The sequence below is a fragment of the Chloracidobacterium sp. genome (assembly GCA_025057975.1).
Taxonomy (GTDB): Bacteria; Acidobacteriota; Blastocatellia; order Chloracidobacteriales; family Chloracidobacteriaceae; genus Chloracidobacterium.
Genome location: JANWUV010000002.1, coordinates 115343 through 295549, shown reverse-complemented (window position 1 = coordinate 295549; position 180207 = coordinate 115343). Strand labels below are relative to the sequence as shown.

Here is a 180207-nt window from a genome sequence, read left to right as displayed (position 1 = left end):
TCAGCGAAACAATGTTTTTGATCATACTCGTCAGGCAGCTTTCGATAAAACCTTTGACAGGCTGCCTGCGCTCCGTCTCCGATGTGAAAAGCGACGATTTGACGCCGGCGCCGGGTTCGCGCGTCCAGATGCGTATGTGATTGATTTTGATAGCGTAAAGGGTAAAGATCTCATCCAGTTCGAGCATGTCATCGGCTTGCGCGGGCGTGATGGTCGTCGTTTAGTCGGCTGGGCTTTGGGCTTTTTTTTAGATACTTCCAAATGGTGACGTGACTGATGTCAAAGATACGCGCCACTGAGCGTAAGCTGTTTCTTTCCTGATCGGCTTTTGCGATGAGCGCGCGGTGTTCGGGGGTGAGTTTGAGCTTGGCGGAGTGGAAGACGCGGCACGCGCCGCAGTCGGGGTAGAGATAGCGGGGATTGCCGGATGAGTTGCGTCCGTCGTTGACGATGTTTTCGCCGGCGCATTTGCCGCAGCGTGGGTGGGGCGAATGGTTGGTCAGCACCGCTTCTCGTAATCCTTTCATCAGCTGTTATAAACATTACCCGTTTTTTCACCGCATCCGACAGGATGGGAGGTTGAGGATACCGAGGGCGTACCCGGCTACCTGATGGCGGCGGCGGGCGACTGGTCGGAGGAGCGCCTGCCGGAGGAATGGCGCGACGCGCGCGGGCGACTCAAAGGGACGTGGCGTGCGCGCGTTCCGGTCGCCGTCTGGGTGACGCCGGACGGCAAGATCGCTCAGACGCCGTGCGCGGATGCGAACGAGGCGGCGATCAAGATGTGGTGGCAGCCCGCCCCGTTTTCGCTCTGCCTGTCGTGCGGCGAGTTCTACACAGAGCAGGAGCAGGACTTCGCCAAACTGGCGTCACTGTCAAGCGAAGGTCGGTCGAGCGCCACCAGCGTCCTGGCGGTTTCTCTGTTGCGCCATGCGGCGCGTCTGAGCGCCGGTGACCGCTCTGGAGACGGCGCGCGGGACAAGCTGCTGACGTTCACGGACAACCGGCAGGACGCCTCGCTGCAGGCCGGTCATTTCAACGACTTTGTGCGCGTCGGTCTGTTGCGCGCGGCGCTCTACGCCGCCCTGCGGCGCACGCCTGAACTGGACTTCGCCGCCGTCGCCAATGCCGTGGTGGCCGCGTCGGGGCTGACGATTGCCCACGTCGCTCGCAACCCTGAGCTTGACGAACACTCCGAGGCGGCGCGGGATGTGTGGCGGGCGTTTGAAGCGTTGACCGAGTACCGACTCTACGAGGATTTGCGGCGCGGCTGGCGAGTGGCGCAGCCGAACTTGGAGCACGTGGGGTTGCTCCGCATGGCCTACCGGGGACTGGATACGTTGTGCGCCGATGAGGCGCGCTGGCGCTCTATCGGCCCGATGGCGGCGCTGGCGCCGGCTGAACGTGAGCGGCTGGTTCGGGTGGTGCTTGATCATTTCCGCCGCAAGCTCGCCGTCAACGCCCCCTGCCTGTCGGAAACCGAGCAACCGCAGCTTCGGCGGCGCGCGCAGCAACATCTCAACGAGTTCTGGGGGCTGGACCCTGACCTGAATGAGCTGCGCCCCGCCGCTCATTTCGTGCTGCCGGGACGCTCACCGCGCGCCGTGGACGGCTATCGGCTGAGCGCACGGAGCGCGCTGGGGCGGTTTCTCTGCGCACAGTTGAATTTGGCCGGCGGCGACTATCAGGCGTTCATTGGCGGCCTGTTGGAGGCGCTGGTCCGACACGGGCTGTTGGCGCGGTTGTCGCCGGTGGACGACCACGAACGTTTCCAACTTGAAGCGGGGTGTCTGCTGTGGCGGTTGGGCGACGGCCAGCCGCCGCCCGATCCGCTGTATGCGCGGCGCGCGGCGGGGTATGCCGCGCCGCCGGCGCGGGTCAACGCCTTCTTTCGGGCTTTTTATCAGGACTCAGCGGCGGGCTTGGCGGCGCTGGAAGCGCGCGAGCATACGGCGCAGGTCGTCAAGCCGGGCGAGCGGGAGCGGCGGGAGCGGCGCTTCCGCTGGGAGGCGACCGACGCGCGGAAGGCGGCCGAGGTCGGGCGGCGGCTGCCCTATTTGATTTGCTCGCCGACCATGGAGTTGGGCGTGGATATCGCCGACCTGGATTTCGTGCATTTGCGGAACGTCCCACCGACGCCCGCCAACTACGCCCAGCGCAGCGGACGCGCCGGACGGCAGGGGCAGCCGGGACTGATTGTGACCTACTGCGGCGCGTTCAACAGCCATGACCAGTATTTCTTCCGGCGGCGTGAGGAGATGGTCGCCGGGAGCGTGCCGCCGCCGCGCCTTGACCTAGCGAATGAAGCGCTCCTGCGGGCGCACCTGCGTGCGGTCTGGCTGGCGCAGGTCCGCCTGCCGTTGGGGCGGTCGCTCGAGGATGTCCTTGACACCGACCGGGACGACTTGCCGTTGCGCGAAAACGCGGCCGGACAAATCCAACTCTCCCCAGCGGTCCGCGCCGAACTGCAGGAACGCATCCTGCGGATGTTGGCGGCGGATGCGCCGGCGCTAGCAAGCAGTGGTTGGTTCTCGGAAGACTGGGTGGCGCGGGTGTTGGAGGAAGCGCCTCAGGACTTTGACCGGGCGTTTGACCGCTGGCGCGAGTTGTATCGCGCGGCAACCCGACAACTGATTGACGCCCAGGTGGCTTTGCAGCGGGCGCGGCGGCCGGAGGAGCAGGCGCAGGCGCGGCAACGCGAGCAGGAGGCGGTCCGGCAGCGCAACGTTCTGCTGCAAATCAACGTCGGCCGCGAGGAAGGCGATTTCTATCCATACCGCTACTTGGCGAGCGAGGGGTTTCTACCCGGCTACAATTTCCCGGCGTTGCCGGTGCGGGCGTGGGCGCCGCGCGACGACGGGGAGTTCATCACTCGCCCGCGCGCGCTGGCGCTGCGCGAGTTTGCGCCGGGCAACATCGTCTATCACGAAGGCGGCAAGTGGCAGGTGACGGGTTTTCAGTCGCCGCCCGGCGGGCTTGACGAACGTCGCCTGAAAAAACGCCTGTGCCGGACGTGCGGGGCGTTTTGCGAGCCGACGTTGGATGTTTGCCCGGTGTGCGCCGTGCGGTTTGACGGCGAAAACAGCCTGCTGGCGAGCCTGCTTGACATGCCGAACGTGCGCGTCCGCCGGCGTGAGCGCATCACCTGCCGGGAAGAAGAGCGGCAGCGGCGCGGGTATCACATTGAGACCTACTTTCAGTTCTCGGCGGCGGCGGACGGCGCGCGAACGCAGGAGGCCGACGTGGAGATTGCCGGTTCCGCCGCGCTGCGGCTGGTCTATGCGCCTGCCGCCACCCTGCTGCGCATCAACCACGGTTGGCGTACGGCGGCCGGGCGGGGGTTCTTGGTTGATTTTGAAAGCGGGGAACTGCTGTCGTCTTCCGACGGTGACGCCCTCCAGCGGGACGCCGCGCGTCGGCATCGGGTCGAGAACACGCTTCTTGCGGTGCAAAGCACGCACAACATTCTGCTGGTTCGGTTGCTTCGCCCGGAATGGCGCGACGACCGGATGCTCGAAGCGTCGCTGCAATACGCGCTTCAGCGCGGGCTGGAGCAATGCTTTCAGTTGGAGGAGATGGAACTGGCGGCGGAGCGGATTGGGTGCGGTCAGCATCAGGCGATTCTGTTCTACGAAGTCGCCGAGGGCGGGGCCGGCGTGCTGCGGCGGCTGATTGACGACGCCGATGTTGTCGCCCACGTCGCGCGCCACGCACTAGCGCGCTGTCATTACGATGAGGAAGGTCAGGACTTGAAGCCTGACTGCCGGGCGGCCTGCTATGAATGTCTGCTGACCTTCAACAACCAGCAGGAGGCGCTCCAACTCGACCGGACGCGCATCCGGCGACTGTTGCTGGACTTGCTCGGCAGCCGCGTGTTGGTGCGCAAGGACGGGCGGTCTTGGGAAGAGCACTTGGCGCAACTGCGGGCTTGGACGGACCCGCGCTCGGAGCTTGAGCGGCGGTTTTTGGACGCGCTGGCCGCGCGCCGCCGGCGTCTGCCGGACGCGGCGCAGAAACCGATCGCCGGGGTGGATTGCATCGCGGATTTCTTTTACGAACCGAACGTGTGCGTGTTTTGCGACGGGTCGGTGCACGATGAGCCGACGCAGGCGGCGCGCGACCGGCGGGTGCGGGAAGAACTGCGCGACCTAGGGTATCGGGTGCTGGTCATGCGCTACGACCGAGATCTATGGGAACAGATCGCCCAATATCCCGATGTCTTTGGTCGGGGCTAGGGTGGTTTTCGTGTCGGTTCGGCAATCCCGGCGTGAATTGCGTCAACGGTTTGGCGTGCGGCTCACTCACTACGGTTGTAGCGGAAAGCGTACTAAAAAGCTCACAACTGAGATTGATGCAGATTTGGCGACGCTTATCGCGGCACAGTGTCGCCGCCCTTTGCGCCGGGCGCACACCGGCGCATCGCGGTCAAGTCGCGGGCCAACCAGGGATGAGACCCTGAAGGTCGTCGCCTTGGACAGGACAAGCTGATGAATACGTGCTCACGGAACAGGCCCGAGAAGTGCTGGAAAAGCGGCGCATCCAGACTGGTTGGTTGGAGTGAGCATTGACGGCACTGGAAGCGACTGAGGCCGACCCGGTTGACCCGGACTTGGAACACCGCCTCGCTCGCATTTCCGACTTCGGTGGATGTGTGCCACGGTGATGGTTTGATGGTAGGAAAACGCCGCCGCGTGTCGTCACAGCGTTCTTTGACCGCAGGAGGACTATGTGACGTGAAGTTGAAAGTGGATCAACAGGCCGACGCGCTGTATCTCACTCTAAGCGAGTCACCCTCGAATTGTTCGGAGGAAGTCTCGCCCGGCATCATCGTAGACGATGACAATCACGACCGTGTCATTCGGATCGAGATGCTGTACCTGTCGAAACGCGCGCCACAGATTGAAATCCGGCGATTATTGTTTGAATCCGTGCTGGCAGCCCCCTGAGACGTACGTCGAGCGCGCTTCAGCGTGGGCGGGGCGGCGTCGTCTTACGCCGTTGGCGGCTCGTCGTCGCGGATGACCAGCTTGCCGGCGTCGCTCCACAGACGCTCCAACCCGTAAAAATCACGCTGCTCCGGCGTGAAGACATGCACAATAAAATCCCCGTAGTCCATCAGCACCCACTCCCCTTCGGCGTACCCCTCAATGTGACGCGGGTACGTGTCAAGCATACCCAACTGCTTTTCAACCTCGTCGGCCAGCGCCTGTACGTGCCGTGACGACGTACCCGTCGCAATCACAAAGTAGTCCGCAAAGGAAGTCAGTTGGCTGATGTCAAGGACAACCGGCGCGACGCTTTTTTTCTCCTGCAAGGCATGAATCGCCTTCCATACGCGACGGTCTTCAATGTTGGGCGGGGCAGGGATGACCGACGTTGTGCACGTCGGTGAAGAAGACAGGCTCTCGTTGGTCATCGAGTGTGATGTCCGTTTGAATAGAGTCCGTAGACGTGAATATACCGCTCAACCAGCGGCGGGACGAAGCGGGCAATGGAGCGGCCTTCACTGACCGCCTGTCGGATATCGGTCGCCGATACGTCAAGCGCGAACAAGTCCGTCAGAAAGACATGCATGCCGGCGTCAAGGTTATTGGTGACGGCGCGCTGGCTGGCCCATCCGCCGCGCAGGTCAACAACCCGACCGGCGCCATACTGTTCCGCCAGCGTCGCAAGGTCGCCGACTTCGTACTTCGGGCGCGTCATCACGATGAGGTGGCAACTGTCCAGCAGCGTTTCGTACCGCTCCCACTTGGGCAAGTTCACAAAGGAATCCGCACCCATCATAAAAAACAGGTGGGCATCGGGACCGTACGTCTTGCGCAGCGTCGCAACAGTGTCGGCTGTATAAGGCCGCTCCGGAGCGAAGATTTCCACCATGGAAACCTTGGCGATGTCCATCTGAAGCGTCGCCAGCACCGTCATCGCATAGCGGTGGTAGGCCGAAGTTACACGGTCAAAATCTTTGTGCGGCGGGCTGTAGGTCGGAATAAACAACAACTCGTCAAAGTTGAAAATTGCGGCCAAACTTTCCGCCAGCCGCAAATGTCCGTAGTGAATCGGATCAAACGTGCCGCCCAACAAGCCGATCCGCCGCCGCGAAGCCAACGCCGTCGTCGGTTCGGCCGTCGGCGGCGTGTTTTCCACGCTAAGCTTTTGGGTGCGCTCGGTCATAGACTTCCATCAAACGGTCAGTTGAAACGTGCAGGTACTGCTGGGTGGTTGTCAACCGCGCATGGCCAAGCAATTCCTGAATGGCACGCAGGTCAGCGCCCGCGTTGAGCAGGTGCGTGGCGAACGAATGGCGTAAGCTGTGGGGGCTGATGTGGTGCAGGTCGCTGCACTGGCGGATGTACTTGTCAATCAGACGGCCGACCGAGCGCGTCGTCAGCCGCGTGCCTTGGTAGTTGAAAAATACGCAGTTCGGTTCACGCTTATCCTCTGGGGCGTGCGCGAGAAGCTGCCCCCGAACGCCAAGATAGAGTTCTAACGCCATACGTGCGTGGTTCCCAAATGGCACAATCCGTTCCTTGCGACCCTTGCCCCGCACCCGGACGCACTGGTTCTTGAAATCAATGTCTTCAAGGTTCATCCCGACCAGCTCCGAAACGCGCACGCCGGTAGCATAGAGCATTTCCAAAATCGCCCGGTCGCGTTTGCCCAGTACAGTGTCAAGGTCGGGCATTTCAACGAACCGCATGGCTTCCTCGACCGTCAGGTAATTGGGCAGTTTTTTCTCCAGACGCGGTGACGCCACCAGTTGCGCCGGATTGAGTTCAAGCACGCCTTCGCGGCACAGATAGCGGAAGAAGGCGCGAAGCGTCGCCAGCTTGCGAGCGATGGAAGTTTTCTTTTTCTTCTGGTCGTAAAGCGACGCCAAGTACTCCCGAATCGTGATGTTGTCAATCTCATGCACGCTGACGGTGCGGCGGACGCCCTGCGCATTCGGTGGACACAAAAAATCGTGGAACTGCTCTAGATCGCCAATATAACACCGTAGGGTGTGCGCGGAGGCGTTTCGCTCGTACATCAGAAATTTTTTGAAATCCTCGATGTAGTCAGCCAGCGTGGGCGCATCCGACATGCTGGATTCGACCCCTACCATTTGGTTTGGAGAATCGTTCCGAATATTGTGCGTAACCGGTGCGCCGCCTGCAACGGCAGACGGTCGCTCCGGTTGGGACGACCGCCGCCCTCAGTGGTCACGCCAACTCTTCAGACGAAGGCTTTGCCAAAAGCGCGCCTTGCCGCTTGCCTTGTCAAAATCGAGCCTTTCAGACACGCTCCCCATCACAAGAAGCACGCTTTCGGCTATGATGGACGCCCTCTTCAAACTCCCTACCGGTGTGACCTACATCCTCGGACCGGAAGTGCGTCGCCGCCGGGCGATTGAGCGGATTGTCTTTGAGACGTTTCACGGCTGGTCATATGAAGAAATCATCCTGCCGGTCTATGATGCTTATGCCCTGTTCGCCCATAGCGCCGGCGCTCGGCCGGCGGAGGCGACGTACTGCTTCACTGATGTCGAAGGCGAGTTGTTGGCGCTGCGCCCAGATTTGACTTCACTGGTGGCGCGTACCGTCGCCACACGCTGTCAAGACTGGCCGCGCCCCATTCGGTTGTGCTACGTCGGTGAAGTCTTCCGCAACACTCATGCCGCCCGTCGCGTCACAGAGGCGAGTTGGCAGTTGGGCGCGGAACTGTTTGGCAATGACCGCTTGGAAGCCGACGTAGAAGTCCTTCTTGTTGCCCTTGAGGCGCTGGAACGGTTGGGACTCGCAACGGTGCAGGTATCGCTCGGCCACGCCGGCTTGCTGGCCGGCGTCGCGGAGGAACTGGCCCTTTCGCCGGCGCAAGCCAACGAACTCCGTGAGTTTGTGGAACGGCGGCAAGCAGCCGCGCTAGAGCGGTGGCTGCGCGATCGGGGGGCGTCCACGCTATGGCGCGACATACTGACCACTCATGGGCAGACGGCGGCGCTCCGCTGGATTCGGACACAAACCGCCAACGCCCAGATTCGGGCGGCGCTTGACGACTTGGAGCATGTTTTCGATGTGGCGGCGGCGCTTGGCGTCGCCGACCGATTGACGTTTGACGCCGCCGACGTGAGCCGCCTTGGCTACTACACGGGGATGACGTTCCACCTCTACGTCCCCGGCAGCGGCGTCGCTTTGGGGAGCGGCGGCCGCTACGACGCCCTGACCCGCTTGTTCGGCGCAGCCGAGCCGGCCGTCGGCTTTCAACTTTCGCTTGACCACCTCGTGCGCGCCGCCGACAAGCTTGTCCTTTCGCTCCCGCCCGCCATCCGGCTTGAAGCCGACGGGGACGACCTCACGGCGGCGTTTCAGCAGGCCCGTCAGTGTCGGCGGGCCGGTGAACGGGTTGAAATTCACACGGCGCGACATTCTTTTCCGCCCGCCGGTTAGGACGCTTTCACGTTTCTTTTCTTGAGTTTACGGGGAATTTCGGCGTTTCTCCTAACGCATTGCGTTATTTTTCGCTTGACTGTTTTTGACGCATTGCGTTACCTTGGCGTCAGCGTCAGCTTACGCTCGATTTCAACTTTTTCAACGCTATCAGGGTGGACGGAGCGACATGGCACGTATTATCAAACGTTACGCCAACCGCAAACTCTATGATGTCACCGCACGGCGATACGTGAAGCTGGATGAGTTAGCCGACCTCATTCAGTCTGGTGAAGAGGTGCAAGTCATTGACAAGGAAACCGGCGGAGACATCACGGAAGCGACGCTTTCCAAGATTGCGGCGGCGACGGTGCGCCGACCAGCGGAGCCGATTTCGCGCAACGCGCTGGTGTCTTTCATTCGGCAGCCAAGCGATCTGTTCTTCGGCTACATGCGCCGAACGGTTTCAGCCGGCTTAGACACCGTGCAGCACCTTGACCGCCAATTTGAGCGGCTCGGAGCGATGCTTCGGGATGCTCTCCGTCCCGGCACGAAGGATCCAAGCAGCGCTGATGAACTGGCTCCCGCGCTCCGGTCCGTGATTGAAACATTTGTCGCCCAGTGTGTGAAGGAACAGTTGGCGGCGCGTGGCGTTCCGTCAGCGACAGAGTTCAACCGCCTTCAGCGGCGGGTAGCTGAGCTTGAAAAGCGACTTGGAAAACTGACTGGCTCAGCGACAGGAAAGACGACCACTGCTGCACTTGAGACCGAGCTTGAGTCTGAAACAACGCCCGAAGCAGTCAATGGTAGTCAAAGCGTCTCTCGAAAACGGGCGCGTCCAGCGCGTTCATAACGCAATTTCGCCACTTATAATCTCATACCAAGGAGCGCACTTATTATGGCAACGACGAAGACGACAAAGAAAACCACCCGCAAATCAACCTCAACCGCGTCCCCCAAGGCGCGCTCCAAAGCGGCGCAACGCCTTTCTACTCAGCCAGCTTCACGCCCACCGTTTGAAGTCATTGCGGAGGCGGTCCTTAGAGGCGTTAGGCTCGGTATTGGGACGACACTGGTTGTCCGCGACAACATCCAGAAGTTTTTCGCCGACGCTGAAGCGCGTGGCAACGCCATCGAACTGACTGCGCCGCAGCTTCCGACGTTCTCCCTCCCAAAGCTGCCCGGTTTCGGCTTGCCCACCGCCAAAGATATTGAACGGCAAGTCGGCAAGCTTAGTGAGGCGTCGCTCAACCAGATCAAGCCCATCGCGGAACGGCTTCAAAAGTTCTTCGACGCTCTTGCGCGCCGGCTGGCCGACACAGCGACTTCCAAATCGAAGAAGGCGGTTCTTGACCGGGAAGCGCTTCGGGAGGAGGTACTCAACGTCGTCGCTTCGCTGGACTTGGCGAATGGGTCGGATATCAAGCGCATTCTCAACCAAGTTGAAAAAATGTCGCGCAAGCTCGATAGGGAAGCCAAAGCTGCGGCCCGCCGAAAGGTCGAGCCGGTGAGCGAACCAGCAGCGACGCCGGCTACGGCATAAGACCAACTTCCGACAGGGAAGCTCTCTTGAACGCGCCTTCGCTGGCGCGTTTTTTCTTGCGACGGCTGTTTGTGTGATCAGAGATAGGCGCTTGTCTGCGGCTGTACGCTATGCCTCCCCCGGAGTCAAGCGCCGCCCTTGCAGCGTTCGTAGCACCGTTAGGCACAGGAAGCGGAAACGGCTACGCCATTGGTCGTGAAGGCTGGATTGATAAAGATGCGACGCCACAAAGAAGCCTAGTTTTGCGCCAAATGAACGCCGTGGCCGGTTGTAGCGGCGCATCGCCTGATCAAACAGCCGTTGGTTGACACCCAACCATTGGCGCTGCCTTGCCGTAAGTCGGGACAGCAACGGCGTTTCCACACCGAGCCTCTCGCGCAGCAATGCGCATGTGAACACAACCGATGTCGTCACACGCCACGCCTGTGCGCGCCAAAGCAGGGTGTCCCAATCGAATGCAGGATGTTTACCAAGCAGCAGCTTGAGGTCAAACAACCAGGCCAGTCGTGCAAAGCTATGCGCGGCGGCGTGGATGCAGAGGAACAAAAATTCGTCTTCTGGCGACAGGACATGGACGATGCGACCGCGTCGGGTGCGATACGGCACAGCGCGCGCCAGGAAGTCATCGGAATGCAGCGTGACGCCAAAGCGACGAAATAGATGAAAGTGCAGTTCCAGCGGCGGCGAGACGCCGTCCAGCACCACATTGTGGTCGCCGGCCAAGGCGTAGGCCAGCTTTGTCTCGTCGGTGTGATAGCCCAGCGCCGCCAGCGCCGTTAGCGCCGGGCGGACGTGGTCATAGGCGATCAGTACATCCAGATCACTAGAAAACCGGAAACCGTCCGCGCCGTACAATCGCTCGCCGAGGAGCGGTCCCTTGAGCACAACGGATGGAATGCCAGCCGCCGTCAAGGCGTCCAGAACCCGGTCGAGCTGGACAGTGACTTGAAGCGTCCAGGCGGCCTTAGCAGTCTGGAGTCGCCGGAAACGGCTGACAACTGCTTCCGGCAGGCAGACACCGGAGCGGATGAGCCGCCGGAACAGATAATCCTCCAACCCATGGTCAACAGCGCTTTCTAGTAATGCCGCCCAATCATTAACTTCGGCTGCGCCAGCGGCTAGCGCGGCTTCATTTTCTGGCAGACAAGCCATGAGCCGCTCCAGTCGGCGTTCGGCAGCAACGCCGTTGTCTCGGTGCGGCATGATGTCCGGGTAGCGCGTCGGCATAAGCCCCCGTCAATCCGCCGGTTCAACCGCAAGTCATTTCAGCCGGCTTTTGTTCAAGCGCGTTCAATCAGCGCAGCTTTTTCAAGCTGTGTAAGCAATCGTCGCGTGCTGGCGGCCAACCGTTCAGTGTCGGCGTCATATTCGGCGGCCAGTGCAGACACAATGTCGGCTTCTGTTTTGCCTTGGGCAAGGTGCTTCCAAATGAACGCGCCCGTGCTGTTGAGCGTGAAATATCGTTTCGTATCAAGATGCAGCAGCACCATACTGTCTTCAACTTCCGTCGAGACCACCGACGGATGCGGCCGAAAGCTCGTCATATGTACACACTCGCCAAAGGTGTTCGCTTCACCCGTCCGATTTGCACGAGCGCAGGCTTTTGCCACGCGGTTTTGTCAAACGCCGTGATGCAAAAGTGACATGGAAATTCAGCGTCTGGGTGGCCGGCCGCCAGCGCGGTGTTGCGGCGCTCACGCTGCATCAATGCCAACTGGTGGACGCGCTCGCAAGCCTCCCGAAAGGAAGTCGTCCGCATATCGGCCACAATGTCCCCTTCACCCACGGCGTTGCGGTAGTCCGAGAGCGTACAACACAGCGTAAGTCGTCCGCGACAATCAAGGTTGACAGTCTCGCCGGAAAGCGACACGCAGGGCGTTCCCGGCGCGGGGGCGGAACTACCTGCTGCAAACTGAACTCGAATCTTGAGGATGGCATCCACCGCCAGTGCCTCCCGCTCAGCAGCGCGGCGCTCGTCTGGCGTCAGGGACAGCTTCCGGTCATACTCCTCCGACGTTGGGAGCATGTGCATAAACTGAACAACATCTGCACCCAGTCGCGCGCCTAAGACAGCCATGCGCTCAATGGCGGCGACGCTGCGCCGGGTGACGACCATATTGACGCCGAAGGGAAAACCGTAGAAGCGACATAACGCCATCGCCGCCATAATCTTGCGGAACGAGCCTTTGCCACGTACAGCGTCGTGCGCTTCTTCGGTCGGGCCGTCCATGCTGAAGAACACCCGGAAAAGCGCATTTTTCGTTTCGGCTAGCACTGGCGCAATCTTTGGAAAGTGCCAGCCATTGGTGACAAGTGAATAGGAAAACCCCAACTCGGCTGTTCGGCGGATGACATCCCGAAAACGCGGGTGCAAGGTCACTTCGCCGCCTGTGTATGTCACGGCCGTCACGCCATAGTCGCGCGCCTGTACTAAAACATCACTGAGCAGATCAAAGTCTAGATGCACGGCCTCCGCCACGCGCAGGCAGTAGTCGCAATCGAGATTACATAAGTTGGTGAGTCCAACCGTTAGGCGCTTGACCGGCAGGATGGCGGAAGCAGACAAGTCAGCCATAGGCGCGGTGTAACTGAGTGAGCCGGGCGGCGTCAAGATGCGTCGCCAGCGCGGATGGGCAGCGCAGGAGGTCGCGTCCTGCAAGTAGGGTAAAGCTATAGCACGACTCAGCTAACCGGCGGTATGTCGCCAGGTGCGCCGCCGCCGTTTCGCGGTCGAGCGCCAACCACGGCGTGGTGTTCATCAGGCAGGCCAGAGCGTTGGTGGTTGGAAGCGGCAAAACCTGCGTCTCTTCGGCGTCGTGCAGCTGGCAGAAGAACAAAAACTTCGGTTTCGCCATCGGTTCATACCGGTCGGGCCAGACAGCATGCGGGTTGACCACCCACTTTTCGGCGTGTTGCAGGCGTGGCTCGGCATGCTGTCGTAGATACGGAAACCGTTGGAGGCCGTCCGTCGTCACTGAAAACAGTGTCCGCGCGGCGCGCGCGTAAACCACAGCGTCTTCGCCGTCGGCAGGGATTTGCTTGGTAAGCAGGGCATCGTCGGAAACATACCGCCAGCCGGCGTCGAGCAGCCCAAGAATGGCGCTCGTTTTCCCACTGCCGGACGGCCCAAGAAAGACGTAGCCTTGCCCCTCGTAAACGCACGCACCGCCGTGCAACTCAAACCAGCCTATGCGTCGCAGCAGGAACAGCAAAACAAGACGCAAGTACGAATAGCAGGCGTACGATACGGAAAGGTCGCCGTCTTCAGGAAGCGCGAGCGGTATCACTTGGCGGCGCGCGACATCAATGGCAACCTGCCACGCACCGTAAGCAAAGAACAGCCAATCATCCCGACGACGAACCGTTAGCCCTTTCCACTCCAGCCACGGCTCAGCCAAGCGAGAAGGGAGCGCCGGCCGGCGCTCCACAAGAACAATGTCAGCCGCCTCCGGGACGACCTCGGGTAAGCCAAGATAATGACAGATTTGTATGAGTAAGCCAAGCCGGTCGGTTTTGCGCTCTAGGGCCCCGAAGGAAAGGTTGACGCCGACAACCATTCAGCGTGACTTCAACGTGGAACAAGTCAGGCTGGCGACGTGTCGTCCTCCGCCCCAAAAGACACCTGCCATTTACTATGGAGCAATGAAACTGGATGTGAAGGCTTCCAAAACGCGCAGCCCTTGGATTTGCTTTTCCAGTTGGTCGAATTCCTTAAGTTCAGGTTCGACGAAAACTTTCTTGGTTGCCGCTGTGTTGGCTGTAACAACGTTGTTTTCCGATGTCCTCATGAGGTGCTCCTTTGCATTTTAGAATTGCGAGTTATGGTTTTTGGAAAGCCTTTGGCGTTCGGTGGCGCAACAGTACCCGAAAACGACGGTACGGGTCAGTCGCTTCCAGCAACGGACACCCATTTGCCTCAATCCAGCAGTGTAGAGCAGGGCGTCTGCTTTCGTCGAGTGAACCGGCGCCAAGCACGAATTCCACATCCGTTCGCCGCCGCAAGACGGCGTAAATCACCAGTGAACGCAACAAACATTCACCAACACCCAGACGAGGCAGGCGACGCACCACCGCGTCGGCCGTTTGCGCAACCGACTCCGGCAAAAGTGGCGCAGCCTCGCTGCCTAGGTCGCTACACCGTTGCTTATCCACGTAGCCCAGTACTCCCAGCAACGTTCCCCACCGCAAACGCGGCCACAACCAACAAGCCCAAAAGAAACACCGCACAGCGACAGTCAGGCGATGGCGACGCAACACGCACAGGCGAAGCCGCTGAGGCCGAATCCCTCAAGCGCACCCAGGACGGGACAGACGAAGATTCAAGTGAGATACATTGCCCAAACCATACAAAACCCAACCAACTAGCACAAGCTGTTTTCTTTCAATGTCCCCCAGGCGTCGGATTAGTCACCGCTCATTCCGGGCGCTCCAGGGGAGGAATGATGGCACAGTAGTCCCGCTCAAAGCGGGCCACATAGTCCTGCAACAATGCCGTCACCCGCTCATGGCTGGTCGAGCGAACGACCAACCCAATGTGATACCGCTTCTTGACGCGATAGACGATCTCCGGGTCAGTGAACGGTGAGGTGTCCGGGTACTCCTGCCGCGCCAGACACAGTGCCACCCCGCCGTACTCTTGGCGCGTCGGCGGCAACACGTAAGGAACTTCACCACGTCCCAGCTCGATTTTGGCCCATTCGGCCCAAATGTTGACGCCGCTCGCTGCTTCCAGCGCCTCCGCAATGTACGCACCGCCAACCCGCGCCGCAATTTCCAAAAAGTAAAACTCGCCGCTCTCAGCGCTTTTGATGAACTCGGCATGTGTAGCACCGCGCCGCATTTTCAAGCCCGTAATCAGCTTCCGGTTGATGTCGAGCAGAGCCGCACGATCCGGCGAGTCATACGGCAAGGTTTGGGTTGTAAAGACGCCGCCGTCGTGCGCGACGCTCATCGGCGGCCGCCCATACCGATTCACGCCGGCAAAGATGACCTCGCCGTTTTCGACTAGGGAGTCCACATGGTACACGTCGCCGGGGATGAATCGCTCTAACACATAGTTGCTGGAGCGTTCGCTGAGACGATCGCGAGCATCAAGGTAGTCAATTGTCTGCCACACCTGCTCGCTGTCATACAGTTTTTTGATGCCAATCGCCGACACGTCCGTACGTGGCTTCATCACCCATGGCGGCGGGACGCGCTTCATGTACTCGTCCAAATCCTGATAGTTGAGGACGTGTACAAACTCTGGGACGCGCACACCAGCCTGTTCGGCCTCAATGCGCATGGCGAGCTTGTCACGGAAGTGCCGCGCCGTCGTGCTGCCCATGCCCGGTAGCCGCAGGTGCTCACGAATAAGCGCCGCCGTCAGTACGTCGAATTCCTCCAGCGCCACTACGGTATGTAGTTTGCGCGGCCGCGCCAACTGCGCCACCGTGTAGACGAATAGCTCCGGTGTGGCGTCGTTCGGTAGCGGAATAAACTCATCAAGGCTTTCAAACGGCCAGTCTTCGTGCCGAAATTTCTCCTTCGTCACAAGCACGACACGGCATCCTTGCCGTTTGACTTCACGGAGGAACTCGACGCCTTTGAAATAACTCGCCAGACAGACAACGGTTCGTTCAGCGTTGGTCATAATCCGCTCACAAACCTGAAAGCAACAGGGATGTTGAAATTTCAGCAACCATAGCCTGCTTGTCGGCGAGGTGCAAACATTCCCTGACGCCGGTTCACCCCACCGCATTTCGGTAGCGGCGCTGCGCCAGTTACGACACAGATACGTCCCACCCCAAACCCTAATGACCACCAACACAGCGACAGTGAGGAAGCCGGCCATCACCCAACTGTCGGCAAGTCCATTTGCATGCTGGGCATTGCCGCCCAGATAGACCACTTCATAGACATGTGCGCCAACGAGCTTGCTGAAAGACTTCCGTCAGTGTTGTTGTAAATCCATATGAAGAGTACGGACGCCAAAGCAACGACGATCAGAAGCGCTAAGAAAAACAACCGGCTTGTTTGTCATAAACTTGCCCGGAATGAAGACAGCCGGCAGGTGTCACAACCACCAGAAAAATCCCAAAATCATGCTGGCGGTCAAAGCGCTGAAACGAACCTGCAAGCGCAGCAAGGCATAACCCCGCCAGCCAGACGCCTCCTGAAGCAGGCCAGCGTGAAAAAGATGACCACAAAAGCCACTGCAGCATACGGTTAGGTTCAAGAACGCCGAGCTTTCAACCGGCCTGATCTCCATCAGCATGGCAGCCCGGATGGGGATGCCAAAGGGAACAATCGGCAGCAACAAAGCGACCAGCAGCCATCTTTTCCGAAAGCGGAAGTCAAACCCTGTTTCCGAAGCGCGAAAACCCCGCGCCGCCCCTGCCGGAGAAACGTCAATAGAGACGCGGCGAAAAACGGCCCGAAAGCAGCTGGGTCGAGAGAACCCGTCAGAAACTTGACCCACACGGAGACAATGCCGCGTCGCCACCGGCCGTCAGCACACCGGAATCCACAACGCCCAAGTAAAACCGTAGGCAACGGCAAAGAACCACCACCTGTCCCAGCCGTCATCAACTTTGGTGGCTATCCGCTCGGCCTCAAAAGGCGGCGCGCCGTGCCTGGAATAAGCAAGCTCAAAAAGCGGTTTTATCCCCTGCGCAAACCGCTTTCTCAAGGCTCATCCGGCGGGTAGGGTTCGACGCGAATCGCACCGCGCCCTGTCGCCAGCCGAAGCTCTGCGCCACCGACCCCGAATCGCCCCCGCGTCTGAAGGCCATATGGCGTGTCCGACGGCGTCTCCGGGCCGCGATCCAGGGGATAGCGAATATCCAGCGGCGTACTCGCCGCCAGCGCCACCTCCGCCGCAAAGCCGCGCGGGACGCTCAGTAGGATGTCGCCCGTCCCAACGCGCAAATCCAAGCCTGATCCCCGCCAGCTTCGGCCGTTGAGTTCAACCCGCGCGTTACCCGTCGCCAGTCGGCCAACCACCGTGCCGGCCACGCCGTTCAGCAGAACACGCCCACGTTGTACCGCAAACACAATCCCGCCATAGACGCCCGACACCGTCAACTCGCCGTCAAAGACCGTAATTTCCAAATCCGTGTACTCTGGCACGCTCAGCGTGTAGTCGATCCGGTAGGGCAGCCGCAGCAGGGGACTAGGCAACCCCTCCGCAACGGCGCGACGTTCCTTCCGCGATAAGTTCTTGACCGCCGGCCCAATAGACATCAGATGTAGGCGCGCATCACGGGCGTCAAGTTGGAAGCCGATGCGTTCCGCTAGGGCTGCAACGTCGTCCGCCGACGCGCCTTCCACTCGAATCCTAGCCTGAATGCTCAACTCCGACCGCTTCCTGCCGACAACCGTCAAACTGCCAGTCGGTGGCGTGGTGACCTTAAGCGCGCGCCCGTACTCAAAACGGATTCTTTGCTCGCGAACATACTCCCGAAAAAAACCGCCGCTGTCCGTCCGCCCTTCGGCTATCAGCGTGGCCGCTGCCGGTGGAATGGTCGGCGTTGGGGACGGCTGCTGCCCTGACGCTGCAACAAGCGCCAACCACAAGCCAAACGCGGTCACGCCACCAATCACCCAAAGCCGGTGGTTTATCATGCAGCAGTCTCCGTCGAACGGGTCGGCAGAAGCGCCACGAACGCCTCAAATAAATAGGCTGCGTCATGCGGCCCCGGCGCAGCCTCCGGGTGATACTGGACGCAAAACACCGGCAAGTGACGATGCCGGAAGCCTTCGAGCGTCCCGTCGTTGAGGTTGATATGCGTCACTTCGAGATCGTCCGGCAGGCTGTCGGCGTCCACGGCAAAACCATGGTTCTGCGAGGTGATTTCAACCCGCCCTGTCGCCAGATGCTTGACCGGATGGTTTGCACCGCGATGGCCATACTTGAGTTTGAAGGTGCGACCCCCAAAAGCAAGGGCCAAAATCTGATGCCCCAAACAGATACCGAAGGTTGGGAGAACTTCAGCTAGGCGGCGCACCTCGCGGGCAATGTCGGTTAGCGGCTCTGGGTCGCCAGGACCGTTGGAAAGAAACAGGCCGTCCGGTCGAAGACGGAGCACCTCTTCAGCCGTCGTCGTCGCCGGAACGACCGTCACCTGACAGCCGAGGGCGGAAAGGCGACGAAGGATGTTGAACTTGACGCCGAAATCAAAAGCGACGACACGCCACGGCGGATTGACGCGCGCGCCTTCTGCGGCGTCGGAAGCCCATGTGTACGCTGCCGCACAGGTTACGGTTTTCGCCAACGCGGCACCGACCATACTCGGCGCGGCGGCGGCCTTCGCTGCCAGTCGTTGTCCATCGCGCTCGATGGTGGAAATGATACCGCGCATAGCGCCGCGTTCGCGGATGTGCCGCACCAGCGCCCGCGTATCAATGTCCTCAATTCCGACAATCCCGTGCCGCTTCAAGTAGTCGCCAAGGGCTTCCGTCGCACGCCAATTGCTTGCCGTCGCCGACAATTCACGGACGATAAAGCCCGCAACAAACGGCCGACGCGATTCGACATCCTCTGCATTGACGCCGTAGTTGCCAATGTGCGGGTAGGTCATCGTTACTAGTTGTCCCGCATAGGATGGATCAGTAAGCACTTCCTGATAGCCGGTCATCGCCGTGTTGAAGACCACCTCGCCGGTCGCCTCGCCGGCTGCGCCAATACTTCTGCCGTGAAACAAGCGCCCGTCTTCGAGCGCAAGAATAGCCTCCATGTCACTTTGTCTCCGCTTCCGAGACAATCTTGGCGTTTAGACGTGCCGCCGCCGCAGTAGGCGGCGAGTCTAGCACGTCGGCGTCCGTCGCTGCGCCTTGTCGCCGGCGTCCCCTCTGCTGGGTTTCCCAATGGTTCAGTAGAGCGTCTAGTTCAGCTTGTAGTTGCGCGGTTGCTGCTGCGATGTCGGCGTCGGTTGCGCCGCGCCGCACCCAAATCGGCCGGCCATAAAACACCCGTCCGACGGTGAACGGCTTTGGGACGCGAAAGCGATCCCATGTCTTCAGCGTCCAGTACCGCTCAGTCACAATGCACACCGGCTGAATGGGCGCGCCGCTCAGACTGGCCAGCATCGCTGCGCCGTCTTTGGCGCGGTAGCGCGGCCCTTTCGGGCCGTCAATCGTAAAGGCCGCATCCGCGCCGCGCCGAATCGCCTTCACCATCGCCTTGAGCGCCCCAACGCTGCCGCGCGTTGCCGAACCCCGCGCCACACCAAAGCCGAATCGCCGAATGACTTCGGCGATGATGTCGCCGTCCCGACTCAGCGAGGTCATGACAACAATGCCCCGGCGCTGAAAAAACAGCGTCGCCGCCAGAATCTGGTTGTGCCAGAAGGTGTAAATGATTGGCGTCGTCGTCGGCAGATGGCCGTGCAATGGGTCGGGCAGATCGCGCAAGTTGGAGGCATCCAAGCGCACCGTCCAGCCAAGCACGCGTAGCACAAACGTCGCCAGCGTCGCCAGCCACCATGTCATGGCGTTTCGGTTGGGATAGTTTCCGGCGGCGGCTCAACCGCCAACAGGTTCTGCTTGCTTTCGGACAGCGGGTTTGTCTTCGGCGCGAGCGGCCCGCTATGACGTTCCATCCGCAGCCGAATCGAGCGCGCATGGCCGTCCAGCCCTTCGGCGTCGGCTAGACAGGCAATCATATCGGCCGTTTTGACCAGTCGCTCCATTGTGTAACGAATGACGTTTGTACGACGGACAAAATCATAAACGCCCAGTGGTGAGAAAAAGCGCGCCGTGCCGCCCGTCGGTAAAACGTGACTTGGCCCAGCGAAGTAGTCGCCGACCGCCTCCGCCGAAGCCGTTCCAATGAAAATCGCGCCGGCGAAGGTGATGTCTTCGGCGAGACGTTCTGGTTCGGCCGTCATGACTTCGACATGCTCCGGCGCAATTTGATTGACAAGCCGAACCGCTTCCGCCGGCGACGACACAAGGAAGATCGCACCGAAACGGTCAAGCGCCTGCGTCACCACATCGCGCCGGGACAGCGTCGCCGACTGGTAGGCAAGCTGTTCGGCCACTGCGCCTGCAAGGGCTTCACTGGTCGTAATGCAAATCGCGGCCGCCAGTTCGTCATGCTCGGCCTGCGCTAGCATGTCAGCGGCCACTAGTACCGGATCGGCCGTGTCGTCGGCGATGACGACGACTTCGCTAGGACCGGCGATGGCGTCCACATCCACGACACCGTACACCTGCCGCTTGGCTTCCGTGACATAGCGATTGCCGGGGCCGACGATCTTCGCCACACGCGGAATGCTTTCCGTCCCGTAGGCCAGCGCCGCAATCGCCTGCGCTCCACCGACGGTATAGACCTCCGCCACGCCCGCCTCGACCAGCGCCGCCGCCAGCACGGGCTGTGTCAAAAACGCCTTAGCCGGCGTCACGGCGACCAGCCGGGGGACGCCCGCCACCTGCGCCGGAATAGCCGTCATCAGCACCGTCGAAGGATAGGCCGCCTGTCCGCCGGGAACATACAGCCCGACAGCCTCCAGCGGTTGGACGCGGTGGGTGAGCCGCACGCCGTCCGGCTGTTCCATGACGCGCGTGTACTCGCGCTGGAGTTCGTGGAAACGCCGAATGTTGCTGGCGGCCGTCCCCAGGGCGGCGCGAACCTCGTCCGGTACCTGCGCGGCCAGTTTTTCTAGCAAGGGCGGCTCAACCCGCACGTTCTGTGCGGAAAGCGATACGCCGTCGAACTGCTCCGTCAGAGCAAACAGCCCACGGTCGCCGTTGTCGCGGACCAGACGAATGATGTCGGCAACGGTACGGACAAAGTCCGGGTCGGCGACCGTTGCGTGGCGTTCGAGGATACGGTTTAGACGCGCCTGACCGGTGGCGTCATCCAGACGATAAATGTGCATATCATTACCCTACAGAACGAAGCTCCCCGGCAGCGTCCGTCGCCGCAACTTCTTCATCCGACTCGCGTCGCCGTCCGAAGACGTAGGCGATGCCGACGCTCAAAAAGTACAACGCCAGCATTGGTACGGCGAAAATCAACAGGTTGGGAATGTCGGCGGTGGGAGAAATCACGGCGGCTAAAACCAGAATGACCATCACGGCTAGCCGCCAGATGCGCAACAGGAAACCGGCCGTCACCAACCCCAACCGCGCCAGTGCAAAAACAATGGTCGGCAGTTCAAAGACCAGCCCTAGCCCTAGTATGATGGTAATGATGAGATCGAAGTATTCGTTGACCTCAATCATCGGCTGAAAATCCTTCGCCGTGCTGAGCAAGAACAGGCAAGCCTGTGGGAAGGCGACGTAGTAGCCAAAAGCTGCGCCCACCAGGAAAAAGGCCGTTCCGAGGATGAGCACCGGGTAAATGTATGCGCGCTCGTGCCGATAAAGACCCGGTGCGACGAAGGCGTATAGCTGATAGAGCGCAAACGGAACAGAAAAGAAAATCGCCGCATAGAAAGCGACTTTGATGTAGAGGCTGAATGCCCCTTGGACGGTATGCACCACCAGCTGCCCCAGCGGGTCTGGGGCGGCGGCGAAGAGTTCATCTGCTGGTAATGGAAAGCCTTCCGGCACTACCCGCTGGTTGACGACGATAGTCTGGGCAGTTTCTAGTCGGCGCTTGCCCTGCGCGTTGCGTGTAATGCGCGCCGGGACGGTCGTTCCGGCGGGAATAGTCACGCCGTCAATGGCGACGCCCGCACCGAAGACGTACGCCACCTGCGCGCCGTCGGGCAGTTCCGCCAGACTAAGCAGCGGGGCGTTGCTTCTGATTTGCGCCAGCCGGGAAGCCCGTAGCGCATCGGCGACCGGCTTGGCCAAAAAACCATAAATGACGTCGGCGAAACCCCAGCACACGATAAAGGCGACGCCGACAAAGGCGACCACGTAGAATACACGCCGCCGTAGTTCATCCAGATGGTCAAGAAAGCCCATAGTTCCGGCTTCTTCGAGTTCATCCGGCGGTGCGGCAAGGGGAGCGTCCGGCTTGTCGGTCAGGAGGGGTTTCTCAGCCATTGTGCATACACCAAACACAGCGGTCGGGATGTTCGTACTTCAGCCCTCATAGCCGACGGTCTCAACGGAGGACGCCACAGGACGTTTTGTTTGGAGGGCGGACACCATTGCGGCGTCAGGTGACGGCGAACTGTTCGGCGGGGATGAAGGCCGCGGAGCGTCCGGCGCCATGAATCCACCTAGCGCGTCCGGTGCAGCGTCCGTCGCCTGCGGTCGCCAAGGCGTTCGGGGGAGAGTCCCTTCCGGGGTCGGCAATTCCGCTTCCACCGGCTTAGTTGGCGTCAGCTCAAGATCAACAGCGGCTGAGGACAGGGTTTTGGCAAGGCGCGCGCGTTCACTTTCGACTTCGGCCTCCCACGTTTGTTTGAACTCGTCCGCCGCCCGGCGTAACTGAGCCATGATTTCACCTAGACGGCGACCGATGTCAGGAAGTTGGCGGGGGCCGAAAATAAAGAAGCCAACAAGAAAGATGAAAATGAGTTCCGGCGTACCGATCCCAAACATGGCGTCCGTTTTTGCTCCGCGTCCGCGCTGTCGCGCGTTCCCATACTTTATCGGAGACAGCCGCCGAACGCACCTGTCGTCAGGCGGCGCGTTCCATGGGTGGATGAGTGGCGGCGTGGGCTGGTGGTTTGGTGGGCGGCGGCGCGCTGCATGCTTACTGAGCCGCTGCGCCACCGGTTGGACGGCTGGCTTGGCGGGCGACCTGCGCCGCGCCAATTGCTACGCCGACCGTCGCTGGCAGGATGCGGCAAACGGCGAAGGCGGACGGTACCGTGCGTCGTTCGACTTCTTCGCGCACCGGATCGAGTAGGACATTGCCAGCTGCGACCAGTTCACCGCCGATGACCAGCAACTCCGGGTTGAGTAGGTTGATAAGACGCGCCGCCGCGACGCCGAGGTGGACGCCGGCGCGAGCGATAATGACCTGCGCCAGTTCATCGCCAAGGCGCGCCATGTTGAGCAGGTCGTCCAGGCCAATCTCACGGTTGCGGGGAATACCCCGTCGGGACAGCGACGAGGTGCGGTCACGGTACATCCGGTCTTGTGCGCGCCGGATGAGACCGTCGCCGCCGATGCGCTCTTGAAGCGTGATGTCGCCGTCCACATCTATGGCGTCGTAGCCGATCATACCGGCGATGCCGGTAGCGCCACGCCAGAGTTGGCCGTTGTGCGTCATAGCGGCTGAGACTTCGTAGCCCGCCTCGATATAAACCACTGTTTGGCAGCCGCGCGCCACGCCACACATCTGCTCGCCGACCAAGGCGGCGACGGCGCGCGACACCAAGTGGGCGCTTCCTAGCGAACCGCAGGGGCGCAGTTCATCCAGCGTGACGGCCGACCAAAGCGTACGTGACTCGCACCGACCCGTCGCCTGATTGAGGCTGCCCGGCAGCGCGACGCCGACGCCGCCAAACAGTTCAGCGTTGGACTCCGTGGCCAGCAGTTCGGCGATGAGGGCGCGAACAGCGGCGACGGCCTCCGTTGGAGCGTGACCTGTCAACGCCCGCTGACGTTGTGTGATGACTTCCCCGCTGGCTTCGCAGACAACGCCGCGCAGGAGGGTCGCTGCGCACTCAATGCCAATAAACAAACGTTCATCCGGCGCGCTTGACATCAACGCCGCCTCCTTTCTCGCCGGCTCTCAGAGCGCTCGCGCCAATGCACGCGGCGTTCAGCATACCAACTGGCTGGTTTGGACGCCAACTTAGGTTGAAGCCAACCGTTTCGCTGTCCTGTCCTCTAAGCGAGCGGCGGAAAGATCGCAGCGTGGTAGTGTCAGTCGGCGACTAACAAAAAGCTGACCGAAAAAGCAACGACGACCATTTACGTATGGGGTCTGGAAACGTAAGCCAACCACCACTGGGAAACGATCACTTGTTCGAACAATGTTGAGGGGGATTGATGTACCCTACGGGATTTAGGATGATGTTTTAGGTGATCTATCCTACGCCTACTGTGTAGCGCCGCAGAGAAGGGCGTTTGTAAAGGCGCAGGAATCCCCTAGAAGCGGCGGCGGTTTTTGGGCGTCATAGGCAGCGACAAGCGTATATGACCACTAGCGACGACCAACTCGACCTTTTGATTGTCGGCGGCGGCCCTGCCGGCATTGCCGCAGCCTTGTGGGGAAAGCGATTGGGTTTGAACCCCCTGCTGCTTGAAGCCGCGCCGCAGCTGGGTGGACAACTACTCCGTAGCTACAACCGCTTTGTGGATTGTCCCGGCTTTTACGGCCTCGTCGGAGCTGACATCGCCGAGCGGCTGACGATCCACCTCATACGCGAAGGCGTTCACTTTGAAACCAACTCGCCCGTGACGCAGATTAACTGCGCCGCCAAAACCGTAACTATACGCGGTGAAACCAAGCTTTCCGGCCGTGCGCTTATCTTGGCGCTGGGCGTCCGTAAGCGGACGCTTGGCGTCCCCGGCGAGCAGGCGTTTGCCGGACGCGGCGTGAGCACTTCCGCCACCCGCGACAAGGAGAAGTATGTCGGGCGAGACGTTGTCATTGTCGGCGGCGGCGACGGCGCTTTTGAGGAGGCGTTGATGCTGGATGAAGCGGGGGCGCGTGTCACGCTAATCCACCGTTCGGCGACTTTTCGTGCGCGACCGCTCTATCGTGACCGCGTGTTGGGTCATCCGCGCATCCGTGTCATGACGCATGCCCGTTTGACGGCGATTGAAGGCGCAGCTCAAGTCGAGCGCGTTAGGATCGAACGCTTCCCCCCTGGCGAACAGCCGTACCAAATCACGCTGCCTGCAGCCGGCGTTTTTCTTGCGCTGGGCGTCACGGCCGGGACGGAACTGGTCGCCGGGCAGGTGGCATGTGATGCGGATGGGTACATTATCACCGACCGCCACGGCGCAACCTCTTGTCCCGGCGTCTGGGCCTGCGGCGATACGACCCGCCCACTGCTTTCAAGCCTATCTACGGCGTTCGGCGGCGGCGCCACCGTCGCCAAAGCGGCCTTTGATTGGCTAATGGCGCAAAAACAGTAGTCAACCCAAGAAGGCTTTGTTTATCGTAGCGCCGATTCCCTCCAAGTGTGCCCAATTTCGTTGCCTGCCGGGGCGACGGCTGATGCTGCTGTATGAAATCAACGCCCGACTTAATGGGCGACGCTTTGCTGAAATCACCGACGCCCAGCTCAGCGACTATGCCGCGCTCGGTTTTGATGCGCTGTGGCTGATGGGTGTCTGGGCGATTGGCCCGGAGGGCGTGGTAATGTCGAAGCGTTACGCGCCGGATTTTGTCGGTTCGCCCTACGCGATTAGCGATTACCAATTCAACCCGGAGCTTGGCGACGAAGCGGATTTCACCGCCTTGCGCGCGCGCGCCCACCGGCACGGCTTGCGGCTCATCCTCGACTTTATTCCCAATCACTTTGCCCGCGACACGCCGCTCATCCTGACGCACCCGGAATACTTCATGCACAGCAACCCGGAGTGGCGCGATGAGTACGATGAGGATTACTACTGGCATCCTTCGGGACGGCGGCTGGCGCACGGCAAGGACCCACACTTTGCCGGGTGGAACGACACCGTACAGCTTGATTACACGGTCGCCGGAACGCGCGCCTATATGCGTGACACGCTTGTACGGCTGGCGACGCTGTGCGACGGCGTCCGGTGCGATATGGCGATGTTGGTGCTGCGCGAGCAAATTCGCCGCCAGTGGTATCCACGCCTGCCACGCGAGCTTTTTGACCGCGTCATGCCGGGCGAATTCTGGGACGATGCGATTGCGGCCGCCAAGCGCGTCAATCCTGATTTTGTTCTCATCGCCGAGGCGTACTGGGACACCGAGATGTATCTACTTTCGCTAGGTTTTGATTACGCCTACGACAAGCGGCTGCTTGATTGTCTAACGGCGTCTGACGCGCCCTATGCCGTCGCCGAACGACTTCGTTTGGTATCGGAGCTGTTTCTCGAACGTACGGTGCACTTCGTCGAAAACCATGACGAAGAACGCGCGGCTGCACGTCTGTCGCCGCTTGCCAACCGACGGGCAGCTGCGCTGGTGTGCTTGCTGCCGGGCGTCCCGCTGATTCATCAAGGGCAAATGGAAGGCGTGACGGAAAAAATCCCTGTCCAGCGTGTTCGCCCGCTCAGGCGGCATGAGCCGGATCGGGAGCTTCAAGCGTACTTTGCGGACTTGCTGCGCGTTGCGCGTCGCCCGATCTTCCGAGAGGGCAGCTACAGCCGCGCCGAGTCGAACATCCCGCATGTTGTGAGCTTCTGGCGCGCTTACGGAACGGATATCGAACTGGTGTTGATTCCGATTGGCGCAGGGCCAGTGAGCCTCCCGGTCACACCCTACTTGACATTGCCGCCGCCAGCCTACCGTGTCGATCACCGTTCCGCACGGTTGCCGGGGATGCCGGAACGACCGCTGACCGTGGCGGTGTACGACGATTGCTGGCGGCTTGACCCAGAGGCACTGGCGGCGGGTTTTGAGCAACACCCGTTCCTGCGGGTTGTATTTGACGCGCAGACGTGACGACCGTGGACGCACGATTGACGACCCTACTGCCGCGGCTTCGTTGTTCGGTTTGCACAAGCGACGGCATGACCTTCCAAGGCCAAGGTCGCACAGGGACGTTCACCTGCCGTCAGTGCGGCGCGGCGTTTCCGCTCCGGGATGGGATCGCCGATTTTCTGCCGAACGGCCCGCCAGCGCTGACCTTTGCGCAGTTGACTGGTCAGTGGCAAACGACAGCTTTCGTGTACGAGCGTCTGTGGCGGACGCGCGCCCTGTCGCTATTGTCAGGTGAAGCTTTCCCGCCGGCGCGTGAAATCGGTTTGCTGTTAGACGCGCTCGAACCGACGTTCACCGAAGACGGTCTCTGGCTTGACGCGGCGTGCTCAACGGGGTACTACGGACGCCCTATCGCCAAGCGTCTCATCGAACTTGGACGGACGGCATCGCTGGTGGTCGGTATTGACCTCTCGCTGCGTATGCTCGAAGAAGCGCGCGCTTACGCCGTCCGAGAAGGCGTTGTAGAGGCTATGCTCTGGCTGCGCGCCGACATGGAAGCCGTACCACTGGGCGACGCCTCCGTTGCCGGTATTGCTTGCGGCGGTTCGCTTAACGAGTACCGCCATCCGCGCACAGTGCTGATGGAAGGGCGGCGCGTTCTGCGCCCCGGTGTCGGGCGCTACTTCGTCATGAACCAACTTGATCCGTCGCCGGTTGTCCGTGCGGCATTGTCGGCGTTAGGCGGGTTGACGTTTTTCACGCGCCAATCACTTGATGAGACATTCACGGCGGCCGGCTTGCGCAAGCTGACGGCGCAGGATTACGGGAAACTCGCCTTTACGGTACTCACCGTGTAAGGTGTTTCGTGGGGATAAGGGCGTCAGGTTTTGCGGCATGAAGCGCCGCCGCATGCCAAACGCAGGCTGTGACGTTGCTCGAAAAGCCGTTGCGTTGGCATGCGTTTGGCGTTAGAACGATCGCCAACCCGCTTCCCGGCATCAAGCCGTCGCCGCCTGTGCTTGAGCGACTACGACATCTTCTGGGATCGAGGCAAAAAACGCCTTCCAGTCGCTGACCGGCGCGGTGTCGTCCGAAACAATCTCAAGTGTCTTACCGAAGGCTGTTTCCGTCCAGAGCGCCTGCACGCAGACTTCAGCAACATCGGCGCGCGAAATCGAGCCGCTGGACAGCGCATCCGCCGGTGCAACCTTGATGCCCTTCTGAAACGGCGGCTGGTTAGTGAGGCCGCCCGGCCGCACAATCGTGTACCGCAGGCCCGACGCACGAACGGCCTTTTCGGCTTTGTCCTTCATTCTGAGGATGTCGCCGAAGGGTTTCATCATCAGGCTGAACGGATTTAGCGGTTGATTGATAAGCATTGAGGTGACAATCACAATCTGCTCCGCGCCGACACGCTTCATCGCGTTGAGAACGTTGACCGTCCCCCGGTTGTCCACGGCGTCCGCCCCGTCAGCGCCGAAGCCGAAAAAGCCAGCGATGCCCTTGCCCGTATTCGCAAAGCCAATCCGCGTCCCAACGCAGTTGACAACGGCGCGCACGCCCGTAAGAGCCTTCTCAAGGCTCGCCGGGTCGCGTACGTCGGCAACCGCCGTTTCAACGTTTTGTCCGGCGAAATCCGCCAGCTTGGCCTCCGAGCGCGCGACGGCGCGTGTCGCTACGCCATAGTGCAGCAAGCGCTTGACCACTTCCCGTCCCGTCCCACCGTTCGCGCCCAGAACGGCGACCACTCCATCGTACATCGGCATACATCCGCTCCTTACAAAAACCGGCATCGGGGGGAGACGCGGATTATTTCGGCCGGTTGAAACCGGCTACAACGCCTTATGCCGGAAATGTCGCTGCCTTATGCCGGAAATGTCGCTGCCGTCACGCCCCGGACAACAGCTTCCGCCACAACTTCGGCCGCCAGCGTCCCCAGACAGCCCACGTCGGTGGCGGCAGCCGCTACCGATGCGTCCGCGACGGAGACGGCAAACAGTGTGTCGCCGTCAAACGGCGTGTGGACGGGTGAAATTGTCCGCGCCAAACCGTCGTGCGCCATCTGCGCGATTTTGGTCAGTTCCGGCTTGGTCAGTGGGACGTTGACGGCGACGACGCCGATGGTCGTATTGCTCGCCGGCGGAAGCGGTGCAAAGCGCGTCAGGTCGCCGGCGCGAATCAGCGCCGTCAGATCGGCGAAACTTCCATCTTCCCGCCGTGCGCCTGCGACGATCTGCTGCGTACGCGGATGTCGAACATCGCCGACGGCGTTGACGGCGACCAGCGCCGCGACGCCGACGCCGCGCGGCAATCGCAGCGCAAAGCTCCCGACGCCGCCGCGCGACGCGCGCGCCATCCCCAACAGCTTACCGACGGTCGCGCCGGCTCCAACGCCGACCGCGCCTTCCGCTACGGGCGCATCCGTCGCGGCAAGGCACGCTTGATAACCGGCGTCGGCGTCGGGATAAACCGTCGGGTCGCCGGTGTGGAGGTCGAACAAAATCGCCGCCGGAACAATCGGGACGCGCGCCACGCCGGCATCAAAGCCGATCCCGCGCTCGCGCAGGTAACGCACGACGCCCGTAGCAGCGTCAAGGCCGAACGCGCTGCCGCCGGCCAGCACGATCGCATGAACCTGCGCGACGAGGTTGAGCGGGGCGAGCGCGTCGGTTTCGCGCGTACCGGGGGCGCCGCCCCGTACGTCCACGCCCGCAACGGCCGGTTGGTCGAAGATCACCACCGTACAGCCGGTCGGCCGCCGATGTTCGGTGAAGTGTCCGACGCGCAGGCCGGCGATGGCGGTCAAGGTTTGGTTTTCCATCCGTTGAGGCTCTCAACAAGGGCTTCACGCCAGTCGCGCAGCGTCGGCAGACCCAGCGCCGCATCGGCCGAGTGCGCCAGAACGCACGACATTGGGCGTTTCGCCGGGCGACGGAGTTCGGCTTCCGTTACGCCGACGAGTTCGGCTTGGGCGCGCGGGCCGAGCCGGTCGCGCGCCAGCGCGGCGAAATCGTACCAACTGCATGGTTCGCCGGCGCTGACCGCGTGAAACAGCCCGCCTACGCGGGCGTCCGCCAAACACCTCAGGTAAACCGCAACGTCGGCGGCGTAGCTGGGCAGAATCCGATTGTCGGTGATGCCTTTGACGACGCCCGGTCGCGTCAGCAGGTCGCCGATGACGCTGGCGAAGTTTTTGCCGCCGCGCCCAAACAGGCCGGCGACGCGCACCACGGCGAACGCCGGGGAGACTTCCTGTACGGCGCGTTCGCCGGCCAGTTTGGATTCCCCGTAAACCGAGATAGGGTTGGGCGCGTCCGTGGTTTGGTAGGGCGTGGTTTTTGTCCCGTCAAAAACATAATCCGTACTGATGTGGATGAAGTAGGCTCCAACCAGTTGAGCGGCCTGCGCCAAGTGACGCGGGCCGTCGGCGTTGTGGCGAAACGCGCTGGCGCGGTCGGTTTCACAGGCGTCCACGTTGGTCATGGCGGCACAGTTAATGACAACCGCCGGACGATAATGCTTCAGACAGTCGGCGACGGCGTCGGCATCGCTGATATCAAGCTCATTTCGCGTCAGACCGATGATGTGGTAACTCGGACGACAGGCTTCTAAAACGCACCCGCCGAGAAGACCGGCTGCGCCAGTGACGAGCAGGGTCGGCAGGGATGGCTGGTGAGATTGAACCATGTGAAAAAACGGCGGCGGGCTTGGGACAGCAAAAGCGAAACGCCATCGTAGGTCGGTTCGGCGGCTCCGGTCAACCTCGAGTGTTTCTTTTTCGGGAGCGCAGGAAAACGTCGGGCCCTTCGTGTCGACAGGCAGCGGCATGCTGTGAAGCTGTCACGGCGCTGCTTGACACTCTGTTCAGGGCGGCGGCATCATCGGCGGCTTGACGCCTGGGAGGTGCCAGTGACGGTCGCCATTCACGTCGAACAGCTCAGCAAGACGTTTAAGCGCTACCAACCGCGCCGGTACAGAACTCTCAAAGAGTCGCTCATCAACGGTGAGATGTTTGAGCGGCGGCTTTCGGAACGAGTGGAGGCGGTCAAGGATGTCTCCTTTTCGGTCGCCGCCGGTGAAACCTTCGGCGTCATTGGACGCAACGGCGCCGGAAAAAGCACCCTTCTCAAGTTGTTGTGCGGTATTCTCAAGCCGACCAGCGGCTGCATCGCCATCAACGGTCGGATCGCCGCCCTGTTGAGTTTAGGGGTTGGCTTTCACGAGCAAATGTCCGGGCGCGACAATGTCTTCCTCAACGGTCTGGTTCTGGGACTTTCACCACGTGAGATTCGCGCCCGCTTTGACGACATTGTGACCTTTGCCGAACTTGAAGAGTTTATTGACGCGCCCGTGTGGACGTACTCAACCGGGATGCGCATGCGCTTGGCGTTTTCCGTTGCGGTCAATGTTGATCCTGACATCCTCATTATTGATGAAGTGCTGGCGGTCGGTGATATTGCCTTTGCGGAGAAGTGTTTGAGGCGGATGCGCGAGTTTCAGGCGAAAGGCAAGACGTTGCTACTTGTCACCCATGACATTCCCACAATGACCGAATGGTGCCAACGTGCGCTCTGGCTTGACCACGGGCGTGTGCGTGCGCTGGGCGACCCTGCCGATGTAGCCCAAGCTTATCTGAGTGCGCTTTCCGAAGTTGTTCCCGTTGCAGCCGTGAACGCCGTCGCATGAAGTCAATCGTCTTTTGCACCATAGCGGCGAAAAACTATTTTGCCTGCGTCCGGACACTAGCTGACTCGATTCGTGAACACCACCCACAGGCGGATATCGCCGCTCTTGTCGTTGACCGCGACGAACTACCGCCCCTTGCCGTGGATGCGACGGCGCTCCAGCTCGATGGTCCGCTGGATTTTTTACCAGAAGGACGCTTTCGCTCGATGGCGTTCAAGTATGACGTGACCGAGTTGTGCACCGCTGTCAAGCCGTTTTATCTCACTCATTTGTTCGCGCAAGGCTACCGAAAGGTCATTTACCTCGATCCTGACATCCTTGTTCTGCGTCCGCTGGATGTCGTTCTTGACGCCCTCGATCAGGCCAACATCGCGCTGACGCCGCATTTGATTGAACCATTGCCGTTAGATGACAAGATTCCAACGGAAGTCAACATTCTGCAAGCGGGGGCCTATAACTTAGGCTTCATTGGTCTGACGGCCGGCGCAGAAACCGCACGCATGCTGGCTTGGTGGTCACAGCGGCTTGAAGACTTTTGCTTCAACGAGGTCAGCAAGGGGCTTTTCGTCGATCAGAAATGGATTGATCTCGTACCGGGACTTTTTGAGGGCGTGCGTGTGCTACGACATCCGGGACTGAACGTCGCCTACTGGAATCTGCGCGAACGGGACATCACTGAAAAAAACGGTGAATTTTTTGCCAAGGGTGAGCCGATTCTGTTTTTTCACTTTAGTGGCTACGACACCGCCCAGCCGAACATTATTTCGCGTCATCTGTCGCGCTACATGTTGAATGACTATCCGGTGGTTGCTCCGATTTTCGACCGCTATACAAAGCTGCTGGCAGCGAATGGACACGCGCGCTACCGGAAAATCCCGTATGGCTTTGCCGCCTTCGACAACGGCTTTCCCATCGAACCCGCCGTGCGGCGGCGATACGCCGATGCGTTGCGGCAGGGGCGGCGGTTTGGCAATCCCTTCGCTGTTGGGGGGCGGCAGTCGTTTTTTCAGGAAGTCACCGGTGTTGAACCAGTAGAACTGCCGATGGGCGTCAACGTCGCTGGATACTTCCGCGCCGAGTTAGGGATTGGGGAAGCCGCACGTGGATATGTCCGCGTCATACAGAAGCTCGGCTACGCAACAAGCCTGTATGACTTTTCTGAGACGGCGCCAAGCCGCAAGCTTGATGCGACGTTCAGCGAGTTTTCACACGAAAATCCGTTCGGGATCAATCTGGTGTGCGTCAACGCCGACCAAGTGGAGATTTTCGCCAGATGTGTGACGGAGGATTTCTTCCGGGATCGCTACAATATCGGGCTATGGGCGTGGGAGTTGCCGGATTTCCCGTCCGAATGGTCAGCCTGCGCGCAGCGCTTTGACGAAATCTGGGTCGCTAGCAACTTCATTCGCGCCAGCTTGGAGAAGACCATCGCTACGCCGGTTTACACCATCCCACATGTCGTTGAAATCGGTTCGGTCAAGCCGCTCAGCAAAGCCCACTTTGGTTTGAAGGAAAGTGAGTTTTGCTTCCTCTTCTCATTTGATTTTAACAGCACCTTTGAGCGGAAAAACCCGCTAGCTGCTGTTGTGGCCTTTAGGCGCGCCTTCCGGCCAGAAGAGCCGGTGTGTTTAGTGCTCAAATGCATCAATGAGCAGCTTGCGCCGGATGATTTCGCTCAGCTCAAGGCAGCCGTACAGGGCGCCAACATCCGGATTTTCAACGGCTACCTCTCGCGCGAAGAAAAGCATGCGCTGACACAGGCCTGCGACGCTTATGTGTCGCTCCACCGTTCGGAAGGCTTTGGATTGACGATCGCTGAAGCCATGTACTTTGGGAAACCCGTCATCGCCACCGGCTGGTCGGGCAACATGGATTTTATGACGCCAGCCAACAGCTATCTGGTGGACGTAACGCCGACAGTGATTCGTGAGACCGTCCATGTCTATCGCGCCGGGAACGTGTGGGCCGAGCCGAATGTGGAGCACGCCGCGCGCTTGATGCGCGAGGTGTACGACCACCCAGAGGCGGCGCGCCGGCGGGGGGAACAGGCGGCGCGCGACATGCGCGAGTATCATTCCATCGCAGCCATCGGACGGGTGGTTGAGGCGCGGCTGCGCGCCATTGAGCAACAGCGGCGGGCGCGCGCCGTCCAGCGCGCTTTGGCCGCCAAGCAGACACCGGTTTCGCCGTCGCCGGCCGCCTCGGAAGCGTCCGCGCCGGTCGCGCCGACGGCTTCGCAGAATGGTTATCATCCCCAAAGTTGGCGACTGGCGTTGCGTTCAAATCCTGAACTCGCGCGCCAGTCGCCGCCGTTGCCCGGCGAGGCTTACATGAATGATTCGCGCGTTGGCGCGCTTGGGCGAATTTCCAAACGGTTTTTGGCGCGGCTGTTCCGGTTCTACATCTTTCATCAGAACAACCTAAACCAGCACCTTCAGGGGCGTGTGGCGGAGCTGACCGAAGACGTACACCGTTTGAATGAGGCGCTGGCGGAACTGCGCGCGTATCTACTTCCCGGTCAGAAACATTGAAACGCCCTGCACAGGTCCAAGGTGAAGGGAATCCTTGACTACTACCGCCGTCATCCGCATCAGCTTCGGCAGGCGCTTCAGACGGCGCACAGGCTCTGGCGCACCGAGGGGGCAGCTGGCGTCTGGCGTCACGTACAAACCCGCATCGCCGAGGAAGCACATCGGACGCCGCCGCGTTGTCCGTACACGGAGTGGACGGCGCGATATGATCGCCTAACAGATGCCGACCGCCAGCGCGTCCAAGAACGGATTGCACAACTCGCCTACCGGCCAGTGTTCTCCATCATCATGCCGGTTTGCGACCCGGACGTACGCTGGTTACGTGCAGCGCTAACCTCGGTCAAACGGCAGCTTTATCCATACTGGCAACTGTGTATCGCTGACGATGCTTCAACCCGCGCCGATGTGCGCCGTTGTTTGACTGAGGCGACGCAGGCGGATGAGCGCATCGGAGTGGTGTACCGCCCGACGCGCGGCGGCATTGCGGCGGCTTCCAACAGCGCGCTCGAACTGGCTACAGGAGACTTTGTAACCTTCCTTGACCATGACGACGAGCTGGCGGAACAGGCGCTGGCGTGCCTTGCCGTCGAACTCAACGCGCACCCTGAAACGGACGTGCTGTACACGGACGAGGACCAGCTCGACGCGCGCGGACGCCGTTTTGCGCCCCACTTCAAACCGCAGTGGAGTCCGGAGTTCCTACGTGGTTGCCACTACCTTGCGCACCTCACGGCCTACCGGACAGCGAAGGTGCGCGCCGTCGGCGGTTTTCGCTTAGGCTTCGACGGCGCGCAGGACTATGATTTGTGTTTGCGTATTATTGAGCGAACCGAACCGGCGCGTATTCGGCACGTCCCACATGTGCTCTATCACTGGCGCATCACGGCCGGCTCAACCGCCGGCGGCGTCGAAGCCAAGCCCTATGCTGTCGCCGCCGCGCACCGTGCGCTCGTCGAACACCTTGACCGCACCGAACCCGGCGCTGAAGTCATCACAAACAGCTTTGGGCGTCACCGCATACGCTACCCGCTGCCGAAGCCGTTGCCGCGCGTCAGCATCTTGATGGGAACCCGCGACCATGCCGCATTGACGCAGACCGCATTGCAGGGCGTTTTGGAGGGGACGGACTACGCCAATCTTGAAGTCGTCTTGGTTGACAATGGAAGCCGAGAAGCAGCGGCGCTAGCCCTGTTTGAACAGTTGCGGCGCGATCCCCGCGTGCGCGTTATTGCACATGACGCGCCGTTTAACTTTTCCGCTATCAACAACCTCGCGGCGCGTCATGCGACAGGCGATGTTTTTGTTTTGCTCAACAACGATGTGCAGGTCATCCATGCCGACTGGCTGACGGAGTTGGTGCGGCAAGTTGTTCGTCCCGATGTGGGCGTCGTCGGCGCGAAACTGCTGTACCCAGACGACACGATTCAGCACGCAGGGGTTGTTCTGGGGATTCGCGGCGTCGCCGGTCACGTCCACCAACGCGCCGCGCGGTCGGCGCGAAGCGTTCCGTCAAACGTGCAACTCGTATGGAATGAAGTTGCGCGTGAGGTGTCGGCCGTGACCGGCGCTTGTCTGGCGATTCGGCGGGAGGTGTTTGAACTGGTCGGTGGCCTCGACGCCGACAACCTAGCCGTCGCTTTCAATGATGTGGACTTGTGCCTGCGCGTCCGTGAACGAGGCTACCGCGTGTTGTTCACGCCTTGGGTGGAACTGTATCACGTGGAGTCAGCATCGCGCGGTTCGGACCACCGGCCTGAACGACGTTTGACCTTTCAACGCGAATGCGAGTACATGCGGGCGCGGTGGGGCGCAGCGCTTGATGACGATCCCTACTACAACCCCAACCTGACATTGGCGCGGCTTGACGCCTCACCCGTTGTCCCCCGCCGACCGTATTTCTTTCGGGAGCCGCCGGCGTGTCGTTGAAAGCGGTGATTTTTGACTACGGCAAGGTGCTGTGCCTGCCGCAACCGGCTGAGGTGGTGGACGCCATCGTGAAACGTCTCGGCGTCGGCTACGATGCGTACGCGCAAGCTTATATGCAATTTCGCGGCGAATATGACCGTGGCACGCTCGACGACATCGCCTACTGGCAAGCGGTGGCGGGTTTTTGCGGTCGGACGGTTGCGCCGGAAGTCGCGCAGGAGTTGGCCGACCTTGACGCGCGCGGCTGGTCGCATCCAAACCGTCTGCTTGTGGACTGGGCGGAGCGGGTGCGGGGCGCGGGCTTCAAAGTCGGTGTTCTCTCCAATATGCAGCGCAGCCTACGGCGACGACTAAACAGCCTATGTCCATGGCTGCCTGCAGCAGACGCCGCCGTGTTTTCCAGTGACATCGGTTTTATCAAGCCGGAGCCGGAAATCTACCGCTACGCTCTGACGCAGCTTAGGGTGCGGCCGGAAGAAGCCTTGTTCATTGACGACGTAGAAACCAACGCCGCCGCCGCCCGTGAACTCGGTTTGCACGCCTTACATTTCACTGACGCCCCAACGCTCAAACGCGACTTGGCGGCCTACCCGGAGCTTCCTGCATTTTGACTGCTGCTGACGCGATGACGGACAAGTCGAATACACTCGGTACGCCGTCCGCTCGGTCCCATCAGGTGTGGTGGCATCGCGGGCTGCTGTTGCTGCTACTCGGTATTCTGGCGGCGGCGACTTGGCGTAAGTGGGGCGACCCGCTGATTGACTTTGGCTGTGAGTTGTATGTCCCATGGCAAATCACACAGGGGAAGCATCTGTACCGTGATATGGGCTGGTTGGGCGGGCCGCTGGCGCAGTATGGCAACGCGCTGGCTTTTGCGCTGTTCGGCGTGTCCTTCACAACGCTTATCTGGCTCAATCTGACGCTGCTGGCGCTTCTGACGGAACTCATCCGGGCATACTTTGCGCGCTGCGTGTCGCCCGCGGCCGGACTGGTCGCCGGGTCGTTGTTGCTCGGCTTGTTCGCTTTTGGTCAGTATGGCTTGATAGGAACCTACAACTACATTGCGCCGTATCGTCACGAAGCAATTCGCGGCGTTTTGCTGGCCATTGGCGCTTTGCAGTGCGCCGCCTCCGCTTGGGCGCTTTCGGCTGAAGCACCCAAGCGCGTTCGCTGGTTGATCGGCTTTAGCGGCTTGCTCTTCGGCGGCGTATTGCTGACTAAGCTGGAAATTGCGCTGGCGACCGGCTTGGCGCTCTTGGTGGGGTGGGGCGTTGGTTTGACGCGGTTGGGTGTCCAACGCGCAACCGCGCGGTCGTTGTTTGTGTGGTTCGTAGGCGGTACGGTGCTGCCGCCAGTGAGCTTTATCCTTTACCTTGCCTGTTGCATGCCGTTTGGCGTCGCTCTACGTGGCGTGCTGGGCAACCTTGTCACTGTCTTGACGGCGAACCCAACCCAGCAGGCTTTCTATCGCTATGTCTTCGGCCTTGACGCTTGGGAACGTCATCTGATCCAGATGGCGACCGGCTGTGGTGTGGTTGGGGCGACGCTGTTGGTGGTTCTAGCTGCGGAACATTGGCTGCCGCATCGCCAGCGTCCGGCGGCGGCGGTGGGCGCGAGCCTGCTGACCGGTTGGTTGGCACACCATTTCGGCCCGTGGGCGTGGTTCGCCGAACCCTTCCCCGTACTGCTGACACTGACGGCGGTCGGGTTGGGCTACGCTGTGGTGGTGGAGGAAGACAACCATCTCACCCGGCGGCAATGGCTGCCGCTCCTGATGTGGAATCTCTTTGCGTTGGCCCTGCTCGGTCGGTTGGGGCTTGCCGTGCAACTCCATCACTACGGCTTTGTCTTGACGATGCCGGCGTTTTTACTTCTGGCCGTGCTAACCCTGTTCGGCTTACCACGGCTGCTCCAACAGCGTCATATCGGGACGGGTTTGCTCGTGCGCGGCGTCGCCGCCGGTTTTCTCGTCGCTTGCTTGGCGGTGCACCTGCAACTCACATTTCACTTTCACGAAAAGAAGACGCAGCCGGTTGGTTTGCCCGGCGACCATCTGTTGACCTACGGCGAGCGATGGGGGCCGGTCGGCGTGACACTAGCGGAAGCTGTCACGGAACTGGCGACGACGCTGCCGCCGCAAACGACGTTGCTCGTCATGCCGGAAGGCATTGCATTGAACTATTGGCTGCGCCGTGAGAACCCTACGTCATTTCTAGCTTTTGATCCCTACTACTTGGCGGCTGGCGGCGGTGAGTCCGCCGTTGTCGCAGAACTGGAGCGCCGCCCGCCGGATTTCATTGCGATTACCCGTCGTGATATGAGCGAATACGGCGTGGGGTGGTTTGGCGAAGACCCAAACTACGGTCGGCGCATCATGAGCTGGGTGGCTCGCCGGTATGAAGTCGCGCGAGTGTTCGGCGACTGGGATACGTTTGGTGTGGTTTTGCTCAAACCTCGTGAGCCGAAACATCGCAGCGCGCCTGAATAGCAGCGTGTCGTCCACCGAAAGCGAGGGAGTTTTATGGGTTCGCCTTTGAGTTCAGTCTCACCGGAGGTTTGGGCGGCTGTTTTTCAGCGGCTCAACCTACCGATGATGATGATTGACTATGAGACTCGCCGGGTGACGGCGGTCAACGAGGCTTTCCTGGCTGAATCCGAGTACACTGCTGATGAGTTGGTCGGGCAGGAGACCAAACAGTTATCATTTTTGCCTTTTGGAGCAGACCGCGAGCGGCTCTACACGGAACTGGCTCGAAGTGGACAAGTCTCAACGACCATCCTGGCAAAACTGCCGGATGGCGGCATTGGCGAAGCGGCAGTGTGGATGTTTCTGATTGAAGCTGACGCTCGGCGCTATGTTCTACTTGTCCCGGAACGCGTTACCTACCTCCAAAATAACTCGGAACAAGTCGGACAGCGTTTGCGTGATGTCCTGGCGGTTGCGCCGGGCGTGATTTACCAGTACCGGTACGACGCCACCGGCAAGGGGCGTTTCACCTACATGAGTGGTAAGGCGGAAGCCTTGTTTGGGTTGTCCGCTGCAACCATCGCCGCCGATGAAGCCCTTTTCTGGCGGCAAGTGCCATATGAGTATCGGCGCAGGGTGCGGGACACCTTCGCCGCCGCAGCCGAGACCGGCAGCCCGTGGGAGTGCGAGTTTCCTTTTCGCCACGTCATAACGGGCGAAGAGCGGTGGTTTCAGGTCATCGCCTTCCCCAAGGTCTTACCGGACGGTGGAGCACTCTGGACCGGCTTCGCTTCCGACATCACCGAACTCCACCGTCTGCGTACCGCTCGTGAGGAAGCGTACCGCTTGCTGGAGGAAGAGCGACTACGGAAAAACAAACTTGAATCTCTAGGGACGCTTGCGGGCGGCATTGCGCACGACTTCAACAATCTGCTGGCCGTCCTGACCGGCAATTTGGGGCTTATCAAACGTGATCCGTCGCTGAGCGCGGAAAATCAGCGCCGCCTCGAAGCGATTGAACGCGCGACGGAACGCGCCAAACTCCTCGCCAAACAGCTTCTAACATTCGCCAAGGGCGGCGACCCGGTTTTGGAAACGGTGTCGCCGGAGACTTTTGTCGTTGCGCCAATGCAGGACATTCTCGATGCGCGCGGGGTGGAGGTTGTTTTTGAGTCAGCGCCGGCGCTGTGGTTGACGCGGGGCGATAAGGGACAGTTGATGCAGGTGTTCCAGAACTTGGCTGTGAATGCGGCCGACGCCATGCCGATGGGAGGACGAGTACATGTCCGGCTTCAGAACTGTACGTTGGCTGAACATGAGGTTCCCGGTTTGTCGCCAGGCGACTACGTCTGCATCAGCGTCACAGACACCGGCTGCGGCATCGCGCCGGAGCACCTGTCGCGGATTTTTGACCCGTACTTCACTACTAAATCCGGCGGCCACGGGCTGGGCTTGGCCGTCGGCTACTCCATCATCGCCAAGCACGGCGGACAGATTCGGGTGACTTCGACGGTCGGCGTCGGGACACGCTTTGATGTGTACCTGCCAGCTAAGAAAACGACCGAGGCCACGGTGGAGTCCGTCGTGTTGACTCGAGAAGTCGCCGCCGGGCTGCTCCGGCGGCGTTTATTGGTGATGGACGACGACGAGTTGATGCGCGACATGTTCGGCACGGCGCTGGAAACGTTCGGCTACGGCGTGGTGACATGTCGGCACGGTGAAGAAGCTATTGAGCGTTACTGCGCCGCCCGCGACGCCGGACAGTCGTTTCTGGGCGTGATTCTCGATTTGCGGGTCGCCGGCGGATTGGGCGGGAAAGAAACCTTGGAGCGGCTGCGGGAGCTTGATCCGAACGTGACTGCGATTGTGTGCAGCGGTTATCACGATGACAGGGTCATGGCCAACCATCGCGCCTACGGCTTCACCGCCAAGTTGCCCAAGCCGTTTGACATTGCCGAGCTAGGACAATTGCTGGATCAGTTGTTCGGCCCACTGGACGCCGCATGAGCCTCCGTAGTCGCTCCGTCCAACTCGCCAGTTGGGGACGCTTTCCGGTCGCCGCCACAGAGGTGCTGCGTCCGGCGCGGCAGGCTGATCTGGCCGCGTTGGTTGGTGAGTCGCCCTACATGACCCTGATTGGGCGTGGCTACGGTCGGAGCTACGGCGATGCGGCGCTCAATACCGGCGGCGGCGTGGTTGAACAAATCCGCCTTGATCGGCTGCTAGCGTTTGACGAGTCCACGGGCGTCCTTGTCGCCGAGGCCGGCGTGCGTCTCAAGGACATTCTGGACGTGTTCGCTCCACGTGGCTGGTTTTTGCCGGTGACGCCTGGCACGAAGTACGTAAGCTTGGGCGGCGCGTTGGCCTGCGACATCCATGGCAAGAATCACCACTGCGACGCTTCCTTCTCCAATCACGTTGAGTGGTTCGAGTTGCTAACGGCGGACGGCAGCGTCCGGCGTTGTTCCAAGACGGAACATGCGGATTTGTTTTGGGCGACGGCGGGCGGCATGGGCCTGACCGGCTTCGTCCTAACGGTGGCGTTGAAACTGCGCCGGATTGAGACGGCGTACATCGGTGTGGACTACGTGCGAACACGCGATCTGGACGAAACGCTGGAACGCTGTGAGGCTGAAGATCACCGGTACCGCTATGCCGTGTGCTGGATTGACTGTTTGGCGAGGGGGAAGCATTTGGGACGCAGCGTACTGATGCGCGGCGATCACCTGACAGTCGAGGACCTCCCAGCGGGATTACGCAGCCGTCCGCTGGCTCTTCCGCGCAAGCGTGAAATCGCCGTGCCGTTTTCATTCCCCAACGGGGTCATCAATCCGCTGACGGTCAAAGCATTCAACACGGTGTTTTACCACAAGCATCCGAGGTTCAAATCGGGCGTGGTGGTGGACTTTGACTCGTACTTTTACCCGCTCGACGCCGTTCTCGAATGGAACCGCGTCTATGGACGGCGCGGTTTTATTCAGTACCAGCCTGTACTGCCGCTTGAAACCAGTCGGACAACGCTCGTGAAGATTTTGGAAGTGTTGGGGCGGGCGAAAATCGCCTCCTTTCTGGCGGTGCTCAAGCGGTTCGGGCCGCAGGATGGGCTGCTGTCGTTTCCGATGCCCGGTTATACCTTGGCGCTGGACATTCCGATGACCGGCGCGCATCCGCCAGCCGTACTCGATGATTTGGACGAACTCGTCGTACAGGCCGGCGGGCGAATCTATCTTGGCAAGGATGCGCGTCTGAAGCCACGCTACTTGGAAGCAATGTATCCCCGTCTCGCGGAGTGGCGGCGGATCAAGCAGGCGGTTGATCCGCAGGGGCTGTTTTCATCTGACCTCTCGCGGCGTGTTGGGCTAACACCCGTGGGTTAGATCGGTTGTCTGCTTGGGGCGGTCCTTCGATTCGTTTGCGTTTGACAAGCGTGGACAGCTGCACGATAGGCGGCTACCTGGTTGGGCGGTTTTTTGTTTGTGTAGCGAGCTAGTCCACGTTTCGACTAGCTGTCACGCGCCCTACCGTGTCGCTTGCGGTTTGATCCGAACTGATTTAACGCGGCTCACTTGATGACGCCGCGCTGCGACGTGGCGATAAAGTCGAGCAGAACACGAATGCGCGGGTGATCACCGAGCTTTTCCGTAATCGCTGCGACCGCTTGCGAAGTATTGAGCTTTGAATTCAGCAGTAGGCGAAAAGCCTGCTCGATGGCGCGCAACTCCTCGCTTGAAAAACCGGCGCGACGCAGACCAATGCTGTTCGGGCCGTAACATTTCGCGTGATTGCCGACACTGCGCGCGTAAGGCAGCGCGTCCTTGACGACAACCGAATACGCGCCGATGAAGGCATAAGTCCCAACGCGGCAAAACTGATGGACGCCCACGTAAGCCCCCAGCGTCGCATGGTCGTGAACCTCGACATGCCCGGCCAGCGACGCCCCGTTCGCCATGATGATGTGGTTGCCTACGGTACAATCGTGGGCGACGTGACACTGCGCCATGAGCAAGTTGTCGTTGCCGACGCGCGTTACGCCGCCGCCGCCGCCCGTCCCCCGGTGCAGCGTGGCGAACTCGCGGATGACGTTGCGCTCGCCGATGATGAGTTCAGTGCGTTCTCCAGCATACTTCAAATCCTGCGGATCCTGACCGACCGAGACGAAAGGGAACAGCCGCGTACCGCGTCCGATGCGCGTTGGGCCTTCGATGACGCAGTGTGCACCGACCGTTACGTTGTCTTCCAGCGTGACATCCGCGCCGATGACGGCGTAGGGGCCAATCGAAACATTTTCGCCTAGCTGTGCTTGGGGACTGATGATGGCGGTTGGGTGAATCGGCATCGGGGCCTAAGGAAGCAGCGTATATTCGTTGTGCGGCGGCGGCGTAGCTCGCAGGAATCGTTCGGTTTCGCGTAAGAAGGCGTCGGGCCGCTCAATTGGCGGCATGTGACCACAGCGATCCACGACTGTAAAATTGGCCGTCGGCAATCCCTGCCTGATGATCTCGCCCGAATGGAGCGGCAGTAGGGCGTCCTGCTTGCCCCAGATGATGAGCGTCGGCGCGCGAATCTTGCCCAGACGCGGCTCCAGCGCGTCGTCGCCGGTCAGCATCGCCGCCAGCGCCCGGTCAATGACCCATGCCTGACGCCGCGCCTGCGCCTGAAAATCCCGTACCAGCGGGGCGGGGAACTGCGGCGGGTTGTAGAACAACAGCCGGAGAAAGTTCGTGAAGTCTTCGGGCGTCGTTCCCGGATCAAGCATGGCGCGCTCCGGAGCCGGCTCGAACCGAACCCCGGCGCTGTCCACCAGCACCAGCCGCGCGACGCGGTCGGGATACTCGGCGGCTGTGTAGGCCGCAATCCAGCCGCCCATCGAAAGCCCACATAGATGCGCCTGCCGAATGCCTACGGCGTCGAGAAATTTCACCACCGTCGCCGCCTGCGACCGAACGGCGTAGCTCGCGTCGGCCGGCTTGTCCGAGCGCCCAAAGCCAGGCAGGTCAAGGGCGTAAACGTGAAATCGCTTGGACAGGGGCGCGATGACCTGTCCCCAGTCGGCGTCCGAACTACCGCCGAGACCATGGATGAGCACCAGCGGTTCGCCCGCGCCGCCTTCCTTGTAGTGGATGCGTACGCCGTCAATCACGACTTCGCGCGCCGCGACGCCGGCCCACCACAGCCGCCACCCGTCGTACCAGTGGACGACCGTCAGCGGTCGCTGATAGGCGAACGTCCCGGCGCAACCAAGCGCCGCCGTCGCCAAGACCAAGATTAGAAGGCTGCGTCCCAGCCAACGCGAGCGCACGAAAAGCAACATTGGTCAGGTAGTCACTCCAGTCTTTTACGAGTACGATGTTCCGCGTTGGAACGCCCAGCAAACTCAAAAATGTCGCCCGGCGTTTCACCGACTTCAGAGCAACTTCAAAAACTCATCCACACCTAACTGCGCCTGCTTCAAAATCTGCGCCGGCGTGGATCGCTTGACCGGACGATGCGCCGGCACGGTGGTTTTGAGCGCCTCACTTCCGACGCGCTTCTGCAGCCGAATGTGACTGCCGCGCTGTCGAACTACATCCAGCCATCCCTTTGCAAGGCGTGAATAATTTGTTTGATGGTAGGGAAGGCTGGGCAACTTGTTCACAGCTCGATTTCATGGACCAGCGCTGTCTCATCGCCACCAGATCGTCTTCCACCGGTTCGAAGTAGAGTTCGATGGCTTCCCGGATGTTGTTCAGAGCCTCTTCCACCGTTTCCCCTTCACTGATGCAGCCAGGTAGGGTTGGAACATAAACGGTGTACCCACCCTCGTCACTGGCTTCAAGGACGACTTTGATCCGCATCGTACTTTCCCCGGCGGTGTGTGTCCCGACGTCTCTGTGCGAGATGCTCGCTTCGTGAATGGCATCTCGGACCTCAGCCGATAGTCGGGCGCGCCGCTGATGAACCATAAAAAGATTGGTGTATCCAGCAGAAGCTTCATCGTTCCTCAAAGGCATCGAGTACATCATCCGGCAGAGGCGCGTCAAAATCATCGGGGACGGTGAACTCGCCCGCGCACAAGCCAAATGGTCGCAGGGGCGTACGGTGGGCTACAGGCCGCAGTTCGGCGATTGGCTCATCCGACTTGATAATGATAAGCGTTTCACCCTCCTCAACTTGGCGCAGGTATTTCAACGGGCCGCTCTGAAGCTCATCAAGTGTCACGCTTACCACGGCGAATACCTTCCATAACCACCAATGTGCTTGTCAAAAAGCGCCAAGGACTATCAAAAGACGCTCTCAACGAACCTTCTTCCGCTTGCGGCGCAGAAAATCCATCATCACGTACTGCCCAAGCGTCATCACAGTCGTGAAGTAGGCTTTGCCCTGCGCGATGTGCGTCACCTGTTTGATGAAGTTCACAAGGTAGGGGTCATCGGCCAGCATGAACGTGTTGATGGCGATGTTGCTCCGGCGACATTTCGCGACTTCTTTGTAGGTTGCCTCCATGATCATCGGGTCGAGACCCATCGAGTTTTTGTAGATTCGCCCGTCTTCCATGGTGAGCGCCGACGGCTTGCCGTCTGTGATCATGATGATTTGCCGCATGTCCACCCGTTGGGCGAGCAAAATGCGTCGGGCCAGCTTCAGCCCCTCCGCCGTATTCGTGTGGTAAGGGCCGACGGTCAGTTGCGCCAGTTTGGCAATAGGCACTTCTTCGGCTGAATCGTGAAACAGCACCAACTTGAGCGTATCGCCGGGATACTGCGTGCGGATGAGATGCGTCAGCGCCAGCGCCACCCGCTTGGCCGGCGTGAAGCGGTCTTCGCCGTACAAAATCATGCTGTGGCTGCAATCGAGCATCAGCACCGTAGCGCACGAACTCGCGTACTCGGACTGGTGCACCATCAGGTCGCTGTACTCAACATTGAGCGGGACGCCCAAGCCGTTGCGCCGGATGGCGGAAAGCAGCGTGGCGTTGACATCCAAGTTAAGGGTGTCGCCGAACTCATAGGGCTTGCTCGACTGGAACGCCTCAACACCAGTTGAAAGGTGGTGGGTGTCATGCCGACCGGCGTAGCCCTTGCCCAGTGCGCCCAGCAGTTCACTCAGCGCCTTGTAGCCCAGAAAATCCGTTCCCTTCTCGGTCAACTCAAACTTGACCCGTGCGCCGGCGTCCTCCTCAATGCGTCCTTGTCCCAAGCGCGGCGCGTTCGACCTGCGTTCATCCGGTTTGGCGCGAAGGTAGCCTTGTTCAAGTAGCCGCTGAATGAGCGCGTCCACCAGTTCGTCGAGTTTCTTTTCATCCCATCCGCCGGACTCGTCTTGGAGCGCCCGCCGTTCGGCTGCGGCAAGCAGGTCGCTCGAACGGAGCAGTTCACGAATCGCTTCACGCAATGCTTCGAGCGATTGATCGGGTTCTTGGATGCGCCGCGACCAGCCGCCGTACGAGAAGCCGCTTTGCAGGAAGAAGTCGGAAAGCTTTTCAAGCAGTTTTTCAAGGTCGAAGTGGTCAAGGTCGAGACCATCCCATTTGCCGTAGCGCGTAATCATAAGGGCGCATCCTCAGAACAGGCTAGTAAACAAAACGGACGCTGGCGGGCGTCAGGCCGCCGCCGCTGGCAACAAGACGGGGGCTGTGTACACAAGGACGCTAACCGACCAGCAGGGGAGGATGCAACCACGCCCGCCTTGCTTGACCGGACGAAATCACCTTTCTACCATCGCTTACGTACGTGCGCTTACGTACGCGGCGACACAAAAGCGCGCCGCTTGACTGAACGGAGAACCGGCGCATGTCAAACGACTTGCAAAACTACATCCCGTTGTTGATGGTTTTCGGACTAGCGTCGTTGGTCGCCACGCTGATTCTCAACACGTCGCGGCTGCTGGGACCGAAAATTCAAACCCGCGAAAAGCTAATGCCCTATGAGTGCGGCAATGATCCGGTTGGCAGCGCCCGTGAACGTTTCTCGGTCAAGTTTTATTTGGTCTGCCTGCTGTTTATTTTGTTCGACATTGAAGCGATTGTATTGATTCCGTGGGCGGTGGTGTACAAGGCGCTGGCGGAAGAGTTGGGCAATAAGTTGTTTGTTTACGCCGAAATGATGCTTTTTGTGGCGGCGCTTTTTGTCGGCTACATCTACGTTTGGAAGAAAGGCGTTTTCGACTGGAGCAAGTGACGCTCGGTCGCGCAAAGGAGAACCACAATGGGCCTCGAAACTACGCTTGGCGCGGCGCTGCCGGAGATTCTTACCGCGCGTTTGGAAGACCTCATCAACTGGTCGCGGAAGTCGTCGCTCTGGCCGGCGACCTTTGGTTTAGCCTGCTGCGCCATTGAGATGATGAATGCGACTTCGGCTCGCAACGACATGGCGCGTTTCGGCTCGGAGGTGTTTCGCGCCAGTCCCCGGCAGGCGGACGTGATGATTGTGGCGGGGCGCGTCTCGCGGAAAATGGCCCCGGTGCTGCGCCGCATCTATGATCAGATGCCCGACCCTAAGTGGGTGATTTCGATGGGGGCCTGCGCCACGGCCGGCGGCATTTTCAACAACTACGCTATTGTGCAGGGCGTTCACCAAGTTGTGCCAGTAGATGTCTATGTGCCGGGCTGCCCACCGCGACCGGAGACGCTCATTTACGCGGTGATGAAGTTGCAGGAAAAAATCATGACCGAACGCCTGACGGATCGGCGTGACCGCAACCTGCTGCCTGAAGGAGCCGCCGCATGAGCGACGCCGGAGCGACGCCTGCCGTTTCTCCCGATGAGTTGGCTTTGATCAAGGGCGCGGCGGATACGCTGACGCAGTTGCGGCGGCGCTTTCAGGACGCCATCGAGCAGGTCATCGTCCACAATGGGGAGGTGACGGTCTATGTCGCACGCGCCGCGATTGTGGATGTGGCGCGCTACCTGCGCGACGAGCCGAAGCTATTGTTCAACTTGCTGTCGGATTTGTGCGGCGTCGATCGCGGGCTGGAGGCCGACCCGCGCTTTGAGGTGGTTTATCACCTGTTTTCGATTCCACATGGCTATCGCCTGCGGTTGAAGGTGCGCGTCCCGGAAAACGACTGTGAGGTTCCAACCCTGGTCGGCGTTTATCCGACGGCCGAGTTTCACGAACGTGAAACCTTTGATCTGATGGGCATTCGCTTCAAAAATCATCCCGACCTGCGCAAGATTCTGACCCCCGACGATTTGGAAGGCCATCCCCTCCGAAAGGATTTTCCGCTCCAGGGCTACTAAGGCGTCGTCGGTGTGGCGCGTCACCCATCTGGAGCTAGCCTGCTATGTCATCGCTGCGTTACTCGAACGTCATCGAGCTGGATTACGCCCCGCAGCAGAAGATTCGCGAGATGCTGCGCGAGCAGTCGGCGCTCGACAACGCCATCACCGTCAGCATGGGGCCGCAGCACCCTTCGACGCACGGCGTGCTGCGGCTCGAACTTATTCTCGACGGCGAAACCGTCGTTAGCGCCAAGCCCGACATCGGCTATCTCCACACCGGGATGGAGAAGCAGATGGAAACGAAGAAGTACCAGCAAAACATCGTTATCACCGACCGGATGGACTACCTCAACCCAATGGGCAACAACCTTGGGTATGTGATGACGGTGGAGAAACTGCTGGGCATCACCAACGACATTCCGCCGCGCGCGCAGACGCTGCGAGTGCTGCTGACCGAACTGCAACGCATTGCGTCGCATTTAGTTTGGCTGGGAACGCATGCGCTCGACTTGGGCGCGATGTCAATGTTTTTCTACTGCTTTCGGGAGCGCGAGAAAATCCTCAACATTTACGAGGCTGTCTGCGGCGGGCGCATGACGGTGAGCTATTTTCGCGTTGGCGGGCTGCCCTACGACGTACCGCCGAACTTCAACCGGCTTGTCCGTGAGTTTCTAGATGAGTTTCCGGCGGCGCTTAAGGAGTACCACAAGCTGCTGACGAATAACCCGATTTTCCAGAAGCGGACGCGCGGCGTCGGCGTTTTGTCCGGCGAAGATGCGATTGCGTTGGGGGTGACAGGGCCGACCTTGCGTGGTTCGGGCGTTGCCCACGATGTTCGGCGGGCTGAGCCGTACTGCGGCTACGAGACGTATGATTTTGACATTCCGGTTGAGCGCGACGGCGACGTATACGCCCGCTATCTCGTCCGGATGCGTGAGATGGAAGAGAGTGTGAAAATCTGTCGGCAGGCGCTTGACCGCCTCAAGCCGGGCCCCATCAAAGTTGACTCGCCCAAGATCGTCCTACCCGATCGCGAGGAGATGAAGCATCAGATGGATGCGCTGATCCATCACTTCCTGCTGGCGGCCTACGGCTTCACTGTCCCGCCCGGTGAAGCCTACCACGCGATTGAAGGCTCGAAGGGCGAGCTGGGCTTTTACATCATCAGCGACGGCACGGAACGGCCGTTCCGGTGTCACGTCCGAGGGCCGTCATTCGTCAACCTGCAAGCCATTCCGAAACTTTGTCAGGGCGCGTTGTTGGCGGATGTCGTCGCCATTATCGGCAGCCTTGACATCGTACTGGGCGAGATTGACCGATGAACCAGCCACCGACCTTCGCCGAAGTCCTCACGCCTGATTTTGAACGTCGGGCGGACGCGATTATCGCCCGCTATCCGCAGAAGCGGTCGGCGATTTTGCCGTTGTTTCACTTGGTGCAGAACGCCTGCAACTACATCCCGGAAGACGGCATGCGTTTCATCGCCAAGAAGCTGGGGCTGAATATGAACGACGTTTACGAGACGTTGACGTTCTACTCGATGCTCTTCACCGAGCCGATTGGGCGATACCACATTCAGCTTTGCCGGACGATTAGCTGCTACCTGTGCGGAGCGCCGCACATCCGCGAACACCTTGAGAAGCGACTGGGCATTAAGCCAGGGCAGAAAACGCCGGACGGCCGGTTTCGGTTGAGCGAAGTGGAGTGCATCGGCGCGTGTTCGGCGGCCCCGGCAATGCAGATCAACTTTGATTTTCACGAAAACCTGACACCCGACAAGGTGGACGCCATTCTGGACGCGCTGCCGTAGCCATGCCGAACGTCATTCTCTCGATTGCAGGGCTTGATCCGGCAGGCGGCGCCGGGTTGCTCGCTGATTTGAAGACCGTCGCCGCCTATGGCGCGCACGGGGTCGGCGTCCTGACGGCGACGACGGCGCAGAATACGGTCGGTGTCAAGAGTTTTCATCCGCTGCCGCCCGAAGTCGTGACGGCGCAACTGGACGCGCTCCACGAAGACTTGACCATCGCCGCCGCCAAGACCGGCATGCTGGGGACGGGCGCGATTGTCGCCGCCGTCGCCGATTGGTTGGAAGCAAACTGGCGCGCACCGTTGGTGGTAGATCCAGTACTGGTGGCGAGCAGCGGGCATTTGCTGCTAGAGCTGGACGCCATTGCGACGCTGAAAGCCAAACTGTTGCCGTTGGCGACGGTTGTAACGCCCAACCTGCCGGAAGCGGCCGAACTTGTTGGATTTCCGGTAGAGACGGTGAACGACATGGTGCGGGCGGCGCGACAACTGCATGCGATGGGTGCACAGTACGTGCTGGTCAAGGGCGGGCATCTGTCCGGCGACGCGACGGACGTACTGTTTGACGGCGACGAAGTTCATCACTTTTCCGGTACGCGCATTGTGATAGAGACCCATGGCACGGGCTGTACGCTGTCGGCGGCGCTGGCGACCTTGCTTGGTGGGGGGCTGCCGGTTGTGGACGCCGTTGCGCAGGCCAAAGCATACGTCCGTGAAACGATGGCGCGCGCCGTACAGGTTGGGAAAGGGAAGCGGCTGTTGGGACATCTGCCGTTGGCGTGAAATGAGTAGCGGGGTGTTTACCTTTCGACGGCGCGGGGAAGTCGCCGTGTTGGTGTGCTTGCCGTTGGAAGCGGCCGGTTTTCGGCACGGCTTTAGCACGCGGTTGGGTGGCGTGAGCCCTCTCCCATCCAATGCGCTCAATCTTGGCTACTTTGCGGGCGACACACCGGAAAACGTGACGGAAAATCGGCGGCGGTTTTTGAGCGTTCTTGGAGAAAGTGAAGATCGGCTGCACACGCTCCGGCAGGTGCACGGCGACGCCGTTCACGTACTAGATGAGGTGAAGGAAAACGAGCCCAAGCCGCGCGTTGGTGACGCTTGGGTGGGACGCGACTCAGCACGGTGGGCGGCTGTGTACACGGCGGATTGTCAGGCGGTGCTGCTGGGATGCCCCCGAACAGGCGCTTTTGCGGCGGTGCATGCCGGCTGGCGCGGGACACTGGCGCGGGTGGTTGAACGGACGGTGGCGCGGTTGGAAGCCGAGTTCGGCGTGCGCCCTGAAGATTTGATAGCGGCGCTAGGGCCGGCGGCAAGCGTAGCACATTACGAAGTTGGGGGAGAGGTGGTTGAGGCGTTTCACGCGGCGTTTCCAACGGAGGCCGCCGATTGGTTCCACCGACCGGCGGGCGCTCAAAAGTTCCACTTGGACATTCCGAAAGCAAACCTGCGGCAGTTGGTACGGGCGGGCGTTCGTCCCGAACGGGTGTACGCTTCGGGGTGGTGCACGATGGCACGAACGGATTTGTTTTTTTCGTACCGGCGGGAGCGCGGGCGCGGTGCGGTCGGGCGCTTGGTCGCCGCCATTACTCGCGCCGAGTGAGGGACGCGGGATGCTCCTAATGATGCTCCTAATTGGGAGTAGCAGTGCCCTTCACGTACAGGCGTTGCGTTGGTGCGCTTTCCGAAACACTGTAGTGAATCAGCCCACATTTGGCGGCGTTCCGCCACTCCCCAAGAGCCTGCACGACAGAACAGTGGACACTGGCTCTACTCGGTGGGGTTCAAGTCGCGGAGTTTGGCTTTGAGGCGTTCGAGTTCCTGCAAGGCGGCTTCCTTGGCCTGCCGCTCAGCTTCCCGTGCTGCACGTTCGGCTTCGGCGCGGGCTTCAGCTTCGAGCTTGGCTTGCCGTTCGGCTTCAGCGCGGACTTCAGCTTCGAGCTTGGCCTGCCGTTCGGCTTCGGCGCGGGCTTCAGCTTCCTTCAACCGCACCTCTGCTTCCTTCAACCGCGCCTCCAACGCCAACTTCGCCGCCTGCTCCGCCAACAACCGCTCCAACTCCGCCCGCTGCAAATCCTCCGCAAACACCCCCGCCAACACCTCCCGCACCGGCAACTCACACCCGCCCAGCGCCTCCAGCACCACGACCTCGCCCTCTTGATAGGTTTTTTCCTCCAAGTACTGCCCCGCCGCTACATCCGGTTGCCCGTACACCACCATGCACCGCCGCCGCCGGTCCACCACCACATACGCCGCCACACCCCGCTGCGCGTACGCCGCCCGCTTCTTCCCGTAGTCGTCCCGCCAGTTCTCACTCGCCACCTCCACCACCAACACCACCGGCACACCTACCCGCAGCACCCCGGCTTCCTCCTCATCCGCCCCCAGCGCCGCATCCTCCCGCCGACACACCACCAAGTCCGGAATCAGCGCCATATACTCGTCAATCTGCACCCCCAGCAGCGTCACCACGTACGGCAGCCCCTTCTCGCTGATGGCGCGCGTCAGGTAGGCCGCCAAGGCCAACACGATGAGTTGGTGGGCTTTGTTCGGTTGGGGCATCTCGACGGGGACACCTTCGACGAGTTCATAGCGCACGCCGGGTTCGCCGTAGTCTAAAAACTCTTCAAAGGTCATCAAGCGGGGCGGGATAGCAGTCAACGGCGTGGACATCATGGGCATACCTCCAAGGGTTGCGCGTGGTCTGCGGGCGCGGGCGGCGGCGTTCGCCTGCGGGACACAACCATATCACAGGCAGGCGCACAGGCAGGTTTGATGGGCGCTGTGTGTTGTTCCCCCACTTTGAGCAGCTTCCACACCGTGGAGTAATGACGCGGTTCACACTGGAGAGCGCTCCACCGACGCGGAAACTGCTTTAACCGGTCATCAAACTGTCCCGGTCAACCAGTACGGAGGTGATGGTTGCCTCAGAAACCGTTTGTCCTTCAACCTTGATGTCTCCGCGCAGGCGAGCGATTTTGCCTTTGAACCGCAGCAGCGTCATCGCAATGTGGAGCGTATCGCCGGGCACAACCGGCCGCCGAAACTTTACGTCGTCAATGCCAGCAAAGAGCAACAGCTTTTTCTCTGGTTCGGCGATCTGATTCAGCAGGAGCAATCCACCGGTCTGCGCCATAGCCTCAATTTGCAGCACGCCGGGCATCACAGGCATGCCGGGGAAGTGCCCTTGGAAAAACGGCTCATTGATAGTGACATTTTTGAGGCCGACAATACGCTCACCGGGCGTCAATGCAATAATGCGATCCACCAGCAGAAAGGGGTAGCGGTGTGGGAGAAACGTTTGAATCTGGGCGACGTTCATGACGGTTTCCATAAGCTACTCTTCGCTTTCCGCCGGTTGACGAGCCGCCGCCGGCAGGATGGTGTCCAGACGCATCTCAACCGCTGCTAGTCGAGCCTCAATGTCCGGCAAACGGTAGGGCAGTCGGGCGGCGTAAATCCGTTCACGCTTCCATTCGCGCAGCGTCATAATCGGCATCCCGGCGTACGTTTCTCCCCCTGCCACCGACTTTGTAATGCCGGTCTTGCCAGCAATCGTCGCCCCATCGCCGACTTCAACCTGCGGGTTAGCGCCAACCTGTCCCGCCATAGTGACGCGCCGCCCAACCTTGACGCCGCCCGAAAGCCCGACAAGTGCAGCTAACAAACTTTCCTCGCCAATCGTGCAGTTGTGCGCAATGTGTACAAGGTTGTCAATCTTCGTCCCACGTCCGATGCGCGTTTCACCTAGCGTTGCGCGGTCAATCGTTGAGTTGGCGCCAATTTCCACATCGTCTTCAATCACAACGATGCCAACCTGCGGGATTTTGACGTGCCTGCCGTCAGCGTCGCGGGCGTAGCCGAACCCATCCGCCCCAATGACAGCCCCGGCGTGTAGAATGCAGCGCGCGCCGATGCGGACGCCATCGTAAATCGTTACGTTCGGAAAAATTGTTGTGTCGTCGCCAATGGTTACGTCACGTCCGATGACGACGCCCGGATGAATCGTGACACGCGCGCCGAGCCGTGCGCCGCGCCCAATGACGACACGTGGGCCGATGCTTGGTTCAGCGCCGATGACAACGTCCGGCGCAAGGTAGGCTTCCGGGGCGATTCCTTCCGGCCGGCGTGGTGGAACGTGTAGGAGTTCAATCGCTCGCGCGAACGTGACTTTGGGGTGGGAGGAGGGCAGCAGGTTGTAGCGCGCGCGGTCAGCGTCTGTCACTGTGTCCGCCGCAACGATAAACGCCGCCGCTTGCGACGCAGCTAACCGCTCACGCCGTGACCCCATTGCCAGCGTGAGATGAGCAGGCGTCGCCGTTTCAAACTCGGCGACGCCTATGATGCAAATCTCTGGATCGCCAAGACATGGAATCCCTAGTGCGGCGGCTAAATCGCCCAGTTTCATCATGCAGCACGGTCAAGGCTTTGCGTTGGCCGCCGGAGCCGGAGCTACAGGGTTGGCGCGGTTGTATTCCTTGATGAAGTCTTCTGTAATGTCCACCGCATTATCCACGTAGGGCAGCATACCCAGATTGTTGTTAGCGGCGAGCACGCCAAGGTCAATGATCATAATAATGCCTCGCGCCGCTGCATAGCTTTCCATAAACTTAAAGACTTTTTCACGCAGGGGGTTGAGCACTATTTGCTGCTCGCGATCAATGTCCGCGCGCAGGTCTTCGTCCTTGCGTTTGTATTCCTTTTCGAGCGCCAGCCCTTGCTCTTGCGCCTGCCGCCGAACCTCGACGGAAAGCTTTTCATCCTGCACTTTTTGACTAAGCTCTTCGAGGCGCTTTTTGAGGTTTTCCAACTCAGTCGTGCGCGGTTTGAACTTTTCTTCCAGCTTTTGCGCCTGCCGTCGGAATTCGTCGATTCTATCGCCGAACACCAGCGTGTTGACAACCACCACCCGTCCAGTTGGAATGGCGGTGGGGGTTTTAGCTGGCGCAGCAGGTTGGGATGCGCCGGCTGGGAGCGCCTGTGCTGAAGCCATTGAAAAGCCCGCCGCGACAACGGCAAGCGCCCAGAACAATAAAGCCAATCTCATCATTACCTGCGGTCCTTGTGAAGTTTATCCGCCGGTGGTTTCAGTCTCATTGCTCAGCGGCGTCCAGTAGCGGCGTACCGGCAGATGCGCCTTCTACGGAGGAAGGTTGCCATTATACGAATGCCCACTGAGAACGCAATCAAGCCGACATTGTTGAATGGCTAGTTGACCCTTTTGTTGACACCGGGCGTCCATCCGTTACGATGGACGCTCCTCTGACTGAATGCACATCGTTGGCTTACCCAGCGTAGGAAGAGACCGCACGGTTCATGAGTTGGCGTGTTGTTGTTCAGGGACAAACTTACGAAACCAACCTCGAAGAACTGCAGCAATGGGTGCGAGAAGGACGCATTCTTCCCGACGATCAAGTGTTTCAGCCGGGCGTTGGGTGGTGCGCCGCTGGACAGCTCCCAGAACTCCAGCGTTGGTTTCCGCCCGGAGTGTTGACGCCTCTGCCGCCCAGCGCGTTTGGTATCGCTCCGCCGCCGTCATCCTCTGCCGCCTTGCCCTATGCGCCGCCGACGCTCCCGCCTAGTCTGAATCCAACCCCTTATGCGCCGCTATCCGACCCTTACGCCCCGGCCTATGGGCAGATTGGAGTCTATCCGCCTGCCCTGACAGTACCGTTGGGTGTTCCAGCCGGCGTTGGGAAACGCTTCCTTGGGGCGTTAGTGGACAGTTTCCTAGCGTTTTTGTGCGCTTTGCCAGGACTTTTCATATACCTTAGCGCCGTCTTAGCCTCTGATCATGGCGAAGCACCGGGTGGGCGGGCGGCTGGGGGGTATCTGCTGATATACTTCGGCGCTTTTGCCTACAGCTTGCTGTGCGCTTATCTGACCAGTAGAAGCGGCGGCTCGCCGGGAAAGAAGCTCCTCGGCATGGTTGTTCTACGCGAGGATGGGCAATACCTCAGCTTTGGCATGGCGCTCTTGCGTGAGGTTCTCAAAAATGTCTTCAGCAACATCTGCTTTTTGTTGAACGCTTGGTTGTTGGTTGATCCCCAGCGGCAGCAGCTTTATGACAAAGTCGTGCGGGCCAACGTCTATGAGGCTTCTTGAACACATTTTTGTGGCGGTTATGGAGGCCACGCTGGGGTGGTCGGAAGATGGCGCGTTTGTGTCACCTCAGGCAAGGGCCATACGTCGCTTTCGTCTGTATCCCGCAACGTCTCAAGCAACCGCGTGACGGCGCGGCGTTGCGTTGTCAGCGGTAGTCCGTGCGCCTCCATATCCGGCGTCGGTGGCAAGTGGACAAACCCGTAGCGGCATGGGACGCCCCGCCGAAGCAGTTCGTACTGAACGGCGTAGAAAAGGTGGTTGCACACGTACGTCCCGGCAGAATAGGAAATCTCAACCGGAATCCGCTCGTTTTGGAGCGCGGCTTCCATGCGGCGGATGGGGAGCGTCGTCCACAGGGCAGGGGGCCCGTTCGGGGCGATGAGGGCGTCGCGGCGCAGGTTTCCAGCGTTGTCAGGCGTTTGGAAGTCATCGCAGTTGACGGCGATTCGTTCGAGAGAAACCGCCTTGCGGCCAGCAGCCAGTCCGAGCGACACCACCGCCGTCGGTTGTTCGTCCTCAATGGCGCGCAGCAGTCGTGCGGCGCACTCGCCGGCCACAACCGGTAGTATGAGCCGCGTTAGGTGGACGCCCTCCGGCGCGTCGGCTGTCAGGGCAAGCGTCTGGGTCGGATTGACGGAAAACGTCGCAAATGGCTCAAAGCCCGTCACCAGCAGCTTGATCATGGGTGGTCTCGCTCTGTTTTAGGGGTGGGGGAGCTGGCTGTAACTATGACACTCCGTGTACCATCGCCTACCCTACGTGCATGCTTGGCCCGAATGCGCACACTGTATGCACCCTCTGGAGGCCGCTACCCTGTGGCGTACGCTGACTGGCTCTGCTGCGCTTTCGGCTTTGGGGGGCGCAACGTTGGCTTCGAACGAAGCCAGTGCAGGAGCCCACGGAAAGAAACCTGAAGGACTTACTGGAACGGTTTCCGCGTAAGTGGAACGAGCCCGGCGCAAGTCACTAACAGGTTCGGCGTACAGTGGCTTTCACTTGCCTTTCCGTGCAGCGGTAAGCCAGCGTGCGCCACGCTGGAAGGCGTGGCGCCACTGCTCACTCTGGCGGCAGCAGGTTTTTGGCGCGAAACCGCCGCGCACGAATGACAGCTAACACACCACAGTTTCTCGGAAAGTGTCCGAGTTCCCGCCAGGTTTAGGCCTCTCGTGTTGTGGCTCCTCACAAGGTCGCGCTTACCAGCCCAAAACGTAGGCAAACACCAGCGGCGCAACAATCGAGGCGTCTGACTCGATGATGAACTTCGGCGTCTCGACGCCCAGCTTACCCCACGTGATCTTCTCGTTCGGCACGGCTCCGGAGTAAGACCCGTACGATGTGGTTGAATCGCTAATCTGACAGAAATACCCCCAGACTGGCACGTTTTCCCGCCGTAAATCTTGATGCAGCATCGGTACGACGCAAATGGGGAAATCTCCCGCAATGCCGCCGCCAATCTGGAAGAATCCAATCGAAGCTGTTGCGCTTGCTTCCGTGTACCAGTCGGCCAGCTCAATCATGTACTCAATGCCGGTGCGGACGGTGTGGACGTTTTTGATTTCACCGCTGATGCAGTGTCCGGCGTACATATTGCCCAGCGTTGAATCCTCCCAGCCCGGCACAAATATCGGCAGCTTTTTCTCCTTTGCCGCTAGCAGCCAACTGTCCTTGGGATCAATCTGGTAGCAGGCTTGAAGTTTGGGATTGTCGAGAATCCGCCAGAAAAACTCGTGTGGGAAGAGCCGTTCCCCGCGCGCATCCGAGGCTATCCACTCTTCGAGAATGAACGACTCAATCCGGCGCATCGCCTCGCCTTCGGGAATGCAAGTGTCGGTGACACGGTTGAGACGCCGGTCCAACAACGCCTTTTCGTCCTGAGGTGTCAAGTCGCGGTAGTGCGGAATGCGCTCGTAAAACTTATGCGCTACCAGGTTGAAGACGTCTTCCTCCAAGTTCGCACCGGTGCAGGAAATCGCATGAACTTTGTCCTGCCGAATCATTTCGGCGAGAGAAAGGCCTAACTCGGCTGTACTCATTGCGCCGGCCAGCGTGATCATCATCTTTCCCCCTGCCGCCAGATGCCGCCGGTAAGCCTCGGCGGCCTCCGCTAACGCCGCCGCATTGAAATGACGAAAATGATGCTTGATAAAGTTCGTAATTGGTTGCTCGGTCACAGTTGATGCCCTCCACGAGGAGGCTCGCAGGACATATCCCAGCCATTCAAACTGAAAAAGCTGAATGTGTCCTACGGAGCTTCGCGTGATTCACATAAATGCAAAGTCGAATCGTTCTTGATGGATGTGCGGATCGCTGTGCAGCGTGACGGGCGTCCCAAAGTTGAACTCAATCTCCCGCAGCACGCGCGACTCCGGCCCACGCAGCATCTCAGCCACCTGCGGACTGACGCGCAGCGTCACTTCACTAAAAGCCTGTCCCGACGCAGCGCGTTCCTTAGCCAGATGCTTTGCGTCAGACAGAATCTCATAACACATTGTTTGAGCGGATTTAACCATGCCACTGCCGCCGCAGTAATGGCATGGTTCGCTCAAGATCCGCTCCAAGCTCTGGCGCACCCGCTTGCGAGTGATTGCCACCAGCCCAAAGTCGTTGAACGAGGTAATCTTGGAGGGTGAACGGTCAGCCTTCATCGCCTGCTCCAGCACCTGCATGACCTTCTGCCGGTTGCGGCGGTCTTCCATGTCAATGAAGTCCAGCACGATGATGCCGCCCAGATCGCGCAGTCGAATCTGCCGGACAATTTCAACGGCAGCTTCAAGGTTTGTCCGCGTGATGGTGTCTTCCAGACGATTGGATTTCCCTACGAACTTGCCGGTGTTGACGTCAATGGCGACCAACGCCTCCGTCTGGTTGATGACAATGAACCCGCCCGACTTAAGCCAGACGCGCGGTTTGAGAGCGGCTTCGATTTCCTGCTGAATGTTGTACTCCTCAAAAATCGGACGATTCCGTGTGTAAAGCCGGACGCGATCCACCAACTTGGGTTGGAAGCGGTTGATGAAATCCACGATGTTGGCGTACTCGCCGGGGTCGTCCACCCGAATGACTGAAAAGTCGCTCGACATGTGATCGCGTAACAGGCGCTGCACCAGATCCAATTCACGGCACAGCACCGTGCCGGCGCGCGACTGCTCCGCCCGGCGGCGAATGTCCCGCCATGTTCGTGCCAGATACAGCATGTCGTCGCAGAGGTCTTGCTCTGACCGCCCTTCGCATGCCGTCCGCACGATAAACCCGCCGCTAATGCCTTCCCGCTCACGAAGCATGGTCATGATTCGCTTCAAACGCGCCCGTTCCTGTTCGGTCGAGATTTTGCGGGAGACGCCAATGTGATTAATCGTCGGCATGTAGACGAGGTAACGTCCGGGCAGCGAGATGTATGACGTGATCCGCGCGCCCTTGAGGCCAATCGGCTCCTTGGCAATCTGGACAATGATTTCCTGACCTTCCCGCAGCAGCTCAGTAATTGGCGGTTGGCGGCGTGGAAGATCAGGCTCGCGGCGGTCATCCTTGCGTGGCTCGTCGCGCCCCAACGAACGTGTGGAGGAACGGGTTCCACGCGGCTCAATCGTCGCCTGACCTTCGTCCGGCGTCGGCGACTCCGCGCCGACTGGAAGGTCACCAACGGCGCTCGGCAGCGATGCCGCAGTGGCGGTACCATCGCCGTTTTCAGTCATGCGCGCCAGCTCGGTTTTGAGTGTCGCACTCGACGCCGTGACGCCTGCACCGCTCTCTTCCGGCGTGTCGCTGCGGTCGTCAAGTTCCGCCGTTTCGTCGCCCGTCGCAGCAGCGCTGCGGCCGCTCCGCCGCCGCCCGCGCCGCCCGCGCCGCGTCGGGAACTCCGCCTGCGGAGGACGCACCTGAAGTTGGGCGTCGCCGTTTGGCGTCTCCTCTTCCAAGGCAGTGGTGGGCGTAGAACCGTCGCCGCCCGCCGTCGGCTCGTCAGCCGACTCGATTTCTGTGGCGGCTTCAATTCCTGTGGCGGCCGGCGGTGTCACAGGCGGACGGTCGCCGGCCGCCGCTTCATCGTCGTCCGTGATGCGTTCATAGCCTAACGTCAGCGGCTCAAGAGTCGGTTCAACGCGCGCTTCCGTCTCCACTGTCTCGGCGACTGGCGCCTCCGGGTTGGTCGCAATTTCTTCAATTCGGGTCTGGACGATGATTTTTTGCTGGATGAGCGCGTCCTTGAGTAGGTCGCCCGCTTCTTCATCCAAGTCTTCATCGCGGGCGCGCTCAAACGGCGTCTCAACGACAGGCGGCGACGACGGCGGCTCAACGTCGGCGATGAGCGCCTCAACTTCCGCTTCGACTTTCTTGCTCCGGCGGCGCGAAGACTTCTTTTTCTCCTCGCCGATGACTTCCTTCCGTCGGGTGCGGCGTCGCTCGCGCTGTGCGCCGGCTTCAAGCGACTCGGCCAAGGCTTCACGCTCAAGCTCTAAAGTGTCGCCGCCGGAACGTTCATCAACCGCCGCCACACCCTTCTCCGGGGGCGCTTGTTCGCCGACCGGCGCATGCGCCTCAGCGTGGAGTGGTTTATCTTCCAACTCGTCGCTGACTCGTTCAAACCTTGGCTCGGCCGTCGCGCCTAGCATGGACGATAACAGAGGAGTATCTACCACTGGGTGCTGAGCAAGTGTCGCCGCCGACGGTTCGTCGTCGCTGACTCTCTCAAGTGGAGACAGAGTTGAGGCCGCCTCCGGTGTTTTCGAGGTCGTCGTTGTCCGGTCGGCAAACTCGACCGTCGGCTGACGTTCAGGCGTCGCTTCCGCCGGACGTTCGCGGTCAGCGCGGCGACCTTCGGCCTCGCGGCGCGGCGGTTCGGGTTGGCGTTCGGTGCGCTCCACCCGTTCGGGACGGGCATGGCCGCTGCTTTCTATCAGGTCCAAGTCTTCTTCGGTTTCTTCGAAGAAATCGCCGACATAGAGGAAGGCGTCGCGTTCCAAGCCAATATCTACGAAGGCGGACTGCATACCCGGTAGCACTTTGCGGACCTTCCCCTTGTAGATATTTCCTACCACGGCTTTTGATTCATCGGCCCGCTCAACGTAAAACTCGACCACGACACCGTCTTCCAGAATCGCCACGCGCTTTTCGTACGCATTGACGCTGATGATCATTTCCTTGTTCATATGCGGAGCTGTTCCTCAGGAATTTTCCGACGGGGGCCGGCGGGTGAACCCACGCCAGAGCCGGCAGGTCACGCCAGCCGCCTCGGCAGCATTGCCGAAGCTAACAAACACCGGCGCGTCACCTTCTCCGGAGTGGCTGCGCCACGCGACCACAGATTTGCGTGCAGGATGACCACGAGACCCGCAGCGTATGAGGCCAAAGACGGACGCGATCAAAAACACCTAAGCGTTGACTTGCCATCTTCGGGCGCTGGCGAAACCAACCGTCGCCGGTACAGGCGTCTAAGCGCCGGCGCGAGGAATTGGCAAGGCGTATGGAAACCAAAACTTTTATGTCTCGTCACCGAATTTCGTGGGAGGCGTTTCAATTGGAGAAGCGCCTGCCGTACACGTTCGCCACTAGGCCCAAGCTCACGAATGTCATCAACAACGACGAACCGCCGGCGCTCAACAGCGGCAGAGGGATGCCCATGATCGGGACAAGACCAACCACCATGCCGAAATTGATGATGACATGAAACGCCAGAAGCGCCATGCAGCCGGCGAGGACGAGCATTGCAAATCGTTCTCGTGAACGTCCCGCAACGCTGGCAGAGTGTAGTATGACAAAAAGAAGCAGCGCAAGAACACCTAGAGACCCTACCAATCCAAATTCTTCAGCAATCACAGAGGCGATGAAATCCGAGTGATGCTCTGGGACGAATCCACCTTGGCTTTGCGTCCCGCCCCGAAAACCTTTCCCTAGAACGCCGCCCGATCCGACGGCGATCATGGATTGCAGCGTTTGATACCCAAACCCCTCGCGCGTTTGGCGATCCTGAAGCCGTTCCGGATGGAAAATCGCGTTCCACGTCACGTTGATGCGGTCGCGTTGGTACTGTTTGAGACGCGGCTCCAGCACGAACACAAACAGCAGCGGGCCAAGAACGAGTCCAGCCGTCGCCGCCGCGACAAGCCACCGCACAGCGATCCCACTCAAGAAGATTAGGACGGCGACAGGCGGGAAAAACGTGAGCGCCGTCCCTGCGTCAGGCTGTTTGAGAATCAACCCCACTGGCAGCAAAACTACGCCCAGCACCAACGCCAGTTGCCGCCACGTTACGCCGTCGGGCCCAAGAGGGCGCAGGATGCGCGCCGCCAGCAAAATTGTTCCTAACTTGGCGAACTCCGAAGGCTGAATTGTACCCAGCGGCCCTAGACGAATCCAACACCGCTGACCGTTAATCTTCACGCCGACGAAGAGAACAATGATGAGCAGCAGAATGGTGACCGCATAGACATACGGTGCGGCGTCAAAGACCCGTTGAAAGCTCACACGGGACACCCAGAAGAAGGCGGCGTAGCCAATCCCACACCACACCAACTGTTTGAACCAGAACTTCTGATGCCACTCTGTCGCACCGCCGGGCGCGGCGTTCGTGCTGTAGAGGGTGACGATGCTCACCGTACACAACAGCGTGACCGCCGCCAGTAATGACCAATCAAAATCACGCCACCGACGCTCTTGCATTGTGTTCATCAGGGGTTGTTTGTGGGCTTAGTTGTAGGTTGGTGGTTAGGCGGCGGCGCGCGCCGCGCTGTCGGCGGCGGCTCAATGGGCGGCTCAATGAATGATTCGACCACCACCGGCAGCCCTTTCTTCTTTCTCAACCACGCTTCGAACACCGCCTTGACGTTTGGAGCGGAGACTTTGGCTCCGAAGCCGCCGTGCTCCACCAACGAAATGGCGGCGATTTCGGGGTTATTGCGTGGGCCAAAACCGACAAACCACGAATGGTCGCGTTCTTCGAGCTTGGACGCCTTGAGCTTGCTGACCACCTGCGCCGTGCCCGTTTTGCCGCACATTTCAAAACCGGTTTCCGGATCGCGGATCGCCGACCGCGCCGCCGTCCCACCGGCGTTAACAGCGCCCCACATGCCTTCAATCACAGCGTCCCAGCATTCATCGGGCAGCTCAATGCGCTTGACCTGGTCGTTGAACGTTACACGCGGCGCATCCTGCGTCGGACGCGCTTCTAACAGGAAATGCGGCGTATGAAACTCACCACGCATGGCGATGCCAGCCACCGACCGCAGCATTTGCAGCGGCGTCGGGCGGACCATCGCCTGCCCAATGGAGGCGTAGACGGAATCGGCGTCCGTCCAGCGATACTGCGCCGGCGTCGCGTTTGGCATCGTGCGCCGGACGGTGGCGGCCTTGAGTTCTAAACTCGGAATATATCCCTTGAACTCATTCGGCAAATCCACACCGGTATACTCGCCAGCCCCCAGTTCCGAGGCGTACTTCCGCAAGTTGTCCAGCCCCAGCTTGATACCCAGCCGGTAAAACCAGCCGTCGCAGGACTTGGCAATGGCCTGGGCCAGTGGCGGCGTCCCATGGCTGCCCATGCAGCGCACATGCCGACCGCCGACGTTGATGCCGCCGCCGCACAAAAACCGATCCGTTGGCTTGAGTACGCCAGCGCGCATGGCGGCGACCGCCATGATGATTTTCCACGTAGAGCCAGGCGGGTAAATGTCCTGAATGGCACGGTTGCGCAGCGGCTTGTGCTTGTCGTTGGCGTAGCGCGCGTAGTCGGCGCGCGAAATCCCGGCCGCGAAGAGGTTGGGGTCGTAGCCGGGCATCGAAGCCAGCGCCAATATTTCACCGTTGCGCGGGTCCATCACGACAATCGTCCCGTTCAACTTAAGCGCCTTCAGGCGCGCTTCCGCCACGCGCTGAAGGTCAATGTCTAGCGTCGTCACGATGTCCTGCCCCGGTACAGGGGGAACAGTTTCGATCTCCCGCACGAAGCGCCCACGGCTGTCCACAATGATGCGCCGGTAGCCGTCGCGTCCCATCAAAATCCGGTTGTAGAAGCGCTCCAACCCCGCCTGCCCTACCTTGTCGCCCGGCCGGCAATAGTCAAACTCCGGCCGCTTGAGCTGCGCCTCACTAACTTCCGTTACGTACCCTAGAACGTGACAGGCCAGTTCACCGTGCGGGTACTTGCGCTGCGGACGCAACTCAACCAGAAACTCCGGGTGTTCATAGTCGAGGACGGCGACCTTCGCCCGGTCGGCGTCGCTGATGTTGGACTTCATCTCAACTGGGCGGATTTTGGCGGCCGGCGAGCGGAGTTGTTGGCGGGCATACTCCGGCGACACGCCGAATTCTTCCTTCAGAATCCGCAGGGTTTCTTCTTCGTCTTGGATGTCCTCACGATTGACCATCAGGCTGAACGTCGGCCGACTGTCCACCAGAACGTTTCCGTGCCGGTCGAGGATGTTGCCGCGCGGGGCGACAATCGGAATTCGACGTTCACGGTTGTTTTCAGCCTGCTTGACGTAGCTTTCATGATGGACGACCTGCATGCTCCACAGGCGCAGCGCCAGCACGACGAAAGCCGCTACGACGCCGACTTGCAGCGCCAACAGGCGGAGGCGTGGATTGAAGGCAGGCGGCGGCCCAGAGGGTGTAAAGCGCGGCGTCATAACAAACAGGCGGCGCGCTCCCGGTACGTTAGAATGCGCGTGGAGCGATTGGCTCGTCGGTGCTGCGCACGGCGATCCACTTACCCAACCAGCGGTCGCCTGCCGGGAAGAGTACCAAGCCGGCGAGACTGTTTCCAAGTAGAGCGAGCATACCGACGCGGACGATTTCCCGAAACGTCGTTTCCGGCGGCAAAATCGAGAAAAAGTACAGGAAGAAGGCGAAAAGACCAGTGTTGACGACCGAAGCCAGCGGCAACACCAGCAGGCGCGTCATGCGGCTGTCCAGGGAGAACTTCATGCTCACTACGGCCAGCGTGTAGCCAATGAGCGTTTTCGTAAAGCCGCTGGCGCCATACAGCACACCCCACAGCAAGTCCTGCAACAACCCGCCTGTTAGACCTACCAGCGCGGCTCGCAGCGCCTTAGTTTGAACACCGACGAAGACCGTCAAAATGAGGACGAAATCTACATACTCAAACAGAAAGCCGATACGCGGCAGGCGGACGAGGATGGTTTGCAGCGCAACCATCAAACCAAGCGCAACAGTCACGCGCGCCGTCGGCCCTAGTTCAAGCGGTATGAGCTTGGCGCTCAGACGGCGCTGAGGCAGTGACTGGCGCATAGCATAGTGGGGAAGCATGACGTATCCGTGTGTTTGCCTGTAGGTGTTACTTCGCCGGCGATTTGACGGCAGGCGGACGCAGCGGCTCCGCCACCGTAACCCGCACGGTTGGCGGCAGGATGGCGACTTCCTCCAAGCGCTCCAGCGGCGCCGCCGGACGGACAAGGATGCGATGTACGCCTGCGCCGGCGGCGCGTTCAACCGTCTCAACCGTCCCGATGATCAGTCCCTTTGGATAGACGCCGTCCAAGCCGCTGGTGAGCACCATTTCCCCGGTCTCAACTTCCGTCAGCCCGGAGACATTCTCAAGGCGGCACAGAGGCTGATTTTGGCCGCGCAGTTCGCCGTTGACTCGCGATTTGGCCAGTGTGGCGCCTAATCCGGCTTGACCATCCGCAATGGTCTGGACGATGGCCGCCGTCGGACCGACGGCGACGACTCGCCCGACAACACCCTGCGGTGTAATGACCGGTGAGTTGAGCAGCACCCCGTCAAGTGAACCTTTGTCGAGCGTGATTTGCCGAAACCACGGCGTTCCATCGCCGCCGATCACGTTGGCGACAATGGTCGGTGCGGGTGATGACTGTTTGAGAGCCAGCAGTTCACGCAGCCGTCGTCCTTCCAGCGCCTCCTGCTCACGCTCGACCAGCGCCAGCCGCAGCCGGGCGTTTTCCTCCTGCAGACGTTGGTTGGCGAGGTAAACGCCGCGCAAGTCAATGTACCCCGTCCACACCGCCGTCAGTCCCGTGACCACGGCGTCCGTCGCTTTTTGTAGGGGCTGGAGCAGGGTGATGACAGCCGTGCGGGGCAAACTTTGCCCTAAGCTGCGCGCGCGTGCATGCAGCGACATCAGCAGGAACTGCGCCAGCAGGATGCCCGCGACAAACAAGGCCAGGCGATGCGCCGGATCAAGTTTTTGCAACGGCGGGGGGACAGCTGGCATAACGCGCCTTCCCTAGTTGGCGACGAAGTGCTTGGCGTAGGAGCCACCGAGACTGACGCGCTTGAGCAGTTCAAAGTCGCCCAACATCTTGCCCGTACCCAACACCACTGACGAGAGAGGATTCTCCGCCAGGGTGACGGGGACGCGCGTTTCCTTCATCAGGAGCTTGTCGAGCCCCTTGAGCAAAGCGCCGCCGCCGGTCAGCACAATCCCTCGGTCGGCGATGTCGGCCGAGAGTTCGGGCGGCGTTCGTTCCAGCGCAACGCGCACGGCGTTGACGATGGTGGCGATTGGCTCGGCCATCGCTTCACGGACTTCATCGTCCGAAATGGTGATGGTCTTCGGAATGCCTTCAATTAGGTCGCGGCCGCGAATTTCCATCGTGAGCCGTTCTTCGAGGCGATACGCCGAACCCAACTCAATCTTGACCTGTTCAGCCGTGCGTTCTCCAATCAGCAGGTTATATTTCCGCTTGATGAACTGCGCGATGGCTTCATCTAGTTCGTTGCCCGCCACCCGGACGGCACGAGAGTAGACAATGCCCGACAGTGAGATGACGGCGATGTCAGTCGTTCCGCCGCCGATGTCCACAATCATGTTGCCGTACGGTTCGGTAATCGGCAGCCCAGCCCCAATGGCGGCGGCCATGGCTTCTTCGACCAAGTACACCTCCGCTGCGCGTGCCCGATACGCGGCGTCTTCGACTGCGCGCAGTTCCACTTGGGTAATTTCACCCGGCACGCCGATGACGACACGCGGCGATACCCAGGACTTGCCGTTGTGGGCGCGACGGATAAAGTGCTGCAGCATCTTCTCCGTCACTTCAAAGTCGGCGATGACGCCGTCTTTCATCGGACGAATCGCCACAATGTTGCCGGGCGTTCGCCCGATCATCTCCTTAGCTTCCTTACCAACGGCTTCGACCTGATGTGTGATCTTGTTGATGGCGACAATAGACGGCTCACTGACGACGATGCCGCGTCCTTTGGCGTACACCAGCGTGTTGGCGGTGCCGAGGTCAATCGCTAGATCGTTAGAGAAATAGTTGAAGATTGAACGCCATTTCATTGAAGGTCAATGATATGAATCCAACAAACAAGTTCGAGGTCGGCGCGCCGACATCCACGTTAGCGCGGAGCGCCACGCAGCGGCACCACAAAAAGGCTGCTAAAACCTTGTCCACTTTTGAAGTCTTGTCAAGAAAGGTTGCACCGTAAGCGTGGAATTTTTCCGGCGAGCACGGCAGGCCGGCCGAACCCTGCGCGCAACGACCACCACACAAACCACCAATCAGTTGTTGACGGTTTTTTCACCGCGCCGTCCACGGGCGTCGGAAGCGACAATCCGGAAGGTTTGCCCACGCAGGGTGAGCGAGAACTGTCCGTCACTATTGACCGGGGCCGTCCGACCGTTGATTTGAATTTCGGCGCCCGGCTCGGTTCGACCAGAAACCCGGTAAACGCCAGCGGCCTCTCTTGTGACTGTGACCTCGCCGATGTAGATAGGCGTGTCGCTCTTCCCCGGTTCGCGTGGAACAATGGTGAGACGAAATTCCTCGCTCCAGACGCCGGGCCGACCATCGCGGGCTAGCGCCCGTACGCGCCACCAGTACGTCCCACTCTGGGAGTTGAACGTCCATGTGAACCCCCCGCCGTCCGTTTCTTTGTCAACAATCAGCGCCCGGTCAAGAAAGTACTGCGAGTCAGCCAATTGCATTTGATACCGCGCGGCTTCCGCCACGCTGCTCCATGCAAATGCGACCGGCAGGGCTTTACCGTACTCCAGCGGGACAATCCGGGCGTTTTCGGGGGACGACAGACGCGGCGCGGGCAACAACTTGTACTGTCCCAGCTTTTGCCCACCTTCCGCGTACTGGACATTGGTGTTGGCGGGGATGCTTTCCGTCACCCCACGGTCATTGGTGGCGCGCATTTCGCCGCGTTCCACCGTGGCGCTGGTTTGATTGTTGCGCACGCTCACTTCGGCGCTCGTGTTCTGTCCCGGACTAAACTTTATCCCTTTCGTCGCCAACTCGTTGACATCCTCAGCGGTTCGGATGGCGCCGGTGGTGATGTTGACCGTCCCGCCTTCCACTCGGTTGCGGACGATTTGCTGGTCGGTTTTGTCGTTTTTGGCGTTTTGCTGAATGATGACGGTTGAATCCGGCTTCATCTTCAGCACACTGTGGTCAATGTATTGAATCACCGCCGACCCGTCGGAAGCTGTGATAATCACGTCGCCGGGTTCGAGTTGGGTGGAGGTCGTGGCGCGTTCGATTTGGTTCGTCCGCGCTCGTTTGACGGAAACCTCGCCGACTACCTGAACCAGCCGCACGGCTTGGCTTTTAAACTCGCCGGCAAGGGCGTCTTGGTGGCGTTTCCAAAGGTACAACCCGATAATCGCGCCCGTCAGCAGCAGAAAACCACCGACGAACTGATAGAACGTCCGGCGGGAGATCAGATACCAGTCCAGAAACGGTCGTCTAAACCTGGTGGAAGCGACGTTTTTATTGCCCGGTTGGACGTACATCGAACATCGTTGGCGGTTGGGCTGAATCAGGACGACCTAGGAAAGCTGTGGCGCAAATCCAACACAAAGGTGTCGCTATAACACAGCCGCCTGTGCAAAATCAAAAGTCGCCGACTACCTGAAAATACATAATGGAGTTACGCGCGTCATGACCTTTCCCAGCAGTCGTCAGTCGCCGACGGAGGCGACCGTTGATACGCTCATTGTCCCTGTGTTTACCGAAGATACGACGGACCCGGACCGGCTTGCTGGTCTCGCTTTACCAGCGGATGAGCGCCTGCGTGCGGTGTTGAGTTCCGCCGAGATGCGCGGCAAGGCGGGGCAACTACTGACCCTGCACCTTCCGTCCGGCGGCGACCTGCGCCGCATTCTGCTGGCCGGCGTTGGGGAGTCTAACAAACTGACGATGCAAGCCGTCCGGGAAGCGGTTGCGGCGGCGGTTCGCAGCGCCGGTCCCTACGGCGCGCGCCGGTTCGGACTTGTTCCGCGCTATGGCGTGCTGACGCCAACGGCGTTTGTTCAAGCGGCTGTTGTTGGGGCGCACCTGGCGGCGTTCGCCGTGGACAGTTACCGAACAGAAGATGTTAGACCCATCCAGATTGAGGCGTTTTACTTGTTGACGACCGACGATGACCCCCAGCTGGACGAAGCCCTGCGGCGCGGAACTATTCTTGGCGAGGCGATCAACTTCGCTCGGTTTCTCGTCAATGAACCCGCCAACCGCCTGACGCCGACCGATCTGGCTCACCATGCGCAGGAAATGGCCAATCAGGTTGGACTGCAAACCGACATCCTCAACGAGAACAAAATGCGTGATTTGGGGATGGAAGCCCTGTTGGCGGTGGCGCGTGGTTCAAAGGAAGAGCCGCGCTTGATTACGGTGCGCTACACACCGTCGAATGGTGAGCGCCGTGAAACGATTGCGTTGCTCGGTAAGGGCATTACCTTCGACACCGGCGGCATTTCGCTCAAACCGGCTGAGAACATGGAACGAATGAAGTACGACATGGCCGGCGGGGCAGCGGTGCTGGGTGCCATGCGCGCCATCGCGCAGCTTCGGCCAAGCGTCAACGTCATCGGTATCGTGCCGAGTTGTGAAAACATGCCTTCCGGCACGGCGACCCGACCCGGCGATGTCATTCGCACGATGCTCGGCAAAACGGTTGAGATTATCAACACCGACGCCGAAGGGCGGCTGATTCTCTGTGACGCCATGGCCTACGCACGGCGGCTGGGCGCGACCTGTATGGTGGATTTGGCGACGCTGACTGGCGCAATCGCCATTGCCCTGGGGCTGCGCTATGCCGGACTCTTCAGCCATCACCCGGCCATGGTGGAGGCGTTGCAGGCGGCGGCCCGCGCCGCCGATGAGCGTGTCTGGCCGATGCCGCTTGATTTGGAGTACCGCGAACTTATCAAGAGCGACATCGCCGACATCAAGAACGTCGGCGGCAAGTACGGCGGCAGCATTACGGCGGCGTGGTTTTTGCGCGAGTTTGCGGGCGATGTGCCCTGGGCGCACCTCGACATCGCCAATGTTGCTTGGAACATGGAAGACAAGCCCCACCTACCCAAGGGGCCGACTGGCTTCGGCGTGGGCACGCTGGTGGAGTTCGTCTTGGCGCGCGCGCAACGCTAGACTACAGCCCGAAGTACTTGGCGTAGAAGGCGCGCGCCGCCGCCGGACTAGACGTGCCTTTGATGATGGCGCGGCCGTCCCGAAACAGAGTGGCGTCCAATCCGTCGGCGGCGAACATCAGCACGTCGGCGTTGTGGCGTACCGCTCCGGCGCGCGCCAGCCGCGCCGCCAACTCGGTGAAGTCAAGAGTGGTCAGCGCAGCCTGCGCCGGCCGCACCTGTACGGCTTGGCGTCCGCAGAGGACGACAGCGAAGGCGGCGCGTTCGGCGGTTAGGAACGCAAAGCGCCGCAGCCCGCAACAGGGGCAGTCTGCACGGCGACGCGCAGCTGGCAGATTCAACGTCGCCTGCTTACCTGTCCAGACGTCCACCTGCCATAGGCTACGGCGGCACAGCGCCGCCTGTCCCGTTAGGAGTTTGAGCGCCTCCACGACCTGCGCCGCCGCAATGGTGTGCACAATCGGCAGGATGACGCCGGCCGTGTCGCACGTCGGCGTGGTCGCCGCGTCGGGCGGTTCTTCAAAAACGCACCGCAGGCAGGGCGTCTCATTTGGCAGAATGGTCATGGTCGCGCCGTAACTCCCGACCGCCGCGCCGTAAATCCACGGTTTCCCATGCTTGATACAAGCGTCATTGAGCAGGTAGCGCGTCTCGAAGTTGTCCACACCGTCAAGAATGACATCGGCCGCCGCCACGAGCGGTTCGACCGTATCGGGCGCGACATCCGCGACGACGCCCTCGACATGGACGGTGCTGTTGACGGCGCGCAGGCGGGCTTCAGCAGCGCGCGCTTTGGGACGGCGTTCGCGGGCGTCGGTTTCGTCGAAGAGCACCTGCCGGTTGAGGTTTGACCACTCGACGAAATCCCGATCCACAACGCGCACCGTCCCAACGCCGGCGCGGACGAGCATATCCGCCAAAGTACAGCCTAGCGCCCCACAGCCGACGACAAGCGCGCGCCCCTGCGCCAGCCGCGCCTGCCCGGCAGGGCCGATGCCGGCAAAACGTTCCTGACGAGCATAGCGGTCATGCATGCCAGCTGGTTTCAGGCTTTCTTGAGAAACTTGGCGACGCCAGCGCGACAGTCGGCCGTATGGCGGGCAATGACGTTGATGTCCGCGCCGCTGCGTAAGGCCGCTTCGAAGCTAAGGCCGTCCATGTGGTAGAGCAACCGCTTGGTTAGGTGCATGGCCGAGCCGCTGCGCGCCGCCAGCCGCGCTACGTACGCCGTGAAGTCTGTCTCAAAGGTTTCATCCGGCAGGACGCGATTGACGAACCCCCAGTCATGCGCCTGCTGCGCCGAGATAATCTCTCCGGTCAGCACCCACTCAAGCGCGCGCTTCTCGCCCAGATTGCGCCGCAGAATCGCCATAACCATCGCCGGCACAAAGCCGATGTTGACTTCCGGGTAGCCGAACTGCGCCGACGCTTCAGCCACAATCAGGTCACAGGCCGAAGCCAACCCGCAGCCGCCGGCGAGCGCGCGTCCCCGAACGCGCGCCACAATTGGCTTGGGGCAGTTCCGCATCGCCGTGAATAAATGCACCAGCGTTTCAGCGTCGGACAGGTGATGCATAACATCCTGTTCGGCCAGGGCGTCAAGCGCCGCCAAGTCGGCGCCGGCGCAGAAGTCCTTGCCAGCGCCGGCGATGACGATGACGCGCACAGCCGGATCCTGGGCCGCCGACTGGACGGCTGCGCGCAGTCCGTTCAGCACATTAGCGTCGAGCGCGTTCCGCTTGTCCGGACGGTTGAGCGTCGCCGTGGCGATACCGTCAGTCACTTCATACAAAACGGCGTTCGGTGTTTCGTTCATTGTCGTTCTCGCTGACGAAGATGCTGCAAAGTGTTCGGTGCTTGTCCGAGGGGACGCCGGCGGTCAAGCCTTTCACAACATCCTAGTGCACTTCCAACTTTTGCGTCCCAATCAACTTCGCTTCGGCAAAACACGGTCATGTCGGGCTTCGCTTGGCGAAGGGAGTACTGTAGGTTGGAAGTACGGTCGCCGCGCGCAGCGGGCCGCCTTACCTAAAACCGTCCCCGCCGGAAAGCGGATGCAACTCAACGTTCTTCAACGTATTAGCTCGTGCAGTTCAAAACATGCGCCCCTTTCGATGTGTCAGGCGTTCGGTAGCCTGCGTGTGATGATGCGCATCGAGGGCGTTGTTCCAATTCTGGTCGGCAACGCTGGTTGCGTGTACGGGTTGGATTTCGTCTCGCACTTTTACGCAGCGCGGAAATCTGTCCTAACGCCTGTCTACACCGCCGCCGACTTGACCAATGGCCGCATCGAAGACCGGACTCGTGCCGCCGTGGCGGAGACCATCGCCCAGTTCAACCCGCGCGTCATTGCGCTCATTACGCTGTGCAATGAAGAAACGGTTGGTCTGGCGATTGACGCCATCGCCAAAGACTACGCGGCGCGCGCCAAGGATGACCCGACGTTTCCACTCGTCGTCCCGATGCATGTGCCCGGCTATGGGGTCAAATCGCATGCCGAGGCCAAAGACATCGCCGCGTCGCAGCTTTTGAAGTGCCTCATTGAACGGGATGGCTTGCCACCCCGCCAAGCCGACGCTGCTTCCACCATTGGCGAGGTCTTCCCGGCCGATCCGCTCTACTTGGAGCAGCTCCTCGCCAAAATGGACATCCGGTTAGTGGCGCACATTCCATCGCGGACGCTTGCTGACTTCCGTAAGACATTGGGGGTTGCGGTCAACGTGACGTTGCATCCGTTTTATGTGAAGACCTGCGCGCTGTTGGCGAAGCACAAGATTCCGTCCATGGGCTGTACGCCGGTTGGCGTCGAAGGCACGCGCACGTGGGTTGAGCGCATCGGGCGAGCCTTCAATGTCAAACCGTCCAAAGTAGAAGAACTAGCTGAGACGGAGTCGCGCGCCGTCGCCGAGGTGTTTGCCCAGAACCCAGTTCGCGGACGGATCATCGTCGCCGGCTATGAGGGAAGCGAGCTAATGGTGGCGCGTTTGCTGATGGAGGCTGGCGCGGAAGTCCCCTACGTTTCGACCAACATCGGGCAAACGCCTTTTACAAAAGAGGATGAAGCGTGGCTTGCGGCGCGTGGTACAACGGTTGTCTTCCGAAAAACTTTCGATCAGGACGTGATCGCAGTGGACGAACTCAAGCCCGATCTGGTATTGGGGACGACCGCTCTGGCCGCCTACGCTAAGGAGCGGGGCATTCCCAGCATGTACTTCACGAACATCTTTGCATCACGCCCGCTCTTTTTAGCGCAGGGTGCACAAACTATCGTTGAGTTGATCAACCAAGCGATCGGGCGGCGGGCGGCCTATCAAAGTTTGACGGATTTCTTTGCCGACGTTGAAGAAGAGACGGGTGTGTCGGCGGAAGCCTATTGACTGCGAGCAACCTCGGCTAAATCCGTCTCCGGCCGGCGCAGTGAGAGCTGTAAGACAGTCACGCTGGTGGTATGTTCGGCGCGCTGAAGCCGATGCAGAACGCCGGTCAAACAGTTCTACTGGAACGTCAAGCCGACCTTGGCTTTCTTGCCGGGGACTTTTTAGGGGTGTTAGTATGCTTGCAGTTTGTCCTCCGGTTGACTAACGCCGGTAGGCTGCTTCGTGTTAGGGCGATCTGGGAGGCGCAAAGGCTTCCGAACGATCTTAGTGGGATCGTTTGGAGCCAGCACAGCCCGGAACGGTATGGATGACTCGCCATGTTTTGCCCAAAATGCGGTACTGAAAATCGTCCGAACGCCCGCTTCTGTAAAAGCTGTGGACACTCCTTCTATGGCGTTCCGCCCAGAGCGTCGGCGTCGCTGACGGAGGCTTCTCCGATTGAGCGCACCTTTGTGATGCGTTCTGTTGGACCCGACGACCCGGGGCGAACAAACGTTGCCATCCCTGCCGTCAGTTCCTCTGAAGCGCCGCCTACTCCGTTGGCGGTTACGTCCTCGTCCGAGAATGACGGTTACGGTCAAACTGACGGTTTCATTCTTGGCGAGATTTCGTCTCCTAATTTACGTCTTGAGTCTCAGCCCTCCAAAGCAATTTCTGAGCCAGAAACCATCCCAGAATTGTTCCGCAGCGGCGCTGAGTCGCCTTCGCTGCCCCCAACGATGGTTGTTGCGCCGCCTTCTGCGCCGCCGTCACGGGACGCTGTGACATTAGACCCGTTGGCGACCGTTCCCGGCGATGCAGCGGCTGTGCCGCCGCCTCTGCCGAAGCCTGCGCCACCAAGCGGCGCGCTGGCATCCACTCCGACCCCATCAAGTGGCGTGCCGCTGCCGCCGGAGGTCGCTGCGACGCCGTTCCGCCCTGTTGAGCCGCCCATAGGAGCGCCGCGTCCAATGGGGCGAACCCCTGCCCAAGAGTTGTCTGCTCCACCCCCCAAACCGCCAACCGACTTGTTCGTACAAACCGCCCCCACCATCATCCCATCGCGCTCGAGGTCACGAACAGGGTTGGTGATTGGCCTTTCGGCGGCGGCTATTGTACTGGTCATCGCTGTCGTTGGCGTGATTGCCTATTTTCAGCTAGCGACGCCGTCGCCGGCGCCAGTTAGCGAGACGCCGCCCGTCGTTGCAGAACCGCCGCTGGTCGCCAGTGAACCGCCGCAGTCGTCTGCTCCTGAAAAGCCGGCCGTCCCGGAAAACATGATTGCGATTCCGGGAGGGGAATACACGATTGGGCGCAACGCCGGCGACTTCTTCGACCGTTATGAAAAACCGCAGCACACCGTTACGCTGCGGCCGTTCTACATTGACAAAACGGAAGTCACCAACGCGGACTACCAGAAGTTTATCGAGGCGACCGGCCACCCCGCTCCGACTTCATGGCCAAACGGGCGGTTTGAACCAGGCAAGGAGTTGTTCCCGGTCACTGGTGTGACCCTTGCCGACGCCGAGGCGTACGCCAAATGGGCCGGCAAACGTTTGCCGACGGAGGAGGAATGGGAAGTCGCTGCCCATGGCCGGACGCCGACGGCGTTTCCTTGGGGGAATGCCTTTGATCCCAGTCGCGCCAACGTCAAGGCGAGCGGCCTTGGCGTCCCGGTTCGGGTCGGAACTTATCCGGCTGGCGCCAGCCCGTTTGGCGTTCTGGACATGACCGGGAATGTCTGGGAATGGACGGCCTCCGAAGCTAAGCTGTACCCCGGCAGTACGGAGAAACCGCCGACTTGGGACAAACCTCTTGCCCCTGGCGTCAAGTTGCAAATTATCCGCGGCGGAGCGTGTACTGAAGATACGAAGCGGTGCACCACGACCTATCGCAACTGGGTGCCGTCAGACTTCAGCGCCCGCGAACTCGGTTTTCGGTGCGCCAAGGATCAGCCGCCGCAGTAACGCCCGTGCATCGCCAAGCTCCTGTCCACTTTGCTCTATGTTGATCGCCAAGCGATGTACTGTCGCCGCCGCGAGGTGGTTTGCTCATTTGTTGTTTGCTGGCTGCGGGTGGGCTCTGTGTTTTAGCCTGAGCGCTGTCGCGGTCGCCCAGATTGGACGACCGCCAGACGAGCCACCGCCGTCTTCGACGTCCTCTTCGTCCACTTCACCGACGCCGGGTAGCAGGCGTCCTACGCCTCCTCCTCGACCGAAATTCATCAGGACGCCGACCGGCGTGCAGATGCCCTTGGGGCGTGAAGCGAGCTTTTATCTTGGAGAAGGGAACGAACTCCTCAACAAGGAAGACTTTGCTTCCGCCAAGATGTTTTTTGAGCAGGGCTTGAAGGCGGCGCGCGCCAGAAGCGAAACCGCCGAGGCGCTCCAGCGACGGCGTGAAGTGTCCGTCCACTTGGACGCCGGTAGGCAACTTGAACAGAAAGGAAGTTTTAGTGAGGCGCTGGGCGAGTATGAGAAGGCGCTGGCGGTTGAGCCAGTCAATCCGCTCGTGAAAAAGTACGCTGGGCGAACGCTTTTTAGGCTCGGCGAGGCCGCCGTCTCGGCGCAGGAGTGGTCGGCGGCTATCGGTTATCTGGAGCGATCACGGGAGCTCGCCCCCGATCCGGCAACGGATGCAACGCTGGTTTCGGCATTGTTGGGCTTAGCTGGCGGACAAGCTGATCCCCTACAGGCTTATGCGACCTACCAGCGTATCCTCACACTTGCGCCAAGTAATGAAGGAGCACAGAAGGGTCTCCGGCGGACAGAAGCCATCATTCGAGTTCGCCGCGCTGAAGAGGCTTTCCAAGCGGGACGCTACAACGAAGCGCACAGCGAGTACGAAGCGGCGCTGAACCTTGACGCCGACAACGCCGAAGCTGCCGCTGGCAAGAACAAAACGGAAGCTTACTTGGCACGGCTGGCCGCTGACGAGGCCTATCGCTTGCGAAACTTCCGCGCAGCCTACGCCGACTATCAGAAGTTCAATCGTTTTGCGCCAGGTGACCCGCAGGTGACGGCGCGGTTGGCGGAGCTGGCAGTGCGGCTAGAGCCAGCCCTTCCGCTGCGCGGCATGCTGACCTACAAATTGAAAACAGCCAGTCCCTTTCGCATCCGTTTGCGCCGCGATCAAGTAGAAAGCGCGCTGCTTGACAGCGAGAATCCAATTGAGCCGCAAGTGAAACTTGACGGGCGGCTGCCGGCGCAGGACTGCATGTTTCGTCTCGGCAAGTCCTCTCCGAACGTCACAGTGCGCCTGACAACGCCGCCGTCGGCTGCCAATGACTACACGGCCGAACTGGTGGCGACGCCCAAAAATCCTCGTACGGAAGAGGTGACGGTTGTTGCTGAATGGACGCTTCCCTCCAAAGGAGGGCTTCAGTGGCGGAAACAGCTCGGCGCCGGAGTGTACCGTGTGTACTGGCAGGGGCCCTACTTTGAAGTCTTTGACCCGGCCGGCGTCTGTATCGAATCCAGCCAGCGGTCTGTCTTGCCCCGCCAGCCGGTGACGGTCAAGGCCAGGCCTATCAAAGGTGTCACATTACAGGTGGTTGAGCAGCCTAAGGCGGAAAATGATTTCTCCTTTGCCCTCAATGTGGCAGTGACAAGCCCGACCACCCTGTTGCTTGACCTAAGCTGGGCTGTCGGAGGAAAGTAGCAGGTCTGGGCGGTCTAAAAATAACCTTGTGCTCTATCGCCGCCTATTGAAAATAAAGACAACAGCCATACCCAAAGTTAAAGGCAGACCCCGCACGGACACTCCCTAAAAGTTTGGGTACGGCTGTTTCTGCCAGTGAAGTGAGGCAACTTTCATACCAAAAGTTGAAGCCCTTTCAGTTGTTCGGATTGGCTTGGGGCAGGCTTGCGCAGATTGACAATTCTCTTCAGCGACGGGCTGCCGTTTTTCGTCACGCTTACATTTTTTGACGGTAATTTGTAGGATTTTTTGTGTACGAGACCCTCCTGCTTCTTCTGTCTTTGGGCGGCTCGGCGCTTCGGCTCTCGACACCGCTCATCTTGGCGGCGCTGGGCGGGCTGTACGCCGAACGGAGCGGCGTCATCAATATGGCGCTGGAAGGCATCATGCTAGCCGGAGCGTTTACGGCGGCGACCGTGACGGCGCTCACCGGAAGCCCTTGGTTGGGGCTGTTGACCGGCCTTGCCGCTGGCCTAGGCGTCGCCGCCCTCCACGCTTTTTGCTGCATTACCTGCCGGGCCGATCAGGTCGTGACGGGGACAGCCGTCAACATTTTGATGCTGGGTGTCCCGCCCTTGATTTCAGGGGCGTTGTTTGAGTCCACAGGTTCGACGCCGTCGTTAGCAAAAACACAAACGTTGCCAACGCTGCCCATTGTCGCTGCATTGGTGGCTGCGCCAGTGACAAGGTTTGTCCTTTTCAAGACGCCTTTTGGGCTGCGACTGCGCGCCGTGGGCGAAAACCCGGAAGCGGCGGCGACGGCGGGCGTCAGCGTGGCGTGGATTCGTTGGCAGGGGGTTTTGATTTCAGGATTACTGGCTGGTCTCGCTGGTGTGTATCTCTCGATTGGGCAAAATTCGCTCTACACACGGAATATGACCGCCGGACGCGGCTACATTGCTTTGGCGGCGCTCATTTTTGGCAACTGGCTGCCGTTTCGTGTACTTGCCGCATGCCTGCTCTTCGGCTTTATGGACGCCGTTCAGATTCGGCTTCAGGGAACGTCCTCTGTGCCAACGCAGTTTATCCAGATCATTCCCTATGTTTTCACGATGGTGGTGTTGGCTGGTTTTATCGGGAAGTCCACGCCACCGAGGGCGCTGGGCATGCCCTACGTGAAAGAGCAGCGTTAGGCGTTTTTAGGTGGAGCGGCGGGCTTGGCCGCGCTTCGGGCTGACGCCGCTCCACTTACGGCGCTTCTCAAGAAATGCACTAGCGGCGGCGTGGTCGGCGGTCATTGTCGCGCTCCGGGCCGGCCGGACGCTCCGAGCTGCCTTGAGTAGAGGCTTCCTCCTCGAGCAAAGCGCGCCGACTGAGCCGAATCTTGCCGCTCGGATCCGTACTCAGGCACTTCACCATCAACTGCTGACCTTCCTTCAGCTCGTCGGCGACCGACCGGACACGGTAGTTGGCGATTTCGGAAATGTGGAGCAACCCTTCCGTGCCGGGGAAAATTTCGACAAACGCCCCGAACTCGGCGATGCGCGTCACTGTGCCAAGATAGGTCTTCCCCGGCTCGGCCTCTTCAGTGATGGCTTCGATCATCGCCTGCGCCCGCCGACCAGCTTCCTGATCAGAAGCGGCGATTATGACGCGCCCGGAATCCTCAATGTCAATCTTACAGCCAGTCTTTTCCACAATCCCACGGATCACCTTGCCGCCCGTGCCAATGACATCCCGAATCTTGGCGACCGGGATTTGGAACGTCAGAATGCGCGGCGCCAACGGATTGATTTGCGGACGCGGTGCCGGCAGTACGGCCTGCATCTTGTCCAGAATGTACAGTCGCCCCTGCTTGGCCTGCTGAAGGGCGTCAGCCAAGATTTGCGCGTTGAGGCCCTTCACCTTGATGTCCATCTGCAAGGCTGTAACACCGTGGCGCGTGCCAGCCACCTTGAAATCCATGTCACCGTAGTGGTCTTCCGCGCCGGCGATGTCGGTCAGGACGGCGTACCGCTTGTCGTCCATCACCAACCCCATCGCCACTCCCGCGACGGGCGCTTTGATCGGCACGCCGGCGTCCATCAGCGCCAACGCCCCGCCGCACACCGTCGCCATCGAGGATGACCCATTGGATTCCGTAATGTCCGACACAACGCGCGTAACGTAGGGAAAGTCGTCAGTCGGCAACACCGCCTGCAACGCCCGATGCGCCAACGCGCCATGACCGACCTCACGCCGTCCAGGGCTTCCCATTCGCCCGATCTCACCCACACTGAACGGTAGGAAGTTATAGTTGAGCATGAAATCGCGCTTGATTTCGCCCACTTCCAAATCGTCCAAGTACTGCACATCTTGGCTTGTGCCCAGTGTCGCCGTGACAATCGCCTGCGTTTCACCGCGCGTAAATAGCGCACTCCCATGAGCGCGCGGCAACACGCCGACCTCAATCTCAATCGGGCGAATCTCCGAGAACTTGCGTCCGTCGGGACGCCGACGATTGAGTAGAATGTCCTCGCGGAAAATCTTCTCTTTCAAATGCTCAAAGACGCGCTTCGCCATCGCGCGCTGGTCAGGATTGTCAGCCGGGTATCGCTCAACAACTTCCTTTTCCAGGGCATCGAGTTCGGCGTAGCTCGTCAACTTGCTGCGTCCGCGTACGTCGAGGGCCGCCCGCAGGCGTTCTGTATACTCAGCGGCGACAGCCTGTAGGATGGCTTCATCCAAGACCACCGGCGTCACCTTACGCTTTGGCTTGCCGACCTTGGCGCGCAAATCGTGCTGGAAGGCGCAGAGCCGTTTGATTTCGTTGTGACCAAAAAGCAGCGCTTCGATGATGATCTCCTCACTGACTTCCTTTGCGCTCGCCTCGACCATCACAATTGCTTCTTCGCTGCCGGCGACAGTCAGGTTTAGGCTCGACGCGCGCACTTCTTGATATGTGGGGTTGATGACGAGCTTACCATCCACCAACCCGACCCGGACGCCTGCAATTGGCGTCTCAAACGGAATGTCCGAAATGTAGAGCGCCGCCGACGCGCCGGTAATGGCGAGTACGTCGGGATCGTTGTGCTTATCAGCCGACATCACCAGCGCGATGATCTGTGTCTCGCAGTCGAAGCCGTCTGTAAACAGCGGCCGGAGCGGGCGATCAATCAACCGACACGTCAGAATCTCCCGTTCGGTCGGCCGACCTTCTCGTTTGAAGTAACCGCCCGGAATCCGGCCAGAAGCGTAACCATATTCCCGATAATCCACTGTCAGCGGAAAGAAGCCGCGCGCGCTTGGTTCTTTAGCGGCGACGGCTGTCACCAGCACCACCGTTTCACCACAGGTCACCATCACAGCGCCGTCGGCTTGCCGAGCGATTTTGCCTGTTTCGAGCGATAAGCTCCTCCCACCAATCTGAATCGTTTGCTTGACATACATACCGTTGTTATCTCCCTTCTTCCATGAGGAAACCCCGACCTTTCGTGTCGCTTGTCAAGTGTTTCTTTTGGGCGGCGGCGTTCCAAAAGGCAAGCCCGCCACCCAAGCCGCGCGCCGGAGCGCTCGACGGGTGACGGGCCATGTGAGGAAGCTTCCTAAGACGCCGCTCCCAGTAGAGGAGCGAGCGCACCGCTCTGGCGCACCCGCCCCGCCGATGGAAGCCTTCAACCTACTTCCGAATACCAAGTTTTGAGATGACCTGTTGGTAACGTTCGGCGTCTTTCCGCTTGAGATAGTTGAGAAGCCGCCGCCGCTGGCTGACGAGTTTGAGCAAACCGCGCCGTGAGTGATTGTCCTTGACGTGGGTTTTGAAGTGTACCGTCAGCTCTTCAATTCGCTTGGTCAACAGAGCGATTTGCACCTCTGATGACCCGGTGTCGGTCGGGTGGCGGCCGTACTCCTTCAAGATTGCGCTTTTGGTTTCGACGCTGAGTGCCACGAAGTATGTCCCCTCCAAAGCAATGCTAGAAAAACGAACGGGAGCGATGAAACCACTGTGGATTGCTCTTCGATTCGTCTTCCTTTAGTATGCGAAACTCGTGTTTGTACCAAAACCGGGACATGCGAGTCAAACTTGTGTCGCCTTCCAAGGAGTCGCTCGTGAAGCGTTTAGCCTCATTCCTTCTCATCCTAACGCTAGCCAGCGGCGTTAGCGGGTTGCTCGCCGGCTGCAACGCCACTGACGGCGCGACCGGTGGGACGGCTGAAATCGCCGCTAAGGTCAACGCCGTGGTCATTCCGCTTTCCAAGGTCAACCGCCGCATCGAACAAACGATTAGGCAACAGCAACCCAACGCCAAGCTAAGCGATTTAAGTCCAATTGAGCTGGCGGCGGCCCAACTCAAGGCGTTGGATGCACTCATTGGCGAAGAGATTCTCCTGCAACGCGCCCAACGTGAGCAAATCCAAGTCACGGACGCCGAAGTGGATCAAGCCGTCAAGCGGCAGATCGCTGATGAAGGACTCTCGGAGGAGGACTACCGCAAGAAGCTCAAAGAAGCTGGGTTGACCGAAGAAGAGTTTCGGACTGAAACCCGCCATGCCTTGTTGGTCAGCAAACTTCAGGACAAGCTCAAGGCGAAGGTGCCGGCGCCATCCGACAGGGAAATCGAAGAGTTTTTCAACCAGAACAAGGAACAGTTCCGGCTTGAGCGCGGTGTTTCACTCGGCATCATCGCCGTAGACCCGGCGGACAACGGACTGAAAAACGACGCTATCGGCGAGGTTCAGGCTAAGGAGAAAATCGCTAAGATCGCCGAGCGTCTCAAGGCCGGCGACGACTTCGCCACGGTCGCCCGCACCGTTTCGGAAGACATACAAACCGCGCAAAACAGCGGCGACGCTGGCTTCTTTCCAGAAGACGCACTCCGTCAGACGTTCGGTGACGCTTTGGCCAAGCGTTTCTTCAGCATGACCGAGGGGCAGATTACCGAACCGATTCCCGGCGCCAACGGCCGCATCTACATTTTCAAGCTAACCGGGAAGCGCACTGAACCCGTCGAACCCAAGCTGGACAACCCTGAAATTCGGAAGCGCATTGTGGACATTATCCGTCAGCAGCGCGAGCAAATTCTTGTCGCAGCGCTGCAGGCATCGGCGACCAATGACGCCCGAATTGAAAACTATCTCGCCCAGCGCATTCTCGATAATCCGATCAACTTTGGTTCAGCGCGGCCGGCCGGTTCGGCGTTGCTCCCAAAGCCCGAAACGCCGTCGGAAGCTAAGCCGAATGGAGCGAAATCAGACGCCAAGCCGCTGGGGACAAAGCCGGTTGAGACCAAACCAGCCGAAGGCCGCCGCTGACGCTTCCGCCACTATGTCGGACGCCTCTACTCCGCTTGTCGCCGACGGAGAGACGTACGGTCTCATTGCCGGCAACGGGCGATTTCCTTTCTACGTCTTGGACGGTGCGCGCGCCGCCGGCGTCCGCATGGTCGTCGCAGCCATCCGGGAAGAAACCTCGCCCGACATCGCCGCACAGGGGGTCACGGTCGAATGGTGCAGCGTCGGTCAACTCGGCAAGATGATTCGTTTCTTCAAGCGGGAAGGCGTTCGGCGGGCTGTCATGGCCGGGCAGGTCAAGCACCGGCAAATTTTCAGCGGCGCGCTCCCTGACTGGCGGATGGCGCGGATGCTCGTCAAACTCGCCCGCAACAATACCGACTCGCTGCTAGGCGCGGTCGTCGCCGAACTGGCCGCCGACGGCATTGAGCTGGTGGATTCAACGCTGTTTGTCCCACACCTGCTGGCGCCGCTGGGCGTTCTGACCAAACGCCGTCCCACTGCTCGTGAACAAGCCGACATTGACTATGGGTTGGAAGTGGCGCGAGTTATCGCCGGACTCGATTTAGGCCAAACAATTGTCATTCGCAATCGGGCGGTTGTGGCGGTGGAGGCGATGGAGGGAACGGACGCCGCCATTCTGCGGGCTGGGGAACTGGCCCGCCGCCGGGAACTCACCGTCGTCAAGGTCGCCAAGCCGCAGCAGGACATGCGCTTTGATGTGCCCGTCATCGGCCTCACGACTGTTGAGACAATGTTGGCCGCTGGAGCGACGGCGCTGGCTGTAACGGCCGGCAAGACGCTGGTGTTCGACCGTGAGGCGGCGGTCGCACTGGCCAATCAACGCGGTCTAGCCATTGTTGGTGTATAATCACGGCACTCGAAAGGGAGCTATGCTGGATCGCTTACTGGTCGCCGTCGGTGATATTACGACCTTTACCGGAGACGCGATTGTAAACGCCGCAAATCCATCGCTGCTGGGCGGCGGCGGTGTGGATGGCGCGATTCACCGCGCCGCCGGGCCAGAACTGTTGGCCGAGTGCCGAACGCTCGGCGGCTGCCCACCCGGACAAGCCAGAATCACGCGCGGCTACCGTTTGCCCGCCAAGTGGGTTATCCATACGGTCGGCCCGATCTGGCGCGGTGGGATGCACCAGGAGGACGATCTTTTGGCAAGCTGTTACCGCAACAGCTTAGCCCTTGCCGCCGCCCATGGTGTCTGCACCATTGCCTTCCCGGCGATTTCCACCGGGGCGTACGGCTTTCCCCTTGACCGCGCCGCCAACATTGCCGTTAGAACCCTTTGGGAGGCACTCACCACAACACACACCGACATACAGGCGACGCTGATGTGCTTTTCCGAGACCGCCGCCGCCATGCATCGTCAGGCGCTCCAACGTCTCATCGAACAGCCCTAAAAAAACACCTCAGTAAGGGCACTCCCGCCAAATGGCAAGTCGCTTTCGAAACGCGCTTTCTGGTGGGTGCAGCGCTCACGACGCCGGAGCCGTCCGGCTCAAACCAGCCTTTGTCTGCTTGACAAGCGCCGCGCCAAGTGATTAGTCGCGCATCAATTCGTCTGTTTTCTCACGCTGAACGGAGGCGACCACATCAGATCCCCGCCGTCCAGCGCAGATTCCACACGTATTCAGCTCAGAATGACGGATGTCGGCGGCTCCGTTACGCCGCCGTTGGCGCAGTCCCTCATTATCATTGGGAGACTACCTATGCGTTTGAACATCAAAGTATTCCCTGCCATTGGCGCGCTTCTACTGCTAGGGTGGGCGTTTGTCCCTCCAGCTGTCATCAAGCAGGTGACGCCTATCCAACCAACGGTTTTAGCCTCCAACTTCAATGTCACCGGCCTGCAGGGCGCGTTTACCCTGTCCAACAACCGCTTGATTCCAATCAGCCTTAACAACCCATCCAACCCGAGTGCACCGATACCTATCACCGGACTCGCCGACGGTGAGACGTTGGTTGACATTGATTTTCGTCCGATGAATGGGCTGATGTACGGGCTGGCCCGCAACGCCGGCGGGCAGGTGCGGCTCTACTGCATCAGCCATCGTACTGGAACGGCGACGCCGCTGACCGCAACAGCACAGGGGTTAGTTGCCGCTGATGGAACTACCCCGATCCCAGTCACAGGAACGGTGGGGATTGATTTCAACCCAGCCGTTGACCGGTTGCGCATTGTGACCAGCGCCGGTCTCAACTTTCGCATCAACCCCAACACAGGGCTGCTGATTGACGGCAACCCCGGCGCGCCCGGCGTGCAGCCGGACGCCAATATTGGCGGCGCTACGACGCGGGTGGACTCGACGCTTTACACCAACAACAACGGACTGGCTGCCGTCACGACGCAATACACACTTGACGCTGGCAGCCGCCGACTCTTCATTCAAAATCCACCCAACAGCGGGACGCAAGTGAATCCACTGCCGGTGACGGTCAGCGGCAGCCCGCTCAACTTTACGCAGGTCGGTGGTTTTGACGTTGCAGACGGCGTCAACACAGCGACGGCGGGCGCGCCGGTTGCGTCGGGTACGGCTTTTGCCGTGTTGCAAGTCGGTGGCGTGAATGGCCTTTACGCGATTGAACTCGCCACCGGCGCGGCGCGGTTGGTTGGCCTGGTTGGCGATGGAACCACACCTGTGCAGGGTCTCGCTATCCAAATGCGCCCTGTAAGCGGTGAGTTCGCCGTTGCGCTAAACCAGAACGGCACGCGCTTGGTACAGATCAGTCTCGGTGCGCTCGCTACAAACGAGGTCACTGTGACCGGCGTCGCTGCCAATGAACGACTCGTTGGCGTTGACTTCCGCCCGGCAACGGGACAGTTCTACGGTTTAGGCATTGATGTGTTTGCTGCCAGGGGGACGTTGTATTTGGTTGACCCGAAAACCGGCGCCTGCAGCCCGATGGCTCCGTCCGCCATCGCGTATGTGCAGGCCGACGGCGCAACGCAGGTACCGCTCCCGCCAGGAGGCTACGGTATGGATTTCAATCCGGTCGTTGACCGCCTGCGCGTGACGACCGCCACCGGCCTCAACTTCCGCATCAATCCCAACGACGGGCAGCCGTTAGACGGCAACCCCAACGCCCCCGGCGTCCAGATGGACGGTGCCATCAATGGGCTGCCGGCAGGTTTGACCGGCGTGGCAGCGACGGCCTACACCAACGCTTTTGCGGGAACAACCGTGACGACGCAGTACACGATTGACGCCGCCGGCCGCGCACTTTACATCCAGAGTCCGCCCAACTCCGGCACGCAAATTTTCGTCGCCAACATCACCTTCAACGGGGCGCCGCTCCCAATTGACACGGTCAACGGCTTCGACATTTCGCCCAACGTCCGCGCACAGACCAGTAATGCGCCTGTACGTGGCGGACGCGGGATACTCTTCACCGGTGCGGGCGGCGTTAGTCAGATTTTCAGCGTGGACCTCGTGACCGGACGCGCCGTCCAACTGGCGGAAGTCTCATCCGGCAATGTTACTGGCCTGTCTGGCGGCTCGCTGGCCGGTCGCCTCGTGACGGATGTGACCAAGATCGGCGTCTTTAGCGCGGCGGCGACGGTGTTTACCCGGAATACCAACACAAGCGGCACAGCCGACGCCGCCTTTGCGTATGGTCTGCCCGGAGACATCCCAATTGTCGGCGACTGGGACGGCGATGGTGTGGATACCATCGGCGTCTTTCGCCCGGCCACTGCGCAGTTCTTTCTCAGAAACAGCAACACGGCCGGCTTTGCCGATTTCGCCTTCAACTACGGCGCGCCCGGCGATCTTCCCGTGGCAGGGGATTGGACGGGCAAAGGTTTTGACTCCGTGGGTGTCTTCCGCAACGGCGTGTTTTTCCTGAAGGACAACAACACCGCTGGCTTTGCCGACCGCGCTGTGAGTTTTGGGCAGGCCTCCGACCTGCCCGTAGTGGGCGATTGGAACGGAGACGGGAAGACCAGCGTCGGTGTCTTCCGCGATGGGACCTTCCTGCTTCGCAACAACAACACCACCGGTCCGGCGGATACGATATTCGCCTTTGGGCAGGCGGGTGACCGTCCGGTGGCGGGCGACTGGACCGGCAAGGGCTTTGATTCGGTCGGCGTCTTCCGCAACGGCCAGTTCCTGCTGCGCAACGCCAACGCCAGCGGAACACCGGACATAACCATCACCTTTGGGAGCGCTGGCGACCGTCCTCTTGTCGGCAACTGGAACGGCGAGTTCCGCTAACGGAGTTGCAAAGCCCTTGCCTCCAACCGAGCGGGGAAGCGACGCCGGCCGCTTTGCCGGCGACTTCCCCAAGCGTGTAGCCATCAGGTAACGCCGAGGCGCTGGCTTCTCGTTACGGCTGGGTGTAGTACCCCTCGCGGTTGGCGCGTACAACCGCGTCTGGATGCCGCAACCGTACTGAAATTCGCCGAAAGCCGCTTCGCCCACCCGTTGCTTCGCTTGGCTCATACGCCAGCGTGTAGCTTGTCGCCGCCTCTCTGGCGATGGCGCGAAACGACTCGCTGTAATCCTTCCCCGGCGTCATTGGAAAATCCCGCCCGCCGGTCAGCGGGACAAGGCGCGTGGCGTCTAGCGGCGTCGGCACGCGCACCCGACCGGCGACCGTCAGGGTGTAGGACGGCGAAGTAACACTGTACACCGTCACTTCTTGCTCGTTAACCCGCCGCAGCAGGTCGTCCAGATTGACGTTACTGGCGCTGTCAAACCCGTCTGTCAGCAAGACAATCAGCCGCCGCAGGACGCGCCCGGCACGTTGTCGCGGCACTTTTCTGAAGAGGCTGAGCGACTTGTCCACAGCGTCGAATAGACGTGTCGAGCCGCCGAAGTTCTTGAAGCGATCCAGTTTGGCCAACAGCTTGGCTGGTTCCTTGGTGAAGCCTTCGAGAACCCGCACCTCGTTGTTGAACGTCACCAAGGCAAAGACTGACTCAGGGTGTCGTTCAGCCAAAAAAGCTTCGAGCGCCCGCCGTTGCAGCGCCGCCTCTTCAGGCGTCACACTGCCTGAAACGTCGAAGGCGAAGACAACGGCCAGCGGACGCAGGGCTTGCTCGCCGTTCGCTTGAAAAAACTCAATGCGCCGGGGACTACCCTCTTCGTAAATGAGAAAATCGTCGCGGTGCAGTCCGGTCAGCGGGCGACCCTGAGCGTCGGTGACGGTGACTTCAATCGTCACGAGGTTGCTGCGCAACACGATGTCTTCCTGAGCTTGCGCCTGCTCCCGAAACACGCCGACGCTTAGAAAAGCCGTCAGAAACAGACCCACCCAAGCTGTCACAGTTCGTGCCGTCGCCGCCATGAACCGACCTCCGTTAGACCACGTTACACAGCAAATTGCCATCCAGCATGCTTGTGCGGCGCGTTATAGTTATGTCCCCGACCATGAGCTGTCCTCGGCGTAAGGCGTATGACTGTGATTCGATTTGAAGATATTGCCGAAAAAGTCGAACGCTACCATCCCAACGCCGACCTTGACCTGTTGCGTCGGGCGTATTTGCTGTCGGCGCAGATGCACAAAGGGCAAGTGCGGAAGTCCGGTGAGCCGTACCTGATGCACCCGCTGGCTGTGGCCTACATCCTCGCCGAGATGCGCCTTGATGTCGTCTGCGTAACAACTGGCTTACTCCATGACCTTGTCGAAGACACCCATGTTACGCTGGATGAGATCCGCGCCCAATTTGGCGATGAAATCGCCCATCTGGTGGACGGGCTAACCAAAATCTCCAGCATCGAGTACACCTCACGTGAGGAACGACAGGCGGAAACCGTCCGCAAAATGCTGCTGGCGATGGTGGACGACATCCGCGTGGTGCTGGTCAAGCTGGCCGACCGGCTGCACAACATGCGTACGCTGGATTACCTGCCGCCGGAAAAACGCGCCGCCAAGGCACAGGAAACCCTTGACATCTATGCGCCTATCGCCCACCGGCTGGGCATGGGGAAAATTCGCGGTGAACTTGAGGACCTCAGCTTTCAGTACCTATACCCGGACGATTACCGCCATTTGAAGGCAATTGTGGATCAACGCCGCCCGGCGTTGGAAGCCGACCTTGCGCATGTGCGCGCAACGCTTCAGGAGAAGCTCCCAGAACACAACGTCAAGGTCGTTGAGATTCAAGGCCGCATCAAGCGCCTTTACAGCCTGTACCGCAAGCTTAAGGAACGCGCCATTTCTATTGACCAGGTTTATGATCTGATGGCCGTCCGCGTGATTACGCAGGACATCGCCGACTGTTACGCGGCGGTCGGTGTCGTCCACAACATCTGGAAGCCCATACCGGGACGCTTCAAGGACTGGATCGGCATTCCGCGCAACAACATGTACCAATCGCTCCACACCTCGGTGGTGGGCGACATCGGGCATGCCTTTGAAGTGCAAATCCGTACGGCTGAAATGCACAAGATCGCCGAAGAAGGCATTGCCGCGCACTGGCGCTACAAGGAAGGGCGTTCGGCGCTCAAGGAGGACCACGAAACCTATGCTTGGCTCAAGCGCCTCGTCGAGTGGCAGCAGGAAGTGTCCGACTCCCGCGAGTTCCTTGATGAACTGAAAATCAACCTGTACCCCAACGAGGTGTACGCCTATACGCCGAAGGGCAAGGTGTTGGAGCTGCCGCGCGGTTCGTGTCCGATTGACTTCGCCTACGCAATCCACAGTGACATTGGTCAACACTGTGTCGGGGCTAAGGTCAACGGCAACATCGTCAAGCTGTCATACGAACTCAAAAACGGCGATGTCGTCGAGATTCTGACCTCGCCCAACGCCAAGCCGAGTCAAGACTGGTTGAAGTTGGTCAAAACCGCCCGTGCGCGGAACAAAATTCGGCGCTACTTGGTGGAGACCGAACGGCGGCGATCGCTTGAAATCGGGCGTAAGTCGCTTGAGCGTGAAGCTGAGCGGCTAAAACTCAACCTGCGCAAGCTGATAGAATCTGGTGACCTCAACCGTGCGGCGCAGGAACATGGCTATCAGCGGGATGAAGACCTCATCGCCGCCGTCGGCTACGGCAAACTGGAAGCGCGCCATGTGCTGGCGAAGTTTGTTCCACCGTCTAAGTTGACCGAACTCGACGCGCAAACACCCGCCAACGGCCTCGCCAAGGTCGGACGGTTGGTGAAGAAGTACCTTCGGTTAGGTCCTGACCGCATCCAAGTACGCGGGATTGACGATATTCTGGTGTTCCGAGCGCGTTGCTGCTCGCCGATTCGAGGCGAAAAGATCATCGGCTACATCACGCGCGGAAAGGGCGTCGCCGTCCACCGCGCTGATTGCCCGAACGCCGCCAACTTGATGATTAATCGGGAACGTATCATTGATGTGGACTGGGTCATCGAGACGGAAGGCACAACGACATACCCGGTGACGCTTTCAGCCACGACTGAAAACCGCCCCGGCATTCTTGCCAACGTGACCACCGCCGTCGCGGAAGTCAAGACCAACATTCGCGAGTCGCATGCTCATGTCGGCGCGGACGGCTTCGGACGCATCACCCTGACGCTCGACATTCATGACGCTAAGCATCTTTCACGGGTGATGCAGGCGATTCGGAACGTGTCCGGCGTCATTAGCCTAGAACGGCTTACGGAGACCGCTGAGGCCTCCTAATGCAGGCGCTGCGCGCGCCTCTGACCAATAGGAAGCGTTACGACACCAGAAGCCGCTGAGCGTATTGTCGGCGCTGTACCGTTAGCGCAGGCGTGAAGAGGCCGAGCGGTTTTGAGCCTATAAAGGCAAACACGCGGCATCGTCGAGAACCGACGACGCCGCGTGCCGATACTGGGACGGATGTATAAGCCGAATTCTGTTCCGTCAAACGACGGCGACGGTCATTCATCTAGGCCGACGATTACTCGCCGGCTCAAGCGACCTACCCGGAGATGCGCCCGCCGGAGCGGGACTCGGACGAGCAGCCCTCAAACACCTCCATATTTGGTCTTGCACCGCGAGGAGTTTGCCTAGCCGAACGTGTTACCACGCTCGCTGGTGCGCCTTTACCGCACCGTTTCACCATCGCCACTCCTACGCCTGGAGCGCGCTCCAGAGCGTATAAGTCAGGCTGTCTGTTCTCTGTTGCACTTGTCGTCGCGCCCGACGCAGCGTCGCCGCTGCCTCGAACGCGCCCGGCCGTTAGCCGGCTCGCTGCTCTGTGGTGTTCGGACTTTCCTCTCCCTGCGTCGGCCGTGGTCGCGGCGGCGCAGGCAGCGACCGTCCCATCCGCCCCAAAGTCAGCATCTCATAAGGACTGGCGGAGGAGGAGGGATTCGAACCCTCGATACAGTTTCCCGTATACAGCATTTCCAATGCTGCGCCTTCAGCCACTCGGCCACCCCTCCGACAATGGGTCGGAACAAGCGTTGGCGTTCCGACCGAGCCCAAATACTGGCGGTGAGGGTGGGATTCGAACCCACGGTACAGTTGCCCGTACATCGGTTTTCGAGACCGACCGATTCAGCCACTCTCGCACCTCACCGTGCGCTCAAAGAGCATATCATTCTCGGCGGCGGCGAAAGAAGTCCCTTAGCAAGTCGCCGCACGCCTGCGCCAGTACGCCGCCTGTCACAGCGATGCGGTGGTTGAGCACCGAGGTGGTACACAACCCGAAATGACTCACGACCGCACCCGCCTTGGGGTCAGAAGCGCCAAAGACTAGCCGGGCAATCCGCGCCTGAATCAGCGCTCCGGCGCACATGGCGCAAGGTTCGAGCGTCACATAGAGCGTCGCTTCGGTCAAGCGGTAATTGCCCAGCCGCTGCGCCGCCGCGCGAAGCGCAACGATTTCAGCATGGGCTGTTGGATCGCAGTCAGTACGGGTTCGATTACCGGCCCGTGCAATCAAACGGTCGCCGACAACTAGCACGGCCCCGACCGGCACTTCGTCGCGGTCAAGGCAGACCCATGCTTCATCTAACGCCAAGCGCATCCACAATTCATCGTCGGTCGTCGCCACGGCTCGCCCTGTGTTTTCTTGGTCAGTTGACCCGAAAGTATTTCTGCGTCTTGGGTTTCAACGGCTTAGGGAAGCGCCGGTGCATCTCAGGAGCGTATTCGTCGTGCGGCGCTTGCCAAACGGCGACCGGACGCCCACAATCGCCATCTTTCCCCACTGGCCGGTGTTGAGTTCGCCGCCATCCCTGATATGGAGGTATTCTCGGCAGTGGGACATTCCACCGGCGGGTTTTGTACGTCATGCCAAAGAGTCTGGTTGTTGTTGAGTCTCCGGCGAAGGCAAAGACGATTACCAAGTACCTCGGCAAGGACTTCACCGTACTCGCTTCGTACGGTCACATCAAGGATTTGCCTGAAAAAGAGCTAGGCGTGGACATTGAGCATGGGTTTGAGCCGACCTATGAACTCATTCCCGACACCAAAAAGCGCAACAACACCAAAACCGTCCGGGAGTTGAAGGCCGCCGCGCGCGAGGCTGACGCCATTTATCTTGCCGCCGACCCCGACCGTGAAGGCGAGGCCATCTGCCAGCACTTACGTGAGGAACTGGTCGGTGCGAAGAACGACAAGCCGGTTTACCGACTGCTGTTCAATGAAATCACAAAGGACGCCATTCAGGCGTCGCTCAAACAACCTCGCGAAATCAATACGGCGCTGGTAGAAGCGCAGCAGGCGCGGCGTGTCCTCGATCGGCTGGTGGGCTATCAGGTTAGCCCAATGCTCAACCGGCGGTTGGGCGGGGGCAAGCTGGCGCTGTCGGCAGGGCGCGTCCAATCGGTCGCCCTCCGCTTGGTGGTTGAACGTGAACGTGAGATTCAAGCCTTCAAGCCTACCGAATACTGGACGTTCACTGCGCGCTTCGCTGCCAAGCTGCCGCCGGAGTTCACCGCTAATCTCCTCTCAATCGCCGGCGCAACACTCAAAACAAGCGATTTCGACAAGCGGCGCAAAAACGAGCGCCACATTCGGGATGAAGCGGAGGCGCGTGATCTCGAGCGACGACTGCGCGCTGTAGCCGAATGGCGGGTCGCGTCGGTGACGACCAAGGAGAAAAAGCGTAACCCTGTCGCGCCGTTCATCACCTCGACGCTTCAGCAGGAAGCCGCCCGTAAGTTGTCTTTTTCCGTCAAGAAGACCATGCAGATCGCGCAGAAGCTCTACGAAGGCGTTGAGCTTGGGGCGGAAGGCAGCGTTGGGTTGATTACCTACATGCGGACGGATTCGACCCGCGTCGCCGATTCGGCGCTACACGACGTACGGGCGTTTATCGCCGCCAACTACGGTGACGACAAACTCCCCGCGAAGGCGAATCAGTATAAGAACAAGCAAACAGCGCAGGACGCCCACGAGGCGATTCGTCCGACCTCGGTGGCGCGGACGCCTGATCAGGTCGCGCGATATCTTGAAGCCGATGAACTGGCGCTGTACCGCTTGATCTGGCAGCGGTTTGTCGCGTCACAAATGGTTCCGGCCATTTATGACGCGACGACGATTGACATTGAAGGCGGCGATGGCTTCGTGTTTCGGGCGACCGGATCGGTGCTGCGCTTTGCGGGTTTTCTGACGGTGTATGAAGAAGGCAAGGATGAACGCGACGCCGACGACGAGGCGCTGGCGCTGAAGTTGCCGCCGGTGACCACAGGCGAAGTCGTTGAATGCCGGGAGCTACAGGCCAACCAAAGCTTTACAAAGCCGCCGGCGCGTTACACGGAAGCCACGCTCGTTAAGACGCTGGAGGAGTTAGGTATTGGGCGGCCGTCCACCTACGCGCAGATTTTGTCGGTCATTCAGGCGCGCGAGTATGTGGAAAAGCGCGACGGGCGTTTCCACCCAACCGACTTAGGGATGGTCGTCGCCGACGTACTGACGGAAAACTTCGCCGACCTGTTTGATCCCGGCTACACCGCTCTCCTTGAAGCCCAGTTGGATGAGATTGAGGAAGGGAAGCGCAACTGGCGCGACACGCTGGACGACTTTTACGAGAAGTTTCAGGCGGATTTGAAGGCGGCGGAGGCGAACCTCAAAAAAGCCAAGGCCGGCGTAGCCACGGATGAAACCTGTCACAAGTGTGGCTCGCCGATGATGCTCAAGCTGGGGCGCTACGGGAAGTATTTGGCCTGCACCAACCCGGAGTGCAAGGCGACGCGCGATTACGGTCAGCGAGCGGCGGCAGAAGAAAGCGAGGCGACGAGCGAGGCGGCGGCCTACGCCGACGTGACCTGCGAGACATGCGGGCGGCCGATGACGCTCAAAAAAGGTCGTTGGGGCGAATTTCTCGCCTGTACGGGCTACCCGGAATGCAAGACGACGCGCCGGTTGACGGAAAGTGGCGCGCCCAAGCCGCCGGATGTCCTGTTGGACGAACCCTGTCCAACCTGCGGGAAGCCGCTGGCCGTCAAGCAGGGTCGTTTCGGCGCGTTCACGGCGTGTTCCACCTACCCGAAGTGCAAGTATGTCAAGCGCGAAGTCGTCAAGCACATGGCTTGTCCGCGGCCGGGCTGCGGCGGCGACATCATTGAGCGCAAATCGCGGCGCGGCTTGGTGTTTTATGGCTGTACGAACTATCCCGGCTGCGAGGTGGTGTACTGGGACAAGCCAGTCATGGAAAGCTGCCCGCAGTGCGGTGCACCGTTTACGCTTGAAAAGACGACCAAGCGCTATGGCGCATATCGCTACTGCGCTGACAAAGAGGGCTGCGGTTGGACCGAGGCCCCCAGCGCCGCCAAAACCGCCAAGAAAGCCAAGGTGGTTGTTGGTGAAGTCGCGCCGCCGGCGGAAGGCCCAGAAACGCAGGCGACAGGCAAGCGGGCGGTTTTGAAGAAGGCCTCGTCCAGCCAATCGGCGGCCAGCGCGGCCTAGGCGCTTTCCGAGCAAATCCAGTGGGTGCAGGTCTGCTTTTGGCGTGCAGCGGCGGAACGCCGCCTACGCCAAACGGCGGCCGCATCGCTACATTTTCTCGGAAATGCACTGGTCGTACTCGTTTTGCGCTAACCAGGCTTCGTAACCAATCGGATAAAAGCGAACTTCATCCCCCGGCGCCAGCCGGGACGGTGTCGCCGCCGTCGGGTTGAACATCCGCAGTGGCGTGCGTCCAATCAGCTGCCAGCCACCGGGCGAGGCGGCAGGGTAAATCCCGGTTTGCCGCCCGGCGATGCCAATGCTTCCGGCCGGCACTTGTGGGCGCGGCGTCGGGCGGCGCGGCGTTGCAATCCGCTCGTCAACCAGACCGAGGTAGGCGAAGCCGGGCAAAAAGCCCAGCATAAACACGCGATAGGTCGGGCGGCAGTGATATGCAATGACCTCTGCAACTGACAGCCCGTGCTGTTCAGCCACCAGCGGCAAATCGGGGCCGCAGCGCAGGTCGTAGCAGACCGGAATCTCAACCAGCCGACGCGGGGCGTCGTCGGTCGCCAGGGGCAGCGAGAGCAAACGCTCAAGGTGGGCGACCACGGCGGCGTAGGCCGTCGGGAAGGCAGGATACGCCCACTTTACGGTGTCCGGCGCATAGAACACAGTCAGTGCGGCGTAAGCCGGAACGGCTTCACGGAAGCCTGTAAACGGCTGCGCCGCCAGCGCCGCATCGAGCCGCCGAACGCGCTCGTACAGCACCGGCGAAATTACCTGCCCAAATTCGACCGTTAGAGCGTCGTCTGCAATCGGGAAGATGTGCGCGTTCGTCATGGCGCAGCGACGCGAACGCCGTCGGCCTCAAGCGCCTGCCGGATGGCTTGGGCGAAGGCGAGCGCCTGCGGGCCGTCACCGTGCAGGCAAAGCGTTTCCGCCCGCAATGACACGGTTTGCCCGTCGCGAGCCACAACGGCTTGCTCGTGAACAATCCGTCGCGCTTGGGCGACGGCTTCGGCCGTGTCGGTGATCAGGGCGTCCGCCTGAGAGCGGGGAACGAGCGTCCCGTCCGGCTGATAGCGGCGGTCGGCGAAGGCTTCACCTACAGCGCGCAGACCGACTCGCTCCGCTTCCGTAATGAGACAACCGCCGGCCAAACCGTAGAGGATAAGCGCAGCGTCCAGCTTGGCCACGGCGCGCGCAATGGCGGCGGCGATCTCCGGCGCGCGCGCCGCCCGGTTGTAAAGCGCTCCGTGCGGCTTGACGTGATGGAGTCGCCCACCCAGCGCCTCGCAGACGCCTTTGACGGCCGCGACCTGATAGAGAACGCAGTCAAAGACCTCGTCCGGCGTCAGCGCCATCTCACGGCGACCAAACCCAAGCAGGTCAGGGTAGCTTGGGTGCGCGCCAATCGCCACATCGTGTTCCAGCGCCAGTGCGACGCTTTTTCGCAGCGTATGCGGATCGCCGGCGTGGAAGCCGCAGGCGAGATTGACGGAAGACACGTAGGGCAACAGCGCCTCGTCCTGCCCCATGCGCCAGTCGCCGAAGCTTTCACCCATGTCGGCGTTGAGGTCTATGGTCGCCATCGCCAAATGTCATGAAACGACTTCACCGGTCGTTCGGCCGCTCGTCTTTCTTCCTGTCGTCCTTTCGGCTGTCGTCCTTCGGCTTTTTGTCAATGTAGCGCGGCTCTTTTTTCTTGTCGTCCTTCTTGTCGTCGGAGGGTTTGTCCTTCTTGTCATCCTGCGCGTGGACGACCAAGCCGATACGATTGGCCGCGCCGAGACGCCCGCCGTGAAACGGAAGATGTGACGGCCGGACGCCCCACAGCCCACACGCCAGAACCGACAACACGATGATGCTACGTATGCAACACGCCATGACGCTTTCAACCGGCGAGACTCCATCGGGCTGATGCACACCGACGCGGCCTTGGTTGCACCACACCTCGGCTTCTGGTCAATTGCGCCGTATGAGCGGCGGCGACCACGTTGGCGGGAAAATCTGCTCTCTATCAGAACTGACGGCGCGCGTCACGGCGTGGCGGCGCGACGGGCGGCGAATCGTTCTGGCGAATGGATGCTTCGACCTGCTGCATGTCGGCCATATCCGCTACCTGCAGGCGGCGCGCGCCTGCGGGGACGTGCTCATTGTCGGCGTCAACGGCGATGCAACCGTGCGGGAACTCAAAGGCCCCGGCCGTCCGGTGACGCCGGATGTCGAGCGCGCCGAAATTCTCGCGGCGCTGGCCTGCGTGGACGCCGTTGTGATCTTTCACGAGCGTACGGTTGAAACGCTGCTGTGGACGCTGCGCCCGGACGTTCATGCGAAAGGCACGGACTACACGCCCGACACCGTTCCCGAACGGGAGATTGTGCGCGCCTACGGCGGCGAAGTCGCCATTGTCGGCGATCCTAAGGCGCATTCAACCAGCGCGCTTCTCGCCCAACTCCGTCGGTGAAGGCCGGCGTGCTTTTTAGGTCGTTTCTCCGGCCGGCGCGGCGTCTGCATCGTCCGACGCCGCCCCCTGTGCGGCGACAAAGTAGGCCACCAGCCGCCCGACCGTCAGCCCCTGCACAAGAATGGAAAACACGACCACGACGTAGGTCGCCGCCACAATGACATCCCGCGCCGGAGAGGGCGGCAGCGCCAGCGCCAAGGCAATTGAAATCCCGCCGCGCAGGCCGCTCCACGTCAGAATGCGAATCGTCCCCGGCGGCAACCACTGTTTGAAGCGCAGCGTCGTGATGGTCAGCCCAACGCCCGCCGCCCGCCCAATCAGCGAAGCGACGGTCGCCAACAAGCCGACGACGAAGTACGCCGGCTGCAACGCAATGACGATGAGTTCAAGGCCGATGAGGAAAAACAGGACGGCGTTGAGAATTTCGTCAATCAGCTCCCAGAAGACATCCAAGCGGACGCGCGTTTCATCCGACATCGCCTTGATGCGCCCACGGTTGCCGATAAACAGCCCCGCCACCACGACGGCGATGGGGGCGGACAAATGCAGCGCCTCCGCCAGCGCGTAGGTCCCGGTCACCAGCGCCAGCGTAATCAGCACTTCAACTTGGTAGGCGTCCACGGTTTTGAGCATGACGTAGGCCGCCCAAGCCGTCATGAGGCCGAGCGCCGCGCCGCCCAGCGCTTCCTGCACAAAAAGCTTGGCGACGCCGACGGCGCTCAGCGACTCCGGTTGGAGATACACGCCCAGCAGCGTCAGAAAGACGACGACGCCCACGCCGTCGTTGAACAGCGACTCGCCGGCGATTTTGGTTTCCAGTGTTTTAGGCGCGCCGACCTTCTTGACGATGCCAAGGACGGCGATCGGGTCGGTCGGCGCAATCAGCGCCCCAAACAGCAAGGCTTCCAGATAGGTGAGCGACAACCCCAACGCCTTGCTCGCAGAGTAAAACAGCGTTCCCGTTACAAATGTGGACAGGACGACCCCGATGGTTGAGAGAACACCCACCGGGTATTTGGCCAGCCGGAGGTCTTCGACGTGGACGTGCAGCGCCCCGGCGAACAACAGAAAGCCCAGCATTCCGTGCAGCAACACGTCGCCGAAATCAATCGCACTGACGAAGGCGGCGAACGTCCGCAGCGGAACCAGTCCCATTTCGCCCAACGCCAGCAACGCCACGGACATCACCAGCGAGATGGCCATCAAACCGATGGTGGTCGGGAGACGAATCCAGCGGATGTTGACGTAGGCCGCCAGTGCGGCCAGCGTCAGCAAAATGGCAATCGTATGGTAGGCAGACATGACCACCGCCACGGACTTAAAAAATCAAGCTACGATACACGTATAAGCCGCCGCCAAGTTGTGTTGAAAACCACACGCTCAACGGATGCAGGCGGCTGCAAGCCATGCCACAATGGCTGTCGTTAGTGTCAACATCCTTGCTTTGGTCGGAGGTCAACGAGCATGACGGAGTACGGACAGACCGCCGCGTTTGAAATCGTCAATGGTCGCCGCGAACCGGCTGCGCGCTTTGTCGAGTCGCCGCCCGGCCGGCTTCGCAAACTCATGCGCGAAGCCCTCCGCTTTCTCCCGAACCTCCTCAAGCTTGCCTACCGCTTGGCGCGTGACCCGCGCGTGCCGCAGGGGGATAAAATTGTTTTAGCCGCGACAATTGCCTATGTCATCACGCCACTGGACGTGTTGCCCGATTTGATTCCGTTTTTTGGCCAGATAGACGACAGCTACCTGATCGCCGTCGCATTGTTGCGCCTGCTGAATCGGACGCCGAGCGAAGTGCTCGCCGAACACTGGGAAGGCCCCGGCGACATTCGCCGCCTCCTCAACCGCCTGATTGTGCTCACGACGTTTTTCCTTCCGCAGCGGGTGCGGCGCGTGGTGGTAGGGCAAATTTCACCGTCCGCCGCTAAAGGTTGAATGAAAGCGGCGGCGGGGAGAGCCGCTGGCGGTTGTCGGCGTCTTTGTGTGCCGCGTTGGAGCGTCTTGCCCCTGTTAGACGATTCGCCGAATGTCAGCGGCGATGAATTGGGCGGTCGTCCGGCCGTTCCACACATTGATGTCCGGCCGTCCCAGCACTTCCACCAGCGTATCCTTCGGCAGTTGGTCGGCGTACCCACTTTGCTGCCACCACAGCACCTCGGTACGGTGGCCGCCGTCGCTGAGAACGAGCTTGAGATGGGCGTCCTTGAGGACGCGCTGCTCCACAATACGTCCGCGGATAACAAAGCGCGGAGCGGGATTGCCGACGCCGTGCGGCTCCAGTTTCGCCAAACTGTCAATGAGGGCTGGCGTGAGGTCGGCGACCGGCAACACCCCCTCGTAGGCGTAGGCGCGGGTCAGGTCTTCGGGGGCAAGCACCTGTTGCGCGTAATCGTTGAGGCGGCGGCGGAGTTCCGGTAACCGGTCAACCAGCAGGCAGAAACCAGCCGCCGCCGGATGGCCGCCGTACCGCAGGAACAGACCATCCTGCCCAACGACCTGCAACGCCTCAATCAGGTTGAATTGAGGAATGCTGCGTCCGGAGCCATGGGCGATGTCACCGCGAATGCTGCAGACCAGCGCCGGCCGGTGATAAGTTTCCACGACCTTGGCGGCGGCGATGCCGACGACGCCCTGGTGCCAGCCGTCGGCGTGGTTGCCGGCGAGAACGTACACCAGGTCGTCGCGCGCCTGGTCGGCGATCTGTCGTTCCAGTTGGTGGACAAGCCGCCGTTGCACTTCCTGCCGTTCTGTGTTCCAAGCGTCAATCCGTTTTGCGCGCGCGCGGGCCTCTTCCGGGGTGCGGCTGTCAAACAGCTCAATCACGCCCAGTGTCGTCCCTTCAATGCGTCCGGCGGCGTTGATGCGCGGGCCGAGACGGAAACCCAAGTCGCTGGCGCTGATGACTCGCTCCGCCAGCCCTGCGACTTCAATTAACGCCGCAAGGCCATGGTTTTTTGAGCCGTCGTTGAGGCCGCGCAGTCCCTCCGCTACGATGGCGCGATTCGCCGGACTCGAAAGCGGCACAAGGTCGGCGTAAGTCCCAATCGCCACCAGCTTCGTCAATGAGCGGAGAAAAAGCTCGCCGTTGGGTCGGTCGGCGAGCAACGCCCGTGCCATCTGCCAAGCGAGGCCGCAGGCGGCAAGGTCTTTTTCGGGGTAGGGATCGCCGGCCTGTTTCGGACACACCACAACGGCGTTGGTCGGCGCTTGGCTCCCAAGCGCCGTGTGGTGGTCAACACAAACCCCAATGATGCCGCGCGCCCGCGCCAGTTCCCATTCCTGATGGGCCGTAATGCCAATGTCTACTGAAACTAAAACCTGGACGCCGTCCGCCGCCGCTTGCTCGATGATACCGGGGTTCAGGCCGTAGCCTTCCCGCTCACGGTCAGGAACGTAGTAGGACACAAATTCGTCCGTTTGCGGCCCAAGCCGCCGAAGGACGTTACGCAGCGTCACTAGTCCCGTTGTGCCGTCGCAGTCATAGTCGCCGACAATGCGGATGCGCTCTCGTCGTGCGACAGCCCCACTGATAATGCGTAGAGCTGCATCCAGATTCCACATCGGGCGCGGGTCCGGCACCTGCGTCAGATCAGGGGATAGAAACGCAGCCGCGCGTTCCGGCGTCGTCTGCCCACGATTAATCAGGCAGGCGGCAAGCAGCGGATGAATCCCCAGCGCCGCTGCCAGTTTTTGCACGGCCTCAGTTGGAGGCGTCGCTGGTTTCCAAATCGCCCCGCTGAGTGAGCGGCGCATATCAGTTGGCATAGCCAAGCGCCCCAGAAACGTATGGCAAAGCAAGGCTTCGCCTGGGTGGTGATGCTGCGGAAAATAGTATTCAGTCCTTGCAACTGGTCAAATCACGCCGCCTAGCTGAATCACATTCGCTAAAACATCATGCTTTCAGCCGGCCTTCAGCGTAAGGTGGAAATAGCCTGTGCTGACATTGGTAGTGCGCTTGGTTGGTCGTGGATTGGCATTTTTTGTTCCATATGTTACAGTCAGGTGCTTTGAACAATGCTCAGCCCGACTTTCGCTCTGGTTTCTGGTTGCATTCGACATACAGGTCGTTCGCTGCTGGTGAGCGTTGGCCGTGAGCCGAACTTGCTGCGCGCATCAACCCGTGTGTTTTGTGGAGGATAGGTTTTGAACAACGGTACTTTTCTTTTTTCTTCTGAATCGGTGACCGAGGGCCATCCCGACAAAATGGCGGATCAGATTTCCGATGCGATCCTCGATGAGGTCCTCCGCCGCGACCCAAACGGTCGCGTGGCATGTGAGACGCTGCTGGCGACCGGCTTGGTGGTGATTGCCGGTGAGATTACCACGACCGCCTACGTGGACTTTCCTACCGTTGCGCGCGAAGTCGTCCGACGGATCGGCTACGACAACGCCGAGTATGGCTTTGACGCCAGAACCTGTTCGGTCATCTCAACCATCAACGCCCAATCGCCGGACATCGCTATGGGCGTGGATACGGGCGGCGCAGGCGACCAAGGGCTGATGTTTGGTTTTGCCTGCACCGAGACGCCGGAACTCATGCCGCTGCCGATCCAACTGGCGCACCGGTTGACTCAACGTTTGGCGCAGGTGCGGCGGGAGGGGACGTTGGAGTATTTGCGCCCCGACGGCAAGGCGCAGGTCTCCGTCGAGTACCGCGACGGTAAGCCACATCGGATTTCCGCCGTTGTGGTTTCCACCCAGCATGCCGAGTCCGTCAAAACCGATGATCTACGGCGTGACGTGGAACGCCATGTCATTCGCGCCGTCATTCCTGAGACCATGCTCGACGCCGACACGAAGTTTCACATCAACCCCACCGGCCGATTTGTCATCGGCGGGCCGATGGGGGATACGGGGCTGACGGGCCGAAAAATTATTGTGGACACTTACGGTGGTTATGCGCCCCACGGCGGCGGCGCGTTTTCCGGCAAGGATCCGACGAAGGTGGATCGCTCGGCGGCTTACATGGCGCGTTACGTAGCCAAAAACATCGTCGCCGCCGGCTTAGCCGACCGCTGCCAAGTGCAACTGGCTTACGCTATTGGTGTCGCCGAGCCGGTTTCCATTCACGTTGAAACGTTTGGGACAGGCAAAATTTCGTCGGGCGCTATCATTGAACTGATTCGTTCGCATTTTGCCCTGACACCGCGCGGCATCATCGAGATGCTTAATTTGCAGCGTCCAATCTATTCGCCGACCGCCGCTTACGGTCACTTTGGGCGCAATGAGGAGAATTTCACTTGGGAACGTACCGACAAGGCCGACATTCTGCGAAGAGAAGCCGGGCTGTAAGTCCCTGGGTCGCCGTGGCGGACGTTATTTCTCAGTTTGAGGATGTTATCGAATGAGTATTAGTGCCGCACCTGTCAAACACTATGACATTGCCGACTTGACGCTTGCTCCGCTCGGACGCAAGCGCATTGAATGGGCGGACCGGGAAATGCCCGTACTGCGCCTGATTCGGGAGCGTTTCGCCAAGGAACGTCCCCTTGAGGGCTTGCGGATTGTCGCCTGCTGCCACGTCACCACTGAAACGGCGAACTTAGCGCGCACGCTTCAAGCGGGCGGCGCGGAGGCGGTGTTGATCGCCTCCAACCCGCTCTCAACCCAAGATGATGTCGCGGCTGCGCTCGTCGCCGACTTTGGCATTCCAGTCTTCGCCCGCAAGGGCGAATCCACGGATGACTATCGTAAGCATGTGCTGATTGCGCTTGATACCAAGCCGCACCTTATCATTGACGATGGCGGTGATGTGGTTTCCACGCTGGTCAAGGAACGAAGCGAGTTAGTCGCTGACGTGCTGGGGAGCACCGAGGAAACCACAACGGGCATCCAGCGCCTAAAGGCGATGCAGGCCAACGGGTTGCTGCCGTTCCCGGTCATCGCCGTCAATGACGCCCAGACCAAGCATATGTTCGATAACCGCTATGGCACGGGGCAGTCCACGCTCGACGGCGTGATCCGAGCAACCAACTTGCTGTTGGCGGGGCGGACGCTGGTGGTCGTCGGTTACGGCTGGTGCGGCAAAGGCGTCGCCATGCGCGCACGGGGGCTAGGGGCAAACGTTATTGTCTGCGAGGTCAATCCCATCCGCGCTATTGAAGCCGTCATGGACGGCTTCCGCGTCATGCCTATCGCCGAGGCTGCACCGCAGGGGGACGTCTTCATTACTGTCACTGGCAATCGCCACGTCATTGATCGCCAACACTTCGCCGTCATGAAGGACGGTGCGGTGGTGTGCAACTCCGGTCACTTTGACCTCGAACTTAACCTTGTCGCGCTAAAGGACATGGCGCGCGACGTGCGCGACATACGCCCGTTTGTACAGGAGTATGAGTTGGCTGAGACCGGCCGCCGGATTATCGTGCTGGGCGAGGGGCGGCTGATTAATTTGGCTGCGGCTGAAGGCCACCCAGCCAGCGTCATGGACATGAGCTTTGCCAACCAAGCGCTCTCGGCCGAGTACCTCAAAAAGCACGCCGGTACGCTTGCAAAGACCATCCATCGCCTGCCGGAAGAAGTTGACATCGAGATTGCCTCGCTCAAGCTCGAAGCGATGGGCGTCAAGATAGATACGCTGACGGCTGAAATGGTCGAATACATCAACAGCTGGGAACACGGCACATAAGGGTGGTGAGCAGCATGCGCCAAGGCTAGGTTAGGGGGCGGCTTCAACCTGCTCGGCTCGGCGTCTGCGAGTTTCAGCAGACTGCGTGCTCAAGCGCGGCCCTACAAAGCGGCTCCGGTTGGTGACGGAGCCGCTGCTTCCGGCGTCCGGCGGTCTCTTGGCGCAGTCGCCGCCAACCGGGTGGCGGCGCTTTCGAGACGCGCCCCCAGCAACTCTACATCGTAGCCTTCGTGCCGAACGCGCACATCGAAGTACAACAAGCAGTAGGCGATGGTCGCCATCGGCAGTGTGACCAGCTTGCCAAGCTGATCCGCCACGCTGAAGGACAGGAGGAACCACATCGGCGTGCGCGTTAGGTCGTCGAATTCGCCGTTGAGCAGGACGTACACGAGCAGCGGGATGCCGAGGGCCGAGATCACGGAGGAGGCGATGGCAATGTCAAAGAGCGTAATCTGCGCAATCCGCAAAATTGTTCCGCGCGCCAACTGCATGGCGCGTACAACACTGTCCCAAACTGAACGGCCCTCAATCATGACAACGCTTGGGAGCAATGCGACTTGAGCCAGCACGGCGCAGTAACCGACAAACCCCAGCGCGATGACGAATCCCGTCAACAAGAAGTAGAAACCGCCGGCCAAGACTGTGGTCAAGTAACCAAACAAAAGGACGGTTGCGAGCACGATTACCCAGAGGATGAACAAGCCGACCAAGGCGACTCCCGACACCCCAAGCCAGAACAGCATCGCGCCGATGAGTTGCGACCAGATCAGCGGCCACAACCGCCCCCGCGCCATACGCCATGTCCGCCGGAAGCTGATGGGTACGTCGAGCATAATGAAATCGGCTACCGTTCGGGTCAGCCCGCCCGTAATCAGCACCAACAACAAGGGACTGACAAAGTAGGTCAGAAAGTAGCCGACGACGAACCCCACGATCTGGACGGGAAGCGTGGCGACCGATTCTCGCAAGCCGGTCGCCGTATAAGCGACCAAGAGCGCGCCGGCGCAACTGGTCAGCACCGGTAAGATGGAAAGCCCCAGCAACGGCGCGAAGTTCGCCCGATAAATGAACACGGCGCGGTCAATCAAGTCGCCGGTCGAGAGCGGCTCCAGATCAGCCAGTTGGTGCAGATCGGGCAGGCTGTCGGCAGGAACACAGGACGGGGCGGCGCTCATCGTTCGGCCTTCTTCTTCATGCGCACCTGATTGCCCCGCGCGTTGTATTCGACTTCGTCCATCAGATGGTAAATGAGCATCACGCCGCGTCCACAGGTACGCAGCAGGCAGCTTGGGTCGGTCGGGTCGGGGAGCGCTTTGAGGTCAAAGCCGTCACCCTCATCCGTAATAACAAAGGTGACTTCGTTTGGCGCAAACTCAACCACGACATGGACGTTTTTGGACGGGTCTTCGTGATTGCCGTGCTTGATGGCGTTGGCAATGGCTTCATCAAGCGCGAGCATAATGTTGGAGTTTGGCTCTGTGATGCCGCGCGCCTCTAGCAGGTCCATCAGTTCCTGCAAAAGGTCATGCATGCGCGGGATAACGCTGGGGATAACAAACTCCAAACGGTCGAGTTGGGCGTCAGAAGCCTGCGCCGGATTGACGGAATGGCCTGCCATGTCGCTGTGTGAGTCCTGGGGCAAAGGTTTAGGGCTTGCTTACGACGGTAGGCTAACACAGCCTGCTTTACAGCGGCTATCTTGCCGGCTGACCGTTGGTGGGCGATGCAGGTAGACGAGTGACGTTGCGTGTATCTGTCGCAATCCGCCCATCCCGAATGGTGAGAACGCGGTGGGCGTAAGCGGCGATGTCCGGCTCGTGCGTCACGATGATGATTGTATTGCCGCGTTCGTGCAGGGCGTTGAACAGTTCCATAATCTCACGACTCGTCGCCGAGTCGAGATTACCGGTGGGTTCGTCCGCCAGAATGATTGACGGGTTGTTGACCAGCGCCCGCGCGATGGCGACCCGCTGCCGTTGACCGCCGGAAAGCTCGTTTGGGCGGTGGTACATCCGGTGCGCCAGATCAACTTGTTCCAGCGCCCGTTTCGCCCGCTGGATGCGTTCCGCCGCCCGAACGCCGCTGTAAATCAGCGGCAGTTCAACGTTGTGCAACGCCGTTGCACGCGGCAGCAGGTTGAAGGTCTGGAAAACAAACCCGATTTCTTGATTCCGAATCCGCGCCAACTCGTCGTCGTCCATTGCGGAAACCAGCTTGCCGTTGAGCCAGTACTCGCCCTTGGTCGGCGTATCAAGGCAGCCAATCAAGTTCATAAGAGTGGATTTTCCTGATCCTGACGGCCCGACGATAGCAATGTATTCATTAGGCTGAATGGTGAAGCTCACTCCTTGCAGCGCATGGATGACTTCGTCGCCCATCCGGTAGCTTTTCCAGAGGTCTTTGGTTTCAATGACAGGGCGGATGCGCGTCGCTGATGGCAGGCCGTCAACCACCGCCGGCGCGGTTTGAACCGACATAAGATGTTCACCTTGTGTGGAGTTTCAACCCTTGTTTGACGAGGCGGCGTCCATCTTGGTGTCACGGGTGATGGCTGCACCCGGCTTAAGCGTCCGTAAAAGCCGGTATGGCCCAGTGACAACGTTCTGCCCCTCCGTCAGGCCCTCGATGACCTCAATCTCCGTTTCACCCAAAATGCCCGTCCTGATTGGGACGAACTTAGCCTTGCCGCCTTCTTCTACGAACACGCCGGAAACTTCGGCGCGCTTGGTCGGCTTCTTATCGGTTTCGCCAGCGGCCGGGGCAGCTTGCTGGGGGGCGGCAGCCGCAGGCGTCCCACCTTGTAGTTCGGCCGGGTCGCGGCTGACCAGCGCCTGTAGCGGCACGACCAGCACGTTCCGGCGCGTCGCCGTCGTGATGACGGCCGTGGCCGACATGCCAGGTCGCAGTCGTTCACGGTCTTTCTCAGAAGGATTGAGGCGGATTTTGACTTTGAAGTTTTTGGCCTCCTGCGAAGTGGTGTTGGCAGCAATGGTCTGACCAGAGCGGGTTACGGCGCTCTGACCAACTTCGGCGACCTGTCCAGGGATTTCCGTGTCGCCTAAGGAATCTACCCTGACCTTGGCCGGTTGCCCAATCTGGACGTTGGCGATGTCGGTTTCATCCACCTGCACCTCAACGTTGATTTCCGACATGTCGGCGATGGTCATCAGCGGCGTCGTGCTGAGGTTAGCAACGGCGAACTCACCGATGCGTACAGGGAGACTCGACACCACGCCGTCAATCGGCGCTTTGCGGACGGTTTGGTCGAGGAAATACTGGGCGTTGGTCAGTTGCGCCCGGGCCGCCTTGACGCGCTGCCAAGCGGACTTGCTGGACTCTTCCGCGCGCTGCACAGCGATTTCGGCGTCCTTGACAACCTGCTTGAGACGCTCAATTTGCACCAGCTGCGCATCATAGGCGGCTTTCGCCACGTCGTAGTTGGCGCGCGCCGTGTCGAATTCCGCCCGCGACACGACGCCGGCTTCAAGTAACTCCGTCGTACGTTGGAGTTGGATTTGTTGCAAGTCAAGCTGCGCCTTAAGACGGTTGAGGTCGGTCTCCGCGGCAATCAACTGGGCGCGGTTTTGCGTCACCAAGTTGCGGGCGCTGAGTACTTGGGTTTCAGCCGCGCGCGCGTCCTGTTCGGCGGCGCGGTAGTTGGCCTCGGCGCTTTGCTGCGAAGTCAGTTGCTGGGTTGGATCTACCTTGACGAGCGGCTGCCCTTTCCGAACTACATCGCCTTCCTTGACGAAAATATCAGTGACGCGCCCCGGCACCTCCGCCGTGAGGTTGTAGAGCGCCACGGGCCGTACCTCGCCGGAAGCCGACACTTTGGCTTCCAACAACTCGCGTCGCTTGACCTGCTCAATTTGGACGCTAAGGGCGTCGGTGCGGCGTGTGAAAACGCTGGCGGCGACAATACCGACGACAAGCAAGGTGGCGCCGCCGACAATGAACAGTTTTTTAGTTCGACTCAAAGCCATAGGTTTTGGGAGCCATAGCCGTCATCAAGCGCAGTCGCAGAGAAGGCTAAATGTCGCGTCGTACCAAGGCATGACGCGCACTCTTACGCTGGAACCGGCGCGGGAGTTTCAGGAAAATACGAGGCGGTCTGGCATGCGCATCAGTTGCGGGTTTAGGGTACGACGCTAAGGGTCAATCCAATGGAGACATCAGTTCAATGATAGGCCGCTGAAACGGCGCGTTGTGTGCGGCGGCATACTTTGACGTCGGCGATGGTCGGGACATCACACTGAAATGACAAGACTTTACACAGCGCAGTGGGTTTTGCCGGTGGCGACGCCGCCAATTCGGGACGGCGCAGTAGCGGTGCAGGACGGACGCATCCTTGCCGTCGGGCCGGAAATGGAGGTGCGGGCACGGCTGGCCCGGCTTGGTGCACTAGAGACAACAGCGCTGGGGCAGGCGGCGCTTTGTCCCGGTTTCGTTAATGTTCACACTCATCTGGAACTAACGGCGTTTCGCGGTCGCCTTGAAAACTTAGCGTTCTTTGACTGGATTCGGACACTGACGCGCCTGCGCAACGAGCGGATGAGCGCAGAGGACTTGGAGCTATCGGCGCAGTGGGGAGTGGTCGAGGCCGTCCGCGCCGGTGTCACGACCGTCGCCGATGTCGGCGCTTCCGAGGCGGGTTTTCGCGCTCTACGCCAGAGCGGACTACGCGGCGTCGCCTATCAGGAAGTGTTTGGCCCTGACCCAATGCAGGCGAAAAAGAGCCTTGCCGGCCTCAAACGCCGGATTGAAGCACAGCGGGCGGACGAAACCGATCTTGTCCGCCTCGGCGTCTCTCCGCACGCCGTCTATTCCGTTTCAGCGCTGCTGTTTCGACTGGTAATTGAGTACGCCGAACACCAAGGGTTGCCGGTCGCCATCCACTGCGCCGAATCACAGGCGGAGGATGATTTTCTGCGCAGCGGCCAGGGGCCGTTCGCTGCGTTTTTGCGGGAGCGCGGCATTGCTTGGACGCCGCCGCGCACCTCGCCAATCCGCTACCTGAGCGACCTCAATGTTCTGCGCGTAAAACCGTTGCTTATCCACGCCGTCCGTGCAACCGAGGAAGATATTGGGCTGCTGACATTTTACGGCGCGAGTGTCGCGCACTGCCCAAAATCCAACGCCAAGTTCGGCCACGGCATTGCGCCGGTCAGCCGCATGCGCCAGCGGGGCGTATGCGTCGGGTTGGGCACAGATAGCGTTGCTTCCAACAACGTTTGCGACCTGCTGGACGAAGGGCGGTTCGCTCAACTGCTAGGTCGCGCAGCGCAAGGGGATGGTCAGTTGTTGTCAGCGGACGCGCTCTTGCGTTGGATGACCCTGGACGGGGCATGCGCGTTGGGATTAGACGACCGAATCGGGACGCTGGAAGTCGGCAAAGACGCCGATCTTGTCGGCATTACGCTTGTCGGCCCACACCTTGAGCCGGTTTATGATCCGGTGACGGCGATAACGACAGCGGCGACCGGCCGCGATGTCATGCTGACTGTCGTTCAGGGGCGTGTCATCTACGACGGCCAGCAAGTGCTCACGCTGGATGAAGCTCGCCTCCAAAGCCGGCTGCCGGAACTGGTCGCTCGACTGTCGCCGGGGACACAGGACGCCGGCTAAAGCGGCGGAGCGGGAGCGGTCGGACTTTTGGTTCGATTTTTTGGTATAGTGCTAGGCTTAGCCATGTGGTACAGCCGTCAAATGACCGCTTGCGGGGGCTGGTCTTGCCAATGAAAAGCATGACGGGTTTTGGCCGCGCCGCCGTTGCTACAGACGAGTTTTCGTTGACGGTTGAACTGCGGACGGTCAACAACCGGTTTCTCGATATTCAGATTCGTCTGCCGTCCGAGTTGGCGGCTATGGAAGTCTCCTTCCGCAAGCTCGTGCAGTCGCGTGTGCAGCGCGGGCGGGTGGAGGCGACGGTCGGCCTTGTACAGCAGCGTCCGATCAAGTTTCACGTCAACCTCCCACTGGTGCAGGGGTATGTCGCCGCCTTGCGGGAAGCACAGGCGGCGACAGGCGTCGCTGGCGATTTTGATTTGAGCCTCATTGCACGCCTGCCTGGCGCCATTCAACCCGCCTTAGCGTTGGATGAAGCATTGATAGCGCGCTTGGCGGAAGGACTACTGGACGCCGCCGGCCAGGCCTTAGACGCTCTAGACGCCATGCGCCGCGCCGAAGGCGAGGTATTGGCGCACGACATCGCCGCTCGGCTAGACGCCGTCGCCGCGCGCATTCCTGCGATTGAAGCGGCGGCGGCGACGGTTTTTGACGCTCAGCGCGCGCGGCTGGAACGACGGATACAGACGTTACTGCGCGACTTAGGCGGGGTGGATGAGGCGCGTTTAGCGCAGGAAGCCGCATATGCGGCCGAACGCTGTGACATCACAGAGGAAATCGCCCGGTTGCGCAGCCATACGGCGCAGATGCGTGAGTTGCTCACCAGTGAGACGCCCGGCGTCGGGAAAGCAATGGATTTTCTCTTACAGGAAATGAACCGCGAGGTGAATACGATGCTTGCCAAAGCCGGCGACACTGTGATTCACGACATGGCGCTCGCCATCAAGATCGAAGTCGAGAAGATGAAGGAGCAAGTCCAGAATGTCGAATGACCGCCTGACGCCTGCACGTCGCGGCATGCTGGTCGTTATCTCTGCGCCTTCGGGAGGGGGAAAGTCCACGTTGCTAGGCCGTCTGCTGGCTGAAGTGGACAATCTTCACTACTCGATTTCCTACACAACTCGTCCGCCGCGCCCCGGCGAGCGACACGGCGAGCACTACTACTTTGTCTCACCGGACGACTTCGAACGCATGCGCGAACACGGCGAGTTCTTAGAGTCGGCGGTTGTTCACGGACACTTTTATGGTACGCACCGGAAATTCGTCGAAACCACCCTCGAACGTGGTCAGGATTTGATTCTGGATGTTGACGTGCAAGGGGCGGAAAGCTTGGCCACAATTATGCCCGAAGCCGCTCGGATTTTTATCATGCCGCCGAACTATGAAGTGCTGCGCCGGCGGTTGTTTGCGCGGGGCAGCGATGATCCGGCGGCGATTGCACAGCGATTACAAAACGCCAGTCGGGAGGTTCGGCGCTTCCGGGAGTTTCACTACGTCGTCGTCAACGACGATCTAGAGCGCGCGCTACGCGCGTTAGTCTGCATTATTGAGGCGGAGCGCGAACGGTGGCGTCTGTCGGAAAAAAAACTAGACGCTATTGTGGAAACGTTCCGCCCTGAAGCGATGACTTTGTGAGTGGTAAGGAGACGGATACAGCCTATGACGAACGCTGAAACGACGAACGCTGGGACAACGACGCCAGAAACAGAAAAACCCCAAATCCGTACCATCCCAGACAGCAAATACCGCTTGGTTCTGGTGGCGGCGGCGCGCAGTAAGCAACTCCAGAAAGGAAAGGAGCCGCGTATTCGTTCGACCAGTCACAAACCGACGCGCATTGCGTTGGAGGAGGTCAGCAAGGGGCTGGTGCCCTTTGAGATTCTGCCGCCGCGTGAACGCTCGATTCCTCATCACGAGGATGGGATCATCAGTATTTAGCGTTTTTCTACAAGTGAGTCGGCGCTTCGCCGCCCAACCGGGCGGCAATGCGCCCCTTCCCCTATGAGGCTTGAAAACAGATCAACGGCGAAGCGTCCCCACTTTGCCGAACAACGGTGAACCCCTGCAACCCAAGCCGTAGAGGGGCCCAAGCAGCGCGCGCTGCGTGCCGAGGGCAAAAGGCTGTTTTATTTTGGGTTGCGGCGGACAATGGAACATATGCGAATGATCGCCAGCCGCGCGGAAGATGCGTGGCATGCGCTGCGCCAGCCGGGCGCTTACGAGTGGTGGTATTTTGATGCGCTTTCCGAAGACCACGAATACGGGCTGGTTGCCATCTGGTTTTGCGGCATGCCGTTTTCGGCGGACTACAACGCGCACCTTGAGGCCTACGAGCGTGGTTGCGCCGCCCCGCCCAACCCCTGCGACTACGCGGCGTTTTCGTTTGCGCTGTATCATCGCGGGCGTCCGATCGCCTACGCCTTGGTTGAATACGATGACTTCACAGCCTCGACCACTCAGCCGGCGGTGTGGACGGGACGTAACGCCTTTACCTACGATCCGGCGACAGCGACCTACCACCTTGTGGTTGATGTTGAACTGACTGAAGTCACGACCGTGATTCCAGTAGCGATTGGGCGCCGGCTGACCGGGACGTTTACCTTCCGTAACCTCAATGAGAACTGGTTTGCCCCGGCGCTGGCGGCGTCCGGTGTGGGTGCGCCGGGTATGGCGCATGGAACGCATACGTGGAATCTGGTTGCGCCGGTCTGTACCACGCACGGGGCGCTGGAAATCACCGACGCAAATGGCCGTTGCGAGCGGCGCGTGACATTCACAGGACGCGGCTACCACGACCACAACTACGACACCGTACCGATGTTGCGCGCCATCAATCGTTGGCACTGGGGCCGATGCTGGCGGGGTGATCGGATGCTGATTTATTACCGGAATGAGCCGTTCCCCGGTCAGCCAGGCGCATTTTCATTTGGGGCGGTGTTTGACGGCGCGCAGCCGCAGCTGGTGACAGACGCCATTGAGGTTGTGTTTGAAGCTCAACGGCGCAACTGGCTGGGGCTAAAGTACCCACACCATTTACGCATCACCCTGCCGGCGACCGGTGAGACGTGGACAATTCGCCAGCAGTACATGGTGGACTCCGGCCCTTTTTACGTTCGTTTCCTGAGCGGGCCGGGGACGGAGTCCAATGGGAACACGTACGGTGTCTCGGAAACGCTTGACGGCGTACGCTTGCGCCGGCGGATTTTTCGCCCAATGATCAACACCCGCATTCAGCGTCCGGCGAGTCGGGGGGCGTTGTTGCCGGCCCCGGTCGTCCGGCTGGGGCGCACTGCCCTCATTTGGCTCGTGACCTAGAGCTGTTTCCGGAGAGGTATCGCACTCCAACCTCTCCTTTTGGTCAGAGACGTGCCGCCGCCTCCGTGAGAGGAATGCTACTCGGTTGCCGGGTTGCCTTCTCCGCAGCGGGCAGGAGTTTATGTCGCCCACTTTGTAGGCCGTCTGGTTTGACGCACTGTGACCGTTTCCCGCCGCTGGCCGGTGCGTTGACCCGCTAGATTGTCTTCGGAAATCGCACCAGCCGGCCAGTAAGGCCGGGTGTTGATATGAGGTCTTTCATTAGCAACAACTTCGGCTTGTTCTGAACGGCGTAACAGTTTGTCTCCCCTTGGGCGGCGGCCCCGCATCGTGGTGCGCTTAGGGGTGTTTACGCACTTTGGCGGCGTGCGCCGCCGCGTGATCGGCATGGCGCTATGCTTCTGGGGCTGATCTTCTCGAAGCAGCGGCTTCTCATCGAAGCAGCGGCTTCTCAGTGAGAGACGACGGCTTTTTCAGCAAAAGCGCCAGCAGCGAAAACCACTTCGCCGCCGACAATGGTCATCACGCAGCGCGCCTTGAGAATATCGGCTTCTGGGACAGTGAATAAGTCGGCCGACAACACGGTGAAGTCGGCGCGCTTGCCGACAGTAATGCTGCCTGCTTCGCGTTCTTCAAAGGCGGCATAGGCTGGCCATAGCGTCAACATTTTGAGCGCCTCAAGCCGCCCAACCGCCTGTTCAGGATGCCAGCCTTCGCCTGAAAAACCAGTCAAGTCCTTACGCGCGACGGCGGCGTAAAACTCAATCAACGGCTCACCGCGCTCAACCGGTGCATCTGAACCGCCGGCAATGACGGCGCCGGTGTCCAGCAGTGACCGCCAAGCGTAAGCACCGGCCAGACGTTCCAACCCCAGTCGGCGCGGCGCAAAGTGTAAGTCGCTAATGGCGTGCGACGGCTGCATCGAGGCAATGACGCCCAGTTTGGCAAAGCGCGGGATGTCGTCGGGATGCAGCACTTGGGCGTGTTCAATGCGCCAGCGCGGGTCGCGGACGCGCCGCTGCGCCGCCGGAATTTCACGAAAAACCTGCTCGTAAATGTCCAATACCTGCCGGTTAGCACGGTCGCCGATGGCGTGTGTTTCAATCTGAATTCCCGCCCGCAGCGCCCGCCGACATAGCGCGCGCAAGTCGTCCGGTTGCGTCAGGAACAGTCCCGAAGTTTCCGCGTCGTTGTACGGGGCAAGCAACGCCGCGCCGCGCGACCCCAGAGCACCGTCCATGTACGCCTTGATGGCGCGCATAGTGAAACGTCCATTGGCTTCGCCGATAATCGGGCCGCTGCGGAAGAGCGCTGCGACTTCCGCTGGACGGTTGGCGGCGGCGTTGTAGATGCGCAGCTTGATTTTTCCTTCCCGGCACAGCCGCCGCAAAATCGCAGTTTCCAACAGTGAACTGCCTGCGTTGTGGATCGTACACCACCCTAGTGACAGCTCACGCTGCGCCCCCGCCACGGCTGCCCGTTCATAGTCCTCCGGCGACAGCTTGGGCAACAGCCGTCCGACCAAGCTTTGGGCGGCGTCAATCAGCATGCCGGTCGGTTTGCCGGTCGCGCGATCGCGGAGAATGTCGCCGCCCGGCGGATTCGGCGTTTTTTCGTTGACGCCGGCCAACGCTAGCGCCCGTGAGTTGACGACGCTGGCATGGCCGTCGGCGCGCGTCAGATACACCGGATGCTCCGGGGCGATGGCGTCCAACTCGGCGGCGGTCGGAAAGGTCGGCGGCGTCCAGAAGGTCTCAATCCAGCCGCGTCCGACCACCCACTCGCCTTTCGGCGTCCGAGCGACCTGGGCCTTGACGGCGGCCAAAAAAGCCTCGCGGGTGGTCGTCCCCTCAAGGTTGAGCGTTAGTTCTCGTTCACCGATTCCAAACAGGTGGCAATGGGCGTCGGTAAAGCCGGGATACATGACGGCTCCACCCAAGTCTATGAGGCGCGTCCGAGCGCCGCGATAGGCCATAGCTTCGGACTTGGTACCGACAAAGACGATGCGACCACGCCGGACGGCGACAGCCTCCGCCTGCGGTTGGCGTTCGTCCAGCGTGTAAATGACGCCGTTGAAAAACAATGCGTCGGCTGGCGGCGTCCGTCCCACAACGGACGCCGGCCAACTCCCCAACCAAACCACGAGAACCAACCAAACCACTCGTCGCACCACAGCCCTTTTTCCCCACGGCGGCCGGAAGCCGGTCGCTTCCCTCATCATCGCCTTAGTTGATAGCTTGCACACCAGCCGGTCCGCGTTAGTTAGGAGATGCCGACAAAGGAGGAAGCGCCATGCCCGAATTTGATCAGCCACAACTTACCGTACTGTTTGAGGCTGCGCGCATTCAAGCGCGCATTCGAGAACTGGGCGCCGCCATTACGCAGGATTACACCGGACGGTCGCCACTGCTGGTCGTTGTTTTGAAGGGCGCCGTGCCGTTCGGCGCAGATTTGCTCCGAACGATTGATTTGCCGGTCACGGTGGACTTTATCGCTGTATCAAGCTACGGCGCGTCAACGAAATCGTCCGGCGAAGTTCGCCTGCTCAAAGACCTCGATACCAGTCTCAAGGGCAAGGATGTCATCATCGTCGAGGACATTGTGGACACCGGCCTCACCTTGTCCTACCTGCTAGATATGTTCCGCCGGCGCGAAGCGGCGTCCGTTCGTGTAGCAGCGCTGCTGGACAAGCCGGAGCGACGGCGACGAGCGGTAGATGTGGACTACGTTGGCTTCACAATTCCCAACGAGTTTGTGGTCGGTTTTGGTTTAGACTACGGCGAGCGATACCGCAACCTGCCGTACGTTGCGGCGCTTGACCCAGCGTGCCAAACGGCGTCATGACGCCCGCCCCGGCCTGGGCGGGGGTTGCCGGGGTTGTACAGGCGCGATCTCCGAGAGCGATCTCGCGGCGGGCTAACAAAGCTCCGCGTCAAGTGCATCGCTTACGCCGACAGTGACGCTTCTGTGACGCGGTTGCGTCCGTCGCGCTTGGAGGCGTAAAGCGCCTTGTCGGCCGCCGCAATGAGTTCTTCCGGCGTGGCGACAGGCAGCTTTGGAACGGCCGCCACGCCGAAACTGGCCGTGATGTGCAACTCCCCGGCGGCGGTGGCGACCGGACGGCTCTCGATGTGACGGCGGAGACGTTCAGCGACCTCTACGGCGTTTTTGGCCGGTGTCTGCGGCAGCACAACGAGAAACTCTTCGCCGCCATAGCGCCCAGCAATGTCAGTGTCGCGCAGTTTGCTTCGTACCAACTGCGCCAAATGGCGTAGCACTTCGTTCCCGACTTCGTGACCGTAGGTGTCGTTGACCTTCTTGAAGTGATCAATGTCGAACATCAGGACGGCCATCTGGCTGTTTGACGCCAGCGTTTTGGCGAACACTTCGGCCAGTTTCGCTCGGACGGTACGGGCGTTGAGAAGGCTAGTCAGTCCGTCCACCGTCGCCAATTCATAGAGTCGGGCGTTTTCCAGCGCACCAACCAGTTGCTGTCCCAATGCTCGTAGCATGGTCTCGTCCTGCTCGGAAAACGCCCGCGGCCGATGGCTGGCGACACTGATGACGCCTAAGGTTTTCTTTTCCGCTTCCAGCGGTACACCCATCCACGAGCGATAGGGCAGTCGTTCGGTCAACCAGCGGTAGCCGTACGCAGCCGCTTCGCGCTCCAAATCGCCGATCCGCAGCGCCTGCTTGTGCCGAACGCACCACTCCGCCAACCCCAGCGCGTCCATTTCTGGCTGAAGCCTCTCGCGCTCACCAGTGATGTTCCACAGGTCGCTTTGCTGGGAATCGCGTTCCACGCCGCGCCGCTCCCGCTTGGGCTGGTTGGCTGCAATGGGCTGCCACTCCAGTGTGCGCGGCGTTGTACCGTCTTCGGGAAAGAGATAAACCGCCAGGGAGTCGGCTTGAAACAAATCGCGTCCCTCATAGTACAGGGCTTTGAGCAGTTCACGGCGAGTTTGCGCCGGATTGCTCAACGCCCGCCCCACGCCGACGAGGATTTTCATTTCGGCGATGGTGCGTTGTTGACGCGCAAGCGCCGCCGCCTGCTGGCTCAGCAGGGCCACCAACGCCACCAACACCGTTCCCAGCGCGAGCACCGGTGGGAAATCAAGTCGCGCATAGACCACCGCAATCATGATTGAGAGGACGACGGTGGCGAATTCGGCGAGAAAGGTAATGACCGACTGCGTGGCGCGCACCTCCTGCCAGAACGCCGCGAACGAAACGCCCCGCACCCAGAGGGTGAGGAACGACACGCTTACCCGCATGAGAAAGACTGATAGGTAAATTAGCGGGATGGTCAGCAGTTCGCGCAGATGAAACTGCGGACGGGTATGCCACTCAGTCAGATGCAACGCCTGCTCCATCGTGCCGCCCGTCAGACCGATGAAGGCTGCCACCGAGCCATGGAAGAGCACTTCCCCAAGCGCAATGAGCCAGCCCCCAACGGGCAGCCCTTTTTGCAAGCGCTCGGCCTGCTGACTAACCGCTTCCAGAATGCCGGCTATCCCAAGCAGGAGAATGGTGACTTCCTTGGGAAAGACCAAGACAAACAGCACCGTCAGGCCGTCTTCGGCTGGGGTGTAGAGGTAGGTTTCCGAGCGCCGGCGCAAAAATGAGCACAGGACAAACAGCAGCAAGAACACACCCGCCGCCACACCATCCCGCCCGCTCAACAGATGGCGTACATCGCCCCGTATCGCTCCTAGCGTCTTGAGTTCGAGAACGACCACCAATAGCCAAAAGAGCGTCCCAAGCCCCCAAACCAGCAGTGCGTAGGGGAAACCAAAGGGGGTTCGGGTCAAGCGTGACGGCATACGCAAGCCTCAGCGAATCAGCCTAGAGCCACCGCTTCAGGCGGAAAGGATGTCGCTTTGCGGGCCGGCAATGTAGCAAACGCCCGTTTGACACACTATCATCGTGTCACGCACTCGTAAGCTCCTGTGTCGCCCTTGAACTTCGTTACTCCGCGTTCCCCACACGGCGTTATGTCTCCAAAAGTCGAAGCCAAGCGTTTTACTTCGTCCGGCATTGAGCTAAAGCCCTACTACCTACCCGCCGACGCCCCGGCCGCTGGTGACGAAGAACCGGGCCGGTACCCTTTTACACGCGGCATTCACGCTACGATGTACCGCGCCAAACTGTGGACGATGCGCCAGTACGCTGGTTTTGCAACGGCGGCCGAATCCAACGCGCGTTACCGCTACTTGCTGTCTCAGGGGACGACCGGCCTGAGCGTCGCCTTTGATTTGCCGACCCAGATCGGCTTGGATTCAGATTCGCCGCTTGCGTTGGGCGAGGTCGGCAAAGTCGGCGTCGCCATTGATTCCATCGAAGACATGGCGACGTTGTTCGACGGCATCCCGCTCGACCAAGTTTCGACTTCGATGACCATCAACGCCACGGCGCCGATTCTACTGGCGCTTTACATCGCCGTCGGCAAACGGCAGGGCGTTCCGCCGAACAAGCTCAACGGGACGGTGCAGAACGACATTCTCAAGGAGTACATCGCGCGCGGCACGTACATTTATCCGCCCCGTCCCTCGCTGCGACTCATCACCGACCTGTTTGCCTACTGCGCCCGCGAAGTGCCCAACTGGAACACCATTTCGATTTCCGGTTACCACATCCGCGAAGCGGGCGCGACGGCCGCTCAGGAAATTGCCTTCACGTTGGCCGACGCCATTGCCTACGTCGAGGCGGCCATCGCCGCCGGTCTCGATGTCAACACGTTCGGCCCGCGCTTGTCTTTCTTTTTCAACGCCCACAACAACCTGTTCGAGGAAGTCGCCAAGTTTCGCGCCGCTCGGCGCATGTGGGCCAAGATCATGCGGGAACGCTTCGGCGCTACCAACCCTCGGGCCTGGATGTTGCGCTTCCACACGCAGACGGCTGGCAGCACGCTTACGGCGCAGCAGCCCGAAGTCAATGTCATTCGCACCACCGTTCAGGCGCTCGCCGCCGTACTGGGCGGCACGCAATCCCTACACACCAACAGCAAAGACGAAGCCTTGGGTCTACCGACAGAGGAATCGGCGCGCATTGCGCTCCGCACCCAGCAGGTGCTGGCGTATGAATCCGGCGTTGCGGATGTCGCCGATCCGTTGGGCGGGTCGTACTTTGTCGAGGCTCTGACTGATGAACTGGAACGCCGCGCGGCTGCCTACATCGAAAAGATTGACGCGATGGGTGGGATGCTGGCGGCAATTGAGCAGGGCTTTCCACAGCGTGAAATCCAACAGGCGGCTTACGAATACCAGCGCGCTGTGGAACACAACGAAGTCGTTGTCGTCGGCGTCAATCGCTTTCAAGTGGAGGAAGAGCAACCGATTCCAATCCAGCGGATTGACCCCGAAGCCGAACGGGCGCAGATTGAGCGGGTACGCGCATTGCGGGCGCGGCGGGACGCAGCCGCGTGGACGGCGGCGCTCGATGCGCTGGAGGCCGCGGCGCGCGGCACAGAAAACCTCATGCCGTACATCCTCAACGCCGTGGAGAACTATGCGACAGTCGGCGAGATTTCCGACCGGCTGCGGGGTGTGTTTGGCGAGTATCAGGAAACCATCGTGATTTAGGACGGCTTCACAACCCTTTCCCGCCGGCTTCTCGTTCAGGGCGGTACTAAAACGCCTGTAGCCTATGCTTGGACTCGACTTCATCCGCCAAAACTTTGACCTTGTTTGTCAGTCCCTCGTCAACCGCCGCTCCGACCTGACCTTGGACAACTTCATTAAGCTTGACGCCGCACGTCGGCGGCTGATCGGGGAGGTCGAACAGCGCAAAGCCACGCTCAATCGGATTAGCCCGCAAATCGGCGCGCTGCTCAAGGCTGGTCAACGGGACGAAGCCGAGGCGAAACGGGCGGAAATGCGGGAGCTCAAAGCCGCCATTGAAGCCCTTGAAGCCGAGCGGGAAAGCGTTGAGGCGCAGTTGCAGGAGCTAGTACGCATCATACCCAATGTTCCTCATCGCTCCGTCCCAGTCGGCGATGAATCCGCCAACCAGGAAGTTGCACGGTGGGGTGAGCCGCGCCGCTTCGACTTTGAGCCGAAAGATCACGTCGAACTGGGAATAGCGCTCGGCATCCTCGATCTAGAACGCGCCGCCAAAATCTCCGGCGCGCGCTTCGCCGTCCTCAAGGGCTTGGGTGCCAAGCTGGAGCGGGCGCTCATCAACTTCATGCTCGATCTGCACTTGACCGAGCACGGCTACACCGAAGTGCTACCGCCCTTCATTGTCAACGGCGACGCGCTGTTTGGGACGGGACAACTCCCCAAGTTCGAGCAAGATCTGTTCAAGTTGACCGACGAGCGCGGTTTGTACCTGATTCCGACAGCGGAAGTACCGGTAACGAACCTGCATCGCGGTGAAATTCTGGATGGGGCGCAGTTGCCCATCCGCTATGTCGCTTATACGCCCTGCTTTCGGAGCGAGGCGGGCAGCTATGGGCGCGACACGCGCGGGCTGATCCGCCAGCACCAGTTTGACAAGGTGGAGTTGGTGGCTTTTGTGAAACCGGAGGAAAGCTACGCTGAGTTGGAACGTCTGACGGCTAACGCAGAAGTCGTGCTCCAGCGGCTAGAGCTGCCCTACCGCAAGGTTGTTTTAGCGACCGGCGATATGGGCTTTGCCTCAGCCAAGACGTACGATTTAGAAGTTTGGCTGCCCAGTCAGCAAGCCTATCGGGAGATTTCCTCATGCAGCAACTTTGAGGCCTTTCAGGCGCGGCGGGCCGACATCCGCTTCCGCCGCGAAGCCGGCGCGAAACCGGAGTTTGTGCACACGCTTAACGGGTCGGGTTTGGCGGTCGGGCGGACGTGGCTGGCCCTACTTGAGAACCACCAGCAGGCGGATGGTTCGGTCGTCATCCCACCGGCGCTGCGTCCCTATCTGGGCGGACTGACGCGATTGGGCTGATGGTTGTTCAGAGTGAAGCCATGGGCGAAAAGGCTGCGCCGACAAACGACGAGCCGTTGTTTCACGGACGCCTGCACTACAAGATTCTCCTAGCCACGTTGGTGTGCGCTGCGCCGCTCATTTTCGGCGTGGACTACCTGTTTTATCGCAACCTGCGCCGCGACAAGATCGCCGAGCAAAGCCGCCAGCTGCAGCACATCGCCGCCACAACCGCTACATTGCTGGATGTTACCAAGCTGCTGCCGCAACCGACGACCGACTTGCAGGCGCTAGCGACCCTGACGGCGCAGCTGCGCGCTGTCCAGCGCGTCAACGAACTGGATCAGCCAATTGGCCTGTTTTACTGGCGGGATGGTCAGTTCGTCCCAGTTGAGACGCTGATGGACAGGCCACCGGTTCATCTTTTGCGTCCTGAGGCCCGGCAGGCGGTCGAGCGGCAGGAAGCGCTGGCGACAGACTTGTATGTGGACGAGCGGGGGACGTGGATTTCGGCCTATGCGCCGTTCCGCACGACGCCGGCAGGGCCGGCGACAGGGATCGTCGCGGTGAGCGCCCGCGCTGATCGGATGAACTTCCTCATCATTGAGCACTTCAAGCTGTTGTTTTTGGAAGTCACCCTGACGGGGCTATTTATCGTGGCGTTTTTCTCGCTCATCCTGCGGTACTTCGTCACGCAACCGCTGGGGCGGTTGTTGGAAGCGGTGCGCGCCATGGCGCGGCGCGACTACACCTACCCTATCTGCACCGAGGCCAAGGATGAAATCGGCGCTCTGGCGCGCGCTTTCGTCCAAATGCGCGAAACGCTTCAACACTACGTCGCTGAGTTGGAGTCGTTTGCGCAGACCCTCGAAGAGAAGGTCGAAGAGCGTTCAATGGATTTGATGAACGCCAATCAGGAGCTTTTGCTGGCGAACTCCGAGCTTTATGAGAACCAGCGTCAGCTGCGCAAAATCAACGAAGACCTACGCCGCGCCAATCTGGCGGTGATGGAGAGCAATCGGCTCAAGTCGGAGTTTGTGGCGAACATGTCACACGAACTCCGGACGCCGCTCAACGCCATCATCGGCTACACGTCGTTGCTCCAACGTGGGCGCTACGGCGCGCTGACCGAAGCGCAGACCCGCGCGCTGACGCGCATCGCTGAGAACTCGACGAACTTGCTCGAACTCATCAACAACTTCCTTGATTTTTCGAAGATCGCAGCCGGCAAAATGGAGGTCAAAGTAAGCGAAATTGATCCGGTGCGTTTCCTGTCGGAGATTATCGCGCCGCTGGACGCGCTGGCGCGCGCAAAAGGGTTGACGCTCAACCTTGAAGCGCCGTCAGAGACGCCGCCTGTGGCAACCGACCCGGCGCGGCTGCGGCAGGCAGTGACGAATCTAGTGTCCAATGCGCTTAAGTTTACCGAGCAGGGCGGCGTCACTGTGGCGCTTCAGTTTGAGCCGAGCGCCGAGACGTTCACCATCGAAGTGCGGGACACCGGCATCGGCATCGCCGAAAAAGACCTGCCGCATATTTTTGAAGAATTCCGGCAGGTGGACGGCTCGGCCACCCGTAAGTACGGTGGCACAGGGTTGGGACTGGCAATTGCGCGGAAAAACATTCTCCTGCTGGATGGCGTCATCGAAGTGGAAAGCGAGGTCGGCAAGGGGTCGGTGTTTCGCGTGCGTTTGCCGGTGCGTCTGCGGGAGCACGAACGGATGGAGGCCAGTGAAAAGCCCATTTTGTTGCCGCGCCCGTCCCCGGACAACCGCATCATTCTGTGTATTGATGATGAGCCGGATTTGGCGCAGCAGTTGAAAACGATGCTGGACCTGACCAGCTACACGGTCATCAGCGCCCACAATGTGACCGAAGGATTGGAGTTAACGACGGTGTTGCGGCCGCGCGTGGTTGTTCTTGACTTGATTCTCCCCGGCGTTAGCGGTTTGACGTATTTGGAGCGGTTGGCGGAGGACCCAACCTTGAGCGGGATTCCGGTGATTGTCGTCAGTCAAGCCGACCGCCGGATGGCGCAAACGGCTTTTGAGTTCCCCATGGTCATCGGCTACCACCCCAAGCCGCTTGACCGCACATGGCTGCTCAACAACCTGCAAAAAATCGAGCAGGAAACGTCCGGCCGTCAGATCGAAGCCGCCGGCGCGGTGGGAACGTTGTCGTCATGACGCGCGTGCTGGTCGTTGAGGACAACGCCGACAGCCGTGAGATTCTCACGTTTGAGTTGGAGGCGGAAGGCTTCGAGGTGTACGCAGTCGGTGACGGCCTCAGCGCGGTTGAAGCGGCGGCGGCTTTTCGGCCGGATGTCATCGTCATGGACATCTCCCTTCCAACGGTTGACGGGCTTGAGGCGACTCGCCGCATCAAGGCGCAGCCAGCTTTGGCGACCGTACCTGTCCTGGCGCTGACCGCCCATGCGATGACCGGGGATGAGGCGCGTTTTCGAGCGGCCGGCTGCGACCAGTACTTGGCGAAGCCAGCGAACCCGGAAGACGTGTTGCAGGTGATTCGCCAACTTCTAGAGCAGGCGCAACGACCAGCACCCTCCAGTCCGTCGGACGCCTAACCCGGTACAGCTGACAGCGTGCTGGACAGTGGACAAACAGCGCCAAATCGTAGAAAGTTTTGACGCCACCTGTTGTGGCCGGCGTGGCCGGCGCATTGCAACACTTCTCGTCCCCGTCGGCAAGCTGCATGGGACGTTTATCATCTGAAAAAAAACCGCGAATTCTGGTTATTGATGACAATCAAGACGTACTTGACCTGTTACGGGACGAACTCACCGCCGAAGGGTATGAGGTTGAAACGGCGGTAGACGGTCTGGCTGGCCTCCGCGCCCTCAAGCGGTCTAAGCCCGATTTGGTCATCATTGACATTATGATGCCGCAGATCAGCGGGCCGGCGGTGATGACGTTGATTGGCGAAAAGGATCATTACCGCGAGCTGCGGGATGTGCCGATGATCATTATCTCGGCGCAATCCAACATTGAGTACGTCCGCGAAGAAGGCCTGCCGCTTGGAGAGTCGGATTACCTGACTAAGCCGATTGATTTCGACCGTCTGCACGACCTGATCCGGCGTAAGTTGGGTCGCCACGCCTCGGACACGCCGCCGCGTACCGACACCGCACACCTAGCGCACGCTTAGAGACGTTACCGGCCACAGTGAGTGAGGTGGTGCGTCACAACAAACAGGGTATGGCCAGCGGCGGCTTATACCAAAACCTGATTGGAAGGTGCGCTACGGTTGCGTTTCCACTGGTCGCTCGCGGTACTGCTTAGCCTTGCCTTCTTCGAGCAGACGACGGAGGTTCTCCCGCGCCTTGAAAACACGGAGAGATGCATCTTGTCCGGGTGGCGGTGGGCTGTCGGCGTTGTCTTGGCGCTGTTTCTCCGCTTCGGCGTCCCGCAGTTCTTCACGCGCCTCTTCCACTGCACGTCGCCACACTTCCTCTGGTGAGAGAGGGGCCTCGGTGCTTTCGCTGTTCTCACTCGGCGTCGCTACTGCTTCACGCGCCGCCGCAGCGGAGGGGGAAGCGCCAACCAATGGGTTCATTCCACCAGCTTTGATGGTTACCAGAAGCTCTTGTGCGCCAAGTGGCAAGTCGTCGGGCAGGGGCGTCGGCTCGGTGGGCGGCGCCGAGCGACGCGGGGGCCGTCGTGGTTGCTTCTTGCTTTGAGACGACGCCTGCGCCGCCAACCACGGGTCGCTAGCCGCAGCAATCGGCTCGCCGACCAGGCTGCCAACCAGCAGCATACTGATCATCAGGCTCATCGTGCGAAACCTCGCGTTTCAGCAGGTGTTTGCAGAGGCAACGAGATGCGAAACTGTGCGCCGCCTTGGGGTAGGTTGCTAGCCTCAATGCGCCCATTGTGACCGAGGACGATTTTCCGAACAATAGCCAGTCCCAGCCCATGCCCATGCTTTTTCGTCGTGAAAAAGGGCACGAAGAGATTCGCGGCGACCTCCGGCGGCAGACCGCCGCCGGAATCCTCGACGATGAGCGTTGTCTTAGTCGGGTCGGTTTCCGCGCGGAGTGTCACCCGTTTTGTCGGCGCGTCGTCCGGGATGGCTTCGATGGCGTTGCGAAGAAGGTTCTCCAAAGCCTGCCGGAGCAGGCCCGCATCCCCGGCGACCATTGGTAAGTCCGGCGCAACCTCCAATGTCACGCCGCGTCGCTCGGCTGTCTCGCACAGTGCGGTGACGACTTCGGCTGCGATATCCGACAGGTTAACGGACGCGAAGGCGACGCGCATCGGCCGCGCAAATGTCAGAAAATCCGTCACGACCTGCGTTAATCGGCGCACTTCCCCCCGCAACGCCGCCGCCGCCGGTGACTGCGGCGCGTCCTGCGCCAGCAGGCGCGCGTAGCCGTCTATTGTCGCCAAGGAGTTTTTGAACTCATGCGCCACGCCTGCCGCCAGTTCGCCGACGCCGGCGAGGGTTTCCTTGGCTCGCATCGTTGCCCGCAAGGCCGCTAACTCTGTGATATTGGCGACCAAGCAAAGGACGCTTGCCGCTCCGGGAATCGGCGCCACGCTCACATCAAGCGTTCGCCGGTGGCCGGCAAGCACCACTTCCATTTCAGCTTTCCGCCGCAGGCTGCCGTCCATCAGAGCGGCGCCGATCATCTCAGCTAGTTCCGGCGCGTCCGCAAAAAACACACGGTAGTCAACGCCTGACGACCGACCAAACAACCGCTGCGCCGCCAAGTTCGCCAACACAACTGTGCCGTCTGCCGCCGCTACAATGAGCGCGTCAGGAATGCTGGCCACAAGCCGGTCGCTGAACTGCGCCTGGGCAACGGCACGCGTTTCGGCGTCGCTGCGCAGGCGTTCTAGTTCCCGCCCGGCCGACTGTAGGCGGTCAATAACAGCCTGATAGCCAGCCATGACAACTTCAACCGAAGCCGCTGACGTTGGCGCACGGCTGTCGGACGAGCCGGCAAGCGTTCGGGACGGTGCAACAAGATGGCGAACTAGCCAGAATCCGGCGGCGGCGACAGCCAGCCACAACGGGAGTTCATACGCCAAGCGGATGACGATGGCGGAGAGCCGAACGGTGCGATGGCGCACCACCACGCCCAGCGTTCCAACCGGCGACCTAGCGGCCGTGTACAACGGTACGGTCACCAACCACTCTCCCCCGGATAAGCGGCTGACTCGCTCGCCGTCTATTCCAGTTGGTTCAATGGGGAGGCGTTCCGGCAATGGCAACTCATGCGCCGCCGACCCGCCGTAGGTCGCGGCAGCGCGCTTGCCAGTCAGATCATAGAGCGCCGCCGCCATACTCAAGTTGGGTGGGGTGTGCGGCGGTGGCAGATGCGCCGCCGAAAGTTCACTCACAGCGCCGATGACGGCGGCCAGTCGCCGCGCCGCCAAGAGTGCTTCCGCCTGCGCACGTCCTTCGGCTTCACGCTCATAGGCATGGCGCAAGGCGTAGGTCGCCCAGAGACCAACTAGACACACACCCGTCAGCAACGCCACCAACGCCGCCGTCAACGCCCGTCCCTGCTGGGGGCGACGGCGCATCGGAACGACATCAGGTTTCGGACGACGGTAGGCGTTCATCAAAGGTGAGTGTCGGTGTATTGTGCTCGTCGTACGGCGCTGCGCCGCTCGGTACGACTTTTGGAAAGCCGCGACTGTCGTATAGCATCGGCTGAGATAGGCGCCAGCTCAACGCCAAGACCAGGTCACGCGGGGTGGGACGCGCCGCCGGGTCCTTCTCCAGCGCCTGTGCCACCAACTGACTCAGTTCGTAAGGAACATCGGGCCGTACTTCGTGGGTGGGGCGCGGCTGGTGCGTCAAGTGCTGCAGAGCGATGCCGACAAAACCGCTCGTGCTGGTAAACGGCAGCGCTCCAGTCAGCATCTGGTAAAGCGTGACGCCGACGGCGTACACGTCGGATTTTCCATCGTAAACCAAGTGTTTGATCCGTTCGGGGGCCAAATAGGCGGCCGTCCCGACTACTGTTCCCAGCGCGCTGACGGTTTGCTCACCAAGCGGGTCTTCGCCCATCAACTTCGCCACGCCGAAGTCCACCACCTTGACGACTTCACCGTCTTTCGTCTGGTGCAGAAAGATGTTGTCCGGCTTGATGTCGCGGTGAATGACGCCTTCCGCGTGGGCGGCTTCGAGAACATCCAACACGGGAATCAGAATCTCCGCGCACCGCTCCGGCGGCAATCTGCCGCACCGCCGGAGTTCATCCGCCAGCGTGTAGCCCTGCAGCAACTCCATGACGATGTAGGCGATGCCTTCGGCTGAGACGCCCGAACCCAACACCGCCACCGCGTTGGGGTGATTGACGCGACAGGCGGAGACGCCCTCCCGCCGAAAACGCTCCAACGCCTGCGGTGAGTCGTTGCCGGGCGACGGCCGGAACACCTTGACCGCCACCTTGCGGTTGAGCGTCAACTGGGTGGCTTCGTACACGGTGCCGAAGCCGCCCGCTCCGATTTTCACATCCAGTCGGTACTTGCCGTCGAGCACCGTACCGGGCAACGCCTCCGCCAAGGCGCTGAACACCAAGTTTGTGCGTCGCTGCGCCTCAGCCAGTTCTTCGTTCTTGCGCGCCAGATCGTGGTTGGCCGCCGCGAGCTTCTCGTTCTTTTCGGCTAAGTTTTGATTGGCGGCGGCGAGCGCGGCCGTTCGTTCGGCGACCTTGGCCTCCAGTTCGAGCGTCCGTTTCCGTAGGAGATACACGCGCCACTGCATGACGCTAAAGCCCAGTCCGACAAACGCCAAGGCGTACAACACGAACGCCCACCAGCGCGCCCACCACGGCGGCCGGATGGTGAAACCGGCCGTCGTCACTTCCTGCACCCGTCCAAGATAGTCGCGGGCGCGCAGGCGGAAGGCATACGTTCCGGGCAGCAAACTGGCGAAAGTTCGCCGCCGGTCGGTCGTCCAAGGCGTCGGCTCGGCGTCATAGCCGAGCAACTGCGTGGCGTACTGGGTCTCAGCGCACCGGAAAAAGCCCGGCAACTCATACTCAAACGTCATCGCGTTTTGGTCGTAGGCGAGCGTCAACGGCTGGTCAAACCGGCCTTCCTGATCCCGAATGAGCGCGCGCGTCAGACGCGGCGGCGCGCTCATCCGCTCCGTGATTTCCCTGCGCTCATCGAACATCGCCAGTCCGGCGACCGTCCCGATCCAGAGTCGTCCCTCGGTGTCGCACAGCCCTGCACCGCCGTTGCATTCGTTGCTGGGCAAGCCGTCCTCGGTGGTGAATGTCTCCACTGTCGGCTGTCGCCAGCCGGATGTCGCACTGCGCGTCAGTCGCGCCACGCCCCGATTGGTAAACACATACACGCGCCCTTGCCGGTCGTGACGAACTTCGTACGCGACGTTGTTCGGCAGCGCCGGGTCGGTGTTGTCACGCAACGCATGCCACGTTGGAGCGCCGCTCTGTAGATCGCCGACGGCGACGCCGCCGTACGTACCAACCCACAGCGTTCGTTCGCCGTTGTGTTCCATCCAATGTAGGGAGCGCACCACGTCGCTGGGCAGCGCGCCGTTGGCGCGGTCATAGACCGTCCATTGACCACGGTACAGACTGGCCACGCCGCCGCCGAACGTGCCGAACCACAGGCGTTTGCCGCTGGTCGGCTCGTTGGTCGCCAACAACGCCGTCACATACGGGTTAGGCAGGCGTGTGTCGTCCGCAAAGCGCCGCAGTTCGCCGTCCCGCCATACCGCCATGCCCTTTTCCGTTCCAATCAGAAGTTGCGGCCGTCCGGCGTCGTCTTCGGTTTCGAGCATACTCCAAACCCCGTTGTCCGGTAGGACGCTGTTGTCACGGTTGAAAATCGTCCACCGGCCGTTTTGCAGGCGGGCTAGCCCACCGGTCGCCGTCCCAAGCCACACGGCCGGGCCGTCGGACGCTTTGTCGGTTCGGTATAAGCAGGATACAAACCGGCTGGGCAGCGGACTGTTTTCGAGCTGAAACACTTCCCACCGACCGCCCCGTAAACAGGCCGCGCCATGGTTGCGCGTACCGATCCAGAACGTACGGGAACCGTCGGCTTCCGCGTACTCCAGCAGCGCCTTGACGCCCACCGTGGGAATCACATCCGGGATGAGTTGAACGCGATGCCATGCGCCCAGCCGCAGACGCGCCCAGCCGCCGCCGTTTGTTCCGCCCCACAACAGCGGCGGGCCGTTGCCCTGGCGCGTCTCGTACAGCGATGAAACTTCGCTGTTGGGAATGACCTTGGAATCCACGTTGTAGAGCGTCCACTCGCCCTTGCAGTAGGCGGCCAGCCCACCGCCGTTCGTGCCGACCCAGAGCGTCCATTCGCCGTTCGGCGCATAGGTCGCCGTCAAACTGCGGATTTGTCGCGTGCCGTTGAAGTCGGCGCGCAGCAGCGTCCACCGTCCGGCGCGGTAGGCGGCGACGCCGCCGTTGGCGAAGCCGACCCAGAGGGTTTGGTCGCCGTCCGGCGTGCGCACTTCAACCAACGCCCGAATGTCGTCGGCGGGAAGTCCGGTCGCCGTTGAGTGGATGCGCTGCACACGGTCGTCCCGCCACTCGACCAACCCTGCTTCAGTCGCCACCCACAGCAGCGGTTGTGCGTCCCGTTCGGAAGCAAGCAGCGCGCGGATGCGGTCGCTTGGTAAACCGGCGTTGGACTGTTTGAATGTATGCCACCGCTCGCCGTCAAAGCGCGTCAGTCCGCCGCCCAGCGTCCCGGCCCAGATTGTTGGACGGCCGCCCCGGTTCGGCAGTTCCGCCAGCGCCGTGACCGTGTTGTGTGGAAAGCCAGCTTGGCCGGCGTGGTAGTGCTCGGTAAACCGCCCCTCCTTCCGAACAAAAACGCCGTCGGCGTCGGTGCCAAACCAGAGCCGCCCGTCCGTCGCCGGCAACAGCGCCCGTACCCAGTTTGACCCCCTTTCACTGGGCATGTTGAACCGTTGCCATTGATGTCCGTCATACCGCGCCGCGCCGTCCTGCGTCCCGACCCACAAATAGCCATCGGCGTCGGTGGTCATTGTCATAACGGAGTTTTGCGGTAGGCCGTCGGCGTCGGTGAAGGTGCGCGACCCCGGCAAGAACGCCATCGGGGACGCCTGTCCGCCGTCGCCGAACGCCGGTTGTTAGACAATGTTTGGGGTTGGGAAACCTGCGCCCGAATTGCCGCAACCAGCGTCAGCCACCAGACCGTCTTCCAGAGCGTCCACCGGAGAACGGCGCGCCAACCCAAGTTTTCCTTGCCGTCCGAGTTCATGATGCTGCGCCCTGTGGGGGTTGTCCTGAAGTGTCAGAGCACGCGGGGCACCTTGAAGTGCCCATAACCGGCTTCCGGCGCATTCGCCAAGGCGATCTCCGTGCCGGGCGGCGTGTGGGGAATGTCAGGGCGTAACGCCGTATCGCCAATAGCTGTACAGTGGGCCATCGGCGGCACATCCGTCGTGTCTAACTCATTCAAGCGATCAAAGTACTCAACAATTGCGCCCATTTGCGCCGCCAGCCGGGGTAGATCGGCGGGCGTCGGGCGCAAGTTGGCCAGTTGGGCGATTTTTTCAACATCTTGAATCGTGATAGCCATCGTTTCCCTCAAGCACGGGAAAGGGTGAAAAATACTGGCGTTGTAGGTGGTTCCTGCGAACCACTAAGTGGGAATTTGAAAAACAGCGCGTTTGGCCGCCCGCCGTTGTCTGCTGGACATGGCGACTAGCCGGCGCAGCGTCTCAGGGGGACGCCGATCATGCTCTCATCCTAGCTCCTCGGTTTTCGCTACTCCGCTTGTGGCCCAGCCAGAGAAGCGGCAATTCTTCAGGCTGCAGCCGTTGTAATGGTGTCAGCGTCAATGTTTTGCACCGGCGTGTCACGACGCCAGTGCACCAATCGCCGGTTCGGAAGTTGGTTACTCGATAATTGGGTCAGTGGCGGAAGCGCGTCCGCCGCGCCGGTCGCTCCCGCGTAGTTTGCCTGTTTGGTCAATGAAATACGACATCCGGCCTGAAGCCGGGTAGTCAGTGGGGACACTATAGCAGGCAAAGGCATTTTCCGAAGCTTCAATGAAAAATTGTGACATTCGGGCGTCAGAAGGGTCGTTGGGTAAGAAACCAGCATCCACCAACTCAGCCATAGATGCATAGCGTCCGTGGGCGGCGTGGAACGATGACTGCACGCGGGCGATAGTGAGCATACTTGCCCGCGTTGCGTTGTCCCGCGACGACTGACTGGCGGCGACCACCGCTTCATCCGGGCGCTCCTGCTTCTTACAGGCCAAGTGCCCAACCAACGCAAGCGCCAAGCCGAAGTTCAACATCAAGCGTATCAAGGGTTTCAGACATTGCATTGATGACGCCTCCTCGTTCAGGAATCGTTCCTAGCCGCCCCTCAAACGACGTGGGAAGTCGCCGGCGGCGCCGGTTCGATTTCCGCCGGAACTCGCTGCGGCGCGGCTTCAGCCACCGGAAACTCGATGACAAACACCGCGCCACGGGGATGATTCGGCTCATACCGAATCGTCGCCTGATGGTCGGACAGAATATGCGCCACAATCGCCAAGCCTAGGCCTGTACCACGCTCGCGCGTTGAAAAGTACGGCTCAAACAGGCGGTCTCGGGCTTCCGGAGGAATGCCAACCCCGGTGTCCGCCACACGCAGCTGAACCTTTTCAGTCGCGAGCAAGTGACAGGTTTTGATGTGAATTTCACCGCGCGCCGGTTTCTCGCCGCCGGCCTCAATCGCGTGGAGAGCGTTGTCAATCAGATTGACAAGGCATCGCTTGATCTGCTCGGCGTCAAGCAACACCGGCGGCAGGTCTCCGGCAAGGTCGGTCGTCAGCTGAATCGCGCCCAACCGGTCGGCATACAAAACGACGGTCCGTTCCACAATCTCATCCAGTGAACCGGGTTCCAAGCGGGCGTCCGGCAACTTAGCGAAGCGGGAAAACTCATCCACCAACCGTTGAAGCGTCGCCACTTCGCCGATGATACTCGCCGCGCATTCCTCCACCGTTGCTTGCAGACGCGGCAAATGGCCGGCATGACGGGCGACATTGCGCGCAATCCGTTCGGCGGAGAGCTGAATCGGGGTCAAGGGGTTTTTGATTTCATGGGCGATGCGCCGAGCGACTTCGCTCCAGACGGCGCTTCGCTGCGCCTGCATAATCGGTGAAATGTCGTCAAGCATGAGCACCACGCCGGTCGGTCGTCCTTCCGTGTCCGAAAGGGCGGTCGCCGTCAGCGCCACCTGCAATGACGGCCGTTCCGGCAGGCGGATTTCCGTTTCCAAGCTAGCTTGTCGTACCCGTCGCACGCGCCTCAGCAACCGCTCAAAATCGCTTCGGTTGGGTGCAGGGACATAGCTTAGAAAGTCGTCACCAACGGCGATGCTCGCTCCCAGCATGTTGCAGGCCGCCGGATTGACGGTTGTCACCCGTCCCTGCATGTCGAGTGACACAATGCCTGTACACAAACTGCCCAGAATCGTTTCGATGTAGCGGCGGCGCTCATCCAACTGTGCGCGCTGAACGCGCAGCTGCTGCGCCATAGCGTTGAAGGACTCCACTAACACGGCCAGTTCGTCATGCGCCTCAACACGTACAACATAGTTAAGGTTGCCGCGTGCGACAGCTTCCGTCGCTTCCGCCAAGGCGCGCAGCGGGACGACGACGACGCGCGCCGTCGTGACGGCGAACCACATCGCCCCGAACATCAAAAACAATGTCACGAAGCCCAGAATCAGCAAGTAGTTGAGCTTGATCGTCCGTGATTCGGCGATGAGGGTGGCGCGCTGATTGGCGACCCGCGTCAGTTCAGCGATTTTCTGATCAAGCACCGGCGGCATCGTCCGAATGACGACCAACACGCCGGCGTTCTGTTCGAGCGGGACGGCGGCGGCGATGTACGTGCTGAGTTCGCTTTCTAGATGGCCGGTGGGAAACGGATCGGCGGCGCGCCGCCGCAGGTCCGCCACGAACGCCGCCGGCAACGCCGACCAGTCGCCAAAAGAGGCTCGGACACCACCTTGTTCGTCAAACCACTGACCGGCTTCAATTCCCAGCGCACGGGCTTCTTCAGTAAAGACTCGTGCGGCGAGACTCGGCGCTAATGCCGCTATGGCGGACGTGCGCGACGGAGCAGTTTGCTGTTCGTACGCCGCCAAGCGGCGGGCGACCGCCCGCCCATCATCGTGCAGCGCACGCATTTCGCGCGTCAGTACCAAGCGTTGGATGGCGACCGCGTCCTCGCGGTAGCGTTCCGCCGGCAGGTTAAACCACTTGTCCAAGCTGCGGTTGAGGAGACCATACGCAAAGAAAAACAGCATTAGAAGCGGCAACGCCGAAACCACCAGTGAAGCGGTGACGAGGCGCGTCTGAAAGGACGCCCCCAGCGTCCGCTGCCGTCGTTCCTGCTGCAACTTCACGATGTTGCGAATGAGGAGCGCCAGCAGGATGATGAGCGCCAGAAAGTTCAACGCTGAAAGGGCGTACAGCAGCAGCGTCCCAGAGACGCTGCGCGGGGATAAAAACGGCAGTACGTTGAACGCCGCCTGCACGACCAGCGCCCCACACAAGACGATGACGAGCATCAGCAGCGACAACGTGCGAATGCGCCGCAAGCGATACGCTCGCAGCGCCCGTGTCGCTTCTTGGGGATCAACAATGCTTACCGGGTGCTCAGCCGACATGGCGCTCCACCGTATGACGCTGGATGTCTTGTTGTAGCATAGTCCGCGAAGGAATGGGGTTGCGCGCGCCCCCAACCGCGACGCGAAACGCTATGCGTTCCGAACGTGACTTTGTCCGCTGGCTTCAGCAACGGGCGGCCCAAACGCGCTCTGACATCTTGCTTGGGATCGGCGACGACGCCGCCATCCTGACGCCGCCCCCGAACCGCCAACTAGTCGTCATGAGCGATGCGTTAGTGGAGGATGTGCACTTCCGTCGGCGTTATGTGCCGGCGGAAGCGGTGGGGCACAAAGCGCTGGCCGCCAACCTCAGCGATTGCGCCGCAATGGGGGCGACTCCCCGCTGTTGTCTGCTTTCCCTAGCAATACCGTCCGACGCTCATGCCTTTGCAGAAGGCGTCGTGAACGGCTTGCTGGCGCTGGCCGACCGAACACAGGTTGCACTGGTCGGCGGCGACACAATCGCCTCTCCGCATGGCTTGTTCATCGCCGTCACCCTTATCGGCGATGTTGCGCCGGCGTGCGCTGTGACACGTGCCGGGGCGCGGCCGGACGACTACCTGTTTGTGAGTGGGACGCTGGGCGCAGCGGCAGCGGCTTTCCGCGCCCTCGAGCAGGGGCTTACGCCGCCGGACGCCGCAGCACGGGCGCGCTTTCTGTTCCCTGAAGCGCGTCTCAAGCTGGGGCGTTACCTTGCCGAGCGTCAACTGGCGACGGCGATGATTGATCTTAGTGACGGCCTCTCGGTTGACCTCATTCGGTTGTGTGAAGCAAGTCGGGTCGGTGCCGTGCTGGAGGCTGAGGCGCTCCCGGTTGCACCGGCCGCCGTCGCTGTCGCCGGAGACGCCGACGGTGCGCGACAACTGGCGCTTGACGGTGGCGAAGACTACGAACTGTTGTTTACGGTCGCACCTAGGCAGGTTCCAGCCGTCCTTGATCTGCGTAAAGCGCTCGCCGCCGAGGGCCTTCTGCTGACCTGTATCGGCCGTATCACAGAAGGCCCAACTGTGGCGTTGCGCCTCGCCGATGAACTACGCCCGTTACGAGCCGGCGGCTACGATCATTTTGTGCAACCTGACAGGGAAGGGAAGGGCGTCGCCGACAGTTCGGCGTAACCCCCCCGCCAGTCGCGCCAACAAAGCGCCGCGACATCCCAGAACGGTTTGATGGAACGCCAGTTCAACCCGACCTTCGAGCCTTCGGCATGGTTCCAGACGACCGGAATTTCCAGAACGCGCACGCCAGCCTTACGGGCGAGGTAGAGAATCTCCACATCGAAGGCGAAACCCGTTGTCCGTTGCGCGCGAAAGATGGGCGTGAAGACCTCGCGCCGAAACGCCTTAAAGCCGCACTGGGTGTCGGCGTAGGGCAAGCCGGTCAGCAGGCGCACAAAGCGGTTGAAGCTGCGCCCGGCGAACTCGCGCCACGGCGACTGGTGAACGCCAATCTGCGAGTCGGGTAGGTCGCGCGAACCGATGACCGCCTCGCACTCGCCGCGCTCAAGCGGACCAAGCAGCTTTGGCGTTTCGGTTAACGGCGTTGAAAGGTCAGCGTCCGAAAACACCACCACGTCGCCGCGCGCTTGTAGAAAACCGCGACGAACGCTGTACCCCTTGCCGTGGTTGCCAGGGTTGCGTAGGAGGTAAAGCGCCAGGCCCTGAGCGGCAAGTAAAGGCTGCATCTTGGCGACGATCACCGCCGTTGCATCGGTTGAGCCGTCGTCCACGACGATGACTTCCACACCGCCCTGCTGGTGGCGGAAATATGCGCCGACGCCGGTCAGCGTCGGCGCGATTCGCTCGGCTTCGTTGTAGGCTGGGATGACGAAACTGAGATAAGGCGCTAGGCTCACGCAATGGTCACTTCCGGCGCAAGATAAACATCCTGAATGAGGTTCAGGAGCTTGACGCCTTCCGCCATCGGCCGCTGGAACGCTTTGCGCCCGGAAATAAGTCCCATCCCGCCAGCGCGTTTGTTGATAACGGCTGTGCGAACGGCTTCCGCAAAATCGTTGTCGCCTGACGCGCCGCCGCTGTTGATGAGACCGGCCCGCCCCATGTAGCAGTTCGCCACCTGATAGCGCGTCCATTCAATGGGATGATCGGTCGCCAGTTCGGTATAGACCTTCTTGTGTGTCTTACCGAATTTGAGCGCCTCATAGCCGCCGTTGTTTTCCGGTAGTTTTTGCTTGACGATGTCGGCTTGAAGCGTCACACCCAAATGGTTGGCCTGCCCGGTCAGGTCGGCGGCGACGTGGTAATCCTTTTCGGCGGTTTTGAATGCGGCGTTGCGCGTGTAGCACCACAAAATCGTCGCCATCCCCAGTTCATGCGCCGCCTGAAACGCCTCGGAAACTTCTTGAATCTGACGGCTGGATTCCGCCGAGCCGAAATAAATGGTTGCGCCGACCGCCACTGCGCCCAGATTCCACGCTTGTTTGACCTGCCCAAACATCACTTGGTCGTACTTGTTCGGGTAGGACAGAAACTCATTGTGGTTGATTTTGACGATGAAGGGGATTTTGTGTGCATATTTGCGCGCAGCGAAACCAAGGACGCCGAACGTCGTCGCCACTGCGTTACAACCGCCTTCGATGGCGAGTTTGATGATGTTCTCACCGTCGAAGTAGATCGGATTGGGCGCAAATGAAGCGCCAGCGCTATGCTCAACCCCTTGGTCAACCGGCAGGATGGACATGTAACCTGTTCCGGCTAATCGGCCATGGTTGAAGAGTTGCTGCAAGCTACGCAATACTTGCGGCGAACGGTCGGATAGGGCGAAAACCCGATCTACAAAATCCGGGCCTGGTAGATGTAAATGTTCGGCGGGAATGCCTTTGGCGCGATAGGTCAGCAATGCTTCCGCTTCGTCGCCGAGCAGGCGCTCAATTTCTCCGATCATGACAGAAAGACCTCCGGGCGTAAGGAATAAGGCAGGGTAACCCCCAGAACGTACAGCCGCTTTGTAGCACAAGTGCTAAGCGGCGCGGCGACAACGTGAGCCGAACGCTCAATCCACCGCTCGAAAGCGGCGAGACAGCCCTTTATCCAAACTCCAAAAACGAGACGCTTATGACCGAAATGACCCAGACCGACATCACCAAACCCACCGTGCTGATTGTTGACGACGACCCAACGATTCGCCTGACGATTGGGGCCTACCTAAGCGGACAGAACTTCGCCGTGATGGAAGCGGCCACGGCACGGGAAGCAATTGAGTTAGCGACACGGCACCGACCGCAGGCGATTATTCTCGACGTTGTCATGCCTGACCTTGACGGTCTGCAAATCTGCCGTCAACTCCGTGAGTGCGGGATTCAGTCGCCGATTCTGTTTCTATCAACAGACAGCGAATTGGACACCCGCCTGCGCGGCTTTGCGTACGGCGGCGACGATTACCTCACCAAGCCGTTCAACATGCTGGAACTCGGCGCACGGCTGCAAGCCATTCTGCGGCGGCATGCCTTCGTCCCAGAGTTTGAGGAAATCCTCGTGCGCGGTGATCTCTCGATTGACGTGATTCGCCGCCGCGTCATTCGCAACGGCAAACCGATTGATCTGACGCCGACGGAGTTCCGCATATTACTGACAATGGCGCGGCGGCCTGGGCAGGTCTTCTCCCGCGACCGACTGCTGGACGAGTTGCGGAACGAAGAAGGCTACCTGCGCAATGTTGACCCTCATATTGCGCGGCTGCGGGCTAAGATTGAGCCGGTTCCAAGCCGTCCGGTTTACATCCAGACGGTCTGGGGGCAGGGCTATAAGTTTGAGTATGCAACTGCCCCAAGTTCACCAACGAACGTGTGACGCCGGCGAGCCATGCGCTTGCTGCACACAGCAGACTGGCATCTTGGCGCAACCCTGGGCGTTGTTTCGCGCGACGCCGAGCAGGCTTGTTTTCTCGACTGGTTGCTTGGTGTCCTTGAACGCGAGCGGGTGGATGCGCTGTTGATTGCCGGCGACGTCTTTGACGCCGCCAACCCACCCGCTGCGGCGCAAAGGCTGTACTATGACTTCCTTGCCAAGTGCCGCGCCCGGCTGCCCAAGCTGGATGTCGTCGTCATCGGCGGCAATCACGATTCAGCCGGTCGCCTTGACGCGCCGGCTGATTTGCTGGCGGCGTTCAACGTACGGGTCGTCGGAGGCGTCCCGCGCCGCGGCGACAAAACCCTCGACTTCGAGCGCCTGCTCGTCCCGCTGACCAATACCAATGGCGAGGTCGCTGCGTGGTGTGTCGCCATGCCTTTCGTTCGTCCGTTCGATGTCGGCGCGTCGGGCGATTTGGTCCAGGGTGTGATGGCGCTCTACGCCGAATGCTTTGACGTCGCCCGCCAAAAACGCCAAGCGGGACAGGCGTTAGTCGCCATGGGGCATGCCTTCATGGTCAACGGCAAGGTTTCTGACACCGAGCGGGCCATCCAGCGTGGCAATCTGGACGCCCTGCCGGTTGAGCTGTTTCCACCTGATGTCGCCTATGTCGCGCTGGGCCACCTTCACAGGGCGCAGCGCGTCGCCGGAAAAAAGCACGTCCGCTACAGCGGCTCACCATTGCCGCTTTCGATGAACGAACGTCACTACAAACACCGAGTTGTTCTCGTTGACTTGGACGGCGAGCGTGTCCGCATCACGCCGCTGCCCATTCCGCGCGCGCGCGATTTGCACCGAATTCCCAAGCAGGGTGCAGCCCCGCTTCAGGTCATCTTGGAGGCTTTGCGTCAACTCCCGCAAAAGTCGGATGACGATGGTCGCCTGCCGCCGCTTGTGGAGGTCCACGTTGCGGTTGATCAGCCGCAGCCAACCCTAAAGGCGGACATTGATAAAGCCGTTGAAGACAAAGCAGTGGAAATCGTCGCCATCCACGTCGCTTATCCGCAGCGCGGTGACACGCCGCCCGCCGATGCGCCCATTCAAAACTTGCACGATCTTCAGCCAAGCGACGTTTTTCTTCGGTGCTATCGGACAAAGTACAAAGACGAGCCGCCGCCGGCGCTGTGCAACGCCTTTCGGGAACTTCTTGAGCAAACGCAGCGGGAGTGTGCGCCGGAAACCTCGCTGTCACTCTGAAGACGCTATGAAAATTCTCGCCATTCGCGGCCGCAATCTAGCCTCACTGACCGAATTTGATGTGTCGCTTGCCGACGGCCCGCTTGCCCAAGCCGGACTATTCGCCATTACAGGGCCGACCGGAGCGGGCAAAAGCACGCTGCTGGACGCCATGTGTTTGGCGCTCTACGGCCGTGTGCCGCGTGTCAAGGGCGAACGCGGCGGCTACCGCGTACCCGACGACGCAGACGCCTCGGAGGAGGATGGGCTGACCATCACTGACGTTCGTCACATCGTCCGACGCGGCGCAGCGGAAGCCTTTGCCGAAGTGGATTTCGTCGGCTACGACAACCGTTGCTGGCGGGCAAGGTGGAGTGTCCGGCGGGCGCGCGGCAAAGCGACAGGCAAGTTTCAGGATGTAAAGAGCGAGTTTTTTGACCTGACCAAAGGTGAATCAAAAACCGAGCATCAAAAAGAAGCGACTCGCGCCTTGATTGCCAACGAGGTCGGGCTGACCTACGAGCAGTTTTGTCGGTCGGTTCTGCTGGCGCAGGGTGACTTCGCCGCGTTTCTCAAAGCCAGCGCGGACGAACGAGCCCAAATCTTGGAAGCACTGACCAACACTCAGCTCTATGCCGATCTCTCCAAAGCCGCCCACGAGCGCGAGAAGTCCGAAAAGGCGAAACTCGCTGCGCTGGAAGCCGAAGCGGGTGGGCTTCAGCTGCTTTCTGACGATGAGCGGGCGGCGGCGCAGGCGGAAAAAGAAGCTCGTGAAGAACAACGCCGACGGCTCACAGATGAGCGGCAAACTTATGAAGCCGCGCGACAGTGGTGCGCGCGGCGGGACACGCTTGAGCGCGATCTCCGGGAGGCCAAAGCTGCGCACCAAGCCGCCGTGGAAGCGCGCCAGGAGGCTGACGGAGACGCTGCGTATCTGGCGCGAATCGAGCAGGCCGAAGGCTTGCGTCATCTTTCGGAACGCTGTCTTCGGGCGCGTGAGGCGTACGATGAGGCCGCCGCGCAGCAAGCCGCCGCTGTGGAGCGGCTTAGCGCCGCAGGCGAGGCGTTCGCTGAAGCGCAAAGTCAAGCACAGGAAGCTGAGGAACAATTACGCGCCATCCAAGCCGAGCGCGAAGCCAAGCAACCGGAATTTGAGCAGGCGCGCGCGCTTGACGTGCGGCTTGCCGAAGCCGCCAAGCGACACGCGGAGGTCGAGCGCCGCTGCGAAGAAGCCGCTCGGCGGGAACGGGACGCACATGCCAAGCTTGAAGAGGCCGTCCTTGAACGAGCTGAAGTTGACGAAGCCATCGGACGGGCCAACCAGTGGCTTGCCGCACAGGGGCATTTGGAAACACTGGTCAGACAATCGTCGCTGTGGGAGCGCGACATCCAGGCCTACGCCGCCGCCAGTCGGGAAATTGTTCGATTGTCGGACGAAGAAGCGCAACTAGGCGAAGCGATAGGGACGCTCACGGATGCGCTTGAGCAGGCGCGGCAGATCGTTCGGGAAGCGAACGTGCAACTGGAAGCAGCGACGGCGGCGCTCTCCTCTGCGACGCAGGTGTTTGAGGCGCTTCAGGCAGTGCGGTCGCCCGCGGCGCGACAGGAAACACGGCGTCAACTTGAGGAGCAGCAAAAGAGGCTGGAACGACTCAAGCGACTGTGGGAGGAAGCTGTCCAGGCGGAAGCCGACCGCGCCGCCGCTGAACGCGATGTCCGCGCCGCCCAAAACGCCCTTGCCCGGCTCAAGCAACAACACGCTGAACTAACCGGCGGTCGCAGGGCGCTTGAAGCGGAGAGGAACGCGCGCGAACAAGAACTGCGCTTGGCGCAAGCGACGGAAGAACTGGCTGCACGCCGCCCCGACCTGTTGTTCCCCGGAAAACCCTGCCCGTTGTGCGGCTCAACCGAGCACCCGGACGCTGACCAACCAGCCCCACCGAGCGAGTTGGTCGCCCGCCTCAAAAGTGAGCTTGACGCAGCGCAGCAGGCGCTTGCTGCGCGCGACGCCGAGCTCCGACAAGTTGAAAAACATATCGCCGCCGAGGAAACCAGCGCCAAGGCTGGGCAGGAACGTCTTGCCGCAGCCGAAGCCCGTCGGCAAAGCCAATGCGTACAGTGGGAGACGTTGCGCCCATCCGGCTTCCCGGCGTCGCCGCTCGACCCTCGTGCGCAGGCGAGCCTAGAAGCCGCTTTTGGGCGGCTCACCGCCGAAAAAGCCAAGCTTGACGAGGATGAAAACGCCTACGAAGCGGCGCGCAGCGAACGCGATGCGGCTCAAGACCGCGTCAACCAACTCAGCGCCCAAGCGCAGTCGGCGCAGGAAGCGTTGCAACGCCTCGAAGCCGAAAAACAACGCCTGGAAGGCGACTGGAGGCTTTGCCGAACCCGACGCGAGTCGCAAACGGCGCAACGTGAACAGGCGCTTCAGGCGCTTGAGCCGGCTTTTGCGTGGGAAGCCGAGTGGCGGGTGAAGCTGGATGCGGACGCCGACGCCTTCTTTGAATGGGCGCAGGCGCTTGTCAAAGCGTGGGAGGCCACGGAGCAAAGCCGGCAGGCCGCTTTGACGCGCCGCAGCGACATCGAACGCGACATCGCCGGCCGGCAGTCGGCGTACCACGCGGCTCAAACAACGCGCGAACAAGCTGAAGACGAACGCGCCGCCGTCGCCGCCGAACTTGAGCAACATCGCCGGTCACGCGCCGCGCTACTCGATGGAAAGCCGACGGCGGAAGTGGTCAAGGCGCTTGACGACGCGCTTCACGAAACCGACCGTCGGCTGGATGACGCGCGTCAAAAATTGACCGAAGCTGCGAGTCGCAAAGTCGCCGCCGAAACCGCTCTTAAGGCAGCCGAAGCGCAGTGCGCCATAGCTGCCCAAGAGGCCGCCGACGCGCGTATGGCGCTGGATGCGGCGCTCGCCGCTGCCGGCCTAGACGTTGAAGAACTGAATGCATTGTTGTCTGTTCCAGTTGCTGAACGACAGGCATTGAAAGCGCGCATCGAGGCGCTTGATCACGCCTGTGTCGCCGCCAAGGGCGCGCTTGAAAGCAAACAACGCGAGCTTGACGCGCACTTAGCGTCAAACCCACTGACCATGCTGCATGCCGATGTTGAATCCAGGCTTGCAGAACTGGATGTGCAAATCGCCGAAGCCAACAAGGCAATTGGCGCGCTTGCCGAACGGCTCCGGCAAGATGACGAACTCCGCCGCCGCGCTTTGGACCTAGCCGAAAAAATCAAAGCACAGCGCGCGACGTACGAAGTTTGGGCGAAACTCAATGACGTGATCGGCTCGGCGGACGGCAAGAAGTTTCGCCTGTTCGCTCAGAGCCTACGTTTCCAAACTTTGCTTGACCACGCCAACCACTATTTGCAGCAGCTTCGTCAGCGTTACCGGCTTGCGCCGGTTCGAGGGGCAGAGCTGGAGCTACAGGTCATTGACCACGCCATGGCTGACGCTGTTCGTCCCATCACCACGCTGTCGGGCGGCGAGACGTTTCTGATCTCACTCGCGCTCGCGCTGGGACTGTCGGCGATGTCCGCCAACAGAGTGGTGGTTGAGTCGCTGTTTATTGACGAAGGCTTCGGCACGCTCGATTCGCAATCGCTTGAAGTCGCCTTGGGGATGCTTGACCAGTTGCAGGCGACTGGCCGCCAGATTGGAGTGATTTCCCACATCCCAGAACTGACTGAGCGGATTGGCTACCGAGTTGAGGTTAGACCGAATGGACGCGGCGCCAGCCAAGTCTTTATCATCGGCGGCTAAATGACCACACTGAGCGCCGCCGTTTTCGAGGAGAACGCCGATGCTGACCCCGGAACAACAAGCCCAGTACAACGCCCTCCTGTTGAAGCAGTACAAGGGGACACTGACCGACGAAGAGCGCGCCTTCATGGAACAACTTCAGCTTTTGCGCGACGCCCCTGCTTCGTCGGCTGAAGTCGCGAATCTCAGTCCCGGATTGGCGCGAATGCTCGGCGAGCTTGACCGACTGGACACTGACTTGGGTGAAATGGCCGGCAAAGTCGGCGGACGCTACGCCCGCGCCGAAGCCATGATTGAGCTTGGCCGTCATGACGCGGACAAGGACAAGAAGGACAACGCATGACACATCTCGAACGTGGACGGCAGGTGCTGCGGGTTGAAGCGGAAGCCGTCGCGCGTCTGGTAGACCGCTTGAACGCCGACTTTGACCGCGCCGTGGAGATTATTCTTGCCGGACGTGGGCATGTCGTGACGCTGGGGATGGGCAAAAGCGGCTTCGTTGCGCGCAAGACCTCGGCGACGCTCGCCAGTCTAGGTACGCCGTCGTTTTTCCTGCATCCAGCGGAAGCCGCGCACGGCGACATTGGGCGCGTGACCGAAGAAGATGTGCTGCTCGTGTTTTCCCATAGTGGCGAGACGGACGAAATTGTTCGGCTGCTGCCTAGCTTTCGGCGGATGGCGTTGCCGCTCATCGCTGTCCTAGGGCGTGACGATTCGACGCTTGGACGCGCGGCGACGGCGGTTTTGCTCACGTGGGTGGACAGTGAAGCCTGTCCGCTCAACCTTGCTCCGACGGCTTCCACCACGGCGGCTATGGCGCTAGGGGATGCCCTGGCCGTCGCCGTCGGTGCGGCGCGTGGCTTTGCTCCCGAAGACTTCGCCGCCCGGCATCCCGGCGGCAAGCTTGGACGCGAACTGCTGCGGGTGCGCGATGTAATGCACGTCGGCGACGACGTACCCCGCGTCGCGCCGACGACGCTGATGCCGGACATCATCCACGAGATTTCGCGCAAGGGTTTCGGCATAACGACCGTCGTGGACGCTGAAGGGCGACTGGTCGGCGTGATTTCCGACGGCGACTTGCGACGCCTGATGGAGCATCAACCGGACGTGTTTTTGCAGTTGACGGCGACGCAGGCGCTGGCTGGACGCCGTTCCCGACATTCGCGACCACGTACGGCGCGCGCCGGCGACCGAGCGGTGGCGGCGCTGCGCGCGATGGAAGACCACCGGATTACGTCTTTGATCATCGTGGACGCCGCCGACCGCGTTGAGGGGATCGTGCATCTCCATGACCTCTGGGGCGTCCTGTCGCCTGTCCCACCCGTCGGTACGAACCAACCGGTTTGACAGCCTATCGGCGCTTTGCCAGAGTCGCAAAAAGCAGACCGCGCGACCTCGGCTAGAACGCAAACATCGCCATGCACATCGCTATCGTGGGTACAGGTTACGTGGGTCTCGTCACTGGGGCCTGCTTTGCGGAATTCGGCGTCCACGTCACCTGCGTGGACAAAGACGTCGCCAAAATCGCCATGTTGAAAGAGGGGCGCGTCCCGATTTACGAGCCGGGTCTTGACGTGCTGATTGCGAAAAACCGCCGCGCCGGCCGGATTCACTTCACAACCGACCTGAAAGCCGCCGTTCAGGGGGCGCTGGTGGTGTTTATTGCCGTTGGGACACCGCCTAACCCTGACGGCAGCCCCGACTTATCGCAGGTTGAGGCCGTCGCCGCGCAGATCGCCGAGGCGCTGGACGGCTATAAGGTTATCGTCACGAAAAGCACCGTCCCAACTGGGACAGGCCAGGCCATTCGGCGCGTAATGGAGGAACGGTGTCCGGCCGGAGCGAGTTTCAGCGTGGCGTCAAATCCCGAATTCCTGCGCGAAGGCGACGCCATCAACGATTTTATGCACCCGGAGCGCATCATCATCGGCTGTGAAGACCCGCAGGCGAACGCAATTTTACGCGACCTTTATGCACCACTGCTGCAAACGGGCGTCCCGCTCGTCGCCACGACAGTCGAGACTGCGGAACTCATCAAGTACGCCTCGAACGCCTTTCTGGCCGTCAAGATTTCCTTCATCAACGACATGGCGTTGTTGTGCGATCGGCTGGGCTGCGATGTCGTGGATGTCGCGCATGGGATGGGCCTAGACAGTCGCATTGGCAACAAGTTTTTGTCGCCGGGGCCAGGCTACGGCGGTTCATGTTTTCCCAAGGACACACAGGCGCTGGCGCATCTGGCGCGCAGCCACGGCCATGTGCTGCGGATTGTCGAAGCCGGCATTGCCGTCAACGCTGGCATGCACGACGCCATGCTGCACAAAATCAAAACGCTGCTGGGCGAGCCGTACCACGAAAAGGTCGCCGGGCTACTGGGATTGACGTTCAAGCCCGAAACGAGCGACCTGCGCGAATCGCCGGCGCTGGCGATTGCGAAGGGCGTACGGGCGTTGGGAGTGACGCTCCGAGCAAGCGATCCCGTCGCCATCCCCGAAGCCCAAGCGCTGCTGCCGGATGTGACGTTTTGTGAAGACCCCTATGAGACGGCCGCCGGCTGCGACCTACTCATCATCGCCACTGAGTGGAATCTCTACCGCAAGCTGGATTTGGAACGGCTTCATGCCGTGATGCGGACGCCGGCCATCGCCGACCTGCGCAACGTTTGCGATCCGGCGCAAGCCCGGCGCGCCGGATTTCGTTACCTTGGCGTCGGACGCAAGTAGCCATTGGAGCGCAGGCGTCCGCGCCTGCTTGCCATCCACTGACCGACAGGCGGAAGAGCCTTGGAGTACGAGCAAGTTGGAGTAGGGACAAGCTCGGAGTACGGGCAAGTTTTGGAGTACGGGCAAGATGCCCGTACTCCACGACTACTTCCGAGGGTGGTAGTTTGGATACGCTGGACGCTTCGGCTTCGCGGGCGGCGGATTCTTCGTCAGGGTTTCCATAGCGACCGCCACCGCCCGTTCAAGCTGGGTGTCGCGCCCGTTGCGCCACGCCTGCGGGTCAAGCTCAACTTCGATGTCCGGCGCAACGCCGTGATTTTCAATCTCCCACTTGCCTTCCGGCGAATAGAACGCAAAGTGCGGGGCCGTAACCGTCCCGCCGTCCATCAACGCCGGATAGCCACCGATGCCGACCAACCCGCCCCATGTCCGCTTGCCAACCAGTGGCCCGATGCCAAGTCGCCGGAACATCCACGGCATCAAATCGCCGCCCGAACCGGCGTACTCGTTGATAATCATAACTTTCGGCCCTGGCAGCGTCCCAAACGGCGTGCGGAAATCCTCACCGTCGCGTACCGCCCAGTAACTCAGCAGCGGCTTGCGCAGGTAGTCAATGATGTAGTCGGCCGCCTGTCCGCCGCCGTTGAACCGCTCGTCCACAACCGCCCCTTCCTTGTCGAGTTGCGAGAAGAAGTAACGGTTGAAGTTCGTGTAGCCGCCCGCCGCCGTATCCGGCAGCCAGAGGTAGGCCAGCCGCCCGCCGCTCAGTTCGGCGACGCGCCGCCGGTTGCCTTCAATCCACGCCAAATTGCGGAGACTTGACTCACTCGCCGTCGGCACGACCGTGACTGTCCGGGCGTTGGAACCGTCCGGCGTCGGGCTGACCTTCAAGACGATTTGCTTGTCGGCCGTCCCTTCAAAATACCGATGAATGTCCTCGGCCGCCGTCACTTCTTCGCCGTTGACGGCCAGAATGTAATCTCCGACGTTGACGTTGACGCCCGGCTGCGTCAGCGGCGCACGAAGCTGCGGGTTCCAGTTCTCGCCTTCGTAAATCTTGGCGATGCGGTAGCGGCCGTTCTCAACCGTGTAATCCGCGCCGAGCAGCCCGCCCGATACACGTCTGATTTCCGGCAAGTCGCCGCCGCGTACGTAGAGATGCCCGACGCTCAGTTCGCCAAGCATTTCCTCAAAGAGATAGTTCAAATCCGCCCGGTGCATAACGGCCTTGAGATACGGCTCGTATTTCCGCGCCGTCGCCTGCAAATCCAAGCCGTGGTACGTCGGGTCGTAGAAGAAGTCGCGCTCCAGCCGCCACACTTCGCGGTACATCTGCGCCCACTCCAAGCGCGGCTCGACCTTGACTTCCATTTCCTCCGTCCGCAGCTTGCCCTCACCCGGTTTGATGGGGGCGCTCAGGGAGGCGATGAACCAGTTTTGTCCCTGCTGGTAGAGACACTTCTCACCGTTCGCCGTCGGCTGGAAGCGGGCAACGCCTTCCAGAATTTTTTCAAGCTTCCGCTTCTCCACGTCGAACTTGTGCACGATGAGTCCCGCTGTGCTTGGCCCACCACCGGGTCCGCCGCCGCTAGACTCGTACAGGTACAACGTATTCGACTTCCCTACGTCAAAGCCGACAAAAGCGCGCGCTGGAATCGGCAGGGCGACGATGCGTTGGCTTAGCCCATCGAAGTCAATAACGACCTTCGGCGTTTCCTTGGGCTTGTCGCCCGGTCGTCCCGTCCCGCCGCCGGCCGCCGTGCCGTCACCGCTTTTTTTCTCTTCGCCCACCTTTTCGTCATCGCTTTCCGGGGCGGCGGGCGATGGGTCGGTTTTGCGCAGCACAGCGGCGTGTACCGACCGAACGGTGTCGTTGCGGTGCGCGTAGCTCGACATGTCAAAGCCGTTGAGCGCCGGGCCAATATTCGTACTGGAAAGCAGGTATAGGTACTTGCCGTTGCGGTCAAAGACCGCGCCGGTGATGTCGCTGGCGGCGTCAGTGATCTGTGTGACCTGCTTACTTTCGAGGCTGTAAACAAAGGCCGCGCTGTAGGCCGAACGCATCGGCTTCGTATAGGCGAGCCACTGGCTGTCGGGCGACCACGCCGGCGCGCGCAGCCGGAAGCCTGCGCCGCCGGTGCGCTGCGCCGTATCAAACTTGACGACCGTTCCGGTTTCTACATCGGCCAGCCAAAAGTTGAGCCGCTTGTCGGTGAAGGCAATTTTCTTGCTGTCTGGCGACCACGTGGGCGAGTAGTAAAACGACGGCTCCAGCTTGATTGTCTTGAGTTCGCCGACGCCGGTCTGCTCCCGCAGGTGCAGTTCATACTCTCCCGAAACATCGGAAAAATAGGCGACCCATTGACCGTCTGGTGACCAAGCCGGATTGCGTTCCGCCGCGCCCGGCGTCGCCGTCAGATTGCGAATCGTGCCCTTCTCCGCGGGGACGGTCAGAATCTCACCGCGCGCTTCAAACGCGACGCGCATGCCGGTCGGCGATACGGCGGCGTCCGTTATCCGCGTTCCAACCTTTTCGAAGCGTGGGCGGATACTGCTGATGTCGCCGTTGAGCGTGATGTTGACCGGCGCATGTTTGCCGGTTTTCACATCGAACACATGCAGGCCGCCAAACTGCTCGTACACAATCGCCTCGTCGCCGCCGACCGCCGCCGAAGCGGATTTGATGTCCAAGCCGTCATGTTTGAGCACCTGCGTTACTTTTTTGGTCGTCGGATCATAGGCGAAAAGCGTCACAGGGCCGTTGCGGTCGGAGAGGAAGTAGATTGTCTTCCCGATCCACATCGGATTGAAGTCGTTGGCGTCGGTGCGCGGAATTTTCGTCACACTTGAATCGGCCAGTTCGGCCACCCACAGGTACGACGCCCGCCCGCCGCGATAGCGTTTCCACGCTGCGAAGGCGCGCGGGAGGGGTTCATAGACCAGTTTGGACCCATCCGGCGAGAAACTGCCGTACGTGGCCATTGGCAACGGCAGCGGCTCGGCCGGGCCGCCGTTTTTATCCACGGTGAACAGGCGTTGCGTCCGTCCCGACTCGCTCAACCGGGCGCTTGCAAACAAGACGCGCCTGCCGTCCGGCGTCCAACCGACGACACGATCTACGTCGGGATGATAGGTCAGGCGCTGCGGGATGCCGCCCGTTGCTGGTACGACATAAACATCCGTATTGCCGTCATACTGCCCCGTGAAGGCAATCAGTCTTCCGTCAGGTGAAAAGATAGGGTCCGCCTCAACACCGGGATGGTTGGTGAGTTGAACGGCCTCACCGCCGCTTCGTGGGACGCGCCACAGGTCGCCGGCGAAGGCAAAGACGATGTGCGTACGGTTGGCGGTCGGCGTGCGTGCGAGCAACGGGCGGGTGGTTTCCTGCGCTTGGCTCAAAACGGTCATCACCGCCGCAAGCAGCAGGCCAAGCAGTAGGCAATGGAAACAGCGAAGCATACGTGTCATTGGAGTCTGGAGAAACGCGCGTACGTGCGGCGGGCTGGGGGCGGGTTCCGCCGCGCACCGGTTTACGCGCCGGTTTAATTTCAATCGCACGCAGCTATACCGCCTTTGGGGAAGCGTGTTCCAGAAAAGTTTTGTATGAGGTCGGCGGTTGCCTCACAGTCGTCCGGCGCACTATGCTCTGCGGCCGTACGGTTGACCCCAGCCTGGTGCCCGTCGCATGGCTTCCCGCCCGCCCGTTGGAGAAATCGCGCCGACCCGCAGCGCCGAACGATACGAGCCGGCCAAGCGACGCACGTTCTGGCTGGTGACGCTGGCGCTCGCAATCGTGGCGGCGGCGCTGGGGTGGCAGTCGTACCAAGCGCGCCACCGCTTCACGCTCTACGTGGTGTTTCACGACGTGGACGGATTGCGTCCCGGCGCGGAAGTACGGCTCTCCGGCGTCAAAGTCGGCGCGGTGCAGCGGCTCACGTTGTTGGATGCTCGCGGGCGTGTTGAAAATGACACTCCGCAGGTTCAGGTGGCGCTCGGTATTGACCGGCGGCTGACGGGCTTCAGCGTAACGCAGCTCATCCACCGGGACGCCGTCGCCGTCCTCAAGCGCGAAGGGACATTGGCTGACCGGATTGTGGACATCCTGCCGGGCAGCGCTGCCGCGCCGCCCGTTGCGGAGGGCGATTTCATTGCCGGACGAATCGAAGGCGATTCGCGTACCATTGCCCTGCGCAGTGCCGAAGTCAACGCCAATCTACTGGCGATGCGGGAGCGGCTTGTGGGGGTTCAGACTCGGCTTGAACGCGGTGAAGGCACGCTGGGTGCAGCACTCAAACGCCGTGAACTAGCCGACCAGCTTACCGCCTTGCAGGCCGAGCTAGGAGCACTTGAACAATCGCTTCGCACGGGGTCGGGTTTCGCTGCATCGGCGCGACGCCGCTTGCGCCCGCGCGTGGCCGCGCTTCAGACCGCCGCCGCCCAACTGCGCGTCAATCTGGAAGCTGGGCGCGGTGCGACAGGGAAGTTGCTAACCGACCCGAAGTGGCGTGAGCAGGCGACGCGGCTTCAAGCACGTTATAACCGTCTGGCGGAGCGCTTTGACGCACTGCGGCGGGCGTCCGAGCAAAGCGCCCTAGGACGGGCGGCAAAGGACGCCGCCTTCCGCCGAAAGTTGCAGGCGACGCGTGATGGCGCAGCGGCTGTCCGTGGACGATTGGAGCGCGCCGAAGGCACTGCCGGGAAATGGCTTCACGACGGACGCCTCCGGCGCGAACTGGCTGAATTCACGGCGGAACTAACGAAGACCATTTATGACGTACGGCTCTCGCCGTTCAAGTACATCCGACTCAAGTTTTGAGTCTTTCTCGCTCCGCCGCGCACGTCAACGGTCGGCGCGGCGGAAGGCTGACATCCGCGCTTATGAGTATCTTAGTCAACAAAGAAACTCGTCTTGTGGTGCAGGGCATCACCGGACGCGAAGGCACGTTTCACGCCCGACAAATGAAGGAATACGGCACGAAGATTGTGGCGGGCGTGACCCCCAACAAGGGGGGTACGACGCACGAGGGCGTTCCAGTGTTTGACACCGTTGCGCAGGCCGTCGCTGCCACCGGGGCCAACGCAAGCGTCATTTACGTCCCGCCCGCCTTTGGTGCGGACGCGATCATGGAGGCTGCTGAAGCAGGCGTGCCGTTGATTGTTTGCATCACAGAGGGCATCCCGACGGTGGACATGATGCGGGCTTTTGATTTCGTCAAAAAGCGGGGCGTTCGGCTGATTGGGCCGAACTGTCCGGGCGTCATCACGCCCGGCGAGTGTAAAGTTGGTATTATGCCCGCGCATATTCACCGTCCCGGACGAATTGGCGTCGTTTCCCGCAGCGGGACGCTGACGTATGAGGCGGTTTTTCAGCTCACACAACTTGGCCTTGGGCAATCCACCTGTGTCGGCATCGGCGGCGACCCGATCATCGGCCTGCGGTTCGTGGATGTCCTGCGCCTGTTTCAGGATGATCCTGACACGGACGCCGTGGTTATGATCGGCGAAATTGGTGGAACGGATGAGGAAATGGCCGCCGCGTTCGTCAAGCAGTCAATGACTAAGCCGGTGATTGGATTTGTCGCGGGACGTACCGCTCCTCCCGGCCGTCGGATGGGCCATGCCGGCGCCATTATCGCTGGCGGCAAAGGTACGGCGGCGGAAAAGATGGAGGCGATGCGCGCAGCCGGGATGCACGTAGTTGAGAGTCCGGCGGAGATTGGCGCAAAGGTCGCCGAGGTTATTGGGCGGATGGCGTAACAACCTCCAGCATCATTCGGCAGGTTGCTTGTTCCAGCGCCTAGGGATGGGCGTCGCCGGCCTGCGAACCCGTTTCATTCTTGCCTTTATGGAGTTAACTCAGACGATGTCACTTGAAATGACTCTAGCCATCATCAAGCCGGACGCTGTCCGCGCCGGCAACATTGGCAACATCATCCAACGCATTACCGACGCCGGCTTTCGGTTGCGCGGCCTGCGGATGATGCGCCTAACCCGTCCGCAGGCTGAAAGCTTTTACGCAGTTCACCGGGAGCGTCCATTCTTTGGCGAGTTGGTGGATTTTATGTGCTCCGGTCCCGTTGTCGTTATGGCGTTGGAAAAGGAAGACGCGGTGCGCGCTTGGCGCGACTTGATGGGGCCGACCAATGCGAAGGACGCGCCCAAGGGGACGATTCGAGGCGATTTCGGAACGGATGTCGGCGAAAACGCCGTTCATGGTTCGGACTCCCCAGAAAACGCCGTCTCAGAGATTGCGTTCTTCTTTGCAGCAAGTGAACTGCTGTAGCGCGCGACCGAGGAGGAAGCGCTGTCGAAGCAGCTTGGCGGCGGCGTGTGCGCCGACGACAGCAACCACTTACGCCCGCCCTACGAACCGTCGTCAATCCGGCGCAAACGGATGCGCCGGCTAGGCGCGGGACGTGACCGGCGGCTATGGCAGGCTTTCCAGCCGGTAGTTCGGCGCTTCCTTCGTGATAATAACATCGTGGACGTGGCTCTCACGCAGACCCGCCGCCGTGATTTTGACAAAGCGGGCGTTAGCTTTGAGTTCGGCGATTGTCCGGCAGCCGACGTAGCCCATTCCGGCGCGGACGCCGCCGACCAGTTGGGTTACCAGCGCTGCCAGCGACCCTTTGTAGGGCACTTTCCCCTCGATACCTTCCGGGACTAGCTTCGACTCAACGGTTTCTCCATCCTGCGCGTAGCGGTCGCGGCTCCCCTCCCTCATTGCAGCCAACGAACCCATCCCACGATAGGCTTTGAAGCTGCGGCCTTGGTAGAGAATCAGTTCACCGGGGCTTTCGTCCGTGCCAGCAAAGAGCGAACCGATCATGACGGAATCGGCGCCAGCCGCCAGCGCCTTTGTGATATCGCCTGAAAACTTGATGCCCCCGTCGCTGATAACTGGTATGTTTGCTTCTCGGGCCGCTTCGGCGCAGTCAAGAATGGCAGTCACCTGCGGAACACCGATGCCGGCCACGATGCGGGTCGTACAAATCGAGCCGGGACCAATGCCGACCTTGACACCGTCCACGCCGGCGGCGATCAGTTCGCGGGTTGCTTCACCGGTGGCGACATTGCCGGCGATGATATCCACGTCCGGGAAGCGGCGTTTGACTTCACGAACGGCGTTGAGCACGCGCGTCGAATGTCCATGCGCCGTATCAATCACAAGGGCGTCCACATGGGCAGCGACCAGTTCGGCCGCCCGTTCCAGATAGTCGCCGGTTGCGCCGATGGCGGCGGCAGTGCGTAGCCGTCCCAGATCGTCCTTAGTAGCGTTTGGGTAGCGAATCGCCTTTTGGATGTCCTTGACCGTGATAAGGCCCTTGAGGCGGAACTCTTCATCCACTACGAGAAGCTTTTCAACGCGGTGCTTTTGCAGAATGCCGCGCGCTTCCTGCAAGGTCGTCCCAACCGGAACGGTGATGAGGTTGTCCTTGGTCATGACCTCTCCAATCGGCAGTTCCAAGCGCGTCTCAAAACGTAAGTCGCGGTTGGTGAGGATGCCGACGAGCCGCCCGTCTTCCGGGCGGACAACCGGGACGCCGGAAATGTGAAAGCGCGCCATAATCGCCAGCGCCTCGGAAATCGGACGGTCGGGCGTCATCGTGACCGGGTCGACAATCATCCCGCTTTCCGAACGTTTAACCTTGTCCACTTCACTGCGTTGCGCCTCGATGGACATATTTCTGTGGATGACGCCAATGCCGCCCTGCTGGGCGAGCGCGATAGCCATCGCCGCTTCGGTAACGGTATCCATGGCGGCGCTGACGACCGGAATGTTCAGGCGAATGCGCCGTGAAAACCGCGTTGTCGTATCGGTCTCCGCTGGCAGGACATCGCTCTTGGCAGGCACAAGGAGAACATCGTCAAAAGTGAGGGCTTCCTGAATTTCGTAACGGTTCATAGCGATTGGCTTTCCACGCGAAACAAACAGGCGACAGGCGCCAAGGGCAACGCAACACGGGCGGCGGCTGAATTATGCCGTCATCCTAAGCGTTCGCCGGTGTGAGGACAAGCCGACGGTCGCAACGAGACGCCTCACTCAGAAGAAGTTCCGCAGGTTTCCTCGTTGATTTTACCCAAGCTTGACGCTTGTAACGCTCATGGCTATGCTCATTGCTTTCCTTTGTGGAAGCATCGGCCCTCATCGGCTTCGTCGGCTTGTAAGTGAACCGGTCAAATGCAGGAGGATCGCCATGTTTGAGGCGCTTTCGGAAAAACTGAAAAAAACGCTCAAGACGCTGCGCGGCGAGAGCAAACTCACGGAAGCGCACATCAATGCCGCGATGAGCGACATTCGTATCGCCCTCCTGGAAGCCGATGTCAACTATGGCGTCGTCAAGCAGTTCGTAGAGCGCGTCAAGGAAAAGGCTATTGGGCAGGAAGTCTGGCTGGCGCTCTCACCCGAACAGCAAGTGCTCAAGATCGTTTTTGATGAAATGGTCGCCCTGCTGGGCGGCGATGCGGCGGACCTTGCCTTCACCGCCCAGAACCCCAATGTCATTCTCATGGTCGGTTTGCAAGGGTCAGGCAAAACGACCTCGACTGGTAAGATCGCCCGTTTTCTGGCGCAGCAGCGCAAGCGTCATCCGCTGTTGGTCTCGGTGGACGTGTACCGTCCGGCGGCGCGCGAACAACTCGCTGTGATCGGTCAGGCGATTGGCGTCCCGGTATATGAGGATGCGACGACAAACGACCCGCTGGCGCTGGCGCGCGCCGCCTACCGCGACGCTCAGTTGCGCGGCTTTGATACGTTGCTGGTGGATACAGCAGGCCGGCTGCACATTGACGACGAACTGATGACTGAGTTGGCGCAGCTCAAGGCTGAACTCAACCCTGTTGAGACGCTGTTTGTCGCCGACGCCATGATTGGGCAGGACGCCGTACGGAGCGCGACTGAGTTTCACCAGCGCATCGGGCTGACCGGCGTCGTGCTGTCGAAGATGGATGGCGATACACGCGGCGGGGCGGCGCTTTCCATCCGCAGCGTCATTGGCTGCCCGGTGAAGTTTGTCGGCGTCGGCGAAAAGTATGACGCCTTAGAGCCGTTTTATCCTGACCGCATCGCTCGGCGCATCCTCGGTATGGGCGATGTGTTGTCGCTGATTGAGCAGGTGCAGCGGCAGGTAGACGAAGCGGAGGCGCTACGCCTACAGCAGCGCATGTTGGAAAATCGCTTCACCTTGGAAGACTACCGTGCGCAACTGCGGCAAGTGAGTAAACTCGGTTCACTCGATAAGTTGCTGGGAATGTTGCCGGACGGCTTGCTCGGCGGTCTCAATCTGCGTCTGACGCCACAGCAAGCCCAAATGATGCAGCAGAAGCTCAAGGAAACCGAGGCTATCATCAACTCGATGACGAAACAGGAACGGGAGGACTACACGCTGCTGGCGAACAGCAAATCACGCCGTCGGCGAGTCGCCAAAGGCAGCGGCACGACCGTCAGTAAAGTTGAAGAGCTACTCAAAGAGTTTGCGATGATGCGCCGCATGATGCAGGAAATGACACGCGGCGGGCTGTTTGGCGGCTTGGGTGGGCTTTTTGGCGGTGGGTTAGGTGGCGGTGGAGCTCTCGGCGGTTTGCGTCCAGCCGCCTTGCGCGGTGGTTTTGCGCCCGGTGGTGGGTTGAGTGGCGGCAAACGCAGTAAGCAGCATACTCCGCCAAAAAAGAAGAAAAAACGCAGATAACCTGCATCCAGCGAAGAGGGGTAACTGTTTGGGACAAAAACGGAAGGTTAACTTTTCCAACCTGTGGAGGAAAAACAGCCGTGCTTTCCATTCGTCTGACGCGCCGTGGTAAACGTCGGCGTCCGTTTTATCGCATTGTCGTCGCCGAGAAACGCTCGAAGCGCGACGGCGGCTTTATTGAGATTCTTGGCTATCGCAATCCACTAACTGATCCTGAAGAGTTGGTCATCAAGCTGGATCGGGTGGATTACTGGCTCAAGTGCGGCGCGCAGCCGTCCGACACGGTTCGGGCATTGATTGCGCGCGCGCGCCGGGAAGCTGAGGCGGCCGCTTCGGCCGCATCCAAGTCGTAACAGCGGCGCTCGCCGGAGCGGCGAGAGCGACGCAGTGAGGACGGCGGCAATGGCGGACCCGGTGCGTTTGGTGGAGCATATGGCGCGCGCGTTGGTGGACAACCCCGAAGCAGTGTCAGCGGTGGCCGAAATGCGCGGGCAGACCTTGGAAATCAGGCTGACGGTTGCACCCCAAGATGTCGGGAAAATCATTGGCCGCCATGGCCGAACAATCACAGCGATGCGTAGCGTGTTGTCCGCCATCGGCAGCGCCCCGGCGCGGCGTGTGACGCTGGAGGTAGAGGAATGAGCGCGCCGAGAGGAACGTCGCCGCAACCCAACGAAGCATGGGTGACGATTGCGACCATCCGGCGTCCGCGTGGGTTGCGCGGCGAGGTGGTAGCGACTTCGCTAAGCGATTATCCGGAACGTTTTGCGCCCGGCGTGGCAGTCTGGCTACGCCCACCGCAGGGGACTGAGCGGGCGGCGGTAATTGAGTCGGCTTGGTTTCACAAAACTAAGCTTATTCTGAAGTTCGTCGGCCTCGACCACATCAGTCAAGTCGAGCCGTTAGCGGGTTACCGGGTCTGCGTACCGCTGTCGGCGCGCGTCACACCGCCGCCGGACGAGTTCTTTTACGACGAACTGATCGGCTGCCGTGTCGAGTTGGCGCACGGCGAATTGGTGGGGACAGTAACGGATTTTGCACCGTACGCAGGCGGTTTGCTGGTTGTAGAGCAAGCGCATCCAAACGGGCGGCGGCGGGAATACCTCATTCCGTTTGTCCGTGCCATCTGCACGGAAGTGGACGTAGTCGCCAAGCGCATTCGGATTGCGCCCCCGGAGGGGCTGCTGGATTGATAGCGAAGAGAGGGGTGACCGTCATCCGGCGCTTCGGCCGACGCCGACGGCGGTAGAGTAAGCCATGCGGTTCGACGTACTCACCATTTTCCCGGCGTTTTTCGACGGTTTCCTAACGCATGGCATTGTGCGCCGTGCGCTCGAACGTGGCCAAGTCGCTATTGGGATTCACAACCTACGCGATTGGACGTACGACCGCCATCAGGTTGTGGATGACCGACCGTACGGCGGAGAAGACGGCATGGTACTTAAGCCGGAGCCAATTGTTCGGGCGGTGGAGGCGCTGACCCATGGCCAGGCCGATCCAGCGATTATCCTACTGTCGCCCCAAGGACGGCGTTTTGATCAGGCGGCGGCGCTGCGCCTGAGCCAGCGTACGCAGGTGGTGTTAATTTGCGGGCGTTACGAAGGCGTGGATGAGCGTATCGCCGAGCATGTGGCGACGGAGGAGCTTTCAATTGGGGATTATGTTCTAAGCGGCGGCGAACCGGCGGCGATGGTGGTGATGGATGCCGTCATCCGGCTTGTCCCAGAAGTGCTGGGTAGTCCGACTTCGGCGCGGCATGAGTCGTTTCAGACCGGACGGCTTGACTATCCAGTATACACCCGTCCGGCGACCTATCGTGGTTGGTCTGTCCCTGCCGAACTACTCACCGGCAACCATGCGGAAGTTGAACTGTGGCGACGGCGGGCGGCGTTGCGAAAAACACTCCGTTACCGTCCCGACCTCTTAACTGACCCGACGCGGCTGGACGACACCGACCGGCGGTTGCTGACGGAGCTGCTGTCTGCGTCGGCGACGCCGCCGGCGCGTCAAGCCCCATCAATCTTAGCGTGCGAGGAAACCAGAGACCATGATCAAGCCCGAACTGCAGGCTGTTGAGCAAGCTTACCTGCGTGAACATCCATCATTCGGTCCCGGCGATACAGTGCGTGTCCATGTCAAGATCAAGGAAGGTGAAAAGGAGCGGATTCAGGTTTTTGAAGGCATTGTGATTGCTCGCAAGCATGGCGGCGTCCGCGAAACCTTCACGGTGCGCAAGGTGAGTTTTGGGGTTGGAGTCGAGCGCATTTTCCCACTGCATTCACCTAGCATTGACAAAATTGAGGTGGTGCGTCGTGGGCGCGTCCGCCGCGCCAAGCTGTACTATCTGCGCAAGTTGCGCGGTAAAGCGGCGCGCATCCGTGAACTGGACACGCGGCTGAAGGGAGCGGCATCGCTAGCTGCGACAGCAGAAAAGGGTTCAGCGGATTTGCCGGTAGGAGAAACGTCGCCGACTGAAAGCGCGCCGCCGCCGGTTGAGTAACGTGCGCCGTTTTTTTTTAGAGAAGGCATAGGCCGTACCGCCGAGTGCGCCATCACCGGAGACATGGACGCCTGCCAGGGGACGGTTTTCTTGGCCGTTCCTGAAACTACTGGAGCACAAGCCTGACGCCGGTCGTCTCCTCGTACGGGATATGCTCAATCCGCCATGGTGAACCGGCGGCGTCCTGCGTACAAAGCAGGGCGTCTCCATAGGCAATTTTGACCATCAGGGTCGCGTGCGGGTCACAGCCGGTCATCCACTGCACCAGCGCCCGCATTGTGCCGCTGTGAATGACCAGCAGTGTCGTCGTCCCCGCCCAGCGGCGCAGCCAGTTTTCCACCCACGGCGTCACCCGCGCCCGTACGTCGGCGAAACACTCACCATCCGGGAAGTGAACTGTCGCCGGGGATGAAACCCACGCCCGCGCCGTCGCCGGGTAGCGCGCTTCGACTTCGCTGAACGTCAGCCCTTCCAACGCGCCGAAATGAATCTCACGCAACGCGGCGTACGGTTGCACCACCAGCGCCCGTGGCTTCGCAAAGTAGCGGGCGCTTTCCATCGTCCGCGTAAAGTCGCTCGTCGCAACCGCCGCCAATGCCACCTGCCGGAGCTTCGCCGCGCACCGGCGCATCTGCTCATGACCTTCCGCATGCAACGGCACATCCCGCCAGCCGTAGCACCGCTGTTCGGGATTGTCCGTTTTGCCGTGCCGCACAAGCCACAAACGAGTAGGCATCAAACAGCGCAAAACGAGCGCGGTGCAACGCTCGCCCGAAGCGGGCAACGCCTCGGTTCAGGCGAACACTTGCCGCGACTTCAAGTACTTGATCTTGTCGCGCAGCGCCGCCGCCTTTTCAAACTCAAGCGCCTTGGCCGCCGCGCGCATCTCCGCTTCCAGTTGCGCAATGGTGGCTTCCAAACGCTCCGGCGCATACGCCTCGAACTGCTCCAGATCTAGCGTCGTCTTGAAATAAGCCGCCTCGTGCGCCGTCACCAGCGTCGCTTCAACAGGCTTGACGATGCTGCGCGGCGTGACGCCGTGTTCGAGGTTGTACGCCTGCTGAACGCGGCGGCGGTACGCCGTCACATCCATCGCCTTGCGCATTGAGTCGGTCACACGGTCGGCGTAGAGGATCGCCTTACCGTTCACATGCCGCGCGGCGCGTCCAATGATCTGAATAAGCGAGGCTTCACTGCGCAGAAAGCCTTCCTTGTCGGCGTCGAGGATCGCCACCAACGACACTTCTGGTAAATCCATCCCTTCGCGTAGCAGGTTGACGCCTACCAATACGTCGAAATCGCCCCGGCGTAGGTCGCGGATGATCTTGACGCGGTCGAGCGTTTCAATGTCGGCGTGCAGGTAGCGGACGTTGACGCCGACCTCGGCGTAGTAGTCCGTCAAATCCTCGGCCATCTTTTTTGTCAGCGTCAGCACCAGCGCCCGTTCGCCCCGCGCCTTACACTGTCGAATCTCGCCTAACAGGTCGTCAATCTGTCCGCGTACTGGACGAACGCTGATGACCGGATCGAGCAGACCTGTTGGACGAATAATTTGCTCAACGACTTCTCCCCCGGTACAGGCCAACTCGTATGGCCCCGGCGTCGCCGACACAAACAGCACCTGTCCGACGCGCTGTTCCCACTCGGCGAAGTTCAGCGGACGATTGTCCAATGCGCTGGGCAACCGGAAACCGAAATCCACTAGGGTTTGCTTGCGCGAACGGTCGCCGGCATACATGCCGCGTACCTGCGGCACGGTCTGGTGGCTTTCGTCCACGACAATGAGCGTATCATCCGGCAGATAGTCAAACAGCGTCGGCGGAGGCTCGCCCGGCCGTCGCCCCGTCAAATGCCGTGAATAGTTCTCAATGCCGCGACAGAAACCCAGCTCCCGCATCATTTCCAGGTCGTAGGTTGTTCGCTGGCGCAGGCGCTGCGCTTCAACGGTCTTACCCTGCGCCAGCAGCACTGCCTCCCACTCATCCAACTCCCGCTGGATGGTCTCGATCGCCCGCTGGACAATATGTTTCGGCGTAACGTAATGCGACTTGGGATAAATGGGGTACTTGTGCGTAATCCGCTCAATCGTTTCGCCCAGCAGGGGGTCAAACAGCTCCAGCGCGTCAATTTCGTCGCCCCAGAAGGAAATCCGCAGCGCCTGCTCGGCGTAGCTCGGATGCACTTCCACCGTATCGCCTCGGACGCGAAACGTCCCGCGCGCAAAGTCTTCGTCGTCACGGTCATACTGCAACTCGACCAACCGCTCGATGAGCTTGTTGCGGCGGATCGTCTGGCCCGGTTCGACGAAACAGATCATACCGAAGTAAGCGTCAGGATCGCCGATGCCGTAAATGCAGGACACCGACGCGACGATAATGAAGTCGCGCCGCTCAAAAGCCGCCCGCGTCGCCGACAACCGCAGCCGGTCTATCTCGTCGTTGATGGTGGCTTCCTTCTCGATGTAGGTGTCGGTCGCTGGAACATAAGCCTCCGGCTGGTAGTAGTCGTAGTAACTGACAAAGTACTCGACTGCATTGTGTGGGAAAAAGCTCTTGAACTCTTGGTAAAGCTGCGCGGCGAGCGTCTTGTTGTGCGCCATGACGAGCGCCGGGCGCTGAAGCCGGGCAATGACGTTGGCAACGGTGAAGGTTTTGCCCGACCCGGTGACGCCGAGCAAAATTTGGTGTTTGGCGCCGTTTTGGAAGTTTTTGACCAGTGTTTCAATCGCCGCCGGCTGGTCGCCGCAGGGCGCGTAGGGTGCAACAAGTTCAAACGGCATGATCAAAGCTCGCGCCGAGGCGCAATGACGCCGGAGATGCGGCGCAAATTCAGCGTTTCTATGCGGAGCTTGGCTACTTGAAAGCTTGAATGCCGGTGACTTCTGCGCCGATAATCAGCGTGTGGATATCGTGCGTGCCCTCGTAGGTCAACACCGATTCAAGATTGTTCATGTGCCGCATGACGGGATATTCGGCGCTGATGCCATTTGCGCCAAGAATCGTCCGCGCTTCACGGGCGACTCCCAGCGCCATCGCCACATTGTTGCGCTTGGCCATGGAAATCTGCGCTGGCGTGACCTTTCCGGCGTCCTTGAGCTTGCCGACATGATAGGCCAATAGCTGCGCCTTTGAGATTTCTGTGATCATATCCGCCAGCTTGCGCTGTGTCAGCTGAAAGGCCGCAATGGGCTTGCCGAACTGAATCCGTGACAGCGAATACTCTAGCGCCGTCGTGTAGGTCGCCATGGCCGACCCCACCGCACCCCACGCAATGCCGTACCGCGCTTGATTGAGGCACGACAGCGGGCCGCGCAATCCTTCCACGTTCGGCAAAATGTTTTCTTCCGGGATTTCACAGTCTTGGAAGATCAGTTCCGACGTAATCGAGGCCCGCAGCGAGTGTTTCCTTTTGATTTCCGGCGCGCTGAAACCGGGCGTTCCTTTCTCGACCAAAAAGCCGCGAATACTACGGGCGTCCGCGCCGGTTTTGGCCCAGACAACAGCCACGTCGGCGATAGAGCCATTAGTAATCCACATCTTCGCGCCGTTGAGCTTCCAACCGTACTTTGTCCGCTCGGCGCGCGTCACCATATCAGCCGGGTTTGAGCCGTAATCCGGCTCGGTCAAACCAAAACAGCCGATTTTCTCGCCCTTCGCCAGCGCCGGCAGCCATTTGCGCTTCTGCTCCTCCGTGCCGTACATATAAATCGGGTACATCACCAGCGAACTTTGCACCGAGGCGAAGCTCCGCACTCCTGAATCGCCCCCTTCCAGTTCCTGCATGATGAGGCCGTAAGCGATATTGTTGAGGCCGGCGCAGCCGTAGGTTTCCGGCAAAGTACAGCCGTAAAAGCCAAGTTCCCCCATTGGCTTGATGAGTTCAGTCGGGTAGACGCCGCGCTCGTAGCAGTCTTCTATCACCGGCAACACGCGCTCACGGACGAACTGTCGGGCAACCTCCCGAATCTGTATCTCTTCCGGAGCCAGCAAACTGTCGAAATTCAAGAAATCCGTTTGAGGCATAACGAGGGATAACTCCTTCCAAAACATTGCGCCGCCGGGCGAAGAACACGCAGGCGGTCACTCACGGCGCTGTCCGGCGGCCAACCAAGCGCGCTGCGCCAACTCCACCGCCTGTGGGACAGCCTCAATCGCACGCAGAAGCTGTGGATCGGCGGTCAGTTGGAGGCGAAAACCAGCCTCCGTACCGTAGGCGGCCGTCACCAAGTGTTGCCGGATTTGGCGTTTTGTAAACTCCAAGTTGGGTATCACGGCGCTTTCAAGCCCAGCAAACCGGGCGTCGTTTTTGAGAAACTCACGAAACGCCGCCGTCACCTTGTCTGTGATTGGGAAATCGCTGTCGCGCAACTGACGGTGGTGCTCGGTGCGTTCAATGCGGTAGTTCACCAGTCCCGGCACGAGTCCGGCGGCCAAATGCCGGGCGAATTCAAAAGCCGCGTCAGAGAGCTTCGATTGAACGGCGGTGAAGCTCTCCGATTTCACGATGATGTCGGGAGTAATGCCGCCGCCGCCGTAAACCGTCCGCCCCATATCGGTCGCCGTTGCTTCACCAACCGGCGCGGACTCGGCGGACTGGTGCGTGTAGTAGGCGTAAAGCAAACCACCGGCGTAAGAGCGCTGAATGCAGCGCCCGCTGGGCGTGTAGTACTTCGCCGTTGTCAGAGTGAGACCAGCCCCGAAGGGCAGTTCAAACACACGCTGCACAAGCCCCTTGCCAAAGCTCGGTTCACCGACAATGAGGGCGCGATCATGGTCCTGCAACGCGCCAGAGACAATCTCCGAAGCCGAAGCCGAGTGACGATCAATGAGCACGACCAGCGGCTTTTCAAACGGAGCCGTGTTTTTGGCGCGGTATTCCCGCGCTTCTTCGCCGCCGTGGCCGGCGCGGCCCCGGACGGCGACAATTTTTTGGTCGCGCCGCAGAAACATGTCAGCCACGCTGACCGCCTGCGGCAGCAAGCCGCCAGGATTGCCGCGCAGGTCGAGAATCAGGGACTGCATCCCCTGCGCCGTCAGCTCGTTCATAGCGCGGCGCAGTTCGTCTTCCGTCGTTGTGTTGAAGCCGCCCGACAGCGCAATGTAGCCGATGCCGGGACGCACCATAAACGCCGTCCGAATCGAAGGCAGTGGTACGGCGTCCCGGACCATTGAAAAGGTCAGGGGTTTCGGGACGCCTAATCGCTCAACGGTGATTGAGACCGGCTCGCCACGTTCGCCGCGCACCTTTTCAAGCACTTGACGGGTCGTCCACTCCACGGCGACTTCATCATTGACCTTGAGGATGGCGTCGCCGGCGCGCAGACCGGCTTTCGCCGCTGGCGTGTTCGGGATGGTGGCGAGGACGTACACCCGGTCATTCCGCCGCGCAATCGAGACGCCGATGCCGTAGAAACGGCTGTGCTGCTCCGTACGCATCTCCTGAAACTCTTTGCTGTCGAAGAAGTTCGAGTGCGGATCCAGTACATGGAGCATGCCCTGAATGGCGGCTTTCGTCAGCGCTTCCGGCGATGTCGGCGCGACGTAGTGCGCCATGACCACCTCCTGCGCCTCGCGCATCAGCCGCTCCAGTTCAGCGCGCTGCTGGTGTTCCGGCGGCCCAACCTGATGGCCTCGGCCCGCCGAACTGAAACGCATTGTCAGTCCGCCGCCAACGGCGGAGACAACCATGAGCAGCAGCGCGAAGCGCGCAAAGTAACGATTCAACAGCATGGGCGTCGTAGGGGCCGGTTGGTCCGGCGCGGTTGAGAACCAACAAAGAGTATATCAGGCTTTGCCGGCCGCAAGCGCAACTTGGTAGCCTTGGATCACTTCGTCTAGTTTGCCAGCCTTGAGCGCGCTTTCAAGGGCAGCCACCACGTTTGGGTCATAGCGCGTCCCGGCAAACGACCAGATCTTTTGTACGGCCACGTCGGTCGGCATCGCGCGCTGGTAGGGACGGTTGGTCGTCATAGCGTCGAACGTGTCGGCGACGCTGATGATGCGCGCCATCAACGGAATCTGGTCACCTTTCAAACCAAGTGGGTAACCGCGGCCGTCCATGCATTCGTGGTGGTAGTACATGCCGGGGATGTATTTTTTCATCTGCGGAATCTCTGCCATAATTTTGGCGCCCTTTTCTGGGTGCGTCTTCATAATGGCGTATTCTTCTTCAGTCAGCGCCGCCGGTTTTTTCAGAATGCGATCCTCAATCCCGATTTTGCCCACATCATGCAGAAGCGCCGCGACGCGAATGTCCTCAATTTCCTCCTGACTTAGGCCCATTTGCTCCGCCATGAGCACGGAATACATTTTGACGCGCTCGGAATGACCACGTGTGTAGGGGTCTTTGCCGTCAATCGCTTCCGCCAGCGCCTTGACCGTCCCAAGGAACAACTCCCGGTTTTCATTGACAGCGAAGCGCAGGTCGTTGATGTACCGCTGGATGTGATCGGCCATAGTGTTGAAGTCGTCGGCGAGTTGGCCGATTTCGGAGCGGCTGCGCACGGTGATGCGCCGTGAGAAATCACCTTCGGCGATGGCGCGCGCGCCGGCGGCGACGGCTGCAATTGGGGAGGCAATCCAGTAGGCGAGTAGTACCCCAACCACAGCGGCAATGAGTGCTGTCACAAGTGTCATTGCCGCCGCCTGCCAGATCATGGTTGTCACCGATGAATAAGCCGCCGCTTCGTTGATGACGGCGATGACACCCAACGGGACATCAGGCGCAATCCGCGCCGTCGCGCAGCTTCCCAGCATGGAGAGGCGCTGGCCGCCCAGATTGATCTCAAACGGCTCGGCCAGCGGCGCGGAAAAATCCACCTCGATGGTACCCCGCCACTTAGTGACAATACTCCAGTCGGCCAAGTTGGCTTGGGAATACACCATCTTCCGGTCGGGATGCGCCAGCACGTACCCTTCCTTGTCAACCAAGAGCACGACGCGACTCCCATTACGCATCAGCGTTTCGTGATCGAGATTGCCGCTGGCCGAGGTCACATTGACCAAATTGAAAATCGGCTCCAAGCTGACGACAGCGACGATAATCTCCTGTTGTCCTACCGGCGGGGCGTCTGGCCTGGGTAGCGCCTGCGCCAACACAATCGCAAATTCGCTGCTTGAGCGAATGTACTGCGGCTTGCCCACATAAGTTTGGTTGGGACGCAGATTGACCGCCTGCAAGGCCTCACTGACAGCGCCTCGGACTTCTTCAGCGGCAATTTTGTCCTTGTTCCATTTCGCAACAAGCTGCGTGTCCTGACCGGCGCTTTGCGGGACAATCCCTAGCAGAATAAGGTTGGGATCATTACCCAGAAACTTCTCCAAATATTGATCGCGCGCTGTTCCACTCTGTTTGAGTAACGTCTCTACCCCACCGGTCACCTCAAGCGTGTGCGCCAGCCCCCTCACCTGCTGCCGGTAGCCGCCGATGTAGGTTTGCAATTCGTTCGCCACTAGCAGAACCGAACGAAGCTGTTCAACACGCTCATTGCGACGCATGGCCTCGCGTCCAAGACCGATGAGCTTCCAACTGACGGTCGCCAGCGGCGCAATAGTCAAAGCGAGGATAACGGCCAAAAACGTGTAGAGAATTTTGGTCGGCTTCTTACGCTTCATGGGGACACCTAACACATGCTGCACAATCTGTCGGCGCGCGGCGAACATAGCAGCCGGGCAGGCGCCGAGGTTGTTGCGGGGCTGATTGGCGAGTATTCATAGTGTTTTCTTCCAGCGCAAGGAGAGACGACACCGTATGTCCGCTGCCTGGTAGGCTGAAAAAAGCATTGTCCCCGTGGGTTGGCGTATGGTAGTGTGGCGCACCTTCTTTGGAACGTCCTTTTCCCACCGGTGACAAGTGGTTGATTCCAGTGTCTTTGGAAAGACTCGAAGCGCGCTTCGAGCGGCGGCAAAGTGTCCATGATTACCTTCGGCACATCCGGTTGGCGGGCGATTCTGGCGGATGAGTTCACCTTCACCAACGTTCGGCTTGTCACGCAAGCCATCGCCGACGAGTTACAGAGCACAGGCGCGGGCGGCTTGCTTATTGTCGGTTATGATCCCCGCTTTATGGCGGAAAGGTTCGCCGCCGTCTGCGCCGAAGAACTGGCGAAGCGCGGGTTTGACGTGCATGTCACCGCTCGTGACACGCCGACCCCGGCGCTATCGGTTGCCATTCGGACCTACGGCGCACGCGGCGGTATCAACTTTACGGCCAGCCACAACCCGCCGGAGTACGGTGGGATGAAGTTCTCGACGGCCAACGGCGCGCCGGCCCTACCGGAAGTCACAAAGCGGATTGAAACGTTTATTCAGCGCCGCCTTGCGGGCGACGCCCTGACCGTCTCGGTTGTTCCGGCGGGGAAAGTGGAAACGGTGGACCTGTGCGAGCTGTACCTCAGTGTACTGGCTGAAAAGATTGACGGTGACGTGTTGCATTCACGGCCGCTGCGCATCGCCTATGACGCGCTGTGGGGGACAGGACGCGGCTACCTTGATGCGTTCCTACGCGCTTACGGCTGTGAGGTGACGACCCTGCATGACCAGCGCGACCCATACTTCGGCGGACGCAGCCCTGAGCCGTCTGAAGCCAATTTATTGGAACTCAAGGAAGTTGTTGTCCGCGACGGCTATGACTTAGGGTTGGCGACGGACGGCGATGCCGACCGGTTCGGCGTAGTTGACCGCGATGGAAGGTTTATTCCGGCTAACGCCATTCTGGCGCTGCTGGTGGATTACTTGCACGAGTCACGTGGGTGGCGGGAAGGCGTCGGGCGAAGCGTGGCAACCTCGCACTGGCTCGATCGTGTGGCGGCACGGCGCGGCATCCCAATTCACGAGACGCCGGTTGGGTTCAAGTTTCTCGGTGAGCTGATTCTGGAAGGGAAAATTTTCCTTGGCGGCGAGGAAAGCGCCGGCCTGTCTATCAAGGGACACATTCCGGAGAAGGACGGCCTGCTGGCCTGCGCTCTAACGGCGGAGATGGCGGCGCGGCGGAGACAATCCATTGGCGCGATGCTGACCAAATTGGCGGAAGAGGTCGGGGCGCTAGTCAACCGGCGCATCGGAGTGCGGTTGACGCCGGAAGGACGGCTGAATCTGCAACGAAGGTTGGAAGAAGCGCCGCCGGAGGCTTTCGGCGGTAAGCGCGTTTTACGGATTGACCGCACCGACGGCGTCAAGTTTTTTCTGGAAAATGAGGCCTGGGTCTTGATTCGTCTGTCGGGAACCGAGCCGCTGGCCCGCTGTTACGCCGAAGCGCAGACGGAAGCGGAAGTGGAGGTGCTGCTTGAGTCAGGCAAGAGTTTTATTCATCAGTAACGAGCGACTCCGCCGGGAGCAAGTGCTGGCGCTGCCGAAACCGCGCGCTCTGACGCTGGGCGTCCCGCTGTATGCGTTGGTGGCAATGGTGTTTATCGGGCTGACTGGCGTGTGCGTTACAGTCACCCTGCGTACGCACGCGGAGCTTCGGACCGCGACGGAGACTTGCCGGCGCTTGCAGGAGCAAGTCGCCGTACAGGCGGCTGAAAATCACCAACTCCGTCAAGCGTTGCGCCGTTTAGAAGTTGACCCACGCGCTATTGAGCGGCCGGCGCGCGAAATGGGCTTGGTCAAGCCTCATGATATGGTTCTTGTTTGGACGGGAGAGGGCGAAGCGGCTCCACCTGCCACGCCACATCCCTAACTAGACAGGGAGAACCGGAACAGTGAGCGAGACTGCTGCGTAAGCGGTCACAGCGTCCGCCTGTGAGGCACTTGGCGAAAAGTCTCAAGCGGCATAGCATGGGGGCATAAAGAAGTTTGTCTCGCCGTTTTGTTTTGTATGAGCGAAGCGCTGCCTTACCGAAAGCACCCGACGGCGCTGGTCGAAAGTGACCGGATCGGGCGCGGCACGCGCATTTGGGCGTTTGCCCATGTCTTGCCCGGCGCGATCATCGGTGAAGACTGTAACATTGGCGACCACTGTTACATTGAGTCTGGCGCGGTCGTCGGCCACCGCGTCACCATCAAAAACGGCGTTTCGGTCTGGAACGGCGTCCATCTTGGCGACGACGTATTTCTTGGCCCTAATGTCGCGCTGACCAACGACTTGTTGCCGCGCAGTCGCAAGCCTGATTGGGTGTGTCATCCCACTTACATTGAACGCGGGGCGACTGTTGGGGCCAACGCAACGATTGTCTGCCGCGTCCGCATCGGCGAGTATGCGATGATCGGCGCGGGGTCGGTCGTCACCAAAGACGTGCCGCCTCATGCGCTCTGCTTTGGCAACCCGGCGACGGTGCGTGGTTGGGTCTGTCGCTGCGGTGCGCGCCTGATTTTTGAAGGAGAGGAAACGACGTGCTGTGAATGTGGCGACCGGTACTGCCGAACCTCAACCGGCGTCCTCCGCATTGAGTAATCGGCGTGCGACGCTCAAAGTGCTCGCCGTCCCAATTGCCTTCAACGAGGAGCAGAAAATTGGGCGCGTCCTTGACCGCTTTCCACCAAACATTGTGGACGCGATTGCCGTTGTGGACGACGCCTCAACCGACGGCACGCCGCGGGTCATCCGTGAGAAAGGCGTCATTCACCTCCGCCACGAACGACGGTTAGGGGCCGGCGCAGCTATTCGGACGGCGATTCGTTATGCCCGAGAACAGGGCTACGATGTCATTGTCATTCTCGCCGGCAATGATAAAGACCGACCGGCGGAAATCCCGCGCCTATTAGAGCCAATTATCAGCGGCGAGTGCGATTTTGTTCAAGGTTCACGTTACTTACCGGGCGGCGACTTCGGCAACATGCCGCTCTATCGCCAACTGGCGACGCGCTTCGTGCACCCACTGCTGTTTTCCCTCGCAGTGCGGCGGCGTGTTACCGACAGCACCAACGGCTTTCGCGCTATTCGATTGTCCATCTTTGACGACCCACGCATTAACATTGACCAAGATTGGCTTGACAGATACGAACTTGAGCCTTACCTGCTGTTCAAGGCGATTCGCCTTGGCTATGGCTTCAAAGAAGTGCCGGTAACAAAGATTTATCCGCCGAAGGAGCTTGGCTACACAAAGATGAAACCCTTCTCCGGCTGGTGGAGTATTCTTCGTCCTGTGATTTACCTTGGGCTTGGCCTGAAAAAATAACGCCGCAAACAGAAAGGCGCGCCATGCAGATTCCCTTTGTTGACTTACAGGCGCAGTACCGGTCGCTCCAAACCGAGTTGGACGCCGCCGTACTGCGCGTGATGCAGCAGTGCAACTTCATTCTTGGCAAGGAAGTTAGCGACTTTGAGCGCGCCTTTGCGGATTACATCGGCGCGAAGCACTGCGTTGGGGTCGCTAGTGGACTGGACGCGCTCAAGCTCGCGTTGGAAGCCCTTGGCGTCGGCCCCGGCGATGAAGTCATTGTTCCGGCGCATACCTTCATCGCATCAGCGCTAGCGGTGTCGGCTGTGGGCGCGCGGCCGGTGCTGGTCGAGGTCGAGGAAGACAGCTTCAACCTCGATCCAGCGCGCCTAGAAGCCGCCATTACATCGCGGACGAAAGCCATCATGCCGGTTCACCTCTATGGGCAGCCGGCCGATCTTGATCCGATTCTCGCCATCGCCCGACGGCACGGTCTGCGCGTGATTGAAGACGCCTCGCAGGCGCATGGCGCACGGTATCGCGGGCGGCGCGTCGGCGCCTTTGGCGACGCTGGCTGTTTTAGCTTTTATCCGGGCAAGAATCTCGGCGCGTACGGCGACGCCGGCGGCCTTGTCACCGACGATGACGCGCTCGCCGAGAAAGTGCGGTTTCTGCGCAACTATGGGCAGGAAGTCAAATACAAGCACGTGGTCAAGGGCTACAACCTGCGGCTTGATACGATGCAGGCGGCTGTGCTGGGCGTCAAGCTGCCCCACCTCGACGACTGGAACGCCCGCCGGGCAGCCCACGCCGCCGCCTACACGCACGCGCTTGAAGGCGTCGGTGACTTGAGGCTGCCGCGTGTTGTTCACGGTGACCATGTGTTCCACCTGTACGTTGTCCGCACCGGACGCCGTGACGCGCTGCAAAAGCACCTTGCCGAGCGCGGCGTTGCGACTGTCATCCACTACCCTGTCCCGATTCACCTTCAAGCCGCCTACGCCGACTTAGGCTACACGCGCGGCGACTTCCCCATCACCGAGCGGCTGGCGGATGAAATTGTGTCGCTGCCGATGTACGCCGAGTTGACGACCGAGCAACAAAACTATGTGATTGCAGCGGTGAAGGACTTTTTCGTGCAGGCGACAAGCAAGACTTAAGATAGACGCTTTTCACATCGGCGTTACGAACGCTGGATAGGCCGTGCCAGCCTTCGTAGGGAGTTTTGCGCGCGCTCATGTCACGTCGGATTTTTCAACTGCCAACGCCGTTTCGTGATCCGCTCCGCCAGCGGATGTTTGCGCCCGTTAAAAGCCTGCTTGAACGTTGGTTGTTGTTTCACCGGCTCAACGAGCTTTACGCCGAAGTCGTCGCAGCGACCGGCGGCGACGTACATGCGTTTTTTGAGGCGGTGCTGGAGGCGCTCAACGTCAAATACCATGTCCTTGACAGCGACCTAGCGCGCTTACCGGCGACCGGTCCCGTTGTGGTGGTCGCCAACCATCCGTTCGGTGGCATTGAAGGCATCATTTTGACCTCAATGCTGCGCTCGGTACGCCCCGACGCCAAGGTGATGGCAAACTATTTACTCGGCTGCATTCCTGAAGCGCGCGATTACTTTATCTTGGTTGACCCGTTTGAGCGGCCTGACTCGCCCTATGCTAACCTGCGCCCGCTGCGCGCAGCGTTGCGCTTGTTGGCGCAGGGCGGCGCAATCGGGATGTTTCCGGCTGGCGAAGTCGCGCACTGGCAGGCGGGCAAGCGAGTTGTGACGGACCCGGCTTGGAAAACGACGGTCGCCCGTTTAGTGCGTGCCGGCGAGGCCACGGTCGTACCCGTGTACTTTGATGGTCGTAACGGCGCGCTGTTTCAGATGGCTGGCTTTGTGCATCCGCGCCTGCGCACGGCGATGCTGCCGCACGAGTTGCTCAACAAGCGCAACCGTGAGATTGAGGTTCGGATTGGGCATCCGATTCCGTGGAGCAAGCTCAGGGCTTTGGACGACGAGGCGCTGACGGCGCATCTCCGGCAACGGACTTACCTGTTGGCGTCGCGCACCGAACCTGTCTCACGCTTCCCACGCGCCCTAGCGGCGCCGCTGCGTTTGCCAAAGTTGCCCGCTATGCTGACGCCGCGCCGACCGCGTGCGCCGATGATGATTGCCGCGCCCCGCGACGTGACGTTGCTGGAAGCTGAAATCAAGGCGCTGCCTGCAAGTCAGCGACTGGTTGAGCAGGGGGAGTTCACGGTTTGGTGCGCCGACGCCGAACAGATTCCGCACACCTTGCACGAGATCGGACGCCTACGGGAAATCACCTTTCGAGAGGCGGGTGAAGGGACAGGCAAGTCGCTGGACGTGGACACATTTGACGCCTACTACCAGCACCTTTTCGTTTGGAACCACGAGCGGCGAGAGATTGCGGGCGGGTATCGCTTTGGGCGGACGGATGAAATTGTCGCCCGTTTCGGTAAGCGTGGGCTGTACACCAACACGCTGTTCGCCTACGGTACGGCCTTTCTGCGCAGCATCGGGCCGGCGCTGGAACTGGGACGGTCTTTCGTACGGCGGGAGTACCAGAAAAGCTACGCGCCGTTGATGCTGCTTTGGAAGGGGATTGGGCGCTACATTGCGCAGCATCCGCGCTACCGCGTTTTGTTCGGCCCGGTGAGCATTACGAATGAGTACCGTACGGCGTCGCGGCGGTTGATGGTTGAGTTTCTCAAGGCCAACAACTTTCAGCCGCAACTGGCGCGGCTGGTGCGTCCGCGTATGCCGTTTGAATCGCGGACGGCGGCGATTGCGCAGACGCTGTTGGGGTTGAAGTCGCCGAGTATTCCGGCGGCGGACATCGAGGAAGTTTCAGCCTTTGTCGCCGACATTGAGCCGGACGCCAAGGGCGTTCCGGTCTTGTTGCGGCAGTACCTCAAGCTGGGCGGCAAGGTGTTAGCCTTCAACATAGATCCTGACTTCGGGGACGCGCTGGACGGTTTGATTATGGTGGATTTGCTCGACAGCGACCGGCGGACGCTGGAACGCTACATGGGCCGCGCCGAAGCCGAAGCGTTCTTGGCGTATCACCAGCGGCGGATGTCGCGCGCCGGTTAGGTTTTTTGGCGCAGCTCAGGCGAAGGGTAGGGAACCGAGCGCGCCGTCTTGAGGCGGTCGTCAACCTCCGCGCCGCCGTCCTCTCGCACAAGCGCTTCAAGTTGCCGGTACAACTTCGCAAGACCTTCCGCGTCGGATACGACGGCAAAGCCATGAATGAGGACGCTCTGGTTACGCCGCTTGCTCGCTGTCCCGCCTTCTTTGGCTTCGGCCGTGTCAATAAGCTTTTGGCCGAAGTCATCGTTGAGAAACTTCAGAAAACGAGCGACTTGCTCACGCGACGCCTTGAGCTTTCCGCTTCGCTGATCTGCTTCAAGCGGTCTGTCTTTCTTTCTGGTGAGATGATCTTGGAAATCCCTGACTTTTTCATCCTCCGGGGGGAGCGCGGCCGAGTCGTACCCTTTGTCAAAAAGCCGCGCTTGCCCAAGCAACTCCAGGACGCGATAAGCGCGAATCAGGGCGTCTTCATATTGCCGATGCGCCAGTCGCCGTTCGCCGTTGGCCAACAGATCAATCACCAGCGACCGCAGCGACCGCGCCTTTCCCTGTAGCTCATCTGGAAGGTCCGCCGCCAAGTATTTGACCCATTCGATCACTTTGGGCGTCGGCGCGTAGCTGTTGAGGTCGGTAGGAAGGTTCTGATCCGCGCCGACAGCGTGAAATTGGTCGGCAAGCCGGGCCGCCTCCCTGTAGTCAAGTCGGTCCCAAGCGGCGTAAAAATCCGCCCATGTGCGCAATCGCTCCGCCTCATTCCGCAGTGTTTCCGGCCATTGTTCGGTCACAGATGGGCGCACCGTATCCGCCGCCGCTGGGAAGTCACCCTGCCGGAAGAACCGGACTGCATCGTCAAGCCGCCGCTGCGCGGTTACAACAATCGTCTGAATTTCCAAAACCTTTTCGCTGCCGGCGACGACCATACCGCGCTCATCGCGTTGCGCGCCGGAAAGGTAGCGCACGACCGGCAGCCCGTGGCGTACCGCCGCTAAGACCAGCGCCGCGCTCATCGCCTTTGTGCCGCGCGTAAAATCAGCCGTGATATTCCTTGGTTGTACGCCTGCTTGGATCAGCGACGCCAGTACGCTGTCGAAATGCGCAAAGCAAGCGTCGGCGTCATCTTCTTCCCCGGCGGCGGGCAACGGCCGAATCTCAATGGAACAGCCCGGCATTGCCGGTTGCTCTTCTTCGCACAACCGTTCTGCGTAGACCTTCGTCCCCTGTGAAGGCAACAGAACGATGGTTTCCCACTGCCCTGTGCGCAGCGACTGCTTGAGTGGATTGAGCAAAGTTTCTTCAATCCTGTTTTTGTCGCCGGTGCCGACCGTACACACTAAGGCGTTTGACGCATTCATCAGCGGACCCCTCTAGATGGCTTGCCGCCTTTGTGAGGCGGACTTGTTTGCACTTTGGCGGCGCGTTGCAGTTCGGCTTCGGTGGGAAACTTGAAGGCAATCTCCCGCTCATTCGCCGACGCCACAATCAGCGTCAGCCGGTCGCCGGGTTGTTTGTCGCCCGGTACGGCGTCGCTGTTCTGGATCGGGCCGGAGAGACCGGACGGTTCATGCTTCGCCTTCCAGCCACCCTTTTTGGTCCTTTCTTCGAGCAGCACCGCCTCCACTTGCTCGCCGCTTTTAGGGCTTTTGGGGAACGCCGGCGAAGCCGGCTGCTCCAACGCAGCGGCGGAAGCCAGCGGTACGGCGCCCCCCTGATGGGCAGGTTGGGCTGTCGGCGGCCGATGTTGATTGCCGGTTTGAAGCGGCGGTGGCAGAGCGGCGCGGCGCTGGAGATCTCGTTCGACTTCTTTCAGAAATTCTTTGAGAAAGCTTTGGCTGTCGGTGAGGTTGGGCAGCTTGGCGGCCGGAAACGCCGTCACCCGAACAAGCCATCGCTCATCGCGGCGGTCAAGGTGGATGTGCACCGGCGAAGCATGACGGTCTTCGACTGGAGACAAGGGCTTGAACGCGCCTTGACAAGGCGGTGGGATTTTACGCGGCAGCCCCAGCGCCTTCTTTTCTAACTTGTGCGCGTATTGCTTCGCAAACGCCTGATAGGCAAAGCCTACTTGGTCAAGAACTTGCCATATGTCCGGCCAGTTGAAGCCCACTTCGACGACCGGCAACATCTGCTCCAAGGCCGATGATTGCGCCCGCGTTTGGACAAACTGCGTCGGCAGTCCCAACGCCGCTCGAAGTTTCTGCGCCGTTTGCTTACAGCCGTCAAGGTTGTGGTCGTTCAAGTCGGGTGTTGTGAGCGAACCGAAGCCCTTACGCGCCTTCGCGCCGACGCCTCCGAAATGGCACAGCAGCCACAGCGCCGCCTTCGCCTGCGCCATGACCTGCGCCGCTGAAATTGCTCTCCCTGCGCGCTGCGCATCAGCCTTCGGATCGGACAAAGCTTTTCGGTCGGGATAAAAGGCGGTTGGGCGGGCAATCAGCCGCAGCCGCCACTGTGCGCCGGGTTCGAGGTAGTAGCGGCGTCCCTTGGACTCATCCATGCCGTAGGAGACATACCACAAACCCTGTGTGATTTTTTTCGCTCTTTCTTTGTTTCGATCTCGACCACTGTTTTTACTTGGAATGCCATAGTCGCCCGTCTTTTGTTCTTCGCTGAAATGCGCTTTGTTCCTCTTCTCATAAGGATGAGTCTTGCTGCCACCGACCGGCTCGACGACGATTTTCACCGCGCCGCCTGCCGCCGTATCGCCCCACAGCGCAGCTTCTAGGGCGCGGAGTTGGTTGGCGTCTAAAGAACCGGCGTGGAGCGTCCGCCACCACCAGCGCAGTTGACCGCGTAGCGTCGCCGCGCGCAGGTCACAGTCTTCCGCCTGCTGTCGCGCGCCGGCCAAAAACGCCGGCGTCGTCAGTGTCAGCGTGGTTTCAAACACCTCTGTCTCCGGCGCGACGACATCGGGTCGTCCGCCTTCCAGCGGCCTGAAAACGCCGTACCCAGCGTTGGTTTTGGCACCAACGCCCAACGTACACAAACCGCCCCGAAGCCACTCCTGCGCCTGCGCCACTAGCGCGTCGGCTACGTCGGCGCGGCGCTTGGCAAGGGCGAAAAGAAACGTGGCCTGCGGCGCAACCGCCAGGAAATACACCGGCCTTGGGGCTTCCCAGTCGCCGGGCGCGTATGGCTTGTCTTTTCCGGGCGGCTGGTAGTAATCCGGGTGGTGATTGTTGACAATGTCCAGCAGCAGCGTCGGCCACACCTTTGGCCAGGCGTCGTAGAATATGACGCCGCCAACCTGCGCCGTGATTTCCGGCGCGTTCGGATCGGCTTCGTCGTAGTAGGCGGCGTACCGTCGTCGGGCCGGATGCCGTTGGTCTTGAATCCTTTGCCGTCGTTCAGGATTGGGTGCCCAACCGAACACGTCTTCAATCGTCCGCCAGGCCGTTGCTGGGTCGGGCTGCGCGGGCAGCCAAACGGTTTCGGCATAGGCGCGCGCCAACCCTTTCAAGCCGCCGCCGGGGAGATAGGCAAAGCCGTACACCGGATGCAAACTCAATCCGGCGTTTTCCAGCGCCGTCGCGCGCGACAGGTGCAGCGTCAGCGGCGTGGTCGTCGTCGCTTCGAATGTCCGCGCGCCGACGGCATGCAGTGTCTGTTGCCAGCGTTGGTAACGCGCTGCGTAATCACTCGACTTCGCTGCGCCGCTGTTCGCCTCAACGACCGCATCTAGCGCGTCCCGTTGCGCTTTCTGGTCCCCGGCTGCACTGAACTTGTCGAGTTGGAGACCCGGATGACGGCTTTCCACCGGAAGTCGTTCCAGCAGCTTGCCAAGAGATTTGGGCAGCATCTTCGTCATTGCGCCTGCTCGTCGTCGGTTAGTCCCTCCGCTTCGGCGAAGCGATTGAGCCAGTCCAAATAAGCCAGCGCCTCGTCCGTGGCGCGGCGCAGAAAGTGGCTGTCGCCCCTCACGATGCGTTCAAGTAGATCGTGCGGTTCGTCCTTCTTCGGCGGTATGCGCTCCTCAAGCCATGCGGAAAGATCATCAACCAAAGTCGGGGCGTAAGCCTTCAAAGTCGGGGCGTAAGCCTTGGCTTTGAGAAAGGCTAGCGCCGGCCCTAAACCGGAAGTCAAAATCCGAACGGGTAGTTTCTTTGCCTGTCCACCGTACTTTTTGGCGTCGTCCGCGCCAAGCTGTTTAGCGCGTTGGACGGCGTCCCAAGCGTGCGCAGCGCGGCGCTGGTCAAGCGTCCGTGATTTGGAAGCGACGAGCGGCATCTGAAACACCTCCTTAGGCTATGTCAGCCGTACGGCGCAGAGGCCCTTGCCGATGGTTTCATCGCCGCCGATTTGGAGTACCGGCGGAAGATGGGCGCGCACGTACTCCATCACGTCGCCGGCGTTCAGTTCGTGTCCCTTCCGACGGCTCGCGCCGGCCAGCGCCACGGCGTAGAAAACGGTCTCCGGCGGCAGAAACTCCTCATAAAACAACGCGCCGCGCTTGACGGTCTTGCGTTCGTAATCCAGCGCGACGCGCGCCGTTACCTCAGTTGCATGGCGGACGAAGTGCGTGAAATCGTCGTCGTGCAGGACGACAAGGCGCTGTTTGAGCTGTTGTTGTGTGAAATCGTCGTTCGTCGCACGCTCGGCGACCCACGCGGCGACGGCGTCCGCTTCGCCGACGCGCGTAAACTCAAACTCTTCGAGGATGAGCTTGTCGCCGTCCGTCAGTAGTGGACTCTCCTTTGGACAAAGCGCCTTGTCAGGCTCAGCCGTTGGGGGTCGCCAATCCAACTCGCCGGCCCCGGTCAACTGCACGTCGCGTCGTAGTCGTTCCAGAACGGCTGCGCAGGTGACCCAAGCGAAAACGCCTTTGAGCGACCGTACCGGAAAGGCCAGCAGACGCGCATCCGTCAGACTCAGCGCGCCGGCGTGGTCGGCGGCGTTGCTCTTTTCAGGGCCAAACACCGCCTGAAGCTTTTCCCGGTCGCCGTTCCGCCGGGTGCAGGCGTCCCGGACAATGCCTTTCAGCGTCGAACCGGGAATTACCGGCCACTGCGTATGGCGTTCGCGCTGGACAGGCAAGTCCACGACGCCCAGCGCCGTCCCTGACCCCGGATGCAAACTGGTCTGCGCATGGATGAACAACAACGCCGCCGCCTGCGTTACACCGGCGCGGCCGTTGGTCGCGGCAGGTTCAGACATCGTTCCACACTCCTTTCAAGTAGCCGCCCCAACCCAGCGCAGCGTCTTCGTTGCTTTCGGCGAGCGACGCCGGCCACATCGGCGGGGCCTCATCAAGGAAGTACACACTTCCGGCGGCGGCGGCGAAGCGTGTTGGTTTCGGGCCGCCGCGCGCCAAATCCCAACCGGAAAACGCCGTCGCGCCGGGGACGGCCGCTGCAATCACCCTCCCAGTCAACGCATGCGGCTTCCAGCGAGAGGCAAAGGGACAGGGCGTGATGAGCAGCGTTAGCGGTCTTTCTTTGTCCCTGCTTGGCGACCGCTGCGGCCAAGGGCAGGAGTGCGCCAAGCGCGCAACAACGACGCGCCGACCTTCGCCCCCGAACGCCATCAACTTGAGCGCGTCAATCAGCTTTTCCGCGTCATGACGCACGTCGTCAGGAACGTCAACTTCGCCGTAAAGGGTGACGCCCGGCTTGAGCGCCAAAAAGCCGCAACTGAAAATCTGCGACGCCTCGACCGTCAGGCTGTCGGGGGAAATGGTGACGCCGGTTCGGTAATCCAGCGCAAAGAGAGCCGACGGCGAAACAATTTCGTCGCTGTTTGGAACGCCGCCCGCCAAAAATGTCGCAAGCCCGTTTTGCGTCAGGTAGCCTTCCACTGGCTCCGTCGGCGCCAAGTTTTTCAGCCATAGCGGACGCCACTTCGAGTCGTCAGGCGGCGGCTGCCAACCGGGAAGCTGAGAGGGCGGCAGCGGTTGCAGCCGATGCAGCTTCGTCGGTTGATTTTTTTCCACATGCAGCACGGACGGCGCTGGCGTCAGCACATCCGGTTGACCGTTTGGCGTCACCCGCGCCGGCCATACGCCGCGCGCCATGACGCGCCCGATCCAGTGAAACGCCGTCGGACAGCTTGCCTCAACCGCTTCCGCGAAGGATTTTCCGGTCTGAATGGCTTGCGCCAGTCGGGCGAAGTTGCAGCCGGCGGCTTCGAGCAGCGCCGTACGGATTGCGCCTGCAAAGGTCTGCGGCGTCGGCCATCCGCTGAGGTTGCGCTCGCTACCGAAGGGCCGCCCGTCGCGGAAAAACAGTACGTCAAGCGGTTCGAGCCTGAGGCCGATGGTGTGCGGCGTTCCGGCGTGGCTCATACGTCCCTCCCACGCGCCAGAAACGCCGCCGTGTGGCACAGCGTCAGAAACGGCTCCAGCGCCGCCCTCGCGTCGGAGAAACGCCGCACGCCGTTGGGAAGCTTCAAAGCTTGGAAAGCATCAAATGCCTCTGCGAAATCTTTCGGCGGGATCAAGTCCGGCGTCGGCGCTTCAGCGCGACGAAGCTGACGTTGGAATTCCGCCTGAATGGCTTTGGCCGGAAGCCCGGCCAGCGTCCCCCGCATGCCGTAAAGCCGATAGACCCAGCGGTCGGATGCGCCACGCCGGAAGCCGTCCGTCCAGCCGATAACGCTCTCGGCGAAGGGCCACGGACACACCGCCGACGTATGCTCGCCGGAGCGCCGCCGTACCGTCATGCCCAGCGCGTCCTTACCAGTGGCCTTGGCCTGATGCTCGGCCGCACGGGCGTCCTGCAACGCCAGCCGTAGGTCGTCCTTGGCGTGGACGACGACCATCCCGCCGGAAATCGTTGCTCGCTTGCCCATCAGCAGCCATTCGCGTCGGTTGGCCTCGCGCCGGTTTTGGTCAGTTGCGTACCAGTTTTGCCGGTAGGCCTGCGCCAGCTGCGCCGCGCAAGGTAGGGCTTTTTCAACCGGCAGCAGCGCCAGTAGGTCATCGCCGCCCGCGTAGATGAGCGTTCCGGAGTGGGCTTCGATGACGGGCGGCGCGACGTGCAGCGCGAAGTTGGCCAGCGCCGTACTGATGGCGGCATGGAGCGCCGGCCCGACAGGTCGCCGCGCCTTGAGCCGCTCGGCGTTTTGGGCGTCAACCTCTTCAAAGTACGCGACCAACTTGGGATGGATGACCTCGCGCGCCTGCGGTGATTGTTCGCCCCGCAGCCAACCGCCCAGATCGTCGCCGTCGAGTTTTAGGATGGCGTAGTAGGTCGGCGGCGGCCCAAGTTGTTCCTTCCGGCTGTAGTGTTGGATTCGCCGCCAAACATCTTCCGGGCACGGGCCGGCGGTTTCCAAATCTTGGTCAGGCTTTGACCAGTGCAGCCAGCGGCCGTTCCATTCACCGTACTCCCGACGAACTTGGTCGGGGCGAATGTTGGCTTTTTCAAGCCAGACGGCGGCGGCGACCGTCCACGTATCAGGGAAACGCAGGTCTTGGGGCGTGACGCCAAGTTGTTTAACGAAGAACGCCGGGCCGGAAAACCGTTTGGCGAGGGCGACGGCGCAGAGGGCTTCACCGGCGCGAATGCGCACGCCGTCAAGGCTCAAGCCGCCGTTGGGTTGGGCGAGGTTGTTCCAAAAGTCGCTTGATGCACTCAGTTGGGCGGGTCCCATCTGCTCGAAGCTGCCAAACAGCGTACACTTTGGCGGCCACGGCCCCTCGCCCGCCGTGCTGGACGGAATGTGCCGAACAGTACGCGCCGCCGCCAGCGACCGCTGGACGAGTTCAATCTGGTATTGCCACTGACCGGCTTGTTCCTGGGCGTAGTTGGGGCGGTCGCTTCGGGGGATTGACCGCGCCATCGCGCGGACGTGCTCGGCTGCGGGAAAGGCGTCGGCAAAGGTGTCTTTCCCGGCAAGCAAATCAGCCAATTGACGGTCAATTTCGTCCCCTATTCCGCTTAGCGGCAGAACGGCGGTCGCCGCGCTGAAGTAATCAGCGATTTGGTGGTTCCAGCGGGCGTCCCAGTCAGTCCATTGCCCGTCAAGCTCCTGCTTGAGCCGCGCCCGAACGCTTTCGGCCAGTTCACGCCACGCCTTGGCGCAGGCTTGACGGCAGCGTTCGGCCAGTTCGTGGGCGGCTGCGCCGTTCTTTCCCCATGGCACAAGCGCCAGAAAGCGATGCGGAAGCGAGGGCGTCATTTTCTGCCGCGTCGTCGGCTGCGGTGCGCGTGCGCCCAACTGTGCATCTTGCGCCAGCCATAAGTCCAGCAGCGGATTGCCGCGCAGCGCCGGATACAGCAGCGCCGTCGGACCGAGTTGCTCAACGACGGGCAGCAATGACTGAAAAGCCAGCCAAGAGAGGATCATGCTGCCCGACCACAAATCGCGGACCGAGCGGGCCGCCTCGATAAATCGCTGCACCGGGCCGAGCGCAAAAGCCAGCAGCGCTATGCCGCCGCCTTCGGAACGCGCCGCTTCAAAAGCCGCAACAGTATCGAGGTGATGCCAGATTGTATGATCGGGCGTTCGGGTGTCGGCCGGTAGGAAAGCCGTGCAGGGCTGGACTTCAGCCAGTTTTTCCGGCCAGTTGCGCCAGACCGCCAGCCAACGTTTGCGCGCCGTCGGATCATGGTCATCGGAGAAACCGTCCATGGCGTCGCGTAGAGCGTTCTGCTGCGCAGTAGTCAACGCACCGAGCGGCGGCAGCTCGAGCGTCCGCTGTGTCGCCGACAGCGGATGGACAATATGGAGCGTTTGGTTTTCAGGGCTGACGGCGCGCTCGCCGTCGCCGCCGGCTGTCGGCATCGGGAATCGCTCGACGATGGAAGCCAGAGTGTCCGCTGCGCCCGCCACACGTTTGACGCCTTCTTTGGTCACGTCGTCGCCAAGCGCAATGCGGGCGAGATCGGCGGCGCGCTTTTCGTGACCGCGAATGTCTAGTGCTTTGTCCGGTGGGTCATGCAGATAAGCAAGCAGGAGGTCTGTCCAGCTGACCGGCATGAAGGGCGGGTTTGCTTGTCATAAGATTGACAAAAAAGCTGCGGCAGCATAACGGCCGTCATCACGGTTGTCCAGCTTTGCGCGGTGATTAGGGAGGTCTTTCTGGTTCAGGTTGGTCAATGTTGGGGGACTGAAGCCGCCAAGAACTGGGTGCGCACGCCGCAAGTGCGCGTCTTTTTCATCAAGTTTGCGAGAAATGTTGCCGTATTCGGCGAAATGTTGTCCTTCTAAACCTGTCCTGAGGTGACTGCTCTTGTCTCGTCCCGCCAGAGCTGGTTCATCGCTTCCTGAAAACGCGCCAAGATGCGCGCACGACAGGGATGGCGACCGCGCCGCAGCGCCCAGCGTCCGGCGACCATCACATCCGCCCAGAGCGCCCCCGGACTTGAAAAAACCACTGCATCTATCCACTGCTCCAGCGGGACGCCGACCAGCGGCGGCTGCTTCAGGTCGAGCCGCAGCGCGTCGGCGCGTGCGCCGGGCATCAGTCCCCAGACCGGCTCACCGGCGGCGTCACCGCCACCTGACTGCGCGCCTGTGAAGAGCGTTGAGGCCGACACCCCAAGCCCGCGCCGGCGCGTCGCCAAGCGCGCGCCGTACGTCAGCCACCGCAGTTCTTCGCGCCAATCGCGCGTAACGTGGCTATCTGAGCCGACGGCCAACGGGACGCCAGTCGCCGTCCACGCTGGCAAATCAAACAGCCCGTCGCCTAGATTCGCCTCGGTCGTCGGGCAGACCACGATACCCGCGCCGCTTTGGGCGACGGCAGCGCGTTCGGCTTCGTCTGTATGCGTGGCGTGAACGAGTTGCCACCGTGGATCAAGAAGTCCTTCCCGCGTCAACCAAGCGACCGGACGCGCTCCAGTCTCGAGCAGACAAGCTTCAACTTCAGCTGTCTGTTCGGCGACGTGAATGTGAATCGGCCCGGTGAAGTTCTCCGCTATGCGACGTAGGCGGTCAAAACTTTCCAGCCGCACGGCGCGGACAGAATGCAGCGCCAGTCCAACGGTGAAGCGTATTGAGCGCCCTTCTTCAAGCGCCGTCGCCGTCGCCCATACGTCGTCCGGCGTCGCAAAGAACCGCCGCTGCTCCGGCAGGATATCCAGCCGCCCAAAACCAGCGCGTTCATAGACCGTCGGAAGCAGAGTCAGCCCGATGCCAACCTCGTCGGCGGCTTCAACCAGCGCCGCCGGCATCGTCGTGCGGTCGGCGTAAGGTTTG

Annotated in this window: 151 protein-coding genes, 2 tRNA genes, 1 other RNA gene and 2 pseudogenes (1 of these 156 running past the window's edge); 72 read left to right on the top strand and 84 right to left on the bottom strand. The window is 60.7% G+C overall.

All coding sequences use genetic code 11. The features are described from left to right. On the bottom strand, positions 1-187 hold a 187-nt coding region (locus NZ585_02995; protein MCS7079003.1), incomplete at its 3' end, for a hypothetical protein. Between the two features lies 1 nt (position 188). Then, the gene (locus NZ585_02990) at positions 189-527 is read right to left on the bottom strand and encodes a hypothetical protein (GenBank protein MCS7079002.1); all 339 of its coding nucleotides are present in this window, start codon (positions 525-527) and stop codon (positions 189-191) included. A gap of 84 nt (positions 528-611) precedes the next feature. On the opposite strand from NZ585_02990, the gene NZ585_02985 reads away from it, so the two are divergent. After that, on the top strand, positions 612-4235 hold the full coding sequence (locus NZ585_02985) for a DUF1998 domain-containing protein (GenBank protein ID MCS7079001.1): 3624 nt from the start codon (positions 612-614) through the stop codon (positions 4233-4235). 498 nt (positions 4236-4733) lie between these two features. Further along, positions 4734-4946, top strand: a complete 213-nt coding sequence (locus tag NZ585_02980) for a DUF2283 domain-containing protein (GenBank protein MCS7079000.1) — start codon at positions 4734-4736, stop codon at positions 4944-4946. A 44-nt stretch (positions 4947-4990) separates the two neighbouring features. Here the strand turns inward: NZ585_02980 and rsfS are convergent, their stop codons facing one another. Genes rsfS through xerC form a run of 3 tightly spaced genes read right to left on the bottom strand, consistent with a single transcriptional unit; the run spans position 4991 to position 7081 of the window. Continuing rightward, a complete protein-coding gene (rsfS, locus tag NZ585_02975) occupies positions 4991-5416 on the bottom strand; it encodes a ribosome silencing factor (protein MCS7078999.1) in 426 nt (141 codons plus the stop codon). Beyond that, positions 5413-6171 carry a nicotinate-nucleotide adenylyltransferase gene (gene nadD, locus NZ585_02970; GenBank protein ID MCS7078998.1) on the bottom strand — a complete coding sequence of 253 codons (759 nt, stop codon included), beginning with the start codon at positions 6169-6171 and terminating at the stop codon, positions 5413-5415. Before nadD ends, rsfS begins: the two co-directional genes overlap by 4 nt. Continuing rightward, positions 6146-7081 carry a tyrosine recombinase XerC gene (gene xerC, locus NZ585_02965; GenBank protein MCS7078997.1) on the bottom strand — a complete coding sequence of 312 codons (936 nt, stop codon included), beginning with the start codon at positions 7079-7081 and terminating at the stop codon, positions 6146-6148. Before xerC ends, nadD begins: the two co-directional genes overlap by 26 nt. A gap of 229 nt (positions 7082-7310) precedes the next feature. On the opposite strand from xerC, the gene NZ585_02960 reads away from it, so the two are divergent. From NZ585_02960 to NZ585_02950, 3 genes are all read left to right on the top strand, one after another. Beyond that, positions 7311-8423, top strand: coding sequence for an ATP phosphoribosyltransferase regulatory subunit (locus NZ585_02960; GenBank protein MCS7078996.1), 1113 nt, complete (start codon positions 7311-7313; stop codon positions 8421-8423). A 169-nt stretch (positions 8424-8592) separates the two neighbouring features. After that, entirely contained in the window at positions 8593-9255 is a 663-nt protein-coding gene (locus tag NZ585_02955; GenBank protein ID MCS7078995.1) for a hypothetical protein, read from the top strand. 45 nt (positions 9256-9300) lie between these two features. Further along, the gene (locus tag NZ585_02950; GenBank protein MCS7078994.1) at positions 9301-9945 is read left to right on the top strand and encodes a hypothetical protein; all 645 of its coding nucleotides are present in this window, start codon (positions 9301-9303) and stop codon (positions 9943-9945) included. A gap of 108 nt (positions 9946-10053) precedes the next feature. Here NZ585_02950 and NZ585_02945 read toward each other — a convergent pair whose 3' ends face one another. The 7 genes from NZ585_02945 to NZ585_02915 all read right to left on the bottom strand — a co-directional run bounded on the left by NZ585_02945 (position 10054) and on the right by NZ585_02915 (position 15778). Further along, positions 10054-11172 (bottom strand): nucleotidyltransferase family protein, encoded by a 1119-nt coding sequence (locus NZ585_02945; GenBank protein MCS7078993.1) that lies wholly within the window; start codon positions 11170-11172, stop codon positions 10054-10056. Positions 11173-11225: 53 nt separating this feature from the next. After that, entirely contained in the window at positions 11226-11489 is a 264-nt protein-coding gene (locus tag NZ585_02940) for a lasso peptide biosynthesis PqqD family chaperone (protein ID MCS7078992.1), read from the bottom strand. Next, positions 11486-12520: a radical SAM protein gene (locus NZ585_02935; protein MCS7078991.1), complete on the bottom strand. Its 1035-nt coding sequence runs from the start codon at positions 12518-12520 to the stop codon at positions 11486-11488. The genes NZ585_02940 and NZ585_02935 overlap by 4 nt, the downstream gene beginning before the upstream one ends. Next, on the bottom strand, positions 12513-13502 hold the full coding sequence (locus NZ585_02930; GenBank protein MCS7078990.1) for a hypothetical protein: 990 nt from the start codon (positions 13500-13502) through the stop codon (positions 12513-12515). The genes NZ585_02935 and NZ585_02930 overlap by 8 nt, the downstream gene beginning before the upstream one ends. A 75-nt stretch (positions 13503-13577) precedes the next feature. After that, positions 13578-13733, bottom strand: coding sequence for a hypothetical protein (locus NZ585_02925; protein ID MCS7078989.1), 156 nt, complete (start codon positions 13731-13733; stop codon positions 13578-13580). Positions 13734-13764: 31 nt separating this feature from the next. Further along, the gene (locus NZ585_02920) at positions 13765-14202 is read right to left on the bottom strand and encodes a lasso peptide biosynthesis B2 protein (protein MCS7078988.1); all 438 of its coding nucleotides are present in this window, start codon (positions 14200-14202) and stop codon (positions 13765-13767) included. Positions 14203-14359: 157 nt separating this feature from the next. After that, the gene (locus NZ585_02915) at positions 14360-15778 is read right to left on the bottom strand and encodes an ATP-grasp domain-containing protein (protein MCS7078987.1); all 1419 of its coding nucleotides are present in this window, start codon (positions 15776-15778) and stop codon (positions 14360-14362) included. Between the two features lie 120 nt (positions 15779-15898). Between NZ585_02915 and NZ585_02910 the strand changes: the two genes are divergently transcribed. Further along, a complete protein-coding gene (locus NZ585_02910) occupies positions 15899-16156 on the top strand; it encodes a hypothetical protein (GenBank protein MCS7078986.1) in 258 nt (85 codons plus the stop codon). 455 nt (positions 16157-16611) lie between these two features. Here the strand turns inward: NZ585_02910 and NZ585_02905 are convergent, their stop codons facing one another. The 7 genes from NZ585_02905 to NZ585_02875 form a co-directional block, all read right to left on the bottom strand. Then, positions 16612-17550: a hypothetical protein gene (locus tag NZ585_02905; GenBank protein MCS7078985.1), complete on the bottom strand. Its 939-nt coding sequence runs from the start codon at positions 17548-17550 to the stop codon at positions 16612-16614. Beyond that, positions 17547-18662: a glutamine-hydrolyzing carbamoyl-phosphate synthase small subunit gene (gene carA, locus NZ585_02900; protein MCS7078984.1), complete on the bottom strand. Its 1116-nt coding sequence runs from the start codon at positions 18660-18662 to the stop codon at positions 17547-17549. Before carA ends, NZ585_02905 begins: the two co-directional genes overlap by 4 nt. A 1-nt stretch (position 18663) precedes the next feature. Continuing rightward, positions 18664-19416, bottom strand: coding sequence for a lysophospholipid acyltransferase family protein (locus NZ585_02895; GenBank protein ID MCS7078983.1), 753 nt, complete (start codon positions 19414-19416; stop codon positions 18664-18666). Then, positions 19413-20807 carry a histidinol dehydrogenase gene (hisD, locus tag NZ585_02890; GenBank protein MCS7078982.1) on the bottom strand — a complete coding sequence of 465 codons (1395 nt, stop codon included), beginning with the start codon at positions 20805-20807 and terminating at the stop codon, positions 19413-19415. The genes NZ585_02895 and hisD overlap by 4 nt, the downstream gene beginning before the upstream one ends. 4 nt (positions 20808-20811) lie before the next feature. Beyond that, the gene (tatC, locus tag NZ585_02885) at positions 20812-21924 is read right to left on the bottom strand and encodes a twin-arginine translocase subunit TatC (GenBank protein ID MCS7078981.1); all 1113 of its coding nucleotides are present in this window, start codon (positions 21922-21924) and stop codon (positions 20812-20814) included. 39 nt (positions 21925-21963) lie between these two features. Further along, positions 21964-22428 (bottom strand): twin-arginine translocase TatA/TatE family subunit, encoded by a 465-nt coding sequence (locus tag NZ585_02880; protein MCS7078980.1) that lies wholly within the window; start codon positions 22426-22428, stop codon positions 21964-21966. A gap of 154 nt (positions 22429-22582) precedes the next feature. Beyond that, positions 22583-23542, bottom strand: a complete 960-nt coding sequence (locus NZ585_02875; GenBank protein MCS7078979.1) for an ROK family protein — start codon at positions 23540-23542, stop codon at positions 22583-22585. A 434-nt stretch (positions 23543-23976) separates the two neighbouring features. Between NZ585_02875 and NZ585_02870 the strand changes: the two genes are divergently transcribed. From NZ585_02870 to NZ585_02860, 3 genes are all read left to right on the top strand, one after another. Further along, positions 23977-24924, top strand: coding sequence for an NAD(P)/FAD-dependent oxidoreductase (locus NZ585_02870; protein ID MCS7078978.1), 948 nt, complete (start codon positions 23977-23979; stop codon positions 24922-24924). A gap of 82 nt (positions 24925-25006) precedes the next feature. Then, positions 25007-26425, top strand: a complete 1419-nt coding sequence (locus NZ585_02865; GenBank protein MCS7078977.1) for an alpha-amylase family glycosyl hydrolase — start codon at positions 25007-25009, stop codon at positions 26423-26425. A 68-nt stretch (positions 26426-26493) separates the two neighbouring features. Beyond that, positions 26494-27261, top strand: coding sequence for a methyltransferase domain-containing protein (locus tag NZ585_02860; GenBank protein MCS7078976.1), 768 nt, complete (start codon positions 26494-26496; stop codon positions 27259-27261). A gap of 141 nt (positions 27262-27402) precedes the next feature. Here the strand turns inward: NZ585_02860 and NZ585_02855 are convergent, their stop codons facing one another. From NZ585_02855 to rfbD, 3 genes are all read right to left on the bottom strand, one after another. After that, complete coding sequence (locus NZ585_02855) at positions 27403-28170, bottom strand: SDR family oxidoreductase (GenBank protein MCS7078975.1); 768 nt, start codon at positions 28168-28170, stop codon at positions 27403-27405. A gap of 98 nt (positions 28171-28268) precedes the next feature. Then, positions 28269-29225: a P1 family peptidase gene (locus NZ585_02850; protein MCS7078974.1), complete on the bottom strand. Its 957-nt coding sequence runs from the start codon at positions 29223-29225 to the stop codon at positions 28269-28271. Then, on the bottom strand, positions 29207-30091 hold the full coding sequence (gene rfbD / locus NZ585_02845) for a dTDP-4-dehydrorhamnose reductase (GenBank protein ID MCS7078973.1): 885 nt from the start codon (positions 30089-30091) through the stop codon (positions 29207-29209). The genes NZ585_02850 and rfbD overlap by 19 nt, the downstream gene beginning before the upstream one ends. Before the next feature lie 165 nt (positions 30092-30256). Between rfbD and NZ585_02840 the strand changes: the two genes are divergently transcribed. From NZ585_02840 to NZ585_02810, 7 genes are read left to right on the top strand one after another with little or no spacing between them, the layout of a single operon-like run. After that, positions 30257-31090, top strand: coding sequence for an ABC transporter ATP-binding protein (locus tag NZ585_02840; GenBank protein ID MCS7078972.1), 834 nt, complete (start codon positions 30257-30259; stop codon positions 31088-31090). Then, a complete protein-coding gene (locus NZ585_02835) occupies positions 31087-33621 on the top strand; it encodes a glycosyltransferase (GenBank protein MCS7078971.1) in 2535 nt (844 codons plus the stop codon). Before NZ585_02840 ends, NZ585_02835 begins: the two co-directional genes overlap by 4 nt. A 21-nt stretch (positions 33622-33642) precedes the next feature. Further along, positions 33643-35547, top strand: a complete 1905-nt coding sequence (locus NZ585_02830) for a glycosyltransferase family 2 protein (GenBank protein MCS7078970.1) — start codon at positions 33643-33645, stop codon at positions 35545-35547. Beyond that, positions 35538-36158, top strand: coding sequence for an HAD family phosphatase (locus NZ585_02825; GenBank protein ID MCS7078969.1), 621 nt, complete (start codon positions 35538-35540; stop codon positions 36156-36158). The genes NZ585_02830 and NZ585_02825 overlap by 10 nt, the downstream gene beginning before the upstream one ends. A 14-nt stretch (positions 36159-36172) precedes the next feature. Then, the gene (locus tag NZ585_02820) at positions 36173-38035 is read left to right on the top strand and encodes a glycosyltransferase family 39 protein (GenBank protein MCS7078968.1); all 1863 of its coding nucleotides are present in this window, start codon (positions 36173-36175) and stop codon (positions 38033-38035) included. A gap of 33 nt (positions 38036-38068) precedes the next feature. Next, positions 38069-40021: an ATP-binding protein gene (locus NZ585_02815; protein MCS7078967.1), complete on the top strand. Its 1953-nt coding sequence runs from the start codon at positions 38069-38071 to the stop codon at positions 40019-40021. Beyond that, positions 40018-41391: an FAD-binding oxidoreductase gene (locus NZ585_02810; protein MCS7078966.1), complete on the top strand. Its 1374-nt coding sequence runs from the start codon at positions 40018-40020 to the stop codon at positions 41389-41391. The genes NZ585_02815 and NZ585_02810 overlap by 4 nt, the downstream gene beginning before the upstream one ends. Positions 41392-41576: 185 nt before the next feature. On the opposite strand, the gene lpxA is transcribed toward NZ585_02810, so the two are convergent. The 6 genes and pseudogenes from lpxA to NZ585_02780 all read right to left on the bottom strand — a co-directional run bounded on the left by lpxA (position 41577) and on the right by NZ585_02780 (position 45541). After that, on the bottom strand, positions 41577-42350 hold the full coding sequence (gene lpxA / locus NZ585_02805; protein ID MCS7078965.1) for an acyl-ACP--UDP-N-acetylglucosamine O-acyltransferase: 774 nt from the start codon (positions 42348-42350) through the stop codon (positions 41577-41579). Positions 42351-42356: 6 nt separating this feature from the next. Next, positions 42357-43325 carry an alpha/beta fold hydrolase gene (locus NZ585_02800; protein MCS7078964.1) on the bottom strand — a complete coding sequence of 323 codons (969 nt, stop codon included), beginning with the start codon at positions 43323-43325 and terminating at the stop codon, positions 42357-42359. Positions 43326-43418: 93 nt separating this feature from the next. Then, entirely contained in the window at positions 43419-43649 is a 231-nt protein-coding gene (locus tag NZ585_02795; GenBank protein ID MCS7078963.1) for a type II toxin-antitoxin system HicA family toxin, read from the bottom strand. A 37-nt stretch (positions 43650-43686) separates the two neighbouring features. After that, positions 43687-43848: pseudogene (locus tag NZ585_02790) on the bottom strand (type II toxin-antitoxin system HicB family antitoxin). Between the two features lie 136 nt (positions 43849-43984). Further along, positions 43985-44221: a type II toxin-antitoxin system Phd/YefM family antitoxin gene (locus NZ585_02785; GenBank protein MCS7078962.1), complete on the bottom strand. Its 237-nt coding sequence runs from the start codon at positions 44219-44221 to the stop codon at positions 43985-43987. Between the two features lie 66 nt (positions 44222-44287). Then, positions 44288-45541, bottom strand: a complete 1254-nt coding sequence (locus NZ585_02780) for a VWA domain-containing protein (protein ID MCS7078961.1) — start codon at positions 45539-45541, stop codon at positions 44288-44290. A 242-nt stretch (positions 45542-45783) separates the two neighbouring features. Between NZ585_02780 and NZ585_02775 the strand changes: the two genes are divergently transcribed. From NZ585_02775 to pgeF, 7 genes are read left to right on the top strand one after another with little or no spacing between them, the layout of a single operon-like run. Next, entirely contained in the window at positions 45784-46170 is a 387-nt protein-coding gene (locus tag NZ585_02775; GenBank protein MCS7078960.1) for an NADH-quinone oxidoreductase subunit A, read from the top strand. A gap of 27 nt (positions 46171-46197) precedes the next feature. Continuing rightward, complete coding sequence (locus tag NZ585_02770; GenBank protein ID MCS7078959.1) at positions 46198-46719, top strand: NADH-quinone oxidoreductase subunit B; 522 nt, start codon at positions 46198-46200, stop codon at positions 46717-46719. Continuing rightward, entirely contained in the window at positions 46716-47231 is a 516-nt protein-coding gene (locus NZ585_02765; protein ID MCS7078958.1) for an NADH-quinone oxidoreductase subunit C, read from the top strand. Before NZ585_02770 ends, NZ585_02765 begins: the two co-directional genes overlap by 4 nt. Before the next feature lie 44 nt (positions 47232-47275). Then, positions 47276-48535, top strand: coding sequence for an NADH dehydrogenase (quinone) subunit D (gene nuoD, locus NZ585_02760; protein ID MCS7078957.1), 1260 nt, complete (start codon positions 47276-47278; stop codon positions 48533-48535). Continuing rightward, positions 48532-49023: an NADH-quinone oxidoreductase subunit NuoE gene (gene nuoE / locus NZ585_02755; protein ID MCS7078956.1), complete on the top strand. Its 492-nt coding sequence runs from the start codon at positions 48532-48534 to the stop codon at positions 49021-49023. The genes nuoD and nuoE overlap by 4 nt, the downstream gene beginning before the upstream one ends. 2 nt (positions 49024-49025) lie before the next feature. Then, positions 49026-49805: a bifunctional hydroxymethylpyrimidine kinase/phosphomethylpyrimidine kinase gene (gene thiD, locus NZ585_02750; protein MCS7078955.1), complete on the top strand. Its 780-nt coding sequence runs from the start codon at positions 49026-49028 to the stop codon at positions 49803-49805. A gap of 13 nt (positions 49806-49818) precedes the next feature. Further along, positions 49819-50625 (top strand): peptidoglycan editing factor PgeF, encoded by an 807-nt coding sequence (gene pgeF, locus NZ585_02745; protein ID MCS7078954.1) that lies wholly within the window; start codon positions 49819-49821, stop codon positions 50623-50625. A gap of 167 nt (positions 50626-50792) precedes the next feature. Here the strand turns inward: pgeF and NZ585_02740 are convergent, their stop codons facing one another. The 4 genes from NZ585_02740 to NZ585_02725 all read right to left on the bottom strand — a co-directional run bounded on the left by NZ585_02740 (position 50793) and on the right by NZ585_02725 (position 54069). After that, positions 50793-51695, bottom strand: coding sequence for a Uma2 family endonuclease (locus tag NZ585_02740; protein ID MCS7078953.1), 903 nt, complete (start codon positions 51693-51695; stop codon positions 50793-50795). 202 nt (positions 51696-51897) lie between these two features. Further along, entirely contained in the window at positions 51898-52356 is a 459-nt protein-coding gene (gene fabZ, locus NZ585_02735; protein MCS7078952.1) for a 3-hydroxyacyl-ACP dehydratase FabZ, read from the bottom strand. 3 nt (positions 52357-52359) lie between these two features. Next, positions 52360-53433 carry a UDP-3-O-(3-hydroxymyristoyl)glucosamine N-acyltransferase gene (gene lpxD / locus NZ585_02730; protein MCS7078951.1) on the bottom strand — a complete coding sequence of 358 codons (1074 nt, stop codon included), beginning with the start codon at positions 53431-53433 and terminating at the stop codon, positions 52360-52362. Between the two features lie 9 nt (positions 53434-53442). Further along, complete coding sequence (locus tag NZ585_02725; GenBank protein ID MCS7078950.1) at positions 53443-54069, bottom strand: OmpH family outer membrane protein; 627 nt, start codon at positions 54067-54069, stop codon at positions 53443-53445. Between the two features lie 269 nt (positions 54070-54338). Here NZ585_02725 and NZ585_02720 point away from each other — a divergent pair, with 269 nt between their 5' ends. Next, complete coding sequence (locus NZ585_02720) at positions 54339-55127, top strand: RDD family protein (GenBank protein ID MCS7078949.1); 789 nt, start codon at positions 54339-54341, stop codon at positions 55125-55127. A 17-nt stretch (positions 55128-55144) separates the two neighbouring features. Here NZ585_02720 and NZ585_02715 read toward each other — a convergent pair whose 3' ends face one another. From NZ585_02715 to NZ585_02675, 9 genes are all read right to left on the bottom strand, one after another. Then, complete coding sequence (locus NZ585_02715; GenBank protein ID MCS7078948.1) at positions 55145-55810, bottom strand: pyroglutamyl-peptidase I; 666 nt, start codon at positions 55808-55810, stop codon at positions 55145-55147. A gap of 510 nt (positions 55811-56320) precedes the next feature. Further along, entirely contained in the window at positions 56321-57298 is a 978-nt protein-coding gene (locus tag NZ585_02710) for a deoxyhypusine synthase family protein (GenBank protein ID MCS7078947.1), read from the bottom strand. A 90-nt stretch (positions 57299-57388) separates the two neighbouring features. After that, positions 57389-60271 carry an Rne/Rng family ribonuclease gene (locus NZ585_02705; GenBank protein MCS7078946.1) on the bottom strand — a complete coding sequence of 961 codons (2883 nt, stop codon included), beginning with the start codon at positions 60269-60271 and terminating at the stop codon, positions 57389-57391. Between the two features lie 364 nt (positions 60272-60635). Then, positions 60636-61790: a rod shape-determining protein RodA gene (rodA, locus tag NZ585_02700; GenBank protein ID MCS7078945.1), complete on the bottom strand. Its 1155-nt coding sequence runs from the start codon at positions 61788-61790 to the stop codon at positions 60636-60638. Then, on the bottom strand, positions 61790-63745 hold the full coding sequence (gene mrdA, locus NZ585_02695) for a penicillin-binding protein 2 (GenBank protein MCS7078944.1): 1956 nt from the start codon (positions 63743-63745) through the stop codon (positions 61790-61792). Before mrdA ends, rodA begins: the two co-directional genes overlap by 1 nt. 28 nt (positions 63746-63773) lie before the next feature. Next, positions 63774-64385, bottom strand: coding sequence for a rod shape-determining protein MreD (mreD, locus tag NZ585_02690; protein MCS7078943.1), 612 nt, complete (start codon positions 64383-64385; stop codon positions 63774-63776). A gap of 28 nt (positions 64386-64413) precedes the next feature. After that, entirely contained in the window at positions 64414-65310 is an 897-nt protein-coding gene (gene mreC, locus NZ585_02685; protein ID MCS7078942.1) for a rod shape-determining protein MreC, read from the bottom strand. A gap of 12 nt (positions 65311-65322) precedes the next feature. After that, the gene (locus NZ585_02680) at positions 65323-66378 is read right to left on the bottom strand and encodes a rod shape-determining protein (GenBank protein ID MCS7078941.1); all 1056 of its coding nucleotides are present in this window, start codon (positions 66376-66378) and stop codon (positions 65323-65325) included. Positions 66379-66600: 222 nt separating this feature from the next. Then, positions 66601-67839 carry a hypothetical protein gene (locus NZ585_02675; protein MCS7078940.1) on the bottom strand — a complete coding sequence of 413 codons (1239 nt, stop codon included), beginning with the start codon at positions 67837-67839 and terminating at the stop codon, positions 66601-66603. Positions 67840-67987: 148 nt separating this feature from the next. Between NZ585_02675 and NZ585_02670 the strand changes: the two genes are divergently transcribed. Next, complete coding sequence (locus NZ585_02670; protein ID MCS7078939.1) at positions 67988-69478, top strand: leucyl aminopeptidase; 1491 nt, start codon at positions 67988-67990, stop codon at positions 69476-69478. A 1-nt stretch (position 69479) separates the two neighbouring features. Here NZ585_02670 and NZ585_02665 read toward each other — a convergent pair whose 3' ends face one another. Continuing rightward, a complete protein-coding gene (locus tag NZ585_02665) occupies positions 69480-70511 on the bottom strand; it encodes a ThiF family adenylyltransferase (GenBank protein ID MCS7078938.1) in 1032 nt (343 codons plus the stop codon). Positions 70512-70522: 11 nt separating this feature from the next. Then, positions 70523-71293 carry an enoyl-CoA hydratase/isomerase family protein gene (locus NZ585_02660; GenBank protein MCS7078937.1) on the bottom strand — a complete coding sequence of 257 codons (771 nt, stop codon included), beginning with the start codon at positions 71291-71293 and terminating at the stop codon, positions 70523-70525. Between the two features lie 298 nt (positions 71294-71591). On the opposite strand from NZ585_02660, the gene NZ585_02655 reads away from it, so the two are divergent. The 4 genes from NZ585_02655 to NZ585_02640 all read left to right on the top strand — a co-directional run bounded on the left by NZ585_02655 (position 71592) and on the right by NZ585_02640 (position 77665). Continuing rightward, positions 71592-72854, top strand: a complete 1263-nt coding sequence (locus tag NZ585_02655) for a chlorophyllide a reductase subunit Y (protein ID MCS7078936.1) — start codon at positions 71592-71594, stop codon at positions 72852-72854. Between the two features lie 455 nt (positions 72855-73309). Next, positions 73310-74800 (top strand): SUMF1/EgtB/PvdO family nonheme iron enzyme, encoded by a 1491-nt coding sequence (locus NZ585_02650; GenBank protein ID MCS7078935.1) that lies wholly within the window; start codon positions 73310-73312, stop codon positions 74798-74800. Between the two features lie 274 nt (positions 74801-75074). Then, a complete protein-coding gene (locus tag NZ585_02645; GenBank protein MCS7078934.1) occupies positions 75075-76493 on the top strand; it encodes a hypothetical protein in 1419 nt (472 codons plus the stop codon). Between the two features lie 290 nt (positions 76494-76783). Further along, positions 76784-77665 (top strand): ABC transporter permease, encoded by an 882-nt coding sequence (locus NZ585_02640; protein MCS7078933.1) that lies wholly within the window; start codon positions 76784-76786, stop codon positions 77663-77665. A gap of 79 nt (positions 77666-77744) precedes the next feature. Here the strand turns inward: NZ585_02640 and pnp are convergent, their stop codons facing one another. Both pnp and rpsO read right to left on the bottom strand, forming a co-directional pair. Further along, on the bottom strand, positions 77745-79901 hold the full coding sequence (pnp, locus tag NZ585_02635) for a polyribonucleotide nucleotidyltransferase (GenBank protein MCS7078932.1): 2157 nt from the start codon (positions 79899-79901) through the stop codon (positions 77745-77747). A gap of 229 nt (positions 79902-80130) precedes the next feature. Beyond that, positions 80131-80400: a 30S ribosomal protein S15 gene (gene rpsO / locus NZ585_02630; protein MCS7078931.1), complete on the bottom strand. Its 270-nt coding sequence runs from the start codon at positions 80398-80400 to the stop codon at positions 80131-80133. Between the two features lie 161 nt (positions 80401-80561). Between rpsO and NZ585_02625 the strand changes: the two genes are divergently transcribed. From NZ585_02625 to NZ585_02610, 4 genes are all read left to right on the top strand, one after another. Then, the gene (locus NZ585_02625) at positions 80562-81764 is read left to right on the top strand and encodes a SurA N-terminal domain-containing protein (protein MCS7078930.1); all 1203 of its coding nucleotides are present in this window, start codon (positions 80562-80564) and stop codon (positions 81762-81764) included. Between the two features lie 13 nt (positions 81765-81777). After that, positions 81778-82614 carry a UDP-2,3-diacylglucosamine diphosphatase LpxI gene (gene lpxI / locus NZ585_02620; protein MCS7078929.1) on the top strand — a complete coding sequence of 279 codons (837 nt, stop codon included), beginning with the start codon at positions 81778-81780 and terminating at the stop codon, positions 82612-82614. 22 nt (positions 82615-82636) lie between these two features. Continuing rightward, a complete protein-coding gene (locus NZ585_02615) occupies positions 82637-83161 on the top strand; it encodes an O-acetyl-ADP-ribose deacetylase (GenBank protein MCS7078928.1) in 525 nt (174 codons plus the stop codon). Positions 83162-83470: 309 nt separating this feature from the next. Further along, the gene (locus NZ585_02610; GenBank protein ID MCS7078927.1) at positions 83471-85975 is read left to right on the top strand and encodes a DUF4394 domain-containing protein; all 2505 of its coding nucleotides are present in this window, start codon (positions 83471-83473) and stop codon (positions 85973-85975) included. Positions 85976-86087: 112 nt separating this feature from the next. Here NZ585_02610 and NZ585_02605 read toward each other — a convergent pair whose 3' ends face one another. After that, entirely contained in the window at positions 86088-87050 is a 963-nt protein-coding gene (locus tag NZ585_02605; protein ID MCS7078926.1) for a VWA domain-containing protein, read from the bottom strand. A 114-nt stretch (positions 87051-87164) separates the two neighbouring features. Here NZ585_02605 and NZ585_02600 point away from each other — a divergent pair, with 114 nt between their 5' ends. Beyond that, complete coding sequence (locus NZ585_02600; protein ID MCS7078925.1) at positions 87165-89357, top strand: bifunctional (p)ppGpp synthetase/guanosine-3',5'-bis(diphosphate) 3'-pyrophosphohydrolase; 2193 nt, start codon at positions 87165-87167, stop codon at positions 89355-89357. A gap of 169 nt (positions 89358-89526) precedes the next feature. Here the strand turns inward: NZ585_02600 and rnpB are convergent. From rnpB to NZ585_02575, 5 genes are all read right to left on the bottom strand, one after another. Beyond that, positions 89527-89973: RNase P RNA component class A (rnpB, locus tag NZ585_02595), an RNA gene on the bottom strand. Positions 89974-89995: 22 nt separating this feature from the next. After that, positions 89996-90085 (bottom strand) — tRNA-Ser (locus NZ585_02590). A gap of 47 nt (positions 90086-90132) precedes the next feature. Continuing rightward, positions 90133-90222: transfer RNA gene (locus NZ585_02585), tRNA-Ser, on the bottom strand. An 18-nt stretch (positions 90223-90240) separates the two neighbouring features. Continuing rightward, positions 90241-90699, bottom strand: coding sequence for a tRNA adenosine(34) deaminase TadA (gene tadA / locus NZ585_02580; GenBank protein MCS7078924.1), 459 nt, complete (start codon positions 90697-90699; stop codon positions 90241-90243). A 57-nt stretch (positions 90700-90756) separates the two neighbouring features. Next, positions 90757-90915 carry a hypothetical protein gene (locus tag NZ585_02575; protein MCS7078923.1) on the bottom strand — a complete coding sequence of 53 codons (159 nt, stop codon included), beginning with the start codon at positions 90913-90915 and terminating at the stop codon, positions 90757-90759. Positions 90916-90938: 23 nt separating this feature from the next. Here NZ585_02575 and topA point away from each other — a divergent pair, with 23 nt between their 5' ends. After that, complete coding sequence (gene topA, locus NZ585_02570) at positions 90939-93557, top strand: type I DNA topoisomerase (GenBank protein ID MCS7078922.1); 2619 nt, start codon at positions 90939-90941, stop codon at positions 93555-93557. Positions 93558-93644: 87 nt separating this feature from the next. On the opposite strand, the gene pxpB is transcribed toward topA, so the two are convergent. The 3 genes from pxpB to NZ585_02555 are packed head-to-tail and all read right to left on the bottom strand — an operon-like array spanning position 93645 to position 95426. Beyond that, positions 93645-94379 (bottom strand): 5-oxoprolinase subunit PxpB, encoded by a 735-nt coding sequence (pxpB, locus tag NZ585_02565; GenBank protein ID MCS7078921.1) that lies wholly within the window; start codon positions 94377-94379, stop codon positions 93645-93647. Next, entirely contained in the window at positions 94376-95131 is a 756-nt protein-coding gene (locus NZ585_02560; GenBank protein MCS7078920.1) for a LamB/YcsF family protein, read from the bottom strand. Before NZ585_02560 ends, pxpB begins: the two co-directional genes overlap by 4 nt. Before the next feature lie 22 nt (positions 95132-95153). Beyond that, positions 95154-95426 (bottom strand): hypothetical protein, encoded by a 273-nt coding sequence (locus NZ585_02555; protein ID MCS7078919.1) that lies wholly within the window; start codon positions 95424-95426, stop codon positions 95154-95156. 91 nt (positions 95427-95517) lie between these two features. Between NZ585_02555 and NZ585_02550 the strand changes: the two genes are divergently transcribed. Further along, positions 95518-96006, top strand: a complete 489-nt coding sequence (locus tag NZ585_02550) for an adenylyltransferase/cytidyltransferase family protein (protein MCS7078918.1) — start codon at positions 95518-95520, stop codon at positions 96004-96006. 15 nt (positions 96007-96021) lie between these two features. On the opposite strand, the gene NZ585_02545 is transcribed toward NZ585_02550, so the two are convergent. Next, on the bottom strand, positions 96022-97308 hold the full coding sequence (locus NZ585_02545; GenBank protein ID MCS7078917.1) for a sodium:proton antiporter: 1287 nt from the start codon (positions 97306-97308) through the stop codon (positions 96022-96024). Positions 97309-97470: 162 nt separating this feature from the next. Between NZ585_02545 and NZ585_02540 the strand changes: the two genes are divergently transcribed. Continuing rightward, positions 97471-97941 carry a YkvA family protein gene (locus NZ585_02540; protein MCS7078916.1) on the top strand — a complete coding sequence of 157 codons (471 nt, stop codon included), beginning with the start codon at positions 97471-97473 and terminating at the stop codon, positions 97939-97941. Between the two features lie 75 nt (positions 97942-98016). On the opposite strand, the gene recJ is transcribed toward NZ585_02540, so the two are convergent. Beyond that, positions 98017-99771, bottom strand: coding sequence for a single-stranded-DNA-specific exonuclease RecJ (recJ, locus tag NZ585_02535; GenBank protein MCS7078915.1), 1755 nt, complete (start codon positions 99769-99771; stop codon positions 98017-98019). Between the two features lie 378 nt (positions 99772-100149). Here recJ and metK point away from each other — a divergent pair, with 378 nt between their 5' ends. Further along, positions 100150-101298, top strand: coding sequence for a methionine adenosyltransferase (gene metK / locus NZ585_02530; GenBank protein MCS7078914.1), 1149 nt, complete (start codon positions 100150-100152; stop codon positions 101296-101298). A gap of 52 nt (positions 101299-101350) precedes the next feature. Continuing rightward, entirely contained in the window at positions 101351-102634 is a 1284-nt protein-coding gene (gene ahcY / locus NZ585_02525) for an adenosylhomocysteinase (GenBank protein MCS7078913.1), read from the top strand. A 101-nt stretch (positions 102635-102735) separates the two neighbouring features. Here the strand turns inward: ahcY and NZ585_02520 are convergent, their stop codons facing one another. The 4 genes from NZ585_02520 to NZ585_02505 all read right to left on the bottom strand — a co-directional run bounded on the left by NZ585_02520 (position 102736) and on the right by NZ585_02505 (position 106617). Beyond that, positions 102736-103809 (bottom strand): hypothetical protein, encoded by a 1074-nt coding sequence (locus NZ585_02520; GenBank protein MCS7078912.1) that lies wholly within the window; start codon positions 103807-103809, stop codon positions 102736-102738. Beyond that, positions 103806-104252, bottom strand: coding sequence for an ATP-binding protein (locus NZ585_02515; protein MCS7078911.1), 447 nt, complete (start codon positions 104250-104252; stop codon positions 103806-103808). The genes NZ585_02520 and NZ585_02515 overlap by 4 nt, the downstream gene beginning before the upstream one ends. A 76-nt stretch (positions 104253-104328) precedes the next feature. Next, positions 104329-105012, bottom strand: a complete 684-nt coding sequence (locus NZ585_02510; GenBank protein MCS7078910.1) for an ABC transporter ATP-binding protein — start codon at positions 105010-105012, stop codon at positions 104329-104331. Positions 105013-105135: 123 nt separating this feature from the next. Further along, positions 105136-106617, bottom strand: a complete 1482-nt coding sequence (locus NZ585_02505) for an HlyD family efflux transporter periplasmic adaptor subunit (protein ID MCS7078909.1) — start codon at positions 106615-106617, stop codon at positions 105136-105138. A 274-nt stretch (positions 106618-106891) separates the two neighbouring features. Between NZ585_02505 and NZ585_02500 the strand changes: the two genes are divergently transcribed. The 5 genes from NZ585_02500 (at position 106892) to NZ585_02480 (ending at position 111574) form a co-directional block, all read left to right on the top strand. After that, positions 106892-108259 carry an amidohydrolase family protein gene (locus tag NZ585_02500; GenBank protein MCS7078908.1) on the top strand — a complete coding sequence of 456 codons (1368 nt, stop codon included), beginning with the start codon at positions 106892-106894 and terminating at the stop codon, positions 108257-108259. 110 nt (positions 108260-108369) lie between these two features. After that, positions 108370-109251 (top strand): YicC family protein, encoded by an 882-nt coding sequence (locus tag NZ585_02495; protein MCS7078907.1) that lies wholly within the window; start codon positions 108370-108372, stop codon positions 109249-109251. Further along, positions 109241-109894, top strand: a complete 654-nt coding sequence (gmk, locus tag NZ585_02490; protein MCS7078906.1) for a guanylate kinase — start codon at positions 109241-109243, stop codon at positions 109892-109894. The genes NZ585_02495 and gmk overlap by 11 nt, the downstream gene beginning before the upstream one ends. Positions 109895-109918: 24 nt before the next feature. Beyond that, complete coding sequence (gene rpoZ / locus NZ585_02485; GenBank protein MCS7078905.1) at positions 109919-110197, top strand: DNA-directed RNA polymerase subunit omega; 279 nt, start codon at positions 109919-109921, stop codon at positions 110195-110197. 210 nt (positions 110198-110407) lie between these two features. Further along, a complete protein-coding gene (locus NZ585_02480) occupies positions 110408-111574 on the top strand; it encodes a hypothetical protein (GenBank protein MCS7078904.1) in 1167 nt (388 codons plus the stop codon). A 451-nt stretch (positions 111575-112025) separates the two neighbouring features. Here NZ585_02480 and NZ585_02475 read toward each other — a convergent pair whose 3' ends face one another. Continuing rightward, positions 112026-113792, bottom strand: a complete 1767-nt coding sequence (locus tag NZ585_02475; protein MCS7078903.1) for an amidohydrolase — start codon at positions 113790-113792, stop codon at positions 112026-112028. Positions 113793-113866: 74 nt separating this feature from the next. Between NZ585_02475 and hpt the strand changes: the two genes are divergently transcribed. Continuing rightward, positions 113867-114418, top strand: coding sequence for a hypoxanthine phosphoribosyltransferase (gene hpt / locus NZ585_02470; GenBank protein MCS7078902.1), 552 nt, complete (start codon positions 113867-113869; stop codon positions 114416-114418). Positions 114419-114519: 101 nt separating this feature from the next. Here hpt and NZ585_02465 read toward each other — a convergent pair whose 3' ends face one another. After that, positions 114520-116397, bottom strand: coding sequence for a sensor domain-containing diguanylate cyclase (locus NZ585_02465; protein MCS7078901.1), 1878 nt, complete (start codon positions 116395-116397; stop codon positions 114520-114522). A gap of 171 nt (positions 116398-116568) precedes the next feature. Here NZ585_02465 and NZ585_02460 point away from each other — a divergent pair, with 171 nt between their 5' ends. The 5 genes from NZ585_02460 to NZ585_02440 all read left to right on the top strand — a co-directional run bounded on the left by NZ585_02460 (position 116569) and on the right by NZ585_02440 (position 122641). After that, a complete protein-coding gene (locus NZ585_02460; protein MCS7078900.1) occupies positions 116569-118155 on the top strand; it encodes a methylmalonyl-CoA mutase family protein in 1587 nt (528 codons plus the stop codon). 64 nt (positions 118156-118219) lie between these two features. Next, complete coding sequence (gene serS, locus NZ585_02455) at positions 118220-119497, top strand: serine--tRNA ligase (GenBank protein ID MCS7078899.1); 1278 nt, start codon at positions 118220-118222, stop codon at positions 119495-119497. Next, positions 119497-121662, top strand: coding sequence for an ATP-binding protein (locus NZ585_02450; GenBank protein ID MCS7078898.1), 2166 nt, complete (start codon positions 119497-119499; stop codon positions 121660-121662). Before serS ends, NZ585_02450 begins: the two co-directional genes overlap by 1 nt. Then, a complete protein-coding gene (locus NZ585_02445; GenBank protein ID MCS7078897.1) occupies positions 121659-122060 on the top strand; it encodes a response regulator in 402 nt (133 codons plus the stop codon). Before NZ585_02450 ends, NZ585_02445 begins: the two co-directional genes overlap by 4 nt. A 128-nt stretch (positions 122061-122188) precedes the next feature. Then, positions 122189-122641, top strand: a complete 453-nt coding sequence (locus tag NZ585_02440; GenBank protein MCS7078896.1) for a response regulator — start codon at positions 122189-122191, stop codon at positions 122639-122641. A gap of 93 nt (positions 122642-122734) precedes the next feature. On the opposite strand, the gene NZ585_02435 is transcribed toward NZ585_02440, so the two are convergent. The 6 genes from NZ585_02435 to NZ585_02410 form a co-directional block, all read right to left on the bottom strand. After that, the gene (locus NZ585_02435; GenBank protein ID MCS7078895.1) at positions 122735-123268 is read right to left on the bottom strand and encodes a hypothetical protein; all 534 of its coding nucleotides are present in this window, start codon (positions 123266-123268) and stop codon (positions 122735-122737) included. Beyond that, positions 123265-125064, bottom strand: a complete 1800-nt coding sequence (locus NZ585_02430; protein ID MCS7078894.1) for an ATP-binding protein — start codon at positions 125062-125064, stop codon at positions 123265-123267. The genes NZ585_02435 and NZ585_02430 overlap by 4 nt, the downstream gene beginning before the upstream one ends. Next, on the bottom strand, positions 125036-128560 hold the full coding sequence (locus NZ585_02425; protein MCS7078893.1) for a protein kinase: 3525 nt from the start codon (positions 128558-128560) through the stop codon (positions 125036-125038). Before NZ585_02425 ends, NZ585_02430 begins: the two co-directional genes overlap by 29 nt. 200 nt (positions 128561-128760) lie before the next feature. Beyond that, a complete protein-coding gene (gene gatC, locus NZ585_02420) occupies positions 128761-129048 on the bottom strand; it encodes an Asp-tRNA(Asn)/Glu-tRNA(Gln) amidotransferase subunit GatC (protein MCS7078892.1) in 288 nt (95 codons plus the stop codon). Between the two features lie 318 nt (positions 129049-129366). Then, positions 129367-129804 carry a hypothetical protein gene (locus NZ585_02415; protein ID MCS7078891.1) on the bottom strand — a complete coding sequence of 146 codons (438 nt, stop codon included), beginning with the start codon at positions 129802-129804 and terminating at the stop codon, positions 129367-129369. Between the two features lie 41 nt (positions 129805-129845). Next, positions 129846-132143 carry an ATP-binding protein gene (locus NZ585_02410; GenBank protein MCS7078890.1) on the bottom strand — a complete coding sequence of 766 codons (2298 nt, stop codon included), beginning with the start codon at positions 132141-132143 and terminating at the stop codon, positions 129846-129848. A 92-nt stretch (positions 132144-132235) separates the two neighbouring features. On the opposite strand from NZ585_02410, the gene thiL reads away from it, so the two are divergent. Next, the gene (thiL, locus tag NZ585_02405) at positions 132236-133258 is read left to right on the top strand and encodes a thiamine-phosphate kinase (protein ID MCS7078889.1); all 1023 of its coding nucleotides are present in this window, start codon (positions 132236-132238) and stop codon (positions 133256-133258) included. Here the strand turns inward: thiL and NZ585_02400 are convergent. Beyond that, complete coding sequence (locus tag NZ585_02400; protein MCS7078888.1) at positions 133204-133995, bottom strand: glycosyltransferase family 2 protein; 792 nt, start codon at positions 133993-133995, stop codon at positions 133204-133206. The two genes, thiL and NZ585_02400, sit on opposite strands and share 55 nt — an antisense overlap. After that, the gene (locus NZ585_02395) at positions 133992-135044 is read right to left on the bottom strand and encodes a class I fructose-bisphosphate aldolase (protein MCS7078887.1); all 1053 of its coding nucleotides are present in this window, start codon (positions 135042-135044) and stop codon (positions 133992-133994) included. Before NZ585_02395 ends, NZ585_02400 begins: the two co-directional genes overlap by 4 nt. Before the next feature lie 170 nt (positions 135045-135214). Here NZ585_02395 and NZ585_02390 point away from each other — a divergent pair, with 170 nt between their 5' ends. The 6 genes from NZ585_02390 to NZ585_02365 all read left to right on the top strand — a co-directional run bounded on the left by NZ585_02390 (position 135215) and on the right by NZ585_02365 (position 143680). Next, positions 135215-135949 carry a response regulator transcription factor gene (locus NZ585_02390; protein ID MCS7078886.1) on the top strand — a complete coding sequence of 245 codons (735 nt, stop codon included), beginning with the start codon at positions 135215-135217 and terminating at the stop codon, positions 135947-135949. Between the two features lie 12 nt (positions 135950-135961). Continuing rightward, positions 135962-137206 carry an exonuclease SbcCD subunit D C-terminal domain-containing protein gene (locus NZ585_02385; protein MCS7078885.1) on the top strand — a complete coding sequence of 415 codons (1245 nt, stop codon included), beginning with the start codon at positions 135962-135964 and terminating at the stop codon, positions 137204-137206. 7 nt (positions 137207-137213) lie between these two features. Then, positions 137214-140954: an AAA family ATPase gene (locus tag NZ585_02380; protein ID MCS7078884.1), complete on the top strand. Its 3741-nt coding sequence runs from the start codon at positions 137214-137216 to the stop codon at positions 140952-140954. 40 nt (positions 140955-140994) lie between these two features. Then, the gene (locus tag NZ585_02375) at positions 140995-141297 is read left to right on the top strand and encodes a hypothetical protein (GenBank protein MCS7078883.1); all 303 of its coding nucleotides are present in this window, start codon (positions 140995-140997) and stop codon (positions 141295-141297) included. Beyond that, the gene (locus tag NZ585_02370; GenBank protein ID MCS7078882.1) at positions 141294-142304 is read left to right on the top strand and encodes a KpsF/GutQ family sugar-phosphate isomerase; all 1011 of its coding nucleotides are present in this window, start codon (positions 141294-141296) and stop codon (positions 142302-142304) included. The genes NZ585_02375 and NZ585_02370 overlap by 4 nt, the downstream gene beginning before the upstream one ends. Before the next feature lie 71 nt (positions 142305-142375). Continuing rightward, positions 142376-143680, top strand: coding sequence for a UDP-glucose/GDP-mannose dehydrogenase family protein (locus tag NZ585_02365; GenBank protein ID MCS7078881.1), 1305 nt, complete (start codon positions 142376-142378; stop codon positions 143678-143680). Positions 143681-143824: 144 nt separating this feature from the next. On the opposite strand, the gene NZ585_02360 is transcribed toward NZ585_02365, so the two are convergent. Next, positions 143825-147139 carry a PDZ domain-containing protein gene (locus NZ585_02360; protein ID MCS7078880.1) on the bottom strand — a complete coding sequence of 1105 codons (3315 nt, stop codon included), beginning with the start codon at positions 147137-147139 and terminating at the stop codon, positions 143825-143827. Positions 147140-147365: 226 nt separating this feature from the next. Here NZ585_02360 and NZ585_02355 point away from each other — a divergent pair, with 226 nt between their 5' ends. The 3 genes from NZ585_02355 to ndk all read left to right on the top strand — a co-directional run bounded on the left by NZ585_02355 (position 147366) and on the right by ndk (position 149963). Next, complete coding sequence (locus NZ585_02355; protein MCS7078879.1) at positions 147366-148496, top strand: MlaD family protein; 1131 nt, start codon at positions 147366-147368, stop codon at positions 148494-148496. 62 nt (positions 148497-148558) lie between these two features. Continuing rightward, the gene (gene sucD / locus NZ585_02350; GenBank protein ID MCS7078878.1) at positions 148559-149437 is read left to right on the top strand and encodes a succinate--CoA ligase subunit alpha; all 879 of its coding nucleotides are present in this window, start codon (positions 148559-148561) and stop codon (positions 149435-149437) included. Between the two features lie 106 nt (positions 149438-149543). Further along, positions 149544-149963: a nucleoside-diphosphate kinase gene (gene ndk / locus NZ585_02345; protein ID MCS7078877.1), complete on the top strand. Its 420-nt coding sequence runs from the start codon at positions 149544-149546 to the stop codon at positions 149961-149963. A 144-nt stretch (positions 149964-150107) separates the two neighbouring features. Here ndk and guaB read toward each other — a convergent pair whose 3' ends face one another. After that, on the bottom strand, positions 150108-151586 hold the full coding sequence (guaB, locus tag NZ585_02340) for an IMP dehydrogenase (GenBank protein ID MCS7078876.1): 1479 nt from the start codon (positions 151584-151586) through the stop codon (positions 150108-150110). A 292-nt stretch (positions 151587-151878) separates the two neighbouring features. On the opposite strand from guaB, the gene ffh reads away from it, so the two are divergent. From ffh to rplS, 6 genes and pseudogenes are all read left to right on the top strand, one after another. Then, positions 151879-153369, top strand: a complete 1491-nt coding sequence (gene ffh / locus NZ585_02335) for a signal recognition particle protein (protein ID MCS7078875.1) — start codon at positions 151879-151881, stop codon at positions 153367-153369. Between the two features lie 80 nt (positions 153370-153449). Beyond that, the gene (rpsP, locus tag NZ585_02330; GenBank protein ID MCS7078874.1) at positions 153450-153722 is read left to right on the top strand and encodes a 30S ribosomal protein S16; all 273 of its coding nucleotides are present in this window, start codon (positions 153450-153452) and stop codon (positions 153720-153722) included. A gap of 49 nt (positions 153723-153771) precedes the next feature. After that, entirely contained in the window at positions 153772-154011 is a 240-nt protein-coding gene (locus NZ585_02325) for a KH domain-containing protein (protein ID MCS7078873.1), read from the top strand. After that, entirely contained in the window at positions 154008-154562 is a 555-nt protein-coding gene (gene rimM / locus NZ585_02320) for a ribosome maturation factor RimM (protein ID MCS7078872.1), read from the top strand. The genes NZ585_02325 and rimM overlap by 4 nt, the downstream gene beginning before the upstream one ends. 64 nt (positions 154563-154626) lie before the next feature. Next, positions 154627-155445 carry a tRNA (guanosine(37)-N1)-methyltransferase TrmD gene (gene trmD / locus NZ585_02315; protein MCS7078871.1) on the top strand — a complete coding sequence of 273 codons (819 nt, stop codon included), beginning with the start codon at positions 154627-154629 and terminating at the stop codon, positions 155443-155445. Beyond that, positions 155417-155755, top strand: a pseudogene (gene rplS, locus NZ585_02310) (50S ribosomal protein L19). Before trmD ends, rplS begins: the two are co-directional and overlap by 29 nt. A 220-nt stretch (positions 155756-155975) precedes the next feature. On the opposite strand, the gene NZ585_02305 reads toward rplS, so the two are convergent. From NZ585_02305 to NZ585_02285, 5 genes are all read right to left on the bottom strand, one after another. Then, positions 155976-156605, bottom strand: a complete 630-nt coding sequence (locus NZ585_02305; protein ID MCS7078870.1) for a histidine phosphatase family protein — start codon at positions 156603-156605, stop codon at positions 155976-155978. A gap of 57 nt (positions 156606-156662) precedes the next feature. Continuing rightward, positions 156663-158654, bottom strand: coding sequence for an excinuclease ABC subunit UvrB (uvrB, locus tag NZ585_02300; GenBank protein ID MCS7078869.1), 1992 nt, complete (start codon positions 158652-158654; stop codon positions 156663-156665). Positions 158655-158721: 67 nt separating this feature from the next. Then, complete coding sequence (locus tag NZ585_02295; protein ID MCS7078868.1) at positions 158722-159891, bottom strand: acyl-CoA dehydrogenase family protein; 1170 nt, start codon at positions 159889-159891, stop codon at positions 158722-158724. A 57-nt stretch (positions 159892-159948) separates the two neighbouring features. Continuing rightward, complete coding sequence (locus NZ585_02290; GenBank protein ID MCS7078867.1) at positions 159949-161598, bottom strand: S41 family peptidase; 1650 nt, start codon at positions 161596-161598, stop codon at positions 159949-159951. A gap of 54 nt (positions 161599-161652) precedes the next feature. Further along, a complete protein-coding gene (locus NZ585_02285; protein MCS7078866.1) occupies positions 161653-163482 on the bottom strand; it encodes an HD domain-containing protein in 1830 nt (609 codons plus the stop codon). Positions 163483-163782: 300 nt separating this feature from the next. Here NZ585_02285 and NZ585_02280 point away from each other — a divergent pair, with 300 nt between their 5' ends. The 6 genes from NZ585_02280 to NZ585_02255 all read left to right on the top strand — a co-directional run bounded on the left by NZ585_02280 (position 163783) and on the right by NZ585_02255 (position 170073). Further along, complete coding sequence (locus NZ585_02280) at positions 163783-165183, top strand: phosphoglucomutase/phosphomannomutase family protein (GenBank protein MCS7078865.1); 1401 nt, start codon at positions 163783-163785, stop codon at positions 165181-165183. Beyond that, positions 165152-165547: a septum formation initiator family protein gene (locus tag NZ585_02275; GenBank protein ID MCS7078864.1), complete on the top strand. Its 396-nt coding sequence runs from the start codon at positions 165152-165154 to the stop codon at positions 165545-165547. Before NZ585_02280 ends, NZ585_02275 begins: the two co-directional genes overlap by 32 nt. A 138-nt stretch (positions 165548-165685) precedes the next feature. Continuing rightward, on the top strand, positions 165686-166261 hold the full coding sequence (locus NZ585_02270) for an N-acetyltransferase (protein ID MCS7078863.1): 576 nt from the start codon (positions 165686-165688) through the stop codon (positions 166259-166261). Continuing rightward, on the top strand, positions 166212-166985 hold the full coding sequence (locus NZ585_02265) for a glycosyltransferase family 2 protein (protein MCS7078862.1): 774 nt from the start codon (positions 166212-166214) through the stop codon (positions 166983-166985). Before NZ585_02270 ends, NZ585_02265 begins: the two co-directional genes overlap by 50 nt. Positions 166986-167008: 23 nt before the next feature. After that, a complete protein-coding gene (locus tag NZ585_02260) occupies positions 167009-168127 on the top strand; it encodes a DegT/DnrJ/EryC1/StrS family aminotransferase (GenBank protein ID MCS7078861.1) in 1119 nt (372 codons plus the stop codon). Between the two features lie 77 nt (positions 168128-168204). Continuing rightward, positions 168205-170073, top strand: coding sequence for a lysophospholipid acyltransferase family protein (locus NZ585_02255; protein MCS7078860.1), 1869 nt, complete (start codon positions 168205-168207; stop codon positions 170071-170073). Here NZ585_02255 and NZ585_02250 read toward each other — a convergent pair. From NZ585_02250 to hutF, 7 genes are all read right to left on the bottom strand, one after another. Further along, the gene (locus NZ585_02250; GenBank protein ID MCS7078859.1) at positions 170070-171422 is read right to left on the bottom strand and encodes a TIGR02710 family CRISPR-associated CARF protein; all 1353 of its coding nucleotides are present in this window, start codon (positions 171420-171422) and stop codon (positions 170070-170072) included. The two genes, NZ585_02255 and NZ585_02250, sit on opposite strands and share 4 nt — an antisense overlap. Continuing rightward, positions 171422-173875 carry a type III-B CRISPR module RAMP protein Cmr6 gene (gene cmr6, locus NZ585_02245; GenBank protein MCS7078858.1) on the bottom strand — a complete coding sequence of 818 codons (2454 nt, stop codon included), beginning with the start codon at positions 173873-173875 and terminating at the stop codon, positions 171422-171424. Before cmr6 ends, NZ585_02250 begins: the two co-directional genes overlap by 1 nt. Next, positions 173872-174294 (bottom strand): type III-B CRISPR module-associated protein Cmr5, encoded by a 423-nt coding sequence (gene cmr5, locus NZ585_02240; GenBank protein ID MCS7078857.1) that lies wholly within the window; start codon positions 174292-174294, stop codon positions 173872-173874. Before cmr5 ends, cmr6 begins: the two co-directional genes overlap by 4 nt. Before the next feature lie 18 nt (positions 174295-174312). After that, positions 174313-175221: a type III-B CRISPR module RAMP protein Cmr4 gene (gene cmr4 / locus NZ585_02235; protein MCS7078856.1), complete on the bottom strand. Its 909-nt coding sequence runs from the start codon at positions 175219-175221 to the stop codon at positions 174313-174315. After that, positions 175214-176347, bottom strand: coding sequence for a type III-B CRISPR module-associated protein Cmr3 (cmr3, locus tag NZ585_02230; protein MCS7078855.1), 1134 nt, complete (start codon positions 176345-176347; stop codon positions 175214-175216). Before cmr3 ends, cmr4 begins: the two co-directional genes overlap by 8 nt. Next, positions 176344-178986, bottom strand: coding sequence for a type III-B CRISPR-associated protein Cas10/Cmr2 (gene cas10 / locus NZ585_02225; GenBank protein ID MCS7078854.1), 2643 nt, complete (start codon positions 178984-178986; stop codon positions 176344-176346). The genes cmr3 and cas10 overlap by 4 nt, the downstream gene beginning before the upstream one ends. A 227-nt stretch (positions 178987-179213) precedes the next feature. Next, positions 179214-180207 carry the 3' portion of a formimidoylglutamate deiminase gene (hutF, locus tag NZ585_02220; GenBank protein MCS7078853.1) on the bottom strand. The gene runs 410 nt beyond the window's last position, so 994 of the gene's 1404 nt are visible here — the last part of the coding sequence; the start codon falls outside the window, past its right edge; it ends in the stop codon at positions 179214-179216.

Excerpts from the sequence above, each read along its gene's own strand:
- hisD (MCS7078982.1), bottom strand. The coding sequence starts at position 20,807 with ATGCACATTTATCGTCTGGATGACGCCACCGGTCAGGCGCGTCTAAAC.
- NZ585_02500 (MCS7078908.1), top strand. The coding sequence starts at position 106,892 with ATGACAAGACTTTACACAGCGCAGTGGGTTTTGCCGGTGGCGACGCCG.
- rfbD (MCS7078973.1), bottom strand. The coding sequence starts at position 30,091 with ATGGTTCAATCTCACCAGCCATCCCTGCCGACCCTGCTCGTCACTGGC.
- NZ585_02450 (MCS7078898.1), top strand. The coding sequence starts at position 119,497 with ATGGTTGTTCAGAGTGAAGCCATGGGCGAAAAGGCTGCGCCGACAAAC.
- NZ585_02930 (MCS7078990.1), bottom strand. The coding sequence starts at position 13,502 with ATGGTTGTCGGCGTCAACCTTTCCTTCGGGGCCCTAGAGCGCAAAACC.
- NZ585_02655 (MCS7078936.1), top strand. The coding sequence starts at position 71,592 with ATGTGTCAGGCGTTCGGTAGCCTGCGTGTGATGATGCGCATCGAGGGC.
- NZ585_02475 (MCS7078903.1), bottom strand. The coding sequence starts at position 113,792 with ATGAGGGAAGCGACCGGCTTCCGGCCGCCGTGGGGAAAAAGGGCTGTG.
- mreD (MCS7078943.1), bottom strand. The coding sequence starts at position 64,385 with ATGCTTCCCCACTATGCTATGCGCCAGTCACTGCCTCAGCGCCGTCTG.
- mreC (MCS7078942.1), bottom strand. The coding sequence starts at position 65,310 with ATGCCAGCTGTCCCCCCGCCGTTGCAAAAACTTGATCCGGCGCATCGC.
- NZ585_02380 (MCS7078884.1), top strand. The coding sequence starts at position 137,214 with ATGAAAATTCTCGCCATTCGCGGCCGCAATCTAGCCTCACTGACCGAA.
- NZ585_02880 (MCS7078980.1), bottom strand. The coding sequence starts at position 22,428 with ATGTTTGGGATCGGTACGCCGGAACTCATTTTCATCTTTCTTGTTGGC.
- gatC (MCS7078892.1), bottom strand. The coding sequence starts at position 129,048 with ATGGCTATCACGATTCAAGATGTTGAAAAAATCGCCCAACTGGCCAAC.
- rodA (MCS7078945.1), bottom strand. The coding sequence starts at position 61,790 with ATGAACACAATGCAAGAGCGTCGGTGGCGTGATTTTGATTGGTCATTA.
- NZ585_02280 (MCS7078865.1), top strand. The coding sequence starts at position 163,783 with ATGATTACCTTCGGCACATCCGGTTGGCGGGCGATTCTGGCGGATGAG.
- NZ585_02780 (MCS7078961.1), bottom strand. The coding sequence starts at position 45,541 with ATGATTACGCGCTACGGCAAATGGGATGGTCTCGACCTTGACCACTTC.
- NZ585_02510 (MCS7078910.1), bottom strand. The coding sequence starts at position 105,012 with ATGGGCGACGAAGTCATCCATGCGCTGCAAGGAGTGAGCTTCACCATT.
- rimM (MCS7078872.1), top strand. The coding sequence starts at position 154,008 with ATGAGCGCGCCGAGAGGAACGTCGCCGCAACCCAACGAAGCATGGGTG.
- NZ585_02680 (MCS7078941.1), bottom strand. The coding sequence starts at position 66,378 with ATGAAATGGCGTTCAATCTTCAACTATTTCTCTAACGATCTAGCGATT.
- NZ585_02770 (MCS7078959.1), top strand. The coding sequence starts at position 46,198 with ATGGGCCTCGAAACTACGCTTGGCGCGGCGCTGCCGGAGATTCTTACC.
- NZ585_02660 (MCS7078937.1), bottom strand. The coding sequence starts at position 71,293 with ATGAACGAAACACCGAACGCCGTTTTGTATGAAGTGACTGACGGTATC.
- tatC (MCS7078981.1), bottom strand. The coding sequence starts at position 21,924 with ATGGCTGAGAAACCCCTCCTGACCGACAAGCCGGACGCTCCCCTTGCC.
- NZ585_02555 (MCS7078919.1), bottom strand. The coding sequence starts at position 95,426 with ATGGCGTGTTGCATACGTAGCATCATCGTGTTGTCGGTTCTGGCGTGT.
- NZ585_02870 (MCS7078978.1), top strand. The coding sequence starts at position 23,977 with ATGACCACTAGCGACGACCAACTCGACCTTTTGATTGTCGGCGGCGGC.
- NZ585_02290 (MCS7078867.1), bottom strand. The coding sequence starts at position 161,598 with ATGCTGTTGAATCGTTACTTTGCGCGCTTCGCGCTGCTGCTCATGGTT.
- NZ585_02440 (MCS7078896.1), top strand. The coding sequence starts at position 122,189 with ATGGGACGTTTATCATCTGAAAAAAAACCGCGAATTCTGGTTATTGAT.
- sucD (MCS7078878.1), top strand. The coding sequence starts at position 148,559 with ATGAGTATCTTAGTCAACAAAGAAACTCGTCTTGTGGTGCAGGGCATC.
- NZ585_02305 (MCS7078870.1), bottom strand. The coding sequence starts at position 156,605 with ATGCCTACTCGTTTGTGGCTTGTGCGGCACGGCAAAACGGACAATCCC.
- ahcY (MCS7078913.1), top strand. The coding sequence starts at position 101,351 with ATGAGTATTAGTGCCGCACCTGTCAAACACTATGACATTGCCGACTTG.
- trmD (MCS7078871.1), top strand. The coding sequence starts at position 154,627 with ATGCGGTTCGACGTACTCACCATTTTCCCGGCGTTTTTCGACGGTTTC.
- NZ585_02610 (MCS7078927.1), top strand. The coding sequence starts at position 83,471 with ATGCGTTTGAACATCAAAGTATTCCCTGCCATTGGCGCGCTTCTACTG.
- topA (MCS7078922.1), top strand. The coding sequence starts at position 90,939 with ATGCCAAAGAGTCTGGTTGTTGTTGAGTCTCCGGCGAAGGCAAAGACG.
- NZ585_02545 (MCS7078917.1), bottom strand. The coding sequence starts at position 97,308 with ATGTCTGCCTACCATACGATTGCCATTTTGCTGACGCTGGCCGCACTG.
- recJ (MCS7078915.1), bottom strand. The coding sequence starts at position 99,771 with ATGCCAACTGATATGCGCCGCTCACTCAGCGGGGCGATTTGGAAACCA.
- NZ585_02860 (MCS7078976.1), top strand. The coding sequence starts at position 26,494 with ATGACCTTCCAAGGCCAAGGTCGCACAGGGACGTTCACCTGCCGTCAG.
- NZ585_02520 (MCS7078912.1), bottom strand. The coding sequence starts at position 103,809 with ATGAGCGCCGCCCCGTCCTGTGTTCCTGCCGACAGCCTGCCCGATCTG.
- mrdA (MCS7078944.1), bottom strand. The coding sequence starts at position 63,745 with ATGACGCCGCGCTTTACACCCTCTGGGCCGCCGCCTGCCTTCAATCCA.
- NZ585_02905 (MCS7078985.1), bottom strand. The coding sequence starts at position 17,550 with ATGATAAACCACCGGCTTTGGGTGATTGGTGGCGTGACCGCGTTTGGC.
- NZ585_02260 (MCS7078861.1), top strand. The coding sequence starts at position 167,009 with ATGCAGATTCCCTTTGTTGACTTACAGGCGCAGTACCGGTCGCTCCAA.
- NZ585_02665 (MCS7078938.1), bottom strand. The coding sequence starts at position 70,511 with ATGCATGACCGCTATGCTCGTCAGGAACGTTTTGCCGGCATCGGCCCT.
- NZ585_02375 (MCS7078883.1), top strand. The coding sequence starts at position 140,995 with ATGCTGACCCCGGAACAACAAGCCCAGTACAACGCCCTCCTGTTGAAG.
- NZ585_02495 (MCS7078907.1), top strand. The coding sequence starts at position 108,370 with ATGAAAAGCATGACGGGTTTTGGCCGCGCCGCCGTTGCTACAGACGAG.
- NZ585_02715 (MCS7078948.1), bottom strand. The coding sequence starts at position 55,810 with ATGATCAAGCTGCTGGTGACGGGCTTTGAGCCATTTGCGACGTTTTCC.
- NZ585_02990 (MCS7079002.1), bottom strand. The coding sequence starts at position 527 with ATGAAAGGATTACGAGAAGCGGTGCTGACCAACCATTCGCCCCACCCA.
- cmr6 (MCS7078858.1), bottom strand. The coding sequence starts at position 173,875 with ATGACGAAGATGCTGCCCAAATCTCTTGGCAAGCTGCTGGAACGACTT.
- NZ585_02370 (MCS7078882.1), top strand. The coding sequence starts at position 141,294 with ATGACACATCTCGAACGTGGACGGCAGGTGCTGCGGGTTGAAGCGGAA.
- lpxD (MCS7078951.1), bottom strand. The coding sequence starts at position 53,433 with ATGATGAAACTGGGCGATTTAGCCGCCGCACTAGGGATTCCATGTCTT.
- NZ585_02800 (MCS7078964.1), bottom strand. The coding sequence starts at position 43,325 with ATGTTGCTTTTCGTGCGCTCGCGTTGGCTGGGACGCAGCCTTCTAATC.
- NZ585_02285 (MCS7078866.1), bottom strand. The coding sequence starts at position 163,482 with ATGAAGCGTAAGAAGCCGACCAAAATTCTCTACACGTTTTTGGCCGTT.
- lpxI (MCS7078929.1), top strand. The coding sequence starts at position 81,778 with ATGTCGGACGCCTCTACTCCGCTTGTCGCCGACGGAGAGACGTACGGT.
- NZ585_02815 (MCS7078967.1), top strand. The coding sequence starts at position 38,069 with ATGGGTTCGCCTTTGAGTTCAGTCTCACCGGAGGTTTGGGCGGCTGTT.
- NZ585_02955 (MCS7078995.1), top strand. The coding sequence starts at position 8,593 with ATGGCACGTATTATCAAACGTTACGCCAACCGCAAACTCTATGATGTC.
- NZ585_02940 (MCS7078992.1), bottom strand. The coding sequence starts at position 11,489 with ATGACGAGCTTTCGGCCGCATCCGTCGGTGGTCTCGACGGAAGTTGAA.
- NZ585_02925 (MCS7078989.1), bottom strand. The coding sequence starts at position 13,733 with ATGAGGACATCGGAAAACAACGTTGTTACAGCCAACACAGCGGCAACC.
- NZ585_02855 (MCS7078975.1), bottom strand. The coding sequence starts at position 28,170 with ATGCCGATGTACGATGGAGTGGTCGCCGTTCTGGGCGCGAACGGTGGG.
- NZ585_02765 (MCS7078958.1), top strand. The coding sequence starts at position 46,716 with ATGAGCGACGCCGGAGCGACGCCTGCCGTTTCTCCCGATGAGTTGGCT.
- NZ585_02705 (MCS7078946.1), bottom strand. The coding sequence starts at position 60,271 with ATGAACAAGGAAATGATCATCAGCGTCAATGCGTACGAAAAGCGCGTG.
- lpxA (MCS7078965.1), bottom strand. The coding sequence starts at position 42,350 with ATGCCGATTCACCCAACCGCCATCATCAGTCCCCAAGCACAGCTAGGC.
- NZ585_02390 (MCS7078886.1), top strand. The coding sequence starts at position 135,215 with ATGACCGAAATGACCCAGACCGACATCACCAAACCCACCGTGCTGATT.
- NZ585_02270 (MCS7078863.1), top strand. The coding sequence starts at position 165,686 with ATGAGCGAAGCGCTGCCTTACCGAAAGCACCCGACGGCGCTGGTCGAA.
- rpoZ (MCS7078905.1), top strand. The coding sequence starts at position 109,919 with ATGACGAACGCTGAAACGACGAACGCTGGGACAACGACGCCAGAAACA.
- ndk (MCS7078877.1), top strand. The coding sequence starts at position 149,544 with ATGTCACTTGAAATGACTCTAGCCATCATCAAGCCGGACGCTGTCCGC.
- carA (MCS7078984.1), bottom strand. The coding sequence starts at position 18,662 with ATGGAGGCTATTCTTGCGCTCGAAGACGGGCGCTTGTTTCACGGCAGA.
- NZ585_02395 (MCS7078887.1), bottom strand. The coding sequence starts at position 135,044 with ATGATCGGAGAAATTGAGCGCCTGCTCGGCGACGAAGCGGAAGCATTG.
- NZ585_02295 (MCS7078868.1), bottom strand. The coding sequence starts at position 159,891 with ATGCCTCAAACGGATTTCTTGAATTTCGACAGTTTGCTGGCTCCGGAA.
- fabZ (MCS7078952.1), bottom strand. The coding sequence starts at position 52,356 with ATGGAAACCGTCATGAACGTCGCCCAGATTCAAACGTTTCTCCCACAC.
- NZ585_02325 (MCS7078873.1), top strand. The coding sequence starts at position 153,772 with ATGGCGGACCCGGTGCGTTTGGTGGAGCATATGGCGCGCGCGTTGGTG.
- NZ585_02250 (MCS7078859.1), bottom strand. The coding sequence starts at position 171,422 with ATGAATGCGTCAAACGCCTTAGTGTGTACGGTCGGCACCGGCGACAAA.
- NZ585_02675 (MCS7078940.1), bottom strand. The coding sequence starts at position 67,839 with ATGTACGTCCAACCGGGCAATAAAAACGTCGCTTCCACCAGGTTTAGA.
- NZ585_02355 (MCS7078879.1), top strand. The coding sequence starts at position 147,366 with ATGGCTTCCCGCCCGCCCGTTGGAGAAATCGCGCCGACCCGCAGCGCC.
- NZ585_02985 (MCS7079001.1), top strand. The coding sequence starts at position 612 with ATGGCGGCGGCGGGCGACTGGTCGGAGGAGCGCCTGCCGGAGGAATGG.
- NZ585_02505 (MCS7078909.1), bottom strand. The coding sequence starts at position 106,617 with ATGGCTTTGAGTCGAACTAAAAAACTGTTCATTGTCGGCGGCGCCACC.
- NZ585_02415 (MCS7078891.1), bottom strand. The coding sequence starts at position 129,804 with ATGCAATGTCTGAAACCCTTGATACGCTTGATGTTGAACTTCGGCTTG.
- NZ585_02480 (MCS7078904.1), top strand. The coding sequence starts at position 110,408 with ATGGAACATATGCGAATGATCGCCAGCCGCGCGGAAGATGCGTGGCAT.
- pnp (MCS7078932.1), bottom strand. The coding sequence starts at position 79,901 with ATGTATGTCAAGCAAACGATTCAGATTGGTGGGAGGAGCTTATCGCTC.
- NZ585_02810 (MCS7078966.1), top strand. The coding sequence starts at position 40,018 with ATGAGCCTCCGTAGTCGCTCCGTCCAACTCGCCAGTTGGGGACGCTTT.
- NZ585_02540 (MCS7078916.1), top strand. The coding sequence starts at position 97,471 with ATGACGGAGTACGGACAGACCGCCGCGTTTGAAATCGTCAATGGTCGC.
- guaB (MCS7078876.1), bottom strand. The coding sequence starts at position 151,586 with ATGAACCGTTACGAAATTCAGGAAGCCCTCACTTTTGACGATGTTCTC.
- nadD (MCS7078998.1), bottom strand. The coding sequence starts at position 6,171 with ATGACCGAGCGCACCCAAAAGCTTAGCGTGGAAAACACGCCGCCGACG.
- pxpB (MCS7078921.1), bottom strand. The coding sequence starts at position 94,379 with ATGACGAACGCGCACATCTTCCCGATTGCAGACGACGCTCTAACGGTC.
- nuoD (MCS7078957.1), top strand. The coding sequence starts at position 47,276 with ATGTCATCGCTGCGTTACTCGAACGTCATCGAGCTGGATTACGCCCCG.
- nuoE (MCS7078956.1), top strand. The coding sequence starts at position 48,532 with ATGAACCAGCCACCGACCTTCGCCGAAGTCCTCACGCCTGATTTTGAA.
- NZ585_02425 (MCS7078893.1), bottom strand. The coding sequence starts at position 128,560 with ATGGCGTTCTTGCCGGGGTCGCGCACCTTCACCGACGCCGACGGCCTA.
- NZ585_02775 (MCS7078960.1), top strand. The coding sequence starts at position 45,784 with ATGTCAAACGACTTGCAAAACTACATCCCGTTGTTGATGGTTTTCGGA.
- NZ585_02740 (MCS7078953.1), bottom strand. The coding sequence starts at position 51,695 with ATGTCCACGCCGTTGACTGCTATCCCGCCCCGCTTGATGACCTTTGAA.
- serS (MCS7078899.1), top strand. The coding sequence starts at position 118,220 with ATGCTTGGACTCGACTTCATCCGCCAAAACTTTGACCTTGTTTGTCAG.
- ffh (MCS7078875.1), top strand. The coding sequence starts at position 151,879 with ATGTTTGAGGCGCTTTCGGAAAAACTGAAAAAAACGCTCAAGACGCTG.
- NZ585_02945 (MCS7078993.1), bottom strand. The coding sequence starts at position 11,172 with ATGCCGACGCGCTACCCGGACATCATGCCGCACCGAGACAACGGCGTT.
- NZ585_02835 (MCS7078971.1), top strand. The coding sequence starts at position 31,087 with ATGAAGTCAATCGTCTTTTGCACCATAGCGGCGAAAAACTATTTTGCC.
- NZ585_02575 (MCS7078923.1), bottom strand. The coding sequence starts at position 90,915 with ATGTCCCACTGCCGAGAATACCTCCATATCAGGGATGGCGGCGAACTC.
- cmr5 (MCS7078857.1), bottom strand. The coding sequence starts at position 174,294 with ATGCCGCTCGTCGCTTCCAAATCACGGACGCTTGACCAGCGCCGCGCT.
- NZ585_02410 (MCS7078890.1), bottom strand. The coding sequence starts at position 132,143 with ATGTCGGCTGAGCACCCGGTAAGCATTGTTGATCCCCAAGAAGCGACA.
- xerC (MCS7078997.1), bottom strand. The coding sequence starts at position 7,081 with ATGTCGGATGCGCCCACGCTGGCTGACTACATCGAGGATTTCAAAAAA.
- NZ585_02875 (MCS7078979.1), bottom strand. The coding sequence starts at position 23,542 with ATGTCAAGCGCGCCGGATGAACGTTTGTTTATTGGCATTGAGTGCGCA.
- NZ585_02460 (MCS7078900.1), top strand. The coding sequence starts at position 116,569 with ATGTCTCCAAAAGTCGAAGCCAAGCGTTTTACTTCGTCCGGCATTGAG.
- cmr4 (MCS7078856.1), bottom strand. The coding sequence starts at position 175,221 with ATGTCTGAACCTGCCGCGACCAACGGCCGCGCCGGTGTAACGCAGGCG.
- NZ585_02865 (MCS7078977.1), top strand. The coding sequence starts at position 25,007 with ATGCTGCTGTATGAAATCAACGCCCGACTTAATGGGCGACGCTTTGCT.
- NZ585_02550 (MCS7078918.1), top strand. The coding sequence starts at position 95,518 with ATGAGCGGCGGCGACCACGTTGGCGGGAAAATCTGCTCTCTATCAGAA.
- thiD (MCS7078955.1), top strand. The coding sequence starts at position 49,026 with ATGCCGAACGTCATTCTCTCGATTGCAGGGCTTGATCCGGCAGGCGGC.
- NZ585_02725 (MCS7078950.1), bottom strand. The coding sequence starts at position 54,069 with ATGAGATTGGCTTTATTGTTCTGGGCGCTTGCCGTTGTCGCGGCGGGC.
- NZ585_02960 (MCS7078996.1), top strand. The coding sequence starts at position 7,311 with ATGATGGACGCCCTCTTCAAACTCCCTACCGGTGTGACCTACATCCTC.
- thiL (MCS7078889.1), top strand. The coding sequence starts at position 132,236 with ATGCGTTCCGAACGTGACTTTGTCCGCTGGCTTCAGCAACGGGCGGCC.
- NZ585_02950 (MCS7078994.1), top strand. The coding sequence starts at position 9,301 with ATGGCAACGACGAAGACGACAAAGAAAACCACCCGCAAATCAACCTCA.
- NZ585_02935 (MCS7078991.1), bottom strand. The coding sequence starts at position 12,520 with ATGGCTGACTTGTCTGCTTCCGCCATCCTGCCGGTCAAGCGCCTAACG.
- NZ585_02895 (MCS7078983.1), bottom strand. The coding sequence starts at position 19,416 with ATGACATGGTGGCTGGCGACGCTGGCGACGTTTGTGCTACGCGTGCTT.
- NZ585_02465 (MCS7078901.1), bottom strand. The coding sequence starts at position 116,397 with ATGCCGTCACGCTTGACCCGAACCCCCTTTGGTTTCCCCTACGCACTG.
- NZ585_02445 (MCS7078897.1), top strand. The coding sequence starts at position 121,659 with ATGACGCGCGTGCTGGTCGTTGAGGACAACGCCGACAGCCGTGAGATT.
- gmk (MCS7078906.1), top strand. The coding sequence starts at position 109,241 with ATGTCGAATGACCGCCTGACGCCTGCACGTCGCGGCATGCTGGTCGTT.
- NZ585_02515 (MCS7078911.1), bottom strand. The coding sequence starts at position 104,252 with ATGGCAGGCCATTCCGTCAATCCGGCGCAGGCTTCTGACGCCCAACTC.
- NZ585_02670 (MCS7078939.1), top strand. The coding sequence starts at position 67,988 with ATGACCTTTCCCAGCAGTCGTCAGTCGCCGACGGAGGCGACCGTTGAT.
- rsfS (MCS7078999.1), bottom strand. The coding sequence starts at position 5,416 with ATGACCAACGAGAGCCTGTCTTCTTCACCGACGTGCACAACGTCGGTC.
- NZ585_02560 (MCS7078920.1), bottom strand. The coding sequence starts at position 95,131 with ATGGCGACCATAGACCTCAACGCCGACATGGGTGAAAGCTTCGGCGAC.
- NZ585_02430 (MCS7078894.1), bottom strand. The coding sequence starts at position 125,064 with ATGAACGCCTACCGTCGTCCGAAACCTGATGTCGTTCCGATGCGCCGT.
- NZ585_02365 (MCS7078881.1), top strand. The coding sequence starts at position 142,376 with ATGCACATCGCTATCGTGGGTACAGGTTACGTGGGTCTCGTCACTGGG.
- cas10 (MCS7078854.1), bottom strand. The coding sequence starts at position 178,986 with ATGCCGGTCAGCTGGACAGACCTCCTGCTTGCTTATCTGCATGACCCA.
- NZ585_02820 (MCS7078968.1), top strand. The coding sequence starts at position 36,173 with ATGACGGACAAGTCGAATACACTCGGTACGCCGTCCGCTCGGTCCCAT.
- NZ585_02650 (MCS7078935.1), top strand. The coding sequence starts at position 73,310 with ATGCGTTCTGTTGGACCCGACGACCCGGGGCGAACAAACGTTGCCATC.
- hpt (MCS7078902.1), top strand. The coding sequence starts at position 113,867 with ATGCCCGAATTTGATCAGCCACAACTTACCGTACTGTTTGAGGCTGCG.
- NZ585_02255 (MCS7078860.1), top strand. The coding sequence starts at position 168,205 with ATGTCACGTCGGATTTTTCAACTGCCAACGCCGTTTCGTGATCCGCTC.
- NZ585_02435 (MCS7078895.1), bottom strand. The coding sequence starts at position 123,268 with ATGAGCCTGATGATCAGTATGCTGCTGGTTGGCAGCCTGGTCGGCGAG.
- NZ585_02605 (MCS7078926.1), bottom strand. The coding sequence starts at position 87,050 with ATGGCGGCGACGGCACGAACTGTGACAGCTTGGGTGGGTCTGTTTCTG.
- NZ585_02615 (MCS7078928.1), top strand. The coding sequence starts at position 82,637 with ATGCTGGATCGCTTACTGGTCGCCGTCGGTGATATTACGACCTTTACC.
- NZ585_02910 (MCS7078986.1), top strand. The coding sequence starts at position 15,899 with ATGAAGAGTACGGACGCCAAAGCAACGACGATCAGAAGCGCTAAGAAA.
- NZ585_02850 (MCS7078974.1), bottom strand. The coding sequence starts at position 29,225 with ATGGAAAACCAAACCTTGACCGCCATCGCCGGCCTGCGCGTCGGACAC.
- NZ585_02360 (MCS7078880.1), bottom strand. The coding sequence starts at position 147,139 with ATGCTTCGCTGTTTCCATTGCCTACTGCTTGGCCTGCTGCTTGCGGCG.
- NZ585_02720 (MCS7078949.1), top strand. The coding sequence starts at position 54,339 with ATGAGTTGGCGTGTTGTTGTTCAGGGACAAACTTACGAAACCAACCTC.
- NZ585_02915 (MCS7078987.1), bottom strand. The coding sequence starts at position 15,778 with ATGGCCGGCTTCCTCACTGTCGCTGTGTTGGTGGTCATTAGGGTTTGG.
- cmr3 (MCS7078855.1), bottom strand. The coding sequence starts at position 176,347 with ATGAGCCACGCCGGAACGCCGCACACCATCGGCCTCAGGCTCGAACCG.
- NZ585_02385 (MCS7078885.1), top strand. The coding sequence starts at position 135,962 with ATGCGCTTGCTGCACACAGCAGACTGGCATCTTGGCGCAACCCTGGGC.